This is a genomic window from Cupriavidus sp. H18C2 (assembly GCF_049393795.1).
GTDB lineage: Bacteria > Pseudomonadota > Gammaproteobacteria > Burkholderiales > Burkholderiaceae > Cupriavidus > Cupriavidus pauculus_C.
Genome location: NZ_CP186010.1, coordinates 2728351 through 2955184, shown reverse-complemented (window position 1 = coordinate 2955184; position 226834 = coordinate 2728351). Strand labels below are relative to the sequence as shown.

The 226834-nt window shown below is 66.9% G+C and carries 200 protein-coding genes, 1 tRNA gene, 1 other RNA gene, 6 pseudogenes and 1 riboswitch (2 of these 209 running past the window's edge); of the genes and pseudogenes, 124 read left to right on the top strand and 84 right to left on the bottom strand.

Going from position 1 to position 226834, the window contains the following annotated elements; genetic code table 11:
* Window positions 1-1847 carry the 5' portion of a DNA mismatch repair endonuclease MutL gene (mutL, locus tag EPAKOI_RS13375; RefSeq protein ID WP_423192398.1) on the bottom strand. Its footprint begins 130 nt before the window's first position, so 1847 of the gene's 1977 nt are visible here — the first part of the coding sequence; the start codon lies at window positions 1845-1847; its stop codon lies beyond the left edge, outside the window.
* 84 nt (window positions 1848-1931) lie between these two features.
* Between mutL and EPAKOI_RS13370 the strand changes: the two genes are divergently transcribed.
* The gene (locus EPAKOI_RS13370) at window positions 1932-2627 is read left to right on the top strand and encodes a VTT domain-containing protein (RefSeq protein ID WP_409558978.1); all 696 of its coding nucleotides are present in this window, start codon (window positions 1932-1934) and stop codon (window positions 2625-2627) included.
* A gap of 36 nt (window positions 2628-2663) precedes the next feature.
* Here EPAKOI_RS13370 and EPAKOI_RS13365 read toward each other — a convergent pair whose 3' ends face one another.
* On the bottom strand, window positions 2664-3512 hold the full coding sequence (locus tag EPAKOI_RS13365; protein ID WP_124683345.1) for a SirB1 family protein: 849 nt from the start codon (window positions 3510-3512) through the stop codon (window positions 2664-2666).
* Window positions 3513-3529: 17 nt separating this feature from the next.
* Window positions 3530-5080, bottom strand: a complete 1551-nt coding sequence (gene murJ, locus EPAKOI_RS13360; protein WP_124683346.1) for a murein biosynthesis integral membrane protein MurJ — start codon at window positions 5078-5080, stop codon at window positions 3530-3532.
* A 354-nt stretch (window positions 5081-5434) separates the two neighbouring features.
* Between murJ and rpsT the strand changes: the two genes are divergently transcribed.
* Window positions 5435-5701 (top strand): 30S ribosomal protein S20, encoded by a 267-nt coding sequence (rpsT, locus tag EPAKOI_RS13355; protein ID WP_124683347.1) that lies wholly within the window; start codon window positions 5435-5437, stop codon window positions 5699-5701.
* 152 nt (window positions 5702-5853) lie between these two features.
* Here rpsT and EPAKOI_RS13350 read toward each other — a convergent pair whose 3' ends face one another.
* On the bottom strand, window positions 5854-6162 hold the full coding sequence (locus tag EPAKOI_RS13350) for a DUF3579 domain-containing protein (RefSeq protein ID WP_124683348.1): 309 nt from the start codon (window positions 6160-6162) through the stop codon (window positions 5854-5856).
* Window positions 6163-6602: 440 nt separating this feature from the next.
* Here EPAKOI_RS13350 and argF point away from each other — a divergent pair, with 440 nt between their 5' ends.
* Window positions 6603-7526, top strand: a complete 924-nt coding sequence (argF, locus tag EPAKOI_RS13345; RefSeq protein ID WP_423192397.1) for an ornithine carbamoyltransferase — start codon at window positions 6603-6605, stop codon at window positions 7524-7526.
* 79 nt (window positions 7527-7605) lie between these two features.
* On the top strand, window positions 7606-7917 hold the full coding sequence (locus tag EPAKOI_RS13340) for a pyrimidine/purine nucleoside phosphorylase (protein ID WP_124683350.1): 312 nt from the start codon (window positions 7606-7608) through the stop codon (window positions 7915-7917).
* Window positions 7918-7929: 12 nt separating this feature from the next.
* On the opposite strand, the gene murB is transcribed toward EPAKOI_RS13340, so the two are convergent.
* Window positions 7930-8940, bottom strand: a complete 1011-nt coding sequence (murB, locus tag EPAKOI_RS13335; RefSeq protein ID WP_423192396.1) for a UDP-N-acetylmuramate dehydrogenase — start codon at window positions 8938-8940, stop codon at window positions 7930-7932.
* Window positions 8941-9047: 107 nt separating this feature from the next.
* On the opposite strand from murB, the gene EPAKOI_RS13330 reads away from it, so the two are divergent.
* Window positions 9048-9533 carry a YajQ family cyclic di-GMP-binding protein gene (locus tag EPAKOI_RS13330; RefSeq protein ID WP_124683352.1) on the top strand — a complete coding sequence of 162 codons (486 nt, stop codon included), beginning with the start codon at window positions 9048-9050 and terminating at the stop codon, window positions 9531-9533.
* An 18-nt stretch (window positions 9534-9551) separates the two neighbouring features.
* Here the strand turns inward: EPAKOI_RS13330 and EPAKOI_RS13325 are convergent, their stop codons facing one another.
* The 3 genes from EPAKOI_RS13325 to EPAKOI_RS13315 all read right to left on the bottom strand — a co-directional run bounded on the left by EPAKOI_RS13325 (window position 9552) and on the right by EPAKOI_RS13315 (window position 11075).
* The gene (locus EPAKOI_RS13325; protein ID WP_124683353.1) at window positions 9552-10001 is read right to left on the bottom strand and encodes a DUF192 domain-containing protein; all 450 of its coding nucleotides are present in this window, start codon (window positions 9999-10001) and stop codon (window positions 9552-9554) included.
* Between the two features lie 153 nt (window positions 10002-10154).
* Entirely contained in the window at window positions 10155-10340 is a 186-nt protein-coding gene (locus EPAKOI_RS13320; RefSeq protein ID WP_124683354.1) for a hypothetical protein, read from the bottom strand.
* A 123-nt stretch (window positions 10341-10463) separates the two neighbouring features.
* Entirely contained in the window at window positions 10464-11075 is a 612-nt protein-coding gene (locus EPAKOI_RS13315; RefSeq protein WP_423192395.1) for a pseudouridine synthase, read from the bottom strand.
* Window positions 11076-11200: 125 nt separating this feature from the next.
* Between EPAKOI_RS13315 and icd the strand changes: the two genes are divergently transcribed.
* Window positions 11201-12451: an NADP-dependent isocitrate dehydrogenase gene (icd, locus tag EPAKOI_RS13310; protein ID WP_124683356.1), complete on the top strand. Its 1251-nt coding sequence runs from the start codon at window positions 11201-11203 to the stop codon at window positions 12449-12451.
* A gap of 210 nt (window positions 12452-12661) precedes the next feature.
* Here icd and EPAKOI_RS13305 read toward each other — a convergent pair whose 3' ends face one another.
* Complete coding sequence (locus EPAKOI_RS13305; protein WP_124683357.1) at window positions 12662-12871, bottom strand: cold-shock protein; 210 nt, start codon at window positions 12869-12871, stop codon at window positions 12662-12664.
* 566 nt (window positions 12872-13437) lie between these two features.
* On the opposite strand from EPAKOI_RS13305, the gene clpS reads away from it, so the two are divergent.
* The 4 genes from clpS to EPAKOI_RS13285 all read left to right on the top strand — a co-directional run bounded on the left by clpS (window position 13438) and on the right by EPAKOI_RS13285 (window position 18112).
* Window positions 13438-13764, top strand: a complete 327-nt coding sequence (gene clpS, locus EPAKOI_RS13300; protein ID WP_049815983.1) for an ATP-dependent Clp protease adapter ClpS — start codon at window positions 13438-13440, stop codon at window positions 13762-13764.
* On the top strand, window positions 13761-16058 hold the full coding sequence (gene clpA / locus EPAKOI_RS13295; RefSeq protein WP_423192394.1) for an ATP-dependent Clp protease ATP-binding subunit ClpA: 2298 nt from the start codon (window positions 13761-13763) through the stop codon (window positions 16056-16058). Before clpS ends, clpA begins: the two co-directional genes overlap by 4 nt.
* Window positions 16059-16253: 195 nt before the next feature.
* Entirely contained in the window at window positions 16254-17267 is a 1014-nt protein-coding gene (locus EPAKOI_RS13290) for a Bug family tripartite tricarboxylate transporter substrate binding protein (RefSeq protein ID WP_423192393.1), read from the top strand.
* On the top strand, window positions 17267-18112 hold the full coding sequence (locus tag EPAKOI_RS13285; RefSeq protein WP_423192392.1) for a VOC family protein: 846 nt from the start codon (window positions 17267-17269) through the stop codon (window positions 18110-18112). Before EPAKOI_RS13290 ends, EPAKOI_RS13285 begins: the two co-directional genes overlap by 1 nt.
* A gap of 20 nt (window positions 18113-18132) precedes the next feature.
* Here EPAKOI_RS13285 and dut read toward each other — a convergent pair whose 3' ends face one another.
* The 6 genes from dut to EPAKOI_RS13255 all read right to left on the bottom strand — a co-directional run bounded on the left by dut (window position 18133) and on the right by EPAKOI_RS13255 (window position 25768).
* Window positions 18133-18627 (bottom strand): dUTP diphosphatase, encoded by a 495-nt coding sequence (gene dut / locus EPAKOI_RS13280; RefSeq protein ID WP_124683360.1) that lies wholly within the window; start codon window positions 18625-18627, stop codon window positions 18133-18135.
* A gap of 114 nt (window positions 18628-18741) precedes the next feature.
* The gene (locus tag EPAKOI_RS13275; protein ID WP_423192391.1) at window positions 18742-19761 is read right to left on the bottom strand and encodes an LLM class flavin-dependent oxidoreductase; all 1020 of its coding nucleotides are present in this window, start codon (window positions 19759-19761) and stop codon (window positions 18742-18744) included.
* Between the two features lie 15 nt (window positions 19762-19776).
* Entirely contained in the window at window positions 19777-20976 is a 1200-nt protein-coding gene (gene coaBC / locus EPAKOI_RS13270; RefSeq protein ID WP_124683362.1) for a bifunctional phosphopantothenoylcysteine decarboxylase/phosphopantothenate--cysteine ligase CoaBC, read from the bottom strand.
* A 268-nt stretch (window positions 20977-21244) separates the two neighbouring features.
* Entirely contained in the window at window positions 21245-21781 is a 537-nt protein-coding gene (lspA, locus tag EPAKOI_RS13265; protein ID WP_124683363.1) for a signal peptidase II, read from the bottom strand.
* Window positions 21781-24660: an isoleucine--tRNA ligase gene (ileS, locus tag EPAKOI_RS13260; RefSeq protein WP_423192390.1), complete on the bottom strand. Its 2880-nt coding sequence runs from the start codon at window positions 24658-24660 to the stop codon at window positions 21781-21783. Before ileS ends, lspA begins: the two co-directional genes overlap by 1 nt.
* Window positions 24661-24781: 121 nt before the next feature.
* Window positions 24782-25768: a bifunctional riboflavin kinase/FAD synthetase gene (locus EPAKOI_RS13255; RefSeq protein WP_423192389.1), complete on the bottom strand. Its 987-nt coding sequence runs from the start codon at window positions 25766-25768 to the stop codon at window positions 24782-24784.
* A 285-nt stretch (window positions 25769-26053) separates the two neighbouring features.
* Between EPAKOI_RS13255 and EPAKOI_RS13250 the strand changes: the two genes are divergently transcribed.
* Window positions 26054-27844 (top strand): hybrid sensor histidine kinase/response regulator, encoded by a 1791-nt coding sequence (locus EPAKOI_RS13250; RefSeq protein WP_423192388.1) that lies wholly within the window; start codon window positions 26054-26056, stop codon window positions 27842-27844.
* Between the two features lie 84 nt (window positions 27845-27928).
* Here the strand turns inward: EPAKOI_RS13250 and EPAKOI_RS13245 are convergent, their stop codons facing one another.
* Window positions 27929-28588 carry a response regulator gene (locus tag EPAKOI_RS13245; protein ID WP_029051234.1) on the bottom strand — a complete coding sequence of 220 codons (660 nt, stop codon included), beginning with the start codon at window positions 28586-28588 and terminating at the stop codon, window positions 27929-27931.
* A gap of 237 nt (window positions 28589-28825) precedes the next feature.
* Between EPAKOI_RS13245 and purN the strand changes: the two genes are divergently transcribed.
* The 6 genes from purN (at window position 28826) to nadC (ending at window position 35924) form a co-directional block, all read left to right on the top strand.
* Window positions 28826-29485: a phosphoribosylglycinamide formyltransferase gene (gene purN, locus EPAKOI_RS13240; protein ID WP_124685040.1), complete on the top strand. Its 660-nt coding sequence runs from the start codon at window positions 28826-28828 to the stop codon at window positions 29483-29485.
* On the top strand, window positions 29482-30876 hold the full coding sequence (locus EPAKOI_RS13235; protein WP_124683367.1) for an RsmB/NOP family class I SAM-dependent RNA methyltransferase: 1395 nt from the start codon (window positions 29482-29484) through the stop codon (window positions 30874-30876). Before purN ends, EPAKOI_RS13235 begins: the two co-directional genes overlap by 4 nt.
* Before the next feature lie 37 nt (window positions 30877-30913).
* Window positions 30914-32269, top strand: coding sequence for a mechanosensitive ion channel family protein (locus tag EPAKOI_RS13230; protein ID WP_423192387.1), 1356 nt, complete (start codon window positions 30914-30916; stop codon window positions 32267-32269).
* Between the two features lie 308 nt (window positions 32270-32577).
* Window positions 32578-33768, top strand: a complete 1191-nt coding sequence (locus EPAKOI_RS13225; RefSeq protein ID WP_124683369.1) for a DesA family fatty acid desaturase — start codon at window positions 32578-32580, stop codon at window positions 33766-33768.
* A gap of 141 nt (window positions 33769-33909) precedes the next feature.
* Window positions 33910-35064 carry a quinolinate synthase NadA gene (gene nadA / locus EPAKOI_RS13220; RefSeq protein ID WP_124683370.1) on the top strand — a complete coding sequence of 385 codons (1155 nt, stop codon included), beginning with the start codon at window positions 33910-33912 and terminating at the stop codon, window positions 35062-35064.
* A complete protein-coding gene (gene nadC / locus EPAKOI_RS13215; protein WP_423192386.1) occupies window positions 35061-35924 on the top strand; it encodes a carboxylating nicotinate-nucleotide diphosphorylase in 864 nt (287 codons plus the stop codon). Before nadA ends, nadC begins: the two co-directional genes overlap by 4 nt.
* A gap of 109 nt (window positions 35925-36033) precedes the next feature.
* On the opposite strand, the gene nadB is transcribed toward nadC, so the two are convergent.
* The 3 genes from nadB to rpmB all read right to left on the bottom strand — a co-directional run bounded on the left by nadB (window position 36034) and on the right by rpmB (window position 38254).
* Complete coding sequence (nadB, locus tag EPAKOI_RS13210; RefSeq protein WP_124683372.1) at window positions 36034-37638, bottom strand: L-aspartate oxidase; 1605 nt, start codon at window positions 37636-37638, stop codon at window positions 36034-36036.
* A gap of 198 nt (window positions 37639-37836) precedes the next feature.
* The gene (rpmG, locus tag EPAKOI_RS13205) at window positions 37837-38007 is read right to left on the bottom strand and encodes a 50S ribosomal protein L33 (protein WP_029051226.1); all 171 of its coding nucleotides are present in this window, start codon (window positions 38005-38007) and stop codon (window positions 37837-37839) included.
* A gap of 13 nt (window positions 38008-38020) precedes the next feature.
* The gene (gene rpmB, locus EPAKOI_RS13200; RefSeq protein ID WP_008644908.1) at window positions 38021-38254 is read right to left on the bottom strand and encodes a 50S ribosomal protein L28; all 234 of its coding nucleotides are present in this window, start codon (window positions 38252-38254) and stop codon (window positions 38021-38023) included.
* Between the two features lie 382 nt (window positions 38255-38636).
* Between rpmB and EPAKOI_RS13195 the strand changes: the two genes are divergently transcribed.
* The 7 genes from EPAKOI_RS13195 (at window position 38637) to EPAKOI_RS13165 (ending at window position 45795) form a co-directional block, all read left to right on the top strand.
* Window positions 38637-39128 (top strand): FKBP-type peptidyl-prolyl cis-trans isomerase, encoded by a 492-nt coding sequence (locus EPAKOI_RS13195; RefSeq protein WP_124683373.1) that lies wholly within the window; start codon window positions 38637-38639, stop codon window positions 39126-39128.
* Window positions 39128-40105, top strand: coding sequence for a 4-hydroxy-3-methylbut-2-enyl diphosphate reductase (ispH, locus tag EPAKOI_RS13190; RefSeq protein ID WP_124683374.1), 978 nt, complete (start codon window positions 39128-39130; stop codon window positions 40103-40105). Before EPAKOI_RS13195 ends, ispH begins: the two co-directional genes overlap by 1 nt.
* Window positions 40106-40739: 634 nt before the next feature.
* Window positions 40740-41948: a branched-chain amino acid ABC transporter substrate-binding protein gene (locus EPAKOI_RS13185; RefSeq protein WP_124683375.1), complete on the top strand. Its 1209-nt coding sequence runs from the start codon at window positions 40740-40742 to the stop codon at window positions 41946-41948.
* A gap of 219 nt (window positions 41949-42167) precedes the next feature.
* Window positions 42168-43103, top strand: coding sequence for a branched-chain amino acid ABC transporter permease (locus tag EPAKOI_RS13180; protein ID WP_124683376.1), 936 nt, complete (start codon window positions 42168-42170; stop codon window positions 43101-43103).
* A 13-nt stretch (window positions 43104-43116) separates the two neighbouring features.
* On the top strand, window positions 43117-44271 hold the full coding sequence (locus tag EPAKOI_RS13175) for an ABC transporter permease subunit (protein WP_124683377.1): 1155 nt from the start codon (window positions 43117-43119) through the stop codon (window positions 44269-44271).
* A 13-nt stretch (window positions 44272-44284) separates the two neighbouring features.
* Window positions 44285-45061: an ABC transporter ATP-binding protein gene (locus EPAKOI_RS13170; protein WP_124683378.1), complete on the top strand. Its 777-nt coding sequence runs from the start codon at window positions 44285-44287 to the stop codon at window positions 45059-45061.
* A 17-nt stretch (window positions 45062-45078) separates the two neighbouring features.
* Window positions 45079-45795, top strand: a complete 717-nt coding sequence (locus tag EPAKOI_RS13165; protein ID WP_313835267.1) for an ABC transporter ATP-binding protein — start codon at window positions 45079-45081, stop codon at window positions 45793-45795.
* A gap of 167 nt (window positions 45796-45962) precedes the next feature.
* Here the strand turns inward: EPAKOI_RS13165 and EPAKOI_RS13160 are convergent, their stop codons facing one another.
* Together EPAKOI_RS13160 and EPAKOI_RS13155 are read right to left on the bottom strand one after the other, a co-directional pair.
* Window positions 45963-47150 carry an acetylornithine transaminase gene (locus EPAKOI_RS13160; protein ID WP_124683380.1) on the bottom strand — a complete coding sequence of 396 codons (1188 nt, stop codon included), beginning with the start codon at window positions 47148-47150 and terminating at the stop codon, window positions 45963-45965.
* A gap of 261 nt (window positions 47151-47411) precedes the next feature.
* Window positions 47412-48467, bottom strand: coding sequence for a CDP-6-deoxy-delta-3,4-glucoseen reductase (locus EPAKOI_RS13155; RefSeq protein WP_124683381.1), 1056 nt, complete (start codon window positions 48465-48467; stop codon window positions 47412-47414).
* Between the two features lie 10 nt (window positions 48468-48477).
* Here EPAKOI_RS13155 and EPAKOI_RS13150 point away from each other — a divergent pair, with 10 nt between their 5' ends.
* From EPAKOI_RS13150 to hutG, 11 genes and pseudogenes are all read left to right on the top strand, one after another.
* Window positions 48478-49509, top strand: coding sequence for an NAD-dependent epimerase/dehydratase family protein (locus tag EPAKOI_RS13150; protein ID WP_423192385.1), 1032 nt, complete (start codon window positions 48478-48480; stop codon window positions 49507-49509).
* 318 nt (window positions 49510-49827) lie between these two features.
* On the top strand, window positions 49828-50787 hold the full coding sequence (locus EPAKOI_RS13145) for an ABC transporter substrate-binding protein (RefSeq protein WP_423192384.1): 960 nt from the start codon (window positions 49828-49830) through the stop codon (window positions 50785-50787).
* 13 nt (window positions 50788-50800) lie between these two features.
* Window positions 50801-51660: pseudogene (locus tag EPAKOI_RS13140) on the top strand (ABC transporter permease).
* On the top strand, window positions 51657-52436 hold the full coding sequence (locus EPAKOI_RS13135; protein ID WP_124683385.1) for an ABC transporter ATP-binding protein: 780 nt from the start codon (window positions 51657-51659) through the stop codon (window positions 52434-52436). The pseudogene EPAKOI_RS13140 and the gene EPAKOI_RS13135 overlap by 4 nt, the downstream one beginning before the upstream one ends.
* 23 nt (window positions 52437-52459) lie before the next feature.
* Entirely contained in the window at window positions 52460-53239 is a 780-nt protein-coding gene (gene hutC / locus EPAKOI_RS13130) for a histidine utilization repressor (RefSeq protein WP_423192383.1), read from the top strand.
* 105 nt (window positions 53240-53344) lie between these two features.
* A complete protein-coding gene (gene hutH, locus EPAKOI_RS13125; protein WP_423192382.1) occupies window positions 53345-54907 on the top strand; it encodes a histidine ammonia-lyase in 1563 nt (520 codons plus the stop codon).
* A 34-nt stretch (window positions 54908-54941) separates the two neighbouring features.
* Window positions 54942-56645, top strand: coding sequence for a urocanate hydratase (gene hutU / locus EPAKOI_RS13120; protein ID WP_423192381.1), 1704 nt, complete (start codon window positions 54942-54944; stop codon window positions 56643-56645).
* The gene (locus EPAKOI_RS13115) at window positions 56645-57247 is read left to right on the top strand and encodes a HutD family protein (protein ID WP_423192380.1); all 603 of its coding nucleotides are present in this window, start codon (window positions 56645-56647) and stop codon (window positions 57245-57247) included. Before hutU ends, EPAKOI_RS13115 begins: the two co-directional genes overlap by 1 nt.
* A complete protein-coding gene (gene hutI / locus EPAKOI_RS13110) occupies window positions 57244-58470 on the top strand; it encodes an imidazolonepropionase (RefSeq protein ID WP_423192379.1) in 1227 nt (408 codons plus the stop codon). Before EPAKOI_RS13115 ends, hutI begins: the two co-directional genes overlap by 4 nt.
* Window positions 58467-59876 (top strand): formimidoylglutamate deiminase, encoded by a 1410-nt coding sequence (locus EPAKOI_RS13105; RefSeq protein ID WP_423192378.1) that lies wholly within the window; start codon window positions 58467-58469, stop codon window positions 59874-59876. Before hutI ends, EPAKOI_RS13105 begins: the two co-directional genes overlap by 4 nt.
* Before the next feature lie 54 nt (window positions 59877-59930).
* Window positions 59931-60752: an N-formylglutamate deformylase gene (gene hutG, locus EPAKOI_RS13100; RefSeq protein ID WP_423192377.1), complete on the top strand. Its 822-nt coding sequence runs from the start codon at window positions 59931-59933 to the stop codon at window positions 60750-60752.
* A 9-nt stretch (window positions 60753-60761) separates the two neighbouring features.
* Here the strand turns inward: hutG and EPAKOI_RS13095 are convergent, their stop codons facing one another.
* The 5 genes from EPAKOI_RS13095 to EPAKOI_RS13075 form a co-directional block, all read right to left on the bottom strand.
* Window positions 60762-62390: a bifunctional aspartate transaminase/aspartate 4-decarboxylase gene (locus EPAKOI_RS13095; RefSeq protein ID WP_313835256.1), complete on the bottom strand. Its 1629-nt coding sequence runs from the start codon at window positions 62388-62390 to the stop codon at window positions 60762-60764.
* A 52-nt stretch (window positions 62391-62442) separates the two neighbouring features.
* Window positions 62443-64128 carry an aspartate-alanine antiporter gene (aspT, locus tag EPAKOI_RS13090; RefSeq protein ID WP_124683394.1) on the bottom strand — a complete coding sequence of 562 codons (1686 nt, stop codon included), beginning with the start codon at window positions 64126-64128 and terminating at the stop codon, window positions 62443-62445.
* Between the two features lie 351 nt (window positions 64129-64479).
* On the bottom strand, window positions 64480-65229 hold the full coding sequence (locus EPAKOI_RS13085; RefSeq protein WP_423192376.1) for a M48 family metallopeptidase: 750 nt from the start codon (window positions 65227-65229) through the stop codon (window positions 64480-64482).
* A 207-nt stretch (window positions 65230-65436) separates the two neighbouring features.
* Window positions 65437-65521: transfer RNA gene (locus EPAKOI_RS13080), tRNA-Leu, on the bottom strand.
* A 97-nt stretch (window positions 65522-65618) separates the two neighbouring features.
* Window positions 65619-65981 (bottom strand): HNH endonuclease, encoded by a 363-nt coding sequence (locus EPAKOI_RS13075; protein WP_423192375.1) that lies wholly within the window; start codon window positions 65979-65981, stop codon window positions 65619-65621.
* Between the two features lie 99 nt (window positions 65982-66080).
* Between EPAKOI_RS13075 and EPAKOI_RS13070 the strand changes: the two genes are divergently transcribed.
* Window positions 66081-67019, top strand: a complete 939-nt coding sequence (locus EPAKOI_RS13070; RefSeq protein WP_124683397.1) for an alpha/beta hydrolase — start codon at window positions 66081-66083, stop codon at window positions 67017-67019.
* Between the two features lie 15 nt (window positions 67020-67034).
* Here the strand turns inward: EPAKOI_RS13070 and EPAKOI_RS13065 are convergent, their stop codons facing one another.
* The 3 genes from EPAKOI_RS13065 to EPAKOI_RS13055 are packed head-to-tail and all read right to left on the bottom strand — an operon-like array spanning window position 67035 to window position 70064.
* Window positions 67035-67904, bottom strand: a complete 870-nt coding sequence (locus tag EPAKOI_RS13065; RefSeq protein WP_124683398.1) for an NAD(P)-dependent oxidoreductase — start codon at window positions 67902-67904, stop codon at window positions 67035-67037.
* Between the two features lie 44 nt (window positions 67905-67948).
* Window positions 67949-69100: a methyltransferase gene (locus EPAKOI_RS13060; RefSeq protein WP_423192374.1), complete on the bottom strand. Its 1152-nt coding sequence runs from the start codon at window positions 69098-69100 to the stop codon at window positions 67949-67951.
* Window positions 69101-69122: 22 nt separating this feature from the next.
* A complete protein-coding gene (locus EPAKOI_RS13055) occupies window positions 69123-70064 on the bottom strand; it encodes a CysB family HTH-type transcriptional regulator (protein WP_124683400.1) in 942 nt (313 codons plus the stop codon).
* Window positions 70065-70237: 173 nt separating this feature from the next.
* Here EPAKOI_RS13055 and EPAKOI_RS13050 point away from each other — a divergent pair, with 173 nt between their 5' ends.
* The 7 genes from EPAKOI_RS13050 to cobA are packed head-to-tail and all read left to right on the top strand — an operon-like array spanning window position 70238 to window position 77260.
* Window positions 70238-71011: a sulfite exporter TauE/SafE family protein gene (locus EPAKOI_RS13050; protein WP_124683401.1), complete on the top strand. Its 774-nt coding sequence runs from the start codon at window positions 70238-70240 to the stop codon at window positions 71009-71011.
* A 31-nt stretch (window positions 71012-71042) separates the two neighbouring features.
* Window positions 71043-72725, top strand: coding sequence for a nitrite/sulfite reductase (locus EPAKOI_RS13045; RefSeq protein ID WP_423192373.1), 1683 nt, complete (start codon window positions 71043-71045; stop codon window positions 72723-72725).
* 12 nt (window positions 72726-72737) lie between these two features.
* Window positions 72738-73316: a DUF934 domain-containing protein gene (locus EPAKOI_RS13040; RefSeq protein WP_124683403.1), complete on the top strand. Its 579-nt coding sequence runs from the start codon at window positions 72738-72740 to the stop codon at window positions 73314-73316.
* Entirely contained in the window at window positions 73313-74119 is an 807-nt protein-coding gene (locus EPAKOI_RS13035) for a phosphoadenylyl-sulfate reductase (RefSeq protein ID WP_313835250.1), read from the top strand. The genes EPAKOI_RS13040 and EPAKOI_RS13035 overlap by 4 nt, the downstream gene beginning before the upstream one ends.
* 26 nt (window positions 74120-74145) lie before the next feature.
* On the top strand, window positions 74146-75117 hold the full coding sequence (gene cysD, locus EPAKOI_RS13030) for a sulfate adenylyltransferase subunit CysD (protein ID WP_124685041.1): 972 nt from the start codon (window positions 74146-74148) through the stop codon (window positions 75115-75117).
* A gap of 25 nt (window positions 75118-75142) precedes the next feature.
* Window positions 75143-76447, top strand: coding sequence for a sulfate adenylyltransferase subunit 1 (locus EPAKOI_RS13025; RefSeq protein ID WP_423192372.1), 1305 nt, complete (start codon window positions 75143-75145; stop codon window positions 76445-76447).
* Between the two features lie 39 nt (window positions 76448-76486).
* Window positions 76487-77260 carry a uroporphyrinogen-III C-methyltransferase gene (gene cobA / locus EPAKOI_RS13020; RefSeq protein ID WP_313835248.1) on the top strand — a complete coding sequence of 258 codons (774 nt, stop codon included), beginning with the start codon at window positions 76487-76489 and terminating at the stop codon, window positions 77258-77260.
* Window positions 77261-77345: 85 nt separating this feature from the next.
* Here the strand turns inward: cobA and EPAKOI_RS13015 are convergent, their stop codons facing one another.
* Genes EPAKOI_RS13015 through lptF form a run of 3 tightly spaced genes read right to left on the bottom strand, consistent with a single transcriptional unit; the run spans window position 77346 to window position 80034 of the window.
* Entirely contained in the window at window positions 77346-77744 is a 399-nt protein-coding gene (locus tag EPAKOI_RS13015; RefSeq protein WP_313835391.1) for a CbiX/SirB N-terminal domain-containing protein, read from the bottom strand.
* The gene (lptG, locus tag EPAKOI_RS13010; RefSeq protein WP_313835247.1) at window positions 77741-78910 is read right to left on the bottom strand and encodes an LPS export ABC transporter permease LptG; all 1170 of its coding nucleotides are present in this window, start codon (window positions 78908-78910) and stop codon (window positions 77741-77743) included. The genes EPAKOI_RS13015 and lptG overlap by 4 nt, the downstream gene beginning before the upstream one ends.
* Window positions 78907-80034, bottom strand: a complete 1128-nt coding sequence (lptF, locus tag EPAKOI_RS13005; protein WP_423192371.1) for an LPS export ABC transporter permease LptF — start codon at window positions 80032-80034, stop codon at window positions 78907-78909. The genes lptG and lptF overlap by 4 nt, the downstream gene beginning before the upstream one ends.
* A gap of 164 nt (window positions 80035-80198) precedes the next feature.
* Here lptF and EPAKOI_RS13000 point away from each other — a divergent pair, with 164 nt between their 5' ends.
* From EPAKOI_RS13000 to EPAKOI_RS12990, 3 genes are read left to right on the top strand one after another with little or no spacing between them, the layout of a single operon-like run.
* Window positions 80199-81731 (top strand): leucyl aminopeptidase, encoded by a 1533-nt coding sequence (locus tag EPAKOI_RS13000; protein WP_124683409.1) that lies wholly within the window; start codon window positions 80199-80201, stop codon window positions 81729-81731.
* 27 nt (window positions 81732-81758) lie between these two features.
* Complete coding sequence (locus tag EPAKOI_RS12995; protein ID WP_423192370.1) at window positions 81759-82193, top strand: DNA polymerase III subunit chi; 435 nt, start codon at window positions 81759-81761, stop codon at window positions 82191-82193.
* Window positions 82190-82681, top strand: coding sequence for a hypothetical protein (locus tag EPAKOI_RS12990; RefSeq protein WP_423192369.1), 492 nt, complete (start codon window positions 82190-82192; stop codon window positions 82679-82681). Before EPAKOI_RS12995 ends, EPAKOI_RS12990 begins: the two co-directional genes overlap by 4 nt.
* Before the next feature lie 329 nt (window positions 82682-83010).
* Here the strand turns inward: EPAKOI_RS12990 and ilvD are convergent, their stop codons facing one another.
* A complete protein-coding gene (ilvD, locus tag EPAKOI_RS12985; protein ID WP_423192368.1) occupies window positions 83011-84684 on the bottom strand; it encodes a dihydroxy-acid dehydratase in 1674 nt (557 codons plus the stop codon).
* Between the two features lie 134 nt (window positions 84685-84818).
* On the opposite strand from ilvD, the gene EPAKOI_RS12980 reads away from it, so the two are divergent.
* The 7 genes from EPAKOI_RS12980 to EPAKOI_RS12950 all read left to right on the top strand — a co-directional run bounded on the left by EPAKOI_RS12980 (window position 84819) and on the right by EPAKOI_RS12950 (window position 93174).
* Window positions 84819-85763 carry a LysR family transcriptional regulator gene (locus EPAKOI_RS12980; RefSeq protein WP_423192367.1) on the top strand — a complete coding sequence of 315 codons (945 nt, stop codon included), beginning with the start codon at window positions 84819-84821 and terminating at the stop codon, window positions 85761-85763.
* A 51-nt stretch (window positions 85764-85814) separates the two neighbouring features.
* Entirely contained in the window at window positions 85815-86633 is an 819-nt protein-coding gene (gene lgt / locus EPAKOI_RS12975) for a prolipoprotein diacylglyceryl transferase (RefSeq protein ID WP_124683414.1), read from the top strand.
* A gap of 795 nt (window positions 86634-87428) precedes the next feature.
* Complete coding sequence (locus EPAKOI_RS12970; protein WP_423192366.1) at window positions 87429-88148, top strand: GntR family transcriptional regulator; 720 nt, start codon at window positions 87429-87431, stop codon at window positions 88146-88148.
* A gap of 51 nt (window positions 88149-88199) precedes the next feature.
* Window positions 88200-89621 carry a malonyl-CoA decarboxylase domain-containing protein gene (locus EPAKOI_RS12965; RefSeq protein ID WP_423192365.1) on the top strand — a complete coding sequence of 474 codons (1422 nt, stop codon included), beginning with the start codon at window positions 88200-88202 and terminating at the stop codon, window positions 89619-89621.
* A 106-nt stretch (window positions 89622-89727) separates the two neighbouring features.
* Window positions 89728-90735: a Bug family tripartite tricarboxylate transporter substrate binding protein gene (locus EPAKOI_RS12960; protein ID WP_124683417.1), complete on the top strand. Its 1008-nt coding sequence runs from the start codon at window positions 89728-89730 to the stop codon at window positions 90733-90735.
* Window positions 90735-91535, top strand: a complete 801-nt coding sequence (locus EPAKOI_RS12955; RefSeq protein WP_423192364.1) for an enoyl-CoA hydratase/isomerase family protein — start codon at window positions 90735-90737, stop codon at window positions 91533-91535. The genes EPAKOI_RS12960 and EPAKOI_RS12955 overlap by 1 nt, the downstream gene beginning before the upstream one ends.
* An 85-nt stretch (window positions 91536-91620) precedes the next feature.
* The gene (locus EPAKOI_RS12950; RefSeq protein WP_423192363.1) at window positions 91621-93174 is read left to right on the top strand and encodes a malonate--CoA ligase; all 1554 of its coding nucleotides are present in this window, start codon (window positions 91621-91623) and stop codon (window positions 93172-93174) included.
* Window positions 93175-93243: 69 nt separating this feature from the next.
* On the opposite strand, the gene EPAKOI_RS12945 is transcribed toward EPAKOI_RS12950, so the two are convergent.
* From EPAKOI_RS12945 to EPAKOI_RS12925, 5 genes are all read right to left on the bottom strand, one after another.
* A complete protein-coding gene (locus EPAKOI_RS12945; RefSeq protein ID WP_124683420.1) occupies window positions 93244-93942 on the bottom strand; it encodes an SIMPL domain-containing protein in 699 nt (232 codons plus the stop codon).
* 138 nt (window positions 93943-94080) lie between these two features.
* Window positions 94081-94554, bottom strand: coding sequence for an EVE domain-containing protein (locus EPAKOI_RS12940; protein WP_423192362.1), 474 nt, complete (start codon window positions 94552-94554; stop codon window positions 94081-94083).
* A gap of 91 nt (window positions 94555-94645) precedes the next feature.
* Window positions 94646-94862: non-coding RNA, 6S RNA (gene ssrS / locus EPAKOI_RS12935), on the bottom strand.
* A gap of 318 nt (window positions 94863-95180) precedes the next feature.
* Entirely contained in the window at window positions 95181-95504 is a 324-nt protein-coding gene (locus tag EPAKOI_RS12930; protein WP_124683422.1) for a cell division protein ZapA, read from the bottom strand.
* The gene (locus tag EPAKOI_RS12925; RefSeq protein ID WP_124683423.1) at window positions 95501-95821 is read right to left on the bottom strand and encodes a hypothetical protein; all 321 of its coding nucleotides are present in this window, start codon (window positions 95819-95821) and stop codon (window positions 95501-95503) included. The genes EPAKOI_RS12930 and EPAKOI_RS12925 overlap by 4 nt, the downstream gene beginning before the upstream one ends.
* Window positions 95822-96028: 207 nt before the next feature.
* A riboswitch (cobalamin riboswitch) is annotated at window positions 96029-96325 on the top strand.
* A gap of 72 nt (window positions 96326-96397) precedes the next feature.
* Here EPAKOI_RS12925 and EPAKOI_RS12920 point away from each other — a divergent pair.
* The 7 genes and pseudogenes from EPAKOI_RS12920 to EPAKOI_RS12890 all read left to right on the top strand — a co-directional run bounded on the left by EPAKOI_RS12920 (window position 96398) and on the right by EPAKOI_RS12890 (window position 103202).
* The gene (locus EPAKOI_RS12920) at window positions 96398-98311 is read left to right on the top strand and encodes a TonB-dependent receptor plug domain-containing protein (RefSeq protein ID WP_423192361.1); all 1914 of its coding nucleotides are present in this window, start codon (window positions 96398-96400) and stop codon (window positions 98309-98311) included.
* Between the two features lie 3 nt (window positions 98312-98314).
* Window positions 98315-99322, top strand: a complete 1008-nt coding sequence (locus EPAKOI_RS12915; protein WP_423192360.1) for a FecCD family ABC transporter permease — start codon at window positions 98315-98317, stop codon at window positions 99320-99322.
* Window positions 99319-100137: an ABC transporter ATP-binding protein gene (locus tag EPAKOI_RS12910; protein ID WP_423192359.1), complete on the top strand. Its 819-nt coding sequence runs from the start codon at window positions 99319-99321 to the stop codon at window positions 100135-100137. The genes EPAKOI_RS12915 and EPAKOI_RS12910 overlap by 4 nt, the downstream gene beginning before the upstream one ends.
* Entirely contained in the window at window positions 100124-100759 is a 636-nt protein-coding gene (cobO, locus tag EPAKOI_RS12905; RefSeq protein ID WP_423192358.1) for a cob(I)yrinic acid a,c-diamide adenosyltransferase, read from the top strand. Before EPAKOI_RS12910 ends, cobO begins: the two co-directional genes overlap by 14 nt.
* A 15-nt stretch (window positions 100760-100774) precedes the next feature.
* Entirely contained in the window at window positions 100775-101845 is a 1071-nt protein-coding gene (gene cobT, locus EPAKOI_RS12900) for a nicotinate-nucleotide--dimethylbenzimidazole phosphoribosyltransferase (protein WP_423192357.1), read from the top strand.
* A gap of 16 nt (window positions 101846-101861) precedes the next feature.
* A complete protein-coding gene (locus EPAKOI_RS12895) occupies window positions 101862-102638 on the top strand; it encodes an adenosylcobinamide-GDP ribazoletransferase (protein WP_423192356.1) in 777 nt (258 codons plus the stop codon).
* A pseudogene (locus EPAKOI_RS12890) lies at window positions 102623-103202 on the top strand (histidine phosphatase family protein). Before EPAKOI_RS12895 ends, EPAKOI_RS12890 begins: the two are co-directional and overlap by 16 nt.
* Before the next feature lie 136 nt (window positions 103203-103338).
* Here the strand turns inward: EPAKOI_RS12890 and EPAKOI_RS12885 are convergent.
* Genes EPAKOI_RS12885 through cobU form a run of 4 tightly spaced genes read right to left on the bottom strand, consistent with a single transcriptional unit; the run spans window position 103339 to window position 106946 of the window.
* Window positions 103339-104235 (bottom strand): cobalamin-binding protein, encoded by an 897-nt coding sequence (locus tag EPAKOI_RS12885; protein WP_423192355.1) that lies wholly within the window; start codon window positions 104233-104235, stop codon window positions 103339-103341.
* Window positions 104225-105253 carry a threonine-phosphate decarboxylase CobD gene (gene cobD, locus EPAKOI_RS12880; RefSeq protein WP_423192354.1) on the bottom strand — a complete coding sequence of 343 codons (1029 nt, stop codon included), beginning with the start codon at window positions 105251-105253 and terminating at the stop codon, window positions 104225-104227. The genes EPAKOI_RS12885 and cobD overlap by 11 nt, the downstream gene beginning before the upstream one ends.
* The gene (locus tag EPAKOI_RS12875) at window positions 105250-106215 is read right to left on the bottom strand and encodes a CobD/CbiB family cobalamin biosynthesis protein (RefSeq protein WP_423192353.1); all 966 of its coding nucleotides are present in this window, start codon (window positions 106213-106215) and stop codon (window positions 105250-105252) included. The genes cobD and EPAKOI_RS12875 overlap by 4 nt, the downstream gene beginning before the upstream one ends.
* A complete protein-coding gene (cobU, locus tag EPAKOI_RS12870; protein ID WP_423192352.1) occupies window positions 106212-106946 on the bottom strand; it encodes a bifunctional adenosylcobinamide kinase/adenosylcobinamide-phosphate guanylyltransferase in 735 nt (244 codons plus the stop codon). Before cobU ends, EPAKOI_RS12875 begins: the two co-directional genes overlap by 4 nt.
* A 143-nt stretch (window positions 106947-107089) precedes the next feature.
* Between cobU and EPAKOI_RS12865 the strand changes: the two genes are divergently transcribed.
* Entirely contained in the window at window positions 107090-108577 is a 1488-nt protein-coding gene (locus EPAKOI_RS12865) for a cobyric acid synthase (protein WP_423193519.1), read from the top strand.
* Here EPAKOI_RS12865 and EPAKOI_RS12860 read toward each other — a convergent pair.
* Window positions 108552-109106, bottom strand: a complete 555-nt coding sequence (locus tag EPAKOI_RS12860) for a GNAT family N-acetyltransferase (RefSeq protein ID WP_423192351.1) — start codon at window positions 109104-109106, stop codon at window positions 108552-108554. The genes EPAKOI_RS12865 and EPAKOI_RS12860 overlap by 26 nt on opposite strands.
* 175 nt (window positions 109107-109281) lie before the next feature.
* Here EPAKOI_RS12860 and EPAKOI_RS12855 point away from each other — a divergent pair, with 175 nt between their 5' ends.
* Window positions 109282-110469, top strand: coding sequence for a PepSY-associated TM helix domain-containing protein (locus EPAKOI_RS12855; RefSeq protein WP_423192350.1), 1188 nt, complete (start codon window positions 109282-109284; stop codon window positions 110467-110469).
* A gap of 11 nt (window positions 110470-110480) precedes the next feature.
* Here EPAKOI_RS12855 and panC read toward each other — a convergent pair whose 3' ends face one another.
* From panC to EPAKOI_RS12840, 3 genes are all read right to left on the bottom strand, one after another.
* Window positions 110481-111323, bottom strand: coding sequence for a pantoate--beta-alanine ligase (panC, locus tag EPAKOI_RS12850; protein ID WP_124683436.1), 843 nt, complete (start codon window positions 111321-111323; stop codon window positions 110481-110483).
* Window positions 111324-111478: 155 nt separating this feature from the next.
* Entirely contained in the window at window positions 111479-112387 is a 909-nt protein-coding gene (locus tag EPAKOI_RS12845) for a ScpA family protein (protein WP_313835228.1), read from the bottom strand.
* 37 nt (window positions 112388-112424) lie between these two features.
* Window positions 112425-112616 (bottom strand): DUF3460 family protein, encoded by a 192-nt coding sequence (locus EPAKOI_RS12840; protein WP_124683438.1) that lies wholly within the window; start codon window positions 112614-112616, stop codon window positions 112425-112427.
* 175 nt (window positions 112617-112791) lie between these two features.
* On the opposite strand from EPAKOI_RS12840, the gene EPAKOI_RS12835 reads away from it, so the two are divergent.
* The 3 genes and pseudogenes from EPAKOI_RS12835 to bamE all read left to right on the top strand — a co-directional run bounded on the left by EPAKOI_RS12835 (window position 112792) and on the right by bamE (window position 119407).
* Window positions 112792-114663 (top strand): autotransporter assembly complex protein TamA, encoded by a 1872-nt coding sequence (locus EPAKOI_RS12835; protein WP_423192349.1) that lies wholly within the window; start codon window positions 112792-112794, stop codon window positions 114661-114663.
* Window positions 114663-118803, top strand: a pseudogene (locus EPAKOI_RS12830) (translocation/assembly module TamB domain-containing protein). Before EPAKOI_RS12835 ends, EPAKOI_RS12830 begins: the two are co-directional and overlap by 1 nt.
* Window positions 118804-118858: 55 nt before the next feature.
* Window positions 118859-119407: an outer membrane protein assembly factor BamE domain-containing protein gene (gene bamE / locus EPAKOI_RS12825; RefSeq protein ID WP_124683441.1), complete on the top strand. Its 549-nt coding sequence runs from the start codon at window positions 118859-118861 to the stop codon at window positions 119405-119407.
* A gap of 34 nt (window positions 119408-119441) precedes the next feature.
* On the opposite strand, the gene EPAKOI_RS12820 is transcribed toward bamE, so the two are convergent.
* From EPAKOI_RS12820 to EPAKOI_RS12810, 3 genes are all read right to left on the bottom strand, one after another.
* Window positions 119442-121601: a hypothetical protein gene (locus EPAKOI_RS12820; protein WP_124683442.1), complete on the bottom strand. Its 2160-nt coding sequence runs from the start codon at window positions 121599-121601 to the stop codon at window positions 119442-119444.
* Between the two features lie 293 nt (window positions 121602-121894).
* Complete coding sequence (gene metG, locus EPAKOI_RS12815; protein WP_423192348.1) at window positions 121895-123964, bottom strand: methionine--tRNA ligase; 2070 nt, start codon at window positions 123962-123964, stop codon at window positions 121895-121897.
* A gap of 305 nt (window positions 123965-124269) precedes the next feature.
* Window positions 124270-124905 carry an OmpA family protein gene (locus EPAKOI_RS12810; protein ID WP_124683444.1) on the bottom strand — a complete coding sequence of 212 codons (636 nt, stop codon included), beginning with the start codon at window positions 124903-124905 and terminating at the stop codon, window positions 124270-124272.
* Window positions 124906-125285: 380 nt separating this feature from the next.
* Between EPAKOI_RS12810 and apbC the strand changes: the two genes are divergently transcribed.
* The 4 genes from apbC (at window position 125286) to EPAKOI_RS12790 (ending at window position 130239) form a co-directional block, all read left to right on the top strand.
* Window positions 125286-126374, top strand: coding sequence for an iron-sulfur cluster carrier protein ApbC (gene apbC, locus EPAKOI_RS12805; protein ID WP_124683445.1), 1089 nt, complete (start codon window positions 125286-125288; stop codon window positions 126372-126374).
* 132 nt (window positions 126375-126506) lie between these two features.
* Window positions 126507-127082, top strand: a complete 576-nt coding sequence (locus tag EPAKOI_RS12800) for a superoxide dismutase family protein (RefSeq protein ID WP_313835222.1) — start codon at window positions 126507-126509, stop codon at window positions 127080-127082.
* Window positions 127083-127232: 150 nt separating this feature from the next.
* On the top strand, window positions 127233-127799 hold the full coding sequence (gene dcd / locus EPAKOI_RS12795; RefSeq protein ID WP_124683447.1) for a dCTP deaminase: 567 nt from the start codon (window positions 127233-127235) through the stop codon (window positions 127797-127799).
* Window positions 127800-127974: 175 nt separating this feature from the next.
* Window positions 127975-130239 carry an arginine/lysine/ornithine decarboxylase gene (locus EPAKOI_RS12790; protein WP_124683448.1) on the top strand — a complete coding sequence of 755 codons (2265 nt, stop codon included), beginning with the start codon at window positions 127975-127977 and terminating at the stop codon, window positions 130237-130239.
* 83 nt (window positions 130240-130322) lie between these two features.
* Here the strand turns inward: EPAKOI_RS12790 and EPAKOI_RS12785 are convergent, their stop codons facing one another.
* The 4 genes from EPAKOI_RS12785 to ppc all read right to left on the bottom strand — a co-directional run bounded on the left by EPAKOI_RS12785 (window position 130323) and on the right by ppc (window position 137536).
* Window positions 130323-132047 carry a TRAP transporter large permease gene (locus EPAKOI_RS12785; RefSeq protein ID WP_423192347.1) on the bottom strand — a complete coding sequence of 575 codons (1725 nt, stop codon included), beginning with the start codon at window positions 132045-132047 and terminating at the stop codon, window positions 130323-130325.
* 10 nt (window positions 132048-132057) lie between these two features.
* Window positions 132058-132657, bottom strand: coding sequence for a TRAP transporter small permease subunit (locus tag EPAKOI_RS12780; protein WP_423192346.1), 600 nt, complete (start codon window positions 132655-132657; stop codon window positions 132058-132060).
* Window positions 132658-132957: 300 nt separating this feature from the next.
* Window positions 132958-134373 (bottom strand): argininosuccinate lyase, encoded by a 1416-nt coding sequence (gene argH / locus EPAKOI_RS12775; RefSeq protein WP_124683451.1) that lies wholly within the window; start codon window positions 134371-134373, stop codon window positions 132958-132960.
* A gap of 136 nt (window positions 134374-134509) precedes the next feature.
* A complete protein-coding gene (ppc, locus tag EPAKOI_RS12770; protein WP_423192345.1) occupies window positions 134510-137536 on the bottom strand; it encodes a phosphoenolpyruvate carboxylase in 3027 nt (1008 codons plus the stop codon).
* 150 nt (window positions 137537-137686) lie between these two features.
* Between ppc and hemC the strand changes: the two genes are divergently transcribed.
* The 3 genes from hemC to EPAKOI_RS12755 are packed head-to-tail and all read left to right on the top strand — an operon-like array spanning window position 137687 to window position 141996.
* Window positions 137687-138682, top strand: coding sequence for a hydroxymethylbilane synthase (gene hemC / locus EPAKOI_RS12765; RefSeq protein ID WP_423192344.1), 996 nt, complete (start codon window positions 137687-137689; stop codon window positions 138680-138682).
* A 10-nt stretch (window positions 138683-138692) separates the two neighbouring features.
* Window positions 138693-140801 (top strand): fused uroporphyrinogen-III synthase HemD/membrane protein HemX, encoded by a 2109-nt coding sequence (gene hemDX / locus EPAKOI_RS12760; RefSeq protein ID WP_423192343.1) that lies wholly within the window; start codon window positions 138693-138695, stop codon window positions 140799-140801.
* Window positions 140802-140805: 4 nt separating this feature from the next.
* Window positions 140806-141996, top strand: a complete 1191-nt coding sequence (locus EPAKOI_RS12755; RefSeq protein WP_423192342.1) for a heme biosynthesis protein HemY — start codon at window positions 140806-140808, stop codon at window positions 141994-141996.
* Window positions 141997-142068: 72 nt separating this feature from the next.
* On the opposite strand, the gene EPAKOI_RS12750 is transcribed toward EPAKOI_RS12755, so the two are convergent.
* Window positions 142069-143628, bottom strand: a complete 1560-nt coding sequence (locus EPAKOI_RS12750) for a cryptochrome/photolyase family protein (protein WP_423192341.1) — start codon at window positions 143626-143628, stop codon at window positions 142069-142071.
* Between the two features lie 56 nt (window positions 143629-143684).
* On the opposite strand from EPAKOI_RS12750, the gene EPAKOI_RS12745 reads away from it, so the two are divergent.
* The 14 genes from EPAKOI_RS12745 to EPAKOI_RS12680 all read left to right on the top strand — a co-directional run bounded on the left by EPAKOI_RS12745 (window position 143685) and on the right by EPAKOI_RS12680 (window position 154887).
* On the top strand, window positions 143685-144401 hold the full coding sequence (locus EPAKOI_RS12745) for a pseudouridine synthase (protein WP_423192340.1): 717 nt from the start codon (window positions 143685-143687) through the stop codon (window positions 144399-144401).
* An 84-nt stretch (window positions 144402-144485) separates the two neighbouring features.
* Complete coding sequence (locus tag EPAKOI_RS12740; RefSeq protein WP_092601787.1) at window positions 144486-145058, top strand: YqgE/AlgH family protein; 573 nt, start codon at window positions 144486-144488, stop codon at window positions 145056-145058.
* Entirely contained in the window at window positions 145051-145488 is a 438-nt protein-coding gene (gene ruvX / locus EPAKOI_RS12735; RefSeq protein WP_124683458.1) for a Holliday junction resolvase RuvX, read from the top strand. The genes EPAKOI_RS12740 and ruvX overlap by 8 nt, the downstream gene beginning before the upstream one ends.
* The gene (gene pyrR / locus EPAKOI_RS12730) at window positions 145485-146009 is read left to right on the top strand and encodes a bifunctional pyr operon transcriptional regulator/uracil phosphoribosyltransferase PyrR (protein WP_124683459.1); all 525 of its coding nucleotides are present in this window, start codon (window positions 145485-145487) and stop codon (window positions 146007-146009) included. Before ruvX ends, pyrR begins: the two co-directional genes overlap by 4 nt.
* 105 nt (window positions 146010-146114) lie before the next feature.
* Window positions 146115-147086: an aspartate carbamoyltransferase catalytic subunit gene (locus tag EPAKOI_RS12725; RefSeq protein WP_124683460.1), complete on the top strand. Its 972-nt coding sequence runs from the start codon at window positions 146115-146117 to the stop codon at window positions 147084-147086.
* 41 nt (window positions 147087-147127) lie between these two features.
* Window positions 147128-148402, top strand: coding sequence for a dihydroorotase (locus tag EPAKOI_RS12720; RefSeq protein WP_423192339.1), 1275 nt, complete (start codon window positions 147128-147130; stop codon window positions 148400-148402).
* Window positions 148403-148435: 33 nt separating this feature from the next.
* Window positions 148436-149251, top strand: coding sequence for a lysophospholipid acyltransferase family protein (locus EPAKOI_RS12715; RefSeq protein WP_423193518.1), 816 nt, complete (start codon window positions 148436-148438; stop codon window positions 149249-149251).
* A gap of 171 nt (window positions 149252-149422) precedes the next feature.
* Window positions 149423-150121: a WbqC family protein gene (locus tag EPAKOI_RS12710; RefSeq protein ID WP_423192338.1), complete on the top strand. Its 699-nt coding sequence runs from the start codon at window positions 149423-149425 to the stop codon at window positions 150119-150121.
* Window positions 150118-151104 carry a glycosyltransferase family 2 protein gene (locus tag EPAKOI_RS12705; RefSeq protein WP_313835214.1) on the top strand — a complete coding sequence of 329 codons (987 nt, stop codon included), beginning with the start codon at window positions 150118-150120 and terminating at the stop codon, window positions 151102-151104. Before EPAKOI_RS12710 ends, EPAKOI_RS12705 begins: the two co-directional genes overlap by 4 nt.
* Window positions 151101-151766 (top strand): acetyltransferase, encoded by a 666-nt coding sequence (locus tag EPAKOI_RS12700; protein ID WP_423192337.1) that lies wholly within the window; start codon window positions 151101-151103, stop codon window positions 151764-151766. The genes EPAKOI_RS12705 and EPAKOI_RS12700 overlap by 4 nt, the downstream gene beginning before the upstream one ends.
* 62 nt (window positions 151767-151828) lie before the next feature.
* Entirely contained in the window at window positions 151829-152683 is an 855-nt protein-coding gene (locus EPAKOI_RS12695) for a hypothetical protein (protein ID WP_423192336.1), read from the top strand.
* A 4-nt stretch (window positions 152684-152687) separates the two neighbouring features.
* Window positions 152688-153062: an EamA family transporter gene (locus EPAKOI_RS12690; protein WP_124683466.1), complete on the top strand. Its 375-nt coding sequence runs from the start codon at window positions 152688-152690 to the stop codon at window positions 153060-153062.
* A 5-nt stretch (window positions 153063-153067) separates the two neighbouring features.
* Window positions 153068-154240, top strand: coding sequence for a dTDP-4-amino-4,6-dideoxygalactose transaminase (gene rffA, locus EPAKOI_RS12685; RefSeq protein WP_423192335.1), 1173 nt, complete (start codon window positions 153068-153070; stop codon window positions 154238-154240).
* Window positions 154237-154887, top strand: coding sequence for a class I SAM-dependent methyltransferase (locus tag EPAKOI_RS12680; protein WP_124683468.1), 651 nt, complete (start codon window positions 154237-154239; stop codon window positions 154885-154887). Before rffA ends, EPAKOI_RS12680 begins: the two co-directional genes overlap by 4 nt.
* 38 nt (window positions 154888-154925) lie before the next feature.
* On the opposite strand, the gene EPAKOI_RS12675 is transcribed toward EPAKOI_RS12680, so the two are convergent.
* Together EPAKOI_RS12675 and EPAKOI_RS12670 are read right to left on the bottom strand one after the other, a co-directional pair.
* A complete protein-coding gene (locus tag EPAKOI_RS12675; RefSeq protein WP_423192334.1) occupies window positions 154926-156584 on the bottom strand; it encodes a hypothetical protein in 1659 nt (552 codons plus the stop codon).
* Window positions 156585-156701: 117 nt separating this feature from the next.
* Window positions 156702-157553 carry a symmetrical bis(5'-nucleosyl)-tetraphosphatase gene (locus tag EPAKOI_RS12670; RefSeq protein ID WP_423192333.1) on the bottom strand — a complete coding sequence of 284 codons (852 nt, stop codon included), beginning with the start codon at window positions 157551-157553 and terminating at the stop codon, window positions 156702-156704.
* A gap of 260 nt (window positions 157554-157813) precedes the next feature.
* Between EPAKOI_RS12670 and rfbB the strand changes: the two genes are divergently transcribed.
* The 17 genes from rfbB to EPAKOI_RS12585 all read left to right on the top strand — a co-directional run bounded on the left by rfbB (window position 157814) and on the right by EPAKOI_RS12585 (window position 176790).
* Window positions 157814-158878: a dTDP-glucose 4,6-dehydratase gene (rfbB, locus tag EPAKOI_RS12665; RefSeq protein ID WP_423192332.1), complete on the top strand. Its 1065-nt coding sequence runs from the start codon at window positions 157814-157816 to the stop codon at window positions 158876-158878.
* Window positions 158868-159800, top strand: coding sequence for a dTDP-4-dehydrorhamnose reductase (gene rfbD / locus EPAKOI_RS12660; RefSeq protein ID WP_423192331.1), 933 nt, complete (start codon window positions 158868-158870; stop codon window positions 159798-159800). Before rfbB ends, rfbD begins: the two co-directional genes overlap by 11 nt.
* On the top strand, window positions 159793-160683 hold the full coding sequence (gene rfbA / locus EPAKOI_RS12655) for a glucose-1-phosphate thymidylyltransferase RfbA (RefSeq protein ID WP_124683472.1): 891 nt from the start codon (window positions 159793-159795) through the stop codon (window positions 160681-160683). The genes rfbD and rfbA overlap by 8 nt, the downstream gene beginning before the upstream one ends.
* Window positions 160684-160685: 2 nt before the next feature.
* Window positions 160686-161228, top strand: a complete 543-nt coding sequence (gene rfbC / locus EPAKOI_RS12650; RefSeq protein WP_124685047.1) for a dTDP-4-dehydrorhamnose 3,5-epimerase — start codon at window positions 160686-160688, stop codon at window positions 161226-161228.
* A gap of 14 nt (window positions 161229-161242) precedes the next feature.
* Window positions 161243-162922, top strand: a complete 1680-nt coding sequence (locus EPAKOI_RS12645) for a hypothetical protein (protein WP_423192330.1) — start codon at window positions 161243-161245, stop codon at window positions 162920-162922.
* Between the two features lie 382 nt (window positions 162923-163304).
* Entirely contained in the window at window positions 163305-164555 is a 1251-nt protein-coding gene (locus tag EPAKOI_RS12640; protein ID WP_313835206.1) for an O-antigen translocase, read from the top strand.
* Entirely contained in the window at window positions 164552-165760 is a 1209-nt protein-coding gene (locus tag EPAKOI_RS12635) for a glycosyltransferase family 4 protein (protein WP_423192329.1), read from the top strand. The genes EPAKOI_RS12640 and EPAKOI_RS12635 overlap by 4 nt, the downstream gene beginning before the upstream one ends.
* The gene (locus tag EPAKOI_RS12630; RefSeq protein ID WP_124683476.1) at window positions 165761-167137 is read left to right on the top strand and encodes a hypothetical protein; all 1377 of its coding nucleotides are present in this window, start codon (window positions 165761-165763) and stop codon (window positions 167135-167137) included. It begins immediately after the preceding gene.
* Window positions 167085-168128, top strand: coding sequence for a polysaccharide biosynthesis protein (locus EPAKOI_RS12625; RefSeq protein WP_124683477.1), 1044 nt, complete (start codon window positions 167085-167087; stop codon window positions 168126-168128). The genes EPAKOI_RS12630 and EPAKOI_RS12625 overlap by 53 nt, the downstream gene beginning before the upstream one ends.
* Window positions 168129-168135: 7 nt before the next feature.
* A complete protein-coding gene (gene wbjC / locus EPAKOI_RS12620; RefSeq protein ID WP_423192328.1) occupies window positions 168136-169263 on the top strand; it encodes a UDP-2-acetamido-2,6-beta-L-arabino-hexul-4-ose reductase in 1128 nt (375 codons plus the stop codon).
* Between the two features lie 29 nt (window positions 169264-169292).
* Complete coding sequence (gene wecB / locus EPAKOI_RS12615; RefSeq protein WP_124683479.1) at window positions 169293-170423, top strand: non-hydrolyzing UDP-N-acetylglucosamine 2-epimerase; 1131 nt, start codon at window positions 169293-169295, stop codon at window positions 170421-170423.
* A 3-nt stretch (window positions 170424-170426) separates the two neighbouring features.
* Window positions 170427-171656 carry a glycosyltransferase family 4 protein gene (locus EPAKOI_RS12610; protein ID WP_423192327.1) on the top strand — a complete coding sequence of 410 codons (1230 nt, stop codon included), beginning with the start codon at window positions 170427-170429 and terminating at the stop codon, window positions 171654-171656.
* A complete protein-coding gene (locus tag EPAKOI_RS12605) occupies window positions 171653-172246 on the top strand; it encodes a sugar transferase (RefSeq protein WP_423192326.1) in 594 nt (197 codons plus the stop codon). The genes EPAKOI_RS12610 and EPAKOI_RS12605 overlap by 4 nt, the downstream gene beginning before the upstream one ends.
* Window positions 172247-172262: 16 nt before the next feature.
* Entirely contained in the window at window positions 172263-172922 is a 660-nt protein-coding gene (locus EPAKOI_RS12600) for an acetyltransferase (RefSeq protein WP_423192325.1), read from the top strand.
* Window positions 172923-172941: 19 nt separating this feature from the next.
* Complete coding sequence (locus EPAKOI_RS12595; protein ID WP_423192324.1) at window positions 172942-174117, top strand: DegT/DnrJ/EryC1/StrS family aminotransferase; 1176 nt, start codon at window positions 172942-172944, stop codon at window positions 174115-174117.
* Between the two features lie 5 nt (window positions 174118-174122).
* Window positions 174123-176060, top strand: a complete 1938-nt coding sequence (locus EPAKOI_RS12590) for a polysaccharide biosynthesis protein (protein ID WP_423193517.1) — start codon at window positions 174123-174125, stop codon at window positions 176058-176060.
* Window positions 176061-176115: 55 nt separating this feature from the next.
* Window positions 176116-176790, top strand: a complete 675-nt coding sequence (locus EPAKOI_RS12585) for an aspartyl/asparaginyl beta-hydroxylase domain-containing protein (protein ID WP_124683484.1) — start codon at window positions 176116-176118, stop codon at window positions 176788-176790.
* A gap of 71 nt (window positions 176791-176861) precedes the next feature.
* On the opposite strand, the gene EPAKOI_RS12580 is transcribed toward EPAKOI_RS12585, so the two are convergent.
* The 6 genes from EPAKOI_RS12580 to EPAKOI_RS12555 all read right to left on the bottom strand — a co-directional run bounded on the left by EPAKOI_RS12580 (window position 176862) and on the right by EPAKOI_RS12555 (window position 183725).
* Window positions 176862-177662 carry a hypothetical protein gene (locus tag EPAKOI_RS12580; protein ID WP_423192323.1) on the bottom strand — a complete coding sequence of 267 codons (801 nt, stop codon included), beginning with the start codon at window positions 177660-177662 and terminating at the stop codon, window positions 176862-176864.
* Window positions 177663-177750: 88 nt separating this feature from the next.
* Window positions 177751-178872 (bottom strand): glycosyltransferase family 4 protein, encoded by a 1122-nt coding sequence (locus EPAKOI_RS12575; RefSeq protein ID WP_423192322.1) that lies wholly within the window; start codon window positions 178870-178872, stop codon window positions 177751-177753.
* Window positions 178869-180119, bottom strand: coding sequence for a lipopolysaccharide biosynthesis protein (locus EPAKOI_RS12570; RefSeq protein WP_423192321.1), 1251 nt, complete (start codon window positions 180117-180119; stop codon window positions 178869-178871). The genes EPAKOI_RS12575 and EPAKOI_RS12570 overlap by 4 nt, the downstream gene beginning before the upstream one ends.
* Window positions 180119-181273, bottom strand: a complete 1155-nt coding sequence (locus EPAKOI_RS12565; RefSeq protein WP_423192320.1) for a glycosyltransferase — start codon at window positions 181271-181273, stop codon at window positions 180119-180121. Before EPAKOI_RS12565 ends, EPAKOI_RS12570 begins: the two co-directional genes overlap by 1 nt.
* Entirely contained in the window at window positions 181273-182592 is a 1320-nt protein-coding gene (locus EPAKOI_RS12560) for an exopolysaccharide biosynthesis polyprenyl glycosylphosphotransferase (protein WP_124683488.1), read from the bottom strand. Before EPAKOI_RS12560 ends, EPAKOI_RS12565 begins: the two co-directional genes overlap by 1 nt.
* Window positions 182589-183725: a glycosyltransferase gene (locus EPAKOI_RS12555; protein WP_423192319.1), complete on the bottom strand. Its 1137-nt coding sequence runs from the start codon at window positions 183723-183725 to the stop codon at window positions 182589-182591. Before EPAKOI_RS12555 ends, EPAKOI_RS12560 begins: the two co-directional genes overlap by 4 nt.
* Before the next feature lie 294 nt (window positions 183726-184019).
* Here EPAKOI_RS12555 and EPAKOI_RS12550 point away from each other — a divergent pair, with 294 nt between their 5' ends.
* From EPAKOI_RS12550 to EPAKOI_RS12530, 5 genes are all read left to right on the top strand, one after another.
* A complete protein-coding gene (locus EPAKOI_RS12550; protein WP_423192318.1) occupies window positions 184020-185405 on the top strand; it encodes a phosphomannomutase/phosphoglucomutase in 1386 nt (461 codons plus the stop codon).
* Window positions 185386-186477, top strand: a complete 1092-nt coding sequence (waaC, locus tag EPAKOI_RS12545; RefSeq protein ID WP_423192317.1) for a lipopolysaccharide heptosyltransferase I — start codon at window positions 185386-185388, stop codon at window positions 186475-186477. The genes EPAKOI_RS12550 and waaC overlap by 20 nt, the downstream gene beginning before the upstream one ends.
* Window positions 186477-187751, top strand: a complete 1275-nt coding sequence (waaA, locus tag EPAKOI_RS12540) for a lipid IV(A) 3-deoxy-D-manno-octulosonic acid transferase (RefSeq protein ID WP_423192316.1) — start codon at window positions 186477-186479, stop codon at window positions 187749-187751. Before waaC ends, waaA begins: the two co-directional genes overlap by 1 nt.
* 172 nt (window positions 187752-187923) lie before the next feature.
* Entirely contained in the window at window positions 187924-188712 is a 789-nt protein-coding gene (locus tag EPAKOI_RS12535; RefSeq protein WP_423192315.1) for a DUF4377 domain-containing protein, read from the top strand.
* A gap of 83 nt (window positions 188713-188795) precedes the next feature.
* Window positions 188796-190103: an O-antigen ligase family protein gene (locus tag EPAKOI_RS12530; protein WP_253700010.1), complete on the top strand. Its 1308-nt coding sequence runs from the start codon at window positions 188796-188798 to the stop codon at window positions 190101-190103.
* Between the two features lie 10 nt (window positions 190104-190113).
* Here the strand turns inward: EPAKOI_RS12530 and EPAKOI_RS12525 are convergent, their stop codons facing one another.
* From EPAKOI_RS12525 to EPAKOI_RS12510, 4 genes are all read right to left on the bottom strand, one after another.
* Complete coding sequence (locus EPAKOI_RS12525; protein ID WP_423192314.1) at window positions 190114-191583, bottom strand: TolC family outer membrane protein; 1470 nt, start codon at window positions 191581-191583, stop codon at window positions 190114-190116.
* A gap of 180 nt (window positions 191584-191763) precedes the next feature.
* On the bottom strand, window positions 191764-192087 hold the full coding sequence (locus EPAKOI_RS12520) for a rhodanese-like domain-containing protein (protein ID WP_124683494.1): 324 nt from the start codon (window positions 192085-192087) through the stop codon (window positions 191764-191766).
* A gap of 13 nt (window positions 192088-192100) precedes the next feature.
* Window positions 192101-192754, bottom strand: a complete 654-nt coding sequence (locus EPAKOI_RS12515; RefSeq protein WP_124683495.1) for a protein-L-isoaspartate O-methyltransferase family protein — start codon at window positions 192752-192754, stop codon at window positions 192101-192103.
* A gap of 236 nt (window positions 192755-192990) precedes the next feature.
* Complete coding sequence (locus EPAKOI_RS12510) at window positions 192991-193773, bottom strand: TetR/AcrR family transcriptional regulator (RefSeq protein ID WP_423192313.1); 783 nt, start codon at window positions 193771-193773, stop codon at window positions 192991-192993.
* 226 nt (window positions 193774-193999) lie between these two features.
* On the opposite strand from EPAKOI_RS12510, the gene EPAKOI_RS12505 reads away from it, so the two are divergent.
* The 3 genes from EPAKOI_RS12505 (at window position 194000) to EPAKOI_RS12495 (ending at window position 195841) form a co-directional block, all read left to right on the top strand.
* A complete protein-coding gene (locus tag EPAKOI_RS12505) occupies window positions 194000-194287 on the top strand; it encodes a YkgJ family cysteine cluster protein (protein WP_423192312.1) in 288 nt (95 codons plus the stop codon).
* A 27-nt stretch (window positions 194288-194314) separates the two neighbouring features.
* Window positions 194315-194881, top strand: a complete 567-nt coding sequence (locus EPAKOI_RS12500) for a DUF1439 domain-containing protein (protein ID WP_313835190.1) — start codon at window positions 194315-194317, stop codon at window positions 194879-194881.
* 78 nt (window positions 194882-194959) lie between these two features.
* The gene (locus EPAKOI_RS12495; protein ID WP_124683499.1) at window positions 194960-195841 is read left to right on the top strand and encodes an undecaprenyl-diphosphate phosphatase; all 882 of its coding nucleotides are present in this window, start codon (window positions 194960-194962) and stop codon (window positions 195839-195841) included.
* 52 nt (window positions 195842-195893) lie between these two features.
* On the opposite strand, the gene trmB is transcribed toward EPAKOI_RS12495, so the two are convergent.
* The 17 genes and pseudogenes from trmB to mads1 all read right to left on the bottom strand — a co-directional run bounded on the left by trmB (window position 195894) and on the right by mads1 (window position 214372).
* Complete coding sequence (gene trmB / locus EPAKOI_RS12490; protein ID WP_423192311.1) at window positions 195894-196682, bottom strand: tRNA (guanosine(46)-N7)-methyltransferase TrmB; 789 nt, start codon at window positions 196680-196682, stop codon at window positions 195894-195896.
* 260 nt (window positions 196683-196942) lie between these two features.
* Window positions 196943-197851 carry a LysR family transcriptional regulator gene (locus EPAKOI_RS12485; protein WP_003141085.1) on the bottom strand — a complete coding sequence of 303 codons (909 nt, stop codon included), beginning with the start codon at window positions 197849-197851 and terminating at the stop codon, window positions 196943-196945.
* 232 nt (window positions 197852-198083) lie between these two features.
* Window positions 198084-199235 (bottom strand): S1C family serine protease, encoded by a 1152-nt coding sequence (locus EPAKOI_RS12480; protein WP_012761372.1) that lies wholly within the window; start codon window positions 199233-199235, stop codon window positions 198084-198086.
* A 24-nt stretch (window positions 199236-199259) separates the two neighbouring features.
* On the bottom strand, window positions 199260-200225 hold the full coding sequence (locus EPAKOI_RS12475) for a zinc metalloprotease HtpX (RefSeq protein WP_012761373.1): 966 nt from the start codon (window positions 200223-200225) through the stop codon (window positions 199260-199262).
* Window positions 200203-200700 carry a heat resistance protein PsiE-GI gene (gene psiE-GI / locus EPAKOI_RS12470; protein ID WP_020306406.1) on the bottom strand — a complete coding sequence of 166 codons (498 nt, stop codon included), beginning with the start codon at window positions 200698-200700 and terminating at the stop codon, window positions 200203-200205. Before psiE-GI ends, EPAKOI_RS12475 begins: the two co-directional genes overlap by 23 nt.
* Entirely contained in the window at window positions 200697-202412 is a 1716-nt protein-coding gene (gene kefB-GI, locus EPAKOI_RS12465) for a heat resistance system K+/H+ antiporter KefB-GI (RefSeq protein WP_012761375.1), read from the bottom strand. Before kefB-GI ends, psiE-GI begins: the two co-directional genes overlap by 4 nt.
* A 3-nt stretch (window positions 202413-202415) precedes the next feature.
* Window positions 202416-202856: a heat resistance system thioredoxin Trx-GI gene (trx-GI, locus tag EPAKOI_RS12460; protein ID WP_012761376.1), complete on the bottom strand. Its 441-nt coding sequence runs from the start codon at window positions 202854-202856 to the stop codon at window positions 202416-202418.
* Entirely contained in the window at window positions 202846-203991 is a 1146-nt protein-coding gene (locus EPAKOI_RS12455; protein WP_423192310.1) for a hypothetical protein, read from the bottom strand. Before EPAKOI_RS12455 ends, trx-GI begins: the two co-directional genes overlap by 11 nt.
* A gap of 79 nt (window positions 203992-204070) precedes the next feature.
* Entirely contained in the window at window positions 204071-204682 is a 612-nt protein-coding gene (gene hdeD-GI, locus EPAKOI_RS12450) for a heat resistance membrane protein HdeD-GI (protein ID WP_003285392.1), read from the bottom strand.
* A 96-nt stretch (window positions 204683-204778) separates the two neighbouring features.
* Window positions 204779-205666: a heat resistance protein YfdX2 gene (gene yfdX2 / locus EPAKOI_RS12445; RefSeq protein ID WP_020306400.1), complete on the bottom strand. Its 888-nt coding sequence runs from the start codon at window positions 205664-205666 to the stop codon at window positions 204779-204781.
* 102 nt (window positions 205667-205768) lie between these two features.
* Window positions 205769-206683 carry a heat resistance protein YfdX1 gene (yfdX1, locus tag EPAKOI_RS12440; protein WP_423192309.1) on the bottom strand — a complete coding sequence of 305 codons (915 nt, stop codon included), beginning with the start codon at window positions 206681-206683 and terminating at the stop codon, window positions 205769-205771.
* A gap of 22 nt (window positions 206684-206705) precedes the next feature.
* Window positions 206706-207162, bottom strand: a pseudogene (gene hsp20-GI, locus EPAKOI_RS12435) (small heat shock protein sHSP20-GI).
* Window positions 207163-207240: 78 nt separating this feature from the next.
* Window positions 207241-209070, bottom strand: coding sequence for an ATP-dependent zinc metalloprotease FtsH (ftsH, locus tag EPAKOI_RS12430; RefSeq protein ID WP_020306398.1), 1830 nt, complete (start codon window positions 209068-209070; stop codon window positions 207241-207243).
* Between the two features lie 27 nt (window positions 209071-209097).
* Window positions 209098-210528 (bottom strand): cardiolipin synthase, encoded by a 1431-nt coding sequence (cls, locus tag EPAKOI_RS12425; RefSeq protein WP_016451635.1) that lies wholly within the window; start codon window positions 210526-210528, stop codon window positions 209098-209100.
* Window positions 210529-210545: 17 nt separating this feature from the next.
* Window positions 210546-213395, bottom strand: a complete 2850-nt coding sequence (clpK, locus tag EPAKOI_RS12420; protein ID WP_016451636.1) for a heat shock survival AAA family ATPase ClpK — start codon at window positions 213393-213395, stop codon at window positions 210546-210548.
* Between the two features lie 93 nt (window positions 213396-213488).
* Window positions 213489-214058: an Hsp20/alpha crystallin family protein gene (locus tag EPAKOI_RS12415; RefSeq protein WP_016451637.1), complete on the bottom strand. Its 570-nt coding sequence runs from the start codon at window positions 214056-214058 to the stop codon at window positions 213489-213491.
* 32 nt (window positions 214059-214090) lie between these two features.
* Window positions 214091-214372, bottom strand: a complete 282-nt coding sequence (gene mads1 / locus EPAKOI_RS12410) for a methylation-associated defense system helix-turn-helix domain-containing protein MAD1 (RefSeq protein WP_003454941.1) — start codon at window positions 214370-214372, stop codon at window positions 214091-214093.
* Between the two features lie 274 nt (window positions 214373-214646).
* Here mads1 and EPAKOI_RS12405 point away from each other — a divergent pair.
* Window positions 214647-214979: pseudogene (locus tag EPAKOI_RS12405) on the top strand (IS110 family transposase); the annotation flags it as partial.
* Window positions 214980-215070: 91 nt separating this feature from the next.
* Here the strand turns inward: EPAKOI_RS12405 and EPAKOI_RS12400 are convergent.
* Window positions 215071-215500, bottom strand: a pseudogene (locus EPAKOI_RS12400) (IS66 family transposase); the annotation flags it as partial.
* Between the two features lie 139 nt (window positions 215501-215639).
* On the opposite strand from EPAKOI_RS12400, the gene EPAKOI_RS12395 reads away from it, so the two are divergent.
* The 12 genes from EPAKOI_RS12395 to EPAKOI_RS12340 all read left to right on the top strand — a co-directional run.
* Entirely contained in the window at window positions 215640-216548 is a 909-nt protein-coding gene (locus EPAKOI_RS12395) for a LysR family transcriptional regulator (RefSeq protein WP_012761385.1), read from the top strand.
* A 539-nt stretch (window positions 216549-217087) separates the two neighbouring features.
* Complete coding sequence (locus tag EPAKOI_RS12390; RefSeq protein WP_003454930.1) at window positions 217088-217846, top strand: hypothetical protein; 759 nt, start codon at window positions 217088-217090, stop codon at window positions 217844-217846.
* A 141-nt stretch (window positions 217847-217987) separates the two neighbouring features.
* Window positions 217988-218206, top strand: a complete 219-nt coding sequence (locus EPAKOI_RS12385) for an AlpA family transcriptional regulator (protein WP_003454927.1) — start codon at window positions 217988-217990, stop codon at window positions 218204-218206.
* Window positions 218207-218246: 40 nt separating this feature from the next.
* Complete coding sequence (locus tag EPAKOI_RS12380) at window positions 218247-219113, top strand: ParA family protein (protein WP_004265510.1); 867 nt, start codon at window positions 218247-218249, stop codon at window positions 219111-219113.
* Window positions 219097-219354: a hypothetical protein gene (locus EPAKOI_RS12375; RefSeq protein WP_003454921.1), complete on the top strand. Its 258-nt coding sequence runs from the start codon at window positions 219097-219099 to the stop codon at window positions 219352-219354. Before EPAKOI_RS12380 ends, EPAKOI_RS12375 begins: the two co-directional genes overlap by 17 nt.
* Window positions 219347-221008, top strand: a complete 1662-nt coding sequence (locus EPAKOI_RS12370) for a ParB family protein (protein ID WP_037004480.1) — start codon at window positions 219347-219349, stop codon at window positions 221006-221008. Before EPAKOI_RS12375 ends, EPAKOI_RS12370 begins: the two co-directional genes overlap by 8 nt.
* 12 nt (window positions 221009-221020) lie before the next feature.
* Window positions 221021-221581, top strand: a complete 561-nt coding sequence (locus EPAKOI_RS12365) for a DUF2857 domain-containing protein (protein WP_003454899.1) — start codon at window positions 221021-221023, stop codon at window positions 221579-221581.
* A 3-nt stretch (window positions 221582-221584) separates the two neighbouring features.
* Window positions 221585-222835 (top strand): STY4528 family pathogenicity island replication protein, encoded by a 1251-nt coding sequence (locus EPAKOI_RS12360; protein ID WP_020306388.1) that lies wholly within the window; start codon window positions 221585-221587, stop codon window positions 222833-222835.
* Between the two features lie 229 nt (window positions 222836-223064).
* Window positions 223065-223844: a PFL_4669 family integrating conjugative element protein gene (locus tag EPAKOI_RS12355; protein WP_004265522.1), complete on the top strand. Its 780-nt coding sequence runs from the start codon at window positions 223065-223067 to the stop codon at window positions 223842-223844.
* Window positions 223841-224392 (top strand): DUF3158 family protein, encoded by a 552-nt coding sequence (locus EPAKOI_RS12350; protein WP_004265525.1) that lies wholly within the window; start codon window positions 223841-223843, stop codon window positions 224390-224392. Before EPAKOI_RS12355 ends, EPAKOI_RS12350 begins: the two co-directional genes overlap by 4 nt.
* Window positions 224389-224838, top strand: coding sequence for a single-stranded DNA-binding protein (locus EPAKOI_RS12345; protein ID WP_003454893.1), 450 nt, complete (start codon window positions 224389-224391; stop codon window positions 224836-224838). The genes EPAKOI_RS12350 and EPAKOI_RS12345 overlap by 4 nt, the downstream gene beginning before the upstream one ends.
* 277 nt (window positions 224839-225115) lie before the next feature.
* Window positions 225116-226834 carry the 5' portion of a DNA topoisomerase III gene (locus EPAKOI_RS12340; protein WP_004265528.1) on the top strand. The gene runs 297 nt beyond the window's last position, so 1719 of the gene's 2016 nt are visible here — the first part of the coding sequence; it begins with the start codon at window positions 225116-225118; its stop codon lies beyond the right edge, outside the window.

Genomic DNA, 226834 nt, shown 5'->3' with positions numbered 1-226834 from the left:
ATCGTGAGCTTGCGGTTGGCGCGCACGGCGCTGTGGCACGCCAGCGTGGCCAGCAGTTCGTTGCGGCGCTCGGCCAGCACGCGCGAGCCGCCGAACGATTGCAGGTCGCGCAGCACGTCGCGCGCCAGCGCCTCGGCGTCGGCCTGCTTCAGCAGCGCCGGCACCGCGCGCACGGCCAGCGTGGTGGGCGACACCGGCGCGATGTCGAAGCCCAGCAACTGCAGCGTTTCCTGATGTTCCTCGGCGGCGCCGATCTCGACCGGGCTGGCGGGCAGCGTCACCGGGATCAGCAGCGGCTGCACCGCAAGGTCGCGGGCGTCCAGACCGGTCTTGATCTGCTCGTAGAGAATGCGTTCGTGGGCCGCGTGCATGTCGACCAGCACCAGCCCGCGCGCGTTCTGCGCCAGCACGTAGATGCCGTGGAGCTGGGCGATGGCGTAGCCGAGCGGATGGTCGGCGTCGGCATCGTCATCGTTCGTGGCCGGCAGGCCGGCGTCGCGCGGCGGCAGGCGGTCCAGCAGGCCGGGCGGCTCGTCGGCGCGGGCAGCCTGGGCATCGGCCAGCCAGGCCGGCGGCTGCGGGGACGGCTGCCAGGCCCGCGCGGTGTCGCCGGACGCCGGCGCGGTAGCCTCGCGCACCATGCCCAGGTACGCCTGGCGCGGCTGGGCGATGCCCAGCTCGCTCTGGCGGCCGGCCGAATAGTTGATCCACTGCGGCGCGGCGCCGGGCACGCCGGCCGGACGTGCCGCCGGCATCGGCACCAGCCCGGCACCCTCGCCGGTATCGGAATGCAGGCTGTCGCCCTGTTCGCCGGCCTGGCGCGCCAGGCAGCGCTGCACGGCGTGGTAGACAAACTGGTGCACCGCGCGCGATTCGCGGAAGCGCACTTCGATCTTCGACGGGTGCACGTTGACGTCGACCAGCTCGGGCGGCAGGTCCAGGCACAGCACGTACGACGGGAAGCGGTCGCCGTGCAGCACGTCCTGGTAGGCGCTGCGCACGGCGTGGTTCAGCAGCTTGTCGCGCACGAAGCGGCCGTTGACGAAGAAATACTGCTGGTCCGGCCGCCCGCGCGACGCGGTGGGCAAGCCGGCAAAGCCGTACAGGTGCAGCGCGTCGGCGCCTTCGTCCAGCGCCAGCCGGGCGCGCGCGAAGTCGCTGCCCAGCACCTGGGCGGTGCGCGTGGCCACGTCGCCGGCGTTCCAGTGTTCGAGCGGCTTGCCGTTGTGGTGGACCGAGATCGTGACGTCGGGCCGTGCCAGCGCCGCGCGGCGGATCATTTCCAGGCAATGGCCCAGCTCGGTCTGCTCGGACTTGAGGAACTTTCTGCGCGCCGGCGTGTTGAAGTACAGGTGCTGGACGTCGATCATCGTGCCGACCCCGCCGGACGCGGGCTGCACGTGGCCGGTATCGGCGCTGATTTGCGTGGCATGGGCGTCGCCGGCCGTGCGGCTGGTCAGCACGAGGTGCGACACGGAAGCGATGGACGCCAGCGCCTCGCCGCGGAAGCCCAGCGTCAGCACCGATTCCAGCTCGTCGAGCGAGGCAATCTTGCTGGTGGCGTGCCGCATCAGGGCCACCGGCAGTTCGCTGGCGGGAATGCCGCAGCCGTTGTCGGTGATGACGATTCGGCGCACGCCGCCTTCCTCCAGCCGGATGCCCAGTTGCGTGGCGCCGGCGTCGAGCGCGTTTTCGAGCAGTTCCTTGACCACCGACGCGGGCCGCTCCACCACCTCGCCGGCGGCGATCTGGCTGATCAGTTGATCGGGCAACGGCCGGATCGGGCGGCCGGGCTGGGTGGTGCGGAGGGAGGCCCGGGCTTCGGGCAGGGCGGCGTCGGCAGGCATGCGGGCGATTATACGTGCGGCCGGACACCTTTTCGGCGCACTCCGGACCGGCAGGGGCCGGAACGGTTTCATGGCTCTTGTATGATGGGGGCCTTCACGAGAGAGAGGTCAAATTTGGATACCGCATTGCACCTGTTCGACATGATCCTGCATGTCGACAAATTCCTCGGTCAGTTCGTCCTGGACTACGGCGTCTGGGTCTACGGCATCCTGTTTGCCATCGTGTTCGCGGAAACCGGCCTCGTGGTCGTGCCGTTCCTGCCTGGGGATTCGCTGCTGTTCATCGCGGGGGCCATGTGCGCCACCGGGGCGATGAACGAGTGGATGCTCTGCGGCCTGCTGTTCGCGGCCGCGGTGATCGGCAACACCGTCAACTATTTCATCGGCAGCTGGATCGGGCCGAAGGTGTTTGACCACCAGTGGCGCTTCCTGGACCAGAACGCGCTGCGCAAGACGCACGATTTCTACGAGCGCCACGGCGGCAAGACGCTGGTCATGGCGCGTTTCATCCCGATCGTGCGGACGTTTGCGCCGTTCGTGGCGGGGGTGTCTCAGATGACGTTCGCGCGCTTCCAGCTCTTCAACGTGCTGGGCGCCGCCCTGTGGGTGTTCGGCCTGGTCTTTGCCGGCTACTTCTTCGGCAACCTGCCGTTCATCAAGCAGTACCTGAACCTGATCGTGCTGGCCGGGATCGGCGCGGCCATCGTGCCGCTGGTGCTGGGCGGGCTCTGGAAGCTGGTGCGCGGCCCGCGCCGCCGTCCGGCCGACCGCAAGCCCTGATCGCGGGGCGCCCGTGGGGCGCTCACCGGTGGGCCGTCAGCTCAGGCTGCGGCTCATCATCCGCAGGGCCGGCATGCGGTCGCGGATCTGCGTGGTGTCGGCCGCATCGGGCCGCGCCCGCACGTAGGCTTCCAGGTCTTCCAGCGCCGGCCGGAAGCACTCCAGGTTGGCATAGGCCAGCCCCCGGTCGCGCACTTCCTCGATCGAATCGGGCAGCAGGATGACCAGGCGGTTCTGCACCGCCAGCAGCCGCTGCCAGCGCGATTCCTGCAGGTAGATCGCCTTCAGGTTGCGCAGCATGCGCGCCACGATCTCGCGGTGGCCGGCCACCTGCAGGAACAATCCCAGCGGTACCTCGTTGGACCCGGTGATGCCTTCGCGCTCCAGCCACGGGTCGAGCATTTCCTGCAACTGCTCCCGGGACAGCGTCTCGCCGGTCAGCGGGTCGAGCACGACCTCGCCGGCCGGAATGGTCATGCGCACCAGAAAGTGGTTCGGGAACGACACCCCCTTGAGCGGCAGGCCGATCTGCTGGCCCAGTTCCATGTACAACACGGCCAGCGAGATGGGAATGCCGCGGCGCTGCTTGAGCACCACGTTCAGGTAGGAGTTGTCGGGGTCGTAGTAGTCGTTCGCGTTGGGCCCGAAGCCCAGGTCGCGGTAGAAGAAATGATTGAGCAGCCGCAGGCGCTGGATGGCCGGCGTGCCCTCGGCAATCCGGCGCTTCAGGCGCACCGCCAGCACGTCCAGCGCGGCAAGCTCGGCCTGCAGGTCGAGGTCCGGATAGGCGTCCTGGGCGATCGCGAGCGCGGTTTCCGTCAGCGGGATGGCGTCGTCGTCGGCCACGAGGCTGGCGAAATAGTCCAGGACTTTCGTGGAGGTCATGGGGGCGATGTTCCTGACTAGCCGGCGCGGCGCCGGAAGGCCGCATAGCGCAGGCCCATGAGCCACAGTGTACCGAAGTAGACCGCCGCCGCAAGTACCAGGCAGGCCGCCATCAGCGCGATGCGCAGCCAGGGGGTGGCGCCCATTCCCACCCAGTCGAAGTTGCGCGAGAACCAGAGCAGCATGCCCGACAGGATCAGCACGGCCGCCACCAGCCGCAGCAGGAACAGCCCCCATCCCGGCGCGGGATGGTAGAAGCCGCGCCGGCGCAGGCCGAAGAACAGCAGCAGCGCGTTGACCGTGGCACCAAAGCTGATCGACAGCGCCAGCCCCGCATGGGCGAACATCGGCACGAACACGAAGTTCGACACCTGGGTGATGACCAGCACCAGCACCGCGATCTTGACCGGCGTGCGGATGTCCTGCCGCGCATAGAAGCCAGGCGTCAGGATCTTGATCAGGATGAGGCTCAGCAGCCCGACGCCGTAGGTGGCCACGGCCTGGCGCGTCATTTCCACGGCGTGGGCGTCGAACTTCCCATAGTTGAACAGCACCGACGTCAGCGGCGTGCCGAACACGAAGAGGCCCACCGCGCACGGCACGGCCAGCAGGAAGGTCAGGCGCAGGCCCCAGTCCAGCAGGCCCGAATATTCCTCGCGGTCGTCGTTGGCGCTGGCGCGCGACAGGCTGGGCAGCAGGATGGTGCCCAGCGCCACGCCCAGCAGGGCCGTGGGGAATTCCATCAGCCGGTCGGCATAGGTCAGGTACGACACGCTGCCCGCCGCCAGCCGCGACGCGATATTCGTATTGATGATCAGGCTGATCTGGGCCACGGACACGGCCAGCAGCGCCGGCGCCATCTGCCGGGCCACGCGCCGGGCGCCGGGGTTGGACCACGCCGCGCGCAGGTTCAGCGACACGCGCGGCAGCACGCCCAGGCGCCGCATGGCCGGGACCTGGATGGCCAGTTGCAGCACGCCGCCCACCAGCACGCCCCACGCCTGCGCGTAGATCGGCTGCGCCATGTGCGGGCCGACCCACAGCGCCGCCACGATCAGGCAGACGTTGAGCAGCACCGGCGTGAAGGCCGGCACGGCAAAGTTGCGCCACGTGTTCAGCACGCCCGACGCCAGCGCCACCATCGAGATCAGGCCGATGTACGGGAACATGACGCGCGTCATGAATACGGCGGCGTCGTAGGTCTCGGCGTCGCCCCGGAAGCCGGTGGCCACGACGGTCATGACAATCGGCGCGGCCACCACGCCCAGCAGCGACACGGCAGCCAGCACCCAGGCCATCACCGTGGCCACGGCGTCGATCAGCCGGTGGGTTTCCTCGTCGCCGCGCTTGCCGTGGTACTCGTTCAGGATCGGCACGAACGCCTGCGAGAACGCGCCCTCGCCAAAGATGCGGCGCAGCAGGTTGGGGATGCGGAACGCCACGTTGAAGGCGTCGGTCATGTCCGAGGCGCCAAAGGCCCGGGCGATCAGGATTTCGCGCATCAGGCCCGTGATGCGCGAGAGCATCGTCAGGCCGCTGATGGTGGCGAGCGCTTTGAGGAGGTTCAAGGTATCGGTCGGGGGAAGCTGCGGTGCCTGGCGCCGGCAAGCCGGGCGCCTTGTCTGGCGGATCAGACGCCCGGCCGCGCGCAAAGTTGCCGCGGCGCCACGCCGGGGTGCCGATTGTGGCGCTTATTATACGGATCGGCCACGGTTTGCCGGCTGCGGGGGCGCCGTGGCGCAAGTGTCGCGGATCGGCCTTGCCTCCGGCGCGGCCATGTGTGTATAATCGCCGATTCGCAAGGACAGTCGCGTCCAGGATTCGTTTGTCGAAACATCCCGGGTCGCACGATGTGACTTAATTGTTGCGTCCCAAATTATTGCGTCGCCCCGGGCGCGCATTCTGAATTCAGGAAGAGATACATGGCAAATTCCGCACAAGCTCGCAAGCGCGCGCGCCAGGCCGTCGCCGCGAACGCCCACAACTCCAGCCTGCGCTCGCGTCTGCGCACCGCCGTCAAGGCCGTTCGCAAGGCCATTGACGCTGGCGACAAGGCCGCAGCCGCCGAGATCTTCAAGCAATCGCAGACGATCATCGACAGCATCGCCGACAAGAAGATCGTGCACAAGAACAAGGCAGCGCGCCACAAGTCGCGCCTGTCGGCCGCCATCAAGTCGATGGCTGCCTGATAACCGCCCGGGCCGCTCCGGCGGCCGGTGGTATCGAAAAGCCCGTCTCCGGACGGGCTTTTTTGTTGCCGGACGATCCGCCTCGGGTGGGCCGTCCAGGAAAAAAACCCGGCGCAGGCCGGGTTTTGCTTTTCTGGTGCCGGGCGGGCCGGTCAGTCGTGATGCACCGAACAGGCTTCCACGACCTGCAGGTTGTTGTCGCGGGCAAAATTCAGCACGAAGTCCAGCGCCTTGGGCTCGATCTCGCGCAGCCGGGTATCGACCACCACGTTCTTCACGCCAGCCACGATCACGGGCCGCACGTACGGCGAGTAGGTCAGTCGGGGATCGCCGGTATCGCCCTCGGGTCGGAATTGCGCCATCACGCCGCACAGCCGCTCGGCCCAGTCGCTGGGACGGAAGGTCTTGCCTTCCTTTGTCACGCCTTGGATGAAATATTCGCGAACTTGGGGGGTGGTCATGGGACTGCGGGGATCTGCTTGGTGACTCGACGGTAAACCCGTGGCACGGGCGCCCCGTTTGACGGGTCCGGCGGGCGATTGGTTCGCGCGCGTCCGGACGGGGAGCGGGGCGGTCATGTCGACGGGGGCACTTTTGATGCCGGCGGCGGGCGGTGGCATGGGTATGCCGGGCCCCGCGTGAATCAGCGAGTATTATATCTTATATAAGACTTGCGCATACGACGAAATCCTGTCGGGAACCTGTCAGCGGCCGCCATCAGGGTCCTCTGCCGGGTTAACGGCGCGGGCTCGCCAAAGCTGGAATAATCCCTTATGATCTTTGCAATTACATTGCGTAAGCGACGCGAAAGGCGGCTCCGCGACACGCTCCAGTCCTGAAGGTTTGCGCTTGGCGCGCGCCTCCGGACTGCGTGTCCCAAGCGAGTCGCCTTCTTTGTTTTATGAGCCCAACCCCGATCAAGCATTACCTCCAGTTCAGCGACCTCGGTGCCGATGAGTACGCGTACCTGCTGGACCGCGCAAGGATCCTGAAGGCGAAGTTCAAGAACTACGAGACATGGCACCCGCTGCACGACCGCACGCTGGCCATGATCTTCGAGAAGAATTCCACGCGTACGCGGCTGTCGTTCGAGGCTGGCGTCCACCAGCTTGGCGGCCATGCGGTGTTCCTGAACACGCGCGATTCACAGCTGGGCCGCGGCGAGCCGATCGAGGACGCGGCCCAGGTCATCTCGCGGATGGTGGACATCATCATGATCCGCACCTACGGCCAGGACATCATCGACCGCTTTGCCGCCCACTCGCGCGTGCCGGTCATCAACGGCCTGACCAACGAATACCACCCGTGCCAGGTGCTGGCCGATGTCTTCACGTACATCGAGCAGCGCGGCAGCATCGCCGGCAAGACCGTGGCGTGGATCGGCGACGCCAACAACATGGCGTACACGTGGATCCAGGCGGCCGAGCGGCTCGACTTCACGTTCACGTTCTCGGCGCCGCCGGGATACCAGCTTGACCCGGCGATGGTGCCGGCCTCCGCCGCGTCGCGCGTGAAGGTGTTTGCCGATCCGCTGCAGGCCTGCGAGGGCGCCCACCTGGTGACCACCGACGTCTGGACCAGCATGGGCTTCGAGGCCGAGAACGACGCCCGCAAGCGCGCGTTCAAGGACTGGATGGTGACCACGGCGATGATGGACCGCGCCGCCGCCGACGCGTTGTTCATGCACTGCCTGCCCGCGCACCGCGGCGAGGAAGTGGAAGCCGCCGTGATCGACGGCCCGCGCAGCGTGGTCTGGGAAGAAGCCGAAAACCGCCTGCACGTGCAGAAGGCGCTGATGGAATACCTGCTCTGCGGCCGCTACTGAGCGCGCACCGGAGCCGATGGAAGGGGGCCGCGAGGGCTCCCTTTTTTACGTCCTTGCAAACCCGAATCGAGGAGATGAGATGAGCCAGTTCGACAACGTGTCGGTCGTCAAGAAAGCCAACCTGTATTTCGACGGCAAGTGCGTGAGCCACACGGTGCTGTTTGCCGACGGCACGCGCAAGACGCTGGGCGTGATCTTTCCGGCCACGCTGACGTTCAACACGGGCGCCCCGGAGATCATGGAAGTCAACGCGGGCAGCTGCCGCGTGCGCCTGGCCGGGGCCGACGAGTGGAAGACCTATGGCGCCGGCCAGCAGTTCAATGTGCCCGGCAACAGCAGCTTCGACATCGAAGTGACCGAGACGCTCGACTACGTCTGCCACTTCGAATGACCCCACCGGGGCTCAGAGGATCACCGGCTCCGGCTCGATCCTGACCCCGAACCGCGCCTGGACCGTATCTGCGATACGGTCGGCCAGCTTCAGCAGCGCGGCGCCCGTGCCGCCGCCGTGGTGCACCAGCACCAGCGCCTGCTTGCCGTAGACGCCCACCGGGCCGTCGTCCAGCCCCTTGAACCCGCACTGGTCGATCAGCCAGCCGGCGGCCAGCTTGTAGCTGCCGTCGGGCTGGGGATAGCTGACCAGCGCCGGGTGATCGGCCAGCAGCGCGTGGCGCTGGGCGGCCGGGACCACCGGATTCTTGAAGAACGACCCTGCATTGCCGATCCGCGCCGGATCGGGCAGCTTGCGCGAGCGGATGGCGATGACCGCGTCGCGGACCTGCGCCGCCGTCGGCGCGGCCAGGCCCTCCAGTTCGCGTGACAGTTCGCCATAGTTGAGCACCGGCCGCCACGCCTTGGACAGGCGCAGCGTCACGGCCGTGATGATGTAGCGGTCGCGGCCGGCACGCTTGAACAGGCTGTCGCGGTAGCCGAACGCGCAGGCGTCCAGGTCGAGCGTGACGAATTCCCCCGCCTGGCGGTCGTAGGCGCGCAGGCTGGCAAAGCGTTCGCGCAGTTCCACGCCGTAGGCCCCGATGTTCTGGATCGGCGCCGCGCCGGCCGTGCCGGGGATCAGCGCCAGGTTTTCCAGGCCGGGCAGGCCGTCGGCCACGGTGCGGGATACCAGCGCGTGCCAGTTCTCGCCAGCGCCGGCCGTGACGTGCCAGTTGTCGCCCTGGTCGGCCACGGCGTAGCCCGAAATCTCCATCAGCAGCACGCAGGCGTCCAGGTCTCCCGTCAGCACCACGTTGCTGCCACCCCCGAGCACCACCACGGGCATGCCGGCCGCGCGGGGGTCCGCCAGGGCGGTCACGAGGTCGGTTTCGGTGCGAATATGCGCCGCCAGGCGCGCGCGCGCATCGAAGCCGAATGTATTGTGGCGGCGCAGGGGATAAAATTCGTGAAAATCTGCCATGAAGGACGGGGAAAGCACCCCGGACCGGGGCAGGCCCCGATTATACGTAACCGTATGGACCGGCCACCGCCGCAGGCGGCGCGCCGGGCCGTGCCAGGAGAACCGAAATGCCGTCGTTTGACGTAGTGTGCGAAGCCAACATGGTGGAAGTGAAGAACGCCGTGGAGCAGGCCAACAAGGAAATTTCCACGCGCTTCGACTTCAAGGGATCCGACGCCCGGGTCGAGCAGAAGGAAGGCGAACTGGTCGTCTTTGCCGACGACGACTTCAAGCTGGACCAGGTCAAGGACGTGCTGATCAACAAGATGGCCAAGCGCAACGTGGACGTGCGCTTCCTGGACTACGGCAAGGTCGAGAAGATCAGCGGCGACAAGGTCAAGCAGGTCGTCACGATCAAGAAGGGCGTCACCGGCGACCTGTCCAAGAAGATCGTCCGCATGATCAAGGACAGCAAGATCAAGGTCCAGGCCAGCATCCAGGGCGACGCGGTGCGCGTCTCCGGCGGCAAGCGCGACGACCTGCAGTCGGTCATTGCGCTGCTGCGCAAGGACGTGAGCGAAGCGCCGCTGGACTTCAACAACTTCCGCGACTGAGCGCCCGCCCAGCCGCCCCTACTGCGCCTGCCGCGGCTGCGGCAGGCCGCCAATTTTTGCGCCGGGCTTGATGCCCTTCTGCGCGAACCACCCCTTGTTCATCTCCAGCGCGTAGCGTACGGCCGCGCGCGGGCAGTGGTTGTCCTCGGTCTGGGGCTTCATGTCCTCGATGTTCACGATGCTGCCGTCGTCGGCCAGGAAGGCGATCGACAGCGGCAGGTTCGTGTTGCGCATCCAGAAGCAATGGCCGGCCTTTTCCTCGAAGACGAACAGCATGCCGGCGTTGGCGGGCATCGACTTGCGGTACATCAGCCCGCGCTCGCGCGCCTCGGGCGTGCCGGCCACCTCGGCCTGGATGGCATACATGCCGGCCGTCAGCGGAATGACGGGCAGCGCCGATTGCGCCTGGGCCAGGCCCGTCAGCGCGGTGGCGCCCACGGCAATCAGGTACTTGAACACAGGATGCATGGCGGTTCTTGTCGTTGGAGGTCAACTGCAGGCGAGAGCATAGCGCAGCCATGCCGCCCGTGCCCGCGCGCCGGGCATGAAAAAAGGCAGGACGCCGGGGCGCCTGCCTTGCGATGCGCGCCGCCGCGGGGGGCGGCGCGGCAGCCCGCCGTATCAGGCGGCCGGGGCCGAAGCGGCCGCCTTCTTGGCGTGCTTCTTGGTGTGCTTCTTGTGGGTGGTCTTCGCGGGCTTGGTGGCTTCCTTGGCGGCCGGCATGGCGTCGGCGGCCGGGGCCGAAGCCTGCGCGAAGGCGCCGGTAGCGAACAGGCCAACAGCCAGGGCAGCGATCAGTTTTTTCATTGCGAGTACCTCAGGAGGTTCCGAAGTTTGGAGGGTTCGACGCGTGTCAGACGTGTCACTCGCAACAACGGCACGCCATCTTATGGCGTTGACGTCGACTTTGCGACGAGTTGTAACCGCGTTTTACGGTCGTTTGCGCACATGTATTGCGCGACGGACATGTGACGCCCCCGCTGGAAGTCCCAGCATGCGGTCATCCACCTGACACCATTGGCCGGGCTTGAGCCCGAGGTCCGCCAGCGCAATGCCGCCGATGGCCGCGCGGACCAGCCGCAGCGTGGGAAAGCCCACCGCCGCCGTCATGCGCCGCACCTGCCGGTTCTTGCCTTCGCGGATCTGGATTTCGATCCATGTGGTCGGGATGGCGGCGCGGTAGCGGATCGGCGGGTCGCGGTCCCAGAGCCACGCAGGTTCGTCAATGCACCGCGCGCCCGCCGGCAGCGTCCTGAAATCGCCGAGATCGACCCCGGCACGCAGGCGCGCCAGCGCGGCGTCGTCGGGCGTGCCCTCCACCTGGGCCAGATAGGTCTTGGCCAGCTTGTGGCGCGGATCGGCGATGCGCGCCTGCAGCGCGCCGTCGTCGGTCAGCAGCAGCAGGCCCTCGCTGTCGGCGTCGAGCCGGCCGGCCGGGTAGACGCCGGGCAGGTCGACACAATCGGCCAGCGTCGCCCGCGTGGGGTGGGCGGAGAACTGGCTCATCATCTGGAAGGGCTTGTTGAGGGCGATCAGGGTCATGGCGGCGCATTATCCCCCAGGCGGCGGCGGCCGTTACAATGCCTCGCACAACACAATCGCATCGCCGGGCGGCGCGGCCCGGCGCCAGCCATCGAGTCATCACCCATCCGCAGTTGGAGACGCATATGTATCAGCACATCAAGGTGCCGGCAGGCGAGAAGATCACGGTCAACGCCGATTTTTCGCTGAACGTGCCGGACAATCCGATCATCCCGTACATCGAGGGCGACGGTACCGGGGTCGACATCACGCCGGTGATGCTCAAGGTGGTGGACGCCGCGGTGGCCAAGGCCTACGGCGGCCGCCGCAAGATCGCCTGGATGGAGGTGTTTGCCGGCGAGAAGTCGACGCGGATCTATGGCCCGGACGTGTGGCTGCCCGACGAGACGCTGGACGTGGTCAAGGAGTACGTGGTGTCGATCAAGGGCCCGCTGACCACGCCCGTGGGCGGCGGCATCCGGTCGCTGAACGTGGCGCTGCGCCAGCAGCTCGACCTCTACGTGTGCCTGCGCCCGGTGCGCTATTTCAAGGGCGTGCCGTCGCCGGTGCGCGAGCCCGAGAAGACCGACATGGTGATCTTCCGCGAGAACTCGGAGGACATCTACGCCGGGATCGAATGGGCCGCCGGCAGCGAGGGGGCGAAGAAGCTGATCGCGTTCCTGCAGACGGAGATGGGCGTCAAGAAGATCCGCTTCCCAGAAACCTCGGCCATCGGCGTCAAGCCGGTGTCGCAGCAGGGCACGCAGCGGCTGGTGCGCAAGGCGATCCAGTACGCGATCGACAACGACAAGCCGTCGGTGACGCTGGTGCACAAGGGCAACATCATGAAGTTCACCGAGGGCGGCTTCCGCGACTGGGGCTACGAGCTGGCACAGCAGGAATTCGGCGCCGAGCTGGTGGACGGCGGCCCGTGGTGCAAGTTCCGCAACCCGAAGACCGGCCGCGACATCGTGATCAAGGACGTCATCGCCGACGCCTTCCTGCAGCAGGTGCTGCTGCGCCCGGCCGAGTACTCGGTCATCGCCACGCTGAACCTGAACGGCGACTATATCTCAGACGCGCTGGCGGCCCAGGTGGGCGGCATCGGCATCGCGCCGGGCGCCAACATGTCCGATTCGGTGGCGATGTTCGAGGCCACCCACGGCACGGCCCCCAAGTACGCGGGCAAGGACTACGTGAATCCGGGTTCCGAGATCCTGTCGGCCGAAATGATGCTGCGCCACATGGGCTGGACCGAGGCGGCGGACCTGATCATCGACGCCATGGAAAAGTCGATCCTGTCGAAGAAGGTCACCTATGACTTTGCCCGGCTGCTGGAGGGCGCGACGCAGGTGTCGTGCTCCGGCTTCGGACAGGTGATGATCGACAACATGTAAGGCGCCGGCGGCTGACGCCAACAAAAACGCCCGGCACATGGTTCACATGGGCCGGGCGTTTTGCCGGATGCTTGGCGTACGCGCTTGTTTCAGCGTGCCCCGGCCGGGGCATTGCCCGCCGTGGCACAGGATCCCGTTCCGAAGGGGTTGCCCCCTTCCCATCCGCATTGGCCGACGCCGCTCTCGATGGCGCGTTCGGCCGCGGCGCACTCAGGCCGTCGCGTCCTGGATGTTCGTGGCTTGCTTGCCCTTCGGGCCTTGCACTACCTCGAACGACACGCGCTGGCCTTCCTTCAGCGTCTTGAAGCCCGACATCTGGATAGCCGAAAAGTGCGCAAACAGTTCTTCCTCGCCATCGTCCGGCTTGATAAACCCGAAACCCTTGGCGTCATTGAACCATTTGACGATACCGCTTGCCATAAACTCCCCCAACGAAAAAGCTGATTTCAAGCGGGGAAACCAATGGCCAGCCGAAAACCACCATCGCGGCCCGGCCAGCCCGCCCCGGTGGGAACGGTCTGCAAGCGCCGCGCAAATGAAATTCGCGTCGCCAGCCGTCGGCGTTCGTCCGAAAACGCACCGCAAATGGCTGGCTACGCCGGTCGTGGGCCTCCCTGCTCACGGAAACATCCGGTCCGGACTTTATGCTTGGCTCGCTGCCAGGCCCGGGATGTGCAAACGATTTTTCTGGCAAACGAAAATACTGTCAAGCTGGCAGATTCCCCACTCCGCGAAGGGTGTGGCAGGATTGAAACGGCCAGGAATGGTACCTTTGCCGCTGTGGTGCGACGCCCCCGCGCGGCGCCCGGCCGGCCGCCCGTTCGTGCCCCGGCATGGGTCGGCAGGCACGGGGCTTGCACCGCAAACGTGCGCGGGGCGCCCTTTGTGCGGCAGCCCACGTGCCAGCTATTTCCGAAGGGCTGCCCTTGAATACCGGGCCAGTTCCCCAAATTGCAGACTTGTGAGTAAGGGTTAGAATAAAAGCCATGGCGACACGGCTGGCGAACACCCCCCAACGCGAAGCAGGCACAGTCATCGAGCGGAAAGAGCAGCAGCTCAAGCCGCCGGCGATGTACAAGGTGCTCCTGCTCAATGACGACTACACTCCGATGGAGTTTGTCGTGATGATCCTGCAGCAGTATTTCAGCAGGGACCGGGAAACGGCGACGCAGATCATGCTCACCGTCCACCGGGAAGGTAAAGGCGTTTGTGGTATCTACACGCGGGATATTGCGGCGACCAAGGTCGAGCTTGTATCAACCCATGCGCGGCAGGCGGGCCACCCGCTGCAGTGCGTGATGGAGGAAGCATGATTGCGCAAGAATTGGAAGTAAGTCTGCACATGGCCTTTGTCGAGGCTCGCCAGGCGCGCCACGAGTTCATTACCGTGGAGCACCTGCTACAGGCGCTGCTCGACAACCCCACGGCAGCGGAAGTGCTGCGCGCCTGCGCGGCCAATATCGAGGACTTGCGCACGAGTCTGAAGAACTTCATCGCCGACAACACGCCCGTGGTGCCCGGTACCGATGAAGTGGACACGCAGCCGACGCTGGGCTTCCAGCGGGTGATCCAGCGCGCCATCATGCACGTCCAGTCGACGTCGAATGGCAAGAAGGAAGTCACCGGCGCCAACGTGCTCGTGGCCATCTTCGGCGAGAAGGATTCCCACGCGGTCTACTACCTGCAGCAGCAGGGCGTGACCCGCCTGGACGTGGTCAATTTCATCAGCCACGGCATCCGCAAGGACCAGGCCGAGCCGGCCAAGCACGGGGAAGGCAATCCCGAGGGCGAGGGCGGCGACGGCAAGGAAAGCCCGCTGGAGCAATACACCCAGAACCTGAACGCGCTGGCCAAGGCTGGCAAGATCGACCCGCTGATCGGCCGCGACAGCGAGGTGGAGCGCGTGGTGCAGGTGCTGTGCCGCCGGCGCAAGAACAACCCGCTGCTGGTGGGCGAGGCCGGCGTGGGCAAGACCGCCATCGCCGAGGGCCTGGCGTGGCGCATCACCAAGAACGAAGTGCCGGACATCCTGGAAAAGGCCACCGTGTACTCGCTCGACATGGGCGCGCTGCTGGCCGGCACCAAGTACCGCGGCGATTTCGAGCAGCGGCTCAAGGGCGTGCTGAAGTCGCTCAAGGACAATCCGAACGCCATCCTGTTCATCGACGAAATCCACACGCTGATTGGCGCGGGCGCCGCATCGGGCGGCACGCTGGACGCCAGCAACCTGCTCAAGCCGGCGCTGTCGTCGGGCCAGCTCAAGTGCGTCGGTGCGACCACGTTCACCGAATATCGCGGCATTTTCGAGAAAGATGCGGCCTTGTCGCGCCGGTTCCAGAAGATCGACGTGGTCGAGCCCTCGGTGGACCAGACCGTGCAGATCCTGCGCGGCCTGAAGTCGCGCTTCGAGGAGCACCACGGCGTCAAGTACGCGGCGTCGGCGCTGACCGCGGCGGCGGAGCTGTCGGCCCGGTTCATCACCGACCGCCACCTGCCGGACAAGGCCATCGATGTGATCGATGAGGCAGGCGCCGCGCAGCGCATCCTGCCGAAGTCCAAGCAGAAGAAGACGATCGGCAAGGGCGAGATCGAGGATATCGTCTCGCGCATCGCCCGCATCCCGCCGCAGAGCGTGAACCAGGACGACCGCAGCAAGCTGCAGACCCTGGAGCGCGACCTGAAGTCGGTGGTGTTCGGCCAGGACCCGGCCATAGAGGCGCTGTCGTCGGCCATCAAGATGTCGCGGGCCGGGCTGGGCAAGACCGACAAGCCGATCGGCTCGTTCCTGTTCTCGGGCCCCACCGGCGTGGGCAAGACCGAAGTCGCCAAGCAGCTCGCGTTCATCATGGGCATCGAGCTGCTGCGCTTCGACATGTCGGAATACATGGAGCGCCACGCGGTCAGCCGCCTGATCGGTGCGCCGCCGGGATACGTCGGGTTTGACCAGGGCGGTCTGCTGACCGAAGCCGTCACCAAGAAGCCGCACTGTGTGCTGCTGCTCGATGAGATTGAAAAGGCACATCCGGACATCTTCAACATTCTGCTGCAGGTCATGGACCACGGCTCGCTGACCGACAACAACGGGCGCCGCGCCGACTTCCGCAACGTGATCATCATCATGACCACGAACGCGGGGGCCGAGACGATGAACCGCGCGACGATCGGCTTCACCACGGCGCGCGAGCAGGGCGACGAGATGGCCGACATCATGCGCATGTTCACGCCCGAGTTCCGCAACCGGCTGGATGCGACGATCAGCTTCCGTGCGCTGGACGAGGAAATCATCCTGCGCGTGGTGGACAAGTTCCTGATGCAGCTCGAAGAGCAACTGCACGAGAAGAAGGTGGAAGCCAGCTTCTCGGACAAGCTGCGCAAGTATCTGGCGCGCAAGGGCTTCGACCCGCTGATGGGCGCGCGCCCGATGCAGCGCCTGATCCAGGACATGATCCGCAAGGCGCTGGCCGACGAGCTGCTGTTCGGCAAGTTGGTCACCGGCGGCAAGGTGGCGGTGGACCTGGACGACGCGGACCTGATCAAGCTGACGTTCTCGGAAGCCGATCCGGAACCGCCCGAGGCGCCCGAGAGCGAGCAGCGCGCCGAGGTCTGAGCGCGGCCGATCTCCCGTATCGCCGAATCGATGGCCGGGCCTGTCCCGGCCATTTTTACGTCCGATTGTTCCAGTTCTGGGCGATCACCGACGGTTCTCCCAGCAGGTTGGGCGATCATCGGGCAAAATACGCGGCGGCGGCCTGCCGCCTTTTCCCGATTCCGCGGCCGTCCGGCCGCCCAGCCCGAGTCACAGATGTCTTCTCCCGACCGCATGCGGCTACGCCGCCTGCTGCTCAAGTCCCTGCCGGCCAGCGCCTTGCCCGTGGCCTCCCTTGCCGGTCTTGCCCGGATGGCCCACGCCGCGGAACCGGCCACGAGCGGCCGTCCCATCTCGATGGTCCTGCCGTTCCCGCCCGGGGGCAGCGTCGATATCGTGGCCCGGCAACTGCAGCCGGGGCTGAAGACGGCGCTGGGGCAGACCGTGGTCGTCGACAACAAGCCCGGCGCCGGCGGCCTCATCGCCAGCAGCGCCGTGGCGCGCGCCAAGCCGGACGGCAGCACGCTGCTGATGGCGTTCGATACCCACGCGATCAACCCGTTCGCGTACAAGAACCTGCCGTACGACACGTTCAAGGACTTCACGCCGATCACCCAGCTCGTGCGCTTTCCGCTTGTGATTGCCGCCAATCCGGCGCTATCGGCGTCGAACGTGCGCGAATTGATCGACCTGGCCAAGACCCACCCGAATGGCGTGCGCTTCGCATCGTCGGGCATCGGCAGCCTGAACCAGCTTGCCGCCGAGGCGCTGGCCACCGAGGCCGGCGTGCACTTCCTGCACGTGCCCTACAAGGGCGGCGGCCCGGCCGTGCAGGCGGTGCTGGCTGGCGAAGTCGACCTGTTCTTCAGCAGCTACGCCGCCGTGCAGGCGCATATCGCCGCCAAGACCATCAAGGTGCTGGGCGTGACCGGCTCCAGCCGCATCAAGCAACTGCCGCAGGTGCCGACCGTGGCCGAGCAGGGCTACAAGGGGTTCGAGGCGTACTCGTGGATCGGCGTCTTCGGCCCGGCGCACATGCAGGCCGACACGGTCACGCGGCTCCATGACGCGCTGGCCGCGTCGATCCGCCAGCCCAGGGTGGTGGAAGCGCTGACGGCCCAGGGCTTCGAGATTGCCGTCGGCTCGCCGGCCGACCTGGGCCACCTGGTGCGCCACGAGCACGACAAATGGCAGGCGGTGGCGCGCAAGGCCAACATCCAGTTCGATTGATGACCACGCCGACGGACCCGTTCGACCACGCCGTCATCGTCTGCAACGACCTCGATGCCGCCGCCGCGCGCTGGCGCCGGCTTGGGTTCACGCTGACGCCGCGCGGCTTTCACACGCTGGGCTCGCAGAATCACTGCATCATGCTGGCGCGCGACTACCTGGAACTGCTGCACGTGACCGCGCCCAGCCCCAGCCGCCAGTATTACTGGGACGCCCAGCAGCGCGGCGACGGCTGTGCCGCCATGTCGTGCAAGAGCCGCGATGCGTTTGCCACGGCCGACCGGCTGCGCGCGGCCGGCTTCCAGCCGTCGGACCCCATCGAGTTCTCGCGCCCCGTGCGCCTGGACGACGGCAGCGAGCATCCCGCCACGTTCCGCGTCACCGCGCTGGACCACGCGCCCGGCGCACGCTACTTCGTCTGCGAACACCGCACGCCCGGCCTGCTCTGGCGCCCGGAGTGGACGGCGCACGCCAACGGCGCGCAGGCGATTGCGGCAACCTATCTGGTGGTGGAGGCCGGGCAGGTGGCCGCGACGGCCGAAGCCTACGCCACGTTGACCGGCGCAGCCATCGGGCAGGCGACTGGCGAAATGGCGATGCTCGACGTCGCCGGGGCCTCGTTCGTGATCGTGGCCCCGCAGGCGCTGGCCGATGCGGCCGACGTGCCGGGGCTCAAGGCATCGTCCGCCGGCTACGCGGCCATCCGGCTGACGACGTCGGACCTGTCCGCGGCCCGCCGTGGCTGGCAGGCGCAGGGCGTGGCGGCGGTCGACATGTCGGCCACGGTGTCGCTGATCCCGGCCGCCGAGGCCAATGGCGTCGCGCTGATCTTCGAACAGCGCTAAGGGTCGGCCGGGGCGGGGGCTTACCCCTTGGCGTGCGCTACGCCGGTGGAACCAAAGCCGCCGGCGCCGCGCGCCGAATCTTCCGAGAAGGTCTCGACGGTCTGGAACACGGGCCGCAGCACCGGCACGAACATCATCTGCGCGATGCGCTCGCCCGGCTGGATCACGATGGGGTCGCTGCCCGGCGCGTTGCGGTTCCAGACGCTGACCATGATCTGGCCCTGGTAGTCGGCGTCGATCACGCCGATCGAGTTGCCCAGCACCAGCCCTTTCTTGTGGCCCAGGCCCGAGCGCGGCACGATCGTCGCGCACATGAACGGGTTGGCCATGTGCACGGCGATGCCGGCCGGCACCAGTTGCGCGGCCGTGCCCGGCGCGATGGTCAGCGGGCCGTCGACGCACGCGTGCAGGTCGATGGCGGCGGCCATGTCGCTCTGGTAGGCGGGCAGGCCCCAGTCGTTCAGGCGGGCGTCGAGCACCTTGATCTCGACGGTCGGGTTCGCGGCTACGGTCATGGATTCGGTTTCCTGCAGCACCCCGGGCGCGCCGGGGATCGGTGGATCGGTGGATCGGGAAAGGCGGCATGATACCGCGCCGCCCCGGCCGATCAGACACTTCCCGGCGGTACTTCAGCCCTGCAGGTCGAACGCCTCGGCCAGCAACTGATAGGTGCGCAGCCGCGCCTGGTACGACGCCGTCACGCTCAGCACCACCAGCTCGTCGGCGGCAAAGCGGTCCTGCAGCGCCAGCATGCGCTCGGCAACCTGCGCCGGCGTGCCGCAGAGGGTGCGCGGCCGCTCGCGTTCGATGATCAGGCGGTCGCGCTCGGTGGGCGTGAAATCGGCCGCCTGCGCCAGCGACGGGATTGGCGCGTTCACGCCATACGCCATCTGCAGCCGGCGGATGTCCACCGCCCGCGCCAGCGCCTCGGCCTCGGCCTCCGTATCGGCGCAGATCACGAACACGGCCGCCGCGCTGTAGGGCGCGTCATCGTAGCCGGGCGCGAAGTCCTCGCGATACTGCCGCGCCACCAGGTCTCCGTGATGGGCGTTGATGAAATGCGCGAACGCGAAGCGCAGGCCCAGCCGCGCGGCCAGCGCGCCGCCGAATTCGCTCGACCCCAGCACCCAGAGTTCGGGCCGCGTGTCGATGGCCGGCTGCAGCAGCACGCCCTCGGCCAGGTGGTCGGGCGGTACCTCGCCACGCAGCAAAAACGCCAGGTCCTGCACCTGCTGCGGAAACTGGTCGCCACGGTTGTACTGGCCCATCGCCACGGCCTGCGCGGTGCGCATGTCGCCGCCGGGCGCGCGGCCCACGCCCAGGTCGATCCGGTTCGGAAACAGCCCTTCAAGCATGCGGAACTGCTCGGCCACCTTGAACGGGCTGTAGTAGGGCAGCATCACGCCGCCAGAGCCCAGGCGGATGCGCCGCGTCACGCTGCCCAGCCGGGCCAGCATGACCTCGGGCGCCGGGTTGCAGACGCCGTGCAGGCCGTGGTGCTCGGCGCACCAGTAGCGGGTGTAGCCGAGTTCGTCGGCCAGTTGCGCCAGTTCCACCGTGGCGGCCAGCGCGTCGCGGGCGGTATGGCCGTGGATGACCGGGCTCTGGTCCAGCACCGACAGGCGCAGCTTGGGACGGGTATCGCTCATGGCAGGGCTGGGGTGTCAGACGGACTTGCGCGGCAGGCGCTGGCCGATGGCGGCCACCAGCGCGCGGGCCAGCGACAGCTTGTCGGCGCGCGGCAGGCGCGTCATGCCCTGGGCATCGAACAGGACGATCTCGTTGTCGTCCAGGCCGAACGTATGGTGGCCGATGTTGCCCACCAGCAGCGGCACGCCCTTGCGCTGGCGCTTCTGCTCGCCGTACTGCTCCAGGTTCTCGCTCTCGGCCGCAAAGCCCACGCAGTAGGGCGCATCGGCGCGCGCGGCCACGGCCGCCAGGATGTCCGGGTTTTGCACGAACTGCAGCGTCGGCGTGTCGGTATCGTTGGCCTTCTTGAGCTTCTGCTGGGCGATCTCGGCCGGCCGCCAGTCGGCCACGGCAGCCACGGCCACAAAGATGTCCACGCCGCGCAGCTGCGCCATCACGGCATCGTGCATCTGCTGGGCGCTGCGGATGTCGGTACGCGCCACGCCGCGCGGGGTGGGCAGCGCGGTGGGGCCGGCTACCAGCAGCACCTCGGCGCCGGCCTCGCGGGCGGCGCGGGCGATGGCAAAGCCCATCTTGCCCGACGACAGGTTGGTGATGCCGCGCACGGGGTCGATGGCTTCGAACGTCGGCCCGGCCGTGATCAGCATGCGCTTGCCCTGCAGCGGCTTGGGCTGGAAGAAGGCGACGAGGTCGTCGACCAGTTCCTCGGGCTCCAGCATGCGGCCGTCGCCAATCTCGCCGCACGCCTGGTCGCCGGTGCCGGGGCCCAGGATCGTCACGCCATCGGCGCGCAACTGGGCGGCATTGCGCTGCGTCGGCGCGGCGGCCCACATCTGGCGGTTCATCGCGGGGGCCACCAGCAGCGGGCATTCGCGCGCGATGCAGAGCGTGGTCAGCAGGTCGTCGCAGAGGCCGTTGGCCACCTTGGCCAGGAAGTCAGTGGACGCCGGCGCGATCAGGATGGCGTCGGCCTCGCGCGAGAGGTCGATGTGCGCCATGTTGTTGTCCACGCGCGCATCCCACTGCGACAGGAACACCGGCCGCCCGGACAGCGCCTGCATCGTGACCGGCGTGATGAAGTGCGTTGCCGCCTCGGTCATCGCCACCTGCACGGTGGCGCCAGCCTTGGTCAGCAGCCGGACCAGCTCGGCCGACTTGTAGCAGGCGATGCCGCCAGTCAGGCCGAGGACGATGTGCTTGCCGCGCAAATCCATGGGGAACGCTCTTCAGAAAATCGGGGGTTCCGCATGATACCGCTGGCGGGGGGGATGTGCTGGAGGGGGGGCTTGCGTTGCCGGGACGGCTGCAGGCGCCGGGGGCGGTTCCCCTCTCCCGCAAGCGGGAAAGGGGCCAGGGGAGAGGGCAGGCGCCTGGGGTACTAACCCGGCTGGCCAGCCTGCGGCAGGCTTGCCCTCACCGGGGCAGGACGGTGGAAATCCGCGCGCGGCGGCTTTGGAGAGCGGGGCGGCAGGAATCCGCTGCTCAGTGCCGCCTTACCCGCCGCAGCTCATCCACGATCAGCAGGACGGCGCCCAGCGTAATGGCGCAGTCGGCCACGTTGAAGGCCGGGAAGTGCGTGTTGCGCCAGTGGAAGTCCAGGAAGTCGATCACGTGGCCGTGGATCACGCGGTCTACCACGTTGCCCACCGCGCCGCCCAGGATCAGCGATACGGCCAGGCAGAACAGCTTCTGGCCCGTGTGGCGGTACAGCAGCCAGACGATGAAGCCGCCCACCGCCACGCCCAGCAGCGTGAAGAACCAGCGCTGCCAGCCGCCGGCGTCGGCCAGGAAGCTGAACGCGGCGCCCTTGTTGTAGACCAGCACGAGATTGAAGAAATTGGTGACCGGCCGCGACTCGGCGTACTGGAACGAGCGCGTGATCAGGACCTTGAAGAACTGGTCGATCATCACCACCAGCAGCGCAAAGGCCATCCACAGCCACGGCGTGACGTTGGCGCCGGACTTGCTCTTGCCGCGCGACGAACCGGCGCGCGAGGAACGGGTAGAGGACGTGGCCATCAGGCGTGGCTCCTGTGCTCGCCGGCGCCGAACAGGTTGCTGTCGCAGCGGCCGCAAAGGGTGGGATGGGCGGGGTTGTGGCCCACGTCGGCGCGGTAGTGCCAGCAGCGCTCGCACTTGGCGTGCTGCGAGGGCGTGACCGTCACCAGCAGGTCGCCGCCCTCGGGCGCCGCCGTGACCTTGGCGGCCGACGTCAGCAGCACGAAGCGCAGGTCGTCGTCCAGGCTCTGCAGCGCGGCCAGCACCGGCCCGCCTGCGGCGATCGTCACCTCGGCCTGCAGCGACGAACCGATGTCGCCTTCCACGCGTACCGCTTCAAGCTGGCGCGTGACCTCGGCGCGCACGGCGCGGATCTCGTGCCACTTCTGCAGCAGGTCGTCGGCGTCGTCCACGGCCGGCACGTCGTAGTAGGTGCTCGTGAAGATCGTGTCGGTGTGCGCGGTGCCGTGCTGGAATACCTGCCAGGCTTCCTCGGCCGTGAACGACAGGAACGGCGCCATCCAGTGCAGCATCGACTGGGTGATGTGGTACAGCGCGTTCTGCGCGGCGCGGCGGGCCTGCGAGTCGGCCGCCGTGGTGTACAGACGGTCCTTCAGCACGTCCAGGTAGAAGCCGCCCAGGTCTTCGGAGCAGAACGTCTGGAGCTTGGCCACCACCGGGTGGAACTCGTACTGCTGGTAGTGCGACAGCACTTCCTTCTGCAGGCGGTCGGTCAGGGCCACGGCGTAGCGGTCGATCTCCAGCCATTCCGACGCCGGCAGCGCGTGTTTGGCGTGGTCGTAGTCGGTCAGGTTGGCCAGCAGGAAGCGCAGCGTGTTGCGGATGCGGCGGTAGCCTTCCACCACGCGCTTGAGGATCTCGTCGGAGATCGACAGCTCGCCCGAGTAGTCGGTCGATGCCACCCACAGGCGGATGATCTCGGCGCCCATCTTGTTCGAGATGTCCTGCGGCGCCACCGTGTTGCCGATGGACTTCGACATCTTGCGGCCCTCGCCGTCGACCGTGAAGCCGTGCGTCAGCAGCGCCTTGTAGGGCGGCTTGCCGTACAGCATCGACGCGGTCAGCAGCGACGAGTGGAACCAGCCGCGATGCTGGTCGGAGCCTTCCAGGTACAGGTCGGCCAGGCGGCCATCGGGCGTGTCGGCCGACGGCTCGTACAGTTCGTCGCGGTGCGAGCCGCGGATCACGGTCCAGTGCGTGGTGCCGGAGTCGAACCAGACGTCCAGCGTGTCGCGGTTCTTCTCGTACAGCGCGGCCTCGTCGCCCAGCAGTTCCTTCGGATCGAGCGACTGCCACGCCTCGATGCCGCCCTTTTCCACGCGCCGGGCCACTTCTTCCAGCAGCGCGGGCGTGTTCGGGTGCAGCGCGCCGGTTTCCTTGTGGACGAAGAACGCCATCGGCACGCCCCACTGGCGCTGGCGCGACAGCGTCCAGTCCGGCCGGTTGGCGATCATGTTGTGCAGCCGCTGCTTGCCCCACGCCGGGTAGAACTCGGTGGCCTCGATGCCGGCCAGGGCCGTCGCGCGCAGCGTCGGGCCGTTGTCGGCCGGATCCACGTCCATGCCCGCGAACCACTGCGACGTGGCGCGGTAGATGATCGGCGTCTTGTGGCGCCAGCAGTGCATGTAGCTGTGCTCGTACTTGTGCGAGTTGAACAGGTTGCCCGACTCACGTAGAACTTCCACGATTTTCGGATTCGCGTCCCAGATCGACAGGCCGCCGAACAGCGGCAGCGTGCTGGCGTAGACGCCATCGCCCATCACCGGGCTGATGATGTCCGCATCCGGCATGCCGTGCGCCTTGCACGACTGGAAATCCTCCACGCCATAGGCCGGGGCCGAGTGGACGATGCCGGTGCCGGTGTCGGTCGTGACGTAGTCGCCCAGGTAGACCGGCGCCGTGCGCGCGTAGCCGGCGTCCATCGTTGCCAGCGGATGGTGGAAGCGGACCTCGGTCAGCGCGTCGCCACGGGCGGTGGCCACCACGGTGCCTTCCAGCGCGTAGGTCTTCAGTTGCTCCTCGACGCGGTCCTTGGCCAGGATCAGGAAGCCGCGCGGCGTGTCCACCAGCGCGTATTCGACTTCCGGATGCATGTTCAGCGCCTGGTTCGACGGGATCGTCCACGGCGTGGTGGTCCAGATCACGATCCAGCCCGGCTTGCCTTCGAGCTGGGCCAGCGGCACGTGGAAGGCGTGGGCGATCTTGTCGGTCTCCGCGAACGGGAAGCCGACGTCGATCGACAGGTCGACCTTGTCCTTGTATTCCACCTCGGCCTCGGCCAGCGCCGAGCCGCAGTCGAAGCACCAGTTCACCGGCTTCAGGCCGCGGAACACGTAGCCTTTCTCCATGATCTTGCCCAGCGCGCGCAGCTCGTCGGCCTCGTTGCTGAAGTTCATGGTCAGGTACGGGTTGTCCCAGTCGCCCAGCACGCCCAGGCGCTCGAAGTCCTTCTTCTGGCGGGCGATCTGCTCGGTGGCGTAGGCGCGTGCCTTGGACTGCACTTCCTGCACGGGCAGGCCCTTGCCGAACTGCTTTTCGATCTGGATCTCGATCGGCATGCCATGGCAGTCCCAGCCCGGCACGTAGACGGCGTCCAGCCCGGTCAGGCCGCGCGCCTTGATGATCATGTCCTTGAGGACCTTGTTCACGGCGTGGCCGATGTGGATGTCGCCGTTGGCGTACGGGGGGCCGTCATGCAGCACAAACTTCTTCGCGCCCTTGCGGGCCGCGCGGATCTTCTTGTAGATCTGCTTGTCCTGCCACTGCTTGACCCACTGCGGCTCGCGCTTGGGCAGGTCGCCGCGCATCGGGAACGGGGTATCCAGCAGGTTCACCGGATACTTGCTTTTTTCGGGCTTGGCGCGTTTGTCGTCGGACATGGTCGATTCTCGGGGCAATTCGTCGGGCGCGCGGCTGGCGTTGGCCGCCGCGCGCGGATCATTCTGGGCAAGGCGGGGCGGGTCCCGGCGGCGCGCTGCGGTGGCGGCGCGCTGCCGGCCGCTAGCTAATTCGGTCGGTCGCGGAGGTGGCGAAGTCGCGGCGGCCGCTGCCGTCGGGCGCCGCCAGGCCAAAGAACGCGCGGGCGTCGTCGGCATCCTTGGCGATGGCGGCGGTCAGCGCCTCCAGCGAGTGGAAGCGCGCCTCGTCGCGCAGCTTCTTCATGAATTCCACGCGCACCAGCTTGCCGTACAGGTTCTGGCTCATGTCGAACAGGTGCACTTCCAGCAGCACGCGGCCCGCGTCTTCCACTGTCGGCCGCACGCCGATGCTGGCCACGCCGGGCAGCGGCTGGTCGGCGATGCCGTGCACCTGCACCACGAAGATGCCGTTCACGGCCGGGCGCTTGTGCGTGATCCGCAGGTTCAGCGTGGGGAAGCCGAGGTTGCGGCCCAGCTTGCGGCCGTGGATCACGTGGCCGCTGATCGCGTAGCCGTGGCCCAGCAGACGGCGGGCATGCTCCAGGTCGCCGTCGGCCAGCGCCTGGCGCACGGCCGAGCTGGAGATCCGGATGCCGCCTTCGGACACCGAGCCCATCTGCTCGACGTCGAAGCCGAACTGGCGGCCGGCCTGCTGCAGGTAGGCAAAGTCGCCGGCGCGGCGGGCGCCGAAGCGGAAATCGTCGCCCACCAGCACCCAGCGGGCGTGCAGGCCGTTCCAGAGCACGTTCTCGACGAACGCCTGCGGCGACTGGGCGGCAAAATGGGCGTTGAAATGCTCGACCACCACGCGGTCCACGCCATTGCGGCGCAGTGCGTCGAGCTTGTCGCGCAGCAGGGCAATGCGGGTGGGGGCGTGTTCGGGCGCGAAGAACTCGCGCGGATGCGGCTCGAACGTCATGACGCACAGCGGCAGGCCGCGGGCGTCGGCGGCGGCGCGGGCGCGCGCGAGCAACGACTGGTGGCCGCGATGCACACCGTCGAAATTGCCGATGGTGAGCGCGCAGGGCGCCCGGCTTTCGGCGTTGGGCAGGCCGCGGAAGACTTTCACGAGGACGGCGGACGAGCGTTTCAGGGAAAGCGAGCATTATAAGGCGAATGGCCCGGCCTGCCGCCGCTTGTCCCGTTTTGCCGGCCCGGGCCCGGTGCCAGTGTCGCCAAGCTGCCCACAAATGGCGAAATTGTGACGCCATGCGCCACCCCGCGATGGCGCAGCGCCGCAAAAGGCGGCATGATATGCGCGATTCAGAACAAGAACCGCGCGATTCCTGCAACAGTCGCCGCCGTCCGGGTCGGGTTGCAGCGGAATGTCGTCGCCTTACATGCCAGGCCACACTTGAACGCGCTGCTAAACAAGATCCTGCCGCCCCCGGGGCCGCAACTGGATACCGAGACGCGGGCCAAACTGCTGGCCACCGTCCACCGCGTATCGCCCACCGCCATTGCATCTGCCGTGCTGCTGCCCACGCTGACCGCCTGGGCGTTCTGGCGCGAAGCCAACCACGCCGCGCTGCTGATCTGGTGCGCCATCATGCTGCTGCTCACCGCCGGGGGTAGCTGGTTCTACTTCGGCTACCAGCGCGACAGCGGCAAGATGAGCCGTTCGGCGCACACGCGGAAATGGTGGAACAACATGCGCGCCATCGCGTTCCTGACCGGGCTGACCTGGGGCAGTTCGGCCGTGCTGCACCTATATACAGAGTCGGTAGTGTTCTCCAGCGTGCTGTACCTGCTGACGCTTGGCGTGCTGGCCGGCGGCGCCACGTCCCAGTCGCCGATCCCGTCGAACCTCGTCTTTGCCGGCGTGCCGATCCTGGTGCCCAACATCCTGCTGGCCGACTTTGCCTTCCCCGGCCATGGCGGCTTTGTGCAGATCCTGCTGGTCGTTTACGCGCTGATGCTGGCGCGCCACTCGCTGAACCTGCAGCACACGCTGGTGCGCGCCATCCAGCTCGAATCGGAAAGCCGCCGGCTGGCCAAGCAGTTCCAGGAGGAAAAGGAGCGCGCGCTGCACGCCAGCGAGGAAAAGTCGCGCTTCCTGGCGGCGGCCAGCCACGACCTGCGCCAGCCCGTGCATGCGCTGGTGATGCTGGTGGAAGCGTTGCGCGCGCGCAACCAGTCGAGCGCGCTGCATCCGCTGGTGGAGCAGGTGGCCGCCGGCACGCAGACCATCGACCTGTTGTTCCGGTCGCTGCTGGACCTGTCCAAGCTCGAAGGCCGCAAGGTCCTGCCCACGCTGGAACCGTGCGAACTGCACGTGCTGATCCACGACGTGATGAGCCAGTTCGCGGCCGACGCGCGCGAAAGCGGCCTGACGCTGACGCCACGCGTGCCCGATGAACTCTATGCGATGGCCGAGCCCGTGCTGCTGCGCCGCGCGCTGTTCAACCTCGTGCAGAACGCGCTGCGCTACACCAGGCGGGGCGGCATCCTGGTCACCGCGCGCCAGCGCCGCAAGCACGTGCGCGTGGAGGTGTGGGATACCGGCGCCGGCATCACGCCCGAGCACCTGCCCGAGATCTTCTCGCCGTACTACCAGGTCCACAACCCGCAGCGCGACCCGTCGCAGGGGCTGGGGCTGGGCCTGGCCATCTTCAAGGAATGCGTGCGGCTGATGCGCGGCACCTACGGCGTGCGGTCGGTGCCGGGCAAGGGGTCGGTGTTCTGGTTCGCGCTGGCGCCGGTGCCGGCCGAGACCGTCGATAACGTCCGCGCCATGCGTGCCAACGCGCAGGCCGAGGAAGCGCGGCAGGACCGCCTGCGAGGCACGGTGCTAGTGGTGGACGACGACAGCCAGATCCGCAAGGCGTGGATCGCGCTGATGGAGGCGTGGGGCATCCGCGTGGCCTGCGCCGCCCACGGGCAGGAGGCCGATGCGCTGTTTGCCAAGGGGCTCAAGCCGGACATCATCTTCTGCGACCTGCGCCTGCCCGGCAACGAGAACGGGCTGGACCTGCTGGAACGCTGGCAGACCACGCAGCCGCAGGCGCGCAGCGCGCTGCTGACCGGCGACCTGAAATCGGCGGCACTGCTGGCGGCCGAGGACGCCGGCTACTTTGTGCTGCCCAAGCCGGTGGACCCGGCCAACCTGCGCATGCTGCTGCGCCGCTGGCTGCAGGCCGGCTGAGACCGTCAGTCATCGCCGCAAACAACAACGCCGCCCGGAGTGGGCGGCGTTTTGCATGGCGATCCCGCGATGTTGCGGTGGCGCTTACTGGCGCAGGCGGAAGCGTTCCATCCGCGACATCACCTGCATGCGCGTGCGCACGCCCAGGCGCTGCAGGATGGCGGAGACGTGTTCCTTGACCGTGTTCTCGGTCAGGCCCAGCTTGCGCGCGATGACCTTGTTCGGCAGCCCTTCGAGCACCAGCGCCAGCACCGAGCCCTGGCGCGGCGTCAGGCCCAGCTCGGCCGGGGTGACCGGAATGCCGTGCGCGGGACCGAACGATTGCGAGCGGCCGGACAATGCCTCGTCCGACGGAAAGCTAGTATCGCCGGCCAGCACCTTGCGCACGGCCGCGGTGAAGGCGTTGGCATCGAGATGCTTGCCGACAAAGCCGCACGCGGACAGCGCCCGTGCGCGCCCGACGATCTCGGGCGTGGCCTCGGCGGACATGAAGATGAAGCGCGCGCCCGGGATCACGGTCTTGAACGCCTGCATGGCATCGAAGCCGGTGCCATCGTTCAGCCAGATATCGAGCAGCACGATATCGGGACGGAGTCCCTGGTTCAGCGAGTGGAGAGCTTCCTTGGCACTACCGGCGGCATGGACGGCGACGTCGGGCATCACCTCCGCCAGGAAGGCGGTGGTGCCGGAAAGAGCCATAGGATGATCATCGACCACCAACAAAGTCGGTGCAGCGTTCGACATGCGTATTCCCGTCTAATTTCCCGTTTCGTCCTTGTTGTCACCGTATTCGCGGAATCCGGCGCGTGGACGTAGGGCCCACTCTATCAGAGCGGGGTGCGCGTCACAATCCGTCACACTGGGGTGTTTTTTCTTGCAACACGGACGCAAAGCGTTGTGGGAGGCGCGTTTCGCGGTAATTAAGTACCTATTGAGCACGGATTGCAAGCGTTTGGACAACAGCTTGGTAGAATCGCGGCGATGAAAAATATTGTCATATTGATTTCCGGGCGTGGCTCCAATATGGAAGCGATCGTCCGGGCCTGCGCAGCCGAGCATTGGCCGGCGCGCGTGGCCGCGGTGCTGTCGAACCGGCCCGATGCCACGGGCCTGCAGTTTGCCGCCAGCCACGGCATTGCCACAGGTGTGGTGGACCACAAGCAGTTTCCCGATCGTGAGCAGTTCGATGCGGCGATGCGCGATGCCATCGACGCGTTCCAGCCCGACCTGGTCGTGCTGGCCGGCTTCATGCGCATCCTGACCGACGGCTTTGTCGAGCACTACGCGGGCCGGATGCTGAATATCCATCCGTCGCTGCTGCCGAGCTTTCCCGGCATGCACACGCATCGCCAGGCGCTGGAGGCCGGCGTGAAGCTGCATGGCGCGACCGTGCATTTCGTCACGCCGCAGCTGGACCACGGCCCGATCGTGATGCAGGCCGCGCTCGATGTTCTCCCAGGCGACACGCCCGAGTCGCTGGCCGATCGTTTGCTCGATAGCGAACATGTCATTTACCCGCGCGCCGTGCGCTGGTTCGTCGAAGACCGCCTGCATGTGCAGGACGGTGTCGTTCAAGTTCAACCGGCCGAGCCCCAATGGTTCATGGCCATCTCGCCCACCGAGGCAGGAAAACAGCCATGACTCGTCAAGATACCCAGACCACCCGGGACAATCGCCAACGCCCGCGCAGCAGCAAGGGCAAGGCCAGTCCGATTCGCAAGCCGCAGGGCGCGCAGGCCGGTCACGCGCCGCGCACGCCCGGCAGCCTCCAGGCATTCCATCTGCAGCACATCGACCGCGTGCTCGGCAAGGTGCTGCTGTTCGCGCGCCCGGCCGATGCGGTGGTGAGCCACTACTTCCGCGAAAATAGCAAACTTGGCCATCGTGACCGAGGAATCATCGCTGAAGCAGTTTTCGCAGTGTTGCGTCGACGCGTCGAATTCGGTCAATTTGCCGAAAGCGGCACCGGCGCCGCCACGCGTCGCCTGGGCCTGCTGGGCCTGGCCGCCACGTTGGGCCGCGACACGCTGACGCCGTTCCTGTATCCCGACGAAGCGGAATGGCTGGACCGCCTGACTACGATCGAGCGCTCCAGCCTGGCACCGCGCGTGCGGGCCAATTTGCCGGAATGGCTCTATGACGACCTTGTCGCACGTCATGGCGAGGCGTTCACGACGGCGATGGGCGATGCATGGCTGCGGCCCGCGCCGCTGGACCTGCGCGTGAATACCGCCAAGCTGTCGCGCGAAGAGGCGCTGGCGGAGTTGCAGACGGCCGGCATTGTGGCCGAGCCGGCGCCGATGGCGCCCGCGGGCATCCGCCTCAAGGGCAAGCCGGCGCTGAACCAGTTGCCGCTGTTCATCAACGGCGGTGTCGAGGTGCAGGACGAAGGCAGCCAGTTGCTGTGCCACCTGCTGGCCCCGCGCCGTGGCGAGATGGTGGTGGATTTCTGCGCTGGTGCGGGCGGCAAGACGCTGGCACTGGGCGTGGCGATGCGGTCGACGGGACGCCTCTACGCATTCGACGTGTCCGAGAAGCGCCTGGCCAACCTCAAGCCGCGCCTGGCGCGTAGTGGTTTGTCCAACGTGCATCCGGTGCTGATCGATTCGGAGCGGGACGCCAAGGTCAAGCGCCTCGCCGGCAAGATCGACCGCGTGCTGGTCGATGCGCCGTGCAGCGGCCTAGGTACCCTGCGCCGGAATCCGGACCTCAAGTGGCGCCAGACGCCGGAATCGGTGGTCGAGCTGACCGCCAAGCAGGGCGCCATCCTCGAAGCGGCGGCCAAGCTCGTGAAGGGTGGCGGACGTGTCGTGTACGCCACCTGTAGCGTCCTGGAGGCCGAAAACGAGGCAATCGTCCGCGATTTCCTGGCCAAGCACGAGAATTTCCGCTTGGTGCCCGTGGCCGAAGTGCTGGCCGAGCAGAAGATCGAAGTGCGTGACTTGCCGGCCGAAGGCGGCATGTTGGCGCTGTATCCGCACATCCATCAGACCGACGGCTTCTTTGCGGCGGTGCTGGAACGCACGCGCTGATTCCGATGATGGCTGGATCGCTGCCGAAAGCCGCCCGATGAACGCCGATACGATCGTGGCGCTGACGCGCTCGCATTCCGTGATGGGCAAGATGCTCCAGGATCTCATCGACGATGCGGGCGGGCAGGGCTTCTTCTGGCAGATCGGCATCCTGCTGGGATGCCTGCTGGTGGCGTGGCCGCTGGCGCGCCACGTCATCAAACGGCTCGAAGCCCGGCACGAGACGTCCAGCTTCGCGCTGCGGCTGGCCGCGGTCAGCCTGGAGCGGGCCATGTTCCCGCTATTCGCGTGGCTGCTGGTGCTGGTGGCGCGCTACGCGCTGGCGCCGTTTGCCTCGGTCAGCGTGCTGAGGCTGGCGCTGGTGCCGCTGTTCGGCATCACGGCGCTGTACTTCGCGTTCTATATCCTGCGCCGCGTGATGTCGGCCAGCGGCCAGCTTCACGGCATGCTGGTGCTGGTCGAGAAGGTGCTGACCACGCTGGTTTGGCTTGGCATGGCGCTGTACGTGGTGGGGCTGCTGCCGGACGTGATCCACTGGATGGAATCGGTGCGGTTCCCGGTGGGCGGCAAGCACCCGATCAGCATCGCCGACGCGCTGATGGGCGTGATCTGGATCCTGCTGACCGTGCTGGTGGCGCTGTGGTTCGGCTCCTGGCTCGAAGAGCGGCTGATGCGGGCCAGGACGCTGGACGCGAACCTCAAGGTGGTGCTGACGCGCATCGCCAAGGCGCTGCTGCTGCTGGTGTCGCTGCTGCTGAGCCTGTCGCTGGTCGGCATCGACCTGACCGTGCTGTCGGTGTTCGGCGGGGCGCTGGGCGTCGGGCTGGGCCTGGGTTTGCAGAAGATCGCCAGCAACTACATCTCGGGGTTCATCATCCTGCTGGACCGCTCGGTCAAGCTGGGCGACCAGATCACGGTGGACAAGTACACTGGCATCGTGTCGCAGATCCGCACCCGCTACACCGTGGTGCGCAATGGCGACGGCGAGACGCTGGTGCCGAACGAGCAACTGGTGGCGCAATCCGTGCAGAATCATTCATTCTCCGGCACCAACGTGCGGGTAGCGGTGCGGGTGCAGGCCGACTACGCGAGCGACCCCGAGACGGTGATCGCGCTGCTGCAGGACGCTGTGCGCGATGTGCCACGTGTGCTGCCCAAACCGGCCCCGGCGGCGTTCCTGGTGGCCTTTGCCGACAGCGGTATCGAGTACGAAGCGGCGGTCTACATCGCCGATCCCGAAAACGGCAAGCTGGGCGTGCAGTCGGCGATGAATCGCGCAATCTGGCGGATCTTCCAGGCGAATGGCGTGTCCATTCCTTATCCGCAGCGGGAACTGCGGGTCTTGCCGGGCGCCGGCGAGCCCGTGGCGGCGGCCGCGGTGCCACAGGACTGAGTGGCGCCAACGCCATCTGCGGAACGAATGGCGGCAGGCCCTATCAAAGTCGGGGAAAAAGCGGATGTCCCACCCGCCGCGATCCGGTAGAATTGCCGGTTGTCGCGGGTTGACCGAATCCCCGCTGCCCCACACCAGACAACCGCCAGATTGCAGCGGTTCGTGCCTCGGCCTGGCGCCCCCTCAGGGCAGCGCCCGCGCCAGAAAGCTATCGCAATCGCTGAATTTGCAGTCCTTTTTCTGCGCGACAGGTGCGCCGCACGGTGGTGCCGCGCTGCAAACACTCGTTTTACGACGGAGAACATAGTTTGTTCGACATTATTCTTGACTGGGCCGCCAACGGCCTTGCCAACTGGTCCTGGTGGGAGATCGTGATCTTCACGCTCGTGGTGACGCACATCACCATCGCCGGCGTCACCATCTTCCTGCACCGCTGCATGGCGCACCGGTCGCTGGACCTGCATCCCATCGCCCAGCACTTCTTCCGCTTCTGGCTCTGGCTGACCACGGGCATGGTGACCAAGGAATGGACCGCCATCCACCGCAAGCACCACGCCAAGTGCGAGACGGCCGACGACCCCCACAGCCCGCAGACGCGCGGCATCCGCAAGGTGCTGCTGGAAGGCGCCGAGCTGTACCGCACCGAGGCCAAGAACAAGGAAACGATTGCCAAGTTCGGCCACGGCACGCCTGACGACTGGATCGAGCGCAACGTGTATTCGCGCTTTGGCTGGCAGGGCGTGGGCCTGATGCTGATCATCGACCTGGCGCTGTTCGGCGTGATCGGCATGACCGTGTGGGCCGTGCAGATGCTGTGGATTCCGATCCACGCGGCCGGCATCATCAACGGCCTGGGCCACTGGTGGGGCTACCGCAACTACGATTGCGAGGATGCTTCGACCAACGTGTCGCCGTGGGGCTTCATCATCGGCGGCGAGGAACTGCACAACAACCACCACACGTACCCGACGTCGGCCAAGTTTTCGATCAAGTGGTACGAGATCGACGTGGGCTGGTGGTACATCCGCGCGATGCAGTCGGTGGGCCTGGCGAAGGTCAAGAAGACCCCGCCCAAGGCTCGCCTGGTGGAAGCGCGTCCGGTGGACCACAACACGCTGGAGGCGATCATCGCCAACCGCTACGACGTGATGGCCCGCTACGCCAAGGCGCTGAAGAGCGCGTACCGTGCCGAGCTGCGCAAGCACAAGGAAGGCAACTCGCCCGAGTACAAGAGCTACAAGCCCGCGCGCAAGTGGTTCCACCGCGAGGAAGTGAAGCTGGCCGCGCCGCAGCGCCAGCAACTGGCCAGCATCACCGAGCAGAACAAGATGCTGCACACCTACGTGGAAATGCGCCGCGAGCTGGCCGTGATCTGGGGCCGCTCGAACATGACGCGCGAGCAACTGCTGGCCCAGCTTCAGGCGTGGTGCCACCGCGCCGAGGCCAGCGGCATCCAGGCGCTGCAGGAGTTTTCGCTGCGTCTGCGCCGGTACGCCTGATACAATCGCCGACGCGCCCGTCATGGCTAAAAGCCCCGCCCCAGGCGGGGCTTTTCTTTTGGCTACACTCCCCCATGTTTCCGGCATAGATCGCGCGGCCGAGCGCGACGGCCCACGGGCGCCACGAGGAGTACTGCTTACATGACCCCACAAACGATCAAGACCGTCGAGTTCGAGAAACCGAACCTCGCGGATGCCGAGAACGCCGCTGGCGGCAGTTGCGTGGCCCACGCCTGGGCCAAGGTGCCGCCGGCGCTGACCCCCGACGAACGCAGCGCCCTGAAGGACCGCATCCGCCGCCTGCTCAAGGCGCGCAACGCGGTGCTGGTGGCGCACTATTACGTCGACGCCGACCTGCAGGACCTGGCCGAGGAAACCGGCGGCTGCGTGTCCGATTCCCTTGAGATGGCCCGCTTCGGCCGCGACCACGCCGCGCAGACGCTGGTGGTGGCCGGCGTGCGCTTCATGGGCGAGACCGCCAAGATCCTGAGCCCCGAGAAGACGATCCTGATGCCGGATCTCGATGCGACCTGCTCGCTCGACCTGGGCTGTCCGGCCGACGAATTCGCCGCGTTCTGCGACGCGCATCCGGACCGCACGGTCGTGGTCTACGCCAACACCAGCGCCGCCGTGAAGGCGCGCGCGGACTGGATGGTGACGTCAAGCATCGGGCTGAAGATCGTCGAGCACCTGCACGCGCGCGGCGAGAAGATCCTGTGGGCCCCGGACAAGCACCTGGGCAGCTACATCCAGAAGCAGACCGGCGCCGACATGCTGCTGTGGCAGGGCTCGTGCCTGGTCCACGACGAGTTCAAGGGTGTCGAGCTGGACCTGCTGCGCCGCGAGCACCCGAACGCCAGGATTCTGGTGCATCCCGAGTCGCCGGCGAACGTGGTGGCCCAGGCCGACGTGGTCGGCTCGACCAGCCAGCTGATCGCGGCCGCCCAGCAGCTCGACGCCAGGGAGTTCATCGTCGCGACCGACAACGGCATCCTGCACAAGATGCGCATGGCCGCGCCGGGCAAGCTGTTCATCGAGGCCCCCACGGCCGGCAACAGCGCCACGTGCAAGAGTTGCGCGCATTGCCCGTGGATGGCGATGAACGCGCTGACCAACCTGGCCGAGGTGCTGGAGACAGGCCGCAACGAGATCCACGTGGATCCGGCCATCGGCCGCCGCGCCGTGACCTGCATCGACCGCATGCTCGACTTTGCCGCCGCGCAGAAGGCCAACGTGCGGCCCGCCGCCGACCTCGCCCGCGAGGGCGCGCTGTTCCAGGGAGTCGGCCCGGCATGAGCGTGAATCCGTTGTTCGACAGCTACGGCCCGGCACTGGCCGCCGCGCTGGAAGCCAATGTGCGCGCCGCGATTGCCGAGGACGTGGGCACGGGCGACCTGACCGGCCTGCTGGTGCCGGCCGACAAGCCGGTGCAGGCGCGCGTGATCGTGCGCGAGGCGGCCGTGCTGTGCGGCCGTCCGTGGTTCGAAGCGTGCATGAAGGCCGTGGACGAGCGGCTGCGCGTGACGTGGCATCGGGAAGAAGGCGCGCGGATGGCGCCCGACGACCTGGTATGCGAGATCACCGGCCCCGCGCGCGCGCTGCTGACCGCCGAGCGGCCGTCGCTGAATTTCCTGCAACTGCTGTCGGGCGTGGCCACGGCCACCCGCCGCTATGCGGACCTGATCGCCGACACGCGGGCGCGCGTGCTGGACACCCGCAAGACGCTGCCGGGCCTGCGGCTCGCGCAGAAGTACGCGGTCAAGGTAGGCGGCGGCGAGAACCAGCGGCTGGCCCTCTACGACGGCATCCTGATCAAGGAAAACCACATCGCCGCCGCGGGCAGCATCACGGCCGCCGTGCAGGCGGCGCTGGCGCTGGGCACGCGGGCGTCGATCCAGGTCGAGGTCGAGTCGATCGCCGAGCTGGAAGAAGCGCTGACGGCCGGTGCGAAGTCCGTCCTGATCGACAACTTCACGCTCGACATGATGCGCGAGGCCGTGGCGATCAACCAGGGCCGGGCGCTGCTGGAGGTGTCGGGCGGCGTCAACTACGAGACCATCCGCCAGTTCGCCGAAACCGGCGTCGACCGCATCTCGGTGGGCGCGCTGACGAAGGACGTGCGCGCGACCGATTACTCGCTGCGGGTGGTGGGGTAGGGATGGTTTTGCTCCCCTCTCCCGCTGGGAGATGGGTTGGGGGAGAGGGGTTGGGGAAGAGGGCGTTGAGGTTCAAAGTGAGACTTGTCTGGCCTTGAACCGCCGGCCCTCACCCCCGCCGCCGTGCCGCCCGTACCGTCATCGGTTGCAGCACGGTCGGCAGCGCCTTGGGCAGCGTGTCGGGGTAGTCGCGGCTGTAGTGCAGGCCGCGGCTTTCGTGGCGCGAGTAGGCGCCATCGACGATCATCGCGGCCACTTCCACGAGGTTGCGCAGTTCCAGCAGGTCGCGCGTGACGCGGAAGTTGGCGTAGTACTCGGCGATTTCCTCGCGCAGCAGGCCGATGCGGTGCTGCGCGCGTTCCAGCCGCTTGTCGGTGCGCACGATCCCGACGTAGTTCCACATCATCCGCCGCAGTTCGTCCCAGTTGTGCGAGACGACGACTTCCTCGTCGGCGTCCGACACGCGGCTCTCGTCCCAGGCGGGTAGCTGGACGTCGGGCGCGCCGGCCTTGCCCTGCGCGGCGATGTCGTCGGCGGCCGCCCGGCCGATCACCATGCATTCCAGCAGCGAATTCGACGCCAGCCGGTTGGCGCCGTGCAGCCCGGTGCAGCCGGTCTCGCCCACCGCGTAGAGGCCGGCCACGTCAGTGCGTCCGGCCGTGTCGGTGACCACGCCACCGCAGGTGTAGTGGGCCGCCGGCACCACCGGGATCGGCTCGCGCGCGATGTCGATGCCAAGCTCCAGGCAGCGCGCGTGGATCGTCGGGAAATGTTCCTTCAGGAATGCCTCGGGCTGGTGCGTGATGTCCAGGTAGACGCAGTCCAGGCCGCGCTTCTTCATCTCGAAGTCGATGGCCCGCGCCACCACGTCGCGCGGCGCCAGTTCGGCGCGGTCGTCGTGATCGGGCATGAAGCGCGTGCCGTCGGGCAGCTTCAGCAGGCCACCTTCGCCACGCACGGCTTCCGAAATCAGGAACGACTTGGCGTAGGGGTGGTAGAGGCAGGTCGGATGGAACTGGATGAATTCCATGTTGGCCACGCGGCAGCCCGCGCGCCATGCCATGGCGATGCCGTCGCCGGTGGCCGTGTCCGGGTTGGTCGTGTAGAGATAGACCTTGCCGGCGCCGCCGGCCGCCAGCACGGTCTGGGTGGCCGTGATGGTCCGCACCGTGTCGGTGGCCACGTCCAGCACGTAGAGCCCGTAGCAGCGGTTGCCGGGCAGGCCCAGCTTGGCCGACGTGATCAGGTCGATGGCGAACTGGTCTTCCAGGATCGTGATGTTGGGATGCCGGCGCGCCTGCTCGGCCAGCGTGGTGACCACGGCGTGGCCGGTGGCGTCTGCGGCGTGGATGATCCGCCTGCGGCTGTGGCCGCCTTCGCGCGTCAGGTGAAAGCCCAGTTCGGCCTGGTCGTCACGGGTGAACGGCACGCCGCGGTCGATCAGCCACTGGATCGCCTCCCGGCCGTGCTCGACGATGTAGCGCGTGGCCTCCTCGTCGCAGAGCCCGGCACCGGCCACCAGCGTGTCCTGCGTATGCTCGTCGTGGCTGTCGCCCGAATCCAGTACTGCCGCGATACCCCCCTGGGCCCAGTCGCTGGCGCCCGTCGTCATGGCGCGCTTGCTGAGGATGACCACCCGGTGGGTGTCGGCCAACTGCAACGCGACGGTAAGGCCGGCCAGACCGCTGCCGACGATCGCGACATCGAAGTTCATGGTGCAGGGGGATCGCTTTGGGGGCGAAAGCGTGATGGGGGAAGCGGGGAAGTCTACACCGGCTTGCCACAAAACTGACATCTTTCCCTTGTCTGACAAGGGTTGGCGGCCGATGGAAGGGCGGCCGGCAACGCGGCGCGGGCCCCAATGCAAAAAGCCCCGCGAATGCGAGGCTTTTGGCTGAAGACCATCGATCAATTACTTGATCTTGGTTTCCTTGTAAGGCACGTGCTTGCGGGCGATGGGATCGAACTTCGAGATCTCCATCTTTTCCGGCATGGTGCGCTTGTTCTTGGTGGTCGTGTAGAAATGACCGGTACCTGCGGTCGATTCCAGCTTGATCTTGTCGCGTCCGCCTTTGCTGGCCATGGTGTACTCCTAATTAGACTTCGCCGCGTGCGCGCAGGTCTGCGAGCACGGCGTCGATGCCTTTCTTGTCGATCAGGCGCAGACCGGCGTTCGAGACGCGCAGGCTCACCCAGCGGTTTTCCGATTCAACGAAGAAGCGGCGGTTCTGCAGGTTGGGCAGAAAACGGCGCTTGGTCTTGTTGTTTGCGTGGGAAACGTTGTTGCCGACCATCGGCGCTTTCCCGGTCACTTGACAGACGCGTGCCATGAAGCACTCCTAAATCTTATTCGTGGACAATGTTCGCAACAGATCAACAAAAGGCGCGCGGGCCCGGACTGCAGCGGATTGGTACTTCAGCGAAACGAACATTATAGACCGGAAACGAGCGGCGAATCAATGCCTTCCGAGAGTTTCGGAAGCGGGCCGTTGTGCCGTGCCGCTTGCGTCACGTACGGCGACGCCGATCGGCGGGTCTTGTTCCAGGGCACCGCGGCGGGGCGCGGTGCGGCCGCCACTGTAATCGGGCCGCCGGCGGAAGTCCAGCGCCGCGCGGCCGGCCGGGGTCGATATTTCCCGAAAGCGATGGGGGCGTCCCGGGCGGTGGACGGTGCAGTCGCTTACAATGGCGGCTGTTGACCGGTTGACTCCCATGACTTTGCAAACTACTCCGGCGCAGGCCGGCGCCGCGGACGCGTCCGCGCGCAAGACCGTCCAGGCCGATTCCTTCCTGACGCTGCACTACAGTATCGCCCTCGAGAACGGCACCGAAGTGGTGAGCACGTTCGAGGAAAAGCCGGCCACGCTGCTGCTGGGCCAGGGCCAGCTGGCGCCCACGCTGGAGCAGGCGCTGCTGGGCATGCCCGAAGGCCAGCGCATGACGTACCGGCTGGACCCGGACCATGCGTTCGGCCCGCGCAATCCCGAACTGCTGCAGTGGGTCTCGCTGGCCACGCTGCGCGAGAACAGCTCGTTCGAGGAGGAATACACGCCGGGCGATCTCGTCGAGTTCAACGCGCCCGGCGGCGGCAAGTACGCCGGTGTGCTGAAGGAATACGGCGACACCGCGGCGCTCTTCGATTTCAACCACCCGCTGGCCGGACAGACGATCCTGTTCGACGTCCAGCTGATCGGAATTCTCTGATGTCTGTCGTGGCCCCCGACCCTACTACCGCCGCCGACGCGGAAATCCTGATGGCGCAGCCGCGCGGCTTCTGCGCCGGCGTGGACCGTGCCATCGAAATCGTCGAGCGCGCGCTGTCGCTGTTCGGCGCGCCGATCTACGTGCGCCATGAAATCGTGCACAACGCCTATGTGGTGGCCGACCTGCGCAAGAAGGGTGCGATCTTCATCGACGAACTCGATGAAGTGCCGGCCGGCTCAACGGTCATCTTCAGCGCGCACGGCGTGTCGAAGGAAGTGCGCGCGGACGCCACGCGTCGCGGTCTGACCGTGTTCGACGCCACCTGCCCGCTGGTGACCAAGGTCCACGTGGAAGTGGGCAAGATGCGCGCCGAAGGCTGCGAGATCATCATGATCGGCCACAAGGGGCACCCCGAGGTGGAAGGCACGATGGGCCAGTCCGAGCACGGCATGCTCCTGGTGGAATCGGTCGACGACGTGAAGCGGCTGGAGGTCAAGGACCCGGCCCAGCTTGCCTACGTCACGCAGACCACGCTGTCGGTGGACGAGACCGCCGAGATCGTGGCCGCTCTCAAGACGCGCTTCCCGCTGATCCGCGAGCCGAAGAAGCAGGACATCTGCTACGCGACGCAGAACCGCCAGGACGCCGTGAAGTTCATGGTGCCGCAGGTGGAAGTGGTCATCGTGGTGGGCAGCCCGAACAGCTCGAACTCGAACCGCCTGCGCGAGCTGGCGGACCGCCTGGGCGTGCCGGCCTACATGGTCGACGACCCCGACCAGCTCAAGCCCGAGTGGGTGGCCGGCAAGCGCCGGATCGGCCTGACCGCGGGCGCGTCGGCGCCCGAGGCGCTGGCCCAGGCGATCGTCGAGCGCCTGCGCACGTTCGGCGTGAAGAGCGTGCGCGCGCTGGAAGGTGTCGAGGAGAACATGTCGTTCCCGCTGCCGCGTGGCCTGGCCAGCGTGTCGGTCCAGTCCTGATCCCCGGCGGCCCCGCCGCCCTCGCTGTTTCCTGAACGCCGCTGGCCTGACCGCCAGCGGCGTTTTGCTTTTCCGGGCCGGTTGCACCGCTGCGGTGCGGCCGGTCGCACCCTCCCGCGCATACATTTGCCACCCGTCGGCGCGGGCGTCCAGCCGCGTGCGCGGCGCATTTGCGACGATTATCCCCGACCGGCTGTCCGGGCACGCAGACAATATCAGGGTAATCCCGGGGAGTGGGGTTTTCCCTATTATGGTGCGGCGCTACATTCTGCACATTAGAGAACGCGCCAGGTATTTGGAATGAAATACCTAATTAATAGGACGGCATTATAGGTGGCGCCGGAAATGCTTGATTCAGCGCGCAAGCGGCTTCGCAGGCGCTGCAGGCATGATTCTTGAAAGCGTAGGAGACGGGTCTGCCAAGTGGGCGGAGATTGCCCCAATCTGTGCATTGGGGAAATTCCCTAGCTCAATTGGCGGGTAAATGGTTCAGGTTGTTGCGTCGCGTATTGCATCCGCAAAGAAAGGGGATACAATGCGCGCGTTTCAAATTGAAACTAAACAAAGGCGGTCCAGGGAATACGTCCGGGAGGCGTGTTATTTCCCTGTTTTTGTGAATCCTAGGAGATCACTCATGCAATTCACGTTTGCCAAGATTCTGCCGATCGCGGCCGCTGTGGCGCTGGTCGCTGCATGTGGCAAGAAGGAAGAAAAGCCGGCCGATGCGGCAGCATCCGCACCGGCAGCCGCCGCGGCCCCCGCCGCTGCCGCTGGTGGTGAAACCGTCGTCAAGATCGGCCACGCTGCGCCGCTGACGGGCGGCATTGCCCACCTTGGCAAGGACAACGAGAACGGCGCGCGCCTGGCCGTCGAGGAAGTGAACAAGACCGGTCTGGAGATCGGCGGCAAGAAGATCAAGCTGGAACTGGTTGGCGAAGACGACGCCGCCGACCCGAAGACCGGCACCGCCGTGGCGCAGAAGCTGGTGGATGCCAAGGTCGTGGCCGTGGTGGGCCACCTGAACTCGGGCGTGTCGATCCCGGCCTCGAAGATCTACAGCGATGCCGGCATCGTCCAGATCTCGCCGTCGTCGACCAACCCCGACTACACCAAGCAAGGCTTCAAGACGACCTACCGCGTGGTTGCCACCGACGCCCAGCAGGGCCCGGCACTGGCCAACTACGCCGCCAAGAGCCTGCAGGCCAAGAGCGTGGCCATCGTCGACGATGCCACCGCCTACGGCAAGGGCCTGGCCGACGAGTTCGAGAAGACCGCGAAGGCCGCTGGCGTGAACGTCGTGGCACGTGAAGCCACGAACGACAAGGCCACCGACTTCAAGGCCATCCTGACCAAGATCAAGGGCAAGAAGCCGGACGTGATCATGTACGGCGGCATGGACGCCACCGGCGGTCCGTTCGCCAAGCAGGCCAAGGAACTGGGCATCTCGTCGAAGATCGTCGGCGGTGATGGCGTCTGTACCGACAAGGTGGCTGAACTGGCCGGCGACGCCGTGACCAACATCATCTGCTCGGAAGCCGGCCTGGCCCTGTCCAAGATGGAAACCGGCGCCGACTTCGAGAAGCGCTACCAGGCCCGTTTCAACTCGCCGGTGCAAATCTACGCACCGTTCACCTATGACGCCGTCATGGTGATCGTGGATGCGATGAAGCGCGCCAACTCCGCCGAACCGGCAGCCATCCTGGCCGAAATGCCCAAGACGAACTACAAGGGCGTGATCGGCAACATCGCCTTCGACGAGAAGGGCGACATGAAGGAAGGCACCATCACGCTGTACGAGTACAAGGACAAGAAGAAGTCCGTCCTCGACGTCGTGAAGATGTAATCGGGCTTACCGGCCCCATCGAACGGCACCGTGAGTACCTTGCGGTGCCGTTCTTTTTAGTCTCGCCAACGTGTTATCAGCATCCTTACCATGGATGGAACAGGGCGGGCAGCACACCAGCAAACTCACTATCAACCTACCCGATCTATCCAACATTACCGTCCCTTCCCAAGGCATCCACACCATGCCGGCCGGAGCGGGGCTGAAGCAGGAGTTTTCATGGATATCTTTATCCAGCAGATCGTGAACGGTCTGGTGCTCGGCAGCATCTACGCGCTGATCGCACTGGGCTACACCATGGTCTACGGCATTCTGGGCATCATCAACTTCGCTCACGGCGACGTCCTGATGATTGGCGCGCTGACCGCTTTGTCGGCAATCATGGGGCTGCAGAAATTCGCCCCCGGCCTGCCCGAATGGCTGACGCTGGTGATCGCCACGCTGATCGCCATGCCCGTCTGTGCAGTGCTTGCCTACACGATCGAGCGGGTCGCCTACCGGCCGTTGCGCAATGCGCCGCGCCTGGCCCCGCTGATCACCGCGATCGGGGTCTCGATCATCCTCCAGACCATGGGGATGCTGATCTGGTCGCGCAACCCGCTGACGTTCCCGCAGCTGCTGCCGTCGGAACCGATCGACATCGGCTCCACCGGCGCCACCATCACCGGCAAGGAAATGGTCATCATCGGCCTGGCCGTGATGGTCATGGCCGGCCTGCTGGCCCTGGTGAACCGCACCAAGCTCGGCCGCGCCATGCGCGCCACCGCCGAGAACCAGAAGGTGGCGGGCCTGATGGGCGTGAACCCCAACTTCGTGATCTCGGCCACGTTCATGATCGGCGCCACGCTGGCGGCGCTGGCTGGCGTGATGATGGCCACCAACTACGGCAACGCCCACTTCTACATGGGCTTCATCCCGGGCCTGAAGGCGTTCACCGCCGCGGTGCTGGGCGGCATCGGCAACCTGGCTGGCGCCATGGTGGGCGGCATGCTGCTGGGCCTGATCGAGGCACTGGGCGCCGGCTACATCGGCGACCTGACCAATGGCGTGTTCGGTTCGAACTACCAGGACGTGTTTGCTTTCATCGTGCTGATCACCGTGCTCGTGTTCCGTCCGTCCGGCATCATGGGCGAACGTGTGGCAGACCGCGCCTGAGGAGAGAGAATCCATGAATACCCCGATTCCATCCACGGCCGTGGCCGCGCCGTCGCGTGTGCCGGCCAAGACGCTGGCCGCGCTGCTGGTGTTCCTGGCGGTGGCACTCTGCGCGCCGTTCTTCGTCCAGTCCTTTGGCGGCAACTACTGGGTGCGCGTGCTGGATTTCGCGCTGCTCTACATCATGCTGGCGCTGGGCCTGAACATCGTGGTCGGCTTTGCCGGCCTGCTTGACCTGGGCTACATCGCGTTCTACGCGGTGGGGGCCTACAGCATGGCGCTGCTCGGGTCGCCGCACCTGGCCAACCAGTTCGAGTGGATCCAGCAACTGGCGCCGAACGGCGTCCACCTCACGATGTGGCTGGTACTGCCCATCGCGGTGCTGATCGCGGCCACGTTCGGCGTGCTGCTGGGCGCGCCGACCCTGAAGCTGCGCGGCGACTACCTGGCCATCGTGACGCTGGGCTTTGGCGAGATCATCCGCATCTTCATGAACAACCTGGACCGTCCGGTCAACATCACCAACGGCCCCAAGGGCATCACGGCGGTAGACCCGGTGCACATCTTCGGCTTCGACTTCTCGAAATCGCACGAGATCTTCGGGATGAAGTTCACGCCGGTGTTCATGTACTACTACCTGCTGGTGTTCCTGGTCATCGTGATCGTGTTCATCTGCCTGCGCCTGCAGAACTCGCGGATCGGCCGCGCGTGGGTGGCCATCCGTGAAGACGAGATCGCCGCCAAGGCCATGGGCATCAACACCCGCAACATGAAGCTGCTGGCGTTTGCCATGGGTGCGTCGTTCGGCGGCGCCTCGGGCGCGGTGTTCGGCGCGTTCCAGGGCTTCGTGTCGCCGGAATCGTTCACGCTGTGGGAATCGATCTACATCCTGGCCATCGTGGTGCTGGGCGGCATGGGCCATATCCCGGGCGTGATCCTGGGCGGCATCCTGCTGGTGGGTTTCCAGGAACTGCTGCGCGTCGTGGCGGAACCGATGCAGACCGGCCTGTTCGGCCACGTGATCGTCGATGCCGAGGTGCTGCGCCAGCTTCTGTTCGGCCTGGCGCTGGTGGTGGTGATGCTGTACCGCCCGGCCGGCATCTGGCCGTCCCCGCGCAAGGAAGACCGCCCAGTGGTGCGCCGCGCGGGCAGCGTGGGCCGTTTCTGAACAGGAGGACAACATGAGCCAATCCGAATTCCTCCTGTCCGTACAGGGGGTCAACAAGCGTTTCGGCGGCCTGCAGGCGCTGTCCGATGTGGGCCTGCAGATCAAGCCCGGTGAAATCTACGGCCTGATCGGCCCCAACGGCGCGGGCAAGACCACGTTCTTCAACGTGATCACCGGCCTGTACACGCCCGATTCGGGCGAGTTCGTGCTGAACGGGGCGCCGTACCAGCCCACGGCCGTCCACGAGGTGGCCCGCACCGGCATTGCGCGCACGTTCCAGAACATCCGCCTGTTCGGCGACATGACCGCGCTGGAAAACGTGATGGTGGGCCGCCACGTGCGGACCAAGGCCGGCATCTTCGGCGCCGTGTTCCGCCCGCCCGCGGTGCGCCGCGAGGAGGAGGGCATCGAGGACATGGCCCACGACCTGCTGGACTACGTGGGCATTGGCAAGTACGCCAATTTCACGTCGCGCAACCTGTCGTACGGCCACCAGCGCCGCCTGGAAATCGCCCGCGCGCTGGCCACCGAGCCCAAGCTGCTGGCGCTGGACGAACCGGCCGCCGGCATGAACGCGACCGAGAAGGTGGAACTGCGCGGCCTGCTGGAGAAGATCCGCAACGATGGCAGGACCATCCTGCTGATCGAGCACGACGTGAAGCTCGTGATGGGCCTGTGCAACCGGCTGACCGTGCTGGACTACGGCAAGGTCATCGCCCAGGGCCTGCCGCACGAAGTCCAGAACAATCCTGCCGTGATCGAGGCCTACCTCGGCGCGTCGGCGCACTAAGGCGGGAGAGACGCAACATGACACAGACGATTCTCAAGATTTCCGGCCTGAAGGTGGCCTACGGCGGCATCCAGGCCGTCAAGGGCGTGGACCTGGAGATCCAGGACGGCGAACTGGTGACGCTGATCGGCGCCAACGGCGCCGGCAAGACCACCACGATGAAGGCCATCACCGGCCTGCAGGGCTGGGCCGGCGGCGACGTGGAGTACATGGGCAAGTCCATCAAGGGCGTGCCCAGCTACACGCTGCTCAAGCAGGGCCTGGCGATGGTGCCGGAAGGCCGCGGCGTGTTCGCGCGCATGACGATCACCGAGAACCTGCAGATGGGCGCGTACACGCGCAACGACGAGGCCGGCATCAAGGCCGACATCGACCGCATGTTCGAGACTTTCCCGCGCCTGAAGGAACGCGCCAACCAGCTTGCCGGCACGATGTCCGGCGGCGAGCAGCAGATGCTGGCCATGGCGCGCGCGTTGATGAGCCAGCCCAAGCTGCTGCTGCTGGACGAGCCGTCGATGGGCCTCTCGCCGATCATGGTCGAGAAGATCTTCGAGGTGGTGCGCACCGTGTCGGCCCAGGGTGTGACCGTGCTGCTGGTGGAGCAGAACGCACGCCTGGCGCTGCAGGCCGCCCACCGCGGCTACGTGATGGAGTCCGGCCTCATCACGATGAGCGGCGACGCCAAGCAGATGCTGGACGACCCGAAGGTGCGCGCCGCGTACCTGGGGGAATAAGCGGGTCAGCCGTCGGTCGGTCTGCTCCCCTCTCCCGCATGCGCGAGAGGGGCCGGGGGAGAGGGCTAGCAGCACAAGCTGCAAGGGCCGTCGGCGAGGACCAAAAAAAACGCCTCGCAACCGCGAGGCGTTTCTCATTGCCGGACCACTCCGGTCCAGGCCCAGGCTCAGCCCAGCTTCTTCAGCAGCTCGCGCAGCATGCCGATCATCTGGTCGATTTCCTCGCGCGTCACGTTCAGGGCCGGCATGAAGCGCAGCAGGTTCGGGCGCGGGGCGTTCAGCAGCAGGCCGGTCGGGTTCATCTCGCGGGCTTCTTCCACGATCTGCGGGCCGATGTCCTTGCCCAGCACCAGCGCGCGCAGCAGGCCCTCGCCGCGCTCGCCGCCCAGGCCGAACTCGGCCGACAGCGCCAGCAGCTGCTCGCGCAGGTAGGCGCCCTTGGCCTTCACGTCGTCCAGGAAGCCCGGCGCGGTCAACTGGGCGATCACCGAGCTGCCGACGGCCGTCATCAGCGGGTTGCCGTTGTAGGTGCCGCCCTGGTCGCCGGCCTCGAAACTGGCCACGTCGGCCTTGCAGAGCAGGGCCGACAGCGGCACGCCGCCGCCAATGCCCTTGCCCAGCGTCATGATGTCCGGCTCCACGCCCGACAGCTCGTACGCGAACAGCGTGCCGCAGCGGCCACAGCCGGTCTGCACTTCATCGACGATGAACAGCAGCTTGTGCTTGTCGGCCAGCGCGCGCAGGCCCTGCATGAACTCGCGGCTGGCCGGGATCACGCCGCCTTCGCCCTGCACCGGCTCCAGCATGATGCCGACGGTCTTGTCGGTGATCAGCTTTTCCACCGATGCCAGGTTGTTCAGCTCGGCCTTCGGAAAGCCCGGCACCTGCGGCGCGAAGATGGTGTCCCAGCCGGCCTTGCCCGACGCGCTCATCGTCGCCAGCGTGCGGCCGTGGAAACTGTGGTCCATCGTGATGATTTCGAACGCGCCGTTCTTGTGCTTGCGGCCCCATTTGCGCGCCAGCTTGATCGCGCCCTCGTTGGCCTCGGCGCCGCTGTTGGCAAAGAAGACCTTGTCGAAGCAGCTGTTGTCGGTCAGCTGGCGGGCCAGCTTCAGCATGGGCTCGTTGTAGAACGCCGGGCTGGGGTTCAGCAGCTTGCGCGCCTGCTGCTCCAGCGCCTGGATCATGCCCTCGTTCGAGTGGCCCAGCGCGTTGACGGCCCAGCCTTGCACGAAGTCCAGGTATCGCTTGCCGTTATGGTCCGTCAGCCACGATCCCTTGCCTTCCGTGAAGACCAGTTCGGGGCGGTTGGTGATGTACATCAGCGATTGGACGGGATACTCGGCAAATGCCATGGCGGACTCCTGGGGTCGGCATGAAACGATGGACGGACAAAAGCAAAAAGCCACGGGGGATGCCCGTGGCTTGTTGACCTGAACAGACGCTGTCGACGGTCAGCCGCGCGGCACCCCGGAGGGGAGCAACGTACGAGCGCGGCGTCGGAGGATGGCGGTGTTCATGGCGGCCAATATAAGACGCATGCGTCCGGGTGTCAAAGCGAAATTTGGCAGACCCGGGTGGCATTGTTGTGTCGGCGGAACGGCCCGGCGCGCGCGTCAGGCGGCCCCGGCCGGGTGCAGGTCGGCCTCGGACGTGAACGAATCGGCAAAGAACGCGTCCTCGTGCAGCCGGCACTGGGCCGTGAAATCGGTCCGCGCGGCGTTGACCATGACCGGGGCGCCGCAGGCGTAGACCTCGTGGCCGGACAGGTCCGGATGGTCGGCGATCACGGCCTGGTGGACAAAGCCGGTGCGGCCGGTCCAGTTGTCTTCCGGCCGGGCGTCGGACACCACGGGCACGTAGCGGAAGTTCGGCAGGTCGCGCGCCCACTGCTCGCACAGCGCGTGCATGTACAGGTCCTGCGGGCGGCGGCCGCCCCAGTACAGCGTCATCGGGCGCGTGATGCCGGTGTAGGCGGCGTGCTCGACGATGGCCTTGATCGGCGCGAAGCCGGTGCCCGACGCCAGCAGGATGATCGGGCTGTCCGATTCCTCGCGCAGGAAAAAGCTGCCCAGCGGGCCTTCGAAGCGCAGGATGTCGCGCTCCTTCATCGCCGGCATGCCTTCCTTGGCGCCGAACACGTAGTCGGTGAACGCGCCGCCGGGCATGTGGCGGATGTGCAGTTCGATCGGGCCTTCCTCGTGCGGCGGCGTGGCAATCGAGTAGCTGCGGCGCTTGCCGTCGCGCAGCAGGAATTCCACGTACTGGCCGGCCAGGAACTGCATGCGCTCGGTGGCGGGCAACTGGAGCTTGATCGCGATCACGTCATCGGCCAGCCGTTCCATGGTACTGACGCGGCACGGGATCTTCTTGATGGGGATGTCGCCGGCGCCATGCACCTCGCGGCATTCGATCGTGATGTCGGACGTGGCGTTGGCGCAGCAGAACAGCGCGCGGCCCTCGGTCTTTTCCTGCGCCGTCAGTGCCGAGGCAGCGTGGTCGCCCTGCTGGATCGTGCCTTCGACGACACGGCCCTTGCAGGACCCGCAGGCGCCGTTCTTGCAGCCGTAGGGCAGGCCGATGCTATGGCGCAGCGCGGCGCCCAGGATGGTTTCGTCGGCGGCCACTTCGAACTTGTGGCCACTCGGCATGACGGTAACTTGATAAGCCATAATCGGGTCTATGAACCAAATTCTGTCGCCGCAAGCGGCGTTGTCTTCCCCTCGGGGCGTCCGGCGTCGTCGGCTGGGCCGGCCGCGCCTGCTGATCGTGGGCTGCGGCGACGTGGGCACCCGCATCCTGCGGGAGCTGGCCACGCGCATGCGCGTGTTCGCCGTCACGTCGCAACCGGCCCGGCGGGCGGAGCTGCGCGAGGCCGGCGCGGTGCCGCTGGTGGCCGACCTGGATCGTCCCGCCACGCTGGCGCGGCTGTCGCGCCTGGCGGACCGGGTCATCAACCTGGCGCCGCCGCCCGGCCTGGGCGAGGGCGATCCGCGCACACGGGCCTTGCTGGCCGCCCTGCGGCGCACCGCGTGGCGCCGGGCGCGCACTGCGCGCTTCGGCCCCGGCCCCGGCGAGGCCGCCATTCTATCCGAGCGGGGCTGGCACCGCGCGTTCGAAGCGTCCGCGCGCCACCGGGCCAACGGGGCCTTCGTCTACGCCAGCACGACCGGCGTCTACGGCGACCGCGGCGGTGCCCGCGTGCAGGAATTCCACGCGGTACGCCCGCAGACCGCCCGCGCGCGACGGCGCGTGGCGGCGGAGTCGGCGGTGCGCGCGTTCGGCCGCGACGCCGGCTGGCGCGCCAGCATCGTCCGCATCCCGGGTATCTATGCCGACGACCGCCTGCCCGTGGCGCGGCTGCACAAGCGCACCCCGGCGCTGGCGCCGCAGGACGACGTCTACACCAGCCACATCCACGCCGACGACCTGGCGCGCGCGATGATCGCCGCGCTCTGGCGCGGCCGGCCCCAGCGGGTGGTCCACGCCAGCGACGACACCGAACTGCGCATGGCCGACTATTTCGACCTCGTGGCCGACCGCAAGGGGCTGCCCCGCCCGCCCCGCATCAGCCGCCAGCAGGCCCGCGAGACCATCGATCCCACGCTGCTGAGCTTCATGAGCGAATCCCGCCGGCTGGACAACCGCCGGCTGAAGCGCGAGCTGCGGCTCAGGCTGCGGTATCCGACCGTGGCGGCGTTCTTCGATCGCTGAGCGGCGCCCGCCGGCCGGTTTGCTCCCCAGGCACGACACTTGCCACGCTTCCGTCAGCCACCCTGTCTATACAGCCACGGTGCGCCGGACGGATGTCGATGCTTCCACCCGGTGCACCACCACCCCCTGATGCACCCCGAAAGGGCGCCAGCACCCGCATAGCGGACGATGCACTTTGCCGGCGGCCGGGGTAAACACCGGGTTGGTCTTGTATATACAGGTTTGCTAGAGTGCCCGTCAGGCCGAGCGCGGACACAGCGCCGCCTGGTCCAGGAGACGGGACCCACATCCAGAAAAGACCCAACGGGAGCCGACAGCATGAAGCTGCACCGCCGCGCCGCATTGATCCTTTCCACCCTGGCATTCGCCACGCTGGCCGCCGCCCCGGCCCAGGCCCAGAACACGCCGGTTGCCATCGGCATGAGCGGCTGGACCGGCTTCGCGCCGCTGTCGCTGGCCGACAAGGCCGGCATCTTCAAGAGGCACGGGGTGGACGTGGAGATCAAGATGATCCCGCAGAAGGACCGGCACCTGGCGCTGGCCTCGGGCGCGATCCAGTGCGCGGCGACCACGGTCGAGACGCACGTGGCGTGGAATGCCAATGGCGTGCCGATCACGCAGATCGTCCAGCTCGACAAGTCGTACGGCGCCGACGGCCTGGCCGTGCGCGGCGACGTGAAGTCGTTTGCCGACCTCAAGGGCAAGACCATCGGCGTCGATGCACCGGGTACCGCGCCGTACTTCGGCCTGGCGTGGATGCTGAAGAAGAACGGCATGACGCTGAAGGACGTCAAGCTGACCACGCTGTCGCCGCAGGCCGCCGCGCAGGCGTTCGTGGCCGGCCAGAACGACGCGGCGATGACCTACGAGCCGTACCTGTCCACGGTGCGCGCCAACCCGGACAAGGGCCGCATCCTGGCCACCACGCTCGACTATCCGATGGTGACCGATACGCTGGGCTGCGCGCCCAAGTGGCTCAAGGACAATCCCAAGGCCGCGCAGGCGCTGGTCGACAGCTACTTCGAGGCGCTGGAGCTGATCCGCAAGGAGCCGGAAAAATCCAACGAGATCATGGGCGCGGCGGTCAAGCAGACCGGCGAGCAGTTTGCCAAATCGTCGTCGTACCTGCGCTGGCAGGACAAGGCGGCGAACCAGAAATTCTTCTCGGGCGAGCTGGCCAGCTTCAGCAAGGAAGCGGCCGACGTGCTCAAGGACATCGGCGTGATCCGCCAGGTGCCCGACGTGACGGCGCTCTATGACGCCCGGTTCCTCAAGTAAGCGGGAGGCCACGATGTCGCAAGCCTCCACCACGCAGGCGCCCGCGCCCATCGTCGCCGCGGCGGCCGACCGCGCGCCGCGCGCCCGCCATCCGTGGCTGTCGCCGCTGGTGCCCGTGTCGTCGCGGGCCCGCTGGATGCTCGGCCTGTCGTTCTTCGTGCTGTTCTTTGGCGTCTGGGCGGCCGCCACGCTGGGCGGATTCGTGTCGCGCACGTTCCTGGCCGATCCGCTGACGATGGCCAACGAAGGCTGGCTGCTGTTCACGCAGTACGGCTTCATCGGCGACATCGGCATGACGGTCTGGCGCGTGGTGGGCGGCTTCGTGCTGGCGGCCGTGCTGGCCGTGCCGCTGGGCATCCTGATGGGGTCGTACAAGGCGGCCGAGGCGTTTTTCGAGCCGTTCGTGTCGTTCTGCCGCTACCTGCCGGCATCGGCGTTCATCCCGCTGCTGATCCTCTGGGCCGGCATCGGCGAGACGCAGAAGCTGCTGGCATCTTCATCGGCTCGTTCTTCCAGATCGTGCTGATGGTGGCGGTGACCGTGGGCGGCGCGCGCAAGGACCTGGTGGAGGCGGCCTACACGCTGGGCGCCACGCCGCGCGGCATCGTCCGGCGCGTGCTGATTCCGGGCGCGGCGCCCGAGATTGCCGAGACGCTGCGGCTGGTGCTGGGCTGGGCCTGGACGTACGTGATCGTGGCGGAGCTGATCGGCTCGTCGTCGGGCATCGGCCACATGATCACCGACAGCCAGGCGCTGCTGAACACTGGCCAGATCATCTTCGGCATCATCGTGATCGGCTGCATCGGGCTGGTGTCCGACCTTGTCTTCAAGCTGGCCAACCAGCGCCTGTTCCCGTGGAGTTCGATCAAATGAGCGCGCTGTCGATCCAGCAGGTTTCTCGTACTTTCGCCAATCCGAACGGGGGCAGCACGCAGGCGCTGCTGCCGGTGGACTTCGAGGTGCGCGACAACGATTTCGTGACGATCCTGGGTCCGTCGGGCTGCGGCAAGTCCACGCTGCTGCGCATCGTGGCCGGGCTCGATGCGCCCAGCGGCGGCCGGGTGCTGCTGGACGGCCAGCCCGTGGCCGGCCCCGGCGCCGACCGCGGCATGGTGTTCCAGTCGTACACGCTGTTTCCGTGGCTGACCATCGAGCAGAACGTCCGCTTTGGCCTGCGCGAGCGCGGCATGAGCCTGGCCGAGCAGAAGGAGCGTAGCGATTTCTTTATTTCGCGCGTCGGGCTGCGCGGTTTCGAGCAGCACTATCCGAAGCAGTTGTCGGGCGGCATGCAGCAGCGCACGGCAATTGCGCGCGCGCTGGCCAACGACCCGAAGATCCTGCTGCTCGACGAGCCGTTCGGCGCGCTGGACAACCAGACGCGCGTGCTGATGCAGGAGCTGCTGCTGGGCATCTGGGAATCGCACCGCAAGACGGTACTATTCGTCACGCACGATATCGACGAGGCCATCTTCATGGCCAACCGCGTGGCGGTCTTTTCCGCGCGGCCCGGTCGGATCAAGAGCGAGATCGCGGTGGATTTTCCCCATCCGCGCCATTACACGATCAAGACGTCGCCCGAGTTCTCCGTGCTCAAGGCACGGCTCACCGAGGAGATTCGCGCCGAGGCCATGGCTTCGGCCGAACACTGACCGGGCAGCCCGCAGACCCATCCATGAATTCGTCCGCCCATCCGGCAGCCCACCCCGCGGCGCCCGCCCCCGCCGCCAACGCCCCGGCCGCGCTGTACCAGCAGGTCAAGGAATACATCGCGCGCCAGATCCAGAGCGGCGCGTGGCAGCCGGGCGACCGCGTGCCGTCCGAGCAGGAGCTGGTGAACCGGTTCTCGGTGTCGCGCATGACGGTCAACCGCGCACTGCGCGAGCTGTCGGAGCAGGGCAGGGTGGTGCGCGTGGCCGGCGTGGGCACGTTCGTGGCCGAGCACAAGCCGCAGTCCACGCTGCTGTCGGTGGTTAACCTGCAGGACGAGATCCGCATGCGCGGGCACGACTACGCGTGCGACGTGATCCTGGTGGAGCGCGTGTCCGCGTCGATTGAGGTGGCCGCCGCGCTGGAGCTGCGCACCGGCGAATCGGTCTACCACTCGATCTGCATCCACCGCGAGGACGGCGTGCCGGTGCAGCTGGAAGACCGCTACGTGAACCCGCGGGTGGCGCCCGATTTCATCACGCAGGACTTTGCCGATACCCAGCCCGGCGAATACCTGCTGCGCAACGTGCCGTACGACCAGGTCGAGCATGTGGTCGACGCCATCGCCGCCACGCCCGAGCAGGCCGCGCAGCTGGAAATGCCGCCCACCCAGCCGTGCCTGCTGCTGACGCGCCGCACGTGGACCAGTGGCGTACCGGTCACGTTCGTGCGATGCCTGCATCCGGGCAACCGGTACCGGCTGGGCAGCCGCTTTCGCGCCGACGGCAATCCCGCCTTCGGCTAGGACAAGAAGCCCGAGGGCCGGCCAGAAACCGGTCCACGGGTTTATTTTTCGACTAACCTGTATAGACAGGCTCATACAACAAGCCACTACCCGAGGCGCCGCAACATGACCGCAGATTCCCGCCCCCTCCTGACCCTGAACCCCGGCCACGTGACGCTGGACGACCTGCGCCGCATCCATCGTGGCGAAGTGCGCCTGGCGATGGCCGACGCCGCCTGGGCCGGCGTGCGCGCCGCGCAGGCCACCGTGCAGGACATCATCGACGCCGACGCCGTGGTCTACGGCATCAACACCGGCTTCGGCAAGCTGGCCCAGTCGCGCATCGCGCACGACAAGCTGGCCGAGCTACAGCGCAACCTGGTGCTGTCGCACAGCGTGGGCACCGGCCCCGACCTGGCGTCGGACACCGTGCGGCTGATCCTGGCGATCAAGGCCGTGAGCCTGGCGCGCGGCCATTCGGGCGTGCGCCCCGAACTGATCGAGGCGCTGCTGGCGCTGGCCAACCACGGGGTCACGCCGTGCATCCCGGCCAAGGGGTCGGTCGGCGCGTCGGGCGATCTGGCGCCGCTGGCGCATATGTCGTGCACGCTGATCGGCGTGGGCGACGTGCTGGTCGATGGCCGCCGCGTGCCGGCCGCGCAGGGGCTGGAACACGCGGGGCTGCGGCCGTTCACGCTGGGTCCCAAGGAAGGGCTGGCGCTGCTCAACGGCACCCAGGTGTCCTCCGCGCTGGCGCTGGCCGGCCTGTTCGCGGCCGAGGACACCTTCGCCGCCGGGCTGGTGGCCGGCGCGCTGTCGCTGGAAGCCATCAAGGGCTCGGTCAAGCCGTTCGACGCCCGCATCCACGTGGCGCGCGGCCAGGCCGGCCAGATCGCCGTGGCCGGGGCCGTGCGCGCGATGCTGGACGGCAGCGACATCGTCGACTCCCACAAGACCTGCGGCCGCGTGCAGGACCCGTATTCGATCCGCTGCCAGCCGCAGGTGATGGGTGCCTGCCTGGACAACCTCGCGCACGCCGCCCGCATCCTGCGCATCGAGGCCAACGCCGCGTCGGACAACCCGCTGGTCTTCTCCGAGCAGGGCGACGTGGTGTCGGGCGGCAACTTCCACGCCGAACCGGTGGCCTTCGCGGCCGACATCCTGGCGCTGGCCATCGCCGAAATCGGCGCGATCTCCGAGCGCCGGCTGGCGCTGCTGCTCGATACGGGCCTGTCCGGCCTGCCGCCGTTCCTGGTGCGCGACGGCGGCCTGAACTCGGGCTTCATGATCGCGCAGGTCACGGCGGCGGCGCTGGCGTCGGAAAACAAGTCGCTGGCGCACCCGTCCAGCGTCGACAGCCTGCCCACGTCGGCCAACCAGGAAGACCACGTGTCGATGGCCACCTACGGCGCCCGCCGCCTGGGCGACATGGCCGCCAACACGGCCGTGATCGTCGGCATCGAGGCCATGGCGGCCGCGCAGGGCATCGAATTCCACCGCCCGCTCAAGTCGTCGCCGCTGGTGGAGCAGGAACTGGCCCGTATCCGCAGCCGCGTGGCGTTTGTCGAGCAGGACCGCTACCTGGCGCCCGACATCGAGGCGATGAAGCAGTGGGTGGTACAGGGCGACGCCGGCGCCGGCTGGCCCGCCGCCGTCCGCGACATCCTGCCCACCAACGCCGCAGCCTGACATCCGAACCCCTTCGCAGAGACACGAGACCGCCATGAACGCCAACGAACGCCAATTCACCGACACCGCGCGCGGCCAGCGCGAGATCCGCGCCCCGCGCGGCAGCCAGCTTCACTGCAAGAACTGGCTGATCGAGGCCGCGTACCGCATGATCCAGAACAACCTCGACCCCGACGTGGCCGAGCGCCCGCAGGACCTGGTGGTCTACGGCGGCATCGGCAAGGCCGCGCGCAACTGGGAATGCTTCGACGCCATCCTGGACAGCCTGCGCCGGCTGGGCGAGGACGAATCGCTGCTGGTGCAGTCGGGCAAGCCGGTGGGCGTGTTCCGCACCCATGCCGACGCCCCGCGCGTGCTGATCGCCAACTCCAACCTCGTGCCGCACTGGGCCACCTGGGACAAGTTCAACGAACTGGACCGCGCCGGGCTGATGATGTTCGGCCAGATGACGGCCGGCTCGTGGATCTACATCGGCACGCAGGGCATCGTGCAGGGCACGTTCGAGACGTTCGTCGAGGCCGGCAACCAGCACTATGGCGGCGACCTGACCGGCAAGTGGATCCTGACCGCCGGGCTGGGCGGCATGGGCGGCGCGCAGCCGCTGGCCGGCGTGCTGGCCGGCGCGTGCGTGCTGGCGATCGAGTGCCAGGAGTCGCGCATCGACTTCCGCATCCGCACGCGCTACCTGGACAAGAAGGCCACCACGCTCGACGAGGCGCTGGCGATGATCGAATCGGCCACCCGGCAGGGCCAGGCCATCTCGGTGGGCCTGCTCGGCAACGCGGCCGAGATCGTCCCGGAACTGGCGCGCCGGGCGCAGGCTGGCGGCATGCGGCCGGACATCGTGACCGACCAGACGTCGGCGCACGACGTCATCAACGGCTACCTGCCCGAAGGCTGGACTGTCGCGCAGTGGGAAGACCTGCGCGTGCGCGACCCGAAGGCCGTCGAGGCCGCCGCGCGCCAGTCCATCGTCAAGCACGTGCGGGCGATGCTGGCCTTCCAGCAGATGGGCGTGCCGACCGTCGACTACGGCAACAACATCCGCCAGGTGGCGTTCGAGGAAGGCGTGCAGAACGCGTTCGACTTCCCCGGCTTCGTGCCGGCCTATATCCGCCCGCTGTTCTGCCGTGGCAAGGGGCCGTTCCGCTGGGTGGCGCTGTCGGGCGACCCCGAGGACATCTACAAGACCGACGCCAGGATGAAAGAGCTGTTCCCGGACGACAAGCCGCTGCACCGCTGGCTGGACATGGCGCGGGACCGCATCGCGTTCCAGGGCCTGCCGTCGCGCATCTGCTGGGTGGGGCTGGACGAGCGCCACCGCGCCGGGCTGGCGTTCAACGAGATGGTGCGCAACGGCGAACTGAAGGCACCGGTCGTGATCGGGCGCGACCACCTGGATTGCGGCTCGGTGGCGTCGCCGAACCGGGAGACCGAAGCGATGCGCGATGGGTCCGACGCGGTGTCCGACTGGCCGCTGCTCAACGCGCTGCTGAACACGGCCGGCGGCGCCACGTGGGTCAGCCTGCATCACGGCGGCGGCGTGGGCATGGGGTTCTCGCAGCACGCCGGCGTGGTCATCGTCTGCGACGGCACCGAGGCCGCCGACCGCCGCATCGCGCGCGTGCTCTGGAACGACCCGGCCACGGGCGTGATGCGCCATGCCGACGCGGGCTACGACATCGCCATCGCCTGCGCGCAGGAAAAGGGCCTGAACCTGCCGATGGTGAACCGCTGATGCGCGCCACGCCGTTCACGCTGGACGCCATCGCGCCCACGCCGTGGAAGAACGGTGGCGGCAGCACGCGCGAGATTGCCGTGTGGCCGCCCGGCGCGGGCATGGACACCTTCGACTGGCGGATCAGCGTGGCCGACATCGCCACGGACGGGCCGTTCTCGGCCTTTCCGGGCATCGACCGCCAGATCGTGCTGATGGAAGGCGCGGGCGTGCACCTGCAGGCGCACGACGACTCGTTCTGCCACAAGCTCGTGCGCGTGGGCGAGCCGTTCGCGTTCTCCGGCGACACGGCCGTGCACGCCACGCTGGTGGACGGCCCCACGCGCGACTTCAACGTGATGACCCGGCGCGGCACCTGTCGCGCCCACCTATCGACGATGCATGCGCCATTCACGACCGAGTCGGTCGACGGGGCCGATGGCGCCGATGCCACCGTGCTGCTGCTGGCGTTGCGCGGCGCGTGGCAGGCCGGCGACGGCCAGCGGCTGGCGGCCGGTGCGGGCCTGCTGGTGCCTGCCGGCCTGCCGGCCATCGCCTGGCAACCGGCCGAACCTTCCGCGCTGTGCCTGCGCGTGACCTTGCTTGGGGAGCGGGACCGATGAACATCCACGACGCGCCGTCCGCCGACGGCGTCTGGCATCACTGCCACCTGCTGCCCGATGGCGACCCGGACCGCGCGATCCGCGACGGCGCGCTGGTCGTCGAGCATGGCCGGGTGGCCTGGATCGGCGCGCACGCCGCGCTGCCGGGCGACTTTGCGCACCTGGACCGCCACGACGCCGGCGGGGCGTGGATCACGCCTGGGCTGGTCGATTGCCACACGCACCTGGTCTACGGTGGCCAGCGGGCTGACGAGTTCGCGATGCGGCTGGCCGGCGCCAGCTACGAGGACATCGCGCGCGCCGGCGGCGGCATCGTGTCCACCGTGCGCGCCACGCGCGAGGCCGACGAGGCCACGCTGTTCGCGCAGTCGGCCGTGCGGCTGCAGGCGCTGCTGGCCGAGGGCGTGACGGCCATCGAGATCAAGTCCGGCTACGGGCTGTCGCTGGACGCCGAGCGCAAGCAGTTGCGCGTGGCGCGGCAACTGGGCGAAGCATTCGGCGTGACCGTCCACACCACGTTCCTGGGTGCCCACGCGCTGCCGCCCGAGTACGCGGGGCGCGCCGACGACTATATCGAGCTGGTCTGCGGCACGATGCTGCCGGCACTGGCCGAAGAGGGGCTGGTCGACGCGGTGGATGCGTTCTGCGAGGGCATCGGCTTCTCGCCGGCGCAGACCGCGCGCGTGTTCGACGCCGCCGCGCGCCACGGGCTGCCGGTCAAGCTCCATGCCGAACAGCTGAGCAACCTGGGCGGCGCGGCGCTGGCCGCGCGGCACCGCGCGCTGTCGGCCGACCATCTCGAACACCTGGACGAAGCCGGCGTGGCCGCGATGGCCCAGGCCGGCACCGTGGCCGTGCTGCTGCCCGGCGCCTACTACTTCCTGCGCGACACGCACCTGCCGCCGCTGGCGCTGCTGCGCCAGTACGGCGTGCCGGTCGCCATCTCGACCGACCACAACCCGGGCACGTCGCCCACCACGTCGCTGCTGCTGATGATGAACATGGCCTGCACGCTGTTCCGCATGACCGTGCCGGAGGTACTGGCCGGCGTCACCACGCACGCCGCGCGTGCGCTGGGCGCGGCCGACCGGCATGGCTGCCTGGCCCCCGGCCGCGCCGCCGACTTTGCGCTCTGGCGCGTGGCATCGCCGGCGGAACTCGCGTACTGGTTCGGCCGCAATCCGTCTGCCGGCGTGGTGCGGCAGGGCAGGGTGTTCCGATGAGCGCCGGCCAACTGTTCGCGCGCGACGCGCTGCTGCCCGATGGCTGGGCCCGCGACGTGCTGCTGGCATGGGACGCGCAGGGCGCGTTCACCAGCGTGACGGCCGGCGCCGCACCCGCGCCCGGCGTGCCGCAGGCGGCGGGGCCGGTGCTGCCGGGCATGCCGAACCTGCACTCGCATGCGTTCCAGCGCGGGTTTGCCGGGCTGACGGAGTACCGCACCGTGTCGCCCGACGGCGACGATCCGGCCGGCGCCGATTCGTTCTGGAGCTGGCGCACGCTGATGTACCGCTTTGCGCTGCGCGTGGGGCCCGATGCGCTGGAAGCCATCGCCACGCAGCTCTATATCGAAATGCTGCGCGCGGGCTATACCAGCGTCTGCGAATTCCACTACGTCCACCATGATCCGGACGGCCGGCCCTATGCCGACCGGGCCGAAATGTCGCTGCGGCTGCTGCGCGCCGCGCAGGCCGCCGGTATCGGCATGACGCTGCTGCCGGTGCTGTACCAGACCGCCGGCTTTGGCGAGCAGCCCGCGCAGGCCGACCAGCGCCGCTTTCTGCACGATACCGATGCCATGCTGGCGCTGCTGGAACGGCTGGCGCCGCACTGCGCCGCCTATGGCGCGCGGCTGGGGCTGGCGCCGCATTCGCTGCGCGCGGTGCCGCCGCGCAGCCTGGCGCAGGCCGTGGCCGCGCTGCACGCAATGGACGCCACGGCGCCGGTGCATATCCACATCGCCGAGCAGCAGAAGGAGGTGGACGACTGCCTGGCGGCCACCGGCGTGCGGCCCGTGCAATGGCTGCTCGACCATGCGTCCGTGGACGCGCGCTGGTGCCTGGTGCACGCCACGCACATGGACTGGGACGAGCGGCGCCGGCTGGCGCGCAGCGGCGCGGTGGCCGGCATCTGCCCGACCACCGAGGCCAACCTGGGCGATGGCGTGTTCGACGCCGCGCCGTACCTGGCGCAGCAGGGCGCGTGGGGCATCGGATCGGACAGCCATGCCAGCGTCAGCGTGGCCGAGGAACTGCGCACGTTCGAATACGGCCAGCGGCTGGGCCTGCAGCGCCGCAACGTGCTGGCGTCGGCCGCGCACCCGCAGGTGGCGGACCGGCTGTGGCTGGAAGCGGTGTCCGGCGGCGCGCAGGCCGCGGCGCGGCCGGTGGCCGGGCTGGCGGCAGGCCAGCGTGCCGACTTCATCGTGCTGGACGGCCAGCACCCGACGCTGGCCGGGCTGGATGGCCCCAGGGCGCTGGCGACCCACGTGTTCGCCAGCCACGGGCATGAGACACTAGCGGAAGTCCGCACGGGTGGCACGTGCCGCGTGCAGCACGGCGTGCATCGGGATCAGGCCGATGCGGGCCGGTTGTTCGCCGAGGCGCGCGCCCGGCTGCTGGCGGACTGACGCGCCGCCGGCCCGTCCTCGTTACAAAAGCCTCAGAGACACAAAGCCCCCACGATGTCCTCCTCCTTCCGCACCGATACTCCCGCCTTCACGCTGCATCGCGGCACGCGCCCGCTGCTGGTGTCGATGCCGCACGTCGGCACCCACGTACCCGCCGGGCTGGCCGCGCGCCTGACGCCCGAGGCCCGCACCGTGCCCGACACCGACTGGCACATGGACCGCCTGTACGACTTTGCGCGCGACCTGGGCGCGTCGATCCTGATGGCCACGCATTCGCGCTACGTCGTCGACCTGAACCGCCCGCCCGACAACGCCAACCTGTACCCCGGTCAGGACACCACGGGCCTGTGCCCGGTGGACACGTTCGACAAGACGCCGGTCTACGCCGACGGCGAGCCCGGCCCCGACGACGCCGAGATCGCGCTGCGCCGCGACGCGATCTGGCATCCGTACCACAACGCGCTGCAGGCCGAACTGCAGCGCCTGCGCGACGCCCACGGCACGATCGCGCTCTGGGACGCCCACTCGATCCGCTCGGTGCTGCCGCGCTTCTTCGAAGGCAAGCTGACCGACTTCAACCTGGGCACCGCCGACGGCAAGAGCTGCGACCCCGAACTGGCCGCCAGCCTGTTCGACATCGCCAGCGCCGTGCCCAACCATACGGCGGCGCTGAACGGCCGCTTCAAGGGCGGCTACATCACGCGCCAGTACGGCAACCCGGCCGCCGGCGTGCACGCCGTGCAGCTGGAGCAGACGCAATCGTCGTACATGGAAGAGGTCTACCCGTTCGCGTACGACGAAGCCAGGGCCGCCAACATCCGCCCAGCCATCCGGCAGATGCTGGAGACGGTGCTGGCGTTCGTCGAGGCGCGCTGAGCCGGCGGCCTACTTCTTGGTCACGTTCTTGTCGGCCTTGCTGCCGGTGGCCTGGTTGTACCGCTCCACGTAGTCCTCGAACAGCTTGCGGATCGACTTGCCGATCTTGGCGTAGTCGGACTCGTTGAGGTTGGCCAGCGACACGCGCCCCGACGGGTGGCGCGTGCCGAAGCCGCGGCCCGGCAGCAGCACCACGCCGGCTTCCTCGGCCAGGCGGAACAGCAGTTCGGTGGGTTCGGTCGACGACAGCACCCATTTCACGAACTCGGGCCCCAGCGCCTTGCCGCCGAGCTGTTCGATGTCGAGCAGCGTGTAGTAATCCACCACGTTCGGGTCGGCGGCGTCCTCGGGGGCGATGCCGATCTCCCTGAACAGCGCGGCCTTGCGGCTGCGGATCAGCCGCTTCATCGCCTGCTTGTAGGCGTCCGGCGTGTCCATGAGCGAGAACAGCGAGAACAGCACCATCTGCACCTGCTGCGGCGTGGACAGCCCCGCCGTGTGGTTCAGCGCCACGGTGCGGCTGTCGGCCACGATGCGGTCGATGAACTTGAGCGTGTCCGGCGTGGTGGTGATCGAGTTGTAGCGCTTGTGCAGTCCCTTGCGCTGGTCCTCGGGCAGCTGGGCCAGCTTCTCGTCGAAGATGTTGTCGCGGTGGGTGGCGATCACGCCCAGCCGCCAGCCCGTGGCGCCAAAGTACTTCGAGAACGAGTAGACCAGGATTGTGTTGCGCGGGCAAAGCGCGAACAGCGAGACGAAGTCGTCGGCAAAGGTGCCGTAGACGTCGTCGGTCAGGATGATCAGGTCGGGCCGCTCCTCGATGATCGACGCCAGGTATTCCAGGCTCTCGTCGCTCATCCGCACGGACGGCGGGTTGCTCGGGTTGACCAGGAAGAACGCCTTGACGCTGGGGTCGCGCAGCTTGTCCAGCTCCTGGTTCGAGTACTGCCAGCGCGACTCGGGGTCGGCGTCGATCGACAGCTCCACGAGCTGGTAGTCGTTCAGCTCCGGGATCTCGATGTACGGCGTGAAGATCGGCATGCCCAGCGCGATCTTGTCGCCGGCCTTGAGCATGTGGTTCTCGCGCATCGAGTTGAACAGGTAGGTCATGGCCGCCGTGCCGCCTTCCACGGCGAACAGGTCGAACTCGCCGATGAACGGGTGCTTGCCGATCATCTCCCTGCGGATGTACTGGCCGACGATCACCTCGCTCAGCTTGAGCATGCGGTCCGGCACCGGGTAGTTGCAGGCCAGGATGCCCTCGCACATCTCGTACAGGAAGTCGGCGGCGCTCAGGCCGAGCTGGTCGCGCACGTACGACACCGCGCCGGCCAGGAACTTCACGCCCGGTACCTCCTGGTTCTCGCGCGCGAACAGGTCGAAACGTTCCTCGATGCCGTCGCGGCGCGGGAATCCGCCCACGCCCTCGGGCATGTACTGGAACGAGCGCTCCGACTCGCGCATCGCAAACAGGCCAAGCTGCCAGAAGCCGTGGCGCGGCACGGTGGCCAGGAAGTTCGGGTTGCCACGGCCCGCGTTCAGCATCAGGCGGTTGGCATCGCTGCTGGCCAGCTTGATCAGTTCGTCCTTCAGTTCGAACGGCGACAGGCTGGACAGCGTGGACAAGTCCGGTTTGCTCATGGCATTGCTCCTTTCGGGAATCCGTGTTCGATGAGGCATCAGGAAACGGCCATCAGACAAAGCCGACGACCAGGGGGCCAAGCAGCGTCAGCAGGACGTTGGCCAGGGCATAGGTAATGGCGAACGGCACGGTCGGCACGGGGCTTTCGGCCTTGTCGAGGATGCCGCCGAAGGCCGGGTTGGCACTGCGCGAGCCCGACAGCGCGCCGGCCAGCAGCGCGGCGTTGTCGTACTTGAGCACGTAGCGGCCGAAGAACATCGTCAGGAACAGCGGCAGCAGCGTGACCACGGCGCCCAGCAGGAAGATGGTCACGCCGCTGTGGCGCAGCGTGTCCACGGCCTGCAGGCCGGAGTTGATGCCGACGATGGCCACGAACGCGGCCAGGCCAAAGTCCTTCAGCAACTGGCAGGCCGCCGTGGGCATGGCGCCGTACATCGGGTGCTTGGACCGCGCCCAACCGAACACCAGCCCGGACAGCAGCGCGCCGCCGCCGGCGCCCAGCGTGAGCGGGATCGACCCGATCCGCACCACCAGCAGGCCGATCAGCAGCCCCACCAGCACGCCGGCGCCGAAGTAGACAAAGTCGGTCTTCTCGCTGGGCACCAGCTCATAGCCGGCGCGCTCGGCGGCGCGCTTGGTGTCGGCCGGGGTGCCGTAGAACGTGATGATGTCGCCGTGCTGGAGCTTCAGGTCGGGCAGGATCGGCAGCGGATGGTCGTAGCGCTCGATCCGCTCCAGGTACACGCCGTGGCGCATCTCGCGGCTTACGTTGGCCACGATCTCGCCCAGCGGCTTGTTGTTGAGCCCCTTGCGCGTAAAGACCGCGCGGCGCGTCTGCATCACCATGCCCATGCCGTCGGCGTCGGCCACCTCGTCGCCAATCACCAGCGCGGTCGGCACCATGGCGTCGCGGCGGCCCACCAGCAGCACGATGTCGCCGGCCTCCAGCACGGTGTCCTGGCCGAATTCGATCACCTTGCCGGCGCGCTGCACCTTTTCCACGGTGATCAGGTCCTCGCCGCCCACCTCGATGTCCTTGACCGTCTTGCCGGCCGCCGCGGTCACGCGGAACAGCCGCCCCACCAGCCGCGGCAGTGCGCCGAACTGGCCTGGCCCGAACTGCGGCAGGCCGCCGTGCATGGCCGCCTCCACCTTCTTGGCGTCGGTCTTCAGGTCCGCCTTCATGAAGCGCGGCAGGATGTTGACGCAGACGATGATGGCGCCCAGCGATCCGAACACGTAGGTCACCGCATAGCCGATGGCCACGTTGGCCTGCAGGATCTTGACCTGGTCGGGCGGCAGGCCGAGCTTGGTGATGGCGTCGCCGGCCGTGCCGATGATGGCCGACTGCGTCATGCCGCCGGCCGCCAGCCCCGCCGCGATGCCCTTGTCGAGGTTGAAGATCTTGGCCAGCACCACGACCGTGACAAGCCCCGCCAGGGCCATGAACACGGCCATGGCGATCTCGCGCAGCGAATTGCGGTTCAGCGAGTTGAAGAACTGCGGGCCGCTCTCGTAGCCCACGGCGTAGATGAAGACCGCGAACATCACGGCCTTGACGCCGTTGTCGATCTCCACGCCCACCTGGCTGATGATCACGGCCGCCAGCAGCGACCCGGCCACCCCGCCAAGCTGGAACTTGCCGAACGTGATCTTGCCGATCGCGTAGCCGATGGCCAGCGACAGGAACAGCGCCGACTCGGGCGATTTCTGAAAGATGGTGTGCAACCAGTCCATGGAAACTCCTCTGCGAAACAAAGGCTGAAGGGGCGCGGACCGGCGAGCGCTGCGGCAGCCCGCCCGGCCTGCGGGGCACAGCTACTTCGGCACCGTGGCGAGGGCGCCGGCCATGGCGACGGCAACCGGGCCGAGCAAATGGCAGCAGGACATTGGAGATGGCGTAGGGAATCGTGTAGCCGCCTTGCGGAAGCTCCGCAGGCGTGAGGCATTATCGGTACGCCGCGCCGTGGCGCGTACTGAAAGCTTTTGGTGACGCGTATTAAACGCGTTCAGAAAACAGGGGGATGAGCGGGGAAGGGAGGGGGCGCCGGCCACGCGACGGTGGCCGGGCGGGGGGCGGCGGGCGCGTTACTTGCCGCTGTTGAGCCGGTCCTGGATGTGCTTGGCGCGGGCCTCGGAGCCCGGGTGCGAGCTGAGCATGCTCGACTTGCCGCCATCGAGCTTGGCCAGCTTCTGGAACGCCGTGACCAGCGCCTGGCGTTTGGCGCCGTTCTTGGTCAGCAGGTCGAACGAGTAGTCGTCGGCCTCGCTTTCCTGACGTTGCGAGAACTGCGCATTGACGAAGGTCTCGCCCAGCTCGCCGATCTGCGACGACGACAGCGCGGTGAGCGTGGCGTTGCCGGTGGACCCCAGCAGCCCGCGCGCGGCCGCCGTGGTGTAGGCCACCTGCATGGCGCGCTTGGTATGGCCCAGCGCCACGTGGCCGATCTCGTGGCCCAGCACGCCGCGCACCTCGTCGTCGGTCATCATGTCCATCAGCCCGCTGTACACGCGCACGCAGCCGTTGGCCATGGCCCAGGCGTTGACGTCCTTGGTCATGTAGACCTTGGCGTCCAGCGGCAGCCCGGTGTTCTTGAGCCCGCTCATGACGTTGACCAGCCGCTTGGCGTAGGTGCTGTCGGCCGGGGCCACCTGGTTCTTCTTGTCCATCTCGGCGCAGGACTGGTCGGAAAGCTGCTTGACGTTGGCGTCGGTCAGCGACGCCGCCGAAAACAGGCTGCCGCCGGCCTGGGTCAGGCTGTCCATGTTGGCACCAGCGCAGCCGGCCAGCAGCGCCGCGCAACCCAAGGCCGCGGCAGTAGCAGTAAGGCGATTCATCTTCGGTTCCCTGAAATCAAGTCGTTGTTGTGACGGAGGCGCTGCGTGAAGGATAAGCATCGACGGGCGCGCGGGCCAGTGGTTTATGTCTGACAAGGCAGGGGCTGCACGGGGGGATGCGGACGTGCGGCATCGCGAAGGCTGCGGGACGGCGGGGGCGTTACGGTGGCCAGGACGGCCGGGGGGCGCGCCGGATGGCGCGGGAGATGGTGCCCGGGGTCGGACTCGAACCGACACGCCTTGCGGCGGGGGATTTTGAGTCCCCTGCGTCTACCTGTTTCACCACCCGGGCATGGGCTGGGCGATGGCCTGGACTGCCCATCGCGCGCTGATGAATCGCGGATTATGCCGGAATTCACCGGGCCGGACAACCGCGCGCCGGGCCGCGCCTAGCGTCCGCGCCGGGCGTTGGTGGTGCGGCTGCGGTCGTAGAAGCCGGGCGGCTTGCGGGCGATCCAGCGGATGAAGTCGGCCATGGCCGGGTGGGCGCGCAGCGCGTCCCAGTCGTGCCACGTGGTGGCCAGTTCGGTCTCGGTGAAGACCGAGTGGATCTTCTGATGGCAGACCCGGTGCATGGCCACGACGGTCCGGCCGCCCCGGCTGCGTGGCACGGGATGGTGCAGGTCGGTGCTGGCGTCGTCGAGCAGCGGCCGGCCGCACAGCGGGCACGTGGCGGCGGCCGGGGCGGGCGCGACATCGGGCGGGCCCGGTTGCGAAACCTTGCCGGCGCGCAGCCGGCGCTTGACGACCATGCGGGGGTCCGGTGAAAACGGGGGGTCTGGCAGTTGCGGTAGGATAGCGCGCAACCGCCCCACGCGGTGCCGCACCGAATCCACCCGGAGCCGAGAGCCATGTCCGCCCAGCCGACCCTCGATGCCACGCCCGCCGCCAGCCTTGCCAGCCTGGCGGCGTTGCCGTCCCAGGACCCCGCGTTCTACGCCAAGGCGTACAACAACCGCGCCAATGTACCGGACAATGCCATGCACATGGCCCGCTGGGCGGCGGATTCGGCACTAGCTCGGGCCGGCATGGTCACGTACTTCGAGAACCTGAACTACGGCGATACCGATTCGCCACTTGCCGCCACCGAGACGCTCGACTACTTCCCGGCCGCGCTGCGCGACGACGACGCGCCGCCGCTGCTGGTGTTCCTGCACGGGGGCTACTTCCGCGCGCTGGACAAGCACGACCACAGCTTCGTCGCCAACGTGCCCACGCGGCGCGGGGTGTCGGTGGCCGTGGTCAACTACGCGCTGTGCCCGGCCGTGAGCGTGGAAACCATCGTCTGGCAGGTGATGCAGTCGGTGGCGTGGCTGTACCGCGAGGCCGACCGGCTGGGCCACGATCGCAACCGGATCTTCCTGGCCGGCCATTCGGTGGGCGGGCACCTTGTGACGATGCTGATGGCGGCGCTCTGGCCGCAGTTCGGCGGTGACCTGCCGGTGGACCTGATCAAGGGCGGCCTGTCGATCAGCGGGATCTACGACCTGGAACCGCTGCGCCGCGCCGATTTCCTGCAGGCCGACCTGCAACTGACCGAGGCTGAAGTGGCGCGCCTGTCGCCGGCGTTCATGGCGCCGGCCACGGCCGCGCCGCTGATCACGGCGGTCGGGGCGCTGGAGTCGAGCGAGTACCACCGCCAGCACGCGCTGATCCGCGCTGCGTGGCCGGCCAACGTGCGCGAGGACATCGTGCTGGCCGGCCGCCACCATTTCAATGTGATGGACGACCTGATGCGCGACGACAGCGCGCTGTCGCGCGCGCTGCTGGGGATGATCGCCGGGGTCTGAGCCGGCGGCATCGTCCTAGGGCTTGATTTCCAGCACCTTCAGCAGCGACGACGTATCGTCCTTGCCCCAGCCCTGGGCCATCAGCGTGTCCAGCTGGGCGGCCGTGGCACGCATGGCGGGCAGGTCCAGGCCGATCTCGCCGGCGATGTCGGCGGCCAGCCCGAAGTCCTTGGCATGCAGCCGCGATTCGATGCCGGCGCCAAAGTCGCGCGCCACCATCTTCGGTCCCATCATGTCCAGCATGCGGCTGCCGGCAAAGCCGGTCGACAGCGCCTGGAACACCTTGCCGGTATCCACGCCCTGGGCGCCCGCAAAGCGCATGGCCTCGGCGATCCCCTCGATGTTCACCACCTGCGCGATCTGGTTGCAGAGCTTGGCCACCTGGCCGGCGCCGTGGTCGCCGATATGGGTGATGGTCTTGCCGATGCATGCCAGCAGCGGGCGTACCCGCTCCAGATGCTCGGCCTTGCCGCCGACCATGATCGTCAGCGTGCCGGCCTGCGCGCCCATCGTGCCGCCCGAGACCGGGCAGTCAAGCGCCGCGATGCCGCGCGCGGCCAGCGCCTGGGCAATCTCGCGCGTGACGATGGGCGAGATCGTGCTGTGGTCGACGCAGATCGTGCCCGGCGCGGCGCCTTCGATCACGCCGTCGCGGCCCAGCAGCACCTCACGGACATCCTCGGACGAGGTGACGTTGGTGAACACCACCTCGGCGCCGCGTGCGGCCTCGGCCGGCGTGAAGAACGGTTCGGCGCCCAGCGCGCGCGCCGCGTCGGCGGCCTCGGGGCGGCGGACGAAGGCGCGCACGGTGTGCCCGGCGCGGATCAGGTGACCGGCCATCGGCGCGCCCATGGCGCCCAGGCCGATAAAAGCCACGGTAGTCATCAATGCTTCCTCGGGTGGTCTCGGGTGGGTCTTGGGGGGTGGCGCTACTTCGCGGCCAGCCGCCACAGCGACGTCACCTCGGCCTTGCGGGCCGCGTGCAGCGGGTCATCGGCGTCGGTGGACTTGGGATGCTTGGGGCGGATGTCGGCACGGCCCAGCACCTTGAGCCCGGCTGCGTCGATCCATCCCAGCAGCTCGTCGCGCGTGCGCAGGCCCAGGTGCTCGGCAAAGTCGGACAGGATCAGCCAGCCCTGGCCGCCCGGTTCCAGGTGCGCCGCCAGCCCGTCCAGGAAGCCACGCAGCATGCGGCTGTCCGGATCGAACACGGCGTGCTCGATGGGCGAACTCGGCCGCGCCGGCACCCACGGCGGGTTGCAGACGATCAGCGGCGCGCGGCCTTCGGGGAACAGGTTGGCGTCGACAATCTCCACGTGCTGCGCCAGGCCCAGCCGGTCGATGTTCTCGCGCGCGCAGGCCAGCGCCCGGGGGTCCTGGTCGGTGCCGACCACGCGCCGGACGCCGCGCTGCGCGAGCAGCGCCGCCAGCACGCCGGTACCGGTGCCGACGTCGAAGGCCAGCGCCTTCGACGGCAGGTCCTGCCGCGCCACCAGTTCCAGGTACTCGCCGCGCGCCGGCGAGAACACGCCGTACCACGGATGGATGCGGTCGCCCAGCAGCGGAATCTCCACGCCCTTGCGGCGCCACTCGTAGGCGCCGATCAGGCCCAGCAGCTCGCGCATCGACGCCACGTAGGGGGCATCGGCCGGGCCGTAGACCTGCTCGCAGGCCTGTTGTACGTCGGGTGCCCGGCGCAGCGGCACCACGTGGCCGGGCTCGAACGGCAGCAGCAGCATGCCCAGCGTGCGGGCGCGCTGGGACTGGGCCAGCCGGTGCTTGTGGAAGGCTTCGGTCAGGCTGGCCGGTGCCTGGGCGCCGCCCCGCGCCTTGCGCTGGGGTTTGCGGTCGACGCGCCGCGCCATGGCCTGCAGCAACTGGCGCGCGTTCTGGAAGTCGCCGCGCCAGAGCAGCGCGGTGCCTTCGCTGGCCAGCCGGTAGGCGGTATCGGCCGCCATCTGGTCGTCGGCCACCACCACGCGCCGGGGCGGCGGCAGGCCGGCTTCGGACCGCCACAGCGCGCTGCGCTCGGCGCCGTCCTCGGACCAGTGGAGGCGGGGAGGGGAATCGGATACGGACATATCTATATAGAGGAGGGCCGGCTTACAGCTCGTAAGCCTCGTGGTCGCCGGACATCGCCTGCTCCACGAGCTTGCGGTTCAGGGTCGGCGAGAACAGTTCGATGAAGGTATAGACGAAGCTGCGCAGGTAGGCGCCCTGCTTGACGGCCAGGTGCGTGACATTGGTGCCGAACAGGTGGCCGGCGGGCAGGCCGCGCAGGTTGCGGTCGCGCTCGGGGTCGAAGGCCAGCCCGGCCACGATGCCGATGCCCAGGCCAATCTCGACGTAGGTCTTGATCACGTCGGCGTCGATGGCTTCCAGCACGATGTCGGCTTCCAGGTGACGCAGCGCGAACGCCTTGTCGATCTTGGGCCGGCCGGCGAAGTTCACGTCATAGGTGATCAGCGGGTAGGTCGCCAGGTCTTCCAGCGTCAGGTGCTTCTTTTCCAGCAGCGGGTGGTCAGGTGGCGTAATCACCATATGCTGCCACTGGTAGCCGGGCAGGGACACCAGCGCCTTGTCGCTGGAGATGCCTTCGGTGGCGATGCCGATGTCGGCCTGGTCGTGCAGGATCATGTCGGCAATCTGCACCGGCGTGCCCTGCTGGATCGACAGCCGCACCTTCGGGTAGCGCTTGGTGAACTCGGCAATCACGCGCGGCAGCGCGTAGCGGGCCTGCGTGTGGGTCGTGGCAATGGTGAAGTTGCCCTGGTCCTGCGCGGCGTAGTCCTTGCCCACCCGCTTCAGGCTTTCCACTTCCTGCAGGATCTTCTCGACGGACACCAGGATGCGGCGGCCCGGCTCGGTGAGGCTGCGGATGCGCTTGCCATGCCGGGTGAAGATATCGACACCCAGCTCTTCCTCAAGCTCGATGATGGCCTTCGACACGCCGGGCTGTGATGTATAAAGCGCTTTTGCCGCTTCCGTCAGGTTGAAGTTCTGCCGGACGGCCTCACGCACGAAGCGAAACTGGTGGAGATTCATATAACTTCGCTCGTATAAACAAACAACTTCTTATTAGTTTGAGATATGAGGCGAGTTTATTACGATTCTCGAACTTTGTTAAACGTTCGCCTGCCCGAATTGCGTCCGCGGCCCGCCTGAAGAAGGTGGCGCCGGCACCACCGGCGGCAGGCGCAACCCGATAAGCGTCCCCGATGTCCCTGGCTTTCACCGTTTCCGGTCTGCTGGTAGGTATCCTGGTTGGTCTGACCGGGGTAGGTGGCGGCTCGCTCATGACGCCGCTGCTGACGCTGCTGTTCGGCTTCTCCCCGGCCACGGCCGTGGGCACCGACCTGGCCTTCGCCTCCATTACCAAGGGGTTCGGCACGATCGCGCACCGCGCGCACGGCCACGTGCAGTGGCAGGTGGTGCGCCGCCTGTGCATCGGCAGCCTGCCGGCCGCGCTGGCCGCCATCCTGGTGCTCAAGAGTGCCGGCGAGCTGAACGCCCAGTGGCTGCATGCCATCCGCGTGACGATTGGCGTCTCCGTGCTGCTGACCGTGCTGTCGCTGCTGTTCCGCAAGCAGATGCTGGCGTGGCTGGAACGCAACCCGCGCTACCAGCTGGAAGGCCGCCGCCAGGTGGTGGCCACGATCGTCGTGGGCGCCGTGATCGGCGTGCTGGTGACGGTCTCGTCGATTGGCGCCGGTGCCGTGGGCGCCACGCTGATCCTGCTGCTGTACCCCCATATGAAGCCGGCCGAGGTGGCCGGCACCGATATCGCCTACGCCGTGCCGCTCACGGCCGTGGCCGGGCTGGGCCACGTGTGGCTTGGCACCGTCGACTGGAATCTGCTGCTGGCGCTGCTGGTGGGATCGATCCCCGGCATCTGGCTGGGCGCCCAACTGTCGCGGGCGCTGCCCGAGCGGCTCGTGCGCGCCGCACTGGCGACCACGCTGACGCTCGTCGCCATCAAGCTCGTTTCCTAAGCATCCAACGAATACTGAACGGACCCACACCATGTATCAGTACGATCAATACGACCAGCGCATCGTCCAGGAACGTGTCGCGCAATTCCGCGACCAGGTGCGCCGCCGCCTGTCGGGCGAGCTGACCGAGGAAGAGTTCCTGCCGCTGCGGCTGCAGAACGGCCTGTACATGCAGCGCCACGCCTACATGCTGCGCGTGGCCATTCCGTACGGCCTGCTGGCGTCGAAGCAGCTCCGCATGCTGGCCCACATCGCCCGCAAGTACGACCGCGGCTATGGCCATTTCTCCACGCGCCAGAACATCCAGTACAACTGGATGGAGCTGGAGCAGGTGCCCAACGTGCTGGCGGAACTGGCCAGCGTGGAAATGCACGGCATCCAGACCTCGGGCAACTGCGTGCGCAACATCACGACCGACCAGTTCGCGGGCGTGACCCCGGACGAGTCCGTGGACCCGCGCGTGCTGGCCGAACTGCTGCGCCAGTGGAGCACGTTCCAGCCGGAATTCGCGTTCCTGCCGCGCAAGTTCAAGATTGCCATCTCGGCCAGTCAGGACGACCGCGCCGTGGTGCAGATGCACGACATCGGCATCTACGCGTACAAGAACGCCGACGGCGAGACGCGCCTGCGCATCCTGGCCGGTGGCGGCCTGGGCCGCACGCCGATCCTGGGCACGATCATCAAGGAAGACCTGCCGTGGCAGCACATGCTGACCTACGTCGAGTCCGCCATCCGCGTCTACAACCGCTACGGCCGCCGCGACAACAAGTACAAGGCCCGCATCAAGATCCTGGTGAAGGCCATCGGCGCCGAGAAGTTCGCCGCCGAGGTGGAAGAAGAGTGGCAGTTCAGCAAGGACGGCCCCGGCACGCTGACGCAGGCCGAGTTCGACCGCGTGGCCCAGTACTTCCAGCCGCCCGCCTATGAAAAGCTGCCGGACACCGACGCGTCGTTCGAGAAGCACCTGCTGGAGAACAAGGCGTTCGCCCGCTGGGTCAGCCGCAATGTGCGCGCGCACCGCGTGACGGGCTACGCGTCGGTGACGCTGTCGACCAAGCCGGGCCCCGTGTCGCCCCCGGGCGATGCCACCGCCGAGCAGATGGAAGCGGTGGCCGACCTGGCCGACCGCTACGGCTACGGCGAGCTGCGCGTGGCGCACGAGCAGAACCTGGTGCTGCCCGACGTGAAGAAGAAGGACCTGTTCGCGCTGTGGGAAGCGGCCCGCAAGGCCGGCCTGGCCACGGCCAACATCGGCCTGCTGACCGACATCATCGCCTGCCCGGGCGGCGACTTCTGCTCGCTGGCCAACGCCAAGTCGATCCCGATCGCGCTGGCCATCCAGGAACGCTTTGACGACCTGGACTACGTGCATGACCTGGGCGAGGTGTCGCTGAACATCTCGGGCTGCATCAACGCCTGCGGCCACCACCACGTCGGCAACATCGGCGTGCTCGGCGTCGACAAGGACGGCTCCGAGTGGTACCAGGTGACGCTGGGCGGCGCCCAGGGCAACCAGTCGGCGATCGGCAAGGTGATTGGCCCGTCGTTCAGCGCCGAGGAAATGCCCGAGGTGGTGACCCGCATCATCGACACGTTCGTGGCCAACCGTGCCGGCGACGAGCGCTTCATCGAGACGTTCGCCCGCATCGGCATCGCCCCGTTCAAGGAACGCGTGTACGCCGACAAGCAGCGCGAAGAGCGCGCCGAAGCCTGAAAGAGACCGAACATGGCAAAGATCATTCAACTGCAACGCGACGACGCAGGCCAATTCCGTCCCGTCATCGTCGAAGACCACTGGACCGTGCTGCGCGCCACCGACGAGCAGCCGCTGGACGCCGCGCGCATTGCCGCCGTGGCACAGGGCGCCGACGCCGTGCTGTTCCCGCTGTCCGTGTGGAAGGACAACCAGGCGCTGCTGGCCGGCCGCGACAAGGCTGTCACCGGCGTGTGGCTGGCCCCCGAGGACGAACCCGCCGATGCGCAGCCGCTGTTCGACCAGGTGTCGGTCGTCGCGGTCGACTTTCCGGTGTTCCGCGATGGCCGCGGCTTCTCGTCGGCCTACCTGCTGCGCACCCGCTACGGCTGGACCGGCCAGCTCCGCGCCATCGGCGACGTGCTGCGCGACCAGCTCAACTTCATGAAGCGCTGCGGCTTTGACACGTTCGCCGTGCGCGCCGACAAGAACATCGACGACGCGATCAAGGGCTTCACCGAGTTCACGGTGGCGTACCAGGCATCGGTGGACGAGCCGCTGCCGCTGTTCCGCCGCGCCCGCGCCGATGTGACAGCGCAAGGTTCGGCATGAGCACGATTTCCGAGATCCCCGTGGTCGACGGGGCCGCGCCCCAGGTGTCGTCGCTGCGCCCCCCAGCGCTGTGGACGATGCCGCTGTACACGGGCTCGGTCGAGGCGCTGGAAGCCAAGGAACGCGCGCTGGCCGAGCGGCTGGCGGGCATCGCCGGGCGTTTCTTCCGCGCGCGCTTTGCCACGAGCCTGGCCGCCGAGGACATGGTGCTGACCGACGCGATCCTGCGCGGCACCGACGCCGTGCGCGCCGGCATCCGCGTGTTCACGCTGAACACGGGCCGCCTGCACGCCGAGACGCTGGCGGTGCTGGACGCCGTGCAGACCCGCTACGGCTACACGGTCGAGCAGTTCACGCCGGACCAGGAAGCGGTGGACAACTACGTCCGCAAGCACGGCCTGAACGCCGTCTACGACAGCGTGGACCTGCGCAAGACCTGCTGCGGCATCCGCAAGGTGGAGCCGCTGAACCGCGCGCTGTCGCACGCCGACGCGTGGATGACGGGCCAGCGCCGCGAGCAGGCCGTGACGCGCGCCGAGCTGCCGTTCGAGGAACTGGACGAGGCGCGCGGCATCCCCAAGTTCAACCCGCTGGCCGACTGGACCGAGGCCGAGGTCTGGGCCTACCTGACGCGCCACGACGTGCCGGTCAACGCGCTGCACGCCAAGGGCTACCCGAGCATCGGCTGCGAGCCGTGCACGCGGGCCGTGAAGGCGGGCGAGGATGTGCGGGCGGGGCGCTGGTGGTGGGAGTCGAAGGACTCGAAAGAGTGCGGGCTCCACGAGCAGAACATCAAGCATTGAACGAATTACCAGAGGCCGATAACGACATGGGCATCATGAACGACATCGCAGACGCAGGCGTGGCCGCCAACGTGGAACACCTGCTTCAGGTCCAGAACGACCACCTCGACCGGCTGGAAGCCGAGTCGATCTACATCATCCGCGAGGTGGTGGCCGAGTGCCGCAACCCGGCGCTGCTGTTCTCGGGCGGCAAGGACTCGATCGTCATGCTGCACCTGGCGCTGAAGGCGTTCCGCCTGGGCGACCGCAAGGTGGAGCTGCCGTTCCCGCTGGTCCACATCGACACCGGCCACAACTACCCCGAGGTCATCGCCTTCCGCGACCAGCGCGTGGCGGAACTGGGCGCGCGGCTGGTGGTGGGCCATGTCGAGGACTCCATCAAGCGCGGCACCGTGCGGCTGCGCAAGGAAACCGATTCGCGCAACGCCGCGCAGGCCGTGACGCTGCTGGAAACCATCGAGGCGCACAAGTTCGACGCGCTGATGGGCGGCGCCCGCCGCGACGAGGAAAAGGCGCGCGCCAAGGAGCGGATCTTCTCGTTCCGCGACGAGTTCGGCCAGTGGGACCCGAAGGCCCAGCGCCCCGAGCTGTGGAGCCTGTACAACGCCCGCATGGCCGCCGGCGAGCAGATGCGCGTGTTCCCGATCTCGAACTGGACGGAACTGGACGTGTGGCAGTACATCGCCCGCGAGAACCTGGCGCTGCCGCCGATCTACTATGCGCACGAGCGCGAAGTGGTGCGCAAGAACGGCCTGCTGGTGCCCGTGACGCCGATCACTCCCAAGCAGGACGGCGACGTCAGCGAGGTGCTGTCGGTCCGCTTCCGCACCGTGGGCGACATCAGCTGCACCTGCCCCGTGGCCAGCACCGCGGCCTCGCCGGTCGAGATCATCGCCGAGACGGCCGTGACCGAGATTACCGAGCGCGGCGCCACGCGGATGGACGACCAGACCAGCGAAGCGTCGATGGAACGCCGCAAGAAGGAAGGCTACTTCTAAGCCGATGCCGCAGAGGAACACGAACATGTCTCAATATTCGCAACACCAGGGCCTGCTGCGCTTCATCACGGCGGGTTCCGTCGACGACGGCAAGAGCACGCTGATTGGCCGCCTGCTGTTCGACAGCAAGGCCGTGCTGTCCGACCAGTTGACCGCGCTGGCCAACGCCAAGAACAAGCGCACGGCTGGCGAGGAGATCGACTTCTCGCTGCTGACCGACGGCCTGGAGGCCGAGCGCGAGCAGGGCATCACGATCGACGTGGCGTACCGCTATTTCTCCACGGCGCGCCGCAAGTTCATCATCGCCGATACGCCGGGCCACGAGCAGTACACGCGCAACATGGTGACGGGCGCGTCGACGGCGCACGCGGCCATCGTGCTGGTGGACGCCACGCGCGTCACCGTGACCGGCGGCCGTGCCGAGCTGCTGGCGCAGACCAAGCGCCATTCGGCGATCCTGAAGCTGCTGGAGATCCAGCACGTGATCGTCGCCGTGAACAAGATGGACCTTGTGGAATACAGCGAGCAGCGCTTCAACGAGATCCGCGCCGCCTACGCCGAGCTGGCAAACCAGCTTGGCCTGAAGGACGTGGTCTACGTGCCGGTGTCGGCGCTGCGTGGCGACAACATCGTCCACGCCAGCGACGCCATGCCGTGGTACCAGGGCGAGCCGCTGCTGCCGCTGCTGGAGGCGCTGCGGGTGGAAGACGTGGCGCCCGAGGGCGACGCGGCGCTGCGCTTTCCGGTGCAACTGGTGGTGCGCCAGGACGGCGCCGCCGCCGACGACTTCCGCGGCTATGCCGGCCGCGTGGAAGCCGGCACGGTGCGCGTGGGCCAGAAGCTGCGCGTGCTGCCCGCCAACCGCGAGGCCGTGGTGGCCGAGGTGCTGACGCCGAACGGCGCGGCCGATTCGGCCAACGCCGGCGACACCATCACGGTGCGCCTGTCCGAGGACGTCGATGTGTCACGCGGTGACATGTTCGTGGCGGCCGACGCCACGGCGGCTTCGGCCAAGAAGCTGACGGCCGACCTGTGCTGGTTCGATGACGAATCGCTGAACCCGTCGCGCAAGTACGTGCTCAAGCACACCACGGCCAGCGTGTTCGCGCGCGTGTCGGCGGTGGATCGCGTGCTGGACGTGCACACGCTGTCGCACGAGACCGGCCGCCACGACATCCGCCTGAACGACATCGGATCGGTGCAGCTGTCGCTGCAGAAGCCCATCGTCTGCGACACCTACGGCGACAACCCGGCCACGGGCGCCTTCGTGCTGATCGACGAGGCCACCAATCACACGGTGGCGGCGGGCATGATCCGTGCGTATGCCTGATATCGTCCCGAACGGACAGCAATGGTAATGGTGGTGCAGATGAACACGCGCAAGGCAACCTCGACCGGCAAGGTGTACCTGATTGGTGCAGGCCCCGGTGCGGCCGACCTCATTACGGTGCGCGGTGCCCGCTTGCTGGGCGAAGCCCAGGTCGTGCTGCACGACGCGCTGGTGTCGCCCGAGATGCTGGCCTGGTGCCCCCAGGCCGAGCTGATCGAGGTGGGCAAGCGCTGCGGGCAGCGCTCGACGGCGCAGCTGTTCATCAACCGCCAGATCGTCGACCTGGCCGGCAAGTATGAGCGCGTGGTGCGGCTCAAGGGCGGCGACCCGATGCTGTTCGGCCGCGCCGACGAGGAACTGCAGGCGCTGGAGGCCGCGGGCATCGCGTACGAGGTGGTGCCCGGCATCACGGCGGCGCTGGCCGCCGCCAGCGCCATCGCCCGGCCGCTGACCCGGCGCGGCGTATCGCGCAGCGTGGCATTCGCCACCCAGGCCAAGGCTGCCGATGCGGTGGATGTCGAGGCCGACGTCAAGGCCGACACCATCGTCTACTACATGGGCCGCGACCAGGCCGCCAACATCGCCGCCCAGCTCATCGCGCGTGGCAAGCCGGCGTCCACGCCTGCCTGGGTGGTGGAAGCCGCCACCACGCCGCGCCAGCGCAGCCACCAGTTCACGCTGCGCGAGATGGCCGCCGGAGAGGCCGCGCGCTGGATGGACCCGGTGCAGCCCAGCCTGCTGATGATCGGCGAGGCCCTGGGGACCCGTGCGACCGAGGTGGCGGAGGCGGTAGCGGTGGACAGGGCGGCGTAACGCCGCTGCGGTGGCAGAACGAAAAAAGGCCAGGGGGAATCCTGGCCTTTTTGCTTGCTGGGGCTCGCTGCGGCGTGCGGGATGGCTAGGGCTGCGCCCCGTTGCCGGGAGAGACGGCCTGCGCGCAGTAGGCCGCCATCGCGTCGAGCACCACATCGGCCTCGCCCACCGCCGTGGCCACGCCGATATCCACGCCCGGATGGCGCGCCCGGCATTCCTCGACCAGCAGCGGGAAATCGCGCCGCAGATGCCCGCCCTGGCCCAGGAACACGGGCACCACCGTCACCGCGTCGATGCCCTCGGCAGCCAGCGCGTCGATGGCCTCCGCCAGCGACGGCGCCATCAGTTCCAGGAAGGCCAGCCGCACCACGCAATCGGGCCGCAGTGCCGACAGCCTGGCATGCAGCCGGTCGAACGGCTCGCGCCAGCGCGGGTCGCGCGCGCCGTGGCCAAAGAGGACGATGGCTTGCCGCATGGCGCTCAGTGCCGGTCGACCCAGCGCAGCGACGTCAGCGCGAAGGTCAGGTACAGCGTGCCTGGCACCAGCGCCGAGACAATCGGCGGCCAGGTGTGCAGCAGGCCGACGTGCGAGAACAGCGTGTTCGCCAGGTGGAACGACAGCCCCAGCATGATGCCGCCGAACACCTTGACGCCCACCGCACCGGCGCGCGCGTGCAGGTAGGCGAAGGGCAGGGCCAGCGCCACCATCACGAACAGCGTCAGCGGGTAGACCACCTTCTTCCAGAACGCGATCTCGTAGCGCTGTGTGTCCTGCTTGTTGTCGCGCAGGTGGCGGATGTAGCGGAACAGGTCCAGCGTCGACATCCGCTCGGGCGTCACCAGCAGCACCGACAGGATTTGCGGCGTCAGCTCGGAATGCATGACCATGTTCGGGAACAGCGCCTGCTCGGCCCGGAAATCGGGCGCCAGCGCGTCGCGCTTGGCCGGGGCGGGCGCCGCCGCGCCGTCGCGCAGTTCCACGAAGCGCGTCTCGTTGACGTCGTTCAACTGCCATTGCTGGCCGCCCTGGTAGCGCCCTTCCTTGGCCACGCGGATCACGCGCAGGCGGTAGTCCTGGTCGAACTCGTAGATCGTGATGCCGTTGATCGTCTGGTCCGGGCGCAGACCCTGGACGTTGACGAAACGTGTGATCTCGCCGCCACCCGCGGACGTATCGCGGTCACGGTCCTTGACCCAGACGCCCGAGCGGAAGCCGGACGATACCGTCGCGCCAATCGCCTGCAGCTTGATCTTCTGCGCGTATTGCTCGGCCGCCGGGCCAATGAATTCGCCGAACACGAACGTGACCAGCGCCAGCGGCACGGCGAGCTTGAACAGCGAGAACAGCGCCTGGCGCGTGTTCAGCCCGGCCACGCGGAAGATCGTGAACTCCGACTGGCTGGCAAGCTGCGAAAACACGTAGATGGCGCTGATCAGCACCGCGATGGGCAGCACCTCGTAGACGCGCGTGGGCGCCTGCAGCATGACGTGGAAGAACGCCACCAGCGACGTATAGCCGCCCTGCACGCTTTCCAGCTCGTTGAGCATGTCGAAGAAGATGAACAGCGACAGCACCGCGAACAGGATGAACGCGAAGACGCCGTAGATCAGCCGCGCAAAATAGCGCTCGTAGACGGCCAGCACCCTCATGCCTGGCCCCCGGCATTGCCATTGGCCTTGCGCTTGAGGCCGAACACGGCCCGCCAGCCGCCCAGGCTGCGGTTCTGCCGATAGCGGAACAGCATCAGCGCGCACAGGAACACCAGCACGTGCAGCGGAATCAGCGCCATCCAGAACGAGAGCGACCCCGACCGCACCCAGGCCTGCGCCAGGTTGATCGTGTTGCTGTAGGTCAGGTAGATCAGCACCGCGAACACCAGCGGCGTGTAGCGGCCCAGCCGCGGGTTCACGTAGGCCAGCGGGATGGCGATCATCACGAAGTTGAAGGCCAGGATCGGCAGCGACACGCGCCAGAGCAGCTCGGCCATGTTGTCGCGGGTGGGATTGCGCAGCAGGTCGATGGTGTCGCGGCTCTTGGCGGGCAGGTCGGCCTCGGTCTCGGGCGGCTTGTTGTCGACCTTGACCGCGTACTTATCGAATTCCAGGATCCGATAGTTGAGCTGGCCCGGCACGCCGGCGTAGTGCCGGCCGTTCTCCATGACCACCAGCCGGTCGCCGTTGGGCTGGGTCTCGAACTGGCCCTGGTGCGACAGCGCCACGCCGATCTTGCCGGCCTCGGAATTGGCCACGAACACGTTGCGGGCGTGCTTCATGTCGGCGTCGATGCCCTCGATGAACAGCACGTAGTTGCCGTTGGCGGGCTCGATGAAGCGGCCCGAGGCGATCATCGACAGCACGCCGCGCTGCTGGAACCGGTCCCGGAACAGCGCGCTCTGCTGGTTGGCCCACGGCCAGGCGAACATGCCCAGCAGCAGCGCCATGATGAAGAACGGCGTGGCGAACTGCAGCACCGGCTTGACCAGGTCGCGCAGCGAGATGCCGGCCGAGAACCACACCACCATCTCCGAATCCTTGTACCAGCGGGTCAGGACGATCAGGGTGGAGATGAACAGCGTGGCCGACAGCAGGATCGACAGGTAGCCAATGGTGGCCAGGCCGATCAGCATCAGCACGTCGTTGGGGCTGGCCTTGCCGTTGGCGGCCATGCCCAGGATGCGGATCACGAGCGACGTGAGCATGAACGTCAGCATCACCAGGAACACCGCACCGGCGGTGTAGGCAAGCTCGCGTCGCAGGGCTTGTTGAAAAATCATGCGCCAATCGCTTCCGGCTTCCGGCCGGAGCGGGCGATGTGCCGGGGCCGAGGGACTGGCAGGACCGCGGGCTGTCAGCTTGCAGGATCGGCGGCGGCAGATCGCGGATGAAAATCGCGGATAATGGGGGCTTTCTTTTCGACGAGCCCCTGGAAGGAAGCGCGATGGAATTTAGCACAAAAGCCCTGGATCTGAGCAAAGCCGGCCAAAATGGTTTCCTGGCCACCAAGACCGACTGCCTGGTGGTGGGCCTGTTCGAGGGCCAGAACCTTGCCGACGTGGCCAAGGCGCTGGACGTGGCCACCAAGGGGCTGGTGGCGCGTCTGGTGCGCCAGGGCGACTTCGAAGGCAAGCGCGGCACCCAGTTGATGCTGCACGAGGTGGCCGGCATTGGCGCCGCCCGCGTGCTGCTGGTGGGCCTGGGCAAGGAGGCCGAGTTCAGCGACCGCGCCTTTGCCGAAGCGGTGCGCACCGCCATGCGTGCGCTGGGCAGCACGCGCGCCGCCACGGCGCTGTGGTGCCTGGCACAGCAGGTGCCGCCCCAGCGCGACATGACCTGGGGCGTGATCACGACGATCACCATCGTGCGCGAGGCCGGCTACCGCCTGCTGGAGCGCCATCCCGAACTCAAGCGCCCGGCCAAGGGCGCCGGCACGGCCGACAAGCCCACGCTGCGCCGGATCGTGCTGGCCGTGGACGTGGCCGACGGCAAGGCCGCCACCCAGGCCGTGGTACGCGGCACCGCCATCGCCAACGGCATGGAACTGACGCGCGACCTGGGCAACCTGCCGTCGAACATCTGCACGCCGACCTACCTGGCCAATACCGCGCGCGGCATCGCCAAGCGCCACAAGCTCAAGGTGGAGATCCTGGGCCGCAAGCAGATCGAGGCCCTGAACATGGGCGCCTTCCTGGCCGTGACCAAGGGCAGCGTCGAGCCGCCGCAGTTCATCGTGCTGCGCTACGACGGTGCCAGCGCCAAGGCCGCGCCGGTGGTGCTGGTGGGCAAGGGCATCACGTTCGACACCGGCGGCATCTCGCTGAAGCCGGGCGAGGGCATGGACGAGATGAAGTACGACATGTGCGGCGCCGCGTCGGTGCTGGGCACCATCCAGGCCGTGGCCGAGATGGGCCTGAAGCTGAACGTGATTGCCGTGGTGCCCACCTGCGAGAACATGCCGGCCGGCAACGCCACCAAGCCGGGCGACGTGGTGGTCAGCATGTCGGGCCAGACCATCGAGATCCTGAACACGGACGCCGAGGGCCGCCTGATCCTGTGCGACGCGCTGACCTACGTGGAACGCTTCAAGCCGGCCGCCGTGGTCGACGTGGCCACGCTGACCGGCGCCTGCATCATCGCGCTGGGCCACGTGAACAGCGGCCTGTACGCGCGCAGCGACATGCTGGCCGACCAGTTGCTGGACGCCGGCCGCAAGGCCATGGACACCGCCTGGCGCATGCCGCTGGACGACGACTACCAGGACCAGCTCAAGTCGAACTTTGCCGACATGGCCAACATCGGCGGCCGTCCGGCCGGCAGCGTGACCGCGGCCTGCTTCCTGGCGCGCTACACCGAGAAGTACGACTGGGCCCACCTGGACATTGCCGGCACCGCCTGGAAGAGCGGCGCGGCCAAGGGCGCCACGGGCCGCCCGGTGCCGCTGCTGACGCAGTTCCTGATGGACCGCGCCGCGTAAGCGGCCGACAGGGCAAGGCAGCCATCCATGACGCGCATCGACTTCCACAGCAACGTGCCGGATACGCTGGCCTACGTCTGCCGCCTGGTCCGCAAGGCGTACGGCGCCGGGCAGAAGGTCGTGGTCTACGGCGCGCCCCAGCAGCTGGGGCAGCTCGACGCGCGGCTGTGGTCGTTCTCGCCGCTCGACTTCCTGCCGCACTGCGGGCTGGACAGCCCCAATGCGGCGGTGACGCCGATCATCCTGGCGGCCACGCTGGACCAGGTGCCGCACCGCCAGTTGCTGGTGAACATCGCGGCGGAAGCCCCGCCGCAGTTCGCCAGCTTCGAGCGGCTGATCGAGGTGGTCGGCGCGACGCCGGACGCCCGCGACGCCGGCCGCGAACGCTATCGCTTCTACCGTGAGCGCGGCTACCCGCTCACGCACCATGACATCGGGCAGGCCAAGGGAGAATCGGCATGAGCGAACGCACGACTTCGCGGGTGATCCCGCGCCTGGGGCCCAACGACAGCGTGCCGCTGCTGACGGAAATCGTCGAGTTGCCGGACACGGTGTTCGAGGCGACCCCGGCCGCCCGGCCCGGAGCGGCGGTGATCGACACGGCGGACATGCCCGATTCGGGCCTGGTGACGGCCGTGGGAGACACCGAGTCGCTGCCGGACATCGTCACGGCGCCCGACACCGAACCACTGGCCGACCCCGCGGCCTTCCAGCCCGGCGAGGACGACCTGCGCGCTGTTCGCACCGAACTGCTGACGCGCGTGATGATGCGCTTTCGCACCGAATGGCCGCAGGTCGTGGAAGCCCACACCGAGGCCACGCTGCAATCACGGCTGGCCCCGCTGACCGCCCAGCTCGCCAGCGAACTGACCCAGGCCCTGGAAGCCCGCCTGGTCGAATGGCTCGACGCCACGCTGGAAGAAATCGAACGCGATCCAGGCGGGGTTTAGCTGCATCTTCTGGGTTGGTTTGCTCCCCTCTCCCGCAGCGCGGGAGAGGGGCCGGGGGTGAGGGCAGGCAGTGCTAACTGCGACAAGTCAGCAAGCAGACCCTCAACGCCCTCTCCCCCAACCCCTCTCCCGCACGCGGGAGAGGGGAGCAAAAAGCCGGTGGAGACTTCGACATTGACCCAATGTTGTCTCCCCCCGCAGCGCGGGAGAGAGGAGCAAAAAGCCAGTGAAGACCTCGACTCGACCCAATGCTGTCTCCCCTCTCCCGCAACGAGGGAGAGGGGCCGGGGGAGAGGGCCAGCAGTGCTAACTGCGACAAGCCAGCAACATCAATCCGTCACCGCCCCCTTGCTGGCCGTCGATGCCAGGCGGGCGAACTTCGCCAGTACCCCTCGCGTGTAGCGCGGTGCCGGTTGTTGCCAGCTGGCGCGGCGGCGGGCCAGTTCGTCGTCGGGAACGTTCAGTTGCAGCAGCAACTGGTGCGCGTCGATCGTGATCGAATCGCCTTCCTGGACCAGCGCGATGTTGCCGCCCACGTGGGCTTCGGGGGCGACGTGGCCCACCACCATGCCCCAGGTGCCGCCCGAAAAGCGGCCGTCCGTGATGAAGCCCACCGACTCGCCCAGCCCCTTGCCGATGATGGCCGACGTAGGCGCCAGCATCTCGGGCATGCCCGGGCCGCCCTTGGGCCCCAGATAGCGCAGCACGAGGATGTCGCCGGCCTGGATCTTGTCGGCCAGGATGGCTTCCATCGCGCTCTGCTCGTTCTCGAACACGCGTGCCGGCCCGGTGATGACCGGATTCTTGAGGCCCGTGATCTTGGCGACGGCGCCTTCCTCGGCCAGGTTGCCCTTGAGGATGGCCAGGTGACCCTGCTTGTACAGCGCCTTGTCGATCGGCATGATCACGTCCTGGTCGGCGCGCGGCTGGTCGGCCACGTGCTCCAGTTCCTCGGCCAGCGTGCGGCCGGTGATGGTCAGGCAGTCGCCATGCAGCAGCCCGGCGTTGAGCAGGATCTTCATGACCTGCGGGATGCCGCCCGCGCGGTGAAGGTCGGTGGCCACGTAGGCGCCCGACGGCTTCAGGTTGCAGATCACCGGCACGCGGCGGCGGATGCGCTCGAAATCGTCGATCGTCCATTCCACCTCGGCCGAGTGCGCAATCGCCAGGTAGTGCAGCACCGCGTTGGTGGAGCCGCCCGTGGCCATGATCAGCGTCACGGCGTTCTCGATCGACTTGCGCGTGATGATGTCGCGCGGCTTGATGTCGCGCTTGACGGCCTCCACCAGCACGCGGGCCGATTCGGCCGCGCTGTCCACCTTTTCCTGGTCCGGGTTGGCCATGGTCGACGAATACAGCAGCGACATGCCCAGCGCCTCGAACGACGAACTCATCGTGTTGGCCGTGTACATGCCGCCGCAGGACCCCGTGGACGGGCACGCGTTGCGCTCCACGCCCTCGAAATCCTCCTCGCTCATGCGCCCGGCCGTGAACTCGCCGACGGCCTCGAACGACGACACGATGGTCAGGTCCTTGCCCTTCCAGTTGCCGGGCTTGATCGTGCCGCCATAGACGTAGATGCCGGGCACGTTGGTGCGGGCCAGCGCGATCATGCCGCCGGGCATGTTCTTGTCGCAGCCGCCGATCACCACCACGCCGTCCATCCACTGGCCCTGCGCGGCCGTCTCGATGCAGTCGGCGATCACTTCGCGCGAGATCAGCGAGTACTTCATGCCCTCGGTGCCCATCGACATGCCGTCGGAGATCGTCGGCGTGCCGAAGATCTGCGGGTTGGCGCCCGAGGCCCGGATGGCTTCCACGGCTGCGTCGGCCAGCCGCTGCAGGCCGGCGTTGCACGGCGTGATCGTCGAATGGCCATTGGCGATGCCGACCATCGGCTTGTCGAAGTCTTCCTTCTGGTAGCCCAGCGCGTAGTACATCGACCGGTTGGGGGAGCGCGCCACGCCTTGCGTGATGTGCTGGGAGCGTTTGTTGAAAGCCATGGGGTCTCTCCGGGGGAATGTCGTTGTTGTGCCGCAGAGCATGCGCCTTGCCATTTTGCGTGTCCAATATATTATTCGACCGTTATTGAGTCGAAAAACCTATCAATCCGACTGGATTCGGGGAGGCACCGCGCTTGGACCTGCGCCAGTTGCGCTACTTCGTCACCGTCGCCGAGGAGCTCCATTTCGGACGCGCCGCGCGCCGGCTCGCCATGACGCAGCCGCCGTTGTCGCAACAGATCCAGGCGCTGGAGGCGGAAATCGGCGTGCCGCTGTTCGTGCGCACCCGCCGCTCGGTAATGCTGACCCCGGCCGGCCAGCAGTGGCTGCCCGAGGTGCGCCGGGTGCTGGCCGATGCCGCCGCGCTGCCCGGCCTGGCCCAGCGGCTGGCGCGCGGCGAGGTGGGGTCGCTGGCGCTGGCCTTTGTCAGCACCGCCGACTACGGCATCCTGCCCGAGCTGCTGCGGCATTTCCGCGCACGGCATCCGGACGTCCAGTTGCAGCTGCGCGAGGCCACCAGCGACGTCCAGCTCGAAGCGCTGGCCGACGGGGCCATCGACGCCGGGCTGGTCATCCGCCCGCAGCTTGCCGTGATGCCGCACGGGCTGTCGTACCTGCCGCTGGTGCGCGAGCCGCTGGTGCTGGCCGTGCCGGATGGCTGGCGGCCGCCCGGCGCGCGGCAGGTGCCGGCGCAGGTGTCGCTGCGCGACGCCGCGCGCGAGCCGCTGATCATCTTCCCGCGCCGAAGCGCGCCGGCGTTTTATGACATCATTACGGGCTACTATGCGCGCGACGGCCTGACGCCGGTGATCGCCCAGGAGGCCATCCAGATGCAGACGATCGTCAGCCTCGTGTCGGCCGGCATGGGCGTGGCGCTGGTGCCCGCGTCGCTGTGCAACCTGCGGCGCACCGGCGTGTCGTACCTGGCGCTGCGCGATGCCGGCCCCGAGATCGAGACCGGGCTGGCCTGGCGCGAAGGCGTCGCCGGCGTGGCCCCGGTGCTGCGGTCGTTCATCGACATCGCCACGGGGCTGGCCGGCGCCATCGGCCTGACGCATGGCCGTGAGACAACTACATAGCGCGGCCCGCCCCGCGCTCAACCTGACCGCTTTCTCTCCCCGCTTCCAAACATGCTCGTTCATCCGCAATTCGATCCGGTTGCCATCCACCTGGGGCCGCTGGCCATCCGCTGGTACGGACTGATGTACCTGGCCGGCTTCATCATGTTCCTGTGGTTCGGCCGGCTGCGCATCCGCCAGCCGCACGTGGCGGCGCGCGGCTGGGTCACGCGGGACCTGGACGACATGCTGTTCTACGGCGTGCTAGGCGTGATCCTGGGCGGCCGGCTGGGCTACGTGCTGTTCTACAAGCCAAGCTACTACCTGACCCATCCGCTGGAAATCTTCAAGGTCTGGGAGGGCGGCATGGCCTTCCACGGCGGGTTCCTGGGCGTGCTGGTGGCGATGTGGGTGTTCGCCAAGGTGCGGCGGCGCCATTGGATGGAAGTGACCGACTTCATCGCGCCGCTGATTCCGTGCGGGCTGGCCGCCGGGCGCATCGGCAACTTCATCAACGGCGAGCTGTGGGGCCGCGCCACGGACCTGCCGTGGGGCATGATCTTCCCGCAGGCCGGCGACAACATCCCGCGCCATCCGTCGCAGCTCTACCAGTTTGCCGGCGAGGGCGTGGCGCTGTTCATCATCCTGTGGCTGTTTGCACGCAAGCCGCGGCCGATGGGCGCGGTGTCGGGCGTGTTCCTGATCGGGTATGGCGCGTTCCGCTTCCTGGCCGAATTCACGCGCGAGCCGGACAGCTTCCTGGGCCTGCTGGCGCTCAAGCTGTCGATGGGCCAGTGGCTGAGCCTGCCGATGGTGCTGGCCGGCGTGCTGATGCTGGTCTGGGCCTACCGCCGCCAGGCAAACGGCGCAGCCGCTGGCGCGGCGCGCTGAAGGCCTTCCTGTTTCAGTTCTGCAACCAGGTGGCGCACCGTTTCCGTGCGCCGCCGAACGCATTCCCGTCCCGCTATGTACCGTTTTCGGCATATTTAGGGGCTGGGTTGCCTACGATACAGGCAGCCGCGTAACCAAGACTCGTATCGGCGAAGATACATCCTGTTACATACCTTGGCCCGTGTCACAAGTCGTGTTTCGTCCGCCTCAATGAAATCAAGGACTTGGCGACGGTGGCACGGTCCTCGCTATGTTGGTTGTTACAAGATGGTCGGGGCGGGCAGCGATCCGCCCGGCATGGCGGCAGGGGGAGGGGCGCACGGCGAGGCGTTCGCGCCATGACAACGACGAAAAGCCGAACGGGAAAAGGCACGGGAACATCCGCACTCCATGACGAGTGCTTGATCGGGGTAGGCGTCGGGTTGGCGCCAGTCAAGCAATCCGACCCGCAAGCGTCCGGCCACGCTGCCCGACGCCCATGACAAGACCGCGGCAGTCTTTCACGCGCGGGCGACCGTTCCTGCAGGGAGGTGGGAGCGGTCGCCTGCCGCACCTGTTTTGCCGCGCCGCTATCCCGCCGATATCCGGCCGATATCCCGCCGCCGCGCGCCCGCCGCGCTCATGGATTTCCCGCAGTCACCGCCGTTCCAGCCACGCCTGACGCACACCTGCCGCGATGCAGCATCGAAACCGCTTGCGATTGGCCGAACTTCCCGTAATTATGAATTATTGCGGCGTAATCGCCGCTCGGGCGTGCAGTTCCGTTACGGTGTTTTCCGGTCCGAAAGGGGCACGATGCGTATCGTCAGGCAGGCGCTGTACCTGGAGGTGGCGGACCGGCTCCGCACGATGATCGACGACCGCACGCTGCCGCCCGGCGCGTGGATCGACGAGGTGGCGCTGGCGTCCACGCTGGGCACGTCCCGCACGCCGCTGCGCGAGGCGCTCAAGGTGCTGGCCGCCGAGGGGCTGGTGCGGCTGGAGCCGCGGCGCGGCTGCTTTGTCAACGCGCTGAGCGAGCAGGACCTGGACGAGATCTTCCCGCTGATGGCCTTGCTGGAAGGCCGCTGCGCCTACGAGGCGGCCCGCAATGCCACGGAAGCCGACCTGGGCGCGCTGGAGGGCCTGCATGCCGATCTGGCCCGCTACGCGCGCGCGGGCGACATCGACGCCTACTACGAGACCAACTACCAGATCCACGAGGCCATCCAGCGGCTGGCGGGCAACCGCTGGCTGTCGGGCGTGGTCAGCGACCTGCGCAAGGTGCTGCGGCTGTCGCGCCACAAGAGTTTGAAGCTGCCGGGGCGCATCCACGAATCCTGCGCCGAGCACCTGTCGGTGTTTTCTGCGTTGAAGGCACATGACCCGGAAGGGGCCGAGGCGCTGATGAAGACCCACGTGCTGCGCCAGCGTGGCGCGTTGCGCGCGCTGGGGGTGGCCGAACCCGAGGCCGAGCCGGTGCCGCTGCCCGATGCCGCATCGGCCGGCCGCCTGCGCCTGGCCGGGCAGGGCTGACCCGTCACCTTCGATCGATTTCATCGCCAACCGACGCCGCAGGACATCGCCATGACCGCCTTCGATCCCGCAGACCAACAGAAAGTCAGTGCGCCGCTGGAAGCCAGCGAGCCGGTCAGCGACTCGCTGTTCACGCGCTTTGGCCGGTGGTGGGGCCGCAAGGACGACGAGCCCGGCAAGCCCGGCAAGCCGCCCGCGCCGGCGGCGGACCAGACGCTGTCCGTGCGCGCCATCAAGCGCCAGCGCGACCAGCTTCGCCAATGTTTCGACGCCCGGTTGACCGATGGCGCGGCCAACGCCGCCGCGCTGGCCTGGCAGGACGCCTACCAGGCCGCGTCCGAGCCGCTGCGCCAGGCCATGCTCGGCGTGCTGGCCGAAGTGGCCGCGGGCCGCGACGCGCCTGGGGCGGCGGGCAGCAGCGCATCGGCCCTGTCGCAGGCGCTGTCGAATGCGCGCATCCGCTTCTTCAAGCGCTTTGCCGCGCACCACGGCCAGCGCGGCGACAGCGCCTGCGGGTTGCATTTCCTGATCCAGTTGCGCGCCGACATGCTGCGCTGGCACAAGCGCATCCCCGGCCTGCGCGAGCTGGACGAGGACCTGGAGGCGCTGTTCTCGAACTGGTTCGACGTGGGCCTGCTGGAGCTGCAGCCCATCACGTGGGATTCGCCGGCGTCGCTGCTGGAAAAGCTGATCCGCTACGAGGCCGTGCACGAGATCGCGTCGTGGACGGACCTGCGCAACCGGCTCGATTCGGACCGCCGCTGCTACGCGTTCTTCCACCCGCGCATTCCGCGCGAGCCGCTGATCTTCGTCGAGGTGGCGTTCGTGCCCGAGATGGCAGCCAACGTGCAGGCGCTGCTGGACGAAGCCGCGCCGCTGGAAGACCTGCGCCGCGTGAAGTGGGCCATCTTCTACTCGATCTCGAACACGCAGGCGGGGCTGCGCGGCGTCAGCTTCGGCAACTTCCTGCTCAAGCGCGTGATCGAGGAGCTGCAGCGCGAATTCCCCAAGCTCAAGCAGTTCGCCACGCTGTCGCCGGTGCCGGGCTTTGCCGACTGGCTGCGCCGGCAGGAGGCCGAGGCGGTGGCACGCATTCTGGGTGACAAGCGGCTGTCGCGCTGGCGCGAGCGCCACGGCGACGCGCCGGCCGACGGCGCGGCGTGGTTCGCGGCGCTGCCGGCCGACGCGCAGGACCCGGTCATCCGCGACACCGCGCTGACGCTGGTGGCGCACTACCTGGTGCGCGAGGGCGGCAAGGGCGTGCCGGCCGATCCGGTGGCGCGTTTCCATCTGGGTAACGGGGCATGTGTCGAGCGCGTGAACTGGGGCGCGGACCTGTCGCGAAAAGGCCGCGCCCAGTCGGGCGGGGTGATGGTGAATTATCTTTACGTGCCCGAGGCGCTGGATGACAATCTGGCTCGTCTCGGCGACGGCAATCCCCGCATCAGCCGTGCGGTGGCCAAGCTGCTGTAGCCCCTGGGTCGGGCACGAACGCCGGGCGGTTTTCTGTCGGGTGGGTTTGCAGTAGGCAGTACTTCGATTGACTTTCCACGCATAGAGTAGAGAGAGGAGACAGTACATGAGTCGTCAGCGCAGCCTGACCGCGTTCGCGCGCGTCTTTGCAATCGCCGGCCTGGTCGCCGGCACCGGGGTGAGCCTGTATTCGCCCGCCGTCCAGGCCGCCGATGCGTGGCCCAGCAAGCCCGTCACCGTGATCGTGCCGTTCCCGGCCGGCGGCGGGACCGATGCCTTCGCGCGGCCCCTGACCGCGCAGCTGTCCAAGCAGCTCGGCAAGCAGTTCGTGATCGACAACCGCGGCGGCGCCGGCGGCACGGTGGGCGCGAGCCTGGCGGCCAAGGCCACGCCGGACGGGTACACGATCTTCATCGGCGGCGCCCACCATGCCATCGCGCCGTCGTTCTACAAGAAGCTCGACTACGACATCGAGAAGGACTTCATCCCGGTCACCGTGATCGCGCAGCCGCCGCAGGTCATCGTGGTCAATCCGAACAAGGTGCAGGCCAACACGCTCAAGGACCTGATCGCCTACGCCAAGGCGCATCCGGGCCAGCTCAACTACGCGTCGGCCGGCAACGGATCGGCCCACCACCTGGCGGGCGAGCTGTTCAAGCTGCAGACCCAGACCGACCTGGCCCACGTGCCGTACAAGGGGGCCGGCCCGGCGCTGTCCGACCTGATCGCGGGCCAGGTGGACCTGATGTTCGACGGGCTGGGTTCGTCGGCGCAACACATCCGCGCGGGCCGCATCAAGGCGCTGGCGGTGGCGGCCAAGACGCGCTCGGCGGCGTTCCCGAACGTGCCGACCGCGGCCGAGGCGGGCGTGCCGAACTACGAGGTGTCGACGTGGTACGCGCTGTGGGCGCCCAAGGGCACGCCGAAGGAAGTGGTCGACAAGCTCTACGCGGAGACCACCAAGGCGCTGAACAGCCCTGAAATGAAGGCGATCTGGCTGCAGAACGGCTCCGAGATCCCGCAGTTCACGCAGGAACAGTTCGCGCAGTTCCAGCGCGCCGAGATCAAGCGCTGGGCCGAGGTGGTGCAGCGCTCGGGCGCCAAGATCGACTGATGGCCGGCACGGTCACTTTCGCGCGTGAGGGACAGGTGGCCACGGTCACGCTGTCCCATCCGGGCAAGCTCAACGCGATCTCGGCCGGCATGTGGCAGGCGCTGGCCGCCGGGTTTGGCGCGCTGGCCGCCGATGTGGCCGATGGCACCGCGCGCGCGCTGCGCTGCGTGGTGGTGCGCGGCGCCGACGGCAACTTTGCCGCTGGCGCCGACATCGCCGAGTTCCCGACCGTGCGCGGCAATGCCGACGCGGTGCGGCGCTACCATGCCGACACCATCGCCCCGGCGCTGCGCGCCATCGCCGAATGCCCGCTGCCCACGCTGGCGGCCATCGAAGGCGTCTGCGTGGGCGGCGGGCTGGAAATTGCCTGCAACTGTGACCTGCGCATCGCCGCGGCGGGCAGCCGCTTCGGCGTGCCGATCAACCGGCTGGGCTTTCCGATGGCGCCGGGCGAGCTCCAGGGCCTGCTGGCGCTGGCTGGGCGCGCCGTCACGCTGGAAATCCTGCTGGAAGGCCGCGTGTTCGACGCCGCCGAGGCCGCCGCCAAGGGCCTGCTGACGCGCGTGGTGCCCGAGGCTGCCCTGCACGACGAGGTGGCCGCCACGGTGCAGCGTCTGTGCGCGGGCGCGCCGCTGGCCGCGCGCATCAACAAGGCCACGATCCGCCGCCTGTCGCCGGCCCCGGCGCCGCTGACGGCGGCCGAACTGGATGCCCACTTTGCCTACGCCGGCAGCCGCGACCATGCCGAGGGCGTGGCCGCGTTCCTGGCGCACCGGCCTCCGGATTTCACCGGGGAGTAATATGTCGGCCGGCCGGCTATCATGGCCGGCTGCCCAGGCTTTTCCGCTGCCACCCACGGGCATGCCATTCCAATCGCTCCGTACCATGAACGCCAACCTGTTCGCCCTGTTCGAATCCCGCTTTCCCGAAGACCGCGGCGCCTGCTGCATCGAGACGCACGACGGCCTGTACTACTCCTGGGACGACCTGGACCGTGCCACGGCCAAGATCGCCAACCTGCTGACCGCGCTGACGCTGCCCGCCGGCGCGCGCGTGGCGGTGCAGGTGGAAAAGTCCGTCGAGGCGCTGTGCCTGTACCTGGCCACGCTGCGCGCCGGGCTGGTCTACCTGCCGCTGAACACCGCCTACCAGGAAGCCGAGATCGACTACTTCATCGGCAACGCCGAGCCGGCGGTGGTGGTCTGCAGCAGCGCGAACTTTGGCTGGGTGTCCAAGGTGGCGTTCAAGCACAACACGCACCACGTGTTCACGCTCGACGAGAATCGCACCGGGTCGCTGCTGCAGCGCGCGGCTGCCCAGCCGGACACCTTTGCCACGGTGCCACGCAAGGAGGACGACCTGGCGGCCATCCTGTACACGTCGGGCACCACGGGGCGCAGCAAGGGCGCCATGCTGACGCACGGCAACCTGGCGTCGAACGCGCAGACGCTGCATGCGTACTGGGGCTGGCGCAGCGACGACGTGCTGCTGCACATGCTGCCGATCTTCCACGTGCACGGCCTGTTCGTGGCGTCGCACGGCGCGCTGCTGGCCGGCGCCAAGATGATCTGGGCGCCCCGGCTGGACATGGGCCAGCTACTGAAATTCATCCCGCGCAGCACGGTCATGATGGGCGTGCCGACGTACTACGTGCGCATGGTGCAGGAGTCGCGCTTCGACCAGGACCTGTGCCGCAACATGCGGCTGTTCGTGTCGGGCTCGGCGCCGCTGCTGCTGGAAACATTCGACGCATTCCGCGAGAAGACCGGCCATACGATCCTGGAACGCTACGGCATGAGCGAGACCGTGATGCTGGTGTCGAATCCGTACGATGCGGCGCTGGGCGAGCGCATCGGCGGCACCGTCGGCATGCCGCTGCCGGGCGTGTCGGTGCGTGTGATGGATGGGGAAGGGCGGCTGTGCGAGCCGGGCGTGATCGGCAATGTCGAGGTCAAGGGCCCGAACGTGTTCAAGGGCTACTGGCGCATGCCGGAAAAGACCGCCGAGGAATTTACCGCCGATGGCTGGTTCAAGACCGGCGACGTGGGCCGCTTCGGCGGCGCCATCGTCAGCCAGGCCGGCGAACGCAAGGTGCCGGACCAGTACCTGACCATCGTCGGCCGCAGCAAGGACCTGATCATCTCGGGCGGCTACAACGTCTACCCGAAGGAAATCGAGAGCTTTATCGACGAGATGCCGGGCGTGGCCGAATCCGCCGTGATCGGCGTGCCCCATGCCGACTTTGGCGAGGCCGTGGTGGCCGTGGTGGTGCGCAAGCCCGGTGCCGACATCGACGAAGCCGGCATGATCGGCACGCTCAAGGGCCGCATCGCCAACTTCAAGGTGCCCAAGCGCGTGCACGTGGTGGACGAACTGCCCCGCAACACGATGGGCAAGGTCCAGAAGAACGTACTGCGCCAGCAGTTTGCGGGCATCTGAGGCCCGCCGGATACGGATTTGCGGGATTTGCGCCCGGCCCCCGCGCGGGGCCCGGGCGCAACGGACCGCTTACTTCACCATCTGCACCGACCCGTTGACCGACACGGTCACCTGGGTCTTGCCGCCTTCCACCGGGATCGGCATGGCGGCGTCTGCGGACATGGCCTTGGCCGCGTACATGCGCGGCATCGGCGGCACCATGCCGCCCTGCTCGTTGACCGCAACCTCGCGGATCGTATAGCCGCTGTAGCCGAACAGCTTGGCGGTGGCCTGCGCCTTGTCGCGGAACGCGGCGACGGCCTGGTCGGCCAGCTTCTGCTCGGCCGCCATGCGGGCCTCGCGCGACAGCGAGAACGCCACGTTCTGCACCTGCATCTGGCCGGCCAGTTCGCCCGCCAGCTTCGACACGGCCGCGAAATCCTTCGACTTGAGCTGGATCTCGGAGCGCCCGCGCCAGGTGCTGATCTTGCCGTTGCGGTCCGTGTTCGGATGGATCGTGAAGCCGCCCGACTGGGCCTCCACGCCCGAGACCCGCTTGGCCTGGGCCAGCGCGGCCTGCGTGCGCTGTGCCAGCGCGCTGGAGATGGCTGACGGCTCCGGGCCTTCCTGCTCGGCGGCCAGGACCATCGTGACGACGTCGGTCGGCACTTCGGTCACGGCCTCGGCGTTGAGCGACAGCACGCCGGACGGTTGCGGCATGGTCACGGTCTGGGCCGACGCCATGGCGGCGCAGGTACCCAGCAGCGAAGCGGCCAACAGTTTCTTCATATTGTTCTCCGATCAATGTGATGGCTATCAGATACGGGTTCGCGCGTTTCGTTCCGCGCGCGGGCCAGCAGGGCGATCCAACGGGCGAGCGGCCCGATCGGGGTCAAGGCGGGGCAAGAAAAGCGGGCGCCGCGGCGGCTATTTCATCAGCTTTTCGGTGATGTAGCGCCATTCGGCCGGCGTGACCGCCGTGATCGACAGCCGGTTGCCCCGGCGCAGCACGACCATGTCGGCCAGCGCATCGTGCTCGCGCAGGGCCGGCAGCGGCACCAGCGCGCTCTTGCTGACGAAACGCACGTCCACGAGCGACCAGCGCGGGTCGTCGGGCTTCGACGCCTTGTCGTAATAGTCGCTCTTGGGATCGAACTGGGTGGGATCGGGGTAGGGCTGGGAGCAGACCTCGGCCAGGCCGGCGATGCCCGGCTCCGGGCACGACGAGTGGTAGAACAGCACGCCGTCGCCGATGCGCATCTGGTCGCGCATGAAGTTGCGGGCCTGGTAGTTGCGCACGCCCGTCCAGGGCAGCGTGCCCTCCCGGGCAAGGTCGTCGATGCTGGCTTCGTCCGGTTCGGACTTCATCAGCCAGTACTGGCGGGCGCGCTGTTCGGCCATGGTCAATGGATGACAGGTCAGATGACAGGTCGGGAGGCGAAATGAAAAAGGCGGTGGTTCGTTGAAACCACCGCCTCTTCATCACTTGAAGGGGGTCCCCGCCTTGGCCGCTGGGTCGGCATCCTGAACCCAAGTGAGGTTCAGAGTGGCTGCGGAAGTCGTATTTCGGGTACATCACCCACTCAGGGAGTCCAGGCTGGGCCCAGACTATGAATGCGGCGACGCGCTCGCCCACACGACATGATCCCGCACCATGCAATGCATATCGGTTCAAGGAGTTATGACCCTCACGAACCAGGCAGGGAAACTGTCAAACGTCTGACCTGTGTTCCTGTGCGTGCAGCACGCTTGGGATGTCAGACGTTTGCCGTTTCAAACTAGGATGGGATGGAAACGGCGGCCAGGCACGATAACCCGACCATCCAGCTGCGTCGGTCGCACGCGCCGCGCAGTGGCTCCACTATACACCGCGAGGTCGGGCATACCAAGTCGGACCTGTCGCGTCGTTACATTTTCCACCACACCTGTCGCCACGCCCACACAGGGCGCGGCATCGGCTTCACATGGTCGTCATATGTGGCCACCGCCGCGCAATTCAAGCATGCGCGGCAGGGTTTTTCAGCGGCTCAGCGCGTGCCCACGTGGGCGTACTGGCGCAGCGCCTCGTCGGCGCGTTCGTTGAGTTCGCGGATGCGCGCGCGCACCGCGTCCACGGGGATCGCGCCGTCCTCTTCCTGCTTGCGGCGGGCCGCCAGCAGGTCGGACGCGATGCTGATCGCGGCCATCACGGCCACGCGCTCCACGCCCTTGGCCGCCACGCTGCCCTTGAGCTTGTTCATCTTGTCGTCGACCAGCGCCACGGCCTCCAGCAGCGCGGCCTCGTTGTCCGGCGAGATCGCGAAGCGATAGGGCTGGCCGGCGATGTTCACTTCCACTTGCTTGTTGCTCATGCATGTTCTCCGGGGGCTTGCTGCGAACCTTCCGCCGCGGCACGCGGGCCGTCGCCCAGCAGGTCGAGCTGGCGCGCATCGCTGGCGGTGGGCAGCTTGTCCAGGATGGACTGGATGCGCAACTGGGCTTCCTCGATCTTGATATTGAGCAGTTCGCGGTCGGCCGCCATGGCTTCGCGGTCCGCGCGCAACTGGCCCGCCTCGGCCTGCAGGCGGTCGATCTCCGCCCGCAGCCGCTGGTTTTCCGCCGCCAGGGTGTCCGCATGGTGCAGCACACGTCCGATCTTGGCGGCCAGTTGTTCGAGTTCGTTGAGCATAGTGCCTGTCGTGTCCGGTAAGGAGTAAGGGTCAGGTTTCGGGATTCTAGCCGATGCACGCACGCTGGCTACCTGCAACAAGCCCGGTGAGACTTGCGTGCCGCACGGAAGTTGCACGGATCGCCGCCGATCGGCCCGATTGCGCGCGTCATCCGGTGGTTATCGGCAACCTGATCCATCGCATTGACGCCAACTTTGAAACTCCCTACACTCGCGCACGTTCCAGGTGCTCGCAGCCCTTTCGCAGGTGCTGCAGTTCAACGGGAAACAGGGAGCCGGGGTGCCGCTGCCAGACTGGATATCGCCAGCCTGGACAGCGCGGCGCGGGCCAACCTGTGCTGCCCCCGCAACGGTAAGCGACCGCGGACACGCTCATGACGAGCGTCGCCCGCAGGGCCGGCCAAGCGCCACTGATCCGGTTTCGTCAGCCTCTGGCGATCCGATCGGGAAGGCGGCCTGCCTGATGTCGTCAGCCCGGATACCGGCCTGAAGAACGCGGGCGTCCGCCCCTTGCGGCGCCCATTCGCCAACAGGTCCGCGGGGGAACGGACCCGGCCGTTCTCTTCCATCCTGCTCATGCGTTCCACGCCTTCCAGGTCGACTGCCGCGGCAAAGCCGCCGGTCCGCCTATCCACGTCCGCCATCGTGGCGGCCGTTGCCGTCCTGTCCGCCGCCCCGGTGCCGGGCCTTGCCCAGACCGCGCCGGCCGATGCCGCGCCGTCGCAATCCCAGCCGCAGGCCCTGGCGCCCGTCGTCGTCACCGCCTCGCGCACCGCGCAGAGCGTGACCGAGGCGCTGCCGCACACCACGGTGGTGACCCAGGAGGACATCGTCAATTCGCAGGCGCCCGACCTGCGCTCGCTGCTGCGCGGCCAGGCCGGCGTGGAATTCGCCGTCAACGGCGGCATGGGGGCCAACACGTCGCTGTTCATGCGCGGCGCCAACTCCAACCAGGTGCTGATCCTGATCGATGGCGTGCGCGTGTCCGGCGCCAGCAGCGGCACGGCGCAGCTTGCCAACATCCTGCCCGACGAGATCGACCACATCGAGGTGGTGCGCGGCAACGTGTCGGCGCTGTACGGGTCCGACGCCATCGGCGGCGTGGTGCAGGTCTTCACCAAGAACGGCGCCGGCCACGCGCCGGCGGCCAATGCGCAGATCGAATACGGCAGCAACAACACGCGCCAGGGCTCCGTGGGCTATGGCGGCCAGATCGGCGACACCACGTTCAACGTGACCGGGTCGATGTTCAAGACCGACGGTTTCTCGTCGATCAATACCAAACTGCGCCCGACCGCGAACCCGAACGACAACCCGTACGAGAACAAGAGCGTCTCCGGCCAGCTCCGCCACAAGTTCACGCCCGACTGGGACGCCGGGGTGGCCGCGTACTACTCCGACAGCGACCTGTCCTACGACGGCGGCGGCCGCACCGACGATACCCGCCTGCTCAGCAAGCTCTACACGGTGTCCGCGTTCGCCAACGGCCGGCTGACGTCGGCGTGGACCACGCACGTCAAGGTGGCGCAGAGCGAGGACCGCAGCGAGGGCCGCAAGAACGGCCTGTTCGACAGCCTGTTCAGCACGCGCAACCGCCAGTTCAACTGGCAGAACGAATACGCGCTGACAGCCGGCCACAAGCTGCTGTTCGGCACCGACTGGCTGCAGCAGGAGCTGACGTCCAGCGCCTACAACGCGCCGTCGCGCAACGTGTTCTCGGTCTACGGCGGCTACGAGGGCCGCATCGGCCGGCACCAGCTCCAGCTGAACGGCCGCAACGACCACTATTCCGACTTCGGCAACCAGGGCAGCTTCTTCGCCGGCTACGGCTTCAACGTGACCGATCAGGTCAAGCTGATCGCCAACGTCAGCAACGCGTTCCGCGCGCCCACGTTCAACGAGCTGTACTACCCCGGCTTTGGCCAGCCGAACCTGCAGCCCGAGCGGGCCAAGTCGGCCGAGGCTGGCGTGCAAGTCGATACCGTCAGCGCCGGCCTGCTGCGCGTGACCGCGTTCGAGACCCGCTACGACGACCTGATCGTGTCCACGCCGGTGGGCGTCGGCAGCGGCATCTACCTGGCCCAGAACGTCAACAAGGCCAAGGTGCAGGGCGTGGAGGCGTCGTGGCGCGCCACGGTCCTGGGCACTGACCTGGGCGCCAGCGTGACGTTCCAGAACCCGGTGGACGAAAGCAGCAATACTCAGTTGCTGCGCCGCGCGCGGCGCCATGCGTCGTTCGATGTGGGCCGCAACTTCGGCGACTGGCGCTTCGGCGGCGAGTGGCTGCTGTCGTCGTCGCGCATGGATTCCGGCTCGCGCCGGCTGGGCGGATACGGTATCGTCAACCTGACCGCCCGCTACCACATCGACAAGCAATGGTTCGTCGCCGCCCGCGTGGAAAACCTGTTCGACAAGGACTACATGCTCGCCTACCCCTACAACACGCAGGGCCGGGCCGGCTTCATCACGCTCGGCTGGAGGCAGAAGTAACCGATGACTGACCTGCGGCGCGCGCTGGCTGTCTGGACGGTCCTGGCCCTGGCCGGCGCGGCCGTGTTCGCGCTGTCGCTGGCCGCGGGCAGCGTGGCGCTCGATGCCGGGCAGCTCTGGCAGGCGCTCTCCGGCGCCGACAGCGGCACGGCCGGCGCCATCGTCCGCGAGCTGCGGCTGCCGCGCGCGGCCGCTGCGTTTGCCTGCGGCGGCCTGCTGGCGCTGTCCGGCGCGCTGATGCAGGTGCTGCTGCGCAATCCGCTGGCCGAGCCCTACGTGCTGGGCGTGTCCGGCGGGGCATCCACCGGCGCGCTGATGGCGATGCTGCTGACGCTGCCGGTCTGGATGGTGCAGGCCGGCGCGGCCGGCGGCGCGCTGGCGTCGATGCTGCTGGTGGCCACGCTGGCGCGGCGCGACCTGCTTCACCCGCAGGTGCAGGGCGGCCACCACGAGGCCGGCGCCCGGCTGCTGCTGACCGGCGTGATCCTGGCGGCCGGCTGGAGCGCCGTCATCATGCTGATCCTGGCCATCGCCCCGGAATCGCGCCTGCGCGGCATGCTGTTCTGGCTGACCGGCGACCTGGGCGGCACGGCCAGCTACGGCTGGGCGATGACCACGCTGGTGGTGGCGCTGGCCCTGGCCATGCCGATGGCGCGCGCGCTGAACGTGATGCTGCTGGGCGAAACGGTGGCGCAGTCGCTGGGCGTGCGCGTGGGCCGCGTGCGGCTGGCCACGTTCCTGATCGCGTCGGTGTCGATTGCGGCGGCCATCACCACGGCCGGTTCCATCGGCTTCATCGGCCTGGTGGTGCCGCACATGGTGCGGCTGGCCTGGGGCAACGACCAGCGCCAGTTGCTGCCGGCGTCGATGCTGCTGGGCGGCACGCTGCTGATGGCCGCCGACCTGATCGCCCGCACCGTGATCGCGCCCGCGCAGTTGCCGGTGGGCGTCATCACCGCGCTGCTGGGCGTGCCCACCTTTCTCTACCTGCTGCTGCGGAGGCCGCGATGAGCGCGTGGTACGAACCGCTGGCGGCCTGCCCGCGACTGGCGCTGCGCGACGTGCGGCTGCAGGCCGGCCCGCGCGTGCTGGTCGACCGGTTGTCGATGTCGATCGCGCCGGGCCAGCTCTGGTGCATCGTCGGCCCAAACGGCGTGGGCAAGTCCACGCTGATGGGCGTGCTGACCGGCCTGCGCGCGCCCGACGGCGGCAGCGTGGCGCTGGACGGCGCCGCCATGGGCCAGATTGCGCCGGCCGCGCTGGCGCGCCAGCGCGCCTACCTGCCGCAGGCCGTGCACGACACGTTCTCGATGGCCGTGGAGGATGCGGTGCGCGTGGGCCGCCATCCGCACCTGAGCGGCTGGGGCTGGGGCCGGCGCGACGACGACCGCATCGTGCGCGACGTGATGACCGCGCTGGACCTTGACGCGCTGGCTGCGCGCGACGTGCTGACGCTGTCCGGCGGCGAACGCCAGCGCGTGTCGCTGGCCGCCGTGCTGGCCCAGCAGGCGCCGCTGCTGATGCTGGACGAACCCGTGTCGCACCTGGACCTGCGGCACCAGATCATGGTGCTGGACGTCCTGCGCCGCCTGACCGCCGCCGGCCGCCACGCCGCCGTGGTCATCCTGCACGACCTGACCCTGGCGCGGCGCTACGCCAGCCATGCGCTGCTGATGGCCGAGGACGGCCCCGCGCTGCACGGCCCCGCGCCCGAAGTCCTGACCCCCGCGCAGTGCTCCCGCGCGCTGCGCACCCCGATCATCAGTCTTAGCGACGGCACGCACACCGCGCTGATCCCCGACGGATACCCCCATGAGCGACATTGAACGAATCGACCCGGCCGACGCCGACGGCCGCGACGCACGCCACAAGGCACGCATGGTCCGCAAGAAGGAAGTGGTGGATGCAAAGATCGCCGCCGCGCAGGCCGAGCGCGGGGTGATCGTCATCACCACCGGCAACGGCAAGGGCAAGTCCAGCTCGGGCTTCGGCATGGTGGTGCGGGCGATGGGCCACGGCATGCGCACGGGCGTGGTCCAGTTCATCAAGGGCGCCATTCCCAGCGGCGAGGAACTGTTCCTGCAGCGCTTTCCGGACCAGTGCGCATTCGACGTGATGGGCGAGGGCTACACCTGGGAAACGCAGGACCGCGCGCGCGACGTGGCCAAGGCCGAGGCCGCCTGGGAGATCGCGCGCGGCATGCTGCGCGACCCGTCGGTCGGGCTGGTGCTGCTGGACGAGCTGAACATCGCGCTGAAGCTGCACTACCTGGACGTCGACACCGTGATTGCCGACCTGCGGGCCCGTCCGCCGATGCAGCACGTGGTCATCACCGGCCGCGGCGCGCCGCCCGCGCTGGTGGAGGCGGCCGACACCGTCACCGACATGACGCCGGTGAAGCACGCGTTCCAGCAGGGCATCAAGGCCCAGCGCGGCGTGGAAATGTAGCCCGGGAAGCGTCCGATGACCATGACCCCCTTTGCCGATGTCGCGCTGACGCTGCCGCCCGTCGCGCCGCTGGACCAGACGCTGCGCGCGGCGCTGCAGGCCGCCATCGACGACAAGACCAAGCCGCCCGGATCGCTGGGCCGGCTTGAATCGCTGGCGCTGCAGATCGGCCTGATCCGTGGCGACGCGGCGCCCGTGCTGTCCCGCCCGGCCATCATCGTGTTCGCCGGTGACCATGGCGTGGCCGATGCCGGCGTCAGCGCGTTCCCGGCCGAGGTCACCGCCCAGATGGTGCTGAACTTCCTGAACGGCGGCGCGGCGATCAACGTGTTCACGCGGCTGCACGGGCTGGCGCTGGAAGTGGTGGACGTGGGCGTGCGCGCGCCGTTGCCGGCCGCGCTGGGGCTGGTCAACTGCCGGGTGGCGAATGGCACGCGCAACTTTGTCGACGCCCCGGCCATGACGCCGGCGCAGGCCGGCGCGGCGCTCAACGCCGGCATCGCGCGCGTGCTGCGCCATGCGCAGCTTGGCACCAACGTGATCGGCTTTGGCGAGATGGGCATCGCCAATACCTCGGCGGCGGCCTGCCTGATGAGCCGGCTGACCGGGCTGCCCATCGAGGCGTGCATCGGCCGTGGCACCGGGCTGGACGACGCCGGCGTGGCGCACAAGCGCGCGGTGCTGTCGCAGGCGCTGGCGTGCCATGCCGGCGTGACCGATCCGCTCGACGTGCTGGCCACGTTCGGCGGCTTCGAGATCGCGGCGATGACCGGCGCCTACCTGGCCGCGGCGGCCAGCCGGATGGTGATCCTGGTGGATGGCTTCATCGCGTCGGCGGCGCTGCTGGTGGCCGCGCGCATCGACCCGAACGTGCTCCAGTACTGCGTGTTCTCGCATTGCTCGCACGAGCAGGGCCACCGCGCGCTGCTGGCCGAATTCGGCGCCGAGCCGCTGCTGGCGCTGGATCTGCGCCTGGGCGAAGGCACCGGCGCCGCGCTGGCGTGGCCGCTGGTGGCCTCGGCGGCGGCCTTCCTGCGCGAGATGGCCACGTTCAGCGGCGCCGGCGTCAGCAACGCGTCGGCATAGCGGCAAGGGGGCGAGCATGGCCGACGAACTCCGCTTCTTCCTGACCGCCGTGGGCTACTTCACGCGCGTGCCGTTGCCGCAGCGGCTGGCAAGCTGGGTCGGCTTTGCGCCGCACTACCTGAACGCCGCCGCGCGCTACTTTCCGCTGGTGGGGCTGCTGGTGGGCCTGGCCGGCGCGGCGGTCACGGGTCTTGCGTGGCAGTTCTGGTCGCCGCCGGTGGCCATCGTGCTGGGCATGGCGGCCACGCTGCTGCTGACCGGTGCGTTCCACGAGGACGGGCTGGCCGATTGCGTCGATGCGTTCGGCGGCGGCTACCGGCGCGAGGACGTGCTGGAAATCATGCACGACTCCCGCGTCGGCGCGTTTGGCGCGATTGCCCTCGTCGTGGCGCTGCTGCTGAAGTGGCAACTGCTGGTGTCGGTGGAAGACCGCGCCGATGCCGGGCTGCTGCTGGCCGTGCTGGTGGCCGCGCACGGCGCCAGCCGCGCCATGGCGATCACGTTCCTGGCCACGCACGACTACGTGCGCGCCGAAGGCAAGGCCAAGCCCGTGGCGCAGCGGCTGGAGACGCGCAGCCTGCTGTTCGCGCTTGCCTGCGGCGCGGTGCCGCTGCTGCTGATTTCGCCGGTGTTTGCGGCGGTGGTGGTGCTGGTGCTGGTGGGCCTGCGCGCGGCGCTGGGCGCGTACTTCGTGCGCCGCATCGGCGGCTATACCGGCGACTGCCTGGGCATGGCGCAGCAACTGGCCGAACTGTCGATCTACCTCGTGGCGGCCGCATGGAAGTGGTACTGATCCGCCACGCGCAGCCCGACGTGGCCGAGGGCGTCTGCTACGGCCGGCTGGACCTCGCGCTGGCGCAGCCCGTGGCGCCGCTGGCGTCGATCGTCGCCCAGCTCGCGCCGCCGGCGCGCATCGTCACCAGCCCGGCCCGCCGCGCGCGCGACACCGCCGCGCTGCTGGCCGATTGCCTGGCCGCGCCGCCGGTCTGCGAGGCGGAGCCGGCGCTGCGCGAGATGGATTTCGGCACCTGGGAAGGCCAGCGCTGGGACGCGATTCCGCGCGACGCGCTGGACCTGTGGGCCGCCGACCTGATGCACGCCCGGCCCCACGGCGGCGAGAGCCCCGCGCAGGCCATGGCCCGCGTGACGGCGTGGGCCGACGCGCTCGATGCGGGCGCCGACGCGCGGCTCTGGGCGGTCACCCACGCCGGCCCGATGCGCATGCTGGCCGCGCACTGGCTGGGCCTGCCGCTGGCCCAGACGCTGCACTGGTCGCTGGGATTCGCCGCGACGTGCAAGTTCGTGCTGGAAGGTGGGACGGTCAGGCTGGGGGTGGTGGAATCGCGTGGCGGGTTGATCAGCGGCTGGCTGTCACCTCCTACCGATCTCCCGCGTTGTGGGAGATGGGAACCATCGGTAATTCAGATGCTGCCGGTTTGCGCCCCGCTCCCGCAAGCGGGAGCGAGCCGGCGCGTCCCGGACCACCGGCATCCTCACCGCCCCCTGCGCCCCCGCGCCACCTCCAGGTCCTTGCAGATTTCCGCCGCCCCCTGCACCACGCGCGGGCCGGCGCGGTTGACCAGGTCGCCGTCGATGGTGAACAGGTTGTTGCGCGCCACGGCGGTGACCTGCTTCCACTTCTCCCATATCGAAAAATCGGCCAGCGGCTTGTCGGGGCGCGTGGCGCCCATGGCGGCAGTCAGCATGACCTCGGGGTTGCCGGCGATCACCGCTTCGACGGACACGGTGGGCACCAGCGGCGCCTCGGTGGCAAACAGGTTGCGGCCGCCGCAGAGCGTCAGCAGGTCGCTCACGAGGTGCTGGCCGTTCAGCGTCATCAGCGGCTGCTGCCAGACCTGGTAGAACACCGTGACCGGCGGGCGGCCCGCGTAGGTGCGGCGCAGCGTGTCCACCTGCTGGCGGAAGTCGCTCGCGGCGCGGCGGGCGACGGATTCGGTGCCCATCAGCGTGCCGAGCTTTTCCAGATTCTCGGGGATGGTCTCCAGCCGGCGCGGCTCGCTGTAGAACACCGGCATGCCCAGCGCGCGCAGGCGGTCGGTCTGCTTCTGGGCGTTGCCATGGCGCCAGACCACGATCAGGTCCGGCTTGAGCGCGGCAATGCGTTCCAGGTCCAGCGCCTTGTTGTCGCCCACGCGCGGGATGTCGCGCGCCTGCGGCGGGTAGTCGCTGTAGCTGACCGTGCCGACGATGCGCTCGCCGCCGCCGGCTGCGTAGATCATCTCGGTCACGTGCGGCGCCAGCGAGACCACGCGCCGCGCGGGCTGGGCCAGCGTGACGATCTGGCCCGCGTCGTCGACCACGGTGATGGCGGCGCGCGCGGGCAGGGTGGCGGCCAGCAGGGCGGCCAGCAAGAAGGATTTAAAGGCCATCGGCATCGGGCAGGGGAAGGGTCTTGGCGAGCGCGCGGGCCAGTTGGTCCCACGCCCGGGGCTGGTCCGGCGGCAGGCCGAAACGCAGGCTCGGCGGCTGACCGCCGGCGGCATCGAAATAACGGGTCCAGACGCGGCACGTCGCCAGCGCCACGTGCAGGCGCCGCGCGTGGGCGTGCGGCACCCAGCAGAACAGCGGGTGCGATGCCACTGCCAGGCCGTGGCCGGTCAGCAGCGTCGCCAGCCGGTGCCCGCTGGCGGCCAGATGGTCGCGTGCATGGGCCTGCCAGCCGGCGTCCGCCAGCGCGGTCCGGGCGATGGCGCGGGCCGGGCCCGAGACGGCCCAGTGGCCCAGTTCGGCATCGAGCGCGTCAAGCAGGGCCGGCGCCGCCAGCACAAAGCCGCAGCGGACGCCCGCGAGCCCGAAGAACTTGCCCAGCGAGCGCAGCACGACCAGCCCCGGCCTATCGGCGTGGGACGCGAGCGAGCCGCCGGGCGTGGCGTCCATGAATGCCTCGTCGACCAGCAGCGTGCCGTCGCGCGCCGCCAGCCGGCGGTGCCAGTGCCGCAGCGTGTCCGGCGGCACGCGGCGCGTGGTCGGGTTGTTCGGCGTGACGACGACCAGATGGTCGAGCGCGTCGGCCAGGTCGTGGCGGCCGAAGTCGGCTTCATCGAGCAGCACGACGGTGTGCCCGGCACGGGCGAAGGCCGGCGCGTACTCGCTGTAGCCCAGCGCGGCGATGCCCACGCGGCCGGGCCGCAGCAGGCGCGGCAGCGTGCGGATGGCCGCCTGCGAGCCGGCCACGGGCAGCGCGTGCGGCGCGCCGTAGTAGCGGGCGGCCAGCGCGGCGAGGTCGTCGTCCTCGGGCAGCCGGTGCCAGGCGGCGGCGGGCAGCGCCGGCACCGGATAACCGTCGGGATGGATGCCGGTGGACAGGTCGAGCCAGTCCTCGGCTGGCCCGCCGAATTCACGGATGGCCTGCTGCAGGTTGCCGCCGTGGCGGATGGTGGACGTCATGAAGCGGAGATCAGATGAATGGCCGGCACGCTCAGCATCGCCACGCCAAGCCACAGCCAGAGCGTACGCTGCACCAGTCGCAGGCAGGCCAGCACATGGGCGGCGCGCGGCGCATCGCCCACGCCCAGCGGGGGGCGAGCTTCCCATTCGCCGTGGTAGCGCGCGCCGCCGCCCAGCGCCACGCCCACCGCGCCGGCGCCGGCCGCCATCACCGGGCCGGCGTTGGGACTGGACCACGCCGGGGCCTGCGTACGCCAGCAGCGCAGCGCCTGCGCGGTGGCGCCCAGCAGCGCATACGACAGCGCGGTCAGCCGCGCGGGAATCAGGTTCAGCAGGTCGTCGATGCGTGCCGCCGCCCAGCCGAACATGGCCCAGCGCGGCGTGCGGTAGCCCCACATCGCGTCGAGCGTGTTGGCCAGCCGGAACACGATGACGGCCGGCGCGCCGCCGACCAGGAACCAGAACAGCGCGCCAAAGACTGCATCGTTGCCGTTCTCCAGCGCCGATTCGCAGGCGGCGCGGGCCAGCGCCTCGGCGTCGGCATCGGCCGTATCGCGCGACACGATGCGGGCGGTCAGCGTGCGCGCGGCGGGCAGGTCGTGGGCGGCCAGCGCATCGGCAATCGGGGCGATATGGCGCGCGAGGCTGCAGGCGCCCAGCGCGAAGTAGAACGCCAGCACGTGCAGCGTCCACGCCAGCAGCGGATGCACGGCGCCGGCCATGCCGACCAGCCACGCCACGGCGGCGGCGGGCCCGAGCACCACGGCCGACCACGCGAGCAGCCCCGCCGCGCGCTGGCGCAGCGGGTGGCTGCCGGGGCGGTTCAGGCGGTTGGCAACAGCCGTGGCCAGGCGGCCAAAGCCGACCAGCGGATGCCAGCGGCGCGGCTCGCCGAGCCAGCGGTCCAGCAGCACGCCGGCGAGCGCGGCGGCCACGCAGGCCGGCCAGGACAACAGCATCATCGTGCGGCGTGCAGGCGGGAAGGGGGCGGGTCCTTGATCGCGACCGGGATGCCGGCCACGAGCAGCCGCACGCGGTCGGCGGTGGCGGCCAGCTTCTGGTTGAGCCGGCCCAGTTCGTCGACGTAGAAGCGGGTGATGGTGCCCATCGGCACCACGCCGAAGCCGATCTCGTTCGAGACCAGGATCACGTGGCCGGGCAACATCGGCAGCGCGGTCATCAGCGCGTCGATTTCCTCGGTAAAGGCCGGCGGCGGCGTGATGACGCCGTGCTCGGGGTAGTCGCGGCCGTCGCCGAAGATCAGGTTGTTGAGCCACAGCGTCACGCAGTCCACCAGGATGCAGCCGTCGTGGCGCGCGTGCGCGTAGAGCGCGTCGGCCAGGTGCACGGGTTCCTCGACGAGCGTCCAGTCTGCCGGGCGGCGTGCCCGGTGCAGCGCGATGCGGACTTCCATCTCCTCGTCGGCCGGTTCGGCGTTGTGCCGGGCCGTGGCGATGTAGGTAACCGGCCCGCGCGTCAGCGCCGCGTGGTCGGTGGCCAGTTGCTCGGCGAAATGGCTCTTGCCCGAGCGCGCGCCGCCGAGCACCAGCGTCAACTCGCGCGGCGCGGCGGTGCCGGCCTGCGGCTGCGGGGCCGGGGCGGTGTCGGGTTCGACGTCCGCGGCCGCGCCTGCCGAAGCCGGCTCGGTGGTGGCCGAGAGATTGAGCGCCCGAGGCGTGGCGGGGGTCTTCATCGGGCGTATTGTAGCCGCCGCATCCGCGCCCCGCACGCACGGTTTTTGCAGGCCGGCGCCCGCCGCGCCAACCCTGCTGCGATAATCGCGCGATGCAAAATCCTCCGTTCCCGTTTGCGCCGCGTGCCCTGCGCGGCACCCTGATGGTCCAGGGCACCACCTCGGACGCCGGCAAGAGCACCGTGGTGGCCGGGCTGTGCCGCGTGCTGGCGCGCGCCGGCGTGGCCGTGGCGCCGTTCAAGCCGCAGAACATGGCGCTGAACAGCGCGGTGACGGTGGATGGCGGCGAGATCGGCCGCGCGCAGGCGCTGCAGGCCCAGGCGGCCGGGCTGGCGCCGCACACCGACATGAACCCGGTGCTGCTCAAGCCCAGCAGTGACATCGGCGCGCAGGTCATCATCCACGGCCGCGCCCGCATGGACCTGGACGCCCGCGCGTACCACGCCTACAAGCCGCAGGCGATGGCGGCGGTGCTGGAAAGCCATGGGCGGCTCGAACGGGCGTACGACGTGGTGCTGGTGGAAGGCGCCGGCAGCCCGGCCGAGGTGAACCTGCGCGACCGCGACATCGCCAACATGGGCTTTGCCGAGCGCGTGGACTGCCCGGTGGTGCTGGTGGCCGATATCGACCGGGGCGGTGTGTTCGCGCATCTGGTCGGCACGCTGGACTGCCTGTCCGACAGCGAGCGGGCCCGCGTGAAGGGGTTCGTCATCAACCGGTTCCGGGGCGATATCGCACTGCTGCAGCCGGGGCTGGACTGGCTGGCCGCGCGCACGGGCAAGCCGGTGTTCGGCGTGCTGCCGTACCTGCACGGGCTGCACCTGGACGCCGAGGACGCCATTGCCAGCGCGCAGGTGGCCCGGCGCGACGGCCAGGCGCTGCGCGTGGTGGTGCCGGTGCTGCCGCGCATCTCCAACCATACCGATTTCGACGCGCTGCGCGCCCATCCGGACGTCGACCTGCAATTCATCGGCCCGGGCAGCCCGATGCCGCCGGCGGACCTGGTGATCCTGCCCGGCAGCAAGAGCGTGCGCGCCGACCTGGCGTTCTTGCGCGCCAACGGGTGGGACCACGCGCTGCTGCGGCACCTGCGCTATGGCGGCAAGCTGCTGGGCATCTGCGGCGGCATGCAGATGCTGGGGCGGCGCATCCATGATCCCGATGGCCGCGAGGGACCGGCCGGCAGCAGCGACGGGCTGGGACTGCTCGACTTCGACACCACGCTGGCGCCCGAGAAGCAGCTACGGCGCGTGCACGGTGAACTGGCGGCCGGCGGCGCGGCCGTGGCGGGCTACGAGATCCATCTGGGGGTGACGCAGGGGCCGGCGCTGGCGCGGCCGGCGTTGTGGCTGGCGGAGGGGGAGGGGGAGGCGGGCGCGGGGCGTCGGCCCGACGGGGCGGTGTCCGAAGACGGCCAGGTCATGGCGACCTACGTCCACGGCCTGTTCGACCAGCCGGACGCCTGCGGCGCGCTGCTGCGCTGGGCCGGGCTGGCGCACGCCGGCGGCGTGGACCTGGACACGCTGCGCGAGGCATCGATTGACAGGCTGGCGGCCAGCATGGCCGAACACCTGGACCTGCGCGCGATGCTGGCCCCGCTGGCAGCTACGGCCCCGGTGCCAGGCGGCTGACCAGCGCGTCCACGTCGTCCCAGCTCACGCGGCGCACGGCCACCATCAGGTCGGTGCCGGGGAACGGGTCATCGAAGACGTCCGATTCCACGCCGCCCAGGCGCCGGTAGAAATCGCGCGCCTGGGTGTTGCCATCGAGCACGTACAGGAACAGCGGCCGGCCCGGCCACTGGCTGGCCACGCGCGTGGCGCAGCAGGCCATCAGCGTCTTGCCGTAGCCGCGGCCATGGTACGCCGGCATCACATGCAGGTTGTCCAGGTAGATGCCATAGCCGGGCTCGGCCAGCGGCATCAGGCACGAGAAGCCGGCCGGGTTGCCGTTCACGCGCAGGATGGTGGCTTCCAGCGGCGCCTCGGCCCCTTCGAGCATGCGGGCGCGCCAGGTGGCCAGCCGTTCGGCGGGGGCGTGGACGTCAAGATATTCGGCGGGAACCAGGCCGGCATAGGCGTGGCGCCAGCTGTCCGCGTGCATGGCGGCAAGCAGGTCGGCATCGGCCGGAGAGGCGGGAAGCAGTTCGATCAAGGGCATGGCAGGGCGGGGGCGGCACCCGGATGACGTTGGAATGCGGTGCGGCCACGATCTTAACGTCACGCTGCTAGAATCGCGAATTCTTCGCATTTGCATTAGCGCGCTGGCGCACAGATGCGAGGGCCAAAATGCCCGATGCCCGCGGCCAGCGCGGCATCCCAGAACAAAGAGTCACATGGTCTCCGGCCGCCTGCGCACCGTCCTCGTCAAGCTTCACCTCTACATCGGCCTGGTCTTCGGCCTGCTCTTCGTCCTGATGGGCCTGACCGGCACGCTGATCTCGTGGCGCGACGACATCGACAAATGGCTGAATCCCGATCTGCTGCAGGGCGTGTCGGCCACCCGCATCCCGGTGGGGGCCGCGACCGTGGAATCCGTCACGGCCAGGCTGATGGCCGACCCGCGCTATGGCAAGCCGAACCTGCTGATGCTGCCGATCGACGAGCACGACGTGTTCATCGCCTACTACCCGATCCAGGGCGCGCAGGCGGCGCCGGGGCGGTCGCGGCAGGTGATGATCGACCCGATCACGCTGGCCGTGAAGGGCGAGCGGCTGTTTGGCGTGCCGGGGCTGTCGCGCCAGCAGATCATGCCGGCGCTGTTCCACCTGCACCGCTACCTGCTGTCCGGCGAGACCGGCAAGACCATCGTCGGCGTGACCGGCATGGTGCTGCTGCTGAGCGTGCTGCTGGGCGTGGCGCTGTGGTGGCCGAAGTCGCGGCTGCGCGCGTGGAAGCAGTCTGTGCGGATTGCGCACGGCGGGTCGTGGTCGCGCTTTACCTATACGTTCCACCGCGCCGGCGGCATCTTCGCCGCGCCAGTGCTGGCCGTGATCGCATTCTCGGGCTGGTACCTGAACCTGCCGAAGTGGGTCACGCCGATCATCGGCAGCGTGATGACGGTGAGCGCGCCGGCAAAGCACCAGTCGGACCCGCCGCCGTCGGGCGCCCACGCGATCACGCCGGCGCAGGCCATGACGGCAGCCCAGCGCCAGTTCCCGGGCGCGCAGGTCACGCGGATCAGCCTGCCGCGCAAGCCCGGCGACGCCTATGAGGTGCGGCTGCGCCAGGAGGGTGAGCTGCAGGCCGACAGCGGCGCCACGCGGCTCTGGCTGGACGCCTACACCGGCCGCCCGCTAGGCGCCCGCGACCCGCGCGACGCGCAATCGGGCGATGCCTTGATCTTCTGGCTGTTCCCGCTGCACACCGGCGAGGCGTTCGGCACCTACGGCCGCGTGTTCATCACCGCGTTCGGCCTGATGCCGCTGGCGTTTGCGCTGACGGGCGTGCTGATCTGGTGGAAACGCCGCAGCGGCCATCAGCGGCATCTGGAACGCGAACGGGTGCGGCTGAAGCGGGGGTAGCGGAAAGCGCTTCAGATTTCCAGGTTGTCGATCAGCCGCGTGTTGCCCAGCTTGGCGGCCGACAGCACCACCAGCGGCTCGCCGGCGGCGAATTCCTCGCGGGTCGGGGCCTGGAGGTTGCTGCGCTTGCGGATCGACACGTAGTCGGGGTTCCAGCCGCGCGCCTGCAGCCGGGCCAGCGCGTCGGCTTCCACGGCCAGCAGGTCGACGTTGCCGTTGCCCAGCACGGTGTCGCGCACCTCGTGCAGCGTCTTGTAGAGGACCGGCGCCTCCTTGCGGTCGGCCTCGCCCAGGTAGCGGTTGCGCGACGACAGCGCCAGGCCGTCCTCGGCCCGCACGGTCTCGGCCGGAATGATGTCCACGGGCAGCGCGAACTGCTGCGCCATGCGCCGCACGATCATCAGTTGCTGGTAATCCTTCTTGCCGAACACGGCCACGCGCGGCTGTACGCAGCAGAACAGCTTCATCACCACGGTGCAGACGCCCTTGAAGAACCCCGGGCGGAACTCGCCTTCCAGGATGTCGCCCAGGTCGTGCGGCGGGTCCACGCGGTATTCCTGCGGCACCGGGTACATGTCCGATTCGGTCGGCGCGAACAGCACGTACACGCCCTCGCTCTGCAGCTTCTCGATGTCGTCCTGCAGCGTGCGCGGGTACTTGTCGAAATCCTCGTTCGGGCCGAACTGCAGGCGGTTGACGAAGATCGACGCCACCACGGGGTCGCCGTGCTGGCGCGCCAGGCGCATCAGCGACAGGTGGCCTTCGTGCAGGTTGCCCATGGTGGGCACGAAGGCCACGCGGTTCTGGCCGCGGAGCTGGTCCCGCAGCGCCTGGATGGAGGAAATGACTTTCATGAAATGTGGTGTGCCGTCGTGGTTGAGCGTGCCGCTGCGTGGCAGCGTGCGTGCCGGACTCTAGGGAACACAGTGGCCGGCTGTCGGCGGATTGTAGAGCATCCGCGCCGGTTCAGGCCGGCAGCCCGCGGCAATTGTTCCGCCCGGTGGAAGGATCAGGCCGGCGTGTACGCCAATCGCACATAAATCGGTGCGAACGGCTCTGCCTGGGTAATCTCGACCAGCGCCTCGCGCGACAGCTCCAGCATGGCGATGAAGTTCACCACCACCACGGGCACGCCCTTGCCAGAGCGGATGGCGTCCTCGAACAGCTCGCTGAACTCCATGAAGCGGGCGTGTTGCAGACGGCGCAGGATCTGGCTCATGTGCTCGCGCACGGACAGTTCCTCGCGCGAGATCTTGTGGTGCTGGTTCAGCTTGGCGCGCTTGAGCACGTCGGCCCAGGCGGACTGCAGGTCCACGGTTTCCACGTCGGGAAAGCGCGGGGCGATGCTCTGCTCGATGTAGACCTGCGAGCGCAGGAAATCGCGGCCAAGCTGGGGCACGGTGTCCAGCCGCTGGGCGGCCAGTTTCATCTGCTCGTATTCCAGCAGGCGGCGCACCAGTTCGGCGCGCGGGTCCTCGGCTTCCTCGTCGCTGTCGGCCTTCTTGACCGGCAGCAACATCCGCGACTTGATCTCGATGAGCATCGCGGCCATCAGCAGGTACTCGGCCGCCAGTTCCAGGTTGCGCTGCCGGATCTGGTCGACGTACGAGAGATACTGGCGCGTCACCTGGGCCATCGGGATGTCCAGGACGTTGAAGTTCTGCTTGCGGATCAGGTACAGCAGCAGGTCCAGCGGGCCCTCGAACGCCTCCAGGAACACTTCCAGCGCGTCGGGCGGGATGTACAGGTCCTGCGGCAGCTTGAACAGCGGCTCGCCGTACAGCCGCGCGAACGCCAGGCCGTCGACCATGTCGGCCGGATTGGCCGTGCCGGCGCCGGGCTGCCCCACGCTGGGCAGCGCCACGGGCAGGGTCAGCTTTTCCTGCGCGGCGGGGTCCAGCGGGTCGCTCGGCGGCATCGTGTCGGGTGCGGGAGGGGGTGGGCCGGGTGGCCGATCAGTTGTCGGACGAGTAGACGTACGGCTTCTGGGCCACGCGCGACGCATTGGCGCGGGCGCGTTCTTCCAGGTCGATCGGGGTCTTGTCCCACAGCAGGGCGCGGCCTTCGCGCTGTTCGGCTTCCAGGGACGGGCGCTCCTGCTTGAGGGTCTTCAGGAACTGGGTGATATCCGATTCGTACATGGCCATGGTGAAACCTGTGCCCGCAGGGGGCGGCGTTGGGGATGACGGGGCTGGATTTTACCGTATCGGCACCGGGCGCTGCCGGTCACCCCGCTGAAAACGTCAAATTTGCCCGGACGATGGTCTGGCGCGGCCGGTGGTGTGGTCAAATAGCGACTTGATTCGGGAGCCACTAGGACGGATGACGCTTGATTTGGGCCGGCTGGCCGAACCGACCGTCGCAGCACAGGCGCGGCGCATCCATGGCGGTGCCGGCCGGCATGCGCGCGCCGCGGCACTGGCCCTGTGCCTGGCCGTCCTGCTGATCGCGGCGCTGCTGGGCGCCCCGGGCCACGCCCACGCGGCGAAGGCCGCCTACAAGGTGGAGATCGACGCCCCCAAGGCGCTCAAGGACATCCTTGAGGAACACCTCGATCTGGCCCGCTACACCACCCGCACCGACATTTCCGACGACCAGTTCCAGTACATGGTGGAGACCGTGGGCGACCAGGTGCGCCAGTTCGCGTCCACCGAGGGCTGGTTCGACCCGGTCACCAAGGCCACCGTGGAAGGCCAGGGCGACAGCCGCGTGGTCCACATCACCGTCGACCCCGGCGCCCGCACGCTGATCCGCCGGGCCGACGTCGAGGTGGCCGGCCCGGCGGCCACCCAGTCGCCGGCGCAGATCGAGGCAATGCGCCGCAAGTGGGGCCTGCCCGTGGGCGACCCGTTCCGCCAGGCCGACTGGGACAAGGCCAAGGAAGACGCGCTGGTGCAGTTGCAGAGCCAGAGCTACTACGGCGCCCGGCTGGCGTCGTCCCGGGCGCGGATCGAGCCCGACGAGCACGCCGCCGACCTGAGCGCGAAGTACGAGAGCGGGCCGGCCTACGTGCTGGGGCCGCTGGAGATCGAGGGCACGCGCCGCTATCCCGAGCAGATCATCCGCAATGTCAACCCGCTGCGCGAGGGCGAGCCGTACCGCGTGGAGCGCCTGCTGGAATTCCAGCGCGCGGTGCAGAACCAGCCCTATTTCTCGAACGTGCAGGTCGAGCTGGAGGAGCCGCCCGCCGCCACCTCGGCCGAGGCCGCCGCGCAGCAGCAGACCGTGACGGCGCCGGTGCGCGTGAAAGTGCGCGAGTACCCGACGCACCGGCTCAGCTCCGGCGTCGGCTTCACGACCGATACCGGCGCCCAGGTCGAAGGCCGCTATTCCTACTACAACCTGTTCAACCGCGCCTGGGTGTTCGACTCGCAGGCCCGGATCGAGCAGAAGCGCCAGTATGCGTTTGCGGAAATGGCCATGCCGCCCGATTCGCACACCTACCGCAACAGCCTCTACACGAGCTACGAGCGGACCATCGACATCGAGAGCACCGACACCAAGAGCTGGCGCGCCGGCCTGAAGCGGTCGCGCTCGCGCGAGAAGTACGACACCACGGTCTCGCTGGACTTCTACTACGACATCCTGACGCCGTACGGCCAGCCATCGCAGTACTCGAAGGCGCTGGTGCCGGCGTTCGCGTGGACGCGCCGCGACGTGGACAACCCGGTGTTTCCGCGCCGGGGCAACGTGATCAACACCCAGGTCGGCGTGGCCGCCAAGGGCGCGCTCAGCGACGCCACGTTCCTGCGCGTGTACGGCCGCATCCGGCAGTACGTGCCGGTGGGCAACCGTGACCTGTTCGTCGCCCGGCTGGAACTGGGCGCCAACATGACCTCCGACGACCCGTCGCTGATCCCGGCCACGCTGCGCTTCCGCGCCGGCGGCACCGATTCGATCCGCGGCTACAGCTACCAGTCGATCGGCACGCCCAACGGCCAGAGCGTGCTGCCGGCGCGCTACCTGGGCACCGGCAGCCTGGAATACCAGTACTGGTTCAAGCCGGACTGGGGCGCGGCGGTGTTCTGGGACATGGGCACGGCCACCAACAACCTCGACGGCATCACGATCTACCACGGCGTGGGCGTTGGCGCGCGCTGGCGCAGCCCGGTGGGGCCGGTGCAGCTGGACATCGGCTACGGCATCCAGCAGCGGCAGTTCCGGCCGCATATCTCGCTCGGGGTGGCGTTCTGATGAACATGCCGGACATGCCGCCCGTGCCGCGCGAGGACCGCGACGCCCCGCGCCAGCCGCGCCGGCCCCGCCGCCGCATCTGGAAGGTGCTGGGCTGGACCGTGGCCGTGCTGCTGGCGCTGCTGGTGGCGCTGGCCGTCACGGCCGTGCAGGCGCTGCGCACCGAAACCGGCACGCGCCACCTGTGGAGCATCGCCACGCGGCTGTCGGCCGGCATGCTGGCCGGGACGTACGAGGGTGGGTCGGTGGCCAGCGGGCTGCGGCTGCGCGACGTGGTCTACGCCAGCGGCGACACGCGCGTGACGGTCGACCGCATCGACGCGCGCTGGCAGCTTTCGTGGTCGCCGCGGCGGCTGCACGTGGAATGGCTGCGGCTGGGCAAGATCGACGCGCGGCTGCCGGCGTCGGCCCCGAGCACCGAGCCGGCCCGGATGCCTGATTCGCTGGCGCTGCCGCTGGCTGTCGACGTCGACACGCTGACGGTGGCCGAGCTGTCGCTGTTGCAGGGGCCACCGGCCACGTCGAGCCCGCTCGTGCTGTCGGACCTGTCCGGCGCGCTGCACAGCGACGGGCAGCGGCATCGCGTGGTCGTCGACCGGCTGGTCACGCCGTACGGCAAGCTGCAGGCCAACGCCCAGATCGGCGGCACCACGCCGTTCCCGCTGTCGGCCGAGGCGCTGCTGGAAGGGCGCTGGAAGGAAGAGACGTATGCCGTTTCCGCCACCGCCAGCGGGTCGCTGGACAGCCTGCGCGCCGAACTGGAAGCCAACGGCGACCGCATCCGCGCGCGCGGCAACGCCGACGTGACGCCGTTCGGCAAGGTGCCGTTCACGCACCTGATTGTCGATGGCGAGCGCATCAACCCCCGGCTGTTCAGCCCCACGGCCCCGCAGGCCAACCTGACCGTCCATGCCGAACTGCGCCCGGTGGAGGCCATCGCGCCGCCGCCGCAGGTGGCCCAGCCCCGGCCCGGCGAATCGACGGCCAGCGCCGTGGCGGCTGCATCGGCCGCGTCGGCGTCGGCGCCGGTGCCCACGCCGGCCGCGCCGACCAGGAACCCGCTGGCCGTGGCCGGCGAGGTCACGGTCCGCAACCTGGAGCCGGGTCCGATCGACAAGGAACGGCTGCCCGTGCACGCGGTGCAGGCGCGCGTGGAACTGAGCGAGATGACGCAGACGCTGCGCGACCTGCGCATCACGCTGCCGGGGCGCGCCGAGATCGTCGGGCAGGGCACGCTGCACGATGGGCGCGGCGGCTTTGACCTGGACGTGCGGCGGCTGGACGCCGCGGCGCTGCACACGGGCATGGTGGCGACCAACCTGTCCGGCCCGGTCATCGTGCGGCTGGAGCCAGGCCGGCAGAGCGTGGCGCTGGACGTGGCGGGCGGCGAGATCAAGCTGTTCGCCGATGCGCGGATCGATGCCGAGGCGGTCACGCTGGCGGCGCTGCGCGCGGGTCTGGGCAGCGGCACGCTGACGGCCGACGGCAAGCTCGGGCTCAAGGACGCGCAGGCGTTCGACTTCAAGGGCAAGCTGACCAACTTCGACCCGGCGCGGCTGGCCAGGGTGGCGCCGGGCCGCATCAACGCCGATTTCTCGGCCAAGGGGTCGCTGGCCAACGTGCTGCGCGTGGCGCTGGACTTTGCGCTGGGCGAGAGCGAGTACGCCGGGCTGCCGATGACCGGCAACGGCAAGGTGCGCGTGGAGGGCGAGCGGCTGCTGCCCAGCGAGGCGTCGCTGCTGATGGCGGGCAACCAGGTCAACCTCAGGGGCAGCTTTGGCGCGCGGGGCGACAGCCTGCGGGTCAACGTCGACGCGCCGCAGCTGGATCGCCTGAAATTCGGCGTCGGCGGCCGCGCCCGGCTGGACGCCGTGGTCACCGGCACGCTGAAGAAGCCCGAGGTGGTGGGCGACTACAGCGCACAGGCTCTGGTGGTGGGGCCGCACAAGGTGGCTAGCGCCGATGGCCACGTGGAACTGCGCGGCGGGCTGGACGGCACGCTGGCCGCCCGGCTGGCCGCGCGCGACTACCAGGGCCCGCAGGCGTCGATCCGCACGCTCGACGCCACGCTGAGCGGCACGCAGGCCAATCACACGTTCGACGCCCGCGCGGCCGGCACGATGCACGGCCAGGCGATGCAGCTGGCGCTGGCCGGGCAGGGCGCCTGGCGCGGCGAGCAGGGCTGGAACGGCACGATCCGCACGCTGGAAGAGCGCGGCGCGGTGAACGTGCGGCTGCTGGCGCCCGCGCAGCTGATGGTGGCGGACCAGCGCATCCGGCTGGGCCCGGCGCAACTGCAGTTCGCGCGGGCGACGATGCGCGTGGACGGCTTCGAGTTCGATCACGGGCGCATCCGCACGCAGGGCAACTTCAACGGCGTGGAAGTGGCCAACCTGCTCAAGCTGATGGAGACGTGGACGGGCGAGGCGCCGCCGGTGCGCTCGGACCTCGTGCTCGACGCCAACTGGAACCTGAACCTGGCCGAGACGGCCACCGGGTTTGCCGAGGTGCGGCGGCGCAGCGGCGACGCGTCGGTCAACGCCGGCCGGGGCTGGACCACGCTGGGGCTGGGCGAGACGGCGCTGCGCGCGGACTTTGGCGGCAACCGCGTGACGCTGCGCGGCGGCACCACGTCGCAGCGGATCGGCAAGGTGGCCGTCGATGCGTCGGCCGGGCTGGTCACCGAGCAGGGGTTGCTGACGGTGGGGCCGGCGTCGGCGCTGGGCGGCACGGTCACCGCCGACGTGCCGCGCCTGAAGTCGCTGGAAGCGCTGACCGGGCCGCAGTACGCGCTGCAGGGCAAGCTCGCGGCGGCGCTGCGGCTGGCCGGCACGGTCGGCAATCCGCTGCTGACCGGCACCGTGGATGGCAGCGACATCGGCATCACGCTGTACGACCTTGGCATTCGCCTGACCGATGGCGAGGTGCACGTGGTGCTGGACCAGAACACCGTGGAACTGCGGCAGGTGCGCTTTCGCGGCGGCGACGGCACGCTGACGGCCACGGGCGCGGTCAAGCTGGGCCAGACCGATCCGAACATCACGGGCCGGATCGTGGCGGACCGGCTGCAGCTGTTTGCCAGCCCCGAGCGCACGCTGATCGTCTCGGGCGAGGCCGGCATCGCCAACGAGAACCAGCAGCTGGCCATCCGCGGCAAGTTCCGCGTGGACCGCGGGCTGTTCGACCTGCCCAAGGCCAGCGCGCCGGTGCTGGGCGACGACGTGGTGGTGGTGCGCCGCAAGGACGAGCGCGAGCTGAAGACGGCGGCCACGCCGGTGGTGCCGGAGTCCAAGCCGGCCAGCCGCTTCAGCCCGCTGATCGACGTGACGATCGACCTGGGCAACGACTTCCGCTTCCGGGGGGGCCGGGGCCGACATCCTGCTGGCCGGGCAACTGGGCATCCGCAGCGAGCCGCTGTCGCCGATGCGCGCGACGGGCACGGTGCGCGTGGTGGACGGCGCCTACGAGGCATTCGGGCGCAAGCTCGACATCGACCGCGGCACGATCAACTTCAACGGCCCGGTGGACAACCCGAACATGTTCATCCGCGCCATGCGCCGCAACCAGGAGGTGGAGGCCGGCGTGGAGGTGACGGGCACGGTGCGGCTGCCGCGCGTGCGGCTGGTGTCCGAGCCGAACGTGCCCGACGAGGACAAGCTGTCGTGGCTGATGTTCGGCTACGGCGCCGAGAGCGCGGGATCGAGCCAGCAGCGGCAGTTGAGCGGCAGCGCGCTGGGCGGCGCGGCACTGGGCATGATCGGCGGCAAGGCCGGCAAGAGCGTGGTGTCGCACTTCGGCATCGACGAATTCTCGATCGGCCCCAGCACGGCGGGCCTGAACGACCAGCAGGTGGTGAGCATCGGCAAGGCGGTGTCGGACCAGATCTCGGTGGGCTACGAGCAGAGCCTGACGTCGGCATCCAACGTGGTCAAGCTGACCTGGGCGTTCTCGCGGCGCTGGTCGCTGATTGCCAAGGGCGGGTCGATCAACGGGCTGTCGGTGCTGTTCAACCGGCGCTTCAACAACTGGAGTACGCTGTTTTCCGGCGGGTCGTGGCGGCGTTCGAACGCGGCGGCCGATGCCGCCGTGGAAGGCGCCAGCGCGCCGGCCGGCGATCCGGTCGAAGCGATCAAACGATGAATCGAAGCCTGCGATGAAACCTTTCTACCGCGCGTCGCGCAGACGCCTAGCCGCCATGGGACTGATAGCCAGCCTGCTCGCCCTGTTCGGGTGCGACCAGCAGAAGGTGGACGAAGCGATGAAGAAGGCGCGCGACGTGGCCACCGACACGTGGAACAGCGTCAAGCCGGACAGCCAGTTGTTCAAGGGCATCGAGATCGGCAAATCGACCGAGGACGACGTGCGGCGCCAGGCCGGCAAGCCCGAGATCGTCTGGGAAGAGCCGGACGGCGGCCGCCGGCTCGAATACCCGCGCGGGCCCGAAGGCACGTCGACGTGGATGGTCACGACAAACCCCGACGGCACCGTGCGCGCCATCGAACAGGCGCTGACGGCCGCGAACTTCGCCAGGGTGCGGCCCGGGATGACCAAGGACCAGATCCGCCGTCTGCTGGGCAAGCCGACCAAGGTGGAGGCGTTCCGGCTGAAGCAGGAAGAGGTCTGGGGCTACCGCTGGATGGAAACCCCGACCGACCGTGCGTTTTTCAACGTTCATTTCAACCCTGATGGCACGGTCGGCACGACGTCGCGGAGCGACGATCCGTCGAAGATGGGCGGCGGCTAGTCAGTCCAGGCGTCCGCGCATCTTCAGGTCCCGCCTAGAGTTCATCGGAGAAGCGGAATCCAACGCGGGCAATCTCCGCGGATGGCGCGGTTGCCACATTGGTATTGACGATGCGTACGCCACGCTGCCGGGCGTAGTCCAGGAAGGCCGCAAGCGCGAATCCACCGGCGCCACGCAGCGCACCCTCACGGTACGGCAACTGGACATTCGACGGCATGCTCACGGCAGACCCGATATCAGCGCTGGTCCCGTCACCGAAAAAATAGCCGCGCAGTACCGCCACGACCTGGCCGCGGAACGATACGGCTACGACGACGATGTTGGGACGGGGTCCGATCGCCATACGCTGCTGCAAGCTACGGCTCAGGGACACGCCCATTTGCAGGAGTCGCGCATAGCTGCTGTCTCCGCCGGTGCTTGCGGCAGCCGCGGCGGCTCGGTAGTCGGTTTCCCATTGCGCAAGGGCTGTGCTGATTTCTCCCAGTCGTTGGGTATCAGTGCTGACGAGAATTTCCGCGGAGAATGCGTCTTGCGTTTCTACCCACTGGCCATTCGACCATAGGCGCGGCGGTCGAGAGGCGGGCGGGCGATAGTCGCGCATGTCGAGCGTGTACCGGCCCAAGGCAGCCGATGCGGCCTGCGTGACGTTTGCAAAGCGGGTACTTGGGCCAGGCCCTGGCGGCATGGCGGCACGCGCCGCAGCGTACTGGGCGGTGATGTTCTCGAAATCCATCGAGCCATACGTCGAGTATTGATACAGAACGTTGGCTTCGTGGAAGCTTTGTGTGATCTGGTCTAACTCGGTGACGCGGGCCATGACGGCCGATGCCAGGCGCTGTGCGCTGCGCTCGTCGTTGGTGGGATAACCAGCGCGGCCTGTACGGCGGATGTTATCGATAATGGTCGTGAAATCCTGCAGGTTCCAGTACTCGCTGAAAGCTGCCTGGTAAAGCGTGATAATGGCCGCCGTCTGGAAACCGCAATCGACGTGGTCATCAACGCCACGACGCTCGCGCGATCGGATGACCGCAGCCAGCGACTTGTCGCAGACGCGCGCGGCCGCGTGAATCGCCATGGGGTTCTGCCCGATGCCGATAATTTCATCGAGCAGCGCGGTAGTGCCGGCATTTTCATGAACGGCAGGAAATGCGGCTGATTCGTTTGCTTTTTCCCCGGCGATGAGTGTCAGGTTATTCTCGGGTTTATCCCGGTCGTCAGCGTAGAAACTATCGGCACTGGGCGTCGAACAGTTTCCGGAAAAGAAGTTGATGACAGCCAGTACGGGGTTGTTCCAGCAGTGGGTGCCTCTGCGGACGCGCCGGCTGGCGGGCTGGTCCTCGACAGCGAACGAGGCGGCGGTCAGCGATAGCGTGCCCAGCGAACGTCCTGGTACCACGGTGTTGTGAATGGCCAATGTCGAATTGGCCCCCATTTGCAGCGATCTGGTAATGATCGGCGTGGCATTCAGATACCGTCGGTTCTTGTCTGTCAGGAAGACTTGTGTCGAGATGAAGTTTCGTCCATCCGTGGCGAAGGCGACGACCCCGTATGCGGCAGATGGCGCGACCTGGATGGTGCTCAGGCGGGTCACGGAGCGTGGGAGCGATGGCATGGTCTCGATGGTGGCGCTGGAGCCATCAAACCTGACGCTCATGCCAAACGTCTGGACTGTGAATGGGTGGTTGCGGCGCAGTTCGAATGCCAGACTCACATGTCCGGCCTTGGATTGGGTCCAGTATTTCTCGAACTGGGTTTGCAGGTCATAGGCGTTCTCAAGAAGGATCAGGCAATTCTTGGTGCAGTCTGGCTGCAGCCGGGAAACCTGGAGCGATCGGGTCAAGTCATTCATGCCGATGCGGGCCAGAACCGGGTAGTCAAGGTCGCGGTCTGTGCCTAATCCTCGGCCATCGCCAAGTTGTTCGGTGAACAGCAAGGCTTTCAAGCCGCGCGGCACCCGAACCGAGGAAATCTTCCGGTCGATCCACGGGGGGAGTACATCGTGGAGCTTGCCCGGTCCCACGCAGAATTGCGCGCCGCGGAACCCTGCGTGCTCGTAGAAGCAGACCTTGTCATTGGGCCCAACCTGGGCTTGCGCAGGACTGGGTAGTAACAAGGGCATGAACAATGCGACTGCGATTGAGATGACCCGGGCAAGCACACAGGCATCCAACCAGCGATGAATCACTTTTGGCATGCTGAACTCCTTGGCGTATGCGGCATACGGAGGTGTATGCCGGATCCACGCTAGAAACTGCGCACGCGCTAGTGAATAGCCGCTTTACGAATCTGAACGCCCCTGCGTGACGAATCACCGATCTGTTGATGGCGGCAGGCTTGTGCAGGCTTCGGGATTGGGACGAACGGGAGGGGAGACGCGCCCGGTACGAGCGCGGGCGAATGGTCCGGGCAGATTCCCGGACGCGCGGGTCAGGCTATGCATGGCCAGTGGCCGGTCTCGGCCACTGGCGGCAGTCACAACGAGAGGTGTCAGCGGATCCGCATCCCCGGCACCGCGCCGCTGTGCGGTTCCAGGATGTACAGGCCCGGGTTGGCCTTCTCGTCGGCGGCGGAGGCGGCCAGGACCATGCCTTCGGACATGCCGAACTTCATCTTGCGCGGCGCCAGGTTGGCCACCACCACGGTCAGCTTGCCCACCAGCTGCTCGGGCGTGTAGGCCGACTGGATGCCCGAGAACACGTTGCGCGTCTTGCCTTCGCCCACGTCCAGCGTCAACTGCAGCAGCTTGTTCGATCCTTCCACCTTCTGGCAGGCGACGATCTTGGCCACGCGCAGGTCGATCCTGGCGAAGTCGTCGATCGTGATCGTGTCGGCGATCGGCTCGATGGCCGCGCCGGCGGCGTCCGGGGCGCTGGCCGGGTTGGCGGCCTGCAGCGATGCCTTGTTGGCTGCCAGCAGCGCATCGATCTGCTTGGCGTCGACGCGGGTCATCAGGTGCTGGTAGGGCTGGATCGGACGGTCGGCCGACAGTTGGCGGTCGATGGCGCGCCAGTCGAGCGGCTCGACGTTCAGGAACGCCTCCACGCCGGCGGCCACGGTGGGCACCACGGGCTTCAGGAACACCGTCAGCAGGCGGAACGCTTCCAGCGAGACCGAGCAGGCGGCGTGCAGCGCGTCGCGCTTGGTCTCGTCCTTGGCCAGTTCCCACGGCTTGTTGGTGTCGACGAACGCGTTGACGGCGTCGGTCAGCTCCATCACCAGGCGCAGCGCCTTGCTGTACTCGCGGCCCTCGTAGTACGCGGCCACCTGCGGCGCGGCCTGACGAAGCTGTTCCAGCAGCGGGTTGGCCAGCGCGGCTTCGTCGACCTTGCCGTCGAAGCGCTTGACCAGGAAACCGGCCGCCCGGCTGGCGATGTTCACGTACTTGCCGATCAGGTCGCTGTTCACGCGCGCGACAAAGTCGTCCAGGTTCAGGTCCAGGTCTTCCATGCTCGCGTTGAGCTTGGCGGCGAAGTAGTAACGCAGCCATTCCGGGTTCATGCCGGTGTCGATGTAGCTCTGCGCCGTGATGAACGTGCCGCGCGACTTGCTCATCTTGGCGCCATCCACGGTCAGGAAGCCGTGCGCAAAGACGTTGGTCGGCGTGCGGTAGCCCGAGAACTTCAGCATCGCGGGCCAGAACAGCGTGTGGAAGTACAGGATGTCCTTGCCGATGAAGTGGTACTGCTCGGCCGTGGAGTGCGGGCCCACCCAGGCGTCGAAGTCGATGCCGCGCCGGGCCGCCAGGTTCTTGAAGCTGGCGTAGTAGCCGATCGGGGCGTCGAGCCAGACGTAGAAATACTTGCCCGGGGCGCCCGGGATCTCGAAGCCGAAGTAGGGGGCGTCGCGCGAGATGTCCCAGTCGGACAGCGTCGATGCCTCGCCCTCGGCGCCCAGCCACTCCTGCATCTTGTTGCTGGCCTCGGGCTGTGCCAAATCGGCCACCCATTCGCGCAGGAACGACTCGCAGCGCGGATCGGACAGCTTGAAGAAGAAGTGGGTCGACGACTTGCGCACCGGCGTGGCGCCCGACACCACCGAGTACGGGTTTTTCAGGTCGGTCGGCACGTAGGTTGTGCCGCAAACTTCACATGAATCGCCGTACTGGTCCTTCGCGCCGCACTTCGGGCATTCGCCCTTGATGAAGCGGTCCGGCAGGAACATGTTCTTGACGGGGTCGAAGAACTGCTCGACCTCGCGCTCGGCAATCAGGTCCTGGTCCTTCAACGCCAGGTAGATTTTCTCGCAGAGTTCACGGTTCTCGTCGGCGTCGGTGCTGTGGTAGTTGTCGAACGACACCAGGAAGCTGTCGAAATCGCGCTTGTGCTCGGTCCAGACGCGGTCGATGAGCTGCTTGGGCGTGATGCCTTCCTTTTCCGCGCGCAGCATGACCGGGGTGCCGTGGGTATCGTCGGCGCCGACGTAGTAGACCTCGTTGCCCATCATGCGCTGGAAGCGCACCCAGATGTCGGTCTGGATGTATTCCACCAGGTGGCCGATGTGGATCTGGCCGTTGGCGTACGGCAGGGCGGAGGTAACAAGGATGCGGCGTGCGGTCATGAAGTGGCCGTTCAGTGGGGATCGGTGCGCGCCCGGCGGCTGCCGGACGAAGGAACCGGCTATTTTAGCAACTGCGACGCCGGATTGCTCGGGATGGCGGCCGGGGCGGCACAATCGGGCCGCCAGGGGTGGAATCGGGCCAGAACTGGCCGATTCGGCGGCGAACGGCCAAAAAAAAGCGCCGGTTAGTCACCGGCGCAGCTTTCCACAACGGAAAAGGAGGAGAAATCAGGTACCGCCCGGGAGGTCAGCCACCCATCGCGAGCCAGCAACGGTGGCAAGCGGTACCTGAACTCTATGACTGGTCACCCCGAAATTGGTTTCAAGAAAATTTCGACACGGCGATTCTGGGCCCGGCCGGCCTCGGTGCCGTTGTCGGCCACGGGCTGCGTCTGGCCCCGGCCTTCGGCGGTCAGGCGGTTGCGCGAGACGCCGTGGTCACCCAGGTACGACGCCACGCTCTGGGCGCGACGTTGCGAAAGCTGCATGTTGTAGCTCGGGTTGCCGGTGCTGTCGGTATGGCCGACGACGTTGGCTGCCACGTCCTGGTGCTGGCTCAGCGTCTGCGACACCTGGTCCAGCACGCTGCGGAACGACGGCTTGATCGTGGCGCTGTCCGTATCGAAGGTCACCTGGCTCGGGATGTTGACCTTCAGCGACCCGTCCGGCTGCTCGGTGATCTGCGTGCCCGTGCCGGCCGTGTCCTTGTTCAGCTTGCCGCGGATGGCGTTCCAGTTGTACCCGGTGGCGCCGCCCAGCGCGCCGCCCACGGCCGCGCCCACCAGCGTGCCGGTGGTGTTGCCGCCGATCAGGTTGCCCAGCCCTGCGCCGACCGCCGCGCCAACGCCGGTACCCACCGCGGTGTTGGTCTGCTGCTCCGTGGCGCAACCCGCAAGGGCGGCCGCCGCGACGATCGAAACGGTGACGAGCTTGAAGTTCATGCTTTCTCCTTCTGAGTTTCCCGTGAAATTTTTGCCAACGGCCTGCCGCATGGTAACGCGGGCCGCGCATCGGCGGCCATCCCGCGACAAGATTCAACATTGCGTATGAAAACGCTCAAGACCCGGGCCGCGCCGACACGTCGGGCGGCCTTGCGGTCAGGCTGGCGGCACTACAATAGGCACATGGCGTGCCAGGCACAAGCCTGAGAATGTGAGAGATGTAAATGTCTGTAATCCCCCACTTAAGCCAAGGTTAAAACGGCGCGATGCCCCGCACGGCGGCCGGACCTGCTACCTTGGCCGCTGTCCCGGCGTGCCGGCATGGCGCGCCTGCCGTACCCATCGAATCCCCACTATTCCAATACAGAGCGGAGTCCGTCTTGACTGCCACCATTGAACAGGTAACCGAAGCCCTGCGTACCGTCATCGATCCCAATACGGGCAAGGACCTTGTCTCCACCCGCGCCGCGCGCAACGTGCGGGTCGACGGCGGCAACGTGTCACTGGAAGTGGAGCTGGGCTACCCGGGCAAGAGCCAGTTCGACCTGATCCGCGGGCTGGTCACCGACGCCGTGCGCAAGCTCGACGGCGTGGCGGCCGTCAACGTGACGGTGTCGATGAAGATCGTGGCCCACGCGGTGCAGCGCGGCGTGAAGCTGCTGCCCGGCGTGCGCAACGTGATTGCCGTGGCGTCCGGCAAGGGCGGGGTGGGCAAGTCCACCACGGCGGTGAACCTGGCGCTGGCGCTGGCCGCCGAGGGCGCCCGCGTGGGCATGCTCGACGCCGACATCTACGGCCCGAGCCTGCCGATGATGCTGGGCATCTCCGGCCGCCCGGAATCGACCGACGGCCAGACCATGATGCCGCTGCAGGGCCACGGACTGCAGGCCAACTCGATCGGCTTCCTGATCGAGCAGGACAACCCGATGGTGTGGCGCGGCCCGATGGTGACGTCGGCGCTGGAGCAACTGCTGCGCCAGACCAACTGGAACGACCTGGACTACCTGATCGTCGACATGCCGCCGGGCACCGGCGACATCCAGCTCACGCTGTCCCAGAAGGTGCCGGTCACGGGCGCCGTGATCGTGACCACCCCGCAGGACATCGCGCTGCTGGACGCCCGCAAGGGCCTGAAGATGTTTGAAAAGGTGGGCATCCCCATCCTGGGCATCGTCGAGAACATGGCCGTCTACTGCTGCCCGAACTGCGGCCACACCGAGCACATCTTCGGCACCGGCGGTGCTGAAAAAATGAGCAAGGACTACGACGTGGACGTGCTGGGCAGCCTGCCGCTGAACCTGTCGATCCGCGAGCAGGCCGATTCGGGCCGCCCGACCGTGGTGGCCGACCCCGACGGCCAGATTGCCGCCATCTACCGCGAGATGGCCCGCAAGGTGGCGATCAAGGTGGCCGACAAGGCGCGCGACATGAGCAACAAGTTTCCGAGCATCGTCGTCCAGAACACCTGAGCACCGGGCGGCCGGGCCAAAATGGGACGCCGTCCGACATTGTCGTGCCGGGCGGCTGTCCTACAATCCACCCGGCAGGGCGTCGCAACCACGCGCATCGATCGCGCTCACAAGCAAGAAGAGGAGGAACGCATGAAACGGGTACTTTTCGGATTGACCATGGGCGCCGCCGCCGTGCTGGCAGCGGGATGCTCGCAGCCGGGCAAGAGCCCGTCCGCCGCGCCGATGGCCGCCACGGCCGCCGCCGCCGCGCCGGGTGCCACGCGCGCCGCGGCGCCGCTGACGCCCAAGAGCGGCACGAACACGTCGGGCCGTGTCACGTTTGACCAGCAGCAAGGCGGGGTGATGGTCGTGGTGGCCGTGACCGGCCTGCCGCCGGGCACCACGCACGGCTTCCATATCCACGAGAAGGGCGACTGCTCGGCGCCGGACGCCATGAGCGCGGGCGGCCACTTCAACCCCGGCGGCAAGCCGCATGGCCAGATGTCGATGGCCGACCACCACGCCGGCGACATGAACAACCTGACCGCCGATTCGGCCGGCAACGCCCGCGCCCAGTTCATGATGTCCGACGTGACGGTGGGCCCCGGCCCGAACAGCGTGATCGGCAAGGCCGTGATCGTCCACAAGGACCCGGACGACTACCGCACCCAGCCCACGGGCAACGCGGGCGGGCGGATCGCGTGCGGGGTCATCGCCGCCTCGTAGCCGGGCATGCCCGCGCGACCCTTCTCCCGCCGCGCGGGGGAGGGGGCCGCCCCGCGGGGGAGACGGGCCATATGGTTGTACAATGCGCCCCAATTCGCGTGCGGCGCCCGGCTGGGCCGGCCCGCCGCCCGTCCACCCTGCCACGTCTATATGAGCATCAAATCCGACAAGTGGATCCGCCGCATGGCGGAGCAGCACGGCATGATCGAACCGTTCGAGCCCGGCCAGGTACGGGAGTCGGCGGGGCGCAAGATCGTTTCCTACGGCACCTCAAGCTACGGCTACGACATCCGGTGCGCCGACGAATTCAAGATCTTCACGAACATCAACAGCACGATCGTCGATCCGAAGAACTTCGACGAGAAGTCGTTCGTCGACTTCAAGGGCGACGTCTGCATCATCCCGCCGAACTCGTTCGCGCTGGCCCGGACGATGGAGTACTTCCGCATCCCGCGCAGCGTGCTGACGATCTGCCTGGGCAAGAGCACCTACGCGCGCTGCGGCATCATCGTCAACGTGACGCCGTTCGAGCCCGAGTGGGAAGGCTACGTGACGCTGGAGTTCTCGAACACCACGCCGCTGCCGGCCAAGATCTACGCGGGCGAGGGCTGCGCGCAGGTGCTGTTCTTCGAGTCCGACGAGGTCTGCGAGACGTCGTACCGCGACCGGGGCGGCAAGTACCAGGGCCAGCACGGGGTGACGCTGCCCAAGACCTGACGGCCTGTCATCTTCCCGGACTAGAATGCCGGCGGCCCGACCCCGCCGGGGGCGCCGCCGGCCATGAACCGGCCCGGCGCCGGACCTGACCCACGAGCCACATGCCGCCGCCGCACAGCAAGGCCGCGGGCCATGTGGCTCAAGTCTTTACAAGCACCTCATCAAGGATTGCCCGATGAAATTCCGCTTCCCCGTCATCATCATCGATGAAGACTTCCGCTCCGAGAACATTTCCGGCTCGGGCATCCGCGCGCTGGCCGAGGCCATCGAGCGCGAGGGCATGGAAGTGATGGGCCTGACCAGCTATGGCGACCTGACGTCGTTCGCGCAGCAAGCCAGCCGGGCATCCACGTTCATCGTGTCGATCGACGACGACGAGTTCGTCCGCGCCGACGACCAGCCCGAGGCCGCCGCGATCGAGAAGCTGCGCGCGTTCGTCAACGAGGTGCGCCGCCGCAACACCGACCTGCCGATCTTCCTGTACGGCGAGACGCGCACTTCGCGTCACATTCCGAACGACATCCTGCGCGAGCTGCACGGCTTCATCCACATGTTCGAGGACACCCCCGAATTCGTGGCGCGCCACATCATCCGCGAGGCCAAGGTCTACCTGGACACGCTGGCTCCGCCGTTCTTCAAGGCGCTGATCGACTACGCGCAGGACAGCTCGTACTCGTGGCACTGCCCGGGCCACTCGGGCGGCGTGGCGTTCCTGAAGAGCCCGGTGGGCCAGGTGTTCCACCAGTTCTTCGGCGAGAACATGCTGCGCGCAGACGTCTGCAACGCCGTGGAGGAACTGGGCCAGCTGCTGGACCATACCGGCCCGGTGGCGGCGTCCGAGCGCAATGCGGCCCGGATCTTCAATTCGGACCACATGTTCTTCGTGACCAACGGCACGTCGACGTCGAACAAGATGGTCTGGCACGCCAACGTGGCGCCGGGCGACATCGTGGTGGTGGACCGCAACTGCCACAAGTCGATCCTGCACGCGATCATGATGACCGGGGCGATCCCGGTGTTCCTGATGCCGACGCGCAACCACTACGGCATCATCGGCCCGATCCCGAAGAGCGAGTTCGACCCGGAGACCATCCGCCGCAAGATCGCCAACCACCCGTTCGCCAGCAAGGCCAAGAACCAGAAGCCGCGCATCCTGACGATCACGCAGGGCACGTACGACGGCGTGCTGTACAACGCCGAGCAGATCAAGGAGATGCTGGCGTCCGAGATCGACACGCTCCATTTCGACGAAGCCTGGCTGCCGCACGCGGCGTTCCACGACTTCTACCGCAACATGCACGCGATTGGCCGCGACCGGCCGCGCAGCAAGGACGCGCTGGTGTTTGCCACGCAGTCCACGCACAAGCTGCTGGCCGGGCTGTCGCAGGCGTCCCAGATCCTGGTGCAGGATTCCGAGTCGCGCAAGCTGGACCGGTACCGCTTCAACGAGGCGTACCTGATGCATACGTCGACCAGCCCGCAGTACTCGATCATCGCCTCGTGCGACGTGGCCGCGGCGATGATGGAAGCGCCGGGCGGCACCGCGCTGGTCGAGGAAAGCATTGCCGAGGCGCTGGACTTCCGCCGTGCCGTGCGCAAGGTCGAGGCCGACTACGACGTGGTCAACAACGGCGACTGGTGGTTCAAGGTCTGGGGCCCGGACTCGCTGTCCGAGGAAGGCATGGCCGAGCGCGACGACTGGCTGCTCAAGGCCAACGAGCGCTGGCACGGCTTTGGCGACCTGGCCGACGGCTTCAACCTGCTGGACCCGATCAAGGCCACGATCATCACCCCGGGGCTGGACGTGGACGGCGAGTTCAGCGAGCGCGGCATCCCGGCGGCCATCGTCACCAAGTACCTGGCCGAGCACGGCATCATCATCGAGAAGACGGGTTTGTACTCGTTCTTCATCATGTTCACGATCGGCATCACCAAGGGCCGCTGGAACTCGCTGGTCACGGAGCTGCAGCAGTTCAAGGACGACTACGACCAGAACCAGCCGCTCTGGCGCGTGCTGCCCGAGTTCGTCGGCAAGTACCCGCAGTACGAGCGGATGGGCCTGCGCGACCTGTGCGACGCGATCCACAGCGTCTACAAGGCCAACGACGTGGCCCGCGTGACCACCGAGATGTACCTGTCGGACATGGAACCGGCGATGAAGCCGTCGGACGCCTGGGCGATGATGGCGCACCGCGAGATCGAGCGCGTGCCCGTGGACGAGCTGGAAGGCCGCGTCACGGCCATCCTGCTGACGCCGTACCCGCCGGGCATCCCGCTGCTGATCCCGGGTGAGCGCTTCAACCGGACGATCGTCCAGTACCTGAAGTTCGCCCGCGAGTTCAACAAGCTGTTCCCGGGCTTCGAGACCGACATCCACGGCCTGGTGGAAGACGAGGTCGACGGCCAGAAGGCGTACTTCGTCGATTGCGTGAAGCAGTGACGTAGCGGTTTCGCCAGTTCTGGGCGGACAAAGAAAAAACCCCCGGCCTCGCGGCGCGGGGGTTTTTTGTTCTGGCTGGCGGGTTACTTCGACTTCTCGAACTGGAACTGCGGCGCGGCCGGCTCGCTTTCCTGCGGGGCCGACGGCAGCTCGGGCTGGGCCTTGCCTTCCGCGCCGCCACCCAGCGACGGCGCCTCGGGCGCGGGCCCGGACGGCGCGGCGGGGGCCGGCGCGGACTGCTGCAGGTCGATGCTGAGGTCGCGCGTGATGCTGCGGTCCTGCTTCGGGCCGGTGCCGGTGCTGACGATGCCCGGGAAGGCGATGATCAGGCCCACCATGACAAGCTGGATCACGACGAACGGCACCGCGCCCCAGTAGATGTCGGTGGTCTTCACTTCGCGCGGCGCCACCGAGCGCAGGTAGAACAGCGAGAAGCCGAACGGCGGGTGCATGAACGACGTCTGCATGTTCACGGCCAGCAGCACGCCGAACCAGATCAGGTCGATGCCGAGCTTGTCAGCCACCGGGCCCACCAGCGGCACCAGGATGAACGCCAGCTCGAAGAAGTCCAGGAAGAACGCCAGCAGGAAGAACAGCACGTTGACGGCGATCAGGAAGCCGAGCTGGCCGCCGGGCAGCGCGGTCAGCAGGTGCTCCACCCAGATATGGCCGTCCACGCCGTAGAACGTCAGCGAGAACACGCGCGCGCCGATCAGGATGAAGATCACGAACGCCGACAGCTTCAGCGTCGATTCCATCGCCTGCTTGGTCAGCCTCAGGTTCAGCCGGCCCTTGATCAGCGCCAGGACCAGCGCACCCAGCGCGCCCATGCCGCCGCCTTCGGTCGGCGTGGCCACGCCGATGAAGATCGTGCCCAGCACCAGGAAGATCAGCGCCAGCGGCGGAATCAGCACAAAGGTGACCTTCTCGGCCATGTGCGACAGCAGGTTCAGCTTCAGGCCCTTGTTGATCACGGCCACCAGGAAGGCGAACGTGATGCCGGCGCCGACGCTGATGACCAGGCGCTCGTCCAGCGGGGCTTCCGGCTTGTAGAGCTTGTCCACGGCAACCGCCACGGCCACCGACAGCACGGTCAGCACCAGCACCGAGCGGCTGCCGGTCTGCCCGCCGGGCTCGCGGAACGTGCGCGCCTCCAGGGGCAGCGCGGGCGCGGCGTTCGGGCGGATCAGCGTCACCAGCAGCACGTAGAGCATGTACAGGCCGGTCAGCACCAGGCCGGGCACGAAGGCGCCCTTGTACATGTCGCCGACCGAGCGGCCAAGCTGGTCGGCCAGCACGATCAGCACCAGCGACGGCGGGATGATCTGCGCCAGCGTGCCCGACGCCGCGATCACGCCCGACGCCAGCCGCTTGTCGTACTTGTACTTCAGCATCAGCGGCAGCGAGATCAGGCCCATCGAGATCACCGACGCGGCCACCACGCCGGTCGTGGCCGCCAGCAGCGCGCCGACGAAGATCACGGCGTAGGCCAGGCCGCCCCGGATGGGGCCGAAGAGCTGGCCGATCGTGTCCAGCAGGTCCTCGGCCATGCCGGAGCGTTCCAGCACCAGTCCCATGAACGTGAAGAACGGAATGGCCAGCAGCGTGTCGTTCTCGATGATGCCGAACAGGCGGCTGGGCAGCGCCTGCAGCAGCTCGGGCGGCAGCATGCCCAGCTCGATCCCGATGAAGGCGAACAGCAGCCCGTTGGCGGCCAGTGCAAACGCGATCGGGAAGCCCGACAGCAGGAATACCACCAGGCTGGCGAACATGATCGGCGCCATGTTCGCGGCGACAAATGACATCATGGCGCGTCCCTTATTGTTTTGGTGTCGGCGGCAGCAAGTTGGCCTGCGCGATGGCGGCAATCTCCTCGGCCGGGTCGGTGGCGTGCTTGCGGAACGCCGAGAACGGCAGCAGGCCCTTCAGGTAGGCCACGCGCTTGATCAGCTCGGACAGGCCCTGCAGGATGATCAGGAAGAAGCCCGCCACGATCAGGAACTTGGCCGGCCAGCGGATCAGCCCGCCCGCGTTGCCGGACATCTCGTGGCCGGCGTACGACAGCCAGAAGTACGGGATCGACAGCCAGAGGATGATCGAGCAGATCGGCAGCAGGAAGAACAGGATGCCGAAGATGTCGATCCAGACCTGCTTGCGCTCGGACAGGTGGCCGGCCACCACGTCGATGCGCACATGCTCGTCGCGCCGCAGCGTGTACGGCGCCCCCAGCAGGAACACCCCCGCAAAGAGGTACCACTGCAATTCGAGCCAGGCATTGGAGCTGATGCTGAAAGCGTAGCGGATGATGGCGTTCCCGGCGCAGATCAGCACGGCCAGCAGGATCAGCCATTTCGCCCACTGCCCGATGAAATCGTTCACGGCGTCGATAAGCCGCGAGATTTTCATGAGGAAAGACATGTGATCGTCCCAGGTGGAGATACAAAAAGGTGGCGCGTCAGTCTACGGGTTTCGGCGCGGGGCGACGCTAGGGTGAATCCCCAGTGCGTCACTTTTTTGCATCGGCGGGACAGGGCGCGAGTGGCCTGGCGAGCGGCTTTCAGACCGGCGTAAGGTCCGCGTAAGGTAGGCGGGAAGCGAGCGGGACAGCAGCGGGAAAGCAGGGGGGAAAGCAGGGGGGAAAGCAGGGGAAAAGGTGGCGTCAGCCGGGGGGGGCGCGGGGCGGCGGATGCGCCGCCCCGGCAGGGCGTGGCGCGGCGCTCAGCCGGCCAGCGTGGCGCGGGCCGCGGCGATGGCGGCGCGCACCTGGTCCGGCGCGGTGCCGCCGATGTGGTTGCGCGCGGCCACCGAGCCTTCCAGCGTCAGCACGGCGTGCACGTCGTCACCGATCAGCGACGCCTTGTCGCCCAGGCCGGACGCCTGGCGCAGTTCGTCGACGGAGAGGTCGGCCAGGTCGCAGCGGCGGTCGTCGCAGGCGCGCACGGCATGGGCCACGGCCTCGTGGGCATCGCGGAACGGCAGGCCGCGCTTGACCAGGTAGTCGGCCAGGTCGGTCGCCGTGGCGTAGCCCTGCAGCGCGGCGGCGCGCATCGCGTCGGGCTTGACGCTGATGCCGGGCACCATGTCGGCAAAGATCCGCAGCGTGTCGACGATCGTGTCCACGGTGTCGAACAGCGGTTCCTTGTCTTCCTGGTTGTCCTTGTTGTACGCCAGCGGCTGGCCCTTCATCAGCACCAGCAGGCCGCTCAGGTGGCCGAACACGCGGCCGGTCTTGCCGCGCGCCAGCTCGGGCACGTCCGGGTTCTTCTTCTGCGGCATGATCGAGCTGCCCGTGCAGAAGCGGTCGGCGATGTCGATGAAGCCGACGCGCGGGCTCATCCAGATCACCAGTTCCTCGGAGAAGCGCGAGACGTGCGTCATCACCAGCGACGCCGCCGCGACGAACTCGATGGCGAAATCACGATCCGACACGGCGTCCAGCGAATTGCGGCACACGCCGTCAAAGCCGAGCTGCTGCGCCACGAACTCGCGGTCGATCGGATAGCTGGTGCCGGCCAGCGCGGCGGCGCCCAGCGGCAGGCGGTTCACGCGGCGGCGGCAGTCGGCCATGCGCTCGGCGTCGCGCGTGAACATTTCGACGTAGGCCAGCAGGTGGTGGCCGAACGTGACCGGCTGGGCCACCTGCAGGTGGGTGAAGCCGGGCAGGATCGTGTCGGCGTTCTTCTCGGCCAGGTCCAGCAGCGCGCCGCGCAGGTCGCCCAGCAGGCCGATGATGTTGTCGATCTCGCTGCGCAGCCACAGGCGGATGTCGGTGGCCACCTGGTCGTTGCGCGACCGGCCCGTGTGCAGCCGCTTGCCGGCGTCGCCGACCAGCGCGGTCAGGCGGGCCTCGATGTTCAGGTGGACGTCTTCCAGGTCGAGCTTCCACTCGAACTGGCCGGCCTCGATCTCGCCCCGGATCTGCGTCATGCCGCGCTCGATCTCGGCGCGGTCGGCCTCGGCGATGATGCCCTGCCTGGCCAGCATGGCCGCGTGGGCCAGCGAGCCCTGGATGTCGAACAGCGCCAGGCGCTTGTCGAAGAAGACCGACGCGGTGTAGCGCTTGACGAGGTCGGACATCGGTTCGGAGAAGCGGGCGGACCAGGCTTCGCCTTTCTTGGCAAGTTGGGAGGTCATGGCAGGGGCAGGGCGGAAAATCGGAAACGGCGATTATATCGCCTGGGAGGGGGACAAACGCTGGCGGCTGGCTCCCCTCTCCCGCTGCGCGGGCGAGAGGAGAAAACCGCCGGCTACGGCACGCATCAGCGACGATTCACCCGCTGTTGCGCAACCCCGCCGCCACGCCGTTGATCGTCAAGTGAATCCCGCGTCGCACGCGGACGTCGTCGGCGTCCTTGCCGGCGCGGTAGCGCTTGAGCAGTTCCACCTGCAGGTGGTTCAGCGGGTCCAGGTAGGCAAAGCGGTTCTTGATCGACCGCGCCAGCAGCGGGTTCTCGGCCAGGCGCTCGGTGCGGCCCGTGATCAGGCTCAGCATGTCGCAGGTCAGGTGCCATTCGGCGCTGATGCGCGAGAACACGGTCTTGCGCAGCGCGGCGTCGTCGCACAGCGCCGCGTAGCGCGACGCCACGGCCAGGTCGGTCTTGGCCAGCACCATGTCCATGTTCGACATCAGCGTGCGGAAGAACGGCCACGTCTTGACCATGCGCTTCAACGTGGCCACGCATGCCTTGCGCGATTTCTCGTCCGGCGCCTCGTCCAGCAGCGCCTTGACCGCGCTGCCGAAGCCGTACCACCCCGGCAGCAGCAGCCGGCACTGGCCCCACGAGAAGCCCCACGGAATGGCGCGCAGGTCCTCGATCTTGCGGTGCTTCTTGTCCATCAGCTTGCGCGAGGCCGGGCGCGAACCCAGGTTCAGGTCGGCAATCTCGGTGATCGGCGTGGTGGCGAAGAAGTAGTCCTTGAAGCCGGGCGTCTCGTAGACCAGGTGGCGGTAGGCGCGGAAGGCCCGATCCGACAACTGCTGCATGATGCCCTCGAACGTGGCCAGCCCGGCCGGCGCGTTCTGCGTGGGCAGCAGCGACGCCTCCAGCGTGGCCGCGATCACCGTTTCCAGGTTGCGCCGGCCGATTTCCGCATTGGCGAACTTGCTATTGATGATCTCGCCCTGCTCGGTCAGCCGGATCTGGCCGTTCACGGTGCCCGGCGGCTGCGACAGGATGGCCTCGTAGGTCGGGCCGCCGCCGCGCCCCACGGTGCCGCCGCGGCCGTGGAACAGCCGCAGCTTCACGCGGCGCGCCTCGAACAGCTTCACCAGCGCCAGTTCGGCCTTGTACAGCTCCCAGTTCGACGTCAGGAAGCCGCCGTCCTTGTTCGAGTCCGAGTAGCCGAGCATCACTTCCTGTTCCACGCCATGGTGGCGGATCACTGCGTCGAAGCCGGGCAGGTCCAGCAGCGATTCCATGATGCCGGCCGCGTTGCGCAGATCCTCGATCGTTTCGAACAGCGGGATGACCATCAGCTCCATGCGGGCCGGATCGGTCTTGCTGCCCAGCGTGCCGCGCAGCAGCCCGGTTTCCTTCTGCAGCAGCATCACTTCCACGAGGTCGGACAGCGTCTCGGTATGCGAAATGATGTAGTTGCGCGCCACGCGGTTGCCGTAGCGGGCGCGCAGGTCGCGCGCCATGGCGAAGATGGCCAGCTCCTTGCGCGTCTGCTCGGAATAGTCGTGCCACGGCAGCATCAGCAGGCGCGGCTGGCGCAGTTCGGCCAGCAGCAGTTCCAGCTTGCGGGCCTCGGGCAGCGCCGCGTAGTCGGGCGCGATGCCGGCCGCCTTGAACAGTTCGGCGATGACGGCCTCGTGCACGTCCGACACCTGGCGCATGTCCACCGACGCCAGGTGGAAGCCGAAGATCGCAATCGCGCGCACCAGCGCGTCGATCCGGCCCCGGGCCAGCGCCTCGCCGTGATGCTGGCGCAGCGAATCGAGCACGATGCGGATGTCGGCCGCGAACGCCTCGGCGTTGTCGTACGGCGCCACGTCGGCCACCGGATGGCGCGGGGCCACGTGGCCGGTCAGGCGCTCGGTGGTGGCGGCCAGCCGCGCATAGATGCCGATCAGCGCGCGGCGGTACGGCTCGTCGGCGCGATGGTCGGAGTGGTCGGGCGAGGCATCGGCCAGCGCCAGCAGCTCGGCGCTGGCATCGACCATCAGCGACGACAGCGGCAGTTCCGCCCCCAGCGCGTGCACTTCGTCCAGATACCACTGCATGATCAGCGACGACTGCTGCTGGGCTGCGTGCTGGAGCGTCTCGGCCGTCACATTCGGATTGCCGTCGCGGTCGCCGCCGATCCAGGACCCCATCTGCAGGAACGGCGCCAGCGGCTCGGGCACGGCGCCGGCCTTGCTGCGGCGCGGGAACACCTGGGCCAGGTCTTCCTCCAGGTCGGCCATCAGCCGGGGAATGCCCTGCAAGAACGTGGTGCGGTAGTAGGACAGCGCGTTCTCGATCTCGTCGACCACCATCAGGCGCGTGTTGCGCAGCATGCGGGTCTGCCAGAGCGTGGTCACGCGGGCGCGCAGCTGCGCGGTGTTGTGGTCGCGCTCGCGGGCCGTCATCGGCAGGTCGCGCTCGGCCAGCAGGCGGGCAATCTCGCGCTCGGCGTCCAAGATCGACTTGCGCTGCACCTCGGTGGGGTGCGCGGTCAGCACCGGCATGATCAGCGCGTCGTTGAGGAAGTCCCGCACCTGCTTGCCGGTCACGCCGGCCGCGTCGATGGCTTCCAGCGCGCGGGCCAGGCTGCCCGGCTGCGGCGGCGATCCGGCCAGCGCGTGCACGCGGCGGCGCCGGTTGTGGTGCTGGTCCTCGGCGATGTTGGCCAGGTGCGAGAAGTAGCTGAACGCCCGCACCACGGAATTGGTCTGGTCGCGCGACAGCCGCTTGAGCAGGCGGTCCAGCTCGGCGCCCGCGGCGCGGTCGTTCTCGCGGCGGAAGCGCACGGCCGTCTGGCGGATGGTTTCCACGAGGTCGAACGCGGCATCGCCTTCCTGCTCGCGCACGCAGTCGCCCAGCAGGCGGCCCAGAAAGCGGATGTCCTCGCGCAGCGGCACGTCCTTGTCGGCGGTGCGGCGGGCCGGGGCGACGGTGTTGCCTTCGGCGGTCACCACGGACAGCGTGGGCTTGGCGCGCGGGGCGGCGTTGCGGGACGGGGCTTTGCGGGCGGTGGCGTCCGGGGCGGCGCCCGGCGCGTCATGCTGGCCCGAGGCGGGCGATGCGGGCGAGGTGGGCTTGCGGCTGGTGGAACGGGTACGGCCGGTGGGGCGCGCAGCAGGCTGCGTCATTCACTATCTCCTCTTCTCGGTACGTCTTATATATGTATCGAACCCCGGACAGGTGCCCCGGGCCAACCGGCATCAACAACCGTCCGGAAAGTCACTTTCGGGCCGGCCATTGTGGCGGTTTTGCGAGGGGGTGCGTGCTAACATGCGCGCATGCAAGCACCCGCCCACCCGTCGTCTTCGTCCGCTGCTACGTCACGCAGCCTGCCACAAAAGCTCGTCATCGCGTCGCGCGAAAGCCGGCTGGCGATGTGGCAGGCCGAACATGTCCGTGCTGCGTTGCAACAATACTATCCCCAGTGCGATGTGTCCATTCTCGGCATGACGACAAGGGGTGATCAGATTCTCGACAGGACCCTGTCCAAGGTAGGCGGCAAGGGGCTGTTCGTGAAGGAACTGGAAGTGGCCATGGCGGAAGGGCGCGCGGACCTGGCCGTCCATTCGCTCAAGGACGTGCCGATGGAGCTGCCCGAGGGCTTTGCGCTGACCGCCGTCATGGAGCGCGAGGACCCGCGCGATGCGCTGGTTTCCGCCCACTTTGCCTCGCTCGACGAGATGCCGCCGGGCACCGTGGTCGGCACGTCGAGCCTGCGCCGCGAGGCCGCCCTGCGCAGCCGTTATCCGCATCTGGTCATCAAGCCGCTGCGCGGCAATCTGGACACCCGGCTGGGCAAGCTGGACCGTGGCGAATACGGCGCGATCATCCTGGCCGCGGCCGGCCTGAAGCGGCTGGGGCTGGGCGAACGCATCCGCGCGCTGATCGAGCCGGAAAGCTCGCTGCCGGCCGCCGGACAGGGCGCGCTGGGCATCGAGATCCGCGCCGACCGGCCCGAGGTGGCCCAGTGGCTGGCGCCGCTCAACGACGTGCCGACGCTGCTGGCCGTCTCGGCCGAGCGCGCCGTGTCGCGCCGGCTGGGCGGGTCCTGCCAGGTGCCGCTGGCCGCGCATGCGCGCTGGCACGGCACGACACTGCAACTGGATGCATTCGTCGCGCTGCCCGACGGCAGCCGCAACGTGCGGGCCCACGCCACCGCGCCGGTGGATTCGGTCCAGGCCGCCGAGCAGCTCGGCGCCGCCGTGGCCGGCGACCTGCTGGGGCAGGGTGCCGACGCGGTACTGGCCGCCCTGTCGACCGCCGGACCCGCCTGAGGATCGCCCGATGCCCCGCCCGACCGTCGTAGTCACGCGACCTGCCGGGCAGTCCCGGCAACTGACCGAGGCCCTGCACAACGCGGGCCTCGACGTGCTTGGTTTTCCGCTGCTGGCCATCGGCCCGGCCGCCGACGACGCGCCGCTGCGCGCGGCGCTGGCCCGGCTCGATACCTATGCCCTGGTCGTCTTTGTCAGCCCCAACGCGGTGTCGTTCGCGCTCGATGCGCTGGCCCAGGTCCAGAACACGGCCGGCGCCGCCCAGTGGCCCGCCGGCGTGCCGGTGGCCGTGGTTGGGCCGTCGAGCGTGGCGGCGCTGGCCGAGCGCGGCATCGCGCCGCCCACCCATCGCGTGATCGCCCCGGCCGGCGCGCAGGACGGCACCGACCCGGCCGCCGATACCCCGCGTTTCGACTCCGAGGCGCTCTGGTCCCAGCTGGACACCGCGCCCGGCGCGTTTTCCGGCCGGCAGGTGCTGATCATCCGCGGCAACGGCGGGCGCGACTGGCTGGGCGACCGGTTGCGCGAGGCGGGCGCCACCGTCGAGGCCGTGGAAGCCTACAGCCGGACGCTGCCCGAGCCCACCACGATGCAATGGCAGGCCGTGCGCGACAGCCTGCGGCCCGGCGCGCCGCCGTATGCGTGGCTGCTGACCAGTTCCGAAGCGGTACGCAACCTCGACGCGCTGGCGCGGCTGCACCTGTCGCCGCAGGAACACGAGCGTCTGAAGCAGATGCAGTGCATTGCGCCGCATGCGAGAATTGCCGCGCAGGCCCAGGCGCTGGGCTTTGCGCACGTGCTGCCCGCCGCGCCCGGCGATGCTGGCCTGCTGGCCACGTGCACGCAGTGGGGCAACGCGCATGCGGGCCCGGCGGCGCCTGTGGCGATGGCCGATCCGGTGCCCGTGCCGCAGCCCGAACCGGCCGCCGCGCCGGCATCCGCCCCAACCGATAAAGAACCAACAGGGTCCCCCGGACCCACGACAACGAAGGTCGAACGCGTGACGCCAGACACCACGTCCCCCTCGTCGAGCCATGCCGCGCCGTCCGGTGCCGCCGGCGCTACCCACACGTCCCACGCGGCCGGACCGGCCGCCCGCCGCAACATGGCGGCCTGGTGGGTCATCGCTGCCGTGTTGCTGCTGGCCATTGCCGGCGGCTTCTTCTGGCTGCAGATGCGCGTGGAGCACCTGACCGAAGAGCTGGCGCGCCGCCAGCAGAGCAACGACGCGCTGGTGCAGGAAACGCGCGTGCTGTCCAGGAACGCGCAGGACATCGTCAAGGAACTGCAGGCCAAGGTTGGCGCGCTGGACGGCCAGGTGGTGGAAGCCCGCGACAAGCAGGCGGCGCTGGAACAGGTCTACCAGGACCTGATGCGCAACCGCGACGACTGGGAAATCGCCGAGATCCAGCAGTTGCTGACCAATGCCGGCCAGCAGCTCCAGCTGACCGGCAACGTCCAGGTGGCGCTGGCCGCGCTGCAGAGCGCCGACGCCCGGCTGGCGCGCGCGGACAAGCCGCAGTACAACCAGTTGCGCCGCGCGCTGGCCCGCGACATCGCGCGCATGAAGGCCGTGCCCGACACGGACCTGACCGGCGCCGCGATCAAGCTCGACGAATCGATCAACCAGATCGACGCGCTGCCGCTGCTGTCCGGCGAGCGCATGCTGGACCGCGTGCCGGGCGAGACCGACCGCGCGGTGGGCCCCGGCGCCAAGGGGGCCTCGGCGCCGGCCGCGGCCGGATCGGCCAGCGGCGGCAACGTGCTGACCCGCACCTGGGACTACGTGCTGGCCGAGCTGGGCCAGGTGATCCGCGTGCGCAAGGTGGAAGACGCCAACGCGCTGCTGCTGTCGGGCGACCAGGGCTGGTTCCTGCGCGAGAACGTCAAGCTGCGGCTGCTGAACGCCCGGCTGGCGCTGCTGTCGCGCAACGAGCCGGTCTTCCGCAACGACCTGGCCGCCGCCCAGGCGATGATCGGCCGCTATTTCGATACCCGCTCGCGCCGCGTGCAGGGCGTGCTGACGCTGCTGAAGCAGGCGCAGGCCAGCGCCGTGAGCGTGTCGCTGCCGACCATGGCCGAGAGCCTGGGTGCGCTGCGCGCGCTGAAGAAGGAGTAGCCGCATGCGACTGCTTTTCTGGGTAGCCGTACTGTTTGGCGGCGCGGTCGGGCTGGCGCTGTTCACGCAGTTCAATCACAGCAACGTGGTGCTGTTCTATCCGCCGTACCGGGTGGAGATGTCGCTGAACCTGGCGCTGGCGCTGCTGCTGCTGATGTTCTTCGTGGTCTGGACCGTGATGTCCACGGTGCGCCACCTGTCGGAAATGCCGCGCCGGGCCGCCGCGTACCGCGAACGCAGCCGCATGAGCAAGGCGCAGGCCGCGCTGCGCGAGTCGATCGAGAACCTGTTTGCCGGGCGCTTTGCGCGCGCCGAGCGGGCCGCCAAGGAGGCCCAGTCGTGGCCCGAGCAGGCGCAGACGGCGGCGCTGGTGGGCGCGCGGGCCGCGCACCGGATGCAGGAATCGGAACGGCGCGACGCCTGGATGTCGCAGGTCACCGATCCCGAGCGCGAGCAGGCCCGCCTGGTGTCGATGGCCGAACTGCTGGTCGACGCGCGGGACCCCGAGGGGGCGCTGGAGACCATCGCCCAGTTGCAGGAAAAGGGCGGGCGCCAGATTCACGTGCAGCGGATCGCGCTGCGCGCGCACCAGCACCTGAAGAACTGGAGCGAGGTGCTGCGGCTGGCGCGCACGCTGGAAAAGCGCAACGCGCTGCATCCGGTGCTGGCGCTGCGGCTCAAGCAGATGGCGGTGGAGGCGATGCTGGAAGAGCGCCGCCACGACGCGGAATCGCTGTACCACTTCTGGCGGTCGCTGTCGGCCGACGAGCGGCACGCGGTACGCATCGCCGAACAGGCCGCGCGCTATTTCTCGGCGCTGAACCGGCAGAACGAAGCGCGCCGGATCGTCGAGGAAGCCCTGAAGGTGAACTGGGACAGCCGGCTGGTGCAACGCTACGCCGACTGCGCGGAACCGGGCAAGGCGCTGCCGCAGATCCAGCAGGCCGAGAAATGGCTGGTCGACCATCCGAACGATGCCGACCTGTACTACACGCTGGGCGTGCTGTGCCTGGGCGAGCAGCTCTGGGGCAAGGCACAGTCGAACTTCGAACGGGCGCTGCGCTACGCCAACCGCGAAAGCCAGCGGCCGATCTGCGTGCGCAGCCACCTGGCGCTGGCGCGGATGTTCGAGGAAACCGACCGCCCCGAGGATGCGCAGAAGCACTATCGGGAAAGTGCGATGCTGGCGGCTTGAACCTAGCCTGATGGTGTGCTCCCCTCCCCGGCGTGCGGGAGAGGGAGCGAAACCCGGGCCGTGCCTGGCGTCTTACTCCTCCACCGCCTTCGCCTTCGCCTTCGCGCCTTTCACCGCGCCGTAGCGCTCCAGCGCTTCCATGCGCGCCACCTTGTGCTGCACGATCGGGTGCGGATAGTTTTCGCCCAGCTTCACGCCTGCTGCGGCCAGCACGTCGGCTGGCGCGGTCCATGGGGCGTGGAGGTAGCGGTCCGGCAGCCGTTCCAGCACGGGCAGGTATTTGCGGATGAAGCGGCCCTGCGGGTCGAACTTTTCGGACTGGGTGACCGGATTGAAGATGCGGAAGTAGGGCTGCGCGTCGCAACCGGTGGACGCCGCCCACTGCCAGCCGCCATTGTTGGCCGAAAAATCGAAATCGTTGAGCTGGTCGGCGAAGTACTGCTCGCCGCGCCGCCAGTCCACGCCCAGGTCCTTGATCAGGAAGCTGGCCGTGACCATGCGCAGCCGGTTGTGCATGTAGCCGCTCTGGTTGATCTGCAGCATCGCGGCATCGACGAGCGGGTAGCCGGTCTGGCCCCGGCACCAGGCGTCGAAGTAGCCGTCGCCGGTGTGGCCGTCAACCCAGCGCAGCCCGTCGTATTCCGGGTGGTATGACTTGCCGTCCGCCAGGTGCGGATGGTGGTGCAGGATCATGAAATAGAAATCGCGCCAGATCAGCTCGGACAGCCAGACGGCGGCGCCATTGGCGCCTGCGCCGGCGGTCTCCATGGCCTGGTGGGCGGTGCGGGCGAGCGTCCGGATCGAGATGGTGCCGAAGCGCAGGTGGACCGACAGGTAGCTCGGGCCGCGCAGCGCGGGGTAGTCGCGGCGGCGGTCGTATTCGCCGATGCGGGTCAGGAAGTCGTCGAACAGGGCCTGCGCGCCGTCGGTGCCGGTAGGCAGCGCAAGGTCGGGCAGGTTGCTCGGCGCGAAGCCCAGCGACGCGAGCGTCGGCAGCGGCTTGTCGAGCCGCGACGGCACGGGCGCCAGCGCCTTCCGGTACGCGGTGACCGGGTAGGCGCGCAGGTCGAACGGCGTCACTTCGCGCAGCCAGGCGTTCTTGTACGGCGTGAAGACGCTGAACGGCCGGCCCTGGCCGGTCAGGATCTCGTTGGCCTCGAAGATGACCTGGTCCTTGAACGTCAGCAGCGCGCGCGATTCGGCTTCCAGCGCCTGGCGCACGGCCGCGTCGCGGTCGTTGGCGGCCGGTTCGTAGTCGTGGTTGGCAAAGACGGCCTCGGCGTCAAGGGCTGCCGCAAGTCGGGGGATGGCGTCGCGTGCCCGGTCGTCGAGCACAATCAGGCCGCCGCCGGCCGCGGCCAGCGCCTGCCGCAGCGGCGCCAGCGATGCGAGGATGAACTCGACGCGCCGGTCGGCCTTCAGGCCCCGTTCCAGCAGCGGATCGAGGATTTCGCGGTCGAACACGAACACGCACCACACCTGCTCGCAGTGCTTGAGGGCATAATGCAGCGCCGCGTGGTCGTCGGCGCGCAGGTCGCGCCGGAACCAGACCAGGCCGCGCGCGTACCGCCGGTCGATCCGGTAGGGCAGGCGCGCGCCCGCGGGGGCGACGGGGGAAGGTGATCTTGGCATCGCCGTAACCTAACATAGCCCGCATACCCTTCACATCACCGACACGCAGTTCATCCATGGCCACGACACTCGACCGCATCCTGCAATCCCAAGGCTTCGGCACCCGCCGCTATTGCTGCGACCTGGTGGAGGCCGGGCTGGTCGAGGTCAATGGCGAACTGTGCGAAGACCCGGGTGCACGCTTCGAGGTGGACGGCCTGCGCCTGACCGTGGACGGCGAGGAATGGCTGGCGTGCACCAAGGCGTACCTGATGCTGCACAAGCCCACCGGCTACGAGTGCTCGCAGAAGCCGCGCCACCATCCCAGTGTGTACAACCTGCTGCCGGTGCCGCTGCGCCAGCGCGAGGTGCAGGCCGTGGGCCGGCTCGATCACGACACGACCGGCCTGCTGCTGCTGACCGACGACGGCCAGTTCATCCATGCGCAGACGTCGCCCAAAAAACAGGTGCCCAAGGTGTACGAGGTGACAACCTTCGATCCGGTCACGCCGGAGCAGGTCCAGGCCCTGCGCGACGGCGTGCAGCTTGACGACGAGCCGGCGCCCATCGCCGCCCATGCCTGCGAGGCCACTGGCGAGCGCAGCCTGCGGCTGGCGCTGCTGCAGGGCAAGTACCACCAGGTCAAGCGCATGGTGGCTGCGGCCGGGAACCATGTGACGGCCCTGCATCGCAGCGCCATCGGCGGCCTGCGGCTGGACCCCGCGCTGGCGCCCGGCGAGTGGCGCTGGCTGACGCCCGAGGACATGGTGGCGCTGAAGTCGGCGGGCGACTGAAGCCCGGCCGGCGTGCCCGGCGGGTGACGGCGGCGGCAGAAGTTTTCCGCGGCAGCCGGGGTGTGATTTGGTAGAATGCAAGCCATGGCGACGCCCGAAGCTTCCATCAATCTCACCAATCAGTTCCTGATTGCCATGCCAGGCATGGCAGATCCGACGTTTTCGGGTTCCGTTGTCTACCTCTGCGAGCATAACGAGCGCGGCGCGCTTGGCCTGGTGATCAACCGGCCGATCGACATCGACATGGCCACGCTCTTCGACAAGATCGATCTCAAGCTGGAAATCCAGCCTGTTGCCCACCAGCCGGTCTACTTCGGCGGCCCGGTGCAGACCGAGCGCGGCTTTGTGCTGCATGATCCGGTCGGCATCTACGTGTCGTCGCTGGCGGTGCCCGGCGGGCTGGAAATGACCACCTCCAAGGACGTGCTGGAGGCCGTGGCCAACGGCAGCGGCCCGCACCGGTTCCTGCTGACGCTCGGCTACGCGGGCTGGGGCGCCGGGCAGCTGGAGGAAGAGCTGAGCCGCAATGGCTGGCTGACCGTCCAGGCCGATCCCGAAATCATCTTCAGTGTGCCGCCCGAGGAACGCTTCGCGGCGGCCGTGCGCCTGCTCGGCATCGACGTGACGATGCTGTCCGGCGAGGCCGGGCATGCCTGAGCTGCCGGGGCGCGAGACGCCCCGCGACGGCACGGTGCTCGCGTTCGACTACGGCGAGAAGAAAATCGGCGTGGCGCTGGGAAATTTCATCACGCGGCAAGCCTCTGCGCTGACCATCCTGCCCAATGTGACGGTCGAAGGCCGTTTCGAGGCCGTGGGCGCGCTGATCCGGGAATGGACGCCGGTGCGGCTGGTGGTCGGCATGCCGGTCAACCCGGAAGCCGGGCCTGACGACGCGGAACAGGCGTCGATGCGGCTGGCGCGCCGCTTTGGCAACCAGCTCAACGGGCGCTTCAACCTGCCCGTGGAATGGGTGGACGAGCGCTACTCGTCGCGTGCGGCCTCGATGGCCGGGGCGCGGCGCGGGGCGCTGGACGCCGAAGCCGCCCGGATCATCCTGCAACAGTATTTCGACGAAATCCCGCTATGACCCAGACTTCGACTCCCGATGCCGAGGCGCTCTACCACGCGCTGCGCGACCAGGCCCAGGCCCTGATGCCGTCTGCGGACCGCGCCCGCTGGTCGGTGGCCGGCATCCACTCCGGCGGCGCCTGGATTGCCGAGCGGCTGGCGGCCGACCTGAAACTGGGCGAGCACGGCGTGATCAACGTCGCCTTCCACCGCGACGACTACGCCAAGAAGGGCCTGCACAGCCAGGCGCAGCCGACCACGCTGCCGTTTTCGGTGGAAGACCGCAACATCCTGCTGATCGACGACGTGCTGGCCACGGGCCGCACGATCCGCGCCGCCGTGAACGAGCTGTTCGACTACGGCCGCCCCGCGCGCGTGGCGCTGGCCGTGCTGGCCGACCGCGGCGGCCGCCAGCTGCCGTTTGCCGCCGACTACGCCGCGGCGACCCTTGAACTGCCGCAGGACAGGACGCTGGTGCTGTCGCGCCAGGGCGAGGGCGCCGCCACGCGCTTTGCGTTTGCCACCGAGGCCCGTGCCTGAGTGTCAACCCGCGCCGCCGCCTGAACGTCAAGCACCGAAGCCGTACCCAGACCGTATCCGCCCGACCGAACCCGCCAGACCGAATCGCGCCCCGACCCACCTGCCATGACCAAGATGTTCCGCAACCCGCAGCTCACCCGGAACGGCGAGCTCAAGCACCTGTTGTCGATCGAGGGGCTGTCGCGTGACATGATCACGCACATCCTCGACACCGCCAGCCAGTTCGTCTCGCTGTCCGACTCGGACCGCGACGTCAAGAAGGTGCCGCTGCTGCGCGGCAAGAGCGTGTTCAACCTGTTCTTCGAGAACTCCACGCGCACGCGCACCACGTTCGAGATTGCCGCCAAGCGGCTGTCCGCCGACGTGCTGAACCTGAACATCAACGCGTCGTCGACCAGCAAGGGCGAGTCGCTGCTGGACACCATCAACAACCTGTCGGCGATGTCGGCCGACATGTTCGTGGTGCGCCACGCCAGCTCGGGCGCGCCGTACCTGATTGCCCAGCACGTGGCGCCGCATGTGCACGTGATAAACGCCGGCGACGGCCGCCACGCGCACCCGACGCAGGGGCTGCTGGATATGTATACGATCCGGCACTTCAAGAAGGACTTCACGAACCTGACGGTGGCCATCGTCGGTGACATCCTGCACTCGCGCGTGGCCCGCTCGGACATCCACGCGCTGACCACGCTGGGCGTGCCGGAAGTGCGGGCGATTGGCCCGCGCACGCTGCTGCCGTCGGGGCTGGAGCAGATGGGCGTGCGCGTCTTCCACAACATGGAAGAGGGCCTGAAGGGCGTGGACGTGGTGATCATGCTGCGCCTGCAGAACGAGCGGATGAGCGGGGCGCTGCTGCCGTCCGCGCAGGAATACTTCAAGGCGTACGGCCTGACGCCCGAGCGCCTGGCGCTGGCCAGGCCGGACGCCATCGTGATGCACCCGGGACCGATGAACCGCGGCGTGGAGATCGACTCCGCCGTGGCCGACGGTCCGCAGTCGGTGATCCTGAACCAGGTGACGTTCGGCATCGCGGTCCGCATGGCCGTGATGGGCATCGTCGCTGGCAACAACGACTGAGCAGCACCTTGGGTACAACGAACCGCACATCGCAGGAAGACATGAAGATCCGCATCCAGGGTGGCCGCCTGATTGATCCGGCCGCAAACGTCGACGCCGAGCAGGACCTGTATATCGCCGCCGGCAAGATCGTGGGCGTGGGCCAGGCGCCGGCCGATTTCAACGCCAACAAGACCATCGACGCGCGTGGCCTGATCGTGTGCCCGGGCCTGGTGGACCTGTCCGCGCGCCTGCGCGAGCCGGGCTACGAGTACAAGGCGACGCTGGAATCCGAGGTGGCCGCGGCCACGGCGGGCGGCGTCACGAGCCTGGTCTGCCCGCCCGATACCGACCCCGTGCTCGACGAGCCGGGCCTGGTGGAAATGCTCAAGTTCCGTGCGCGCAAGCTGAACCAGACGCACGTCTATCCGCTGGGCGCGCTGACCGTCGGCCTGAAGGGCGCGGCGCTGACCGAGATGGGGCAACTGACCGAGGCCGGATGCGTCGGCTTCAGCCAGGCCGAGATGCCGATCCAGGACACCAAGGTGCTGCAACGCGCGATGCAGTACGCGCAGACGTTCGGCTTCACGCTGTGGCTGCGGCCCGAGGACCCGTTCCTGGGCGGCGGCGTGGCCGCCAGCGGCGCGGTGGCGTCGCGGCTGGGCCTGTCGGGCGTGTCGGTGATCGCCGAGACGGTGCGGCTGCACACCATCTTCGAACTGATGCGCGCCACCGGCGCGCGCGTGCACCTGTGCCGCCTGTCGTCGGCGGCCGGGCTGGAGCTGGTGCGCCAGGCCCGCAAGGAAGGTCTGCCGGTGACCTGCGACGTGAACATCCACCACGTGTCGCTGACCGACATGGACATCGGCTTCTTCAACAGCCAGATGCGCTTCACGCCGCCGCTGCGCGGCGCGCGCGACCGGGACGCCATCGTCGCCGCCCTGGCCGACGGCACCATCGATGCGTTGTGTTCCGACCACACCCCGGTCGACGACGACGAGAAGTTGCTGCCCTTCGCCGAAGCCACGCCGGGTGCCACCGGCCTGGAACTGCTGCTGCCGCTGACGCTGCGCTGGGCCGCCGAGCACAAGGTGCCGCTGGTGAAGGCGCTGGCCCGCATCACCAGCGAGCCGGCCCGGGTGATCGGCCTGCACGCGGGGTCGCTGACCACGGGCAGCGCCGCCGACGTCTGCGTGTTCGATCCGAAGCACGTGTGGAAGGTGGAACGCGCCGCGCTGAAAAGCCAGGGCAAGAATTCGCCGTGGCTGGGCTACGAAATGGAAGGGCGCGTGCGCACCACGCTGGTCGGCGGCCAGGTGGTGTACGAGCAGCGCTGATCGCCGGTTGCCGGCAGGCTCCAGGATTCGATGATGATCTGGCTACGCAAGCTGCGGCTGGGATTCCATTTGCTGCGCGGCATCTTCGTCTGCGCAACGGTCTTCCCGTGGGCGAGCACTCACGTACGGGAGCGGCTGATCCGCGGCTGGTCGCGCAAGCTGCTGGCCATCTGCGGCATCACCGTGGAAGTGCACGGGCTGCCACCGGGCGGCGCCCCGCGCGGGGCAATGCTGGTGGCCAACCATATCTCGTGGCTGGACATCTACGTCATCCATAGCTGGCAGCCGGTAAGGTTCGTCGCCAAGTCGGAAATTCGCAGCTGGCCGGTGATCGGCTGGCTTTGTGACAAAACCGGCACAATTTTCATCGAACGCGCCAGCAAGCGCGACGCCCACCGTGTGCTGCACCACATCACCGACGTGATGCGGCAGGGCGACCTGGTCTGCGTGTTCCCGGAAGGCACGACCACCGACGGCAGCAAGGTGCTGCCCTTCCACGCCAACCTGATGCAGGCGCCGGTGTCCGGCGGACTGCCCGTGCAGCCGGTGGGCCTGAGCTACCTGGACGCCGCAACCGGCCAACCGACGCTGGCCCCGGCGTATATCGACGATATCTCGCTAGGCCAATGCCTGAACGCCATCCTGCGCTCGCCACCCATCACGGTACGGCTGACGCTGGGGCCGCAATTGCTGGCGCAGTCGGCAAGCCGGAGGGAGCTGGCGGAGGCGGCGCGGGAGGTGGTGGTGCATCTGGTGGGGGGGATGCCGGAGGCGGCTGGGAGTGTGGCCGAACGGTTGCACCATGCCGCGAAGGACGACGCGCCCACGGCGGCGGCCGCCACATCCTGACAGGTCGCAGCGCGGCCAGGGCACGCGCGGCCAGCTATTCCGCTTCGGGTAAACTACCCGGCTTTATCGCAAGCGTTGCAGTTTGCTTGCGCAATCGATTCCCCATAACGGTATGACTGGCAAGACCGACACCGCCTGCGCCGCACGCAAGGCGTCACGAAAGGGAACGACATGAAATCCGTGGCTATCGTCCAGTCCAACTACATTCCGTGGAAGGGCTATTTCGATATGATTGCCAGCGTCGACGAGTTCATTCTCTACGACGACATGCAATACACGCGTCGGGACTGGCGTAACCGAAATCAGATCAAGACGCCCCAGGGTGTGCAGTGGCTGACGGTGCCTGTTCAGGTCAAGGGCCGTTACGACCAGAAGATCCGCGACACTGAAATCGACACGTCGACGGAATGGGCCCGGACACACTGGCGTACGCTGGAACAGAACTATCGGCGTGCCGCTCACTTCGACGAAGTGGCAAAGTGGGTGGCCCCGCTGTATTGCGACGCGGTCTACGGCAATTTGTCCGAGATGAATCGCGTCTTTATCGAGGCCATTTGCGCGTACCTTCGGATCGACACCAGGATCTCGAACTCCTGGGATTACGTGCTCACCGATGGCAAGACCGAGCGGCTGGCAGACCTTTGTGCCCAGGCGGGGGGCACGAGATACGTGTCCGGACCTGCCGCGCGAGATTATGTCGACGAAACCGTTTTTGCTGATCGCGGTATTGAGCTCCACTGGTTCGATTACGGCGGTTATGCGGAATACCCTCAGCTCTGGGGCGAATTCACGCATGGGGTATCCATTCTCGACCTGCTGTTCAACTGTGGCGCCGACGCGCGTCGCTATATGAAATACGTCCAGCCATGAAGCTGTCGATTGTTGCCACGCTTTACCAGTCGGCGCCGTATATCGAGGAATTCTGTACCCGGGCAAGTGCGGGCGCGCGAGAACTGGTCGGCGAGGATTTCGAGATCGTTCTCGTCAACGATGGTTCGCCTGACAACAGCCTGCAAATTGCGGTGGAGCGCGCCGAGCGCGATGCGCATGTCGTCGTCGTGGACTTGTCGCGCAATTTCGGGCACCACAAGGCAATGATGACCGGGCTCGCCCATGCGCGCGGCGACGAGGTTTTCCTTCTCGACGTAGATCTGGAGGAGGAGCCAGAATGGCTGCTGACGTTTGCCGCCCAACGCCAGGCGCAGGCATGTGATGTCGTGTACGGCGTGCAGGAAGCCCGCAAGGGTGGATGGTTTGAACGGTGGAGCGGTCAGTGGTTCTATCGCCTGGTGCGTTTGCTGACCGGCCTGTCGCTGCCCGAGAATGTCGTCACCGCGCGGCTGATGAGCCGGCGTTATGTCGATGCACTGATTTCTCATGAAGAGCGGGAAGTCTTCATGGCAGGGCTGTGGCATATCACTGGATTTGCCCAGTGCCCGCAGACCGTCCGCAAGCACAGTACCAGCGAGACGACCTATACGTTGCGCCGCAAGATGTCGCTGCTGGTGAACTCGGTCACGTCGTTCAGCAATGCTCCACTCGTTGGTATCTTCTATTTCGGGCTGGCCATTTCCGCGGTCGCCCTCGTCTATATTGCGTACCTGATCCTGAACTGGATGTTCCTTTCGCATCCCATGAGCGGTTGGACTTCCGTCATGGCCTCGATCTGGCTGCTCGGGGGACTGATTATCTCGTTCATTGGCGTGGTCGGCCTGTACCTGTCGAAGGTCTTTTCCGAGACAAAGCGCCGGCCCTATACGATCGTGAGGAAAATCTATGGCAGACGTGGGGAAATGGCACGCGCGCCTGTCATGTCATCGTCACCGTGCGCAAACAGGGAGATCGGCGAATGAAAACACCCTTGGTTATCTTCGGAGCGGGTGATATCGCGCAGTTGGCCCACTACTACTTTGGCCATGATTCAGAGTACGAGGTGGTGGCTTTCTGTGTCGATGCGGCCTTCCTGAAGGAAGAGACATTCTGCGGCCTGCCTGTGGTGCCCTTCGAGGACGTGGACGCCCGTTTTCCGGCCGACCGTCATGCCATGTTCGTGGCGATGAGCTACGCAAAGGTCAATGGCGTACGCAGGGCAAAATACGAAGCCGTGCGGGAAAAGGGCTATCGCCTCGCCAGCTACGTCAGTTCGCGCGCCACGGTGCTCAATGATGGGCAAATCGGCGAGAACTGCTTCATCCTGGAAAACAACGTGATCCAGCCGTTCGTGACGATTGGCAACAACGTCACGCTCTGGAGCGGCAATCACATCGGCCATCATTCGACGATCGGGGACCATTGCTTTCTGGCGTCGCACGTCGTGGTGTCGGGTGGGGTAACCATCGCGCCCCAGTGCTTTATCGGCGTCAATGCCACGCTACGCGATCACATCACCATTGGCGAACGATGTGTGATCGGCGCGGGCACGCTGATGCTCGCGGACGCCGAAAGCGAAGGCGTCTATGTCGAGCAGACCACGCCACGCTCTGCCGTGCCCAGTTCGAGGCTGCGAAAAATATGAGAAGGACCGGGCAATGGCGCAAACTGGGTCGGATCTTCTGTCCGGACGGCTCGGTTGACTGGATGCGCACCCATGCGGCGGTGCCTATCGCGCAACCGCTTGGTGGGGATCTGTATCGCATCTACTTCAGTGCGCGGGACGCTGCCAGCCGAAGCCATACTGGTTATGTCGATATCGATATCACGCGACCTGAAATTATTCTCGCGTGTGGCAAGGAACCGGTGTTATCCCCTGGCGAACTCGGCGCGTTCGACGACAGCGGCGCCATGGCGACCTGGCTGACGCAGGCGCCCGATGGCGACCGGCTCTATTACATTGGCTGGAACCTCGGGGTGACGGTGCCATTCCGGAGCGCCATCGGCCTGGCGGTGGCGCGTAACCCGAATGCATTCGAGCGCTATGCGCGCGGTCCCATTGTGGATCGGACCGCCAGCGAACCTCACTTCTGCGCAAGCTGCTGCGTGTTGCGCGACGAGACGGGATGGCGCATGTGGTATCTCGCCTGTACGGAATGGCGGCAGACGGCAAAAGGGCCGGAGCATCGCTATCACATCAGGTACGCGACGTCCGATGATGGTATCCACTGGCAACGCGACGGAACCGTGGCGATCGACTATGCCAGCGACGCCGAGGTGGCGATCTCCCGGCCTTCGGTAATCCGGGACCCGGATTGCTGGCGCATGTGGTATTCCCACCGCATCGATCGTTACCGGATCGGTTATGCGGAGTCGGACGACGGCATCCATTGGGTCCGGAAAGACGAAGAGAGCGGTATCGAGGTATCGGAGAGCGGGTGGGATGCCGACATGATCGAGTATCCTTTCGTGTTCGACCATGCCGGGCGGCGTTATATGCTCTACAACGGCAACGGCAACGGTTACGGTGCGACCGGTTTTGGTCTTGCCGTGCTGGATTGAGAAAATGACACGCGCTCTCGATTATCTCTACATTCTCGCCACGATATTGCTGACAACGTACGGTCAGCTCATCCTGAAATGGCGCATCGGCAAGTTCGGCGCCATGCCGCAGGCTCCTTTGGAGAAGCTGCGCTTCCTGGTGTTGCTGCTGCTGGATCCGCTTATTTTCTCGGGATTCTTTGCTGCCTTTCTGGCGTCGCTGGCCTGGATGGCCGCCATGACGAAGTTCGACCTCAGTCAGGCCTACCCTTTCATGAGCCTGAATTTCGCCATTGTGCTGTGCCTGAGCATCTGGTTCCTGGGCGAGCCGTTCTCCGGACCTAAATTGGCCGGTGTGGCACTGATCATGCTGGGCACCGTAGTCGCGGCACGCGGGTAAATTCAATGAACGATCAAAACATTCCATTCAACGCACCTCATCTCACTGGGGATGAGTTTTCGTACGTGGCCGAACTTGCCCGCACGCGCAAGCTGGCCGGTGATGGGCAATTCACGAAGTGGTGCAGCGACTGGATAGAGCGGCGCACAGGTTGCGCGCGTGCCCTGCTGACGCATTCCTGTACGGCGGCGCTGGAGATGGCGGCGCTGCTGCTCGATATCGAGCCGGGCGATGAAATCATCATGCCGTCCTACACCTTTGTCTCGACTGCCAACGCATTTGTATTGCGTGGCGGTGTGCCGGTGTTCGTGGATATTCGAGAGGACACGCTGAATCTCGATGAGCGCCTGCTTGAGGAAGCGATTACGCCGCGGACGCGCGCAATTGTTCCGGTGCACTACGCGGGCGTGGCGTGCGAGATGGACACGATCAACGAGATCGCGCGCCGTCACGGCCTGAAGGTCGTGGAGGATGCCGCGCAGGGCGTGCTGGCAAGCTATCGCGGCCGTCCGCTGGGAACGCTCGGCGATATGGGCGCGTTCAGTTTCCACGAAACCAAGAACGTGATATCCGGAGAGGGCGGCGCGTTGCTCGTCAATGATCCGGCTCTGGTTGCGCGTGCCGAGATCATTCGGGAAAAGGGTACGGACCGCAGCCGCTTCTTTCGCGGCGAAATCGACAAGTACACGTGGCAGGAAGTGGGCTCTTCATTCCTTCCCAGTGAACTAATTGCAGCATTCCTGCGGGCGCAGTTGGAACATGCCGATGCGGTGACCGCCGATCGCATGGCGAGCTGGGACCGTTATCACGCGGCATTCTCCGAGCTGGAGAGCCGCGAATGGCTGCGCAGACCGATCGTACCGACGCACTGTGAGCACAATGCCCATATGTATTACGTGCTGCTGGCTGACGGCATCGATCGACAAGCCGTGCTTGAGAAACTCAAGGCATCGGGTATCTCGTCTGTCTTTCATTATGTGCCGCTGCATACGTCGCCGGGCGGCCAGCGGTACGGCCGGGCGCATGGCACGCTGGCCGTCACCAATCGTCAATCCGAGCGACTGATCCGTCTGCTGCTATGGGTGGGCATGGATGCGGACATGCCGGGCAAGATCGCGCACGCCATGGCGCAGACGATCGCACAAACGATGGGTAACGATACGAAGGGCCGGGAATGAACCAGGAACGCACAGACCTGCTGGGCGAGGTGGCCGGATACTACTCCGCACGACTTGCGGAGCACGGCGAGACCGCGCAAGGCGTGGACTGGAATGGAGAGGAAAGCCAGTTTCTTCGCTTTGCGCAACTGAGCAGGGTCATTGGCGACAGAACCGAGCCGTTCAGCGTGAATGACCTGGGATGTGGCTACGGCGCACTCAGGGAATACCTCGGCAAAAGCTACCCGCAGCTCAGCTATACCGGCATCGATGTGGCGGAGGAGATGATTCAGGCTGCATCCCGGCGCCTGGGCGGCGATCCGTCCACGCGGTTCATCGTGGGAAGCGAACCCGATGAGGTAGCCGATTTCGGAATCGCCAGCGGTATCTTCAACGTGCGCATGGCTCGTGGAGACGCGGAGTGGCTGGATTACATCAAAGGCGTGCTGGACATCATGGACAGGACCAGCCGCCTGGGTTTCGCGTTTAATTGCCTGACCTCGTACTCCGATGCCGACAAGATGCGCGACACGCTTTATTACGCGGACCCTTGCGCGCTGTTCGACCATTGCAAGCGGCGCTATTCGCGCAACGTCGCGCTGTTGCACGACTACGGACTCTACGAATTCACCATCGTCGTCAGGAAGGGCGGCGCAGGCACGGCGTAGTCGCCCAGGTGGGCGGTATCCGGGGATGCCGCGCCAACTCAGTGTTTGTCCACCGCAGCTTGCGTGCCGCGCGCAGACCCGGGGCGCAGGCAACGCACGTGATGGATGACGAAGCCCGGGCGTTCATGAATCACCTTGTCGTCGAGCGTCGATTGCAGATGTTCCCGGCAATAGGTGCGCAGGCGCTCAAGCCGCCCGTAGGGCATGCTGATATTCAACCCCGCTTCCGTCGTCAGGCGCGCCAGAAAGCCCCGTCCGGCCTGTTCTTCCTGCATGGCTACGGAGAACGGTGCAAGCGTCGAAACACCCATCGGATAGATCTGTACCGACCGGGCGTCAGGAATGCCGTGAAACGGCGTGAACGCGGCCTCGTAGGGGAATGCCGGCCCCCAGACAAACAGGGTTCCTTTGGGAACGCCTTCCAGTTGCAGCCGGGTCTGCGCCACGCGCGATCTGGCTTCCACTTGGTGGGGCCAGGCGGCATGGAGGGCGGCCGCGCCTGCCAGAACGAGCGCCAGCGTAGCAATGCCACGTGACCGTGCAGGGCGTGCTGGCAATGCGCAGATGGCGGCAACAAGCAGGAACGCCGCGAGCGGATAGTAGACGCGAGTCACGCCGGGCCTTCCAATGGCGCCGAGCGCAAACACCGCGGCCACCACCAGCACGCCAAGCATGATCACGACGCGCGACGGGCTGACGAACGCGATCAGGCAGGCGCAAGCCAGCAAGGGCCACATTTGGTCCACCAGCAGTTGGCGTAGCGACTCGATACCCAAGCCGAAGCCACGCTGCACCCACTCGTGCAGCTTGATGTCGTCGAGCATGCCGTTAAGCTTGGCCGGGTCCATCAGGTGCGGGTCGACAAAGAACCAGTCGCTGACAAGATCGATATCGTTGGCCGAGAAACCGTGCCGGGCCAGGACATCCGGCCGCTCCTTCACCTGGACGCCGGCGCGAAAATCGGTGTAAGGCGCGCGGGCGATGTTGAATGCGTGGAAACTCTTCCAGGCTTCGGTGTCGTAGGCAGCCTTGTTCAGATACGCGGCACCACCGATCATCACGGCCAGAAGGACGACGGAAGCCTGCATGGCCCGCTGACGGGCGAGCGCTTTCCATGGCAGGAATGGCAGGCCGACGGCCAGCACGAGCCAGAACTCCTGGTCCCGTATCAGGTAGGCGAAAAAGCCGAGCAGGCTGGCCACGGCCAGGCTCGACATCTCGCCAGTCTCGGCGAACGTTCGCCAGCCCAGCACAGCCGCCACCGCCAGCAAGCCCGCGTTCAGCGTGAACTGGGGAAACAGCACCGGCCAGAGGAATATCAGCGCGACGGCAAGGACCGCATGGAGGCGCGCCACCCCCAGGCGCATCATGAAATACAGAATGGCGGCGCCCGCCAGCACGATGACAAGCGTCGACGCGACAGTGTAGCCAACGACGCCGCCGAACTGCGGCATGGCCCGCACGATACGGCCCCAGATGACGTTGGAGAAAATCAGGTTGGGCGAGCTTTCGGCAACAAATCCGTAGCCATGGGCAATCATCGACATGCCAACGTCATCGTTGGTTTCCCACATGGGCATGAACCATGCCGAAAGCAGGAAAACCAGCGCAACTGCAGTGCCAACTGCCAGCAGGAGATGCTGGTGCCCGCGGGTCCGCGGCACGCCAACACTGTTCTCGTAGTGATTCTTGTACATCGAAGGAATATTCCGTGGCCTTCTGATTGATCGGGGGCTCAGCCGGCGGCCATTCTACGTTGCGCGGCACGGGGATGGTTGTCACTGTCCTTGCGACGGACAACCCATCGCCTGCGATTACGCCAGCGGATCGCGATAAGCCGGGCAATCGACCTGAATCACATCGCGGCCGGCGGGGTCCGGCGAGAGCCGGGCTGCCGTCAGTTGGCCGCCCCAGACGCAGCCGGTGTCCAGTGCCATCAAGTCGGGACGCATCACGAGCCCCAGCGTCGACCAGTGGCCCACCACCATGGTCACATCGGCAGTACGACGTCCCGGAACGTCGAACCAGGGCATGAAGCCATCGGGCGCGCTGCCCAGGCCTTCCTTGGTCTTCAGATCCATCACCCCATCCGCATTGCAGTAGCGCAGCCGCGTCAACGCGTTCACGATCACGCGATGGCGTTCAATGCCCCGCAGGCCATCATGCCAGCGGTCGGCCGCGTTGCCGAACACATCGGCAAGAAAGCCCTGCCAGTTGGCGCCACGGAGCTGGTCTTCCACTTCGGCGGCGAGGTCCATTACCTGTGCCGCGCTCCATTGCGGCAACACACCGGCGTGGACAACGAGAAAATCGTCGATGCGCACAGCCAGCGGACGGCACCGCAGCCAGTCGAGCAGCGCGTCGCGATCGGGCGCCGCGAGGATTGCGTCCAGCGTGTCCGACTTGCCGGCCTTGCGGACGCCTGCGCCCACCGCAAGCAAGTGAATATCGTGATTGCCCAGCACCGACCGCGCCCGGGCACCCATGTCACGAATAGTGCGCACGGTTGCCAGCGAATCGGGCCCGCGATTGACCAGATCACCGACGAAGCACAATCCGGCGTCGGCCGGCACCCGATCTAGAAGCGCCTGAAGGGAAGGGTGGCATCCCTGCAGGTCGCCGATGGCGTACAGGCCGGTTTCCGGGGAGTTTGCAGTCATTGGCATGGCGTCGCCCGGGCGGGCCGGGGGCTGGTGGGGTCATGCGAGGCCGGACGCGGCGCGCCCGGATCGGGTCCGGACTTCGGATAGAATATGCGGCACCTCAAAGCGGACGCGCCAATTTTGCCATTCAACCGGTGTAAACCGGAAGCCATATCGAGGTAGCGCCGCCTCTACCGTCCTTCTCCCGTCAGCAGAAATGCCGCTGTGCGGCGCTCGCGTGCCGGACCGGTAGGATCTCGAGACCCAGTACGGAGCCACAGCAATTGCCCAATATTCTCGTCACCGGGGGAGCCGGTTTCATCGGAGCCAACTTCGTGCTCGACTGGCTGGCGGATCCGCAAGCCGACGGCGTGGTGAATGTTGACAAGCTGACGTACGCGGCCAATCTCCAGACGCTGGCACCTCTCGATGGCGATGCCCGGCATGTGTTCGCGCGCGTGGATATCTGCGATCGCGCCGCACTCGATAGCCTGCTGGCGACGCACCGGCCCCGCGCGGTGGTCCATTTTGCTGCGGAGAGCCATGTCGACAGGTCGATCCACGGGCCAGCCGACTTTATCGAGACCAATATCGTAGGCACCTTCACGCTGCTGGAGGCGGTCCGCGCCTATTGGGGGACGCTGGATGCAAATGCGCGACAGGCGTTCCGGATGCTGCATGTGTCCACCGACGAAGTCTTCGGATCGTTGGGGCCTCACGATGCCCCGTTCTCCGAGACCACCGCATACGCGCCGAATAGCCCGTATTCCGCCTCCAAGGCTGCATCCGATCATCTGGTCCGGGCGTATTTCCACACCTATGGCCTGCCGGTCCTGACGACCAATTGCTCGAATAACTACGGTCCTTACCAGTTTCCCGAGAAGCTTATCCCGTTGATTATCGCCAACGCGCTGGCCGGTAAATCGCTGCCGGTCTACGGCGATGGTCTCAATGTGCGGGACTGGCTGCACGTCTCGGACCATTGTCGCGCGGTGCGGGAGGTGCTTGCGCGCGGCGTTCCTGGCGAGACTTACAACATTGGCGGCCTGAATGAACGGACCAATCTCGATGTCGTTCACACCATCTGCGACCTGCTTGACGAGATGCGCCCGGACGCAGCGGGACCGCGACGGCGCCTGGTTACTTTCGTGCCGGACCGGCCCGGACACGATCGACGCTATGCGATCGATGCCGGCAAGCTGACCCGCGAGCTGCGGTGGGCCCCGCTGGAGACCTTCGAGAGCGGGCTGCGCAAGACCGTCCGCTGGTATCTGGACAATCAGGCTTGGGTGGATTCGGTGGCGTCGGGCGAGTATCGCCAATGGATTGCGCGGCACTATGCAGCGTAGCGAGCCGCCAACCCTTCTTGTACTGGGCGCCAACGGACAGCTTGGCTTTGAACTGCGCCGTAGCCTGGCCTGCCTGGGTGAGGTGGTGGCACTCGACCGTTCCGGTTGCGATATCGCCGAACCCGACCGCTGCCGCGCAGTGCTTGCGCAGCACCGGCCGAGCGTCGTCGTCAATGCGGCTGCCTACACGGATGTCGAGCAGGCGGAACGAGATCAGGACGCGGCTTTCCTGATCAACGCTGCGGCGCCGGGCTGGCTGTCGGAAGCCGCGCGCGATGCCGGCGCGCTGTTTGTCCACTATTCGACCGATTTCGTATTTGATGGCCGCAGCGGACGCCCCTACACGGAAGCGGACGTCCCGGCGCCCCTGTCAGTCTACGGCGCGACAAAGCTGGAAGGGGAGCGGGCGGTGATGGCTGCCGGCGGGCCGGCGCTCGTGCTGCGCACGGCGTGGCTTGCTGGTCTGCACGGGACAAACTTCCTGAAGACGATTCTCGCGCGCGCACTTGCCGGCGATCGGCTGCGCGTCGTGACGGATCAGATCGGCACGCCGACATCGGCCGCGCTGGTCGCCGATGTCACTGCGCAGATCGTGGCCCGGCACTGGCTGGGGGGCGCCGCACGTGCCGCGTTTCCGACCGGTCTGTACCATGTCGCCGCGGGCGGCGAGGTCTCCCGGCACGGCTACGCATGCGAGATCCTCCGGTACGCCCTGGCCTGTGGCGCGAATCTGCAATCGGGACCCACAGACGTGGAGCCCTGTACGGCGGGGGAAGTTGGCGGCAAGGCATCACGCCCCGCCCATGCCGTGCTGAATACCGACCGCCTGCGTGAAACCTTTGGATTGCACCTGCCTCCGTGGGAGCAGGGCGTCCACTGGCTGCTGGAACAAATCATCTGGGGAAAAAGCACCCATGCGTAAGGGCATCATTCTTGCCGGTGGATCCGGGACGCGTCTTTATCCGGTTACACGGAGCGTTTCCAAACAGTTGCTGCCGGTATACGACAAGCCGATGATCTACTATCCGCTGACCACGCTGATGCTGGCTGGTATCAGGGATATTCTGATCATCACGACGCCTGAAGAGTCGTCGCGTTTCGTTGAACTGCTCGGTGACGGCTCGCGTTGGGGGCTCAATCTTTCCTATGCAGTGCAGCCTTCGCCGGACGGACTCGCGCAGGCATTCCTGATCGGTCGTGATTTCATCGCCGGCCAGCCGTGCGCGCTCGTGCTTGGCGACAATATTTTCTATGGTCATGATCTGGCTCGCCAGCTGCGCGCCATCTCGGCCAAGGAAGCCGGAGCCACGGTTTTCGCCTATCACGTGCAGGATCCGCATCGCTACGGTGTCGTGGAGTTCGACGACGAGTACCGCGCCATCTCGCTAGAGGAAAAACCTGCTCATCCGCGTTCGCACTACGCCGTGACCGGCTTGTATTTCTACGATGACCAGGTTTGCGACATCGCGGCGGACGTCAAGCCGTCGGCGCGTGGCGAACTTGAAATCACCGATGTCAACAAGCGCTATCTGGAAGCGGGCCAACTGGACGTCACGATTTTTGGCCGCGGACATGCGTGGCTGGATACGGGCACCCACGAATCGCTGCTGACGGCAGCCAGTTTCATTGCGACGCTGCAGAACCGGCAGGGGCTGATGGTGTCGTGTCCGGAGGAGATTGCGTACCGGAGTGGCTGGATTACCGCCGAGCAGGTGGTCGAGTTGGCGGAGCCCCTGCGCAAGGTGGCCTACGGCCAGTATCTGCTGCGCGTCATCAATGAACTTTCCGGCGAGATGCGGCCTTGAAGATCACGGCGACGCGGCTGGCATTGCCCGAGGTGATGTTGATCGAGCCGCAGGTTTATCACGACCCGCGCGGGTTTGTTTTCGAAGCGTTCAATGCGGCGGACTTCGCCAAAGCCACGGGGCTGCAACGCGAATTCGTACAGGATAATCATTCGCGGTCGCGGCGGGGTGTGCTGAGGGGCTTGCACTACCAGTTGCCCTATCCCCAGGGCAAGCTCGTACGCGTGGTGTCCGGCGAGATTTTCGATGTTGCCGTGGATATTCGCAGAGGTTCGCCGACTTTCGGGCAATGGGTGGGCGCGACGCTTTCCGGTGACAACCATCGGCAGATGTGGGTGCCCGAAGGATTCGCGCATGGTTTCGTCGTGACTTCCGATGGCGCCGACGTGTTGTACAAGACGACCGATTACTACCATCCCGAAACGGAGCACTGCATTCGCTGGGATGACCCAACCATCGGCGTGGCATGGCCGGATCCGGGTGTCCCGCTCATCATGGCAACAACGCGCCTGGGTGTCCCCCTCTCTCAAGCGCAGCTTTTCTGACCACTTTGCATATCGTGAAAACAGGCAACCGTTGGGCGTGGCCGGCGTGGGCAATTGTTGCGGTCTTCGGGGTGGTGCTCGCCACGGGCATTTTCGTACCGGTCTACGCGGACGAAGCCGCCGGTGTGCTGATGCGCGGCATGTTCCTCGCCAATGATTGGCGCCTGAACACGCTGATGCCGCAATGCGGTCCGGGCTTCTTGCAGTCCGTGCAATGGCTGCATCTGCCGGGCGCACTTGTATCCGATCTGATCATGCATGCCGGCACCCCGCTGGGGGTTCGGGTGCGTGGTCTCGCGATCGGTTTCGCCTGGCTCCTGGCGACATGGATGGTGTTCCGGGCGCTGATCCGTTCCGATGTCTTGAGGATCTGGCTCTTTGCGGGGTTCGTCGCGGTGCTGGGTGTGGGGGTGCTGCCGCTGACGCTGGTTATGATGCGCGGAGAACAGATGATGCTGTTCCTGCTGTCGGTGCTGCTCGTCCTGCCGCTCGTTCTCAGGCGGGACAGAGCGGCCGGCCATCAGGGCACCACGGCAGGGCTGGCCGCGGCGTTCTGCCTTGTTACCAGCCTGTTCTTCTATACCCACCCCAAGGCTGTTTTCTTCATTCCGCTGGTACTGCTCTCGGCGGTGGCGACGTTTGGACCGCGAAGCCGGTATTGGACGGCGATTGTCACCACGGTGGTCCTTGGCGCGGCCTGGCAGACGCTGAAGTTCGCGGCCCAGGTGTCCTCGTGTCCGGGCGCGCCCCAGATGTCGGCGATCCTCGCCGGAAACACGGTATCGCTCGGCGGTGCCTGGGCTGCGCCTGGCGCCTTCGTGCAAACGCTGATCGCAAACGTCCAGGCCGCGCCTGAAGCGATGTTGCGGCATATCGTGTTTGCCGACAACTATCAGTTGGCCTGGCTGGCTTCGGTGCCTGGGCTGGAGCAATGGCAGCCGGCGGCATCGATCAACGCCTGCATCGGCTATGTCGTGCGCGGCACCTACTGGGCCGCGCTACTGTTCCCGCCCGTGCTGATCGTCGTCCAGGCCATTCGGCGGGCGCCGGCGGGTGCAGTGTGGTGGATGGCAGCGTTCTGGCTCGCCCTGGTCGGCCACGCCGCACTGTTCAAGACGTGGAATTTTTATGCCGCATCGCTGCTGCTGCCGATCGCGTTGTGGTGCCTTGTCTTCGCCATCGCTACGCTGCTTGACCGCTGGCGTGCGGCGGATACCGCGCGTACCGGCCATGTTGTCGCCGCCGTACTGTCTCCGGTGCTGGTCTTGTTCCTCGCCAGTGCAGCCGTCCTGGTGCTCCGGGCGTTACCGGCGACCATCGAATCGTCGCGGTCGGCAGGCTTCGGCTTGCCCAGGCAGGGCCTGTCCATCCCGACGCTCGACTACGCGAAACAGCGACCCGGGATACGCGCATTTGCACGCCAATGCAACATCCAGGGCGACGGCGCGCGCCATCTGGTCGTCGACAACCTCACGTACTTTGCCTTCCACGATCTCCGCGAGCCGTTGCAGTCTGACTATCTCTACGAGCAGGGCTTCGGCGTCGACCTGAAGGGCGATGCGCTGCCCGCGTTGCTGAAACGCCTGGGCGCGCCGGGGATCATCGCCCAGTGCACCATGTTCCCCACGGTCTTCGCCCCGCGTATGCGACGCGAAGGCAATCTCTGCTGCGTCGACCTTTCGAACGGGCAATGACGACCAGCTACGGCGTGGATCGTGAAAAGTTGTTGCTGAATGTGGCTTTGTGACGGCTTATGGGGTGGTCAGTAACACCCCGCTACAAATGTCCGATTTTGGTCGGAAGCGGTGCACCACGTCGGATAGAATGTCGCCCGACATGACATTGGCGTGACGTGGTGCGAACGAAGTCGTCGTTTGAAAGTTGCTTATAAGCCACTTCCAACCGGCTGCGCCACGCTTTCGGTCCGCTGGTGGACGAGAAATGCTGCTCCGCAGCAACAAGGTGGCAGTAGCCTGGCTGCCGGTGATTCCCGTCATTCGCCTGGCCTTCGCCGGCGATACCAACGGAATGGCAACTCAATAACTATGAACAGAACCGGCCTCCACAACCTGGCTCATGCGTGACTTCAGAGTAATCGGCTTGCTTGCCGGTGCTACGCTGGTCAAGGCGCTGGCCGGACTGGCTACCGCAAAAATCATTGCCACGTCGGTAAGCCTGGGTCAATTTGGTCAGCTTTCCCAGTTCATGGCCCTTACTGCCTTTGCCGGGATGCTCGCGGCAGGCGGTATCGCGCCGGGCGTCACCAGGGCCATCGCGGCGCACAAGGGTAGCGAGCGGGAGCAGGACTGGATCGACGTCATCACGCAGATTTACGTGGCAACCACGGTTGTCATGGCCGTGGCCGTCCTCGTTTGCTCGTCGGCACTTTCGACGCTGGTGTTCGGAGCGCAGGATTATCGGTGGATTGTCGCGCTGCTCGGTGTCACCCAGGCCTTGGTCGGTTTTTGTGCCCTTTACCAGGCGTTCGCGTCGGCTTATGGACGGTATGGCGTCATTCTGGCGTCAAACGCTGCGGGCGCCGTTATCGGCATCGCCCTGCTGGCGGCGCTGACTCACTACGGCGGGTATGCCGGGGCGGCGTTGGGCGTCGTGTTGTTGCCTGCTATGCCTGGCGCAACCCTCCTGGTCATGAAGTTCCGGAGCGTGCGGTCGCGCGTAGCCGTGGACTACAGGCGCGTGGACATGGCCAAGGTGCGCCATATGTTCTCGTTCTCGGCCATTACGCTTGCGGGTGCGGCCAGCATTACGCTGGGGCAGATGGCGGTGCGGGATCTCGTCGGCGCGGTCTCGGGCTGGGACCAGGTCGGATTTTGGCAATCGACGATCCGGATTTCGGACGTCTACATGCAGTTCGTCAGCGTTTTCCTGCTGAGTTATGCGATGCCGAAGCTGGCTGGCATGGAAGACCGGCAGATTCGCCGGGCTTTTGTAGGGATTCAGGGCAAGGTCCTTGTGCTGTTCTTTCTGGGCGGACTGTTCCTGTGGCTTGTCCGTCATGAACTTTATCGCCTGCTGTATTCGGCGGAATTTGTCGGGGCCAGCACGCTGCTGGTGCCGCAGTTGATCGGGGATGCCTTTCGGGTCGTGGCAGTGAGTATTTCCACGCTGTTCATGGCGCGTGGCACGGTGCGGGTCTCCCTGGTGTACGAAATCCTGCAGGGGGTGCTGCTGTTTGCTGGCACGGCCCTGTTGGTGGATCACTTTGGTGGTCGCGCCCCGGTTTATGCCTATGGCGCAACCTATTTCGGACTCATGGTGGGTATGATGCTGATGTACCGATTGCGATTCAGGATGTCCGCGGAATGAAGATCGTGCTGCTAAGCACCGGCTATTCGCTGGATGCGGAAACTCCTTCGCTGTCGGATGAAATGGCCGAGGCGTTCGTTCGCAAAGGCCACGACGTCAGTGTCTTCGTCGTGAACTGGTCGAAGCGGCCGTACGGCAAACCGGTTTCCGTGCGCAACGGGCCACTAAGCGTCTATATCGCCGACCCATTCCAGCTCAGCTTTGGTCCGCCGCTGATCAGGAAAATCGCGAAGTGGACGCTGTCTTCGGTCAGCGTTGCCGGGCAATTGCTGAAGTTCCGGCGCGAAAACCGCGCAGACGTCGTCATCGGGTTTTCTCCTGCCACCGCCATGCTGGTGCCGATTATCGTCATGACGGCATTTACTCGGGCGCGGACTTTTCTTGTGCAGTGGGATTTCTTTCCCAACCATCACGCCCAGATTGGTCTGCTCAACGGCAAGGCGCTCGTGCGCGGTCTGAAAAAACTCGAAACCTGGCTGATGCGGCGCTTCGAAGTGATCGGCTGCATGTCGCCCAGGAATATTGCGTACCTGCGCGACAACTACGATCTGTCGCCAAAGCAGAAAATTGTAGAATTGCCAATTTGGTCCTCATTTCCGGCGTCTCCGAGCGAGGCGCGGGATGCCGCGCGGCAGGCGTTCGGTTTGCCGCTCGACGCCACCATTCTGGTATTCGGTGGACAACTGTCCAAGGGACGCGGCATCGAGGACATCCTGAGTGCGGCCCAGGCGGCAGTGGAGCGGGCGCTTCCGTGTATCTTTTTGATTGTCGGCAATGGTGAGCAGGAAGGGATGATCAAGGATGCCATCAGCGCAGGTGCCCATAATGTCATGCACATGGCCGGCCTGACGCGCCAGAAGTACCTTGCCCTGCTGTCGGCGTGCGACATCGGTATTGTCAGCACGGTGCGCGGCGTCGATGTCCCGACTTTCCCTTCGAAGACGCTGGATTACATCAATATCGGTCTGCCGGTGCTGGCTTCGGTGGAAGAGGCGACCGATTTTGGCGAGTTCGTGGAGGGCAGCGGGATCGGACTGTCGGTGCCCGCCGGGAATGCCCAGGCATTTGTCGACGCCATTGACCGAATGATTTCTGCCGGACCGTCCGCTCCCTGGAAGGATGCGCGGGCATTTGCAGAGACCAAGCAGCGTTTTCAGGTGGATCGGGTGTCCGACCATCTGCTGGAAACGGTAGGGTGCCACTGAATGCAAACCGGGGTATCAGGGTTTTTGGCTTCCGAGCAAGCATGGCGCGCCACTTCGGTGGGCGTCCGCTTTGCGCCGCTCGTTTTCTTTTGCGGCTGGACCCTGTTGCCCCTGTTCCTGATTTTCTGGGGCCCCTTTGATTTTCGGCTCAGCCAGCCGGACGCGCTGGTGGGCTTCATCTTCGCGTGTGTCCTGGCATTTGCGATGGGCTATGTCCTGTTTGCCTCGACCGCCGCGCCGCGTGTCGAGCTGGCGCCGGCCCCGCATCCCTGGATCAATCGCCTGTTTCTTGGCGCCTGCCTGCTTTCCGTCATGCTGATCGAGCCGTCGATCTATGCGTACACCGGCAAGCATGTCTGGCAGGTGGAATCCGTGCTGAACCAGCGCGAGGTCTATCTGCAGTTGCTTACGGGCCTGGAGCAGTCATCGCCCTTGCGCAAGGTGATGTCGGCGTTGCGGGGGCTCGCGGCGCCTATCGTGCTCCTGGTCCTGCCCACGGCGGCGGTCTACTGGCCGGATCTCGATCGTCTGGCCCGCCGTGCAGTGCTTGGCGTCGTGGCATGTTTCCTGTTGTTTTCCCTGTTTCGGGGCACTGACAAGGAAATGGGGGACTTGCTCGTCTTCTTCTTTGTCGGCCTCGGTATTGCCGCGGGATTTCGGGCCATTCGTGGCATCCAGATGAATGTCCGGGCATTCCGGCGCGGCAACTTGCTAGCCGTCGGTGTGGTATTGGTCTTCGTGACCCTGTTTACACTGCGCAAGGCCGCCCGCATGCAGGGCGCGCTGTCGTTTTGCCTATACAACGACGTCGCGTGTTTCACGGTCGATAGCGGCTCAGACATTATCAATCTGGTCCGTTTTGCGTTCGGCATGCTGACCGCGTATCTGAGCCAGGGCTATTACGGCCTGAGTCTGGCATTGAATACCGATTACAATTGGACCTACGGTATCGGCCACTCGTCGTTCCTGGTGTCATTCTTCAGTTCGTTTATCGACACGGACGCGATCTACAAGGACGGTTTGATGTATGCCCTGCGGGCATCCGGATGGGATGACCGCTATGTCTGGTCCTCGGCGTTTCCGTGGCTGGCATCGGACCTGACCTTCTGGGGCGTACCGCCCCTCATGTTCCTGATCGGCGCTATTTATTCGCGCGCGTGGATGGCCGCCATCGCATGGCGGAGCCTGTCCGGGATCATGGTATTTGCGTTGCTGTCGATATTCATCGTCTATTTGCCCGCGAATAATCAACTGGCACAGAGTCCAGATTATTACGTCGCGACAGTCGTTTGGTTAGCTATCTTTGTACTTGAGGGTGTGCGAAATGTTTCTCGGAAAGACTTTGTTGATCACGGGCGGAACCGGCTCGTTCGGTAACGCAGTGCTGCGCCGTTTCCTGAATTCGGACATCGGCGAAATCCGCATCTTCAGCCGCGATGAAAAGAAGCAGGACGACATGCGCAAGCGCTATGCCGATCCGAAGCTCAAGTTCTACATTGGCGATGTGCGCGACATCAGCAGCGTTGCCGCTGCGATGCGCGGCGTCGACTACGTATTTCATGCCGCCGCCCTGAAGCAGGTGCCGTCCTGCGAGTTCCACCCGATGCAGGCGGTACGTACCAACGTGCTCGGCACGGAAAACGTGCTTGAAGCGGCCGTGAATGCCGGCGTCAAGCGCGTGGTATGCCTGAGCACCGACAAGGCGGTGTACCCCATCAACGCCATGGGCATCAGCAAGGCGATGATGGAAAAGGTCATGGTGGCGGCCAGCCGCAATCTGGAAGGCACTGGCACCGTCATCTGCGGCACGCGCTATGGCAACGTCATGGCGTCCCGCGGTTCGGTCATTCCGCTGTTCGTGGACCAGGTGCTGGCCGGTCGTCCGATCACGATCACCGATCCGACGATGACCCGCTTCATGATGACGCTGGCCGATGCAGTGGATCTGGTGCTCTACGCGTTCGAGCACGGCAACAACGGCGACATCTTCGTCCAGAAGGCGCCGGCCGCCACTGTGGAAGTGCTGGCCAAGGCCATCCTCGATCTGATGAAGAAGCCCGAGCACACCGTCAATGTCATCGGCACGCGTCACGGCGAAAAGCTGTACGAAGCGCTGCTCAGCCGCGAGGAGATGGCGTGCGCCGAGGACATGGGCGAATACTTCCGGGTCCCGCCCGATGGCCGCGACCTGAACTACGAGAAGTTCTTCGAGAAGGGCGAGCAGCGCATTACGCAAAGCCTGCATGGCGAGGACTACAACTCCCACAATACGACGCGCCTGGACGTGGAAGGCATGAAGACGCTTCTGCTCAAGCTGGACTTCATGCAGCGCATTGCGCGTGGCGAGCACGCCGTCGCGGAGGAGTGAGTCCGTCATGCGAGTCCTGATCACTGGCGCCGACGGCTTCGTCGGCAAGAACCTCCGGCTCGTCCTGGCCGAGCGCAAAGATGTCGAGGTCAGTGTCTTCACACGCGCGGACGATCCGGCCACGCTGCCGGCGCGGGTGGGCGCGGTCGATTTCGTGTTTCACCTGGCGGGCGTGAACCGTCCCAAGGACCCGGCGGAGTTTGTGTCGGGTAACGCGGGCCTGACCCAGGCGCTTGCCGATGCGCTGCGGCAGGAAGCCGTGGCCAATCAGCGGCGCGTGCCCGTCATCTACACGTCGTCCACGCAGGCCGAGCTTGGCAATGCCTACGGCGCGAGCAAGCGCGACGCCGAGCAGGTCCTGTTCGACCTGAAGGAAAGCCACCAGGTGCCGGTGCATGTGTTCCGCCTGCCCAACGTGTTCGGCAAGTGGTGCAAGCCGAACTACAACTCGGCGGTGGCTACGTTCTGCCACAACATCGCCCGTGATCTGCCGATCCAGGTCAACGACCCCGCGGCGCCGGTGACGCTGGTGTATGTCGACGACGTCGTGCAGCGGTTCGTGCAACTGATGGACGGCGCAGATGCCCAGGTCGACGCCGGCGGCTTTGCCACGGTGACGCCCCAGTACTCCACCACGGTGGGCGAACTCGCCGACAGCATCCGGGCGTTCCGCGAAAGCCGCAACACGCTGATGACCGATCGTGTCGGCACCGGGCTGATGCGCGCGCTCTACGCGACCTACGTGAGCTATCTGCCGGTGGAGTCGTTTGCCTATCCCGTACCCCAGTATGGCGATGCGCGCGGCGTGTTCGTCGAAATGCTGAAGACGCCCGACTGCGGGCAGTTCTCGTATTTCACGGCCCATGCCGGCATCACCCGTGGCGGCCACTACCACCACACCAAGACCGAGAAATTCCTCGTCATCAAGGGCCAGGCCCGTTTCAAGTTCCGCCACATGCAGACCGGCGAGACCCACGAGCTGGTAACTAGTGGCGACAAGGCCGAGATCGTCGAGACCGTGCCCGGCTGGACGCACGACATCACGAACATCGGGCAAGACGAAATGGTGGTCATGCTGTGGGCGAACGAAGTCTTCGATCGGGCTCGCCCGGACACCTTCGCCTGCCCGCTGTGACGGGACCTCTCAGACAGAAGCAATCTACGATGAAGAAACTCAAAGTCATGACCGTGGTCGGCACCCGACCCGAGATCATTCGCCTGTCCCGTGTCCTGGCGCGCCTGGACGAGTACTGCGACCACGTGCTGGTCCACACCGGCCAGAACTACGATTACGAGCTGAACCAGATCTTCTTCGACGATCTCGGCATCCGCAAGCCGGACCACTTCCTGAACGCGGCCGGTGGCAACGCGGCGGAAACCATCGGCAAGATCATCATTGCGATGGACGAGGTGCTGGGCCGCGAGAAGCCCGAGGCGCTGCTGGTGCTGGGCGACACGAATAGCTGCCTGTCCGTGATCCCGGCCAAGCGCCGCAAGATCCCCATCTTCCACATGGAAGCCGGCAATCGATGCTTCGACTTGCGCGTTCCGGAAGAAACCAACCGGCGGATCGTCGACCATACGGCCGACATCAACCTGACCTACAGCTCGATCGCGCGCGAATACCTGCTGCGCGAAGGCTTGCCGCCCGACATGGTGATCAAGACCGGCAGCCCGATGGCCGAGGTGCTGGCACATTACCGCCCGGGCATCATGGCCTCCGACGTGCTGACGCGGCTGGGCCTGCAGGAACACCAGTATTTCGTCGTGAGCGCGCACCGCGAGGAGAACATCGACTCGGACGCCAACTTTGGCAAGCTGGTGCAGTCGCTGAACGCTGTCGCCGAGCACTACAACCTGCCGGTCATCGTGTCCACCCATCCGCGCACCCAGAAGCGCGTGGATGCCATGGGCGCGCGCTTCCACGGCAACGTCAGGCTGCTGAAGCCGCTCGGGTTCACGGATTACAACAAGCTTCAGGTGAGCGCCCGCGCCGTCCTGTCCGACAGCGGCACGATCAACGAGGAATCGTCGATCATGAATTTCCCGGCGCTGAACCTGCGCGAGGCGCACGAGCGCCCCGAAGGCATGGAAGAGGCCGCGGTGATGATGGTGGGCCTGGAAGTGGACCGCGTCATGCAGGGTCTTGCGATCCTCGAAGACCAGCCGCGCGGCGAGCAGCGCCTGCTGCGCCAGGTTGCGGACTACAGCATGCCGAACGTCTCGGACAAGGTGCTTCGCATCATCCAGAGCTATACCGACTACGTGAACCGTATCGTCTGGAAGAAGTATTGATCCATGGCGCCTCGCGTTCTTCTCCTGACACAGTGGTTCGATCCGGAACCCACCTTCAAGGGACTCGTCTTCGCGCGCGAACTCGTGCGGCAGGGTTTCGAGGTGGATGTGCTGACCGGGTTCCCGAACTACCCCGGGGGCCGGCTGTACCCTGGGTATCGCATGCGATGGCGCCAGCGGGAACTGATCGACGGTGTGCGGGTGACCCGCGTTCCGTTGTACCCCAGTCACGACAACTCCGCGATCCAGCGCGTGCTGAACTATGTCAGCTTCGCGGCGGCCGCACTGTTGCACGGGTTGTCAGCGCGGCCGTGTGACGTGGTCTATGCCTATCATCCACCGCTGACGGTCGGCATCGCCGCGTCGATCCTGCGGCTCGTCCGCCGTACACCGGTGGTCTACGATATCCAGGACATGTGGCCCGACACGCTGCGCGCCACCGGCATGATCGGCAATCCGCGGGTGCTCGATATCGTGGGCAAGGTCTGCGCGTGGGTTTACCGGCGCGTCGACCACATCGTCGTGCTGTCGCCGGGCTTCAAGCAGCTTCTGGTGGAACGCGGCGTCCCGGCGAGCAAGATCGACATCATTTGCAACTGGGCTGACGAGGCGTCGCTGGCACAGCCGTCGGGGGTCTTGCCACAGGGTTTCCCGGGGCCGGAACGCTTCCGTATCGTCTACGCGGGCAACATGGGCCGGGCGCAGGCGCTGGACGTCGTGCTGGATGCCGCCGCGCTGCTGAAGACGCGCGGCGCGCCGGTGAGCTTTGTCCTGGTCGGCGGAGGCCTCGACGCGGAGCGGCTATCGAAACTGGCCATCGAAAGAGGGCTCGATAACGTGACATTCCTGCCGCCGGTGCCGATGCGGGAAGTCGGGACGCTGCTCAATGCGGCGGACGCCTTGCTGGTGCATTTGCGTCGTGATCCGCTGTTCCGGATCACGATCCCGTCCAAGACGCAGGCCTACATGACGCAGGGGAAGCCCCTGCTGATGGCGGTCGACGGCGATGCCGCCGACCTTGTCCAGGCGGCGGATTGTGGCGTGGTCGCGGAATCGGAAGATGCCGCGTCGCTGGCGGATGCCGCAGAGCGCCTGGCGGCAATGCCGCCCGCGGAGCGGGACGCCATGGGCAGCCGTGCCCAGGCGTATTATCGTCAACACCTTAGTCTGGAAGTCGGCACGTCCCGGTTCGGGGATATTTTCAGGAAGCTGGCACGGGATCCCTCGGCATGAAGCGCTTTTTCGATATATGCGTCGCCTTTTCGGCGCTTGTGGTGCTGGCCATCCCCTTGTGCTGCCTGGCGGTGCTGGTGCGCGTCAAGCTCGGCAGCCCGGTCCTGTTCGCCCAGACGCGGCCGGGCAAGGACGGCAAGCCGTTCCGGATGGTCAAGTTCCGCACGATGACCGACGCCCGGGGCAGCGATGGTAAATTGCTGCCCGATGCCGACCGGCTGACGTCGTTTGGCCGCCTGTTGCGCTCCACCAGCCTCGACGAGCTGCCGGAGCTGTGGAACGTGCTCAAGGGCGACATGAGCCTGGTGGGCCCGCGTCCGCTGCTGATGGAGTATTTGCCGCTGTACTCGGCGGAGCAGGCACGACGCCACGACGTGCGGCCGGGCGTGACCGGCTGGGCCCAGGTCAACGGGCGCAACGCGCTGAGTTGGGAAGAGAAGTTTGCGCTGGACGTCTGGTACGTCGATCACCGGTCGTTCTGGCTGGACATCAGGATCCTGTGGCTGACGGTACGCAAGGTGCTGGTCCGAGAGGGCGTTAGCGCAGCGGGAGAAGCCACGATGTCCCGGTTCACCGGTTCGAAACATTAATGCGACCACGATAACTATGAAGAGATTTGCGATTTTTGGAGCCAGCGGGTTCGGCCGTGAAGTCATGCCGGTGCTTCGTGAACAGCTGGAGCGCACCGAGTCGGAACCGTGGGACCTCGTGTTCGTCGATGACAACCCCGGCGCCGAAAGCCTGAATGGACATCGTGTGATGACCTACGCGCAGTGGCTGGCCGAGCCGGCGAGCTATCGTGGCATCAGCCTGGCCATCGCGAACAGTGCGGTCCGCGAGAAGCTGGCGGCGCGATGCGTGCAGGACGGCGTGGCGTTCGTCGAGCCGCGCGCCGCCAACGTGGTGACGATGGACGACGTGACCGTGGGCGAGGGCGCCATCCTGTGCGCGTTCGTGATGCTGACCAGCAACGTGCGCATCGGTCGCCAGTTCCACGCAAATATCTATAGTTATGTGGCCCACGACTGCGTGGTCGGGGACTATGTCACGCTTGCACCGGGCGTGAAATGCAATGGAAATGTCGTGATCGAGGATCACGCGTACATTGGCACGGGCGCCATCCTCAAGCAGGGCAAGCCGGGAGAGCCCCTTGTCATCGGTCGTGGCGCGGTGGTCGGCATGGGCGCGGTGGTGACGAAGAACGTACCTCCTGGTGTGACGGTGGTGGGCAATCCTGCCAAACCGCTCGAACGCCGTACGAATTAAGCTGCCGGTCGGAGACGCCATGCTGAATACCCCGTTTTCCCAATGGCCCAGCTTTACCGCGGAAGAGGCCGAAGCCGTCCAGCGCGTACTGCTGTCCAACAAGGTCAATTACTGGACCGGCACCGAGTGCCGCGAGTTCGAGAAGGAATTCGCTGAGTGGACCGGCACGCGCCGCGCACTGTCGCTGGCGAACGGCACGCTGGCTCTCGATGTCGCGCTCAAGGCGCTCGATATCGGGCCCGGTGATGAAGTCGTCGTCACCCCGCGCACGTTCATCGCCAGCATTTCCTGCGTGGTGAACGCCGGCGCGACGCCCGTGTTCGCCGACGTCGAGCCCGATAGCGGCAACCTGTCGGCAGAGACGATCGCCAGGGTGCTCACGCCGCGCACGCGCGCGGTCATCTGCGTCCATCTGGGCGGCTGGCCCTGCGACATGGACCCGATCATGGCGCTTGCGGCCAAGCACGGGTTCAAGGTGATCGAAGACTGCGCGCAGGCCCATGGCGCCCGCTATCGCGGCCGAGCGGTCGGATCGATCGGCCACATCGGCGCGTGGAGCTTCTGCCAGGACAAGATCATGACCACGGGCGGCGAAGGTGGCATGGTGACCACCGACGACGAGGCCCTGTGGCGGACGATGTGGTCCTTCAAGGACCACGGCAAGAGCTACGAGGCGGTGTACGAGCGCCAGCATCCGCCCGGCTTCCGGTGGCTGCACGAGAGCTTCGGCACGAACTGGCGCATGCTGGAGATGCAGGCGGTCATCGGCCGGATCCAGTTGCGGCGCATGCGCGACTGGACGGCGCGCCGTACCGCCAATGCCGAAGCCATCTGGGCTGCCTGCCGCCCGTTCGCGTCGATTCGCGTGCCCGAGGTGCCGCAGGGCGTGGAGCACGCGCACTACAAGTGCTACGTCTACGTGAAGCCCGAGCACCTTGCGGCCGGCTGGACGCGCGACGGTATCGCCGAAGCCATCAACGCCGCCGGCGTGCCGTGCTACCAGGGCTCCTGCTCGGAGGTGTACCTGGAGAAGGCCTTCGACAACACGGGCTGGCGTCCGGCCGAGCGGCTGCCGGTGGCTCGGGAACTGGGCGAGACGAGCCTGATGTTCCTGGTGCATCCGACGCTGACCAGCGCCGAAATCGAGAAGACCTGCGCGGTGATCGCCAACGTACTGGAACAGGCCACCCGGTGAACAAACTGATCGCTCTCTTGTTGGGATTGCCGCGTCCTGCAAAGCGATGCGTGGTGGTGGCCGTCGACCTGGTCCTGTCTGTCGCATCGGTCTGGCTGGCGTTCTATCTGCGGATAGATCAGACCGGCCTGCCCGTGCTGCAGCAGAAGTATGTCTATCTGCTTGCACCGATCCTGGCGTTCCCGCTGTTTGTCCGCTTTGGCCTCTACCGGGCCATTTTCCGCTACACGGGCATGGCGGCCCTGGCAACGACGGCCAAGGCGGTGGGCATCTACGGCGTGTTGTTCTTCGCGGCGCTGCTGCTCGTCAAATGGGACGGCGTGCCGCGAAGCGTGGGCCTGATCCAGCCCATCCTCTTCCTGCTGCTGGTCGGTGCCAGCCGCGCGCTGGCGCGTATCTGGCTGGCCGGCAATATCGCGCGCAGCCGCCAGTGGGAAGGGCGGCTCCTGATCTACGGTGCCGGCGATGCGGGCGTGCAGACCGCGTCAGCCCTTGCGCTGGGGTGCCAGTTTGCACTGCTCGGGTTTGTCGACGACGATCCCGCGAAGATCGGCCGCACCATCAATGGCCTCGACATCATCGGTCCGGGCGAGGTGCAGGACGCGGTGGAGAGCATGGGTGTGACCGACATCCTGCTTGCCGTTCCCTCGCTGGGCCGTACCCGGCGTAACGAGATCATCGCCAGGCTGCGCGAACTGCCGGTGCACGTGCGCACGCTGCCCGGCATGGCGGATCTGGCGGCTGGCCGGGTCACCATCCGCGACTTCCAGGAACTCGACGTCGAGGATCTGCTGGGCCGCGCCCCGGTGCCACCGGACCAGGCGCTGCTGGCCAGGAACCTGGCTGACAAGTGCGTGCTGGTCACCGGCGCAGGCGGCAGCATCGGCAGCGAACTGTGCCGGCAGATCGTGCTGGAAAAGCCGCGTCGGATCCTGCTGGTCGAACATAACGAGTTCGGCCTGTACACGATCCATAGCGAACTCGAGGCGCTGTGCAGGGAAAACAATCTCGCCGTCGACATCATTCCGCTGCTGGCGAGCGTGTCGAAGCTGGGCCGCCTGCGCGAGATCTGCCAGAAATACCGCCCGGCGACGGTCTATCACGCTGCCGCGTACAAGCATGTGCCGCTGGTGGAGTGCAATCCGTCCGAAGGCGTGCTGAACAACATCTTCGGCACGCTCAACATGGCGCGCGCCGCGCTGGAGAGCGAAGTCGAATACTTCGTCCTGATCTCGACCGACAAGGCCGTTCGCCCGACCAACGTCATGGGCGCGACCAAGCGCATGGCGGAGCTGGTGCTCCAGGCGATGGCCAGTACGCAGACGCTGGATTTCGAGCCGCTCGATAACCGTCCCTGCGTGGTGTCGCGCACGCGGACCGTCTTCGCCATGGTCCGTTTCGGCAACGTGCTGGGCAGCAGCGGCAGCGTCGTGCCGCTGTTCCGCCGCCAGTTGCAGGATGGCGGACCGCTGACCGTCACGCATGAGGAAGTGACGCGCTACTTCATGACGATTCCCGAGGCGGCTCAACTGGTGCTGCAGGCAGGCGCCATGGCCCACGGCGGCGAAGTGTTCGTGCTCGACATGGGCCAGCCGGTTCGGATCATGGATCTGGCCCGGCGCATGGTCCAGTTGTCCGGCCTGACGGTGCGCGACGAGTCGAATCCGGCCGGCGATATCGAGATCAAGGTCACCGGCCTGCGGCCCGGCGAAAAGCTCTATGAAGAGCTGTTGATTGGCGACAATCCCGAGCCGACTGCGCACGAGCGCATCATGAAGGCGCGCGAGGAATACGTGGAGTGGGAGTCGTTCGTCAGGGTGCTGGCGTCGATGCGCCTTGCCGCCGAACAGAGCAACGATGCAGTGCTGAGAGGTATTTTTGGCGAGTATGTTCAGGGCTACGGCCAGCGGGAGCTGGCTTGCGGCGATACCACGCTGGCCTGAACGGAAGTAACTGTTTTGCGCCCGGGGTGCCGGGTTTCAGGGAGTGATAAAAAAAATGAATCACGGGTCGTTTCTTATCCGCGACAATTTCTTCTCGCCCGAGGAATTGGAGCCCATCAGGCAGCTTTGCCTGCAGCTCGACAAGCAGAAAAGCAATGTGCATGAAGCCGGCCGCTACAAGGACTTGCAGTGGCACAAGGTGGATCTGGTAGCCGAGGAGCATCCGTTTCTCGGCAAGATCTACGATTTCCTTGGCGCCAAGCGGGACGGCTTGTGCGTGTTCTATTACCTGTCGCCGGGTGCGATGCTGCATCCGCACCGCGACCTCACGGGTGCGTCGTCGAACGCGCGGATCCGCTTTCACGTGCCCGTGATCACCAACGACAACGTGTTCTTCGAGGTCTCGCGCAAACGTGTCAGGATGCTGCCGGGCCAACTGTGGTCGCTCGACACGTCGTACCTGCACAGCGTGGAAAATCGCAGCGACCAAACGCGCGTCCATATCGTGATCGAGTGCGATATCGACGAGAACGTGATGCGGCATCTGCCGCCGAAGACCGTCGCCTCGCGCATCCACGACCTGCATTTCTTCTCGATCCTGGGCTGGGCGTTCGCCAAGGCCATGGTGATCAATTCGTGGAAGAACCCGAGCTACTTCGTCAACCAGCTTCGCATGATCGCCAAGTTCGTGGGCTGGCGGTTTTTGGGTCAGAGCCGCAAGGACATCTGAAACAAAAATGCCGCGGCATCGGAATCCGATGCCGCGGCATTGTCTTTTCAGGTGGGGCTTGCGCCCGGCGATCAGGACCGGAGGCGCGAGAGGACGGTCAGCGCGATCCCGAAGATGATCCCGACCAGCGCGCCGAGGCCGATATAGACCGTCCGGCCCGGCGATGTGGGTGCGGTCGGCACGTACGGTGCGTCGACCAGCCGGCTCGGGTAGGTGCGGACCGGCTCCAGGCTGTACTCGAGCTGCGTCTTGCGCCGTTGCAGGTCCAGCACCTGGCGCGACACGGTCGCCGCGATGTTGGTCGCGAACAGGTCACGCATCGCGGTGCCTTCCCGTGCCTGCGACGTCTTCATGGCATCGAACACCTTCGCATATTCCTCTTCCGCTGCGGCCAGCCGGGCGTTGGTGTCCGCCAGGTCCTTCTTCATCCTGTCGACGGCATCGTTGAACATGTTCGTGTGTTCGCGCGTCAGCAGCGCGTACGAAGCACTCAGGACCTTCTTTGCCTGCTCGGGCGAGTTGGCATTGACCTGGACTGCCACCAGATCCGCACCGCGGCCGGGCGTGGCACGCAGCGATTCGAACACCAGCGTGGACTCCGCATGGCCCTCATAGGGCTTGGGCGGGCCCACGGCGTCCAGCACGCCGAAGCGGTAGTTCGGCTGGTTGACCAGTTCCACGGTCGTCAGCTGGGAATCCAGCGGCTTGATGGCGACGCCGGCATCGACGAAAGCGGTCACTTGCCCCAGCTTGACCAGCATCTTGGCCGTCCAGCGCGGCTCATGAAGCTGGAAGAGCGCGAAGCCAACAATCGCGCCAATAATCGCGGTGACGACGACGATTCTGATCGAGCGCGCGTAGGCCAGGCGCAAGTCTGCAAATATAGTGTTTTGTGTGCGGGGGCGATCTTGCATGGGGTGAGACGCTCGTTCCGGGAGGCGGTATTGTAGCGCTTTTGCTTCACGACTCAGCCTGAAGGCTGCGCTGGCCTGCCTCGTCCGCATCGATGGCAAGCACGTCGATCCATTGGCCGACGACCTTGTCCAGCGAATAGGCCATGGCATCGGCGCGTGCCGCCTGGCCAAGCCGTCGGCGACATGCCTCGTCCTGGATCAACTGCTTCAACGCCTCGGCCAATGCCCGGGGATTTCCGTTGGCACTGACCAGGGCATTGTCCCCGTGCCGAAGGATCTCGCGCGGGCCTGCCTCGCAATCGGTCGATACGATGCCAAGCCCGAAAGACATGGCTTCGATCAGGACCAGTCCGAACCCTTCGTAGCGCGAGCTCAGGCAAAAGATTGCTGCATCGCGATAGCAGTCTTCGACGCGATGCTGCGCGCCCGGCATCGTCACGGCGTCGCCAAGGTTCAGAGCGAGGGCCATCCGTTCCAGGGCGGCACGATCCTCGCCTTCGCCAACGATCTTCAGCACCCAGCCGGGCGCAGAGGGCGCGACCATTGACCACGCCTGCAGCAGCACGTCGAAGCCCTTGGCGCGGGTCAGCCGGCCCACCGCCAGCACGCAGTACTCCGTACCGGGCGACGGCGCGGCAGGGAAGGGGAAAGGCAGCGGGTTGGCAATCACTTCCACGCGGCCCCGCGGCCGCACGCGGGCCAGCCAGACTTGCTGGTCCCGTTGGGTAAGCACCACGATCGCCTGGTTGAATCGGCCCGCTACCCACCGCGCCACCCGCCGCGCCCGCCGGCCCAGATCCTCGTCAAAATGGCAATGCTCCCAGGCGATCCGGCGCACGGTCATGCCCAGCGTGGCCGGCACCGTGAACAGTGTCAGCATCGTGTCTACTTCGACCAGCACGTCGATCTGCTGCAGGCGGACAAAGCGGCGAATCCCCGCCACCGTGGCGAAGTACTGCCGCTTGAATGACGGCCGTGACGCGAACAGGGCGTCGTGGACAATGTCGCGGTGCAGCGGAAACACGGACGCCTGGTCCCAGAGGCTCAGGATCCTGACGCGATAACCGCGTTCGGCCAGCGCGTTGGCGATGACGGCGGTCATTCGCTCCGCGCCGGCAAAGGCATTGAGCGTGCCGGTCAGAAAGCAGACGGTCGGGCGCGAAGTCATGCCGATGCCATCTCGGAAACGGGCCGGAACCGCCACCAGAGTGCCGCCCCGAACAGCACGGCCACCCCGTTGCCGAAGGCATAGCCGGCAATCGCGCCCCAACTGCCGAAGCGGGGAATCAGGACGAGGTCGCATGCCAGGATCGTGGCCAGCACCAGCGCCCATTTGATGGCGATCCAGCGCGGCTTGCGCAGGTGCACCATCAGCAGGGTGAGCGCCACGTCGGCGAACACCAGCGCCGAGATGACGGCCGCCATGCGCAGCAGTCCCACCGTGGCCTCGAACGCCTGGCCATAGAGAAGCTTGACGATCCAGGGCGCGCAGACCGCAATGGCCAGCCCCCCGGTCAGCCCGACGGCGCCCATGCCGAGCACGATCCGGCCGATATTCGCGTGCGCGTCCTCGAACCGCGCGCGGGCGTACACGTAGCTCGGCGCGATGCCGGCGGCCAGGATCGTCGCGACCATCGTGAAATTGTCGAGAATCTGCATGCAGGCGGCATAGGCGCCGAACTCCGCGGTCGGCACCGACGGCTGCAGGATCAACTGGTCGACGCGGCGCGCGCCCATCATCAGGATGAAGCTGACCCAGAACAGCGTACCGGCGCCCACCAGCTCGCGCGCCAGCGCCGGCTGCCAGCCGATGCCTCCCAGTGGACGCTCCCGGAAGTAATAGGCGGCCAGCAGCGCGGCCACGATCAGCGCTTCCAGGGCGAAGGCGACGGCGTAGCCGGACACCTCCCGCACATGGCTGGCGTAGAGCACGGCGACGATCACGACCTTCACCGTCAGCGCGGCCAGGCTGAACAGCGTGCCGGGACGATTGTTCGTGTGGGCCTGCATCCAGGCCGTCACCACGCCGAATGGCTCGCGCAGGAAGATGGCAGTGCCCAGCCACAGCGCGGCCAGCCAGATCTCGGTCACCGCCGACGTGGCGGCCAGATAGACGCACAGCAGCCCATAGCCGATGGCGGCGCCGACGAATCGCAACAGAAACGCCTGGGTCAGCAGTTGATGCTGGGCGGCCGGCGCGGGGTGGGCCACCAGCCGGGGCACCACGACCTCGCCGCTGCAGACCAGGGCCAGCGACGCGGCGATCAGCACCACCGCCTGGGCGTACTGGAAGTGGGCAAACCCCTCCGGCCCCAGTCCGCGCGCGAGCACGGCGACGACGCCAATTCCCGCGCTTACCTGCAGGCCCCGCTCGACCAGCATCCACAGGAGATTGCCCGCCACCCGCGTGCGCATCAGGCAATCTCCGCTTCGTGCGCGGCCACGGTGCCGGCCAGGCCAGCGTAGATCGCCAGCCAGCGCCGCGCCACGGCGTCGATCGAGAACCTGCCCATCACGTGGGCCCGGCGCGAGGCTTCGTCCGATGGCGATCCGCGCCCTTGCCGCAGCGCTGCATCCATGGCCGCCGACAAGGCGCCCGCATCGCCGCGCGGCACGAGGGTGCCCTGGTCGGCCAGCACTTCGCGGACGCCCGGCGCGTCGGTCGCCACCACGGGGCAGCCGCTGGCGAGCGCTTCGACGAGGACCATGGGCAGTCCTTCGATATCCGATGACAGCACGAAGGTATCGGCCGCGTTCAGCAGGGCAGGCACGTCGTGGCGCGGGCCGAGCAGCGTCACGCGCGACGCCAGGCCCAGCGACGCGATCTGGTCCGCGAGCGCCTGCTGCAGCGGACCACCGCCGGCAATCAGCAGATGGACGGGCAGCGTGACGGGGTCGATGCGCGCAAACGCCTGCAGCAGCAGCGCCTGCGCCTTCTCGGGCACCAGCCGTCCGACGTTCAGCGCCAGCCGCGTGCCGGCACTGATGCCCAGCCGCGCGCGCATCGCGCCGCGCAACGCCGGTGCGGGCCGGAACCGGTCGACGTCGATGCCGTTCGGCACCACGACGATCCGGTCGGCGCGCACCGCACGGGCCGCGACCATGCCCGCGCGGCCGTCCTCGCTCACATGGGTAGTCAGTGCATGCCAGCGATCGGTCAGCCGATAGGCCGCCATGCGCAGCCGCCCGCCCTCACGGAAGCTGTGGGCCGTGCAAACCAGCGGCGGACAGCTCGCCACCCGCGTCAGCAGCCGCGCAAAGATGTTGGCGTGAATCATGTGGGCGTGGAGGACGTCGGGCCGCCACGACTTGACGAGCCGGCGGGCCTGCCACAAGGCGCGGGCCATCCCTGCCACGGACTTGCGCATGTCGAGCTCCACCACGTACGCGCCCGCCGGCACCTCGATCTCGCGTCCCGGCGACAGGCTGACGATGGCAACGGCATGCCCCATGGCCAGGAAGGCGTGCGCCAGCGCCACCACCTGGTGTTCCGCTCCGCCGACCTTCAGGCCGGTGGTGACCAGCATGATGCGCATCGGTGCGCGTCCCGCCCCATCGTTCGATGCCATCACCGCGCCCCATACCCCGTCAGCAGCGTCCGCACGGTCTTCACTGCAATCAGCAGGTCCAGCGCGAACGAGCAATGCTTGACGTAGTACAGGTCATAGCTGAGCTTGGTGACCGTCTCGGCATGGGTGCCGACGTAACCCTGCTGCACCTGCGCCCAGCCCGACAGGCCGGGACGCACCAGATGCCGGTACGGGTAGTAGGCGATGGTTTCCGAAAATTCCTCGACCATCGGCACCTGCTCTGGCCGGGGGCCGATGAAGCTCATGTCGCCGACCAGCACGTTCCAGAGCTGCGGAATCTCGTCCAGCCGGTACTTGCGGATAACCCTGCCCACGCGGGTCACGCGCGGGTCCTGGCGCAGCGCAAACTGGGCCGGCGCGTGCCGGTCCACACCCATGCTGCGGAACTTCAGCATCGTGAACGGCTTGCCGAACAAGCCCACGCGCCGCTGCCGGAACAGCGCGCCGCCTTCGGTCTCCAGGCTGACGGCCAATGCCACGGCCAGCCCCACCGGCACGGCCAGCGGCGCCAGGACCACCACGGCCACGATGTCGATCAGCCGCTTGATGTAGTCGAACAGGTAGTGGTCGGCGTAGTCGTCAAAGAAGTTCTCGTCGATATGGTCCAGCCCCACGCGGCCGGTCAGCATCTCGCCGATCCGCTCGACCGAATACATGCGCAGGTGGCCCAGCCGGTATTGCGTCAGCAGCCGCGTGCGATCCGGGTCGGCGGTCAGGCCGCGCTCGACCAGGATGCCGTCGCAGTGCAGGGCTTCCTCGATCGAGCCGATCTGCTCGAAGCGCGTCTTGGCCGGCGGCGTGGCGCCGGGCATCTCGATGATCCGGTTCAGATGCTGGAGCGTCTGCGGATCGAGATAGCCAAACAGCGGCACGTAGTTCTGGACGTAGCGCCGATAGCCGAACCAGATCCACGCCAGCGTCGTGCCGTAGCCCACCAGCACCGCCCCGCGCGAGTACTCGATATGGAAGCCGGCGTAGACGATCAGCAGCAGCGCGAAGGGCAGGGTGGTGGCCACCCCGACGATGCTGGCGCCTTCCATGGCCGGCAGATGCAGCGCCCGGTGCAGCAACAGGAAGGCAGCCAGGTAGGGCACGATCGACCAGAGCAGCGTGCGCGGGAAGACATAGGTAACAAGCCCGGCCTGGTGGGCTACTTCAGACAGGGCGGCGTTGATGCCGAACAGGACCAGCCCGATGGCGGCCCATCCGATCATGCGGCTGGCGCGCCGGGTGGTCTCCGACCGTGCGGGGGCGCCGGTGCCATTGCGCCGCAAGGCGTCGGTGTGCGTGGAATTCATGATGCCGACACCCGCGTACCCACGGGCCGCGTGGCCGAGACCGCCTCGCGATAGACCGCCAGCGTGGCGCATACCATCGGCTCGATCCCGAAGCGGGCTTCCCATCGCTCGCGTGCGGCCGTGCCCAGCGTGGCCCGCCGGTCCGGATGATCGGCCAGCGCGCGCAGGGCGTTGGCGAAGGCTGCCGCATCGTTGGCCACGAGCACGCCGCATTCGCCGTCATCCAGCTGGTGCCTGATACCCGGCAGATCGCTGGCCACCACCGGCAGCCCGGCCCGCATGGCTTCGAGGACCGACAGCGGAAACCCTTCGTGCTCGGAAGCCAGCATGAAGACCTGTGCGCCCGCGAGCAATGTCGGGATGTCGTCGATGTTGCCGGCCAGACGCACGCGGCCTGGCGCCACCTGCCTGGCAAGGGACTCCAGTGCGTCGCGCTGCGGACCATCGCCCGCGATCACCAGTTCGCACGCGGGCAGGTTGGCCTGCGCGAATGCCTGGATCAGCACATCGGCACGCTTGGGCGCGGCCAGTCGCATGACGGCCACGATCCGGCGCAGCGGCTCGGCCGGCTTTGCCCGCGCCGCCACGTCGGCAATGCCGTTCGGAATCACGCGGATATGCTGCGCCGGCATCGGCAGCCGTGCCGCCAGGGCGCGCTCGGCGTCGGCCACGCAGATCAGGCGCGTGGTCAGCGGGGCCAGCAACCATTCGGCGAGGCGGGCGACCGACCGCTGCTTCCACGGCGCCGCCGGCTTGAAGGCAAAGCCATGGACGGTATAGACGACCGGGATGCCGAGCAGCCGCCCGGCAAGCCGGCCCAGCGCGCTGGCCTTGGCACTATGGGTATGGATGACGTCCGGCGCGGCCTGCCGCAGCGCCCGCATGACCTCGCGCAGCGCGCCGATGGCCTTGACGGGCGACAGGGCATTGTCCATGGCCGCGAGCCGGATCGATGGAATGCCGGATTCCCGCGCCAGATCGAACAAGGGGCCGTCGCCACCCGCCAGCAGCACGGCATCCACCTGCCCGCGCATGGCGCGCAGCAGGTCGGCTACGTGGGTCTGGGCGCCGCCGATCTCGGAATTCGTGATCAGATAGGCGATGCGCGGCCGGTCTTGCGGCAAATCTGGCAACGTGAGCTGGATCAAAGGGGCAACGGCGCAAATGGCGCGGCGATGTCGATGTGGGGGCGCCGCGCGCACCGCCTGCCTGGTTGGACTGGAGCGCCGCCGCTACGTGCGCCGGCGGACCGAATCTACCCGAAAAGGGCCCAACAATTCCCCTGAGTGGGCGGTGACGGCGATTATAGCGCCTGCGCCACGCGCAATCCGGCACAATACGTCTTTTTGGCGCCCTGCCCGCGCCCCCTCCGGCAGGCCGGAACACCGGAGGGATACGCACGATGAACCTTGTCTCCAGGAAGCCACATGCAAATTGATCCCTCGATCTTCAAGGCCTATGACATCCGCGGCATCGTCGGCAAGACGCTGACCCCGGAAGTGGCCCGTTACATCGGCCTGTCCTTCGGTTCGGCAGCCGTCGAACTTGGCGAAAAAGCCATCGTGGTGGGCCGGGACGGCCGACTGTCGGGTCCCGACCTGCTGGGCGGGCTCGTCGAAGGGCTGCGCGCCGCCGGGCTCGATGTCATTGATCTTGGCATGGTCGCCACGCCGATGGTGTACTTCGGCACGAATATCGAGCTCGACGGCCGTCGCGCCACGTCGGGCATCATGGTCACGGGCAGCCACAATCCGCCGGACTACAACGGTTTCAAGATGGTGCTGGGCGGCAAGGCCATCTATGGCGACCAGATCCAGGCGCTGCGCCAGCGCATCGACGCGGGCAAGTTCACCGAGGGCGCCGGCAGCTACAAGCTCGTCGACGTCCGCCAGCAGTACCTGGACCGCATCATCGGCGACGTCAAGCTGGCCCGGCCGATGAAGATCGCGCTGGACGCCGGCAACGGCGTGGCCGGCGCCTTCGTGGGCGACCTGTTCCGCGGACTCGGCTGCGAAGTGGTCGAGCTGTTCTGCGACGTGGACGGCCACTTCCCGAACCACCATCCCGATCCCGCCCACGTCGAGAACCTGCAGGACCTGATGAAGTGCCTGCGCGAGACCGACTGCGAGCTGGGCCTGGCCTTCGATGGCGACGGCGACCGGCTGGGCGTGGTCACCAAGGACGGGCAGGTCATCTTCCCGGACCGCCAGTTGATGCTGTTTGCCGAGGAAATCCTGTCGCGCAACCCGGGCCAGCAGGTCATCCACGACGTCAAGTGCACGGGCAAGCTGGCGCCGTGGATCCGCCAGCACGGCGGCGAGCCGCTGATGTGGAAGACCGGCCATTCGCTGGTCAAGGCCAAGCTCAAGGAAACCGGCGCGCCGATCGCGGGCGAGATGAGCGGCCACGTGTTCTTCAAGGACCGCTGGTACGGCTTTGACGACGGCCTGTACACGGGCGCGCGCCTGCTGGAAATCCTGTCGCGCCACGCCGACCCGAGCGCCGTGCTGAACGCGCTGCCGAATTCCAACTGCACGCCGGAACTGCAACTGAAGGTCGCCGAAGGCGAGGCGTTCACGCTGCTCGACAAGATCCGCGCGAACGCGAAGTTCGAGGGTGCGAAGGAAGTGATCACCATCGACGGCGTCCGCGTGGAATACCCCGACGGCTTCGGCCTGGCCCGGCCGTCCAACACCACGCCCGTCGTGGTGATGCGCTTCGAAGCCGACAACGATGCCGCGCTGGCGCGCATCCAGGCCGAATTCAAGCGCGTGATCCTGGCGGAAAAACCGGATGCAAAGCTCCCGTTCTGAGGCCGTGCAGGCGCAGCCCGGCACGCCCCCGCAGCCCCTGGCGGCCGTGGGGGCCTTCGCGCTGCCGGCGCGGCCGCGCATCCTGATCGTCAAGGTGTCGTCGCTGGGCGACGTGGTGCACAACATGCCGCTCGTGCATGACCTGCGCGCCCGCTGGCCCGACGCCGAGATCGACTGGGTGGTGGAAGAGGGCTATGTCGACCTGGTCAGGCTGCTGCCCGAAGTGCGGCGCGTGATCCCGTTCGCGCTGCGGCGCTGGCGCAAGCGGTTCTGGCAGGGCGAGACCTGGGCCGAGGTGGCGGCGCTGCGAGCGGCCATCCGCGCCCACGACTACGATGCCGTGCTCGAAACCCAGGGCCTGCTCAAGACCGCCATCGTGGCACGCTCGGCCACGCGCGCCGATGGCGCGCCGGTGATCGGCCTGGGCAACGCCACGCAGGGCTCGGGCTACGAGCCGGCCGCGCGGCTGTTCTACACGGCGCCGGTCAAGGTGCCCCGGCAGACCCACTCGGTCCGCCGCTCGCGCCTGCTGGGCGCGGCGCTGACCGGCGTGACGCCGCCGGAGCCGCCGCGTTTCTTCGGTCCGGCCGCCAGCACGCTTCATGTCGACGATCCGCTCTGGGCCGGCCTGCCGGCCCGCTATGCCGTGTGCTTCCACGCCACGGCGGGCGCCAAAAAGCGCTGGCCGGTGGCGAACTGGCATGCGCTGGGCCAAAGGCTGCACGCCGAAGGGCTGACCGTGCTGCTGCCCTGGGGCAGCGAAGCGGAGAAGCGCGATGCCGAGGCGCTGGCCGCGGGCATCCCCGGCGCGCAGGTGCTGCCGCGCTTCTCGGTCATGCAGGGGTTCGGGCTGATCAACCGGGCCGAGGTCGTGATCGGCGTCGATACCGGGCTGGTCCATATCGCGGCGGCGCTGTGCCGGCCGACCGTCGAAATCTATACCGCCACGTGGCGCTGGAAGACCGAGGGCTACTGGTCGGACCGCATCGCCAACGTGGGCGACGACGGCATCGTGCCGGGCGTCGACGAGGTCCATGCCGCCGCGCGGCGCGTGCGCGGAGTCAGTCTCTGATGCTTCGAATCATCTATACCTTGCTGTGGCTGGTCATCCTGCCACTGGCGCTGCTGCGCCTGGCCTGGCGGTCGCGCAAGGAGCCGGGCTACGTGCAGCACGTGGGCGAGCGGCTGGGCCGCTATGACGACGTGCCGGCCGACGGCCCGTGGCTCTGGGTCCATGCCGTGTCGGTCGGGGAAACCCGGGCCGCGCAGCCGCTGATCGATGCGCTGCTGGGCAGCTACCCGGGCCACCGGCTGTTGCTGACGCACATGACGCCCACCGGCCGCCAAACCGGCGCGCAGCTCTATGGCGACAACCCGCGCGTGCAACAGTGCTACCTGCCGTACGACGTGCCCTACATGGTCCGCCGCTTCCTGGCGCATTTCCGGCCCGAGGCGGGAATGATCATGGAGACCGAAGTCTGGCCGAACCTCGTCCACGTGACCCGGCGTGCCGGCGTGCCGCTGTTCCTGGTCAACGCCCGGCTGTCGCCGCGCAGCTATCGGCGGACCGCGCGCTTTGGCGGTGCCGCGGCGGCGCTGTACAACGATTTCACGATGGTGCTGGCACAGACGGCCGGAGATGCCGAACGCTATCGCGCGCTCGGCGTGCGCGCGGTGCAGATCACCGGCAACCTCAAGTTCGACATGCAGCCGCCCGAGGCCGGGCTGGCGCGCGGCGCGCAGTTGCGGCGAGCCTTTGGCGGGCGGCAGGTGCTGGCCGCCGCAAGTACGCGCGAGGGCGAGGAGCCGCTGATCCTGGAGGCGTTCTCGCGCTGGCCGGGCGCCCGGCGGCCGGCGCTGCTGCTGGTGCCGCGCCATCCGCAGCGGTTCGACGAGGTTGCCGCGATGGCCACGCGCGCCGGCTTTACGGTCCAGCGCCGCAGCACGCTCGACATCGACAAGCCCGATGCGCCGATCACGGCCGACATCGTGCTCGGCGACTCGATGGGCGAGATGGCGATGTACTACGCGGCATCGGATATGTCCTATATCGGCGGCAGCCTGATCCCGCTGGGCGGCCAGAATCTGATCGAAGCGTGCGCCGTGGGCACGCCGGTGCTGATGGGGCTGCACACCTTCAACTTTGCCCAGGCGACGGAAGACGCCATCGCGGCGGGCGCCTGCCTGCGCGTGGCCAATGCCGACGAACTGATGGCGGCGGCGGCCGGCGTGCTGGACGATCCGGCGCGGCTGGCCGAGATGCGGTCCAACGCGCTGACCTTCGCGGGCCTGCATCGCGGTGCGACGGCCCGTACACTTGGCGCGCTCGCGCCGGTGTTGCGCTGACATACAAAGCGTGCGCCGGGGGCTAGACTGATCCGGTAGTGGTCCTTGCGCCGCTTGGCGCCGCCCAAATGCTGTGGGTGGCGGTTGGCGCACAGGGCCCGTTCGCTTCCAGAGCCGCCGAGGAGCCCCCATGCCGAATCGTCCGATGTTTCGTACTGCTGCCGCAGCCCTGATGGCAGCCGCGACAGCCGCCGTGCTGTCCGCCTGCGCCACCGGCCCGATGCCCGACAACCCGTCCGCCAGCCCCGCCCTGAACGAAACCCGTTCAAGCGGCCCGAGCCGCTGGGAACTGATGCGCTGGCAGCGCGAGGACGGCAGCTTGCGGGACATCCCGCATGGCGACAACGGCGAACCCATCGTCTTCAACTTCAGCGACGGCATCGATTCGTCGCAAGGCACCGTCAGCGGCACCAGCGGCTGCAACCGGTTCACGGGCGGCTATGGCAAGACCAGCAGCGGCATCAAGTTCGACCGCGTGGCCGGCACGCGCATGGCCTGCCCCGGCACGCGGATGGAAATCGAATCGGCGCTGCTCAAGGCGATGCAGTCGCCGTTCACGACCGTCGGCACCCAGCCCTCGGCGGGCACCACCGGGCGCCAGATCATCTGGAAAACGGCCGACGGCGAGTTGCTGCAGTTTGTGGAGCGCGAGGGCGTGGGCCGGCGCGGCGACAAGGTCGACCCGGCCACCGGCGCCGTGCCGGGCCGCGAGAAGATCGTCTACCTGGACTCCCAGCGCGTGGAATGCACCGGGGTCGGCAAGATGCAGTGCTACCGCTGGCGCGAATCGCCGGACGCCCCGTGGCAACTCTGGTACGGCCCGATCGAGGGGCTCGATTTCGAGCCGGGCGTCGGCTACAAGCTGCGCGTGCGCGAATACCAGGTGCCCAACCCGCCGGCCGATGCATCGGCCATCCGGTGGCAGTTGCTGGAGGTGGTGGAACGGCGTCAAGGGAGGTGAAAGGGGGATCGATTAGAATGCCGGGTCGGCTCAAACGGGCAAGTGACGAAGTGGTCGCTGACAGGCATTCGAAACCTCTAGCTATGATGAACTTCAGCAAACACGGGATCTCGACGCTCGCAGATGTTCTGGTCTTTGCGTTTCCCATCCTCGTTCTGTGCGTGCCGCGCGGCGCGGGCGTTTTCCTGGCTGGCGTCGGCCTGTTGATCCTGCTGGGCTGGCGTGGCATGGGGCGGGCATGGCGCGAACATGCCGATTTCCTGGTGCCGCTGGCGGTGTCGGTCGGGCTGTTCCTGGCGGTCTTCGTGTTCTCGAAGTTCTACCACGACACGCCCTGGAATGTGATCGATAACCCATCTCGTGCGTTGCTGGCGATCCTGGCGTGCTGGGTGATGGTGCGCACGGCGTCGGATCCGACCCATCTCTGGCGCGGCATCACGGTGGCGCTGGCCGGCGCGCTGATGATCGTGATCTATCAGAAGTTTGTGATGGGCATCCCGCGCCCCGGCGCATGGGTGCAGGCCATTGCCTTTGCCAACATGGTCGCGGCGCTGTCGCTGGTCGGTTTCGCCCGGCCGGGTACCAGCCGGTTCGCCCATGCCGAAGCGTGGCTCAACGTCATCCTCGGGACGATGATCCTGATGCTCAATGGCACGCGCGGGGCGGTGGTGGCGATGCTCGTGGCCGTGGTGCCGATGCTGATGGTGCGCTACCGCCGTCTCAGTTTCCGGATGTTTGTCGTGGCGCTGGCCGGCGCCGCCCTGCTGGGCACCGCCGCCTATTTCGTGCCGGACAGCCCGGTCTCGGCCCGGGTCGACGACGCGGTGAGAGAGGTGCAGCAGTACCAGCACGGCCAGATCGAGACGTCGGTAGGCGTGCGGCTGAAGATCTGGCACCTGGGCATGCAGTATTTCGCCGAGCATCCCTGGACCGGGATTGGTGTCGGCCAGTTCGCCCGCATTCTCCACGCCTCAACGTTCTGCCAGCAGAACGAGTCGACGGCCTGCGTGCTCGAACATGCGCACAACGATTTCGTGGAAGCCGCATCGACCACCGGCATCCCCGGTCTGATCGTCTTCCTTGGCCTGTTCATCGTCCCCGCCGTCCTCTTCGCGCGCGTGATGCGTGCGTGCCGCGCCAACGTTTGCCCGAAGGGGGTGAGCCTGGGCGGCGGTGGGCTGGGCGTGGTGCTGTCGGCGTTGATCTGCGGATTGACGCAGGTGACCCTGGCACATCAGGCCAATGTCGTTTTCTATGCGGGATTGACTGGCATGCTGCTGGGACTGGCGGCGCGGGAAGCGCGCTTGGCGCAGCGGCATCAGGCCACGCCGGCGGCCAGCGCCAGCGTATCGCCCAACGCGATCCGGATGGCCGCGGTCGGCGCCGTCTGAATCGGTCCGCTCAGGAGCGCGGCGCCAGGCTCTCGCGCCGGCCGCCCGCGCGGCGTGCCGGCGCCGACTGCGGCACCGCCCCCACCCGCGCCTTCTCCGGCAACCGGTACATCGCCCCCGGCAACTGCGTCAGCAGCGTATTGATCTGCACCACATCGGCCTCGGACAGCGTGCCGGTCGATGCCTTGAGCCGCATCCCGTTCATGATCGTGTCGTAGCGGGCCTTGGCCAGGTCGCGTCGGGTCGAGAACAGTTGCGCCTCGGCGTTCAGCACGTCGATATTGATCCGCACGCCCACCTCGTAGCCCAGCTGGTTCGACTCCACCGCGCTCTGCGCCGAGCGTTCGGCCGCTTCCAGGGCCTTGACCTGGGCCAGGCCGTTGAACACGCCGGAGTAGGTCTGCCGGGCCTGTTGGGCGGCCGTGCGGCGGGCGAATTCCAGGTCGCTGGCGGCCTTGTCGGCCAGGGCCAGCGTCTCGCGCACGCGGGACTGGGTGAAGCCGCCGGTGAAGATCGGGATATTGAGCTGCACGCCGACCACGCCGGAGTTGTAGCGGCTGCCGACGTTGCTGAGCTGCGTGGCCGTGCCCTGGGCGTTGGTGTAGCCGTAGGAGGCCACCAGATCCACGGACGGCAGGTGGCCCGCCTTGGCCTTGTTCGTCTCGCGCTGGGCGGTCTCCAGGTTGTAGTTGGCCAGGTTGACCTGCGGATTGCTCTGCTCGGCCTGCGCCGCCCAAGCGTTGACGTCGGCCGGCAGCGGGCCGGGGATCTGCGCTTCGGGACGCAATCCCATCAGTTCGTCGACGGGCTTGCCGGTTACCTGCTGCAGCGTCGCCCGCGTGATCTCCAGCGCGTTCTGCGCGGCGATCTCGGTCGACGTGGCCAGGTCGTAACGAGCCTGGGCGTCGTTGGCGTCGGTGATCGTCGCCGTGCCTACCTCGAAATTGCGCTTGGCCTGCTCCAGTTGCTCGGCGATCGCCTTTTTCTGGGCGCCGGCCAGGTACAGGTTGTCCTGCGCGGCCAGTACGTCGAAATAGGCTTGCGAAGCGCGCGTGATCAGGTCGAGTTGAGCCTGCTGGAACGACACCTCGCCCGCCATCGCCGCCAGTTCGCCCTGCTTGTACGTCTCCCAGCGGTCCCAGCGGAACAGCGGCTGGGTAAGCTGCAGCGCCCACGTGTTGGCGTTGAAATAGCGCGTGACTTCCACCGGCGAGCTGTAGTCGGCCATGGTCCGCTGCGCGCCAGCCGTGCCGGCTACCTGCGGCAGCAGGCCGGACAGGCCCTGCGGCAGCTTCTCGCGCGTGGCCAGCAACTGGGAGCGGGCGCTGGCGAACTGGGCGTCATTGGCTTGCGCGTCGCGGTACACCTGCAGCAGGTCGGCCGCGAGCGCGGACGGCACGTGCAGCCAGGTGAGCAGGGCAGCCGCGAGCACCAGGGGTTTCCTGGCCGCAACGGGCACGGCGGAAAGCGCAAAACTCATGACATCTCCAGCTCGGCCTGCGGCGCGCGCGGCCAACGTTCGGTTCAGTGCGACGGATAGGACAGCCAGGGCGGGGTACGGCGTGCCGCAGGCACTGCGGGTACTGCGGGTACGGCGGACAGGCGGGATGCGGCGCGGTGGCCCGGTCCCGCCCCGGAACGGGCCGGCACCGGGTCCGGATCAGTACTGCGGAACGGACGGATCGACCTGGGTCGACCACGCGTGGATGCCGCCGGTCAGGTTGTAGACCTTCGCGTAGCCCTGGCGCTCCAGAAAGCTGGCGACCTGCATGCTGCGCGCGCCGTGGTGGCAGATGCAGACGATCTCGGCGTCTTCGTCGAGATCGTTCAGACGGGCCGGAATCTGGCCCATCGGGATATGCGTGATGCCGGGCATGGCGGCCGTGCGGATCTCCAGATCCTCGCGCACGTCCAGCAGCACCGGCTTGGCGCGGCTGGCATCGGCCAGCCACTGCGCCAGTTCGGGGGCGGTAATCACCTGCATGGCTGGCTCCGGATCAGAACTTGAAGCGCGACGGCTGCGCGGCGCCTTGCAGCGGCTTGGCCAGCGTCTCGAACACGTTCACCACCTGGTACGCGGTCTCGGACACGCGCGTGATGATCCGCGCTTCCATGACCGGCGCCGTGCCGACGATGGCGGCGATACGGCCGCCCACCTTGACCTGCGACAGGATCGACTGCGGCAGCTCGGGCATCGAGCCGGAGATGCAGATCACGTCGTACGGCGCGGCCACGGCCCAGCCGTCGGCGGCGTTGCCTTCGGCCACTTCCACGTTGGTCACGCCGGCGTTGGCCAGGTTCTGCCGCGCCAGGGCCACCAGTTCGGGGCGGATGTCGACGGTCAGCACGTGGCGGGCGCGGTTGGCCAGCAGCGCGGCCATGTAGCCCGACCCGGCGCCGATTTCCAGCACGTTCTCGTGCTTGCGCACGTTCAGGTCCTGCAGGACGCGGGCTTCCACGCGCGGGGGCATCATGTTCTCGCCGCCCGGCAGCGGGATTTCCATGTCGACGAAAGCCAGCGCGGCGTACGCCTGCGGCACGAACGCTTCCCGCTTGACCACGGCCAGCAGGTCCAGGATTTCCTGGTCCAGCACGTCCCACGGGCGGATTTGCTGTTCGATCATGTTGAATCGGGCTTTTTCGAGATCCATCTTGCCTTTCCTTCCAGATGCTTGCGGGGTGGCGCAGCCGGCCGGTAAGCCTTGCCGTCAGCGCTGTTGTGTCGAGTGATGCCGGGTTTGCGGTGTCCCGGCCGGGCGCGCTGCCGCGGCTGGCCGGGATGTTACGCAAAAGCCCGCTATTTTACCCCTGCGGGCCCGGCTGGCATGTTTACAAACCGTTATCGTTGCGTGGCGGCACGCGGGGGCGGGGCGGGCGAGGGGGGTATTCATGGCCGGGCGGGTTCGGTGTCGTCTTCGGCGGTGTCCTGCAACGCCGTGGCCGCCCGCTCGGCGTTCAGTTCGTCGCGGATCTTCTCCCAGATGAACGGGCCCTGCGGCGCCGGCAGCGGGGTATCGCGCGACGTGCCGGTGGTCAGGCCGAACAGCAGCACCTGCAGCAACTGGTCGACAAAGGCATCCGGGTCGATGGCCGGCACGTTCAACTGGCTGAACGCGCTGCGCCACAGCATCAGGAACACCAGCGGGGCGCAGAGCAGCGTCGTGGTCGGATTGGCCGGCACTTCGCGGAACTCGCCCCGCGCCACGCCGCGCGCCAGCACGCGGGCGAACAGTTCGTCGCCCGGGCCCATGACCTCGTCCTGGTAGAACTGGGCGATGTCGGGGAAATTGCCCGATTCGGCGATGATCAGCTTGGTCAGCCCGGCCACCGGCGTGGCGCCGATCAGGCCCCACCATCCCAGCAGTAGCTCGCGCAGCAGTTCGGGCGTGGAGCCCTGGAACGTGTCGACGACCTCGGTGCCCTTGGCCAGCGCCGGCACCATGTTTTCGCGCACCACGGTCTTGAACAGCTCTTCCTTGTTGGCGAAGTACAGGTAGACGGTACCTTTGGACACCCCGGCCGCGGCCGCCACGTCTTCGAGCCGCGTCGCGGCATAGCCGCGCTCGACGAACAGGGTCAGCGCGGCGGCCACCAGTTCCTGCGGGCGCGCGGCCTTGCGGCGGCTCCATCGGCGGGTGTCGGTGTCTTTCTTGGGCAGGGCAGGGGTCACGGGACAGGCGGCGCACGGGTTGCCGCGGCATTAAATAACTTGTCGGTCAGTAATGTAGGGGGCCGATCTGGGCGCGTCAAGCGGCGTGCGACGAACGGTGAAAGTGCGGTATCGCACGCATGTTGCCCTTTGTTGCAGGTCGGCCGCGCCCGCTCAGGCACAATGGCGCCTCGGCCGCGCGACTGCGCTGCCGCTATTGTCGGCATCCGCCACTGAAACCTTCACCATGTCCTGCCAGTCTGAACCCACCTGCCGCGATGGCTGTGGCGCGTGTTGCATCGCCCCGTCCATCACGTCGCCCCTGCCGGGCATGCCCGATGGCAAGCCGGCCGGGCAGCGGTGCGTCCAGTTGATGCCGGACATGCGCTGCGCGGTCTTTGGCCGTCCCGAGCGCCCGGCGTTCTGCGGCGGCCTGCGGCCGTCGGCCAAGATGTGTGGCGATTCGCGGGAAGCGGCCCTGGTGTGGCTGACCCGGCTGGAGCAGGCGACGGCGCCCGGTGCGCTGGCCGCCTGACGTCCCGCCCCAGATGGAGAAGCATGCATGATCGCAATGACGCGCCGGCGCTGGCTGGCCGCAACGGGCATGGCCGCGCTGGCCGGCGCGGGATGGCTGGCCGGCTGCAGCGTCTTCCGCAGCGAGTACACGTTCTCGCAGAGCCAGTTGCAGGACGCGCTGGCGCGGAAGTTTCCGTTCAACAAGCGCTATATGGAAGTGTTCGACATCCAGTTGGCCAATCCGCAACTGGTGCTCGATAGCCCCCGCAACCGGGTGCTGGTGAGCTTCGACGCGACCATCGACAACCGGCTGTTCTTCCGCCAGCCGCTGACCGGCCGCTTTGCGCTGGACAGCGCGCTGCGCTATGACCCGCCCACGCACTCGCTGGTCCTGCAGGACCCCGAGGTCAAGCAGTTTGACGTGCAGGGGCTGCCGGGCCAGTTCTCGCGGCAGCTCAATGCGCTGGGCGGGTTGTTGTCCGAGCAGCTGCTGCAGGGATATCCGCTCTATACGTTCAAGCCGGAGCAACTGCGGCTGGCCGGCACGAGCGTGGAGCCCGGTACAATCACGGTCCTGCCCGACGGTATCAACGTCAAGATCAATCGGCCGTAAATCCAGATCAACAATATTGCGGTGCCCGGCATCGCGGGCGGTTCAGACCGCCTTTCGCACGTACTTTTTCGAGTCCATATGGATATTGCACTTGCCCTCAAGGCCGTCATTCTCGGCATCGTCGAAGGACTGACCGAGTTTCTTCCCATTTCCAGCACCGGGCACCTGATCCTCGCCGGGCAACTGCTCGATTTCAACGACGAGAAGGGCAAGATCTTCGAGATCGTGATCCAGTTCGGCGCCATCCTGGCGGTCTGCTGGGAATTCCGCCGCCGCATCGGCGCGGCGCTGGGTGGCCTGGCGTCCGACCCGAAGCAGCAACGGTTTGCCATCAACGTGATCGTGGCCACGCTGCCGGCCATCGTGCTGGCGTTCGTGTTCGGTAAATGGATCAAGGCCCATCTGTTCAACCCGATCTCGGTGGCGATGGCGTTCATCGTCGGCGGCGTGGTGATCCTCTGGGCCGAATGGCGCGAGGCGCGGCGGGGCATGGTGTCGCATCCGCAGGGCAACGCGTTGCTGGAAGCGGCCAAGGCCGGCGCGCCGCGCATCGAGTCGATCGACGACCTGACGTGGCGCGATGCGCTCAAGGTGGGCGCCGCCCAGTGCTTTGCGCTGGTGCCCGGCACGTCGCGGTCGGGCGCGACCATCATCGGCGGGATGCTGTTCGGCCTGTCGCGGCAAGTGGCGACCGAGTTTTCGTTCTTCCTGGCCATCCCCGTGATCTTCGGCGCCACGGTGTACGAACTCTACAAGGCGCGCGCCGTGCTGTCGGCCGACGATCTTGGCGTTTTTGCGATCGGCTTCGTGTTCGCGTTCCTGTCGGCGTTCCTGTGCGTGCGCTGGCTGCTGCGATTCGTCGCCACGCACGATTTCAAGCCGTTCGCGTGGTACCGGATTGCTTTCGGGATTATCGTGCTGCTGACGGCGTGGACCGGGCTGGTGTCGTGGCACGCTTGAGGCGCGCCGAAACGCACCACCCGTGAAAAAGGGGCCGATCCGGCCCCTTTTTTTACGCCTTGCGGAACACGACGTCCCAGACCCCGTGGCCCAGCCGCAAGCCGCGCTTCTCGAACTTCGTCACCGGACGGTACTCCGGCCGTTCGGCAAAGCCGCCCGGCGCCTGCGACGTATTCACCAGCGTGGGCTCGCCCGACAGCACCTCGACCATCTGGTGCGCGTACTCCTCCCAGTCCGTGGCGCAATGGAAGTAGCCGCCCGGCTTGAGTCGGCTGGCCAGCAGCTTGACCAGCGGCGGCTGCACCAGCCGGCGCTTGTTGTGGCGCTTCTTGTGCCACGGGTCGGGGAAAAAGATATGCACGCCGTCCAGTGACTGCTCAGTCAGCATGTGCGCAATCACCTCGACGGCATCGTGGTTCATGATGCGCACGTTCTGCAGGTCCCGCTCGCCAATCAGCTTCAGCAGCGCCCCGACGCCCGGCTCATGTACCTCGCAGCCAATGAAGTTGTCGTCCGGACGCAGGCCGGCGATATGCGCGGTCGTCTCACCCATCCCAAAGCCAATTTCAAGGATCGACGGCGCCTGGCGGCCGAAGGTGGCCGTCCAGTCCAGCGGTTCGGGGCGGTAGGGCACGATGTACTGCGGGCCCAGGTCGTCGATGGCGCGCTGTTGTCCGGTCGACGTCCGGCCGGCCCGCCGCACGAACGACCGGATGCGGCGCGGGTGCGCGACCCCTTCGCCGGGCTGGGTGGGAGCGCTGGAAGCGTCTGCAGGAGTTCCGCTGGCGCCGTCGGCATCGTCGCCGGGCAGCGTGTCGGTATGCGTGTCTTGGGGAAGCATGGCAACAAAAAACCGCCGGGCAGTCTACCGGTCATCCTTCGACCGGGTGCCAAGGCGGCTTGTCAGGTGAGAACTGGAGCGGGCGATGGGAACATCATCGTGTTCCCAACTCGTTGATTGATAACGAGTTTTCCGCACTCGGCGAACCGAGATGGACATAATTATGGACTGAAAACCACGCTTGGTCAACGCGCGCTCCGAGCAAGTCCAGTGCGAGCCATGGACAGCCAGCAGTAGCCAATGTACCCGAGCGCTCAACGTCACGAGGCCGGTTCATCTCCCTTTGGCAGGAACTCCTCGCGGGCGCGCTGCAGAAACCGCTTCATGGGCTCAGAGGGTTCGGCGCTGCGGCGCAGCAGGTAGGTAGACAGCATGGGCGGCGTGCCGGCCAAGGGGCGAACGGTTATGTCGGGGCGGTTCAGGGTCTGCACCTGCGAGGCAATGGCGAAACCTAGGCCATAACCGGCACCGACCAGAGTCAGCATCACGCCTAGGCTCGTCACCTGATCTACCAGCTTGAGCGGCTTGGACGCACCTTGAAGCACCGCCTGGATCTGGTGGTGGCAGCCCGATCCCGCGTCCGGATGGCACAGTACCAACGGAAACTTCAAGGCTTCATCCAATGGCACTTCCGCGTGCGCCAACAAGGGGTGGCGCACGGGCACGATCACCGACAGAGGATCGGTCCACACGGGCTCGGCGACAAGGCCTTCGCTCACCGCGTCCGACAGCGCAAAGCCGATGTCCAGCAGATCGTTGTGCAGGCCCTTGAGCTGCTGCGCGAAAGGCAGCTCGAAGACGCGAATCTCCAGTTCGGGCTCTTCCTCGCGGCTGCGCGCCAGCAAGGTGGCAATGTGGGGCTGCGCCAAGCTGTCGCAGATGGCGATGCGCAGATAACCCTGATAGCCCTGCGCCGCCGCCTTTGCGGCACTCACCGCCTGCTCCACGGTGGCCAGCACACGCCGGCACTCACCGAGGAACACTTGACCGGCCCAGGTCAGTCGCGTCTGGTGCGCGCTGCGGTCGAACAACTGCACGCCGAGCGTGGCTTCGAGATTGCGCATTGCGCGCGACACAGGCGATTGTTCTACGCCAAGGCGCTCGGCCGCTCGCGCGAAATGCAGTTCTTCCGCGACCGCAACGAAATAGCGCAGTAGTCTGAGTTCCAATGCGGCCTCCTGTTTGCCTCGTTCCTGGCCTGCGTCCACCTCATGCGGATTGCGCCTCGCTTTCTCCTTCGATGATTGGCAAGAGGTTCCGGCGTTGCATGCTTGCCTATTCGGATAGGCAGATCGCATCCGAAAATTACGGAGGTTGAGGCGGAACGCTACCTGGCCGAAGACCTGAGAACCTCAATCACCGCGACGCTGCACTACCGCCTGATCCACAGGTTCAGTTCAATCAATTCCCGGGTTGCAGCTCCACACGCACCTCGCGCGATTTGCCGGCCCGTTCCACTGACAAGACCACCACATCGCCGACCTTCCTGTCGTCTAGCCGCGCGAGCAGCTTGGCCACATCGTCCGTCGCCTTGCCATCAACATCGATGATGCGGTCGCCCGGCACGATGCCTTGCGGCGTGACTTCGACACCCGCGAGGCCGGCCTTGTGCGCTGCCGAACCAGGGGTAACACGCAACACGAACACGCCCTTGCTTCCGGTCAGTGCAAGCAGACGCTGATTGAGCTGTTCGTCCACCTCAATGCCCAGCGCCGGACGGATGTACTTACCGGTCTTGATGAGTTGCGGGACTACGCGCATGACGGTGTCCACCGGCACGGCGAAACCAATCCCGGCCGAGGCGCCGGAGGGGCTATAGATCGCCGTGTTGATGCCGATGAGCCTTCCTGCCGAATCGAGCAGCGGCCCACCGGAGTTGCCAGGGTTGATGGCGGCGTCGGTCTGGATCAGGTGATCGATGGCCGGGCCGCCCGCTTCTCCGGGTAACGAGCGGTCGAGCGCGGAGACGATGCCGGTGGTGAGCGTCCAGTCCAGGCCGAAGGGGTTGCCGATAGCGAACACCTTCTGACCCACCTTGAGGTCGGCACTGGTGCCGACCGGCACGGCCGGCGGGCGCTTGAAACCGACGCCAATCTTGAGCACGGCGATGTCGTGCGCTGGGCTCGTCCCCACCAGCGCGGCCTGGTAGTCGCGGCCATCGGCGAGTTTGACCGTGGCTTCAGAAGCACCCTGGATGACGTGGAAGTTGGTGACGACGTGGCCGGCATCGTCCCAGATAAAGCCCGAACCGGTGCCGCGCGGCATGGAAAAGACATTGCGAGTCCAGACGTCGCGCACCAGCTGCGCGGTGGTGATGTAGACCACCGAAGCGCGCGATTCTTCGAACAGTTCGATGGTGGCTTTCTCGTCCGCCGCCAGATCGCCACGCGCCGTCACGGTGCGATCTGCCGCCTCGCGCGGACTGAACCAGGCCTCGATGGCGGGCAGGAACTGCCACAGCAGCATGAGCGTGGCAATACAGGCGGTGATGAAGAGCCAGCGCCGGATGAAGGGGTCCGGTGCGGGGCGTGGGTACGGGTCGGGGTAGGCCATGAGAAGTCTCCTGTTGATAGGCAATCAGCGCCACAGCCCGCTCGGGTGCCAGCGCGGCGGGCGCGGCGTCACAGCGGATTCCGGCAAGAAATGGGGCGCGTGGAATGGCAACGCTGATGCTGGCCCAGGCGCCAACGTCAGCAGGCGTGCGATACGCTCTTGCGTTGCCGGATGCGTGCGCAAGCAGGAGGGCTCGGGATTGCCCCATCCCGGCCACAGCCAGGCACGCCAGGAGCGGCTGACCCGCTCGATTTTCGCCAGCGCGGACGCCAGCCCCTGCGGGTCGCCCGTCAGTTCCGCCGCGAGGCGGTCAGCGTCGAACTCACGCACGCGAGACAAGCCGAGCTGTGCGAGCAGGGCCAGCTGGGGCGATGCGGCCAATAACAATAGACCAGGCCAATAGACCTCCGCCGCGCCAACCAGCAGCGCGGGCAGGTTGAGCAGGATCGCGATTTGTCCCATGAGGGCCAGCAGGCTCGTGAGGCGACTGACGGAATCCGCCAGCCTCATGACGCGCAGATCCTCATTGGTGATGTGCGCGATCTCGTGCGCGAGCACACCCGCCAGCTCGCGTGGGCTCAGGCTGCGCAGCAGGCCATCGGTGAGGGCGATCGATGCCTCCTGCTTCGATCCGGTGGCGAAGGCGTTGACGACGGCACTGGGCACATAGTGCGGCACCGGCGTGGCGGGCAAACCGGCACGGGCGGGCAGCTCGCGCAACAGGGCCCACATCTCGTGGGCTTCTTGCGGGTGCAAGGCCCGTACGCGGTACAGGCGCAAGCTCAGCGCCGACGCGGCTACCGGTTCCAGCAGCAACGCACCTGCAACGGCAAACAGCGCGAGCCACAGGCCGCCTTCCCCAAACGGCAGTCTCCCTGCTGCGGCTGCGATCCCGACCAGGGTCAGGACCAACAGCCCGGTCTGCAGGCGGTTGAGCCAGCGGTGTTGCAACAGCGCCGTGCGCGGATCACTGGGATGATGACGGGTCATGCTCAGAGGTCTCGGCGGCGCGGTCGCCGCGCTTGCGCAGCAGCCAGTAGGTCGCACCCAGAGCCAGCGTGGCGCCTGCCAGCGCGGCTATCTTTGCGGGGCTCGCCTCGGGGTCAAGGATCACGAACTTGCGCGCCAGCGCGATCAGACCGATGAGGATCACGGTCTTGCCCTGGATGATGCTGTCCCGACGCAGCGCCACGCGCACAATGGAATGCTTGAACTCCATCGCGATCAAGAGCGTCATGATCATGCCGAACACACTCTGGAATACCTTGTGATCCAGGGGATTGAAGGCATCGAGGACCAGCAGCGTGAAGACGATGGCGATGAGCTGGAACAGCGACACCACGATGATGACGGCAATTACCGCCGACAGAACGAGGGCGACGACCTGCTCGAAGCGCTCGTATAAACTCATGATGGCCCATTGGTCACGGAAGACCTGAAATGGATTGCGGCCTGTTGACTTCATGCAGATGGACTCCCTGCGACATTGCCGCTGTCGAGACGGCGGCGCATCGCACTGATGTTTCGTTCGACGAGCTTGGCCGACATGCCAAGCGACGACATCACTTGTTCCGCCAGCCCAAGGCCTGCGGCAAAGGATTGCTGGTACACACGCACGTTGGGCATGGCGCGAAATGCATCGGCCGCGGTCGTACTTCTGCATGACACCCACAAGGTCAGCGCCGGACGGCGCTCGGCAATCGCCTGGGCGATGCGCAGCACTTGCTGGGCATGGGCGAACGTGAGCACCACCAGACGCGCTTGCGCCAACCCGGCAGCCAGCAGGGTATCGGGCCGACTCGCATCGCCATGGAACACCGGCACGCCGGCGGCACGCTCGGCCTCTACCTTCTGCTCGTCTGCTTCCAGCAGCAGATGCGCCACGCCGGCGTGGCGAAGAATCTCACTGACGGTCAGGCCAAGCTCGCCCGCGCCGCAGATGATGACGTGGTCTCGAAATCGCGCTGTCTGCGCGGTGATCTCAACTTCTTCAGCCTGGGGTGGCTGAATGACGCCGCCGGTGCGGCTCAAGAACCGGGCAAGTACATCGTGATGGCGGATCAGCAGCGGTGCCAAGGCCATGCTGAGCACCAGCGCGACCAGCATGGGTTGTACGACGGTCGCGGGAATCAGATGCTGCTGCAAGACCATGCCCAACAACAGCAGGGCGAACTCGCCGCCATGCCCCAACGCTATGCCCGTGCGCCAGGCATCGAGGGCGGACAGGCGCGTCGCCCGCAAGGCCAGGGTGTTGAGCCCGATCTTGACCGGTACCAGCACTGCCAGCCACGCGAACACCGCCAGTGGTGCCGAAAGAATCTGCGCTCCGTCCAACTGCAGGCCGATGGTCACGAAGAACACCCCCGACAACACATCGCGAAACGGTTTGAGGTGGCTTTCCATGTGGTGACGGAAGTCGCTCTCGCCCAGCACCATGCCGGCCAAAAACGCACCCAGGGCGGCGGATACGCCGACCGCGTGTGCAGCAGCGGCGGCAGCCACCACCACGCACAAGGAAACCAGCACGAAGGATTCTTCGTGGCCCTGCCGCGCCACCCAGCCCAGCAGGCCATGCAACAGACGACGGGAGGCGAGGGCCGCTGCCGCGAACAACATCAGCACGCCCAACACTTCGAGCAGCACGCTCTCGATCTTCGGCGACTCGCCGCGCGCCCAGATCGCCAGCAGGGCCAGCAGGGGCACGCTGGCCAGGTCCTGAAAGACCAGCACGCCGATGGCGCTGCGGCCGTGGCGGGTGGTGAGCTCGCCTTGGTCGGCCAGCTGTCGGCTGACCAGCGCCGTGGACGACATGGCCGCCGCAGTGCTGAGCAACGCAGCGCGCTGAACTGGCTGTCCCAGCCACATCAACATCAAGGTCAGTGGCGTGGCGACAGCGATCATCTGCAAGCTGCCGGCCGCCAATACGGTTTTACGGGAAAGCCAGAAGTGCCCGAGGGAGAACTCCAGCCCAACCATGAACAGCAGCAGGGCCACGCCCAGCTCGGACAGAAAATCAAGCGCTTCTCCCGGCGCGACTACACCGCTGACCGACGGGCCCAGCAAGGCGCCGACGGCGAGGTAACCCAGCAAGGCGGGTACTCTGAACGCCGCCGTCGCCACATCCGCGAGGCTGCATGCCGCCAGCAGGATCAGGGTGGCGCCGAGCAAGTCCTGCATCGGTCAGCGCCCCACCTGTGCAGATGCCCAGCGCACGATGTCCTGCGCGCCCAAGGCGCCAGCCTGACGCCCGATCTCCCGCCCACCCTGGAACAGGGCGAGCGTCGGAATGCTGCGGATGCCGAACTGCGCGGCCAGGTGGGGTTCTGCCTCGGTATTGACCTTGGCCAGCCTGACCCTGGGTTCGAGCTGGCGCGCCGCTTGCTGGAACTGCGGGGCCATCATCTTGCACGGCCCGCACCAAGGTGCCCAGAAATCGACCAACAGTGGCAGGTCGCTGCGCTCCACGTGGCGCGAGAACGTCGCCGTGGTCAACTCGATGGGCTCGCCCGTGAACAAGGGCTGCTGGCAGCGGCCGCAGTTGGGATGTTCCGATAGCTTCGCAGTCGGTACGCGGTTGATGGACTGGCAATGCGGGCAGACAAGGTGAAGATCATTCTTCATGGTTCGCCTCCTTGGACCACAGTGAGGCTGCCTCGCTTCGGGTCACAGACAATGCCGACCAATCAACGCCTTGGAGCCAATCGTTCCCGTTTTTGCTTACTCCGGCCTCTTCCAGATGAGCAGCGATGAATGCTTCGGCCTGCATGAGCCACCTTCGGACAGCATCTTCCTTACTAGGAATCAGCAGGATTTCAGAGACGCTGCTGGCATTCAGCCCGTCCACACGGATAAGCAGAAAAATGCGCCGCCACAAACGCGGCATGTCCTTCAGCAGGTCGAATGCAAAAGCGAACTCGCTCGACCGATCAATCAGCTCCTCCTGTTCCGCGATCGTTGCGACATCGGGATGCTGACTGCCAGCGAAGATATCGGCCAGCTTGAGTGTGTCATCGGGCTGATAAAATTCGAAGATTTCCTCTTCCACCATGGCCTCGGCGACGTCCTGGGCATCCGGTTCGACCGGCGCGTACAGAGAAACGAATTCGCCAAATTGCCGGCTGCTTGCCACTTCGTTATCCAGGACGGCGAACAGATGCTTCAAAAGACCGGTGTAAGCCTCTTTTTCCCCCGGCACGGATTGCCATTCCACCTCAGCTCGGACAATCGCTTCATCCACCACGTCGCGCAGCGTCGGATAATCGCGCGGTAAATCGCCGACGGCCCGCAGATAAGCCAGCTCACGCCTTGCGACAGCCTCAAGTTTCGACAGTAGAGGCATTCGGGTCTCTTTGGCCTCATGGGCGGCTGACGCGGGTTTTGCAGCAATTCGCACCTTGAGCTCGCGCAAGCGCTCGCGTCGTGCTTTGCGCTTGATTTGATCCTGAGCATGCAGTCGGTCAAAATGCTTCTTGGCCTGACGGAACAACGACTGTGCGAGCATCTGCGCGAGGGGCGTCAGCTCGTCATGTGATGCAGTAACGCTGACAATCTTTTTGCCGGGCAGGTGCATATAGCCACTGGCCAGAAATTGCCGCTTGATCTTGTCGCGATCAAGGACGATTTGAAGTTGCGCTGAATCTTTAGTGTGTTTGTCGAGCAATGGCTTGAGGGCGTGCTCGATCACATTTCCCAAAGCTCTCTGCCAAGGTTCATGAAACTCTTTGTCGATAGCTCGATAGCTATATTGCATCTGCATGTATGACTCCTTCGATGTCATTTCTATGGAGGTATGAATCGAGGATGCTCATATCCATAGAATTTAGTTTGACCCGCTCTTATCCCTGGCGCGTTTTGCGAAGACGCCAACTCAAGAACAAAAGCGTGACACCATAGACTGCCGCATAGAAGCCCAACAGCCAGCCTGCGGCCAGGAATGACTCGACCGGACGGGAAAAAAATATCCACAAGACGATAGCGCCAAGGACAATCGAGAGCAGTCCACTGAAGGCAAGCCAGATTTCACCCTTGATTTCTTGACGCAGCCGAACGGCGGCGGATATCTCCAGCACACCGGTGAAAATCGCCCAGAACCCCACGCTAGCCCATAAAAAAGAAGCCATGACCATCGTGGCGACCCAAGGAGCAACCAGGACGACGACGCCGGTAAGTATGCCGACAATGCCGCTGAACAGCAGCCAGCCCCAGCGCTCTTTTTTCTGGATATGGCGCACCGCTGCAACCAAGTTGAAAGCGCCATTGACCAAGGAAAATGCGCCGAACACTAAGGTCATGGCCAACAGAGCCGATTGTGGCATCCAGAACGCAAGGGCTGCGAAAATCAATGCCAAGACACCGCGCAACGCAAAAATCCACCAATTTTCGGTCAATGAACACAGTGTTTTGGTGGGCTCATCCGCACTGGAATCGGTGATGGTGTCTGTATTCATGCTATATCTCCTAAAGATCTAATGGGGTGAAAAAGCAAACACTCCTGAGCCAAGAGAGGGGCGCGACGCGCCCCTCTTACGCCCTATCCAGCGGTTTCAGATCAACTTGGACAGCTTTGCCTTGATTTCATCGAGCCAGCCTTTTCCGCCGCCTCCCCCAGCCGTCTTTTGCTTGACTTTCTTGAGTTCAGCATACAGGGGCTCAAAGTCCTTCTTCTTTCCATAGCCCAGCAGTTCTGCCATTTCCAACTGCTGCCGCGCTTCGTTCAATAATGTCTCCAGGCGCTCATTGGACGCTTCGCTCCGCTGACCATCTTCTACCAAGGTCTCGGCGCGCTTCAGGAGCAGCCTGGCGCGCAGGGCGGGCAGCGGATGCACGCTGCGCGTCTCGACCAGCGTGCTGAGCGCTGCCTGCAGCGCGGCTTTGGCTTCTTCAATCTTGCCCTGATCGATCAGCGGCACGACTGACTTCACGGCTGCGGGATAGGACGCCAGAGGGATGTTGGTGACCGCGATCACGATTTCACTGGCCAGCAAAGCCAGCACGTGACGTGCCTGTTGCACCTCGCCATGTTTGAGGGCATCCAGCGCCTCGTCGGTCATCGCCTCAATGGTTTCCGTGTTGGCGAACAAGTCGTGCACGATGGTGCGCACATCAACGGGGGCCAGGGCGAGCGTGGGTTCGCGCGCAACGATCAGCTCCAGCTTTCCCGTCACTTCGGCCAGCGTTGCCAATGCGCGTGCAGCGTCCTTTCCGTCAAGTGCGGCCAGCGCTGATTTGGTCAGCGCCAAGGCCGAGACGGCCTCATCGAGGACTTGTTTACGTTTGTCTGCCGCCTGCGAGTCCGTTTCCTTCTGAACCTCAGGCTGTACCTCCGTGACGACTTCAGCCTTGGCCTCTGGACTGACAGGAAGGCTGCTTACCGCGGCCTGTTCGTTTATTTCTTTGTTCGTCGCATTGGGATTCGATGTTTGCTCATTCATGGTGATATGCCTCGTGTGAGTTAGTGAAAATAGGCGAATCTATTGGGGCTGACTGCGAACATCGCGAGACTGACCGACCGAACAGTCGGCCCCTTCATCACCTCAAAACAGCTTTTGGAGGCGCGTCTTCAACTCGTCGAACCATCCCTTGCCGCTTTTGCCACTAGCCGACTTTTGCTCAATGGACTTCACATGATCGAAGATGGGTTTGAAATCCGCCTTCTTGCCATAACCCAGGATCTGCGCCATCTCGATCTCCGTGCGCACGGACGACAGCAAGGTGCTGAGCTCCTCGTTCTGCTTGGCATCGCGCTTGTCGGTCTCGGCCAGCTTTTCAGCTTTTGCCATCGCGGCTTCAGCCCGTAGCACGGGCAGAGGAAAGGCGACCGAGGTCACCACCAGCGTGTTCAGTGCTCGGGCGAGTTCCGCCTTGGCGTCGTCGATCTTGCCGCTGTCGATGAGCCGTGCGGCCGACTTGATCGCTGCCGGGTACGTTGCCATCGGCAGGTTGTCGGTTTCGATCACGATTTCGCTGGCCAGATTGGCGACGATGGGCCGGGCCTTTTGCAGCTCGCCATCACCCAAGAACTCCCGAGACAACTTGACCGCCTTCTTCACCGATTCCACGTTGGCGTGGATATCGTGGGTGATGACGCGTACATCGACCGGCGCCAAAGCAAGTTTGGCGTCGCGTGCCAATACCAGTTCCAGCTTTCCGCTGGCCAGTTCCAGCGCAGCGAGCGCCTCCTTGGTCTTCTTTGCATCAAGGAGTGTCAAAGCCTCCTGGGTCTTGGTGAGCGCCGTGATGGCGTCCTGAGTGAGCTCAGCACGCTTTTTTTCGGCTTCCCGGGCGGCCTTGTCATCTACCTGTGGCTGCGCCGCCTTGGAAGCGGCAGAGGGTGCTGCAGCACCTGGGCTAGAACCTGCCGCCGATTGGGCCAGAGCCGGTCCGCTCAGTCCGACGACGACCGCCAGGGCTAGTGCGGAGAAGGTTGATTGGGGCTGTTTGATATTCATGATCTTGGGCTCCTAATTAAAGTTAGTTGACTGAGATTTCAATCTGTTTCGGTTTGGCTTGCTCGGCCTTGACAAGCCGCACTCCCAGCGCGCCGTCTTTCATCAGCCGTCACCTTGGTCGGATCAACGTTGTCAGGCAAGACAGAGCTGCGCACAAAGCGGCCATACGCACGTTCGATGCGGTGGAACTTCTTGCACTGCTTCTCTTTTTCCAGTTTGCGCTCGCCGCTGATGGTGAGCACGCCGTTTTCCGCGCTGACGCGCGCGGCATCCTTGGGGACCTCCGGCAGATCCAGCTTGAGGAGGAATGCGTTCTCATCCTCGCTGATGTCCACCATTGGTGCCCAGTCCGCCGTGGTCATGGCTTCGTTGCCGGTACGGGCGCCCTGTCGCTGGGGTATTCGTCCGAACATCGTCGCCAGGCCGTTTTGCAATTCATCCAGTTCCCGGAAGGGGTCCCACGGAGTCAATGCAGACATATCGGTTCTCCTTGAACAATGCCGGCGAATTGGATGACGCACCGAACAGAGCCGCCGGCTTACTCTGAATAGCGCCTACTACTTTTCGTTTCCATCAAGAACAAGTCCTTGGGTCAATTGAAGGATGTCGTTCTCGTCGAGCGTTTCCCGCGCCAGCAGTTCGCGCGCACAACGCTCCAGCACCGCGCGGTTGGTGTCGAGGATCCCGTAGGCGCGCTCGAACACGCCCATCACGATGTCGCGGATGGCCTGATCGATGCGCGCCTGGGTCGATTCGGCCACCCGGCAGCCGCCGTGGGCCAGTTCCGGTGTATCGAGAAAGCGTGGCCGCTGCGCCTCGAAGGCGATGTAGCCCAGTCCTTCGTCCATGCCAAAGCGGGTGATCATGTCGCGGGCAATGTCGGTGGCCCGTGCGAGGTCATCGGCAGCCCCGGTGGACAGCTCGCCGAACACGAGCTTCTCGGCCGCACGACCGCCCAGCAGCACGGCGATCTTGTGTTCCAGATCGGCGCGCGTCATCAGGAAGCGGTCTTCGGTGGGGCGTTGCAGCGTGTAGCCCAGCGCGCCGATGCCGCGCGGGATGATTGAGATCTTGTGCACGGGGTCGGTGCCGGGCAGCGCCAGCGCCACCAGCGCATGGCCCATCTCGTGATAGGCCACGGTTTCCCGCTCCTTGGGATTGAGTACTCGGTTCTTCTTCTCCAGGCCCGCCACGATGCGCTCGATGGCGGCGGTGAAGTCCTGCAACTCCACGGCGGACGCTTTGCGCCGGGTCGCGGCCAGCGCGGCCTCGTTGACCAGGTTCGCGAGGTCTGCACCCGAAAAGCCCGTGGTCAGCGCAGCCACCTGTTCGAGATCGATATCCTGGGCCAGCGTCACCTTCTTGACATGAACCTTCAGGATGTCCAGCCGTCCCTTCTTGTCGGGCCGGTCCACCAGCACCTGACGGTCGAAGCGACCGGCGCGCAGCAGCGCCTGGTCGAGGATTTCGGGGCGGTTGGTGGCGGCGAGGATGATCAGCCCGACCGAGCTGTCGAAGCCGTCCATCTCCGTGAGCAGCTGGTTGAGGGTCTGCTCGCGCTCGTCGTGGCCGCCGATGGGGCCGCCGACGCCGCGCGCGCGGCCCAGCGCATCGAGCTCGTCGATGAAGATGATGGCCGGCGCCTGCCCGCGGGCCTGCTCGAACAGGTCGCGCACGCGCGCTGCACCCACGCCGACGAACATCTCGACAAACTCTGATCCGGAGATGGAGAAGAAGGGCACCGCCGCCTCGCCGGCAACAGCCTTGGCCAGCAATGTCTTGCCGGTGCCCGGTGGGCCGACCAGCAACACGCCCTTGGGAATGCGCGCCCCGAGCCGTCCATACTCCTGCGGATTCTTGAGGAAATCGACGATCTCAACCAACTCCGCCTTGGCCTCATCGACACCCGCGACATCGGCAAAGGTGACGCCGGTGTTCTTCTCCATGAACACCTTGGCGCGGCTCTTGCCGATGCTCAGGAAGCCGCCCATGCCCTGCTTCTCGGCGAAGCGGCGGAACAGGAAGAACCAGACGCCGAAGAAGGCCACCGCCGGCAGAATCCAGGAGAGCACATCACGTAGCCAGGTGCTTTCCACCACCCGCGCGTAAGGCACGTCGTACTTGGACAGCCGCTCGGCCAGGTCGGGTTCGACGCGAGTGGCCACGATGGTGGTCTTGCCCCGGCTGTCCGGCGATTTCAGGCGCCCGGTGACCGTGCGGTCCGACACCAGCACTTCGGCGACGCGCCCCTCGGCCAGCGCCTTCTCGAATTCGCTGTAGGGCACGGGCTCGACGGTCTTGGCCGCCTGCCAGTAGTTCTGCAGCGTCAGCAGCAACAGGCCGGCGACGATCCAGTAGCCAATGTTCCATTGATCTTTCTTTTCCATGGGCAATGTTCCTCGCAAGTCGTGCCGCTAGAGAATGGGGGTGAACAGACGGGCCACCCCGTCGCGCAAGCGGATGGCCAGCGGGCGGGCGCGCAACGCCATGGCCGATATCTCGTTCGATGCATCACGGGCGGCATCAAAAAGGGATTCCAGCCGCGTAGACAGCGCGGTGTCGTACACCTCCACATTGAACTCGAAGTTGAGGCGCAGGCTGCGCGCATCCCAATTGGCCGAACCCAGGCAGCACCACTGGCCGTCTATCAGCATCAGCTTGCTGTGGTCGAACGGGCCCGGCCGTTCGAAGATGCGCATACCGTGCTCCAGCACCTGCCAGTAGTGGGCGCGTGCGGCCCATTGCACCGTGGGATGGTCGCCGTTTGCGGGCGTCAGCACGTCGATACGCACGCCGCGCAACGCGGCCGTGCTTAGCGCCGCGATCATCGGCTGATCGGGCACGAAGTAAGGTGTCCAGATGCGCACCGAATGCTTCGCCGCGCTCAAAGCGCCCATGAAGGTCCAGCGCAGCCGGTCCAGGGCCTCATCGGGACCGGCCTCGATGCCGCGCGCCCAAGAGGTTCCTTGCTCATCAGCCGTTGCGGGCGGTTCGCCCCAGAGACCCTCGTTGAGCCGCTCGCCCGTGGTATCGCACCAATCGTCGGTGAAGCACCGCATCAGATGCGCAACCACCGGCCCGCGCAGACGAAAGTGCAAATCGTGACAGGCCCGGCCCGGCGCATCGGGCCGCCAATACGGGCTGAAGATGTTCATGCCGCCGGTGAAACCCGTCTCGCCATCGATCACCAGCAGCTTGCGGTGATTGCGCAGATGCGCGGCATGCAGGCGCGCGGGAATCAACGTCGGGTTGAACGTCGCCGCCGGAACGCCGGCGCGCTGCAAGGCGCGGTAGGCGCTGCGGGGCGTCCAGCGGGCATACACGTCGTCGATCAGCACCCGCACTTGCACGCCGCGCTCATGAGCCCGGCGCAGCGCATCGACGAACTGCGCCCCGATGCCTTGGCTGTCGAAGATGTACGAGGCCAAGGCGACGCTGTACCGCGCCGATTCGATGGCGGCGAGCATGGCCGGGTAGGCCTGCTCGCCATCGACAAGCGGCTCGATGCGGTTGCCGCTGGTCAGCGACTGGCCGGTGGCGCGTCCCACCAGGTGGGCCAGACCGGCAAGCGGCGGCGATACAGCCTCGGGCATCGTGGGCGAGAGGTCCTGCCGAACAGCAGGATCTGCCCCCGGGAAGAGCCGCCGCGCCCGCCGCTGGTAACGGTTGATGCCGAACAGCCCATACAGCAGCGAACCGCCCAGCGGCAACAAGGCGATCAGCAGTACCCACAGCGTGGCCGATCGAGGGTCACGCTTGTAGATGACCGCGTGCCCCGCTGTGGGGATAGCGACCGCCAGCGACACGAGGGTGGCTGCCCATGTCAGCCCGTTGGGGTCGGACACGACAGCCTCCCCATGACTCAAGATTCGCCGCCCGCTGACTTCTTCTTGCGCGCAGGCTTGCTCGCGTCGCTCGGCGGCGTCTCGGCCGCGTTCGCGGCATCGGGCTTCTCAGGCTCGGCCGGCTTCGCGGGTGGCTCCTGGCGCTCGAAGACCACCCGTTCGGCCTTGTCGTCCCAGCGGGCGCTGGCGTGATCGGCCTTGCCGATACCGCCACCCAGCATCTCGCGCGCCAGTGCCGTCTCCAGCTCGCTGCGGATCAGCCGCTTGAGCTCACGCGCGCCGAACTCGGGCTTGTAGCCTTCCTCCGCGAAGTGATCGATCAAGGTCTGATCGAAGGTCAGCGTCACGCCCTGGCTGGCGGCGTTGCGGGCCACACGATCGAGCTGCAGGCCGACGATATGGCGGATCTCCTCCTTGCCCAGCGCATGGAAGACGATGATCTCGTCGATGCGGTTGAGGAACTCGGGGCGGAAGTGTCCGCGCAGCACGTCCATCACCTCGCCCTTGGTCTTCTCGTATTCCTCGCCGGCGGCGCCACGGGCCTTCAGCCGACGCTGGATGATGTCCGAGCCCAAGTTCGAGGTGGCGATGATGATGGTATTGGTGAAATCCACCACCCGGCCCTTGCCGTCGGTGAGCCGCCCGTCGTCGAACACCTGCAGCAGGATGTTGTAGACGTCGGGGTGAGCCTTCTCGATCTCGTCCAGCAGCAACACGCTGTAGGGTTTGCGCCGCACCTTCTCGGTGAGCTGGCCACCCTCGTCGTAGCCGACGTAACCCGGAGGCGCCCCCACCAGGCGTGCCACGGTATGGCGTTCCCCGTACTCGGACATGTCGATGCGCAGCAGAGCACCTTCATCGCCATAGATGGACTCGGCCAGCGCCTTGGCGAGCTCGGTCTTGCCCACACCCGTCGGCCCGAGGAACAGGAAGGTGGCCACTGGCTTGCCGCCTTCGCGCAGGCCCGCGCGCGCCAGACGCACGGCATCGGCCACCGCGCGCACCGCTTCGTCCTGGCCCACCAGGCGCTCGTGCAGCCGCTGCTCCAGATGCAGCAGCTTCTCGCGTTCTTCCACCGTCAGCTCGTTGACCGGAATGCCGGTCAGGCGCGAGACGATCTGCGCGACATGCTCGGCTTTGACTTCGGCGCTACCCGAGGCGCGCTCGCGTTCCCATTCCTCGACAAGCTTCTTGAGTTCGGCCTCTTTGGTCTCGATGTGCTTGCCCAGCTCGGCGGCCTTGTCGTACTGCTTGCGCGAGGCCACATAGTCCTGCTCACGCCGCAGCTGGTGCAGTTCGGACTCCAGCTCTTGTACGGCCACTGGGCGGGCCGTGGCCGACAGCTTCACACGTGCGGCCGCCTGGTCGAGCAGGTCAATTGCCTTGTCGGGCAGAAAGCGGGCGGTGATGTAGCGGTCGGACAACTCGGCGGCGGCGATGATCGCGTCCTCTGTGATACTGACCTTGTGGTGCGCCTCGAACGTGTCGCGCAGGCCGCGCAGGATCATCATGGTCTGCGCTACCGTCGGCTCGGGCACCATCACCGGCTGGAAGCGACGCTCCAGCGCGGCGTCCTTCTCGATGTACTTCTGATACTCGTTGAGCGTGGTGGCGCCGATCAGGTTCAGCTCGCCGCGCGCCATCATCGGCTTGAACACGTTGGCCACGTCCAGCCCGCCTTCGCCGCCACCCTGGCCGGCACCGACGATGGTGTGCACCTCGTCGATGAAGAGAATCAGCTCACCCTGGTGCTCGGTCACTTCCTTGAGCACCTTCTGCACGCGCTCCTCGAACTCGCCGCGGTACTTGGCGCCTGCCACCATGGCGTTGATGTTGAGTTCGACCAGACGCTTGTCGCGCAGCGTCTCGGGCACTTCGCCGGCGACCATGCGCTGCGCCAGCCCTTCGACGATGGCGGTCTTGCCGACGCCGGGCTCGCCGATCAGCACCGGGTTGTTCTTCTTGCGCCGGGCCAGCACTTCGATGGTCGTCTCGATCTCCTGCGCGCGGCCGATGACCGGATCGAGCTTGCCCTCGCGCGCCATCTTGGTGAGGTCGCGCGAATACTTGTCGAGTTCCGGCGTGTTGGTCGGCGTCTCGGCGCGGCCATCCTCGGCCCCTTTGCCGACCACCTTGCTTACCTGCTGGCGCAGCGCTTGCGGCGTGAGGCCGTAACGGCGCAGCAGGTTGGCCGCCAAACCTTCGCCTTCCTCGGCGAGCCCGATCAGGAAATGCTCCGGCCCGACATAAGAGTGGCCGAGTTCGTTGGAGGCCACGAAAGCACGGCTGAGCGCGTCCTTGACCCGGGGCGACACGCCGATCTCGCCCTCGAACGGCTTATCGCCGCGCTTGGCTTCGGATTCGATCTGGCGCTTGAGGTCATCGACCTTGATCTTGAACTGCCCCAGGATGGTCTTGACCACGTCGCTGTCGGATAGCGCCAGCAGCAGGTGTTCGGTATCGACTTCGGCGCGCCCGAACTCTGCAGCGTGTCGGGCGGCCTCCTGCAATAGGGCCTCGGACTGTTCGCTGATACGGCTGGCGAGCCCACTGCCGCGACGGCGCGCGGTGCCCGTACCGGCCGGGGCGGGTTCGCCGAACGAGGCATCGACGACCTCGTCGGTATCGGCCGCCATGGACGGTGCGTCGTCACCGATGCGGAAGAAGTCGCTGCCAAGGAAGTCTTCGAACAGCCCGCTGCGCGAGCCGAACAAGGCTTCCAGCGGTGAGACGGTGCGCTTTTGCTGGCGCACCAGTTGGCGATAGTGATCGTCACACAACAGCATGGTGCTGTGGCGACCATTGAGATTGGCTTCCACCCGCACCGTGGCGGGCTGGCCGCAGACTTGGCATTGTTTTCTGGCCATGCTGATGCTCCTGTAAAGATTGATCTGACGAGGCACCGCCGATCACGGTGCCTCATCTCTTTGTGGTTTTTGAGAAAAACGCGCTGCCCCGCGTCAGCCGTTGATCGGGATCGAGCGCCCCTGCTTGGGCGTACTGGCCTCGCGCTTTTCCATCGTGATCGTGAGCACGCCGTTCTTGAAAGCGGCCTTGATCGTGTCCTGGTTGGCATCGGCCGGCAGATTCAGAGCGCGCTGAAAGCTGCCGTAGGAGCGCTCCACCCGGTGGAAACCACCGTCTTTGCTTTCCTGCTCCTGACGCTTTTCACCGCGCACCAGCAGCACGTCGTTGTCGAGCGTGATCTGGATGTCTTTTTCCTCGATGCCGGGTACTTCCAGGGCGATCTTGTACTGCTTGTCGGTCTCCTGGATGTCCAGCGCCGGCTTCAGCATGCCCGGCCAGTCCGACGGCCAGCGTGGCATGGCCAGCGTCGGGAAACCGAAGCCTCGAAACGCGTCGTCGAACAGGCGGTCGATCTCGCGATGCAATTGCAGGATGGGACTGACGGGCCCACCCGCCACCGGCAGGTCATTGCGCTGCACCGGCAGCGAGGCAGTGCTCTGTTGTTCTTCCTGCTCCTTTTTGAACCAGTTCCAGGGAGCCAATTTCTTGAAATCAATGTCCATGTCATACCTCCAGAAATCAATTGAAGACTCACTCAATCCGCTTGCCTGCGGCTATGGATAGCGCGCCCAGGCAACACGGGATGTTTCGCTGACTTCGGCTGCTCATCTGTGCGTATCACCTCCTTCTTTCTGCCTGCTTGGATCTGATCATTGATCCATTGATCGATTTCACTTTGACGAAACCGCCACGTCCCGCCGACCTTGAAGGCCGGAATTTCCCCGTGCGCGGCGAGCCGGTAAAGCGTCCGCTTGCCGACCTTTAAGTAGGTAGCCAACTCGTCGAGTGTGAAGATCGCCTGCTGGCGCGCTGTCATACCACCCCCACATGTTCCGTCGTCACGCGGCCTCGCTCGAGGAAGTTCTTGCAAGACTTTGCAAGATAGTGCGCCTAAAATGCCGAAAGTCAAGAGTCAACATCCAGCGATCTGCTGGCCGATCGATGTGAATCAATCGTAAGCAGCGAGGAAACAAATGTTGGCTGCCGCCGCGATGGTGCTCCCCAAGTCGTCAATCTGTAGCCATGTGAAGGGGAAGTCCATGAACGAGATTGCCCGAGTCGGGGTGGATCTGGCCAAGCGGGTTATCTAGGTGCATGCGGTGGATGCGCGCGTGGTGGTTGCCAAGGCGCTGGCCGCTGACAAGTTTGCGGCCTGGTGCGTGGAGCTGCCTCCCGGCTGCCTGGTGGCCCTGGAGGCCTGCGGCGGTGCGCATCACTGGGCACGCAAGCTGCGCGGCTATGGGCTGGATGCGCGGCTGATTGCAGGCCACTTCGTCACGCGCTACCGCATGGCCGGCAAGGGACGCAAGAACGGTGCGGCCGATGCCGCAGCGATCTGCGAGGCGGCAACCCGCCCGCACATGCGCTTCGTGCCGGTGAAGCCGCCGGCGCAGACGCTGCTGACCACCCATCAGCTGCGCAAACCTCCCGATTCACTCACGCAGCTGATTCCTGCTTGCCTAGGGACGACCGTGTAAGCGGCAGATGGTCGGAGTCCTTTGCGACCAGCACCTACGTGAGCAGCCCGGAGGTGGGGATGCCCTTGGCGATGATCTCCGCCGGGACTGGCGCCTGGGTCAGCGTTCGGCACCTGTGCGCAGGTCCACTTGCCGCGGATGTGGCACTCTACCGTGAATACGCCCGGTGTGTTGTCCAGCTTCTCGCTGATGCGCTTGAGCGCACAGCCGCACGCGCAGCGAGTGTTCTCGGGCTCGTGGTGGCAGTCCACGCGCGGCAGGTCCGCCGGCAAGGCGGTGCGCTTAGGCATCGCGCCAGGCGTAGCCGGCGGCTTCTTCTTGCCCAGCAGTTCCTGGAGCTGCGCCTCAGCCGCGGCAAGGTCGGCGTCCAGAGCCTCGTCGAACAGCGCGCGTTGTTCGGCATCGAGCTGCTCGCTCTTCTTGCCGAACTTCAGGCGTCGCAGCTGGGCGATCTCGAACGAGAGCTTCGCCGTAGGCGCTGACATGGGCGAAAAGCATCCGAGCATCACCCCCCAGGATGGCTCTCATCTCGATACAGAGGTGAATCCTCCGCACTATTCGGCTCCCTACGATGATATGGACTGATCACATCGGTAGGGAGAAAGCATGAACTTACGCCATCTTCGCTGCTTCATCGCCGTAGCCGAGGAACTGCACTTCGGCCGGGCTGCTCGACGGCTGCACATCGAACAGTCTCCACTGTCGCGCACGATCCGCCAGATGGAGGCGGATTTAGGGGTGCCGCTGCTCAACCGCTTGCCACGCAGTGTTCGTCTCACACCGGCGGGACAGGTCTTCCTCGAAGAAGCCCGGCGCGTACTGCTGGCCTTCGAGCAAGCGCAGACCAAGGCACGCGCCGCAGCGAACCAGCGGAACACGCTGCGCATCGCACTATCTGGTGACATGGGGCAGGCCCGCTTGTCGGCGTTGCTTGCGCTTTGCCGCGAGGAGGCACCACAGGTCGGCATTCGGATATTTGAAACGCCACTGGCGCAGTTGGTGACTGGACTGCGCAACGACTTGTATGACGCAGGTTTTGCATTGGCTGGTGAAATGGACGCCGGCATCGTCGCCATGCCGGTGTGGCGAGACCCGCTGGTGGTGGCTTTGCCCGCCAGGCATCCGCTGCTGGCTTTCAAGGAAGTGCCGCTGGAGGAAGTGGCGAGCTATCCGCTGGTGCTGTGCGATCCCCAGGTCTGCGAAGGTTGCAGCCGGCAGCGCGAACGGCTGCTCCGCACGGTGGATGCGCAGCCGACGGTAGCCGAGTACGTCAAGACCCATTCCCTGATGCTGGCCCTCGTGGCCGCCGGCTACGGCGTGGGCTTTTCGAGCGCGGCGCATCTGGCGGGTTGCCATCAGGCCGATGTCGTCGTGCGGCCGCTGGCCGACGAGACCGCTTCGCTGACGACCTATCTACTGCGACCCGAAGGCGAAATCATGGAGCCGCTGCGGCAGTTCATCGACCGCGTGGAGCGTGTCGGACGCCCGCAAGGCACCGATCAACGCCCGATGTGACGCGGGGATTTTGGACGGTACGATTCCCTTTCGGTCTGGACCTTGACCCGCATTGCATCGGCGGCCGACCTTTTGCGTCACGGGCATGGATGGCGAATCGGGCCTATCCACCCGGCATCAAGCAAGGCACCTTCAAGCTGTCGAGGTCACAGCAGTGACGCAGAACGCATGAGCCCTTGCTGGATGCAAACCGGCTCAGCCGGAAGTCGCATTGGCGCTTTACCCCGCCCGTATTCCTACGAAAACTTTGCCCTGGTTTTCCGGTCAAGCGCAGCATCCCTTCCTGATCGAACTTGGATGCGCGGCTTTTCAGACCGTTGCGCCGGTAACAAGATTTTTCGCAGGTGCATTATGGTTGAGGTGTAGCGGGCACCGCAAGAAGGTTTGCCCCCTGCGTAACGCTCGGCGACATCGCCGCACCCAACGTCCACCACGATGCCGACCGGCTCGCGCTTCATCGGGTTCTTTGGGCAATCGCTGCGCCCATGTGGGCCGCGCGCGCTTGCCATGTGTCGATCCGACGATGGGAAGAGCGCGATATGCCGAAATCGAGCAGCCACGCCTTTGGCGCAAAGACGTACTACCGACCGATCGAGGCGGCCGTCCGCTGGTGCGGTCTCCTGCGCTTCGAGCAGCGTATTCTGGAAGCGCTGGAGCAGCGTGCCATGCCGGAGCCCGGCGAATTCCCGCGCTGGCCGCTGCTGCGCCTGTATGCCGAGCGCATCTTCGACGCGCTGACGCATGGCGAATTGCCCGGTGGCAAGGCCGGCATCGTGCTGGACTCGCAGCGGCCGGCGCTCGACGACCCCGAGCTGACCGTGCGCCACGTGGACTTGAAAGCGTGGATGTCGCAGTTCTACCCCGGCGATCGGCCGGGGTTTTTGTTTGACGGCATCGAACGCGCGGTGCATCCGGCGGTGAGCGTGGACACGCTCAACATTCTGCTGGCCGATCGCGAAGCAGCGAAGTCGCAACTTGCCGAACTTGCCCTGGTGCATGAAACGCTGCGCACCGCGCACGAAGCACTGGCGAAGGAACATGCCACGCGCGCGGCCAACGACGAACAGGCGCGCGAGCCTGGCCTGCGCAGCGAGACGACTTACCTCAACATCATCGGCGGACTGCTGACGCTGCTGCTGGGCAATTCGCCGTCAGGCGCGGCCTATTCGTCGTTCCGCAGCATGGATGCCGTGGTCAGCGCGCTGATCGCACACCATGAGGGGCGGCCGGGTCTCAGCGAGCGGACGCTGTGGAGCAAGCTCGCGCAGGCGCGGCGCCACCTGGAGGCGTCGCGCTGACGACGCGGCCAGCATGATGCCGATGCGGCGCACTGCAATTGCAGTCGCTGCTTCTGCAATTGCAGTGATTTCGGCGACCGCGGTGTATTGAATACGAGGCACTTTCCGAACAGCGCCAGTGAGCGTCAAGGAGTGTCTCTCATGTCTTCGCAGACCACCGCGCCGGCAGTGCCGGCCGAGCACCGCATCCTGCGTCGCGCCGAAGTCGAGGCCAAAACCGGCTTCAAGCGCGCGCATATCTACAGCCTGATGAAAGAAGGCAAGTTCCCCAAGGCGCTGCGCTTGGGCGTGCGCGCCGTGGGCTGGGACTCGGCGGAGGTCGAGCAATGGATCGCCGATCGCCTCGATGAGCGCGCCTGACGCTTTTCCTCGGTACATGCCATTCAACCGGGAGAGGCCCATGCAGGTGGTGTCCATCATTTCGACCAAGGGCGGCGTCGGCAAGACCACGACGGCGGCCAACCTGGGCGGCTTCGCAGCCGACACCGGGCTGCGCGTGCTGCTGCTGGACCTGGACGTGCAGCCCACGCTGTCGAGCTACTTCACGCTGGCCGAGCGCGCGCCGGCCGGGATCTACGAGATGCTGGCCTACAACGAGCAGCGCGCCGAGCAACTGGTGTCGCGCACCGCGATCGAGCGGCTTGACCTGGTGCTCTCGAACGACGACCGCGGCGAGCTGAACACGCTGCTGCTGCACGCGCCCGATGGCAGATTGCGGCTGCGCCACCTGCTGCCCACGCTGGCGCCGCACTACGACCTGCTGCTGATCGACACCCAGGGCGCGCGCAGCGTGCTGCTGGAGATGGCGGTGCTGGCCTCGAACTTGGCGCTTTCGCCGGTGACGCCGGAAATCCTCGCGGCGCGCGAGCTGCGGCGCGGCACGCTGCAACTCATCGAGGACATCGCGCCGTACCGCCACCTCGGCATCGAGCCGCCGCCGCTGCACCTGCTCATCAACCGCGTGCATCCGGTGTCGTCGAATGCGCGGCTGATCCAGCAGGCGCTGCGTCAGGTATTCCAGGAGCAGCCTGGCGTGCGCGTGCTGGACACCGACGTGCCGGCGATTGAAGCCTATCCGCGCGCCGCGACGCGCGGACTGCCGGTGCATCGGGTGGAATACCGCCAGCCGGCGGGCCGCACGGCACCTGCCGCATTGGAGACCATGCGCGCGCTGGCCGGCGAGCTGTTCCCGGCGTGGCAGGAGCGCTTTGCGCTCGTCACCGGCCGAGGCGACGCGGGAGGGGCCGGCCATGGCCAGCGCACATGACCTGGCCCGCGGCCACAAGCGGCTGCGAGGGCTGATCGAGTTCGCCCTGGGAGAAGGTTGGAAGGTGGTGCGCACCCGCGGCGGGCACCTGCTGTTCACGAAGCAAGGCTGCGCGCCGATCTACACCAGCTCGACGGCGAGCGACCACCGCGCCGAGCGCAACGCCCGTGCGCAGCTTCGCCGCGCCGACCGACAGGCGGCCCAGGGTGTTGCAGCATCTCAGGAGAATGGCCGTGGCTGACCTGACGCCGCAGGACATGGCCGCCAATCTGCTGGCCTCGGGCTTCGAGCGCAACGGCCCTTCGGTCGCGGCCCTGAGCGACCCCATCGCCGACACGCCGATGGTGGTGACGCTGGACCAGTTGCGCCCCTACGACCACGACCCGCGCGTGACGCGCAACCCGGCCTACGAGGACATCAAGGCCTCGATCCGCGAACGCGGGCTCGATGCGCCGCCCGCGATCACGCGCCGGCCCGGCGAACCGCACTACATCATCCGCAACGGCGGCAACACGCGCCTGGCGATCCTGCGCGAGCTGTGGAGCGAGACGAAAGACGAACGGTTCTTCCGCATCCCCTGCCTGTTCCGCCCGTGGCCGCAGCGCGGCGAAGTGGTGATGCTGACCGGGCACCTGGCCGAGAACGAGTTGCGCGGCGGGCTCAGCTTCATCGAGCGGGCCTTGGGCGTGGAGAAGGCGCGCGAGTTCTACGAGCAGGAAATGGGGCGGGACAGCGGCCAGCCGCTGTCGCAGAGCGAGCTGGCGCGGCGGCTTACGGCCGATGGCTTCCCGCTGCCGCAGTCGCACATCAGCCGCATGCAGGACGCCGTGCACTACCTGCTCCCGGCGATCCCCACGCTGCTGTACGGCGGGCTCGGCCGGCATCAGGTGGAACGGCTCGCGGTGCTGCGCAAGGCCTGCGAACGCACCTGGGAGCGGCATGCCCTGAGGCGCAACCTGTCGATGGACTTCGCTACGCTGTTCCAGGACCTGCTGGCGCAGTTCGACACGCAGCCCGACAACTTCTCACCGCAGCGTGTGCAGGACGAGCTGGTCGGCCAGATGGCCGAGCTGCTGGAAGCGGACTACGACACGCTGAGCCTGGAAATCGACGACAGCGAGAGCCGGCAGCGCGCATTGACCAGCGATCCTGCGCCGCTGCAGGCGGCAAGACCTGCGGTGCCGGCCGGGCCACCGCGACCACCGTCACCGCCTTCGCTGCCGCCCGGCCCCTCGGTGCAGTCGTCGGAGCCTGGCCCTGGCCAGGCTGCGCAGGCCGGTTCCACGCCGGCCGCCAGCGACAAGGGCATGCAGCAGGATGACGAACGCCTGCAGGGTCACATCGTGTCCCCGGCCCCGACCACCGAACGCCTGCAATCCATCCAGCGCATGGTGGCCGATCAGATGGGCGACAAGCTGCCCGACTTCGAGGCCGACGCGCTGCGCGCGATCCCTGTGCAGGCGGGCGGGCTCTACCCCATCTCGGATGTCTGGTACATCGAGCCCGGCCTGGATGTGCCGGATCGGCTGCGGGTGCACATCGCACAGTTCGCGCGCGAGATCGCCGAGGAAGCCGACGTGGCCGGGCAGGTCGAACCCAGCGAAGGCGGCATGGGCTTCGTCTGCGTGGCGCCCCCGGCGGTGCGCGCATTGCCTCCGTTCGCGTGTGCGGTGCTGACCTTGCTGCATGCGCTGTGCGCCGCGCCCCGACCCGCCCCCGGCTTCGATGGCGCCCGGCTGGCCGACGACCTTGCGGCCTTGCTGCATGGCGGCGGCGCATATCCGCGCCTGAGCGATGCCGGGCTGGTAAAGCTGTTCCGGCTGCTGCGCATGGCGCGCCGGCTGCTGGATCTGGAGACCGGCGCGGCCTTCAGCAACCCCGGCCACGGCGCCTGAGCAGAGGCCATCATGTCGGCACCGCATCCGCTCAACCAGGCCGTCATCGCACAGGCGCTGCACGACCTGCGCAATGGGCAACTGCGGCGCTGCAAGGCGATGGGCTTCGGCGAGGAGGAGCTGGACGCGCTCAAGCACCCCGAACTCGTGAGCATGCTGGTGAACGCCACGGTGTCGTGGTGTTCGGTGTCGGTGAACCGCGATGTGCTGAAGCGGCTGCTGAGCCAAGTGCACGACGTGGAGCGAGAGATCGCGACGGTCGACCGCATGCTGCGCCTGGGCGCCAGCACGGAGATGGTCAGCCGCTTCTACGGGCTTACGCACCAGGAGGTGGCCCTGCGCCGCGACATCCTCGGCCTGCCCAAGCGCAAGGGGCGGCATCCGGTGCTGGACGAGGCGCAGGACACGGCGCTGTGGAAGCAGTGGAAGGCCGGCGTCATGGAGCGCGGCATCGCGCTGGACGATGAGGTGGCGATGCTGACGCTGACCATGGACCTGGCCGAGACCTTGAACCTGCCGATGTCGGTGATCTGGTCGGCGATACGCAACTGGATCGACCAGGGGCTGGTGTAGGCCATGGCGACCGGCGGCGCACCCCGGCGCGATGGCCCCGTGGCGCTGTCGGCACTGTTCGACGACGCGCTGCGGGAACTGGTGCCACGGGCACCACCGACACCGCCAGCCCCGCGCGGCGCTGCTGCTGCATTGCCGGCCGCGCCGGTCAGCGACGGCTTCCTCTACAGCGGCAACCGGCACGAGAGCGTGCCGCGTGCGCTGTTCCTCGACCGGCGCCTGACGCCGCTGGAGCGCAACGCCTGGCAGGTGCTCCGCCTGCAGCTCCAGAGCGACGGCGTGACGGCGTTCCCGACCTACGACCAGCTTCGCCCCTACCTCGCCTCGATGCCCTGCGCGGCGCAGGCCTCGCACGAGACCGTGGCGCGCGCCTTGACGCTGCTGCGGCTGACGCGCTGGCTGAGCCTGGTGCGACGGCGCCGCGACCCGAAGACCGGGCGCATCCTGAGCAACCTCTACGTGCTGCACGACGAACCGCTGACACCCTTCGAGGCGATGCAGCTCGACCCCGACTACCTCGGCCTGGTCAGCCAGGCGCTGACCCATGCGGCGAAGGCGGTGCAGATCGTCGGCATGAACACCCTGCGCGAGATCGCCGAAGACCCGATGCTCAACGGCCGCACGCTGCCCACGCGGCTGCAGGTGCTGGCACAGCGCATGGCGCGCAACGAATGGGCGGACGCGAGTTATCCACAAGCGCCTGTGGATCACGAATCCGAAGAAGGCCAGGACGGCCTGCTTCGGAATCTCGAAGGCCCGTCTTCGGAATCCGAAGCAGGGCTGAAATCCGCGCCAGACGGCTCACTTCGGAATCCGAAGGAGGACCGTACTGTACGTATGGATCGTATAAATCAAGTACGTACAGTACCGCGCGCGAAGTCGTTGCAGCACCTGCGCCTGCCCGAGCGCCTGCTGCGCTTGAAGGACGAGCAGCAAAGCGGCGCGATGGTGGCCTTGCAGCAGGTGGACGAGTCGCTGCGGCAGGCGGTGTTGGACGAATGGGATGCGCGCTGCCGCAAAAGCGCGGTACGCAACCCGGCCGGCTATCTGTTCGGCATCATCCAGAAGGCGATGCGCGGCGAGTTCAAGGCCTGGGCCGGCGAAGGCGGTTCGCCATCGACGCCGCCTGCGCCGCCGCCACGGCCAGCCGCACCGGCACCGTCTGCACCGCCACCGCCCGCGCCGAACGGCCCTGGCCGCGAGGCAGCGCGGGCCTACCTGGCGAAACTGCGTTCAACCCTGGGCGATTCCTGAGCAGCTATCCCCAGGGGATAGCTGGGACACGAAGCCTTCCAGGCATCGGCTTCGGTTCTGTCATGCGTCGCACGGTCGCAGCCCGGCGCGGACCTATCCCCTGGGGATAGACGGAACACGCGACCTTCCGGGGCGACAACCGGGAGCGCACCCGCTGCGGTTTGTTGACTGACGCCCTTCCGGGCGATGCCGATGCTGGCGGCTCGTTCCCGTACCGCGAGTCGTCACCATGGCCAATGAATCCCAGCCGCCCCTGCAGTTGAATCTCGGATCGCTGCGCAGCGCGATGTCGCTGACGCTGCACACCCACCACGCTTCACGCATCTGGCATGGCCGAGCGCCTGCCGAGGGCCGGCCCGGGATCATCGGCCTGAACGGCTACATCAGCGTGATGAACAAGATGAAGCGCGGCGCCGAGCAGGACGATCCCTACTCGGATTTCTGGATGCTGCGCATCGAGGACAAGCTGACGCAGACCAAGGACAGCTTGCAGGCGCTGCGTGAGCAGGTGGACCAGGCGCTGGCCGACGTGCCGCCCGCGCTGTCGCTGGGCGAGAACATGAACGTGCAGCCCGTGAAGCTGCCGCTGTTCGTCAATGCGCAGCTCGGCTTCATAGCGGTGTACCTGCTGGCCGACTACGACGACCTGGCCCGCAAGCTGATCCTCGCCCACCACACCGCGCTGATCGACCGCAGCACGCTGGAACGCTGGCTCAACGACGGCGCGCATGCGCTGCGCAGCCTGTTCTCGCTGGCACAGCAGTACCGCTACTCCGGCGCGACGCGCGACGACTTCGCCTCGAAGAACGCGGTGGCGCGGGCGGCGCTGGAGAAGTTCGGCGAGTTGCCGCAGGACGTGCTCGAAGGCACGCGCCGCTCGCGCTTTGCGCCACCGATCGCACGGCGGTCGGGCAAGCCTGGTAAAGCCGCGGATGCCGCACCCAGCGCTGGCGCAGCCGACGTGGCGGACGACGACCACGACCATGACGGCGAAGGCACGAAGGCATGACAGCATCGTCTTCCAACGGCCAACCGGCGCGCTTCCTGCCGCTGGAACAGGCGGACTTCCAGCGCCTGGAACACGGCTCCTACCTAAAAGGCCTTTTACAGCCTTTTAAAGGTAAGGGGAGTCTGGAGGCCTGGGCCAACCAGTGCACGGCGCTGCGCGACGACTTAATCGGGCTGGCGCAGCGGCGCGTGCTGCAACAGGCGCGGGCCTACCCCTTCTCGCTGCTCGACGTGCAACTGGCCCAGCAGACCACTGGCGCAGGCACGACCTTCCTGCGCTGGCGCAACCACGACCGTTCTTCCATGGGCGTGGCGCTGTGGGAATCGCTGCTCGACCGCCCGGCGACGCCGGCCTCGCTGATCGACGACCTGTACGCGATGGAGCTGCAGCGCATCGCTTTGAACATGCAGATCAGCCTCCTTCACACGCTGGGCCGCCAGGCCCAGGAGTGCGCCAGCAAGGCCGCGCAGGCCGAAGCGGCTTACCTGCGACGTGTCCACGGGCATGCCGCGTCGGTTCCATCCACCACCCCCAAGGAGTCTCCATGAGCACGCACTTCGTCGGCGAGGGCAACATCGGTTCCGCGCCGGACTATCGCGAATTCCCTAACGGCAACGACGAGCCGCGCCGGCTGCTGCGCCTGAACGTCTACTTCGACAACCCGATCCCAAAGAAGGACGGTGAATTCGAGGACCGCGGCGGCTTCTGGGCGCCGGTGGAGCTGTGGCACCGCGACGCCGACCACTGGAAAGACCTGTACCAGAAGGGCATGCGCGTGCTGGTAGAAGGCCGCACGGTGAAGGACGAGTGGGAGGACGCCGACGACAACGAGCGCACGACCTTCAAGATCGAGGCCCGCCGCATCGGCATTCTGCCGTACCGCATCCAGGCCGTGACCCTCAGCGCCAGGACGCTGGAACCCGAGGCCGCAGTACCGCCGCCGAAGGAGACCAAGGGGACGAAGGCGTCGAAGGAAACCAAGGCCAAGGGCTGATTCCCCGCAGGGGGCGGCTGTAGCAACCGTCAGACGCCCGCCATGCACCAGCTATCCCCAGGGGATAGCTCCAGGGTGTTCCACCGGGTTCCAGCCGCCCTCCCGAAACGACGCTCCCGCTGCGCCAGCCGTTGCGGCTTCGCGCATGCCGCTGCGGCAACGCATCGCCTGCCGATCACAAAGCGGTGTCTGCGCCAATCGGCTTCCTTGCTGCCGTCATCCGCTGGCCCGGCCAAGCTGGGGCCATCCGATGACCGCACACTTCCAAGGAGGCTTCATGCGCGTGTTCCTGTGCGAGAAGCCGTCCCAGGGCAAGGACATCGCCCGTGTGCTGGGCGCCGGCCAACGCGGCAACGGCTGCTACAGCGGTGCGGGTGTCGTCGTGACCTGGTGCATCGGTCATCTGGTCGAAGCGGTTCCGCCCGAAGGCTACGGCGAGCAGTACAAGCGCTGGGGCATCGAGCAACTGCCTATTCTTCCCGAGCGTTGGCGTGTCGAGCCCAAGGCGGCGACCGCGGCGCAGTTCAAGGTCGTGCAGCAGCTCGTCGCCAAGGCGGGCGAACTGGTGATCGCGACCGACGCCGACCGCGAGGGCGAGATGATTGCCCGCGAGATCATCGAGCTGTGCGGCTACCGCGGCCCGATCCAGCGCCTGTGGCTGTCGGCGCTCAACGATGCGTCGATCCGCAAGGCCCTGGGCACGCTCAAGCCGTCCGCCGAGACGCTGCCGCTTTACTTCTCCGCGCTCGCCCGATCGCGTGCCGACTGGCTGATCGGGATGAACCTGAGCCGCCTGTTCACGTTGCTCGGGCGCCAGGCCGGCTACACCGGCGTGCTGTCGGTCGGGCGCGTGCAGACACCGACGCTCAAGCTGGTGGTGGACCGTGACCGCGAGATCGCGCGTTTCGTTTCGGTGCCGTTCTGGGCCATCGAGGTTGCACTCTCACATGCGGGCCAGTCCTTCGTCGCAAGCTGGACGCCGCCGCAGGGCAGCACCGACGACGCCGGCCGCTGCCTGCAACAGCCGGTGGCGCAGCAGGCTGCCGAGCGCCTGCGCGCGGCCGGTGCCGCCCAGGTGCTGTCGGTGGAAACAGAGCGCGTGCGCGAAGGGCCGCCGCTGCCGTTCGACCTCGGCACGCTGCAGGAGGTGTGCTCGAAGCAGTTGGGTCTGGACGTGCAGGAGACGCTGGACATTGCCCAGGCGCTGTACGAGACGCACAAGGCGACCACCTATCCGCGCTCGGACTCAGGCTACCTGCCCGAGAGCATGTTGGCCGAGGTGCCCACCGTACTCGACAGCCTGCTCAAGACCGACCCCGGCCTGCGCCCGCTGATCGACCGCCTGGATCGCCAGCAGCGTTCGCGGGCCTGGAACGACGGCAAGGTCACGGCGCACCACGGCATCATTCCCACGCTGGAACCGGCGAACCTCTCGGCGATGAGCGACAAGGAGCTGGCCGTCTACAGGCTGATCCGCGCCCACTACCTCGCGCAGTTCCTGCCGCACCACGAATTCGACCGGACGGTGGCGCAGCTTACGTGCGGCGGGCAGTCGCTGGTCGCGGTCGGTAAGCAGATCGCGGTGGCCGGATGGCGCCAGGTACTGGCGGCGCCGGAGCCCGACGACGCGGACGGCGAGGAAGCGCAGCGCGGCCAGGTGCTGCCGGCGCTGCGTGCTGGAGCTTCCTGCCAGGTCGGCCAGGTCGATCTGAAGGCGTTGAAGACGCTGCCGCCCAAGCCCTACACGCAGGGCGAGCTGGTCAAAGCCATGAAGGGCGTCGCCAAGCTCGTGACCGACCCACGCCTGAAGCAGAAGCTCAAGGACACCACGGGCATCGGCACCGAGGCCACGCGCGCCAACGTCATCAGCGCCTTACTGGCACGCGGCTATCTTGTGAAGAAGGGCCGTGCCATCCGCGCATCGGATGCGGCTTTCACGCTGATCGACGCGGTGCCGGCGGCCATCGCCGATCCGGGCACGACGGCGGTGTGGGAG

Coding starts and splice junctions, on each gene's coding strand:
- EPAKOI_RS12635 (WP_423192329.1), top strand. CDS start 164,552: ATGAAGATCGTGCTGCTAAGCACCGGCTATTCGCTGGATGCGGAAACT.
- lspA (WP_124683363.1), bottom strand. CDS start 21,781: ATGGCCACGTCCTCTACCCGTTCCTCGCGCGCCGGTTCGTCGCGCGGC.
- EPAKOI_RS12875 (WP_423192353.1), bottom strand. CDS start 106,215: ATGATGCTGTTGTCCTGGCCGGCCTGCGTGGCCGCCGCGCTCGCCGGC.
- EPAKOI_RS12375 (WP_003454921.1), top strand. CDS start 219,097: ATGGCCAGCGCACATGACCTGGCCCGCGGCCACAAGCGGCTGCGAGGG.
- wbjC (WP_423192328.1), top strand. CDS start 168,136: ATGCGAGTCCTGATCACTGGCGCCGACGGCTTCGTCGGCAAGAACCTC.
- EPAKOI_RS13245 (WP_029051234.1), bottom strand. CDS start 28,588: ATGTCGAACGCTGCACCGACTTTGTTGGTGGTCGATGATCATCCTATG.
- EPAKOI_RS12995 (WP_423192370.1), top strand. CDS start 81,759: ATGACGCGCATCGACTTCCACAGCAACGTGCCGGATACGCTGGCCTAC.
- EPAKOI_RS12365 (WP_003454899.1), top strand. CDS start 221,021: ATGTCGGCACCGCATCCGCTCAACCAGGCCGTCATCGCACAGGCGCTG.
- mads1 (WP_003454941.1), bottom strand. CDS start 214,372: ATGACAGCGCGCCAGCAGGCGATCTTCACACTCGACGAGTTGGCTACC.
- hemC (WP_423192344.1), top strand. CDS start 137,687: ATGCAAGCACCCGCCCACCCGTCGTCTTCGTCCGCTGCTACGTCACGC.
- EPAKOI_RS12630 (WP_124683476.1), top strand. CDS start 165,761: ATGCAAACCGGGGTATCAGGGTTTTTGGCTTCCGAGCAAGCATGGCGC.
- psiE-GI (WP_020306406.1), bottom strand. CDS start 200,700: ATGAAGTCAACAGGCCGCAATCCATTTCAGGTCTTCCGTGACCAATGG.
- EPAKOI_RS13285 (WP_423192392.1), top strand. CDS start 17,267: ATGACCACGCCGACGGACCCGTTCGACCACGCCGTCATCGTCTGCAAC.
- EPAKOI_RS12780 (WP_423192346.1), bottom strand. CDS start 132,657: ATGTCTTTCCTCATGAAAATCTCGCGGCTTATCGACGCCGTGAACGAT.
- clpS (WP_049815983.1), top strand. CDS start 13,438: ATGGCGACACGGCTGGCGAACACCCCCCAACGCGAAGCAGGCACAGTC.
- cobT (WP_423192357.1), top strand. CDS start 100,775: ATGACCATGACCCCCTTTGCCGATGTCGCGCTGACGCTGCCGCCCGTC.
- yfdX1 (WP_423192309.1), bottom strand. CDS start 206,683: ATGAATATCAAACAGCCCCAATCAACCTTCTCCGCACTAGCCCTGGCG.
- murB (WP_423192396.1), bottom strand. CDS start 8,940: ATGGCAGATTTTCACGAATTTTATCCCCTGCGCCGCCACAATACATTC.
- EPAKOI_RS12920 (WP_423192361.1), top strand. CDS start 96,398: ATGCGTTCCACGCCTTCCAGGTCGACTGCCGCGGCAAAGCCGCCGGTC.
- EPAKOI_RS13315 (WP_423192395.1), bottom strand. CDS start 11,075: ATGACCCTGATCGCCCTCAACAAGCCCTTCCAGATGATGAGCCAGTTC.
- wecB (WP_124683479.1), top strand. CDS start 169,293: ATGAAGAAACTCAAAGTCATGACCGTGGTCGGCACCCGACCCGAGATC.
- EPAKOI_RS13365 (WP_124683345.1), bottom strand. CDS start 3,512: ATGACCTCCACGAAAGTCCTGGACTATTTCGCCAGCCTCGTGGCCGAC.
- EPAKOI_RS12800 (WP_313835222.1), top strand. CDS start 126,507: ATGAAACGGGTACTTTTCGGATTGACCATGGGCGCCGCCGCCGTGCTG.
- trx-GI (WP_012761376.1), bottom strand. CDS start 202,856: ATGAAGAATGATCTTCACCTTGTCTGCCCGCATTGCCAGTCCATCAAC.
- EPAKOI_RS12570 (WP_423192321.1), bottom strand. CDS start 180,119: ATGCGCACGCGGGTGGCGGGCAATCTCCTGTGGATGCTGGTCGAGCGG.
- EPAKOI_RS12750 (WP_423192341.1), bottom strand. CDS start 143,628: ATGCCAAGATCACCTTCCCCCGTCGCCCCCGCGGGCGCGCGCCTGCCC.
- EPAKOI_RS12565 (WP_423192320.1), bottom strand. CDS start 181,273: ATGGCATCGAACGATGGGGCGGGACGCGCACCGATGCGCATCATGCTG.
- EPAKOI_RS13025 (WP_423192372.1), top strand. CDS start 75,143: ATGTCTCAATATTCGCAACACCAGGGCCTGCTGCGCTTCATCACGGCG.
- EPAKOI_RS12530 (WP_253700010.1), top strand. CDS start 188,796: ATGATGAACTTCAGCAAACACGGGATCTCGACGCTCGCAGATGTTCTG.
- EPAKOI_RS13115 (WP_423192380.1), top strand. CDS start 56,645: ATGCGCGCCACGCCGTTCACGCTGGACGCCATCGCGCCCACGCCGTGG.
- EPAKOI_RS12945 (WP_124683420.1), bottom strand. CDS start 93,942: ATGAAGAAACTGTTGGCCGCTTCGCTGCTGGGTACCTGCGCCGCCATG.
- EPAKOI_RS12675 (WP_423192334.1), bottom strand. CDS start 156,584: ATGTACAAGAATCACTACGAGAACAGTGTTGGCGTGCCGCGGACCCGC.
- pyrR (WP_124683459.1), top strand. CDS start 145,485: ATGACCCAGACTTCGACTCCCGATGCCGAGGCGCTCTACCACGCGCTG.
- EPAKOI_RS13150 (WP_423192385.1), top strand. CDS start 48,478: ATGAACCAAATTCTGTCGCCGCAAGCGGCGTTGTCTTCCCCTCGGGGC.
- EPAKOI_RS12965 (WP_423192365.1), top strand. CDS start 88,200: ATGACCGCCTTCGATCCCGCAGACCAACAGAAAGTCAGTGCGCCGCTG.
- EPAKOI_RS12865 (WP_423193519.1), top strand. CDS start 107,090: ATGGTCCAGGGCACCACCTCGGACGCCGGCAAGAGCACCGTGGTGGCC.
- EPAKOI_RS12670 (WP_423192333.1), bottom strand. CDS start 157,553: ATGCCAATGACTGCAAACTCCCCGGAAACCGGCCTGTACGCCATCGGC.
- EPAKOI_RS13235 (WP_124683367.1), top strand. CDS start 29,482: ATGACTCGTCAAGATACCCAGACCACCCGGGACAATCGCCAACGCCCG.
- EPAKOI_RS12930 (WP_124683422.1), bottom strand. CDS start 95,504: ATGAGCAACAAGCAAGTGGAAGTGAACATCGCCGGCCAGCCCTATCGC.
- hutH (WP_423192382.1), top strand. CDS start 53,345: ATGACCGCAGATTCCCGCCCCCTCCTGACCCTGAACCCCGGCCACGTG.
- ispH (WP_124683374.1), top strand. CDS start 39,128: ATGTCTGTCGTGGCCCCCGACCCTACTACCGCCGCCGACGCGGAAATC.
- EPAKOI_RS12525 (WP_423192314.1), bottom strand. CDS start 191,583: ATGAGTTTTGCGCTTTCCGCCGTGCCCGTTGCGGCCAGGAAACCCCTG.
- EPAKOI_RS12845 (WP_313835228.1), bottom strand. CDS start 112,387: ATGCCGCCGAGCGACCCGCTGGACCCCGCCGCGCAGGAAAAGCTGACC.
- EPAKOI_RS12940 (WP_423192362.1), bottom strand. CDS start 94,554: ATGGCCGAACAGCGCGCCCGCCAGTACTGGCTGATGAAGTCCGAACCG.
- EPAKOI_RS13045 (WP_423192373.1), top strand. CDS start 71,043: ATGTATCAGTACGATCAATACGACCAGCGCATCGTCCAGGAACGTGTC.
- EPAKOI_RS12355 (WP_004265522.1), top strand. CDS start 223,065: ATGGCCAATGAATCCCAGCCGCCCCTGCAGTTGAATCTCGGATCGCTG.
- coaBC (WP_124683362.1), bottom strand. CDS start 20,976: ATGGATTTGCGCGGCAAGCACATCGTCCTCGGCCTGACTGGCGGCATC.
- EPAKOI_RS12855 (WP_423192350.1), top strand. CDS start 109,282: ATGGTCTCCGGCCGCCTGCGCACCGTCCTCGTCAAGCTTCACCTCTAC.
- EPAKOI_RS13105 (WP_423192378.1), top strand. CDS start 58,467: ATGAGCGCCGGCCAACTGTTCGCGCGCGACGCGCTGCTGCCCGATGGC.
- EPAKOI_RS12720 (WP_423192339.1), top strand. CDS start 147,128: ATGAAGATCCGCATCCAGGGTGGCCGCCTGATTGATCCGGCCGCAAAC.
- EPAKOI_RS12350 (WP_004265525.1), top strand. CDS start 223,841: ATGACAGCATCGTCTTCCAACGGCCAACCGGCGCGCTTCCTGCCGCTG.
- EPAKOI_RS13000 (WP_124683409.1), top strand. CDS start 80,199: ATGGAATTTAGCACAAAAGCCCTGGATCTGAGCAAAGCCGGCCAAAAT.
- ilvD (WP_423192368.1), bottom strand. CDS start 84,684: ATGGCTTTCAACAAACGCTCCCAGCACATCACGCAAGGCGTGGCGCGC.
- rpsT (WP_124683347.1), top strand. CDS start 5,435: ATGGCAAATTCCGCACAAGCTCGCAAGCGCGCGCGCCAGGCCGTCGCC.
- EPAKOI_RS13070 (WP_124683397.1), top strand. CDS start 66,081: ATGTCCGCCCAGCCGACCCTCGATGCCACGCCCGCCGCCAGCCTTGCC.
- ruvX (WP_124683458.1), top strand. CDS start 145,051: ATGCCTGAGCTGCCGGGGCGCGAGACGCCCCGCGACGGCACGGTGCTC.
- EPAKOI_RS12835 (WP_423192349.1), top strand. CDS start 112,792: ATGACGCTTGATTTGGGCCGGCTGGCCGAACCGACCGTCGCAGCACAG.
- EPAKOI_RS12885 (WP_423192355.1), bottom strand. CDS start 104,235: ATGGCCTTTAAATCCTTCTTGCTGGCCGCCCTGCTGGCCGCCACCCTG.
- icd (WP_124683356.1), top strand. CDS start 11,201: ATGTATCAGCACATCAAGGTGCCGGCAGGCGAGAAGATCACGGTCAAC.
- EPAKOI_RS12595 (WP_423192324.1), top strand. CDS start 172,942: ATGCTGAATACCCCGTTTTCCCAATGGCCCAGCTTTACCGCGGAAGAG.
- EPAKOI_RS12925 (WP_124683423.1), bottom strand. CDS start 95,821: ATGCTCAACGAACTCGAACAACTGGCCGCCAAGATCGGACGTGTGCTG.
- EPAKOI_RS12955 (WP_423192364.1), top strand. CDS start 90,735: ATGGCCGGCACGGTCACTTTCGCGCGTGAGGGACAGGTGGCCACGGTC.
- EPAKOI_RS12505 (WP_423192312.1), top strand. CDS start 194,000: ATGTCCTGCCAGTCTGAACCCACCTGCCGCGATGGCTGTGGCGCGTGT.
- EPAKOI_RS12705 (WP_313835214.1), top strand. CDS start 150,118: ATGAAGCTGTCGATTGTTGCCACGCTTTACCAGTCGGCGCCGTATATC.
- rffA (WP_423192335.1), top strand. CDS start 153,068: ATGAACGATCAAAACATTCCATTCAACGCACCTCATCTCACTGGGGAT.
- yfdX2 (WP_020306400.1), bottom strand. CDS start 205,666: ATGAATGAGCAAACATCGAATCCCAATGCGACGAACAAAGAAATAAAC.
- ppc (WP_423192345.1), bottom strand. CDS start 137,536: ATGACGCAGCCTGCTGCGCGCCCCACCGGCCGTACCCGTTCCACCAGC.
- EPAKOI_RS12680 (WP_124683468.1), top strand. CDS start 154,237: ATGAACCAGGAACGCACAGACCTGCTGGGCGAGGTGGCCGGATACTAC.
- dut (WP_124683360.1), bottom strand. CDS start 18,627: ATGACCGTAGCCGCGAACCCGACCGTCGAGATCAAGGTGCTCGACGCC.
- argF (WP_423192397.1), top strand. CDS start 6,603: ATGAGCCCAACCCCGATCAAGCATTACCTCCAGTTCAGCGACCTCGGT.
- hutU (WP_423192381.1), top strand. CDS start 54,942: ATGAACGCCAACGAACGCCAATTCACCGACACCGCGCGCGGCCAGCGC.
- rpmB (WP_008644908.1), bottom strand. CDS start 38,254: ATGGCACGCGTCTGTCAAGTGACCGGGAAAGCGCCGATGGTCGGCAAC.
- EPAKOI_RS12755 (WP_423192342.1), top strand. CDS start 140,806: ATGCGACTGCTTTTCTGGGTAGCCGTACTGTTTGGCGGCGCGGTCGGG.
- hdeD-GI (WP_003285392.1), bottom strand. CDS start 204,682: ATGAATACAGACACCATCACCGATTCCAGTGCGGATGAGCCCACCAAA.
- EPAKOI_RS13275 (WP_423192391.1), bottom strand. CDS start 19,761: ATGAGCGATACCCGTCCCAAGCTGCGCCTGTCGGTGCTGGACCAGAGC.
- hutC (WP_423192383.1), top strand. CDS start 52,460: ATGAATTCGTCCGCCCATCCGGCAGCCCACCCCGCGGCGCCCGCCCCC.
- EPAKOI_RS13325 (WP_124683353.1), bottom strand. CDS start 10,001: ATGCATCCTGTGTTCAAGTACCTGATTGCCGTGGGCGCCACCGCGCTG.
- EPAKOI_RS12515 (WP_124683495.1), bottom strand. CDS start 192,754: ATGGATCTCGAAAAAGCCCGATTCAACATGATCGAACAGCAAATCCGC.
- aspT (WP_124683394.1), bottom strand. CDS start 64,128: ATGGACTGGTTGCACACCATCTTTCAGAAATCGCCCGAGTCGGCGCTG.
- EPAKOI_RS12690 (WP_124683466.1), top strand. CDS start 152,688: ATGACACGCGCTCTCGATTATCTCTACATTCTCGCCACGATATTGCTG.
- EPAKOI_RS13180 (WP_124683376.1), top strand. CDS start 42,168: ATGGATATCTTTATCCAGCAGATCGTGAACGGTCTGGTGCTCGGCAGC.
- EPAKOI_RS13305 (WP_124683357.1), bottom strand. CDS start 12,871: ATGGCAAGCGGTATCGTCAAATGGTTCAATGACGCCAAGGGTTTCGGG.
- EPAKOI_RS12950 (WP_423192363.1), top strand. CDS start 91,621: ATGAACGCCAACCTGTTCGCCCTGTTCGAATCCCGCTTTCCCGAAGAC.
- EPAKOI_RS12610 (WP_423192327.1), top strand. CDS start 170,427: ATGGCGCCTCGCGTTCTTCTCCTGACACAGTGGTTCGATCCGGAACCC.
- EPAKOI_RS13145 (WP_423192384.1), top strand. CDS start 49,828: ATGAAGCTGCACCGCCGCGCCGCATTGATCCTTTCCACCCTGGCATTC.
- EPAKOI_RS12495 (WP_124683499.1), top strand. CDS start 194,960: ATGGATATTGCACTTGCCCTCAAGGCCGTCATTCTCGGCATCGTCGAA.
- EPAKOI_RS12915 (WP_423192360.1), top strand. CDS start 98,315: ATGACTGACCTGCGGCGCGCGCTGGCTGTCTGGACGGTCCTGGCCCTG.
- EPAKOI_RS12640 (WP_313835206.1), top strand. CDS start 163,305: ATGCGTGACTTCAGAGTAATCGGCTTGCTTGCCGGTGCTACGCTGGTC.
- rfbD (WP_423192331.1), top strand. CDS start 158,868: ATGCAGCGTAGCGAGCCGCCAACCCTTCTTGTACTGGGCGCCAACGGA.
- EPAKOI_RS13050 (WP_124683401.1), top strand. CDS start 70,238: ATGTCCCTGGCTTTCACCGTTTCCGGTCTGCTGGTAGGTATCCTGGTT.
- EPAKOI_RS12740 (WP_092601787.1), top strand. CDS start 144,486: ATGGCGACGCCCGAAGCTTCCATCAATCTCACCAATCAGTTCCTGATT.
- nadB (WP_124683372.1), bottom strand. CDS start 37,638: ATGAACTTCGATGTCGCGATCGTCGGCAGCGGTCTGGCCGGCCTTACC.
- cobU (WP_423192352.1), bottom strand. CDS start 106,946: ATGAAGACCCCCGCCACGCCTCGGGCGCTCAATCTCTCGGCCACCACC.
- lgt (WP_124683414.1), top strand. CDS start 85,815: ATGCTCGTTCATCCGCAATTCGATCCGGTTGCCATCCACCTGGGGCCG.
- EPAKOI_RS13065 (WP_124683398.1), bottom strand. CDS start 67,904: ATGACTACCGTGGCTTTTATCGGCCTGGGCGCCATGGGCGCGCCGATG.
- EPAKOI_RS12475 (WP_012761373.1), bottom strand. CDS start 200,225: ATGACCCGTCATCATCCCAGTGATCCGCGCACGGCGCTGTTGCAACAC.
- EPAKOI_RS12625 (WP_124683477.1), top strand. CDS start 167,085: ATGTTTCTCGGAAAGACTTTGTTGATCACGGGCGGAACCGGCTCGTTC.
- EPAKOI_RS12970 (WP_423192366.1), top strand. CDS start 87,429: ATGCGTATCGTCAGGCAGGCGCTGTACCTGGAGGTGGCGGACCGGCTC.
- EPAKOI_RS13230 (WP_423192387.1), top strand. CDS start 30,914: ATGAACGCCGATACGATCGTGGCGCTGACGCGCTCGCATTCCGTGATG.
- EPAKOI_RS13085 (WP_423192376.1), bottom strand. CDS start 65,229: ATGAATCGCCTTACTGCTACTGCCGCGGCCTTGGGTTGCGCGGCGCTG.
- EPAKOI_RS12585 (WP_124683484.1), top strand. CDS start 176,116: ATGAATCACGGGTCGTTTCTTATCCGCGACAATTTCTTCTCGCCCGAG.
- EPAKOI_RS12345 (WP_003454893.1), top strand. CDS start 224,389: ATGAGCACGCACTTCGTCGGCGAGGGCAACATCGGTTCCGCGCCGGAC.
- EPAKOI_RS12550 (WP_423192318.1), top strand. CDS start 184,020: ATGCAAATTGATCCCTCGATCTTCAAGGCCTATGACATCCGCGGCATC.
- EPAKOI_RS12605 (WP_423192326.1), top strand. CDS start 171,653: ATGAAGCGCTTTTTCGATATATGCGTCGCCTTTTCGGCGCTTGTGGTG.
- EPAKOI_RS13170 (WP_124683378.1), top strand. CDS start 44,285: ATGAGCCAATCCGAATTCCTCCTGTCCGTACAGGGGGTCAACAAGCGT.
- EPAKOI_RS13155 (WP_124683381.1), bottom strand. CDS start 48,467: ATGGCTTATCAAGTTACCGTCATGCCGAGTGGCCACAAGTTCGAAGTG.
- EPAKOI_RS12500 (WP_313835190.1), top strand. CDS start 194,315: ATGATCGCAATGACGCGCCGGCGCTGGCTGGCCGCAACGGGCATGGCC.
- EPAKOI_RS12575 (WP_423192322.1), bottom strand. CDS start 178,872: ATGACTTCGCGCCCGACCGTCTGCTTTCTGACCGGCACGCTCAATGCC.
- EPAKOI_RS12745 (WP_423192340.1), top strand. CDS start 143,685: ATGGCCACGACACTCGACCGCATCCTGCAATCCCAAGGCTTCGGCACC.
- EPAKOI_RS12385 (WP_003454927.1), top strand. CDS start 217,988: ATGTCTTCGCAGACCACCGCGCCGGCAGTGCCGGCCGAGCACCGCATC.
- EPAKOI_RS13165 (WP_313835267.1), top strand. CDS start 45,079: ATGACACAGACGATTCTCAAGATTTCCGGCCTGAAGGTGGCCTACGGC.
- EPAKOI_RS12990 (WP_423192369.1), top strand. CDS start 82,190: ATGAGCGAACGCACGACTTCGCGGGTGATCCCGCGCCTGGGGCCCAAC.
- EPAKOI_RS13060 (WP_423192374.1), bottom strand. CDS start 69,100: ATGTCCGTATCCGATTCCCCTCCCCGCCTCCACTGGTCCGAGGACGGC.
- hutI (WP_423192379.1), top strand. CDS start 57,244: ATGAACATCCACGACGCGCCGTCCGCCGACGGCGTCTGGCATCACTGC.
- EPAKOI_RS12790 (WP_124683448.1), top strand. CDS start 127,975: ATGAAATTCCGCTTCCCCGTCATCATCATCGATGAAGACTTCCGCTCC.
- cysD (WP_124685041.1), top strand. CDS start 74,146: ATGGGCATCATGAACGACATCGCAGACGCAGGCGTGGCCGCCAACGTG.
- cobD (WP_423192354.1), bottom strand. CDS start 105,253: ATGACGTCCACCATCCGCCACGGCGGCAACCTGCAGCAGGCCATCCGT.
- EPAKOI_RS12785 (WP_423192347.1), bottom strand. CDS start 132,047: ATGATGTCATTTGTCGCCGCGAACATGGCGCCGATCATGTTCGCCAGC.
- EPAKOI_RS13185 (WP_124683375.1), top strand. CDS start 40,740: ATGCAATTCACGTTTGCCAAGATTCTGCCGATCGCGGCCGCTGTGGCG.
- EPAKOI_RS13160 (WP_124683380.1), bottom strand. CDS start 47,150: ATGGCATTTGCCGAGTATCCCGTCCAATCGCTGATGTACATCACCAAC.
- ileS (WP_423192390.1), bottom strand. CDS start 24,660: ATGTCCGACGACAAACGCGCCAAGCCCGAAAAAAGCAAGTATCCGGTG.
- nadC (WP_423192386.1), top strand. CDS start 35,061: ATGAGCGTGAATCCGTTGTTCGACAGCTACGGCCCGGCACTGGCCGCC.
- purN (WP_124685040.1), top strand. CDS start 28,826: ATGAAAAATATTGTCATATTGATTTCCGGGCGTGGCTCCAATATGGAA.
- EPAKOI_RS12455 (WP_423192310.1), bottom strand. CDS start 203,991: ATGCAGATGCAATATAGCTATCGAGCTATCGACAAAGAGTTTCATGAA.
- EPAKOI_RS12480 (WP_012761372.1), bottom strand. CDS start 199,235: ATGGCCTACCCCGACCCGTACCCACGCCCCGCACCGGACCCCTTCATC.
- EPAKOI_RS13035 (WP_313835250.1), top strand. CDS start 73,313: ATGAGCACGATTTCCGAGATCCCCGTGGTCGACGGGGCCGCGCCCCAG.
- EPAKOI_RS13075 (WP_423192375.1), bottom strand. CDS start 65,981: ATGGTCGTCAAGCGCCGGCTGCGCGCCGGCAAGGTTTCGCAACCGGGC.
- dcd (WP_124683447.1), top strand. CDS start 127,233: ATGAGCATCAAATCCGACAAGTGGATCCGCCGCATGGCGGAGCAGCAC.
- EPAKOI_RS12910 (WP_423192359.1), top strand. CDS start 99,319: ATGAGCGCGTGGTACGAACCGCTGGCGGCCTGCCCGCGACTGGCGCTG.
- kefB-GI (WP_012761375.1), bottom strand. CDS start 202,412: ATGCAGGACTTGCTCGGCGCCACCCTGATCCTGCTGGCGGCATGCAGC.
- EPAKOI_RS12710 (WP_423192338.1), top strand. CDS start 149,423: ATGAAATCCGTGGCTATCGTCCAGTCCAACTACATTCCGTGGAAGGGC.
- EPAKOI_RS13040 (WP_124683403.1), top strand. CDS start 72,738: ATGGCAAAGATCATTCAACTGCAACGCGACGACGCAGGCCAATTCCGT.
- rfbA (WP_124683472.1), top strand. CDS start 159,793: ATGCGTAAGGGCATCATTCTTGCCGGTGGATCCGGGACGCGTCTTTAT.
- EPAKOI_RS12535 (WP_423192315.1), top strand. CDS start 187,924: ATGGCAGCCGCGACAGCCGCCGTGCTGTCCGCCTGCGCCACCGGCCCG.
- argH (WP_124683451.1), bottom strand. CDS start 134,373: ATGACCTCCCAACTTGCCAAGAAAGGCGAAGCCTGGTCCGCCCGCTTC.
- EPAKOI_RS13320 (WP_124683354.1), bottom strand. CDS start 10,340: ATGAAAAAACTGATCGCTGCCCTGGCTGTTGGCCTGTTCGCTACCGGC.
- EPAKOI_RS13195 (WP_124683373.1), top strand. CDS start 38,637: ATGACTTTGCAAACTACTCCGGCGCAGGCCGGCGCCGCGGACGCGTCC.
- EPAKOI_RS13135 (WP_124683385.1), top strand. CDS start 51,657: ATGAGCGCGCTGTCGATCCAGCAGGTTTCTCGTACTTTCGCCAATCCG.
- EPAKOI_RS12725 (WP_124683460.1), top strand. CDS start 146,115: ATGACCAAGATGTTCCGCAACCCGCAGCTCACCCGGAACGGCGAGCTC.
- EPAKOI_RS13340 (WP_124683350.1), top strand. CDS start 7,606: ATGAGCCAGTTCGACAACGTGTCGGTCGTCAAGAAAGCCAACCTGTAT.
- EPAKOI_RS12810 (WP_124683444.1), bottom strand. CDS start 124,905: ATGAACTTCAAGCTCGTCACCGTTTCGATCGTCGCGGCGGCCGCCCTT.
- EPAKOI_RS13290 (WP_423192393.1), top strand. CDS start 16,254: ATGTCTTCTCCCGACCGCATGCGGCTACGCCGCCTGCTGCTCAAGTCC.
- EPAKOI_RS12520 (WP_124683494.1), bottom strand. CDS start 192,087: ATGCAGGTGATTACCGCCCCCGAACTGGCGCAGTGGCTGGCCGATGCC.
- EPAKOI_RS12860 (WP_423192351.1), bottom strand. CDS start 109,106: ATGCCCTTGATCGAACTGCTTCCCGCCTCTCCGGCCGATGCCGACCTG.
- EPAKOI_RS12380 (WP_004265510.1), top strand. CDS start 218,247: ATGCAGGTGGTGTCCATCATTTCGACCAAGGGCGGCGTCGGCAAGACC.
- nadA (WP_124683370.1), top strand. CDS start 33,910: ATGACCCCACAAACGATCAAGACCGTCGAGTTCGAGAAACCGAACCTC.
- waaA (WP_423192316.1), top strand. CDS start 186,477: ATGCTTCGAATCATCTATACCTTGCTGTGGCTGGTCATCCTGCCACTG.
- EPAKOI_RS12395 (WP_012761385.1), top strand. CDS start 215,640: ATGAACTTACGCCATCTTCGCTGCTTCATCGCCGTAGCCGAGGAACTG.
- cobA (WP_313835248.1), top strand. CDS start 76,487: ATGAACACGCGCAAGGCAACCTCGACCGGCAAGGTGTACCTGATTGGT.
- EPAKOI_RS12715 (WP_423193518.1), top strand. CDS start 148,436: ATGATCTGGCTACGCAAGCTGCGGCTGGGATTCCATTTGCTGCGCGGC.
- bamE (WP_124683441.1), top strand. CDS start 118,859: ATGGGACTGATAGCCAGCCTGCTCGCCCTGTTCGGGTGCGACCAGCAG.
- EPAKOI_RS13370 (WP_409558978.1), top strand. CDS start 1,932: ATGGGGGCCTTCACGAGAGAGAGGTCAAATTTGGATACCGCATTGCAC.
- hemDX (WP_423192343.1), top strand. CDS start 138,693: ATGCCCCGCCCGACCGTCGTAGTCACGCGACCTGCCGGGCAGTCCCGG.
- EPAKOI_RS12960 (WP_124683417.1), top strand. CDS start 89,728: ATGAGTCGTCAGCGCAGCCTGACCGCGTTCGCGCGCGTCTTTGCAATC.
- clpK (WP_016451636.1), bottom strand. CDS start 213,395: ATGGCCAGAAAACAATGCCAAGTCTGCGGCCAGCCCGCCACGGTGCGG.
- EPAKOI_RS13350 (WP_124683348.1), bottom strand. CDS start 6,162: ATGACCACCCCCCAAGTTCGCGAATATTTCATCCAAGGCGTGACAAAG.
- metG (WP_423192348.1), bottom strand. CDS start 123,964: ATGACCGCACGCCGCATCCTTGTTACCTCCGCCCTGCCGTACGCCAAC.
- EPAKOI_RS12415 (WP_016451637.1), bottom strand. CDS start 214,058: ATGGACATTGATTTCAAGAAATTGGCTCCCTGGAACTGGTTCAAAAAG.
- EPAKOI_RS13330 (WP_124683352.1), top strand. CDS start 9,048: ATGCCGTCGTTTGACGTAGTGTGCGAAGCCAACATGGTGGAAGTGAAG.
- waaC (WP_423192317.1), top strand. CDS start 185,386: ATGCAAAGCTCCCGTTCTGAGGCCGTGCAGGCGCAGCCCGGCACGCCC.
- EPAKOI_RS12820 (WP_124683442.1), bottom strand. CDS start 121,601: ATGCCAAAAGTGATTCATCGCTGGTTGGATGCCTGTGTGCTTGCCCGG.
- EPAKOI_RS12840 (WP_124683438.1), bottom strand. CDS start 112,616: ATGGCCATGTACGAATCGGATATCACCCAGTTCCTGAAGACCCTCAAG.
- EPAKOI_RS12695 (WP_423192336.1), top strand. CDS start 151,829: ATGCGCACCCATGCGGCGGTGCCTATCGCGCAACCGCTTGGTGGGGAT.
- cobO (WP_423192358.1), top strand. CDS start 100,124: ATGAGCGACATTGAACGAATCGACCCGGCCGACGCCGACGGCCGCGAC.
- rpmG (WP_029051226.1), bottom strand. CDS start 38,007: ATGGCCAGCAAAGGCGGACGCGACAAGATCAAGCTGGAATCGACCGCA.
- EPAKOI_RS12600 (WP_423192325.1), top strand. CDS start 172,263: ATGAAGAGATTTGCGATTTTTGGAGCCAGCGGGTTCGGCCGTGAAGTC.
- lptG (WP_313835247.1), bottom strand. CDS start 78,910: ATGAGGGTGCTGGCCGTCTACGAGCGCTATTTTGCGCGGCTGATCTAC.
- EPAKOI_RS12700 (WP_423192337.1), top strand. CDS start 151,101: ATGAAAACACCCTTGGTTATCTTCGGAGCGGGTGATATCGCGCAGTTG.
- EPAKOI_RS13175 (WP_124683377.1), top strand. CDS start 43,117: ATGAATACCCCGATTCCATCCACGGCCGTGGCCGCGCCGTCGCGTGTG.
- panC (WP_124683436.1), bottom strand. CDS start 111,323: ATGAAAGTCATTTCCTCCATCCAGGCGCTGCGGGACCAGCTCCGCGGC.
- EPAKOI_RS12360 (WP_020306388.1), top strand. CDS start 221,585: ATGGCGACCGGCGGCGCACCCCGGCGCGATGGCCCCGTGGCGCTGTCG.
- EPAKOI_RS12560 (WP_124683488.1), bottom strand. CDS start 182,592: ATGAATTCCACGCACACCGACGCCTTGCGGCGCAATGGCACCGGCGCC.
- EPAKOI_RS12895 (WP_423192356.1), top strand. CDS start 101,862: ATGGCCGACGAACTCCGCTTCTTCCTGACCGCCGTGGGCTACTTCACG.
- ftsH (WP_020306398.1), bottom strand. CDS start 209,070: ATGGAAAAGAAAGATCAATGGAACATTGGCTACTGGATCGTCGCCGGC.
- hutG (WP_423192377.1), top strand. CDS start 59,931: ATGTCCTCCTCCTTCCGCACCGATACTCCCGCCTTCACGCTGCATCGC.
- trmB (WP_423192311.1), bottom strand. CDS start 196,682: ATGCTTCCCCAAGACACGCATACCGACACGCTGCCCGGCGACGATGCC.
- EPAKOI_RS13095 (WP_313835256.1), bottom strand. CDS start 62,390: ATGAGCAAACCGGACTTGTCCACGCTGTCCAGCCTGTCGCCGTTCGAA.
- EPAKOI_RS12390 (WP_003454930.1), top strand. CDS start 217,088: ATGCCGAAATCGAGCAGCCACGCCTTTGGCGCAAAGACGTACTACCGA.
- lptF (WP_423192371.1), bottom strand. CDS start 80,034: ATGATTTTTCAACAAGCCCTGCGACGCGAGCTTGCCTACACCGCCGGT.
- clpA (WP_423192394.1), top strand. CDS start 13,761: ATGATTGCGCAAGAATTGGAAGTAAGTCTGCACATGGCCTTTGTCGAG.
- EPAKOI_RS13055 (WP_124683400.1), bottom strand. CDS start 70,064: ATGAATCTCCACCAGTTTCGCTTCGTGCGTGAGGCCGTCCGGCAGAAC.